210 protein-coding genes and 3 tRNA genes (2 of these 213 running past the window's edge) are annotated in these 230686 nt (G+C 68.5%); 85 read left to right on the plus strand and 128 right to left on the minus strand.

Annotated features, from left to right (window positions below; translation table 11 throughout):
- A protein-coding gene (locus tag ACFQRE_RS01080; RefSeq protein WP_380117901.1) for a GH92 family glycosyl hydrolase crosses the window boundary here: on the plus strand, positions 1-188 show its end. Its footprint begins 5800 nt before the window's first position; 188 of the gene's 5988 nt are visible here — the last part of the coding sequence; its start codon lies off the left edge, out of view; its stop codon occupies positions 186-188.
- A 95-nt stretch (positions 189-283) separates the two neighbouring features.
- Here ACFQRE_RS01080 and ACFQRE_RS01085 read toward each other — a convergent pair whose 3' ends face one another.
- Together ACFQRE_RS01085 and ACFQRE_RS01090 are read right to left on the minus strand one after the other, a co-directional pair.
- A complete protein-coding gene (locus tag ACFQRE_RS01085) occupies positions 284-877 on the minus strand; it encodes a GNAT family N-acetyltransferase (protein WP_380117903.1) in 594 nt (197 codons plus the stop codon).
- Positions 878-928: 51 nt separating this feature from the next.
- Positions 929-2146: an ATP-binding protein gene (locus tag ACFQRE_RS01090; protein WP_380117905.1), complete on the minus strand. Its 1218-nt coding sequence runs from the start codon at positions 2144-2146 to the stop codon at positions 929-931.
- 141 nt (positions 2147-2287) lie between these two features.
- Between ACFQRE_RS01090 and ACFQRE_RS01095 the strand changes: the two genes are divergently transcribed.
- Together ACFQRE_RS01095 and ACFQRE_RS01100 are read left to right on the plus strand one after the other, a co-directional pair.
- The gene (locus tag ACFQRE_RS01095) at positions 2288-3169 is read left to right on the plus strand and encodes a hypothetical protein (RefSeq protein ID WP_380117907.1); all 882 of its coding nucleotides are present in this window, start codon (positions 2288-2290) and stop codon (positions 3167-3169) included.
- Positions 3170-3367: 198 nt separating this feature from the next.
- Positions 3368-4933 (plus strand): M20/M25/M40 family metallo-hydrolase, encoded by a 1566-nt coding sequence (locus ACFQRE_RS01100; RefSeq protein ID WP_380117909.1) that lies wholly within the window; start codon positions 3368-3370, stop codon positions 4931-4933.
- A gap of 177 nt (positions 4934-5110) precedes the next feature.
- Here the strand turns inward: ACFQRE_RS01100 and ACFQRE_RS01105 are convergent, their stop codons facing one another.
- A complete protein-coding gene (locus ACFQRE_RS01105) occupies positions 5111-5701 on the minus strand; it encodes a cysteine hydrolase family protein (RefSeq protein ID WP_380117911.1) in 591 nt (196 codons plus the stop codon).
- A 153-nt stretch (positions 5702-5854) separates the two neighbouring features.
- Here ACFQRE_RS01105 and ACFQRE_RS01110 point away from each other — a divergent pair, with 153 nt between their 5' ends.
- Positions 5855-6877 (plus strand): GlxA family transcriptional regulator, encoded by a 1023-nt coding sequence (locus tag ACFQRE_RS01110; RefSeq protein ID WP_380117913.1) that lies wholly within the window; start codon positions 5855-5857, stop codon positions 6875-6877.
- Between the two features lie 32 nt (positions 6878-6909).
- On the opposite strand, the gene ACFQRE_RS01115 is transcribed toward ACFQRE_RS01110, so the two are convergent.
- From ACFQRE_RS01115 to ACFQRE_RS01125, 3 genes are all read right to left on the minus strand, one after another.
- A complete protein-coding gene (locus ACFQRE_RS01115; protein ID WP_380117915.1) occupies positions 6910-7248 on the minus strand; it encodes a rhodanese-like domain-containing protein in 339 nt (112 codons plus the stop codon).
- A 117-nt stretch (positions 7249-7365) separates the two neighbouring features.
- Positions 7366-9009: an alkaline phosphatase D family protein gene (locus ACFQRE_RS01120; protein WP_380117917.1), complete on the minus strand. Its 1644-nt coding sequence runs from the start codon at positions 9007-9009 to the stop codon at positions 7366-7368.
- Between the two features lie 76 nt (positions 9010-9085).
- Entirely contained in the window at positions 9086-10243 is a 1158-nt protein-coding gene (locus ACFQRE_RS01125; protein ID WP_380117919.1) for an ROK family transcriptional regulator, read from the minus strand.
- 141 nt (positions 10244-10384) lie between these two features.
- On the opposite strand from ACFQRE_RS01125, the gene ACFQRE_RS01130 reads away from it, so the two are divergent.
- From ACFQRE_RS01130 to ACFQRE_RS01155, 6 genes are read left to right on the plus strand one after another with little or no spacing between them, the layout of a single operon-like run.
- Entirely contained in the window at positions 10385-11398 is a 1014-nt protein-coding gene (locus tag ACFQRE_RS01130) for a glutamate ABC transporter substrate-binding protein (protein ID WP_380117921.1), read from the plus strand.
- A gap of 16 nt (positions 11399-11414) precedes the next feature.
- A complete protein-coding gene (locus ACFQRE_RS01135; protein WP_380117923.1) occupies positions 11415-12050 on the plus strand; it encodes an amino acid ABC transporter permease in 636 nt (211 codons plus the stop codon).
- A complete protein-coding gene (locus ACFQRE_RS01140) occupies positions 12047-12949 on the plus strand; it encodes an amino acid ABC transporter permease (RefSeq protein ID WP_380117925.1) in 903 nt (300 codons plus the stop codon). Before ACFQRE_RS01135 ends, ACFQRE_RS01140 begins: the two co-directional genes overlap by 4 nt.
- Positions 12915-13904, plus strand: coding sequence for an asparaginase (locus tag ACFQRE_RS01145; RefSeq protein ID WP_380117927.1), 990 nt, complete (start codon positions 12915-12917; stop codon positions 13902-13904). The genes ACFQRE_RS01140 and ACFQRE_RS01145 overlap by 35 nt, the downstream gene beginning before the upstream one ends.
- Positions 13901-14641, plus strand: coding sequence for a copper homeostasis protein CutC (locus ACFQRE_RS01150; RefSeq protein ID WP_380117929.1), 741 nt, complete (start codon positions 13901-13903; stop codon positions 14639-14641). The genes ACFQRE_RS01145 and ACFQRE_RS01150 overlap by 4 nt, the downstream gene beginning before the upstream one ends.
- On the plus strand, positions 14638-15582 hold the full coding sequence (locus tag ACFQRE_RS01155; protein ID WP_380117931.1) for an ROK family protein: 945 nt from the start codon (positions 14638-14640) through the stop codon (positions 15580-15582). The genes ACFQRE_RS01150 and ACFQRE_RS01155 overlap by 4 nt, the downstream gene beginning before the upstream one ends.
- A 91-nt stretch (positions 15583-15673) precedes the next feature.
- On the opposite strand, the gene ACFQRE_RS01160 is transcribed toward ACFQRE_RS01155, so the two are convergent.
- The 3 genes from ACFQRE_RS01160 to ACFQRE_RS01170 are packed head-to-tail and all read right to left on the minus strand — an operon-like array spanning position 15674 to position 18443.
- Positions 15674-16534: an Fpg/Nei family DNA glycosylase gene (locus ACFQRE_RS01160; protein ID WP_380117933.1), complete on the minus strand. Its 861-nt coding sequence runs from the start codon at positions 16532-16534 to the stop codon at positions 15674-15676.
- Positions 16535-16538: 4 nt separating this feature from the next.
- The gene (locus ACFQRE_RS01165; RefSeq protein ID WP_380117935.1) at positions 16539-17657 is read right to left on the minus strand and encodes an App1 family protein; all 1119 of its coding nucleotides are present in this window, start codon (positions 17655-17657) and stop codon (positions 16539-16541) included.
- A 27-nt stretch (positions 17658-17684) separates the two neighbouring features.
- Positions 17685-18443, minus strand: a complete 759-nt coding sequence (locus ACFQRE_RS01170) for an ANTAR domain-containing protein (RefSeq protein WP_380117937.1) — start codon at positions 18441-18443, stop codon at positions 17685-17687.
- A gap of 70 nt (positions 18444-18513) precedes the next feature.
- On the opposite strand from ACFQRE_RS01170, the gene ACFQRE_RS01175 reads away from it, so the two are divergent.
- Entirely contained in the window at positions 18514-19575 is a 1062-nt protein-coding gene (locus tag ACFQRE_RS01175) for a hypothetical protein (protein WP_380117939.1), read from the plus strand.
- A 38-nt stretch (positions 19576-19613) separates the two neighbouring features.
- On the opposite strand, the gene ACFQRE_RS01180 is transcribed toward ACFQRE_RS01175, so the two are convergent.
- Positions 19614-20351, minus strand: coding sequence for a VOC family protein (locus ACFQRE_RS01180; RefSeq protein WP_380117941.1), 738 nt, complete (start codon positions 20349-20351; stop codon positions 19614-19616).
- 132 nt (positions 20352-20483) lie between these two features.
- On the opposite strand from ACFQRE_RS01180, the gene ACFQRE_RS01185 reads away from it, so the two are divergent.
- From ACFQRE_RS01185 to ACFQRE_RS01210, 6 genes are all read left to right on the plus strand, one after another.
- Positions 20484-22526: a PhoX family protein gene (locus tag ACFQRE_RS01185; protein ID WP_380117943.1), complete on the plus strand. Its 2043-nt coding sequence runs from the start codon at positions 20484-20486 to the stop codon at positions 22524-22526.
- Between the two features lie 185 nt (positions 22527-22711).
- Entirely contained in the window at positions 22712-23149 is a 438-nt protein-coding gene (locus ACFQRE_RS01190; RefSeq protein ID WP_380117945.1) for a VOC family protein, read from the plus strand.
- Positions 23146-23742 (plus strand): GNAT family N-acetyltransferase, encoded by a 597-nt coding sequence (locus tag ACFQRE_RS01195; RefSeq protein ID WP_380117947.1) that lies wholly within the window; start codon positions 23146-23148, stop codon positions 23740-23742. The genes ACFQRE_RS01190 and ACFQRE_RS01195 overlap by 4 nt, the downstream gene beginning before the upstream one ends.
- 25 nt (positions 23743-23767) lie before the next feature.
- On the plus strand, positions 23768-25369 hold the full coding sequence (locus ACFQRE_RS01200; protein ID WP_380120376.1) for an ATP-dependent DNA ligase: 1602 nt from the start codon (positions 23768-23770) through the stop codon (positions 25367-25369).
- A 9-nt stretch (positions 25370-25378) separates the two neighbouring features.
- Positions 25379-25609 carry a ribbon-helix-helix domain-containing protein gene (locus tag ACFQRE_RS01205; RefSeq protein WP_380117949.1) on the plus strand — a complete coding sequence of 77 codons (231 nt, stop codon included), beginning with the start codon at positions 25379-25381 and terminating at the stop codon, positions 25607-25609.
- Complete coding sequence (locus ACFQRE_RS01210; protein WP_380117951.1) at positions 25596-25943, plus strand: type II toxin-antitoxin system PemK/MazF family toxin; 348 nt, start codon at positions 25596-25598, stop codon at positions 25941-25943. Before ACFQRE_RS01205 ends, ACFQRE_RS01210 begins: the two co-directional genes overlap by 14 nt.
- 240 nt (positions 25944-26183) lie before the next feature.
- Here ACFQRE_RS01210 and ACFQRE_RS01215 read toward each other — a convergent pair whose 3' ends face one another.
- A complete protein-coding gene (locus ACFQRE_RS01215; RefSeq protein ID WP_380117953.1) occupies positions 26184-27128 on the minus strand; it encodes a cold shock domain-containing protein in 945 nt (314 codons plus the stop codon).
- A 432-nt stretch (positions 27129-27560) separates the two neighbouring features.
- Here ACFQRE_RS01215 and ACFQRE_RS01220 point away from each other — a divergent pair, with 432 nt between their 5' ends.
- Positions 27561-28115 (plus strand): hypothetical protein, encoded by a 555-nt coding sequence (locus ACFQRE_RS01220; protein WP_380117955.1) that lies wholly within the window; start codon positions 27561-27563, stop codon positions 28113-28115.
- A gap of 95 nt (positions 28116-28210) precedes the next feature.
- Here ACFQRE_RS01220 and ACFQRE_RS01225 read toward each other — a convergent pair whose 3' ends face one another.
- Entirely contained in the window at positions 28211-28948 is a 738-nt protein-coding gene (locus ACFQRE_RS01225) for an enoyl-CoA hydratase-related protein (RefSeq protein WP_380117957.1), read from the minus strand.
- Positions 28949-28972: 24 nt separating this feature from the next.
- Positions 28973-29263, minus strand: coding sequence for a hypothetical protein (locus tag ACFQRE_RS01230; RefSeq protein WP_380117959.1), 291 nt, complete (start codon positions 29261-29263; stop codon positions 28973-28975).
- 40 nt (positions 29264-29303) lie between these two features.
- Here ACFQRE_RS01230 and ACFQRE_RS01235 point away from each other — a divergent pair, with 40 nt between their 5' ends.
- The 3 genes from ACFQRE_RS01235 to ACFQRE_RS01245 are packed head-to-tail and all read left to right on the plus strand — an operon-like array spanning position 29304 to position 30690.
- Positions 29304-29585, plus strand: a complete 282-nt coding sequence (locus ACFQRE_RS01235; RefSeq protein ID WP_380117961.1) for a hypothetical protein — start codon at positions 29304-29306, stop codon at positions 29583-29585.
- A complete protein-coding gene (locus tag ACFQRE_RS01240) occupies positions 29561-30205 on the plus strand; it encodes an alpha/beta hydrolase (RefSeq protein ID WP_380117963.1) in 645 nt (214 codons plus the stop codon). The genes ACFQRE_RS01235 and ACFQRE_RS01240 overlap by 25 nt, the downstream gene beginning before the upstream one ends.
- Before the next feature lie 20 nt (positions 30206-30225).
- Positions 30226-30690, plus strand: a complete 465-nt coding sequence (locus tag ACFQRE_RS01245; RefSeq protein WP_380117965.1) for an MmcQ/YjbR family DNA-binding protein — start codon at positions 30226-30228, stop codon at positions 30688-30690.
- Here the strand turns inward: ACFQRE_RS01245 and ACFQRE_RS01250 are convergent, their stop codons facing one another.
- From ACFQRE_RS01250 to ACFQRE_RS01260, 3 genes are all read right to left on the minus strand, one after another.
- Positions 30691-31629 (minus strand): N-acetylglucosamine-6-phosphate deacetylase, encoded by a 939-nt coding sequence (locus ACFQRE_RS01250; RefSeq protein ID WP_380117967.1) that lies wholly within the window; start codon positions 31627-31629, stop codon positions 30691-30693.
- 98 nt (positions 31630-31727) lie between these two features.
- Complete coding sequence (locus ACFQRE_RS01255) at positions 31728-32219, minus strand: glutathione peroxidase (protein ID WP_380117969.1); 492 nt, start codon at positions 32217-32219, stop codon at positions 31728-31730.
- A 41-nt stretch (positions 32220-32260) separates the two neighbouring features.
- Positions 32261-33070 (minus strand): DeoR/GlpR family DNA-binding transcription regulator, encoded by an 810-nt coding sequence (locus ACFQRE_RS01260; RefSeq protein ID WP_380117971.1) that lies wholly within the window; start codon positions 33068-33070, stop codon positions 32261-32263.
- 113 nt (positions 33071-33183) lie between these two features.
- On the opposite strand from ACFQRE_RS01260, the gene ACFQRE_RS01265 reads away from it, so the two are divergent.
- A complete protein-coding gene (locus ACFQRE_RS01265) occupies positions 33184-34092 on the plus strand; it encodes an SIS domain-containing protein (protein ID WP_380117973.1) in 909 nt (302 codons plus the stop codon).
- On the plus strand, positions 34092-34925 hold the full coding sequence (locus tag ACFQRE_RS01270; protein ID WP_380117975.1) for a class II fructose-bisphosphate aldolase: 834 nt from the start codon (positions 34092-34094) through the stop codon (positions 34923-34925). Before ACFQRE_RS01265 ends, ACFQRE_RS01270 begins: the two co-directional genes overlap by 1 nt.
- A 104-nt stretch (positions 34926-35029) precedes the next feature.
- Here the strand turns inward: ACFQRE_RS01270 and ACFQRE_RS01275 are convergent, their stop codons facing one another.
- Complete coding sequence (locus tag ACFQRE_RS01275) at positions 35030-35959, minus strand: 1-phosphofructokinase family hexose kinase (RefSeq protein ID WP_380117977.1); 930 nt, start codon at positions 35957-35959, stop codon at positions 35030-35032.
- Complete coding sequence (locus ACFQRE_RS01280) at positions 35956-36858, minus strand: ROK family protein (protein ID WP_380120378.1); 903 nt, start codon at positions 36856-36858, stop codon at positions 35956-35958. The genes ACFQRE_RS01275 and ACFQRE_RS01280 overlap by 4 nt, the downstream gene beginning before the upstream one ends.
- 304 nt (positions 36859-37162) lie before the next feature.
- On the opposite strand from ACFQRE_RS01280, the gene ACFQRE_RS01285 reads away from it, so the two are divergent.
- The 3 genes from ACFQRE_RS01285 (at position 37163) to ACFQRE_RS01295 (ending at position 41311) form a co-directional block, all read left to right on the plus strand.
- Complete coding sequence (locus ACFQRE_RS01285) at positions 37163-38695, plus strand: DEAD/DEAH box helicase (RefSeq protein WP_380117980.1); 1533 nt, start codon at positions 37163-37165, stop codon at positions 38693-38695.
- Positions 38696-38823: 128 nt separating this feature from the next.
- Positions 38824-40293, plus strand: coding sequence for a glycosyltransferase family 39 protein (locus ACFQRE_RS01290; RefSeq protein WP_380117982.1), 1470 nt, complete (start codon positions 38824-38826; stop codon positions 40291-40293).
- Positions 40294-40378: 85 nt separating this feature from the next.
- Entirely contained in the window at positions 40379-41311 is a 933-nt protein-coding gene (locus ACFQRE_RS01295; RefSeq protein WP_380117984.1) for an alpha/beta hydrolase, read from the plus strand.
- Positions 41312-41393: 82 nt separating this feature from the next.
- Here the strand turns inward: ACFQRE_RS01295 and ACFQRE_RS01300 are convergent, their stop codons facing one another.
- The 6 genes from ACFQRE_RS01300 to ACFQRE_RS01325 all read right to left on the minus strand — a co-directional run bounded on the left by ACFQRE_RS01300 (position 41394) and on the right by ACFQRE_RS01325 (position 48106).
- A complete protein-coding gene (locus ACFQRE_RS01300; protein ID WP_380117986.1) occupies positions 41394-42272 on the minus strand; it encodes an ABC transporter permease in 879 nt (292 codons plus the stop codon).
- Positions 42269-43444, minus strand: coding sequence for an ABC transporter permease (locus tag ACFQRE_RS01305; RefSeq protein ID WP_380117989.1), 1176 nt, complete (start codon positions 43442-43444; stop codon positions 42269-42271). Before ACFQRE_RS01305 ends, ACFQRE_RS01300 begins: the two co-directional genes overlap by 4 nt.
- The gene (locus ACFQRE_RS01310) at positions 43441-45018 is read right to left on the minus strand and encodes an ABC transporter ATP-binding protein (protein WP_380117991.1); all 1578 of its coding nucleotides are present in this window, start codon (positions 45016-45018) and stop codon (positions 43441-43443) included. Before ACFQRE_RS01310 ends, ACFQRE_RS01305 begins: the two co-directional genes overlap by 4 nt.
- A 12-nt stretch (positions 45019-45030) precedes the next feature.
- Complete coding sequence (locus ACFQRE_RS01315; protein ID WP_380117993.1) at positions 45031-46098, minus strand: BMP family ABC transporter substrate-binding protein; 1068 nt, start codon at positions 46096-46098, stop codon at positions 45031-45033.
- Between the two features lie 290 nt (positions 46099-46388).
- A complete protein-coding gene (locus tag ACFQRE_RS01320; RefSeq protein ID WP_380117995.1) occupies positions 46389-47048 on the minus strand; it encodes an HNH endonuclease signature motif containing protein in 660 nt (219 codons plus the stop codon).
- Between the two features lie 2 nt (positions 47049-47050).
- Complete coding sequence (locus tag ACFQRE_RS01325; protein ID WP_380117997.1) at positions 47051-48106, minus strand: DUF222 domain-containing protein; 1056 nt, start codon at positions 48104-48106, stop codon at positions 47051-47053.
- A 299-nt stretch (positions 48107-48405) separates the two neighbouring features.
- Between ACFQRE_RS01325 and ACFQRE_RS01330 the strand changes: the two genes are divergently transcribed.
- Positions 48406-49473, plus strand: coding sequence for an NAD(P)-binding domain-containing protein (locus tag ACFQRE_RS01330; protein WP_380117999.1), 1068 nt, complete (start codon positions 48406-48408; stop codon positions 49471-49473).
- Positions 49474-49516: 43 nt separating this feature from the next.
- Here the strand turns inward: ACFQRE_RS01330 and ACFQRE_RS01335 are convergent, their stop codons facing one another.
- The 4 genes from ACFQRE_RS01335 to ACFQRE_RS01350 all read right to left on the minus strand — a co-directional run bounded on the left by ACFQRE_RS01335 (position 49517) and on the right by ACFQRE_RS01350 (position 52639).
- On the minus strand, positions 49517-50275 hold the full coding sequence (locus tag ACFQRE_RS01335) for an MOSC domain-containing protein (RefSeq protein WP_380118001.1): 759 nt from the start codon (positions 50273-50275) through the stop codon (positions 49517-49519).
- A complete protein-coding gene (locus ACFQRE_RS01340; protein ID WP_380118003.1) occupies positions 50272-50703 on the minus strand; it encodes an OsmC family protein in 432 nt (143 codons plus the stop codon). The genes ACFQRE_RS01335 and ACFQRE_RS01340 overlap by 4 nt, the downstream gene beginning before the upstream one ends.
- 110 nt (positions 50704-50813) lie before the next feature.
- The gene (locus tag ACFQRE_RS01345; protein ID WP_380118005.1) at positions 50814-51575 is read right to left on the minus strand and encodes a class I SAM-dependent methyltransferase; all 762 of its coding nucleotides are present in this window, start codon (positions 51573-51575) and stop codon (positions 50814-50816) included.
- Positions 51576-51694: 119 nt separating this feature from the next.
- Complete coding sequence (locus ACFQRE_RS01350) at positions 51695-52639, minus strand: NAD-dependent epimerase/dehydratase family protein (protein ID WP_380118007.1); 945 nt, start codon at positions 52637-52639, stop codon at positions 51695-51697.
- A gap of 95 nt (positions 52640-52734) precedes the next feature.
- Here ACFQRE_RS01350 and ACFQRE_RS01355 point away from each other — a divergent pair, with 95 nt between their 5' ends.
- From ACFQRE_RS01355 to ACFQRE_RS01375, 5 genes are all read left to right on the plus strand, one after another.
- Entirely contained in the window at positions 52735-53646 is a 912-nt protein-coding gene (locus tag ACFQRE_RS01355; protein ID WP_380118009.1) for an RNA polymerase sigma-70 factor, read from the plus strand.
- A gap of 70 nt (positions 53647-53716) precedes the next feature.
- Positions 53717-54139, plus strand: a complete 423-nt coding sequence (locus tag ACFQRE_RS01360; protein WP_380118011.1) for a VOC family protein — start codon at positions 53717-53719, stop codon at positions 54137-54139.
- An 11-nt stretch (positions 54140-54150) separates the two neighbouring features.
- The gene (locus tag ACFQRE_RS01365) at positions 54151-54783 is read left to right on the plus strand and encodes a GntR family transcriptional regulator (protein ID WP_380118013.1); all 633 of its coding nucleotides are present in this window, start codon (positions 54151-54153) and stop codon (positions 54781-54783) included.
- Positions 54784-54980: 197 nt separating this feature from the next.
- Complete coding sequence (locus tag ACFQRE_RS01370) at positions 54981-55115, plus strand: hypothetical protein (RefSeq protein ID WP_009776817.1); 135 nt, start codon at positions 54981-54983, stop codon at positions 55113-55115.
- On the plus strand, positions 55099-56286 hold the full coding sequence (locus ACFQRE_RS01375; protein WP_380118016.1) for a N(5)-(carboxyethyl)ornithine synthase: 1188 nt from the start codon (positions 55099-55101) through the stop codon (positions 56284-56286). The genes ACFQRE_RS01370 and ACFQRE_RS01375 overlap by 17 nt, the downstream gene beginning before the upstream one ends.
- 72 nt (positions 56287-56358) lie before the next feature.
- Here ACFQRE_RS01375 and ACFQRE_RS01380 read toward each other — a convergent pair whose 3' ends face one another.
- Entirely contained in the window at positions 56359-56787 is a 429-nt protein-coding gene (locus tag ACFQRE_RS01380) for an NUDIX domain-containing protein (RefSeq protein ID WP_380118018.1), read from the minus strand.
- 59 nt (positions 56788-56846) lie between these two features.
- Positions 56847-57749, minus strand: a complete 903-nt coding sequence (locus ACFQRE_RS01385) for an NAD(P)-dependent oxidoreductase (protein ID WP_380118021.1) — start codon at positions 57747-57749, stop codon at positions 56847-56849.
- A gap of 112 nt (positions 57750-57861) precedes the next feature.
- Between ACFQRE_RS01385 and ACFQRE_RS01390 the strand changes: the two genes are divergently transcribed.
- Positions 57862-58704, plus strand: a complete 843-nt coding sequence (locus tag ACFQRE_RS01390) for a PhzF family phenazine biosynthesis protein (RefSeq protein ID WP_380118024.1) — start codon at positions 57862-57864, stop codon at positions 58702-58704.
- Between the two features lies 1 nt (position 58705).
- Here the strand turns inward: ACFQRE_RS01390 and ACFQRE_RS01395 are convergent, their stop codons facing one another.
- From ACFQRE_RS01395 to ACFQRE_RS01410, 4 genes are all read right to left on the minus strand, one after another.
- Entirely contained in the window at positions 58706-59596 is an 891-nt protein-coding gene (locus tag ACFQRE_RS01395) for an amidohydrolase family protein (protein ID WP_380118026.1), read from the minus strand.
- Entirely contained in the window at positions 59593-60468 is an 876-nt protein-coding gene (locus ACFQRE_RS01400; RefSeq protein ID WP_380118029.1) for an arylamine N-acetyltransferase family protein, read from the minus strand. The genes ACFQRE_RS01395 and ACFQRE_RS01400 overlap by 4 nt, the downstream gene beginning before the upstream one ends.
- A 124-nt stretch (positions 60469-60592) precedes the next feature.
- Complete coding sequence (locus ACFQRE_RS01405) at positions 60593-60940, minus strand: ArsR/SmtB family transcription factor (RefSeq protein ID WP_380118031.1); 348 nt, start codon at positions 60938-60940, stop codon at positions 60593-60595.
- Positions 60937-61401, minus strand: a complete 465-nt coding sequence (locus ACFQRE_RS01410) for an SRPBCC domain-containing protein (protein ID WP_380118033.1) — start codon at positions 61399-61401, stop codon at positions 60937-60939. The genes ACFQRE_RS01405 and ACFQRE_RS01410 overlap by 4 nt, the downstream gene beginning before the upstream one ends.
- Before the next feature lie 128 nt (positions 61402-61529).
- On the opposite strand from ACFQRE_RS01410, the gene ACFQRE_RS01415 reads away from it, so the two are divergent.
- Entirely contained in the window at positions 61530-62237 is a 708-nt protein-coding gene (locus ACFQRE_RS01415) for a M50 family metallopeptidase (RefSeq protein ID WP_380118035.1), read from the plus strand.
- A gap of 7 nt (positions 62238-62244) precedes the next feature.
- Here the strand turns inward: ACFQRE_RS01415 and ACFQRE_RS01420 are convergent, their stop codons facing one another.
- Entirely contained in the window at positions 62245-63045 is an 801-nt protein-coding gene (locus tag ACFQRE_RS01420; RefSeq protein WP_380118037.1) for an alpha/beta fold hydrolase, read from the minus strand.
- 190 nt (positions 63046-63235) lie between these two features.
- On the opposite strand from ACFQRE_RS01420, the gene ACFQRE_RS01425 reads away from it, so the two are divergent.
- Together ACFQRE_RS01425 and ACFQRE_RS01430 are read left to right on the plus strand one after the other, a co-directional pair.
- On the plus strand, positions 63236-63574 hold the full coding sequence (locus ACFQRE_RS01425) for a YciI family protein (RefSeq protein ID WP_380118039.1): 339 nt from the start codon (positions 63236-63238) through the stop codon (positions 63572-63574).
- Positions 63571-64860, plus strand: a complete 1290-nt coding sequence (locus ACFQRE_RS01430; protein ID WP_380118041.1) for an RNA polymerase sigma factor — start codon at positions 63571-63573, stop codon at positions 64858-64860. Before ACFQRE_RS01425 ends, ACFQRE_RS01430 begins: the two co-directional genes overlap by 4 nt.
- A 53-nt stretch (positions 64861-64913) precedes the next feature.
- Here ACFQRE_RS01430 and ACFQRE_RS01435 read toward each other — a convergent pair whose 3' ends face one another.
- The 4 genes from ACFQRE_RS01435 to ACFQRE_RS01450 all read right to left on the minus strand — a co-directional run bounded on the left by ACFQRE_RS01435 (position 64914) and on the right by ACFQRE_RS01450 (position 69146).
- Positions 64914-65909, minus strand: coding sequence for a DNA topoisomerase IB (locus ACFQRE_RS01435; protein WP_380118043.1), 996 nt, complete (start codon positions 65907-65909; stop codon positions 64914-64916).
- A gap of 38 nt (positions 65910-65947) precedes the next feature.
- Positions 65948-66283 carry a hypothetical protein gene (locus tag ACFQRE_RS01440; protein WP_380118045.1) on the minus strand — a complete coding sequence of 112 codons (336 nt, stop codon included), beginning with the start codon at positions 66281-66283 and terminating at the stop codon, positions 65948-65950.
- A gap of 142 nt (positions 66284-66425) precedes the next feature.
- Complete coding sequence (katG, locus tag ACFQRE_RS01445; RefSeq protein ID WP_380118047.1) at positions 66426-68657, minus strand: catalase/peroxidase HPI; 2232 nt, start codon at positions 68655-68657, stop codon at positions 66426-66428.
- A gap of 51 nt (positions 68658-68708) precedes the next feature.
- Positions 68709-69146 (minus strand): Fur family transcriptional regulator, encoded by a 438-nt coding sequence (locus ACFQRE_RS01450; protein ID WP_380118049.1) that lies wholly within the window; start codon positions 69144-69146, stop codon positions 68709-68711.
- 505 nt (positions 69147-69651) lie between these two features.
- On the opposite strand from ACFQRE_RS01450, the gene ACFQRE_RS01455 reads away from it, so the two are divergent.
- Both ACFQRE_RS01455 and ACFQRE_RS01460 read left to right on the plus strand, forming a co-directional pair.
- Positions 69652-69957 (plus strand): hypothetical protein, encoded by a 306-nt coding sequence (locus tag ACFQRE_RS01455; protein ID WP_380118051.1) that lies wholly within the window; start codon positions 69652-69654, stop codon positions 69955-69957.
- Positions 69954-70601 (plus strand): hypothetical protein, encoded by a 648-nt coding sequence (locus ACFQRE_RS01460; protein ID WP_380118053.1) that lies wholly within the window; start codon positions 69954-69956, stop codon positions 70599-70601. The genes ACFQRE_RS01455 and ACFQRE_RS01460 overlap by 4 nt, the downstream gene beginning before the upstream one ends.
- Positions 70602-70648: 47 nt before the next feature.
- On the opposite strand, the gene ACFQRE_RS01465 is transcribed toward ACFQRE_RS01460, so the two are convergent.
- The 15 genes from ACFQRE_RS01465 to ACFQRE_RS01535 form a co-directional block, all read right to left on the minus strand.
- Positions 70649-71356 (minus strand): response regulator, encoded by a 708-nt coding sequence (locus ACFQRE_RS01465; RefSeq protein ID WP_380118056.1) that lies wholly within the window; start codon positions 71354-71356, stop codon positions 70649-70651.
- Positions 71357-71534: 178 nt separating this feature from the next.
- Complete coding sequence (locus tag ACFQRE_RS01470) at positions 71535-72797, minus strand: hypothetical protein (protein WP_380118058.1); 1263 nt, start codon at positions 72795-72797, stop codon at positions 71535-71537.
- 1 nt (position 72798) lies between these two features.
- Positions 72799-73158, minus strand: coding sequence for a hypothetical protein (locus tag ACFQRE_RS01475; protein ID WP_380118060.1), 360 nt, complete (start codon positions 73156-73158; stop codon positions 72799-72801).
- Positions 73155-73286, minus strand: a complete 132-nt coding sequence (locus tag ACFQRE_RS01480) for a hypothetical protein (RefSeq protein ID WP_380118063.1) — start codon at positions 73284-73286, stop codon at positions 73155-73157. Before ACFQRE_RS01480 ends, ACFQRE_RS01475 begins: the two co-directional genes overlap by 4 nt.
- Before the next feature lie 133 nt (positions 73287-73419).
- Positions 73420-77262: a hypothetical protein gene (locus ACFQRE_RS01485; protein ID WP_380118065.1), complete on the minus strand. Its 3843-nt coding sequence runs from the start codon at positions 77260-77262 to the stop codon at positions 73420-73422.
- Positions 77259-81218 (minus strand): hypothetical protein, encoded by a 3960-nt coding sequence (locus tag ACFQRE_RS01490; RefSeq protein ID WP_380118067.1) that lies wholly within the window; start codon positions 81216-81218, stop codon positions 77259-77261. Before ACFQRE_RS01490 ends, ACFQRE_RS01485 begins: the two co-directional genes overlap by 4 nt.
- Positions 81219-81228: 10 nt before the next feature.
- Positions 81229-82245 carry a hypothetical protein gene (locus ACFQRE_RS01495; protein ID WP_380118069.1) on the minus strand — a complete coding sequence of 339 codons (1017 nt, stop codon included), beginning with the start codon at positions 82243-82245 and terminating at the stop codon, positions 81229-81231.
- Positions 82242-84374, minus strand: coding sequence for a hypothetical protein (locus tag ACFQRE_RS01500; protein WP_380118072.1), 2133 nt, complete (start codon positions 84372-84374; stop codon positions 82242-82244). Before ACFQRE_RS01500 ends, ACFQRE_RS01495 begins: the two co-directional genes overlap by 4 nt.
- A complete protein-coding gene (locus ACFQRE_RS01505; protein ID WP_380118074.1) occupies positions 84371-94480 on the minus strand; it encodes a DUF6603 domain-containing protein in 10110 nt (3369 codons plus the stop codon). Before ACFQRE_RS01505 ends, ACFQRE_RS01500 begins: the two co-directional genes overlap by 4 nt.
- 6 nt (positions 94481-94486) lie before the next feature.
- Complete coding sequence (locus tag ACFQRE_RS01510; protein ID WP_380118076.1) at positions 94487-95119, minus strand: hypothetical protein; 633 nt, start codon at positions 95117-95119, stop codon at positions 94487-94489.
- Positions 95120-95439: 320 nt separating this feature from the next.
- Positions 95440-95961 (minus strand): pyridoxamine 5'-phosphate oxidase family protein, encoded by a 522-nt coding sequence (locus ACFQRE_RS01515; RefSeq protein ID WP_380118078.1) that lies wholly within the window; start codon positions 95959-95961, stop codon positions 95440-95442.
- 679 nt (positions 95962-96640) lie between these two features.
- A complete protein-coding gene (locus ACFQRE_RS01520) occupies positions 96641-96877 on the minus strand; it encodes a WhiB family transcriptional regulator (RefSeq protein ID WP_380118080.1) in 237 nt (78 codons plus the stop codon).
- A gap of 1 nt (position 96878) precedes the next feature.
- Positions 96879-97031 (minus strand): hypothetical protein, encoded by a 153-nt coding sequence (locus tag ACFQRE_RS01525; protein ID WP_380118082.1) that lies wholly within the window; start codon positions 97029-97031, stop codon positions 96879-96881.
- Between the two features lie 225 nt (positions 97032-97256).
- Complete coding sequence (locus ACFQRE_RS01530) at positions 97257-98861, minus strand: hypothetical protein (protein ID WP_380118085.1); 1605 nt, start codon at positions 98859-98861, stop codon at positions 97257-97259.
- Positions 98862-99007: 146 nt separating this feature from the next.
- Positions 99008-100162, minus strand: a complete 1155-nt coding sequence (locus ACFQRE_RS01535) for an alkaline phosphatase PhoX (RefSeq protein ID WP_380118087.1) — start codon at positions 100160-100162, stop codon at positions 99008-99010.
- Positions 100163-100631: 469 nt separating this feature from the next.
- Between ACFQRE_RS01535 and ACFQRE_RS01540 the strand changes: the two genes are divergently transcribed.
- Positions 100632-103481: a hypothetical protein gene (locus ACFQRE_RS01540; protein WP_380118089.1), complete on the plus strand. Its 2850-nt coding sequence runs from the start codon at positions 100632-100634 to the stop codon at positions 103479-103481.
- A 118-nt stretch (positions 103482-103599) separates the two neighbouring features.
- Here ACFQRE_RS01540 and ACFQRE_RS01545 read toward each other — a convergent pair whose 3' ends face one another.
- The 11 genes from ACFQRE_RS01545 to ACFQRE_RS01595 form a co-directional block, all read right to left on the minus strand.
- Positions 103600-104385: a hypothetical protein gene (locus ACFQRE_RS01545; protein ID WP_380118091.1), complete on the minus strand. Its 786-nt coding sequence runs from the start codon at positions 104383-104385 to the stop codon at positions 103600-103602.
- Complete coding sequence (locus ACFQRE_RS01550; RefSeq protein ID WP_380118093.1) at positions 104294-104566, minus strand: hypothetical protein; 273 nt, start codon at positions 104564-104566, stop codon at positions 104294-104296. The genes ACFQRE_RS01545 and ACFQRE_RS01550 overlap by 92 nt, the downstream gene beginning before the upstream one ends.
- A 14-nt stretch (positions 104567-104580) precedes the next feature.
- Positions 104581-105264, minus strand: coding sequence for a DUF6345 domain-containing protein (locus tag ACFQRE_RS01555; protein ID WP_380118095.1), 684 nt, complete (start codon positions 105262-105264; stop codon positions 104581-104583).
- Positions 105265-106240: 976 nt separating this feature from the next.
- Positions 106241-106987 carry a DUF3800 domain-containing protein gene (locus ACFQRE_RS01560; RefSeq protein ID WP_380118098.1) on the minus strand — a complete coding sequence of 249 codons (747 nt, stop codon included), beginning with the start codon at positions 106985-106987 and terminating at the stop codon, positions 106241-106243.
- Positions 106988-107152: 165 nt separating this feature from the next.
- Complete coding sequence (locus ACFQRE_RS01565; RefSeq protein ID WP_380118100.1) at positions 107153-108253, minus strand: Shedu anti-phage system protein SduA domain-containing protein; 1101 nt, start codon at positions 108251-108253, stop codon at positions 107153-107155.
- A gap of 458 nt (positions 108254-108711) precedes the next feature.
- A complete protein-coding gene (locus ACFQRE_RS01570; RefSeq protein ID WP_380118102.1) occupies positions 108712-112107 on the minus strand; it encodes a DEAD/DEAH box helicase family protein in 3396 nt (1131 codons plus the stop codon).
- A gap of 7 nt (positions 112108-112114) precedes the next feature.
- The gene (locus tag ACFQRE_RS01575) at positions 112115-113140 is read right to left on the minus strand and encodes an endonuclease NucS domain-containing protein (protein WP_380118105.1); all 1026 of its coding nucleotides are present in this window, start codon (positions 113138-113140) and stop codon (positions 112115-112117) included.
- Positions 113141-113209: 69 nt separating this feature from the next.
- Positions 113210-114385 (minus strand): restriction endonuclease subunit S, encoded by a 1176-nt coding sequence (locus tag ACFQRE_RS01580; RefSeq protein WP_380118107.1) that lies wholly within the window; start codon positions 114383-114385, stop codon positions 113210-113212.
- The gene (locus ACFQRE_RS01585) at positions 114382-115902 is read right to left on the minus strand and encodes a type I restriction-modification system subunit M (RefSeq protein WP_380118109.1); all 1521 of its coding nucleotides are present in this window, start codon (positions 115900-115902) and stop codon (positions 114382-114384) included. Before ACFQRE_RS01585 ends, ACFQRE_RS01580 begins: the two co-directional genes overlap by 4 nt.
- Positions 115903-116080: 178 nt before the next feature.
- On the minus strand, positions 116081-116782 hold the full coding sequence (locus ACFQRE_RS01590) for a pentapeptide repeat-containing protein (protein ID WP_380120381.1): 702 nt from the start codon (positions 116780-116782) through the stop codon (positions 116081-116083).
- A gap of 493 nt (positions 116783-117275) precedes the next feature.
- Positions 117276-117569 carry a DUF1905 domain-containing protein gene (locus ACFQRE_RS01595; RefSeq protein WP_380118112.1) on the minus strand — a complete coding sequence of 98 codons (294 nt, stop codon included), beginning with the start codon at positions 117567-117569 and terminating at the stop codon, positions 117276-117278.
- Positions 117570-117718: 149 nt separating this feature from the next.
- Between ACFQRE_RS01595 and ACFQRE_RS01600 the strand changes: the two genes are divergently transcribed.
- The 4 genes from ACFQRE_RS01600 (at position 117719) to ACFQRE_RS01615 (ending at position 122894) form a co-directional block, all read left to right on the plus strand.
- Entirely contained in the window at positions 117719-118693 is a 975-nt protein-coding gene (locus tag ACFQRE_RS01600; RefSeq protein WP_380118114.1) for an intradiol ring-cleavage dioxygenase, read from the plus strand.
- Positions 118694-118948: 255 nt separating this feature from the next.
- A complete protein-coding gene (locus ACFQRE_RS01605; RefSeq protein WP_380118116.1) occupies positions 118949-119836 on the plus strand; it encodes a hypothetical protein in 888 nt (295 codons plus the stop codon).
- 589 nt (positions 119837-120425) lie between these two features.
- A complete protein-coding gene (locus ACFQRE_RS01610; RefSeq protein WP_380118119.1) occupies positions 120426-121658 on the plus strand; it encodes a DUF6880 family protein in 1233 nt (410 codons plus the stop codon).
- A gap of 390 nt (positions 121659-122048) precedes the next feature.
- Positions 122049-122894, plus strand: a complete 846-nt coding sequence (locus ACFQRE_RS01615) for an SGNH/GDSL hydrolase family protein (RefSeq protein ID WP_380118121.1) — start codon at positions 122049-122051, stop codon at positions 122892-122894.
- 75 nt (positions 122895-122969) lie between these two features.
- Here ACFQRE_RS01615 and ACFQRE_RS01620 read toward each other — a convergent pair whose 3' ends face one another.
- From ACFQRE_RS01620 to ACFQRE_RS01675, 12 genes are all read right to left on the minus strand, one after another.
- Positions 122970-123746, minus strand: a complete 777-nt coding sequence (locus ACFQRE_RS01620; RefSeq protein WP_380118123.1) for an FHA domain-containing protein — start codon at positions 123744-123746, stop codon at positions 122970-122972.
- Entirely contained in the window at positions 123743-125020 is a 1278-nt protein-coding gene (locus tag ACFQRE_RS01625; RefSeq protein ID WP_380118126.1) for a VWA domain-containing protein, read from the minus strand. Before ACFQRE_RS01625 ends, ACFQRE_RS01620 begins: the two co-directional genes overlap by 4 nt.
- A complete protein-coding gene (locus tag ACFQRE_RS01630) occupies positions 125013-126221 on the minus strand; it encodes a protein phosphatase 2C domain-containing protein (RefSeq protein WP_380118128.1) in 1209 nt (402 codons plus the stop codon). The genes ACFQRE_RS01625 and ACFQRE_RS01630 overlap by 8 nt, the downstream gene beginning before the upstream one ends.
- Entirely contained in the window at positions 126218-128551 is a 2334-nt protein-coding gene (locus ACFQRE_RS01635) for a serine/threonine-protein kinase (RefSeq protein WP_380118130.1), read from the minus strand. The genes ACFQRE_RS01630 and ACFQRE_RS01635 overlap by 4 nt, the downstream gene beginning before the upstream one ends.
- Complete coding sequence (locus tag ACFQRE_RS01640) at positions 128548-129696, minus strand: hypothetical protein (RefSeq protein WP_380118132.1); 1149 nt, start codon at positions 129694-129696, stop codon at positions 128548-128550. The genes ACFQRE_RS01635 and ACFQRE_RS01640 overlap by 4 nt, the downstream gene beginning before the upstream one ends.
- On the minus strand, positions 129693-130679 hold the full coding sequence (locus ACFQRE_RS01645) for a glutamate ABC transporter substrate-binding protein (RefSeq protein ID WP_380118135.1): 987 nt from the start codon (positions 130677-130679) through the stop codon (positions 129693-129695). The genes ACFQRE_RS01640 and ACFQRE_RS01645 overlap by 4 nt, the downstream gene beginning before the upstream one ends.
- On the minus strand, positions 130676-131998 hold the full coding sequence (locus tag ACFQRE_RS01650; RefSeq protein WP_380118137.1) for a hypothetical protein: 1323 nt from the start codon (positions 131996-131998) through the stop codon (positions 130676-130678). The genes ACFQRE_RS01645 and ACFQRE_RS01650 overlap by 4 nt, the downstream gene beginning before the upstream one ends.
- Positions 131995-133644 carry an AAA family ATPase gene (locus ACFQRE_RS01655; RefSeq protein WP_380118139.1) on the minus strand — a complete coding sequence of 550 codons (1650 nt, stop codon included), beginning with the start codon at positions 133642-133644 and terminating at the stop codon, positions 131995-131997. Before ACFQRE_RS01655 ends, ACFQRE_RS01650 begins: the two co-directional genes overlap by 4 nt.
- 8 nt (positions 133645-133652) lie before the next feature.
- The gene (locus ACFQRE_RS01660) at positions 133653-134189 is read right to left on the minus strand and encodes a hypothetical protein (RefSeq protein ID WP_380118141.1); all 537 of its coding nucleotides are present in this window, start codon (positions 134187-134189) and stop codon (positions 133653-133655) included.
- A 57-nt stretch (positions 134190-134246) separates the two neighbouring features.
- Positions 134247-135470, minus strand: coding sequence for a toxic anion resistance protein (locus ACFQRE_RS01665; protein WP_380118143.1), 1224 nt, complete (start codon positions 135468-135470; stop codon positions 134247-134249).
- A gap of 40 nt (positions 135471-135510) precedes the next feature.
- A complete protein-coding gene (locus ACFQRE_RS01670) occupies positions 135511-136251 on the minus strand; it encodes a LemA family protein (protein WP_380118144.1) in 741 nt (246 codons plus the stop codon).
- A 368-nt stretch (positions 136252-136619) separates the two neighbouring features.
- Positions 136620-137090, minus strand: a complete 471-nt coding sequence (locus ACFQRE_RS01675) for a YybH family protein (protein ID WP_380118146.1) — start codon at positions 137088-137090, stop codon at positions 136620-136622.
- Positions 137091-137295: 205 nt separating this feature from the next.
- Here ACFQRE_RS01675 and ACFQRE_RS01680 point away from each other — a divergent pair, with 205 nt between their 5' ends.
- Positions 137296-138279, plus strand: a complete 984-nt coding sequence (locus ACFQRE_RS01680) for an ArsR/SmtB family transcription factor (RefSeq protein WP_380118148.1) — start codon at positions 137296-137298, stop codon at positions 138277-138279.
- Positions 138280-138318: 39 nt separating this feature from the next.
- On the opposite strand, the gene ACFQRE_RS01685 is transcribed toward ACFQRE_RS01680, so the two are convergent.
- Positions 138319-139224, minus strand: a complete 906-nt coding sequence (locus ACFQRE_RS01685) for an RNA polymerase subunit sigma-70 (protein ID WP_380118150.1) — start codon at positions 139222-139224, stop codon at positions 138319-138321.
- An 81-nt stretch (positions 139225-139305) separates the two neighbouring features.
- On the opposite strand from ACFQRE_RS01685, the gene ACFQRE_RS01690 reads away from it, so the two are divergent.
- The gene (locus ACFQRE_RS01690) at positions 139306-139674 is read left to right on the plus strand and encodes a nuclear transport factor 2 family protein (protein ID WP_380118152.1); all 369 of its coding nucleotides are present in this window, start codon (positions 139306-139308) and stop codon (positions 139672-139674) included.
- On the opposite strand, the gene ACFQRE_RS01695 is transcribed toward ACFQRE_RS01690, so the two are convergent.
- Complete coding sequence (locus ACFQRE_RS01695) at positions 139663-140013, minus strand: YciI family protein (protein WP_380118155.1); 351 nt, start codon at positions 140011-140013, stop codon at positions 139663-139665. The two genes, ACFQRE_RS01690 and ACFQRE_RS01695, sit on opposite strands and share 12 nt — an antisense overlap.
- A gap of 129 nt (positions 140014-140142) precedes the next feature.
- On the opposite strand from ACFQRE_RS01695, the gene ACFQRE_RS01700 reads away from it, so the two are divergent.
- Entirely contained in the window at positions 140143-140619 is a 477-nt protein-coding gene (locus ACFQRE_RS01700) for a hypothetical protein (protein WP_380118157.1), read from the plus strand.
- Here the strand turns inward: ACFQRE_RS01700 and ACFQRE_RS01705 are convergent.
- Positions 140616-140813 (minus strand): hypothetical protein, encoded by a 198-nt coding sequence (locus ACFQRE_RS01705; RefSeq protein WP_380118159.1) that lies wholly within the window; start codon positions 140811-140813, stop codon positions 140616-140618. The genes ACFQRE_RS01700 and ACFQRE_RS01705 overlap by 4 nt on opposite strands.
- Positions 140814-141183: 370 nt before the next feature.
- Here ACFQRE_RS01705 and ACFQRE_RS01710 point away from each other — a divergent pair, with 370 nt between their 5' ends.
- The gene (locus ACFQRE_RS01710; RefSeq protein WP_380118161.1) at positions 141184-143028 is read left to right on the plus strand and encodes a sialidase family protein; all 1845 of its coding nucleotides are present in this window, start codon (positions 141184-141186) and stop codon (positions 143026-143028) included.
- A 135-nt stretch (positions 143029-143163) separates the two neighbouring features.
- Here ACFQRE_RS01710 and ACFQRE_RS01715 read toward each other — a convergent pair whose 3' ends face one another.
- Both ACFQRE_RS01715 and ACFQRE_RS01720 read right to left on the minus strand, forming a co-directional pair.
- Positions 143164-146433, minus strand: coding sequence for a KAP family P-loop NTPase fold protein (locus ACFQRE_RS01715; protein WP_380118165.1), 3270 nt, complete (start codon positions 146431-146433; stop codon positions 143164-143166).
- A 299-nt stretch (positions 146434-146732) separates the two neighbouring features.
- A complete protein-coding gene (locus ACFQRE_RS01720; RefSeq protein ID WP_380118168.1) occupies positions 146733-146921 on the minus strand; it encodes a hypothetical protein in 189 nt (62 codons plus the stop codon).
- Positions 146922-147019: 98 nt separating this feature from the next.
- On the opposite strand from ACFQRE_RS01720, the gene ACFQRE_RS01725 reads away from it, so the two are divergent.
- Both ACFQRE_RS01725 and ACFQRE_RS01730 read left to right on the plus strand, forming a co-directional pair.
- Positions 147020-147817 (plus strand): aminoglycoside phosphotransferase, encoded by a 798-nt coding sequence (locus ACFQRE_RS01725; RefSeq protein ID WP_380118170.1) that lies wholly within the window; start codon positions 147020-147022, stop codon positions 147815-147817.
- Positions 147818-147876: 59 nt separating this feature from the next.
- Complete coding sequence (locus ACFQRE_RS01730) at positions 147877-148218, plus strand: MmcQ/YjbR family DNA-binding protein (RefSeq protein ID WP_380118173.1); 342 nt, start codon at positions 147877-147879, stop codon at positions 148216-148218.
- Positions 148219-148244: 26 nt separating this feature from the next.
- On the opposite strand, the gene ACFQRE_RS01735 is transcribed toward ACFQRE_RS01730, so the two are convergent.
- Together ACFQRE_RS01735 and ACFQRE_RS01740 are read right to left on the minus strand one after the other, a co-directional pair.
- Positions 148245-149942 carry a ribonuclease J gene (locus ACFQRE_RS01735; RefSeq protein ID WP_380118176.1) on the minus strand — a complete coding sequence of 566 codons (1698 nt, stop codon included), beginning with the start codon at positions 149940-149942 and terminating at the stop codon, positions 148245-148247.
- Between the two features lie 271 nt (positions 149943-150213).
- On the minus strand, positions 150214-151170 hold the full coding sequence (locus tag ACFQRE_RS01740; protein WP_380118179.1) for an SDR family NAD(P)-dependent oxidoreductase: 957 nt from the start codon (positions 151168-151170) through the stop codon (positions 150214-150216).
- Between the two features lie 93 nt (positions 151171-151263).
- Here ACFQRE_RS01740 and ACFQRE_RS01745 point away from each other — a divergent pair, with 93 nt between their 5' ends.
- From ACFQRE_RS01745 to ACFQRE_RS01755, 3 genes are all read left to right on the plus strand, one after another.
- Positions 151264-151605: an MmcQ/YjbR family DNA-binding protein gene (locus ACFQRE_RS01745; protein ID WP_380118181.1), complete on the plus strand. Its 342-nt coding sequence runs from the start codon at positions 151264-151266 to the stop codon at positions 151603-151605.
- Positions 151606-151718: 113 nt separating this feature from the next.
- Entirely contained in the window at positions 151719-152465 is a 747-nt protein-coding gene (locus ACFQRE_RS01750; RefSeq protein ID WP_380118183.1) for a hypothetical protein, read from the plus strand.
- A 79-nt stretch (positions 152466-152544) separates the two neighbouring features.
- Entirely contained in the window at positions 152545-153120 is a 576-nt protein-coding gene (locus tag ACFQRE_RS01755) for a dihydrofolate reductase family protein (protein WP_380118186.1), read from the plus strand.
- Between the two features lie 362 nt (positions 153121-153482).
- Here the strand turns inward: ACFQRE_RS01755 and ACFQRE_RS01760 are convergent.
- The 3 genes from ACFQRE_RS01760 to ACFQRE_RS01770 all read right to left on the minus strand — a co-directional run bounded on the left by ACFQRE_RS01760 (position 153483) and on the right by ACFQRE_RS01770 (position 155482).
- Positions 153483-153565, minus strand: a tRNA-Leu gene (locus tag ACFQRE_RS01760).
- Between the two features lie 52 nt (positions 153566-153617).
- Positions 153618-154841, minus strand: coding sequence for a glycosyltransferase (locus ACFQRE_RS01765; RefSeq protein ID WP_380118189.1), 1224 nt, complete (start codon positions 154839-154841; stop codon positions 153618-153620).
- Between the two features lie 11 nt (positions 154842-154852).
- Positions 154853-155482, minus strand: a complete 630-nt coding sequence (locus ACFQRE_RS01770) for a MerR family transcriptional regulator (RefSeq protein ID WP_380118192.1) — start codon at positions 155480-155482, stop codon at positions 154853-154855.
- 91 nt (positions 155483-155573) lie between these two features.
- On the opposite strand from ACFQRE_RS01770, the gene ACFQRE_RS01775 reads away from it, so the two are divergent.
- A complete protein-coding gene (locus ACFQRE_RS01775) occupies positions 155574-156086 on the plus strand; it encodes a DUF4188 domain-containing protein (RefSeq protein ID WP_380118195.1) in 513 nt (170 codons plus the stop codon).
- Between the two features lie 17 nt (positions 156087-156103).
- On the opposite strand, the gene ACFQRE_RS01780 is transcribed toward ACFQRE_RS01775, so the two are convergent.
- The 3 genes from ACFQRE_RS01780 to ACFQRE_RS01790 all read right to left on the minus strand — a co-directional run bounded on the left by ACFQRE_RS01780 (position 156104) and on the right by ACFQRE_RS01790 (position 158730).
- A complete protein-coding gene (locus ACFQRE_RS01780) occupies positions 156104-157291 on the minus strand; it encodes an NYN domain-containing protein (protein WP_380118197.1) in 1188 nt (395 codons plus the stop codon).
- 114 nt (positions 157292-157405) lie between these two features.
- Complete coding sequence (locus ACFQRE_RS01785; RefSeq protein ID WP_380118199.1) at positions 157406-158311, minus strand: hypothetical protein; 906 nt, start codon at positions 158309-158311, stop codon at positions 157406-157408.
- Positions 158308-158730 carry a DUF6318 family protein gene (locus ACFQRE_RS01790; protein ID WP_380118201.1) on the minus strand — a complete coding sequence of 141 codons (423 nt, stop codon included), beginning with the start codon at positions 158728-158730 and terminating at the stop codon, positions 158308-158310. Before ACFQRE_RS01790 ends, ACFQRE_RS01785 begins: the two co-directional genes overlap by 4 nt.
- On the opposite strand from ACFQRE_RS01790, the gene ACFQRE_RS01795 reads away from it, so the two are divergent.
- The 7 genes from ACFQRE_RS01795 (at position 158666) to pknB (ending at position 166830) form a co-directional block, all read left to right on the plus strand.
- Complete coding sequence (locus ACFQRE_RS01795; RefSeq protein ID WP_380120464.1) at positions 158666-158938, plus strand: hypothetical protein; 273 nt, start codon at positions 158666-158668, stop codon at positions 158936-158938. The two genes, ACFQRE_RS01790 and ACFQRE_RS01795, sit on opposite strands and share 65 nt — an antisense overlap.
- Before the next feature lie 342 nt (positions 158939-159280).
- The gene (locus ACFQRE_RS01800; RefSeq protein ID WP_380118204.1) at positions 159281-160138 is read left to right on the plus strand and encodes an FhaA domain-containing protein; all 858 of its coding nucleotides are present in this window, start codon (positions 159281-159283) and stop codon (positions 160136-160138) included.
- 18 nt (positions 160139-160156) lie between these two features.
- Positions 160157-160702 carry an FHA domain-containing protein FhaB/FipA gene (locus ACFQRE_RS01805; protein ID WP_380118206.1) on the plus strand — a complete coding sequence of 182 codons (546 nt, stop codon included), beginning with the start codon at positions 160157-160159 and terminating at the stop codon, positions 160700-160702.
- Positions 160703-160705: 3 nt separating this feature from the next.
- Entirely contained in the window at positions 160706-162121 is a 1416-nt protein-coding gene (locus tag ACFQRE_RS01810; protein WP_380118208.1) for a PP2C family protein-serine/threonine phosphatase, read from the plus strand.
- Entirely contained in the window at positions 162118-163500 is a 1383-nt protein-coding gene (locus ACFQRE_RS01815; RefSeq protein WP_380118210.1) for an FtsW/RodA/SpoVE family cell cycle protein, read from the plus strand. Before ACFQRE_RS01810 ends, ACFQRE_RS01815 begins: the two co-directional genes overlap by 4 nt.
- Entirely contained in the window at positions 163497-164954 is a 1458-nt protein-coding gene (locus ACFQRE_RS01820) for a peptidoglycan D,D-transpeptidase FtsI family protein (protein ID WP_380118212.1), read from the plus strand. The genes ACFQRE_RS01815 and ACFQRE_RS01820 overlap by 4 nt, the downstream gene beginning before the upstream one ends.
- A gap of 7 nt (positions 164955-164961) precedes the next feature.
- Positions 164962-166830 carry a Stk1 family PASTA domain-containing Ser/Thr kinase gene (pknB, locus tag ACFQRE_RS01825; protein WP_380118214.1) on the plus strand — a complete coding sequence of 623 codons (1869 nt, stop codon included), beginning with the start codon at positions 164962-164964 and terminating at the stop codon, positions 166828-166830.
- A gap of 127 nt (positions 166831-166957) precedes the next feature.
- On the opposite strand, the gene ACFQRE_RS01830 is transcribed toward pknB, so the two are convergent.
- Genes ACFQRE_RS01830 through ACFQRE_RS01845 form a run of 4 tightly spaced genes read right to left on the minus strand, consistent with a single transcriptional unit; the run spans position 166958 to position 169348 of the window.
- Entirely contained in the window at positions 166958-167659 is a 702-nt protein-coding gene (locus ACFQRE_RS01830; protein ID WP_380118216.1) for an aminodeoxychorismate/anthranilate synthase component II, read from the minus strand.
- 2 nt (positions 167660-167661) lie between these two features.
- Entirely contained in the window at positions 167662-167874 is a 213-nt protein-coding gene (locus tag ACFQRE_RS01835; RefSeq protein ID WP_380118219.1) for a hypothetical protein, read from the minus strand.
- The gene (locus ACFQRE_RS01840; protein ID WP_380118221.1) at positions 167874-168602 is read right to left on the minus strand and encodes a class E sortase; all 729 of its coding nucleotides are present in this window, start codon (positions 168600-168602) and stop codon (positions 167874-167876) included. Before ACFQRE_RS01840 ends, ACFQRE_RS01835 begins: the two co-directional genes overlap by 1 nt.
- Positions 168599-169348 carry a DUF881 domain-containing protein gene (locus tag ACFQRE_RS01845; RefSeq protein WP_380118224.1) on the minus strand — a complete coding sequence of 250 codons (750 nt, stop codon included), beginning with the start codon at positions 169346-169348 and terminating at the stop codon, positions 168599-168601. The genes ACFQRE_RS01840 and ACFQRE_RS01845 overlap by 4 nt, the downstream gene beginning before the upstream one ends.
- Before the next feature lie 67 nt (positions 169349-169415).
- Here ACFQRE_RS01845 and ACFQRE_RS01850 point away from each other — a divergent pair, with 67 nt between their 5' ends.
- The gene (locus tag ACFQRE_RS01850; protein ID WP_380118227.1) at positions 169416-169670 is read left to right on the plus strand and encodes a cell division protein CrgA; all 255 of its coding nucleotides are present in this window, start codon (positions 169416-169418) and stop codon (positions 169668-169670) included.
- Positions 169671-169935: 265 nt separating this feature from the next.
- Here ACFQRE_RS01850 and ACFQRE_RS01855 read toward each other — a convergent pair whose 3' ends face one another.
- Entirely contained in the window at positions 169936-170868 is a 933-nt protein-coding gene (locus tag ACFQRE_RS01855; protein ID WP_380118230.1) for a rhomboid family intramembrane serine protease, read from the minus strand.
- Positions 170869-171029: 161 nt separating this feature from the next.
- Positions 171030-171548: a peptidylprolyl isomerase gene (locus ACFQRE_RS01860; RefSeq protein ID WP_380118233.1), complete on the minus strand. Its 519-nt coding sequence runs from the start codon at positions 171546-171548 to the stop codon at positions 171030-171032.
- 175 nt (positions 171549-171723) lie between these two features.
- On the opposite strand from ACFQRE_RS01860, the gene ACFQRE_RS01865 reads away from it, so the two are divergent.
- Complete coding sequence (locus tag ACFQRE_RS01865; protein ID WP_380118236.1) at positions 171724-172665, plus strand: hypothetical protein; 942 nt, start codon at positions 171724-171726, stop codon at positions 172663-172665.
- Between the two features lie 112 nt (positions 172666-172777).
- On the opposite strand, the gene ACFQRE_RS01870 is transcribed toward ACFQRE_RS01865, so the two are convergent.
- Both ACFQRE_RS01870 and ACFQRE_RS01875 read right to left on the minus strand, forming a co-directional pair.
- Positions 172778-173584 (minus strand): class II aldolase/adducin family protein, encoded by an 807-nt coding sequence (locus ACFQRE_RS01870; RefSeq protein WP_380118238.1) that lies wholly within the window; start codon positions 173582-173584, stop codon positions 172778-172780.
- The gene (locus tag ACFQRE_RS01875) at positions 173581-175170 is read right to left on the minus strand and encodes an FAD/NAD(P)-binding protein (protein WP_380118241.1); all 1590 of its coding nucleotides are present in this window, start codon (positions 175168-175170) and stop codon (positions 173581-173583) included. The genes ACFQRE_RS01870 and ACFQRE_RS01875 overlap by 4 nt, the downstream gene beginning before the upstream one ends.
- 246 nt (positions 175171-175416) lie before the next feature.
- Here ACFQRE_RS01875 and ACFQRE_RS01880 point away from each other — a divergent pair, with 246 nt between their 5' ends.
- Positions 175417-176373, plus strand: coding sequence for a helix-turn-helix domain-containing protein (locus ACFQRE_RS01880; RefSeq protein WP_380118244.1), 957 nt, complete (start codon positions 175417-175419; stop codon positions 176371-176373).
- Between the two features lie 14 nt (positions 176374-176387).
- Here ACFQRE_RS01880 and ACFQRE_RS01885 read toward each other — a convergent pair whose 3' ends face one another.
- Positions 176388-176855 carry a pyridoxamine 5'-phosphate oxidase family protein gene (locus ACFQRE_RS01885; protein ID WP_380118247.1) on the minus strand — a complete coding sequence of 156 codons (468 nt, stop codon included), beginning with the start codon at positions 176853-176855 and terminating at the stop codon, positions 176388-176390.
- 145 nt (positions 176856-177000) lie between these two features.
- On the opposite strand from ACFQRE_RS01885, the gene ACFQRE_RS01890 reads away from it, so the two are divergent.
- The 5 genes from ACFQRE_RS01890 to ACFQRE_RS01910 all read left to right on the plus strand — a co-directional run bounded on the left by ACFQRE_RS01890 (position 177001) and on the right by ACFQRE_RS01910 (position 182376).
- Positions 177001-177561: a flavin reductase family protein gene (locus ACFQRE_RS01890; protein WP_380118250.1), complete on the plus strand. Its 561-nt coding sequence runs from the start codon at positions 177001-177003 to the stop codon at positions 177559-177561.
- Positions 177562-177629: 68 nt separating this feature from the next.
- Entirely contained in the window at positions 177630-178979 is a 1350-nt protein-coding gene (locus tag ACFQRE_RS01895) for an FAD-binding oxidoreductase (RefSeq protein ID WP_380118253.1), read from the plus strand.
- A complete protein-coding gene (locus ACFQRE_RS01900; RefSeq protein ID WP_380118256.1) occupies positions 178976-180178 on the plus strand; it encodes an acyl-CoA dehydrogenase family protein in 1203 nt (400 codons plus the stop codon). The genes ACFQRE_RS01895 and ACFQRE_RS01900 overlap by 4 nt, the downstream gene beginning before the upstream one ends.
- Positions 180179-180213: 35 nt before the next feature.
- Entirely contained in the window at positions 180214-180792 is a 579-nt protein-coding gene (locus ACFQRE_RS01905; protein WP_380118259.1) for a TetR/AcrR family transcriptional regulator, read from the plus strand.
- 126 nt (positions 180793-180918) lie between these two features.
- On the plus strand, positions 180919-182376 hold the full coding sequence (locus ACFQRE_RS01910) for an MFS transporter (protein WP_380118261.1): 1458 nt from the start codon (positions 180919-180921) through the stop codon (positions 182374-182376).
- A 167-nt stretch (positions 182377-182543) separates the two neighbouring features.
- On the opposite strand, the gene ACFQRE_RS01915 is transcribed toward ACFQRE_RS01910, so the two are convergent.
- Entirely contained in the window at positions 182544-182765 is a 222-nt protein-coding gene (locus tag ACFQRE_RS01915) for a hypothetical protein (RefSeq protein WP_380118263.1), read from the minus strand.
- Positions 182766-182798: 33 nt separating this feature from the next.
- Between ACFQRE_RS01915 and ACFQRE_RS01920 the strand changes: the two genes are divergently transcribed.
- Both ACFQRE_RS01920 and ACFQRE_RS01925 read left to right on the plus strand, forming a co-directional pair.
- Complete coding sequence (locus ACFQRE_RS01920; protein WP_380118265.1) at positions 182799-183803, plus strand: AMP-binding protein; 1005 nt, start codon at positions 182799-182801, stop codon at positions 183801-183803.
- A 54-nt stretch (positions 183804-183857) separates the two neighbouring features.
- A complete protein-coding gene (locus ACFQRE_RS01925; RefSeq protein ID WP_380118267.1) occupies positions 183858-184976 on the plus strand; it encodes a PLP-dependent cysteine synthase family protein in 1119 nt (372 codons plus the stop codon).
- Between the two features lie 27 nt (positions 184977-185003).
- Here the strand turns inward: ACFQRE_RS01925 and ACFQRE_RS01930 are convergent, their stop codons facing one another.
- The gene (locus ACFQRE_RS01930) at positions 185004-185402 is read right to left on the minus strand and encodes a hypothetical protein (RefSeq protein WP_380118270.1); all 399 of its coding nucleotides are present in this window, start codon (positions 185400-185402) and stop codon (positions 185004-185006) included.
- Between the two features lie 190 nt (positions 185403-185592).
- Here ACFQRE_RS01930 and ACFQRE_RS01935 point away from each other — a divergent pair, with 190 nt between their 5' ends.
- Positions 185593-188337, plus strand: a complete 2745-nt coding sequence (locus tag ACFQRE_RS01935) for a carboxypeptidase regulatory-like domain-containing protein (protein WP_380118272.1) — start codon at positions 185593-185595, stop codon at positions 188335-188337.
- 78 nt (positions 188338-188415) lie between these two features.
- Here ACFQRE_RS01935 and ACFQRE_RS01940 read toward each other — a convergent pair whose 3' ends face one another.
- Positions 188416-189276 carry a LysR family transcriptional regulator ArgP gene (locus tag ACFQRE_RS01940; RefSeq protein ID WP_380118274.1) on the minus strand — a complete coding sequence of 287 codons (861 nt, stop codon included), beginning with the start codon at positions 189274-189276 and terminating at the stop codon, positions 188416-188418.
- An 87-nt stretch (positions 189277-189363) separates the two neighbouring features.
- Here ACFQRE_RS01940 and ACFQRE_RS01945 point away from each other — a divergent pair, with 87 nt between their 5' ends.
- Together ACFQRE_RS01945 and ACFQRE_RS01950 are read left to right on the plus strand one after the other, a co-directional pair.
- Positions 189364-189978, plus strand: coding sequence for a LysE/ArgO family amino acid transporter (locus ACFQRE_RS01945; protein WP_380118277.1), 615 nt, complete (start codon positions 189364-189366; stop codon positions 189976-189978).
- A 22-nt stretch (positions 189979-190000) separates the two neighbouring features.
- A complete protein-coding gene (locus tag ACFQRE_RS01950; RefSeq protein ID WP_380118279.1) occupies positions 190001-190390 on the plus strand; it encodes a PPOX class F420-dependent oxidoreductase in 390 nt (129 codons plus the stop codon).
- 144 nt (positions 190391-190534) lie between these two features.
- On the opposite strand, the gene ACFQRE_RS01955 is transcribed toward ACFQRE_RS01950, so the two are convergent.
- Complete coding sequence (locus ACFQRE_RS01955; RefSeq protein WP_380118282.1) at positions 190535-191404, minus strand: SDR family oxidoreductase; 870 nt, start codon at positions 191402-191404, stop codon at positions 190535-190537.
- Between the two features lie 150 nt (positions 191405-191554).
- Between ACFQRE_RS01955 and ACFQRE_RS01960 the strand changes: the two genes are divergently transcribed.
- Both ACFQRE_RS01960 and ACFQRE_RS01965 read left to right on the plus strand, forming a co-directional pair.
- The gene (locus ACFQRE_RS01960) at positions 191555-192550 is read left to right on the plus strand and encodes a hypothetical protein (RefSeq protein ID WP_380118284.1); all 996 of its coding nucleotides are present in this window, start codon (positions 191555-191557) and stop codon (positions 192548-192550) included.
- A gap of 1 nt (position 192551) precedes the next feature.
- On the plus strand, positions 192552-193604 hold the full coding sequence (locus ACFQRE_RS01965) for a carbohydrate kinase family protein (RefSeq protein ID WP_380118287.1): 1053 nt from the start codon (positions 192552-192554) through the stop codon (positions 193602-193604).
- Positions 193605-193735: 131 nt separating this feature from the next.
- On the opposite strand, the gene ACFQRE_RS01970 is transcribed toward ACFQRE_RS01965, so the two are convergent.
- The 6 genes from ACFQRE_RS01970 to gyrB form a co-directional block, all read right to left on the minus strand.
- A tRNA-Ala gene (locus tag ACFQRE_RS01970) sits at positions 193736-193808 on the minus strand.
- Positions 193809-193840: 32 nt separating this feature from the next.
- Positions 193841-193984 (minus strand): DLW-39 family protein, encoded by a 144-nt coding sequence (locus ACFQRE_RS01975; RefSeq protein WP_380118290.1) that lies wholly within the window; start codon positions 193982-193984, stop codon positions 193841-193843.
- Between the two features lie 33 nt (positions 193985-194017).
- Positions 194018-194094: transfer RNA gene (locus ACFQRE_RS01980), tRNA-Ile, on the minus strand.
- A 299-nt stretch (positions 194095-194393) separates the two neighbouring features.
- Complete coding sequence (locus ACFQRE_RS01985; RefSeq protein WP_380118292.1) at positions 194394-194900, minus strand: DUF3566 domain-containing protein; 507 nt, start codon at positions 194898-194900, stop codon at positions 194394-194396.
- Positions 194897-197662: a DNA gyrase subunit A gene (gyrA, locus tag ACFQRE_RS01990; protein WP_380118295.1), complete on the minus strand. Its 2766-nt coding sequence runs from the start codon at positions 197660-197662 to the stop codon at positions 194897-194899. Before gyrA ends, ACFQRE_RS01985 begins: the two co-directional genes overlap by 4 nt.
- A gap of 105 nt (positions 197663-197767) precedes the next feature.
- The gene (gyrB, locus tag ACFQRE_RS01995) at positions 197768-199798 is read right to left on the minus strand and encodes a DNA topoisomerase (ATP-hydrolyzing) subunit B (protein WP_380120383.1); all 2031 of its coding nucleotides are present in this window, start codon (positions 199796-199798) and stop codon (positions 197768-197770) included.
- A gap of 376 nt (positions 199799-200174) precedes the next feature.
- Between gyrB and ACFQRE_RS02000 the strand changes: the two genes are divergently transcribed.
- On the plus strand, positions 200175-200861 hold the full coding sequence (locus ACFQRE_RS02000; RefSeq protein ID WP_380118297.1) for a hypothetical protein: 687 nt from the start codon (positions 200175-200177) through the stop codon (positions 200859-200861).
- A 29-nt stretch (positions 200862-200890) separates the two neighbouring features.
- Here the strand turns inward: ACFQRE_RS02000 and ACFQRE_RS02005 are convergent, their stop codons facing one another.
- Genes ACFQRE_RS02005 through ACFQRE_RS02015 form a run of 3 tightly spaced genes read right to left on the minus strand, consistent with a single transcriptional unit; the run spans position 200891 to position 202774 of the window.
- A complete protein-coding gene (locus ACFQRE_RS02005) occupies positions 200891-201619 on the minus strand; it encodes a hypothetical protein (RefSeq protein ID WP_380118299.1) in 729 nt (242 codons plus the stop codon).
- Positions 201620-201674: 55 nt separating this feature from the next.
- Positions 201675-202307, minus strand: coding sequence for a GNAT family N-acetyltransferase (locus tag ACFQRE_RS02010; protein ID WP_380118302.1), 633 nt, complete (start codon positions 202305-202307; stop codon positions 201675-201677).
- On the minus strand, positions 202304-202774 hold the full coding sequence (locus tag ACFQRE_RS02015; RefSeq protein WP_380118305.1) for an acyl-CoA thioesterase: 471 nt from the start codon (positions 202772-202774) through the stop codon (positions 202304-202306). The genes ACFQRE_RS02010 and ACFQRE_RS02015 overlap by 4 nt, the downstream gene beginning before the upstream one ends.
- A gap of 41 nt (positions 202775-202815) precedes the next feature.
- On the opposite strand from ACFQRE_RS02015, the gene ACFQRE_RS02020 reads away from it, so the two are divergent.
- A complete protein-coding gene (locus tag ACFQRE_RS02020) occupies positions 202816-203601 on the plus strand; it encodes a metallophosphoesterase family protein (RefSeq protein WP_380118308.1) in 786 nt (261 codons plus the stop codon).
- Between the two features lie 41 nt (positions 203602-203642).
- Here the strand turns inward: ACFQRE_RS02020 and ACFQRE_RS02025 are convergent, their stop codons facing one another.
- The 6 genes from ACFQRE_RS02025 to ACFQRE_RS02050 form a co-directional block, all read right to left on the minus strand.
- The gene (locus ACFQRE_RS02025) at positions 203643-204494 is read right to left on the minus strand and encodes a MetQ/NlpA family ABC transporter substrate-binding protein (RefSeq protein WP_380118310.1); all 852 of its coding nucleotides are present in this window, start codon (positions 204492-204494) and stop codon (positions 203643-203645) included.
- A 124-nt stretch (positions 204495-204618) separates the two neighbouring features.
- Positions 204619-205302, minus strand: a complete 684-nt coding sequence (locus ACFQRE_RS02030) for a methionine ABC transporter permease (RefSeq protein WP_380118313.1) — start codon at positions 205300-205302, stop codon at positions 204619-204621.
- Positions 205299-206312, minus strand: coding sequence for a methionine ABC transporter ATP-binding protein (locus ACFQRE_RS02035; protein WP_380118316.1), 1014 nt, complete (start codon positions 206310-206312; stop codon positions 205299-205301). The genes ACFQRE_RS02030 and ACFQRE_RS02035 overlap by 4 nt, the downstream gene beginning before the upstream one ends.
- Before the next feature lie 365 nt (positions 206313-206677).
- Positions 206678-207796 (minus strand): ABC transporter ATP-binding protein, encoded by a 1119-nt coding sequence (locus ACFQRE_RS02040; RefSeq protein ID WP_380118318.1) that lies wholly within the window; start codon positions 207794-207796, stop codon positions 206678-206680.
- Complete coding sequence (locus ACFQRE_RS02045; RefSeq protein ID WP_380118321.1) at positions 207793-209445, minus strand: ABC transporter permease; 1653 nt, start codon at positions 209443-209445, stop codon at positions 207793-207795. The genes ACFQRE_RS02040 and ACFQRE_RS02045 overlap by 4 nt, the downstream gene beginning before the upstream one ends.
- Positions 209446-209455: 10 nt before the next feature.
- Positions 209456-210502 (minus strand): extracellular solute-binding protein, encoded by a 1047-nt coding sequence (locus ACFQRE_RS02050; RefSeq protein WP_380118325.1) that lies wholly within the window; start codon positions 210500-210502, stop codon positions 209456-209458.
- Between the two features lie 84 nt (positions 210503-210586).
- Here ACFQRE_RS02050 and ACFQRE_RS02055 point away from each other — a divergent pair, with 84 nt between their 5' ends.
- Positions 210587-213226 carry an AMP-binding protein gene (locus ACFQRE_RS02055; protein ID WP_380118328.1) on the plus strand — a complete coding sequence of 880 codons (2640 nt, stop codon included), beginning with the start codon at positions 210587-210589 and terminating at the stop codon, positions 213224-213226.
- Here ACFQRE_RS02055 and ACFQRE_RS02060 read toward each other — a convergent pair.
- The 10 genes from ACFQRE_RS02060 to dnaA all read right to left on the minus strand — a co-directional run bounded on the left by ACFQRE_RS02060 (position 213219) and on the right by dnaA (position 225856).
- A complete protein-coding gene (locus ACFQRE_RS02060) occupies positions 213219-214070 on the minus strand; it encodes an ABC transporter permease (protein ID WP_380118330.1) in 852 nt (283 codons plus the stop codon). The genes ACFQRE_RS02055 and ACFQRE_RS02060 overlap by 8 nt on opposite strands.
- A complete protein-coding gene (locus tag ACFQRE_RS02065) occupies positions 214067-216874 on the minus strand; it encodes an alpha/beta fold hydrolase (RefSeq protein WP_380118333.1) in 2808 nt (935 codons plus the stop codon). Before ACFQRE_RS02065 ends, ACFQRE_RS02060 begins: the two co-directional genes overlap by 4 nt.
- Before the next feature lie 120 nt (positions 216875-216994).
- Entirely contained in the window at positions 216995-218416 is a 1422-nt protein-coding gene (locus tag ACFQRE_RS02070; RefSeq protein ID WP_380118337.1) for a protealysin inhibitor emfourin, read from the minus strand.
- Between the two features lie 57 nt (positions 218417-218473).
- Positions 218474-218815, minus strand: a complete 342-nt coding sequence (locus ACFQRE_RS02075) for a thioredoxin family protein (protein WP_380118339.1) — start codon at positions 218813-218815, stop codon at positions 218474-218476.
- 23 nt (positions 218816-218838) lie between these two features.
- On the minus strand, positions 218839-219288 hold the full coding sequence (locus ACFQRE_RS02080) for a winged helix-turn-helix transcriptional regulator (RefSeq protein WP_380118342.1): 450 nt from the start codon (positions 219286-219288) through the stop codon (positions 218839-218841).
- Between the two features lie 118 nt (positions 219289-219406).
- Complete coding sequence (locus tag ACFQRE_RS02085) at positions 219407-219991, minus strand: DUF721 domain-containing protein (protein WP_380118345.1); 585 nt, start codon at positions 219989-219991, stop codon at positions 219407-219409.
- The gene (recF, locus tag ACFQRE_RS02090) at positions 219984-221180 is read right to left on the minus strand and encodes a DNA replication/repair protein RecF (protein ID WP_380118347.1); all 1197 of its coding nucleotides are present in this window, start codon (positions 221178-221180) and stop codon (positions 219984-219986) included. The genes ACFQRE_RS02085 and recF overlap by 8 nt, the downstream gene beginning before the upstream one ends.
- Before the next feature lie 9 nt (positions 221181-221189).
- The gene (gene gnd / locus ACFQRE_RS02095) at positions 221190-222314 is read right to left on the minus strand and encodes a phosphogluconate dehydrogenase (NAD(+)-dependent, decarboxylating) (protein WP_380118350.1); all 1125 of its coding nucleotides are present in this window, start codon (positions 222312-222314) and stop codon (positions 221190-221192) included.
- A 132-nt stretch (positions 222315-222446) separates the two neighbouring features.
- A complete protein-coding gene (gene dnaN, locus ACFQRE_RS02100) occupies positions 222447-223580 on the minus strand; it encodes a DNA polymerase III subunit beta (protein ID WP_380118352.1) in 1134 nt (377 codons plus the stop codon).
- A gap of 725 nt (positions 223581-224305) precedes the next feature.
- Entirely contained in the window at positions 224306-225856 is a 1551-nt protein-coding gene (gene dnaA, locus ACFQRE_RS02105) for a chromosomal replication initiator protein DnaA (protein ID WP_380120385.1), read from the minus strand.
- Between the two features lie 402 nt (positions 225857-226258).
- On the opposite strand from dnaA, the gene rpmH reads away from it, so the two are divergent.
- From rpmH to ACFQRE_RS02140, 7 genes are all read left to right on the plus strand, one after another.
- The gene (gene rpmH / locus ACFQRE_RS02110; RefSeq protein WP_040884819.1) at positions 226259-226396 is read left to right on the plus strand and encodes a 50S ribosomal protein L34; all 138 of its coding nucleotides are present in this window, start codon (positions 226259-226261) and stop codon (positions 226394-226396) included.
- A 7-nt stretch (positions 226397-226403) separates the two neighbouring features.
- Positions 226404-226769: a ribonuclease P protein component gene (rnpA, locus tag ACFQRE_RS02115; protein ID WP_380118354.1), complete on the plus strand. Its 366-nt coding sequence runs from the start codon at positions 226404-226406 to the stop codon at positions 226767-226769.
- Positions 226766-227059 (plus strand): membrane protein insertion efficiency factor YidD, encoded by a 294-nt coding sequence (gene yidD, locus ACFQRE_RS02120; RefSeq protein WP_380118356.1) that lies wholly within the window; start codon positions 226766-226768, stop codon positions 227057-227059. Before rnpA ends, yidD begins: the two co-directional genes overlap by 4 nt.
- Positions 227060-227122: 63 nt before the next feature.
- Positions 227123-228130 (plus strand): membrane protein insertase YidC, encoded by a 1008-nt coding sequence (gene yidC, locus ACFQRE_RS02125; protein WP_380118358.1) that lies wholly within the window; start codon positions 227123-227125, stop codon positions 228128-228130.
- Positions 228131-228221: 91 nt separating this feature from the next.
- Positions 228222-228878 (plus strand): Jag family protein, encoded by a 657-nt coding sequence (locus ACFQRE_RS02130; RefSeq protein WP_380118360.1) that lies wholly within the window; start codon positions 228222-228224, stop codon positions 228876-228878.
- A 20-nt stretch (positions 228879-228898) separates the two neighbouring features.
- A complete protein-coding gene (gene rsmG, locus ACFQRE_RS02135; protein WP_380118362.1) occupies positions 228899-229588 on the plus strand; it encodes a 16S rRNA (guanine(527)-N(7))-methyltransferase RsmG in 690 nt (229 codons plus the stop codon).
- 1080 nt (positions 229589-230668) lie between these two features.
- A protein-coding gene (locus tag ACFQRE_RS02140; protein ID WP_380118364.1) for a ParA family protein crosses the window boundary here: on the plus strand, positions 230669-230686 show its start. The gene runs 1122 nt beyond the window's last position; only the first 18 of its 1140 coding nucleotides appear in the window; it begins with the start codon at positions 230669-230671; the stop codon falls past the right edge of the window.

A 230686-nucleotide genomic window follows, 5' to 3' on the forward strand; every position in this document is an offset into this window, starting at 1 on the left:
AGGAACCGCGCTACCAGGCGTTCGTCGACCGGCAGGCGACGAGCGTGTGGACCAAGGACCGCGACGGCGAGGGTCGTCTCGGGCAGCGCTGGTCGGGTGCCGACAGCGTCGCGCACCCGAACGTCTTCGACTGGCGGACCCAGGCGAGCGCACTCAGTTCGCTGATCGCGGCGGTGCCGAAGGAGTGACCGCCTGACCGGAACGGCTACCCGCGGCCTCCTCATCCCTTCTGATCGAGGTGGGGAGGTCGCGCGGAGCCCGTGGCCTCGGACGGAGCCGTCCGTCAGGGCGACGGTCCGAGTCGGTGTCGCACCACCCTGCGGCGCAGCGTGGGTGACGCCTCGACCTCGTATCCGGCGTCGAGGAAGACCTGGAGCAGCCCGACCGAGGCCTCGTCCCAGATCACGACCTTTCCCGGCGGCGGCTCGGTGGGATAGGCCTCGAGGACACGAGCGCCGACCTGCCTTCCGTACTCGACGGTTGCAGCGGCGAGCTCGTACATCAGACCCTGTCGACGGAAGCCCTTGCGCACGACGAAGCAGGTGACCGACCAGACGCCCTCGAGGTCGGGGTCCGACCGCATCCACGACTTCTGCCGGGCCCAGATCCTCGGGTAGTTCTCTCGCGGCTCGACGGCCACCCAGCCGGCTGGCTCGCCGTCGACATACCCGACCAGTCCGGACGTGGGGCCGCTCGTGCCGCAGGCGACCTGCTCCAGGAGCGCGGCATCGCGCTCCTCCTGGGTCGTGTCGCGCCAGATCCAGCCCGGGACCTTGAGCCCCTGACAGCGGCATTTGCGAGCTCCACCCGCGTCGAACACGGCCTCGACATCTTCGTTCGTCGCGTCGTTGGCCGGTCGCCAGCTGAACTCGGGCACACCGTGAGGCTAGCGGCCGACCGAGCTGATTCAAGGTCCACGGACACCGCGTCAGGCGGTTTGTTCGCGGAGGTAGCGGCCGAAGTGGGGGACGGTGAAGGCGATGCGCCCGCGCTCGCCCGAGTAGATGAGCCCCTTCTTCAGCAGAGCATCGCGTGCCGGTGACAGCGACTGCGGCTTGCGACCCAGGTGCGTGGCGACGTCCGAGGTCGGCACGGACTCGATCTCGTCGAGTTCCTCCACCCCGCCCGCACTGATCGCGACAGCAACGTCGGCCATGGCGCGCAGGTACTCGCGCTCCCCCGGCGTCGCCCGCTCGAACCGCGACCCGAAGAAGCCGACCGCCAGCTCGGACTCGGCCTCGGGCGCCGCGACCCGGACGTCGTCGACGGTCACGGGCGAGCGAGGCGCACGATCCCAGGCCGCCTTGCCGTAGGCCTGGATGAAGTACGGGTAACCGCCGGTCGCGGCATACAACGCATCCAGAGCCTCCGGCTCGTATGCCGCACCCTCCTCTTCGGCAGGTACGACCAGTGCCGCGTCGGCCGCCGCACGTGGCAGGCGGTCGATGCGCGAATAGCGAAAAAGCCTCTCGGAGTACGACTTTGACGCCGACAGCACCGCCGGCAGGTGCGGCAACCCAGCCCCGACGACGATCACGGGCAGCCCGGACTGCGAGATCTCGTGGCACGCCGCGCAGAGGGCCGACACGTCATCGGGCCCGAGGTCCTGCATCTCGTCGATGAAGACCGCGATCCCGCGACCCGTGTCCGCTGCCATCCCACCGACGTCCGTGAGCAGTTCGACGAGGTCGATCTCGATGTCGCCCGAGTCAGCGCGACCCGAGGCGGCAGGAGCATCGATCCCCGGGTTCCACTTCTCGCGCAGCTTCGTCCCGGCCGGGGCATCACGCTGGGCGAACGCCTTGATCACGCCGAGGACGTGCTGCACCTCGTCGTCGCTGGGGTGGCCGAGTTCGCGGACCGCCTGGTGCAACGCCGACGACAGCGGCCGCCGCAGCGACTGGTCGGGGCGCGCCTCGAGCTTGCCCGTCCCCCACTTGGCCCGAACAGCGGTGGACCGCAACGCATTGAGCAGCACGGTCTTGCCGACACCACGCAACCCCGTGAGGACGATCGAGCGCTCGGGCCGCCCCCGCGAGATCCGTTCGAGCACGACCTCGAAGGCGTCGAGCTGCTCGTCGCGACCGGCGAGCTCGGGCGGGCGCTGGCCGGCGCCGGGGGCATAGGGGTTCCGGATGGGGTCCACGATGGCACCGTATCCGCATGTCTAGGGCGGACGGCATACATCCGAATAACCGCGTATGCCGTGTCGCACTGACGACCAGCGAGGGAACCTTGGCCGACCACGCCGCGTCCAACTCTCATGCGACCCGTCACGACCATCCTCATGTTGACCCTGGTCACCACCGCCGCCCTCACCGCGTGCGGGTCGGATGTGCGCAAGACGCCACCGGCCGCATCACCTTCGCCCAGCTCGTCCGCCTCGGCCGCGCCCGCCGACGTGGACCTCAGGCACGAGGTCGTCGCCCACGGCATGCTCATGCAGAAGAAGGCGGGCGGCCCGGTCGAGCTGTGCATTGGGGGCGTGCTCGATTCCTATCCGCCCCAGTGCGGCGGCCCCACCATCGAGGGTGAATTCTCCTGGGACGCGCTCGAGCCAGAGCGCTCCGAGGGCATCACGTGGACCAACGACTCGGTGTGGGCGGTCGGCCGCTTCGACCCCAAGGCAGGGCCGACCGGCACCTTCGCGTTGACCCAGCCCGTCCGGACGACAGCACCGGCCGGGATGCCCCAGCCGTCACCGTCGGGGCGCGACTTCCCGCAACTGTGCAAGGACCCGTATGCCGGCGGCGGCAGCAAGAGCGCCGGCGGACCCGAGGCAGACACCAACCCGCTCACGAACCTGCTCCCCACGCTCGACGGGTATGCCGCCTCATGGGTCTCCGACGGGTCCTCTCTGTTCAACGTGCTCGTGACCGGGGACGCCGCCACCGCTCACCGCGAGATCCGCAAGGTCTGGAAGGGCGGGCTCTGCGTCGAGCAGCGCGACGTCCCGACCGAGGCCGACATCAACGCCGCCCAGGAGACCCTGGGCAAGGAGGGCAACGACCTCGGGATCCTGACCTCCGGCGGCTCCGTGGGGTCTCTCGAGGTCGATGCAACATTCGTCGACGCGGCGATGCGGGCACGAATCCTCGCCATCGTCGAGCCATGGCTGACTCCGGACCAAGTGCGCATCACGAGCTTGATCCAGCCGCTGCCCCACTGAGATCCGACCGCTGCGACAGGTGACGACCACGTCCCGGACACCCGCCCGGCATGACGACCGATCGGCGCTGTGAACCGACCGGTCGCCCCTCCGGGACAGCCCGCTCGACGACCCTGACCCAGCCTTGGGTGACTACCTGCGCGTAACGCCGCAACGTCGCACCGGTCAGCACAACGTCGTCTGATCGGAGCCCCACGCATGGACCAGCAGGCACCCCAGGAACAGCAGGAACGCCCCGGCGGGCAGCTCAACCGCCGCACCCTCGTCGCCAGCGTCGGAGGGGTCGCAGCCCTTGCCGCCTTCGGCACGACGGCGGGGACCAAGCTGCGAGCAGGCGCAACACCCGGCGCCGGGCAGTCCGCAGCATCAGCCGCGGCACCCCTCGACCCGCTCGCCCTGCTCAAGAAGATGATCAGCTTCGACACCCAGAACTTCGGGCAGGGCGGCAAGACGCGCCCACACTCCGAGTGGCTCAAGACCGTGTGGGAGGCGGCCGGAGTGCCCGCCGAGATCATCGACACGCCGCAGCCCGACAACGTCCACCTCATTGCCCGGATCCCCGGCAAGGCGGGCTCGACGCAGAAGCCGCTGCTCCTCCTCGGCCACTCCGACGTCGTCCCCGTCGAGCGCTCGAACTGGTCCGAAGACCCCTTCGCCGGAACCGTCAAGGACGGCGAGATCTATGGTCGCGGCGCCCTCGACATGAAGGGCGCGAACGCCGCGTCCGTCGCTGCCCTGCTCCGCCACCTCTCCGAAGGCGCCGAGTTCGACCGCGACATCATCGTCCTCACCGACTGCGACGAGGAGGCCGGGAGCTACGGCTCCGGATGGCTCGCCAAGAACCACTGGGACAAGCTCGATTGCGGCATGGTCCTCACCGAGGGCGGCTGGTTCCTCGCCCAGTCGGACAGGACCACGCCGATGCTCATCACCGTGACCCGTCAGGACAAGGTCTACTTCAACCTCGACCTGCGCGCCCGGGGCACGGCGACCCACTCGAGCAAGCCCATGCCCGACTCGGCGATCGTCGGACTCTCGCGCGCTGTCGCCGACCTCGGAGACGTCAAGGCGCCCGTGCACCTCACCGAGGTCACCCGCGCCTACTTCCAGGCCCTCGCCCGCGCCACCGACGACCGCAAGCTCGCGAGCGCTCTGCGACTCATGCTCAAGGCCCGCAGCCAGCCGTCCCTCGAGCGCGCCGCGGCGTTGGTCGTCACGCTCTCGGACTACCCCTACCTCCACTCCGCACTGCTTCGCACGACGATGGCGTTCGTCATCGAGGACGCGGGCTACAAGGAGAACGTCATCCCGTCCGAGGCCCACGTGCGGGTCAACTGTCGCGGCATCCCGGGCGGCCAGAAGCCTCGGGACTTCCTCGCCAAGATCCGCTCCCTCATGGACGAGCGCGACATCGAGGTCACCCTCGCCGGCGCCGCTGGCGAGACCGAGGAGCAGACCCTTGCTGCCCTCGACAAGCGTTGGGCCACGCCACCCGCGGACGTGAACACCCCTCTCTTCCAAGGGATTTCGCAGGCATCGGTCAAGACCTACCCCGGGGCGGTCTTCACTCCGGCGCTGTTCGAGGCGGGCACGAGCCTGGGTCCGTGGCGCGAGAAGGGCATCCCCGGCTACGGCGTCTACCCCTACGTCATCGACAACGACCAGCTCATCGGCATGCACGGCAACGACGCGCGCATCTTCGTCGACGCCCTGACCAAGGGCACCGATTTCATGTACGAGGTCTTCGCCCGCTTCCGCGCCTGAGGGTTCCTTTCCGACAACAGATGGGTATGCCGTGGGGCACCGTTCACGAGAACGGTGCCCCACGGCATACCGGCTGTCCTTGTTTCGCGGTCTCAGCGTTTCACCGGGCAGAGTCCGCCGGTGGCCGAGTTGTAGGTCGGCCGACGATGGCGAGACGACCGTGGCGGTTCCGCTGCATCACACGATCTCCTTCTGGCTCATGGCGACGGTGCCGTAGAGATCGGCGACGGTGGCCAGGGCGCTGTAATGCACCTGGCAGGCGTCGAGTTCGGCACCGGCGAGGGGCAGCGCCCGAGTGGCGCTGGCGTCCGCCACGACGGTGGGGCGGTTGCCGCGGAGGAAGGCGCCCTGCGCCGTGAAGGCCACGCACATGTGCGTCATGAAGCCCGCGATGACGAGGTTCTTGCGCCCGGCGGCGTCCACGCGGGCGCCGAGATCGGTGTCGACGAAGCCGTTGGGCACCTGCTTGACGACCACGGCCTCACCTTCGATGGGGGCCACGCGGGCATGGATCTGCCCGATCTCCGCGCGGATGTCGTAGGGGGTTCCCTCGCCTCCGTCGTTGATGACGTGGATGACCGGCGTGCGGGCCTCGCGAGCCCGGACGAGCAGCTCAGCGGCGGACTCCAGCGCGGCCTCCCACCCGTCGAGTTCCATGACGCCGGTCGTGTACGTGTTCTGGTAGTCGATGAGGACGAGGGTGGCGTCATCGAGAGTGGCGAGGGTCTCGTCGAGTCCGTTGAGCTCGCGCAGGGTGGTTCGGGGCATGGTCTGGCCTGTCTCTCATTGCGGTGAATTCGGTTGGGATCAAAGGGTTCACCCCACTGGCGAACTCCGACACATTGACGTTAGGTCGGAACGCGAATGTCGGCAATGTCGCGTAACATGCACATTCCGACATGCGGGAAAGGAGTCGACACCATGGGTATTGAGCGGCGACGCATCGTGATCGTGCTGTTCGAGGGCATCGACCTGCTCGATGTCACCGGACCACCGGAGGTCTTCTCCTTGGCGCGGCGCGAGTCACCGGACGCCGCTGGCTATGACGTCGTCCTCGCCGCCGAGACGCTCGATCCGGTGCGGACCGGGGCCGGCGTGCGAGTGCTGCCTGACGTCACCTTCACCTCGATGGCGCGACGGAGCATCGACACCCTGGTCGTGCCCGGAGCGGTCGAGGTCGATGGTGACGGCCGGGTTCACCCCCTGATCGACCCCGCCGTCGTGGCCCGAGTGCGTCAACTCGCCAGACGCACCCGCCGGATCACCTCGGTCTGCGTCGGCGCCCACATTCTGGCTGCGGCCGGACTCCTCGATGGCAAGCGCGCGACAACGCACTGGTCAACAGCGCAGCAACTCGCTGCCGACCACCCCGAGATAGACGTCGACGCCGATCCCATCTTCATTCGCGACGGGGACGTGTGGACGGGGGCGGGCATCAGCTCGTGCCTCGATCTCTCCCTCGCCCTCATCGCCGACGACCTCGGCGAGGACGTCGCCCTCCGCGTCGCCCGACAACTCGTGATGTATCTGAAACGCCCCAGTGGCCAGAGCCAGTTCAGCGTGCCGTTGGAGCAGGTCGCGACCACCCGACGCATCGAGGACCTGCGCCACTTCATCCTGCGCAACATCGGCGCACGGCTCACTGTCGCCGACCTGGCAGCCGCGGCGCACATCAGCGATCGACAGCTCACCCGGATCTTCAAGAACGAACTCGGCACCACCCCCTATGCCTACGTCGAGTCAGTCCGTGTCGAGACCGCTCGTCAACGCCTCGAGTCCACGGACGACACCCTGGACCGGGTGGCGACAACGTGTGGCCTCGGGAGCGTGGACACCTTGGTGCGCGCCTTCCGCCGACGGCTCGACGTGACCCCCACGGAGTACCGCCGCCGCTTTCGCACCGTCCCGGACAGCGGAGCACACGGCATACCGGATCCTGACTGACGTCGGATCGGCGAACTCTCGGCTCGGCTTCGTCAGGGAACCTGCGGGTCGCTGCCGTCTGCCGTCTCCATCGGCTTGCCCGCGGCGTGCCAGGCGCGCATGCCACCGTCGAGGTTCGCGACGTCGTAGCCCTGCTGCTCCAGCCACGGCAGGGTGCGAGCGACGCGTCCGCCACTGCGGCAGGTGACGATGACCGTCTCCTCACGCTCGAGGAACGGCGCGAGCTCGTCGACACGGGCCGGCAGTTCACTCATGGGGATGTGCAGGGCGCCGGGCGCGTGCCCACGGTCCCATTCGTCCTGCTCTCGGATGTCGAGGACAACCGCGTCGTCGGCGAGTTCGGACACCTGGATCTGGGAGAAGTCACTCATGCCCCGACGCTACGCGATGCCCCTGGCATGCGACTTCGTGCCCGAAACGGACACGTTCCCTCGGCCGAAGGCCTCCTGAGCGTGTCCGTTTCGGGCACGAAGTCGAGTTGGTGCGGGTCAACTGGTGTGGGTCTCGGAGGCGATGGTGTCGGCGATCTTCTGCTCGTCGGTGCGGCTCGAGCGCAGTTGCGGCACCGGCGCCGCCTGCTCCTGCTGCAACCCGGCCACGCCGTCCTCGATGACGAACGTCGCGCGGGTGAACGCCTCGGCGTCGGGCACCGTCACCTGGGGCACGCAGCGGAAGCGTGCCGTCATCTCGGTCTTGGTGATCGTCGTGGAGACATAGCCGCGCAGGTTCGTCCAGAAGCGCAGGTTGGGGTTCCACGCCGCCCACGGGTGCGTCCCGTCGGCCTCGTCGTAGCCGTTGCCACCTGACGTGATCGACGAGGTGATGAGTTCCGAGCCGACCGGGGTCGTCGGGTTGTCGTAGTCGAGGTAGAGGTCGCTGGCCCAGTGCGCGTGGACGTCGCCGGTGAGGACGACGGGGTTGCGGACCTGCGCGTCGACCCAGCCCTGGGTGATGCGCTGGCGGGAGGCGCGGTAGCCATCCCAGGCATCCATCCCCACGGTGGTGGTCGCCGGGTCCGGGTTGTTGTCACGGCGACCGAAGAACACCTGCTGGCCCAGGATGTCCCACTTGGCGCGGGAGTCGCGGAAGCCGTCGAGCAGCCACTGCTCCTGCTCGAACCCGGGCAGCGAGCGCGTGGGGTCGTCAGCGTCGGGGCAGTTCTTGTAGCCGTCGCCGCACGCCTGGTTGGAGCGGTACTGGCGGGTGTCGAGCATGTGGAACGTCGCGAGGTCGCCCCAGCCGCTGCGGCGGTAGAGATCGAGGTCGGGTCCCGCTGGCACCGAGCGTCGGCGAAGCGGCATGTTCTCGTAGTACGCCCGGTATGCCGCGGCACGCCTGTCGAGGAAGCCGGGCTGCTCGACCGGTCGGTCCGCCAGGTCGTCGGCGTAGTTGTTGTCGACCTCGTGGTCGTCCCACACGACGAGCCAGGGCGCGACGGCGTGGGCCTCCTGCAGGTCGAGGTCGGTCTTGTACTGGGCGTGGCGCTGTCGGTAGCCGGCGAGGGTCTTGGTCTCCGGGCCGGCGTGCTGGCGGCCGATGCCCGTGCCGCCGCCTTCGTACTGGTAGTCACCGAGGTGGAGCACGAGGTCAGGGCGCTCCTCCGCGAGCCGGCGGTAGGCCGTGAAGTAGCCGGCCGGGAGGTTCGAGCACGAAACGAAAGCCATGTCCAGCGACGACGGTGAGCTCGCGAGCGCTGGCGTGGTCAGGGCGCGACCCGATCGCGACACGTGCTTCCCGAGGCGGAAGCGGTACCAGTACTCCCGACCCGGTTGGAGCCCCGCGACCTCGACGTGGACCGAGTGCGCCCATGCAGGCGTCGCCGCGGTCGCACCAGCCTTGACGACGTTCTCGAAACGCTCGTCCGTCGCGACCTGCCAGTTCACCTGGTAGGTCGAGGACGGCATACCCCCGAGTCCGTCGGCGGCAAGCGGTTCGAGAGCCAAGCGGGTCCAGATGACGAAGCCATCCGGCTCCGGGTCACCACTTGCGACGCCGAGGGTGAACGGGTCAGAGCGCGGAATCACCGCGGCGGCGCTTGGCCGCTGGTCGAGCAGGATGGCGCCCGGGACGAGGGCGGCGGAACCGACGGCGAGGCCGGTACGCAGGGCAGTACGACGGGTAGTGGTCTCCATGCCCACGACCCTCACGGACGCTCGGCAACTCCGGGAGAATCCCACAAAGACATCGAGTGAAGTGTCGGCGGGGCCCTCACCCCATGAGGTGGTGGGCGCCCGGCTCGCGGTAGGCGTGACGCAGCGCGATCTCTGCCGCTCCCACTGCGGTGAGCGCTGACTCGTCCAGCGTCCGTGAGACCTCGAGCTGCTCGGTCGCCCCCGAGAGGGCGTGGGCGTAGAGCGCACCAGTGACCGAGGAGAAGAACACCGTCGAACGGGCCAGGGCGCCGGCCACCAGCACCCCGCCCGGGTTGAAGAACGACACCATGCTGGCGAGGACTGCACCCACCCGCTCACCCGCGACCCTGAGCAGGTTCGTCGCCGTGGGGTCGCCGTCGGCGGCGAGGGCGATGAGGTCGCTCTTGCCCGCCACGGCGAGCCCTCTCTGTCTCGCCTCGACGACGAGTGCTGCCCCGCTCGCGACGGCGTCCAGGCAGCCCTGGTGCCCGCAGGAGCAGGCGATCGGTGGCGCACCCATGACCGTCGCGTGCCCGATCTCGCCGGCCAGGCCCGTGGAGCCCCGGAACAGCTCTCCGTTGATGACGAGACCACAGCCGATACCCTGTCCGGCGAAGACCGCGAGAAGGTTGCGCTGCGCCGAAGGCAGCCGCAGGCTCGCGCCGACGGCGAGGGCGTTCGCGTCGTTCTCGACGAGCGTCTCGACGCCGAGTTGCTCCTGGGTCATGGCCGCAAGGTCCGCGCCGGCCCATCCCGCCATGCGCGCGGGGGCACCGAGGATGCCGCGCTCGCTCGTGACCGGCCCCGGAACGGCGATGCACGCGGCGCCGATGACCACGGGCGGGGAGGCGTGACGCCGAACCACCTCGGTCACCGCGGCGAGCACCCTGTCGGGTCCGGCGAGAACTCCGCCCTCCACCCTGTGGTCACGCACCGGGCGGGCGCTGCCGTCGGTGACGAGGACGCGGGTGTGATGCCTGCGGACGTGGATCGCGATGACGTGCATCTGCCCCGGCACGATGCGCAGTCGCTGGGGCCGCCGACCCCCAGTGGACACGCCCTCCCCGTCTTCGGTGAGCAGGCCTCGTCGGATGAGCGTGTCGACCCGTGCGGACACTGTCGACCGGGACAACCCGGTGAGCCGGGACAGGTCCGCCCGAGAGCGCGCCTGCTCGTGGCGAACGAGCCGGAAGATGAGCATGAGGCCCTGCTGGTCCGAGCTGGGCGCACCCATTGATCGCTCCGTCCTGTCCTGGTGGCTTTGTTCGAGGTGGGACCAAGTATTGCCCTCGCCGGCCGAAGTGGCGCAGGTTGTCCTGCGTGCCCATTGGCTCGGCAACCCAGCCGGAGTCGCCCGCCGCTGAAAGGACACCCCATGCGCTCCTCCCTCACCTCCGTCTCCTCCCTCTCCTCGCCAGCGCGGTCGGCGCGGTCGGCGCGGTCAGCGCGGTCAGCGCGACCGTCGCGACGCACCGTGGCCCTCGCTGGTGCCGCCGCCGCGCTCACCATCTGCCTCAGCGCCTGCGGCAGCTCCGGCTCAGCCAGCCCGGCCCTCCCGGGTGCCAGCGGCTCGGCAGCCGACTCCCTCGCCAAGGACGCTCCCGTCGCGCCGGCCTCCGCGATCACACCCGGGTCGACGATGGAACGCATCAAGAAGGCTGGGGTGCTGCGAGTCGGTGCCGCGCTCGACGCACCGCTGCTGTCCCAGCAGAACCCCACCAAGCCCGACGAGGTCAGCGGCTTCGACATCACGCTGGCCAAGATGCTCGCCACCTACATCATCGGCAAGCCGAGCATCAAGATCACCCCACCTGCGTCCGAGACCCGTGAGGCGCTGCTGCGCAACGACAGCGTGGACGTCGTCTTCAACACGTACACGATCACGCCGGAGCGGGCGAAGCAGATCCAGTTCGCCGGCCCCTACTTCATGTCGGGCCTCGCGATCGCCACCAAGAAGGGCACCTCGGGCATCACCGGACCCAAGGACCTCGACGGCAAGACCGTCATCGTCGGCGCCAACACCCCCGCCGTGGAGGCCGTCCCCCAGGAGGCGCCCAACGCCAAGGTGACGCCCTTCGCCACCGACCCCCAGGCGGTGCAGGCACTCCTCCAGGGCCGCGGCGACGCCTACGTCCAGGACTTCATCCTCCTGGCGACCAACGCGGCGACGAACGCCCAGCTCGAGGTCGTCGGCAAGCCGTTCACCGAAGAGCCGTACGGCATTGGACTTCCGCCCGACGACGCCGACTTCAAGGCCTTCGTCAACACGTGGCTCACCACCATCCAGGACGATGGTCAATGGCTCAAGGCCTACCAGGAGACGATCGGCAGCCACGTCGAGGGTGAGGACCCGACGCCGCCCAGGATCGGCTCGGTCCCGGGATCCTGAGAGTGAGGGACACCCGTTGAGCCTTCCCCTCGACCAAGTCCTGTCGGCGCTCGGGATGACCCTGGTCATCACGGTGGTCGCTGCGATCGGATCACTCGTCCTCGGCACCCTCGTGACGGTGGCCCGGGTCAGCCCCCTGCCGGTCCTGCGCGCAGCGGCCTTCGGCTACGTCCAGTTCTTCGTCAACGTGCCCCTGCTTGCCTTGCTCCTGCTCGCGGTCTTCGCCCTCCCCGACGCCGGACTGCTCATGCCGATCAGCCTGACGGTGGTCGTCGTGCTCGTCGTCTACCAGGCTGCCTACGTCGCCGAGGCCGTGCGCAGTGGCGTCAACACCGTCGCCCGCGGCCAGGTCGAAGCCGCCCGAGCCGTGGGCATGACCTTCACCCAGGTCATCGCCCACGTCGTCGCCCCTCAGGCGCTGCGCGCCGTCATCCAGCCACTCGGCAACGTCATGATCGCCCTGCTCATGAACACGGCTCTGGCCGCCTCCGTCGGCGTCATCGAGCTCACCAGTGCCGCCAACCGCATCAACAACGTCATCGCCCAGCCGATCGTCGTCTACGTCGTCGTCGGCGCGATCTACATGGCCCTGGCCATGACCATCGGACGAGTCGCGGGCAGGCTGGAGCGACGGGTGGCCCAGGCCCGATGAGCGCCCACGAGCTGAGCTTCCTCTATGACCCGCCGACGACGCGATCCCGCCGGCGCGGCCGCGTGGCCACGACCATCGTCGTCGTGGCCATCACCGGCCTCGTCGTCGCCGCGGCAGCTCAGCTCGCCAGCCGCGGCCAGCTCGACGCCGCTCGCTGGACCCCGCTGCTCGATCCCCAGATCCTCAGCTATCTCGGTGTCGGGCTGCGCGGCACCCTCCTCGCAACCGCAGTCGTCGCCGTGGCGGCCTTCCCGCTCGGTGTCGCACTCGCCGTCGGCAAGGTCGACCGACGACCGTTCGTGCGCCGGACCTGCGCAGTCTTCATCGAGGTCTTCCGCACCATCCCGGTCCTCCTCCTCATCTACGTGATGCTCTTCGCACTCCCGAGGTACGGCATCAACCCGGACCTGCTGTGGAAGCTCACCATCCCCCTCACCATCGCGAACTCAGCCGCCATCGCCGAGATCGTCCGGGCCGGGATCGTCAGCCTGCCGCGCGGACAGAGCGAGGCCGGCCTCAGCCTGGGTATGCCGCATCGCACCGTCATGTCCGCGATCGTCCTCCCGCAGGCCCTGCGAGCCGTCACCCCGTCGCTCGTCAGCCAGCTCGCCAGCCTGCTGAAGGACACCTCACTGGGCTTCGTCGTCGCGTTCACCGAGCTGCTCTACCGAGCCCAGGTGCTCACCTCGTTCAACCGGCTGCTCATCCAGACCTACGTCGTCGTCACCCTCGTCTACCTTGTCGTCTGCGGACTGCTCACCGCGCTCGCCAGCCGGCTGCGAGGGCGACCGACACGCACCCCGGGCGGGCACACGACCGACGCACTGCCCATGGCCCCAGGCCCCCGACCCGAGAGGAGCCCCAGTGACCCTCCCACTGGCCAGCGTGATCCGTGGTGACTTCGCCGAGAGCAGACACTCGGGTGACGTGATCCTCATCCATCGTGACGGAGCCGTTCTCGACGTCACCGGGGCACCCGAGCTCCAGATCCTGCCCCGTTCCACCGTGAAGCCTCTCCAGGCCCTCGCTGGGCTCACCGCGGGTGTGGACCTCGACGATCGACAGCTCGCCGTCGCGAGTGGTTCCCACACCGGCACCGACGAGCACGTGCGCGTCGTCGACGGTCTGCTGCGCCGCTTCCACCTCACCCCGGCCGACCTCCAGTGCGTGCCAGACCTCCCCGAGGACGAGGCGACGCGGGCACGGCTCGCGCGCGAGGGCATCGGGCCCGAACGCATCCGGATGAACTGCTCGGGCAAGCACGCGCTCATGCTTGCGGCCTGCGTGACCAGCGGATGGTCCACGGCCGGATACCTCGACCCCGAGCACCCGCTGCAGGTCCACGTGCGGGCCACGATCGAGGACATCACCGGCGACCGACCGGACCACGTCACCGTCGACGGGTGCGGCGCCCCGGTCTCGACAGTCACGCTCGCCGGGCTCGCCAAGGGGTTCCAGCGACTCGTCACAGCAGCGCCGGCGACACCGCAGCGACGTGTCGCCGATGCCATGCGCGCCCATCACTTCCTCGTCGGCGGTGAGCCGCACGCCAACTCAGACGTGATGGCGCGGATCCCCGGCCTGCTCGCCAAGGGCGGCGCCGAAGGCGTCATCGCCATGGCCGCCGCCGACGGGGCCGCGGTGGCGATCAAGGTGGCCGACGGCAACCCCCGCGCCACCACGCTCATCGCCCTGCGGTCGCTCGCTGCGCTGGGTGTGGACGTCTCCGCTGCCGGAGACCTCCTCGACGTCCCCGTCCTCGGGGGTGGACGGCCCGTCGGACGCATCGAGCTGGCACCCGAACTCGGCGACGCCCTGGCGGCCACGGCCGGCGCCCACCCGGGGGCTCGATGACTCCCGTCGGCATCGAGATCGCCGTCGCCGATGCTGCCGGCGCCGCGGCCGCCGCGGAGGGCGGAGCCGACCGGGTCGAGCTCTGTGCCGCGCTGGAGGTCGGCGGCGTCACCCCGAGCCACGGCTTCGTCGGACACGCCCTCGACTGCGCACCGGGTATCGACGTCACCGTCCTCATCCGGACCCGCAGCGGCGACTTCGTCCACACGCCCGACGAGGTCGACGTGATGGTCCGCGACATCCGCGACATCGTGAGTGCCAGCGCAGGTGATCCGGCGCGGGTCGGGTTCACCGTTGGCACGCTCCACCCGGACGGGTCGGTCGACCTCACCGCGTTGTCGGCGCTCGTCACCGCCGCCGACGGCCGCAGGGTCACGTTCCACAAGGCCTTCGACTCGATCCCGAACCCGGTGGCGGCGCTGCAGGTGCTGGCCGACCACGGCGTCGCGGCGGTGCTCACCGCAGGCGGCTCGGGACCTGCTGTCGACCACCTCGACCGGCTCGTCGACCTGACCACCGCGGCACCCGAGGGACTCACGATCGTGGCCGCAGGCGGCATACGCCCCGACAACGTCGCCGAGGTCCTGCGCACGGGAGTCCGTGACGTGCACCTCCGGGCACCCATGATCGTCCCGTCGTCAGCGCGCAGCACGTCGAGCTATGACCCCGGTCATCGTGAGGTCACGTCGTCGGCCCTCGTGCAGGACGTCGTGCGCCGGGCACGGGCTGCGCAGTGAACCAACGCGTCGTCCTCGGCATCGACGTCGGTGGCACCTCCGTGCGAGGCGCCCTCGTCGACCTCGGCGGCAGGACCCTCCACTCGGCCCGCCGACCCACCGGACGTCACGCGGACGAGGCGACCGCCGGTCTCACCGACGTGGCCCAGGAGCTTCGCCGGCGCGCTGACGACTCGGGCCTTGATGTGCTGGCGTGCGGTGTGGTCTCCCCGGGCATCATCGTCGACGGCGTCGTCACCTACGCCGCCAACCTCGGCTGGCGCGAATTCCCCCTCGGTCACGTGCTGCACGAGATCGTCGGCGCACCGGTCCGCGTGGGTCACGACGCACGGACCGCGGGCCTCGCCGAGTCACTACTCGGTGTCGCGCGCGCCCACCGGAACTTCCTCGCCGTGGCCATCGGGACGGGCATCGCGGCCAGTCTGGTCGTCGACGGCCGAGTACTCGAGGGCGCCGGACAGGGAGCAGGCGAGCTGGGTCACATCCCCGTCCTCCCCGACGGTGACCGCTGCTCGTGCGGCCAGCGGGGTTGCCTGGACGCCTACGCCTCTGGAGCCGGACTGTCCCGACGGTATGCCGCGCACACCGGGCGCGACCTCACCTCCGAACGCATCGTGGCAGGACTCCATCAGGACCCAGACGCCCGAACCGTGTGGGACGAAGGGGTGCGCGCGCTGGGCCTGGCGCTCACGACGACAACGATCCTCCTGGACCCGGAGCTCATCGTCCTCAGCGGCGGGGTGTCCGCCGCCGGACCCGCGCTCGTCGGGCCGCTCACCCGACACCTGACGGACAACCTCGCGTGGAAGCCGGCCCCACCGGTGCGCGTGAGCCCGCTCGGGGACCGTGCCGGGATCTGGGGGGCCATCACCCTCGCGATGCAGGAAGCAGGCGAGGTCGACGCGATGCAAGCCTGGGAGCTGACACCGCGACGCGGTTGACCCGAGTTCGGGGCGCCTCACCCGAGTTGCCCACCCGGGCCGAGCGGCTCTTCATCGGGTCACCCGACAGTGCGGCGGGGGGAAGCGAGGGCTACTTGAGGAACTTGCTCGTGCGGCGGTCGGCAAGGGGCTTGCCGCCGGTCTGGCAGGTCGCGCAGTACTGCAGCGACGAGTCCGCGAACGACACCTCACGCACCACGTCACCGCACTCTGGACATGTCTCGCCGGTGCGGCCATGGACGCGCATCCCCTGACGCTTGGCGTCCTTGAGTTCCGCCGCCGGCTTGCCCGTCGCGGCACCGACCGCAGCGGACAGCGTGTCGCGCAACGCGGCATACAGGCGCTCGGTCTGTTCGTCGTCGAGCTTGGCGGCCATGGCGAACGGCGACAGCTTGGCGACATGGAGGATCTCGTCCGAGTAGGCGTTGCCGACCCCGGCGATGATCGACTGGTCGCGCAGGACACCCTTGAGCTGAGCGTTGCGTCCGGCGAGAATCTTGCGAAAAGCGCTGAGCGAGAACGCATCCGAGAACGGATCTGGTCCCAGCCGCGCGATTCCCGGGACGTCCGCGGGAGACGAGACGATGTATGCCGCGAGCGACTTCTTCGTCCCGGCTTCCGTGAGATCGAAGCCAGACCCGTCGGACAGCCGCACCCGCAGCGCGATGGGCGACTTGCCCGGGCGGAGCCGCGTCGACGACAGGGCGTCGGACCAGCGCAGCCACCCCGCGCGCGCCAGATGGAACACCAAATGCGTTCCGCCACAGTCGAGATCGAGGAACTTGCCGTGCCGCGACACCGAGTCGATCGGCGCACCGACGAGCGCCTCGGGCGGCGGGTTGAAGGTCTTGAGCACCGAGATCGACCCGAGCTCGACGCCGGTCACGGCCAGGTCGGCCGTGCGCGTCGAGAGAAAGTCGACCAGCGCCTGGACCTCGGGCAGCTCGGGCATCGCTTCACACTCCCCACATGTCGGAGGCCTCAAGTGCGCGGGCACCGGCCTCGGTGTCGATGACGTCACCGTCGACGATCGGGGCGACGAGGCGGGACAGGCCGTAGCCGTCGGGGGCACGGACCACGGGCGCCGCGATGTCCTCCGTCGGAGCCGGTGCGAGGTCGTCGTTGGCGAGCGGGATGCCGTGCGAAAGAACCTGTTCGCCGACGGTGAGCTGCCGGATGGCGATGGCGCGCACGGAGTCCGGCCGACGCCCGGCGAACTCGGTGTAGAGCTTGGGGTCGTTCTGGCCGTCGTCGCCCACGAGCAGCCACTTCACGTGCGGCAGGTCGCGAGCCAGACGTGCGAGCGCGGACCGCTTGTGGTCCTGACCCGACCGGAACCAGCCCGTGTGGGTGGGACCCCAGTCGGTGAGGAGCATCGGGCCGGGCGGGTAGCCGTTGCGGCGCAGGAAGCGGGTCAGGGATGGCGCGGTGTTCCAGGCGCCGGTCGACAGATAGATGACGGGCATGCCCGGGTGCGAGTCGGTGAGCTCGCGATAGAACGTTGCCATCCCCGGCACCGGGCTGCGGGTGCCCTCGGCCTTGACGAAGGTGTTCCAGGCGGCGATGACGGGGCGCGGCAGCGACGTCGAGAGCACCGTGTCGTCGATGTCGCTGACGAGACCGAACGTCTGACGCGTTCCGATGATGAGGACCGATGCAGTGCGGGGTCGGGCGCGCGGCGAGGCGATCTCGACCTGGTGCCAGCCCGGGCCGAGGCCGTGGCCGTGGATGACGAGGTCGACGAGTCCGGATCGGTCGGTGCGCGCGTCGATCTCGCGCTCCCCGATGCGGATCGTGACGGACGCGTCCATGGCGGGTGAGGCGACGAAGGCGCGCCAGCCGCGCATCTCCTCCTCGGCCGACTTCAGCGACTGGACGGAGCCGGCCGCATCGCCGGAGGCGGCCCGCATCGGGTCGCGCGACATGAGGACACGAGCGAGGATGCGCACGAAACCCACGCTGCCGTAGCCCGTGTGCGGGACGATCTTGGTGCCCCAGCCCCGGTCACGCAGCGTGTCGCTCTTGCGACGGTTCCACGCGTCCTCCATGAGGGCGGCGAGGTGCGGGCGGGCCATGGGCCGACTCTAGTGCGACCGACCCCGTCAGCCGGTCGAGCCTTCCGCGACACCGGTGACGTTGCTGGCACCACTGGCGCCACGGACGCCGGCGACGACCTGCTCGGCCAGGTCACGGACCTTGACGTTGCGTCTCTGTGATGACTCACGCAGCCACTCGAAGGCCGCGTGCTCATCGATCCCCCGCATCGCCATCAGCGCACCCTTGGCCTGCTCGATGACTGCCCGGCTCGCCATGGCCTGCTCCAGCTGACCGGCGAGGCGCTGCGCGCCGTCGAGCCGGACCACCGCGACGATCGCGTCTGCGGCGCGAGTCGCGGCGACTCGTGCCACCGACGCCTCGAAGCGATCGAAGGCCTGCACCGCGCTGCCATACAGGTTGAGGGCTCCCACACAGTCACCGTCACTCACGAGCGGCATGGCCATGAGCGACCTCATCCCGTCACTCCGGACGGCTTGGGCGAACTGCGGCCATCGCTCGTCAGCCTCCCCCAGCGACGCGATGACCTCGGTCTGCGTGCGGGCGGCCTCGAGGCAGGGACCTTGGTCCAGCTGGTACTGCACCGCGTCGATCTCGAGGGTCGTCACCGTCGTGTAGGCCGCCGTGCTGGCGCGCCCGTCCACGAGCAGCGTGATGCCGACCTCGTCGCAGCCCGTGACGATCCGACGGACGGCGTGCACCACACGGTCGAGGTAGTCCTGGACCCCGTCCACGGACGACAGCACTCCAGAGACTTCGAGGAGCATCTCCTCGTGGGGGTGGGTGCTCATGTCGGTGTCGGTCAAGGCATCCTCCTATGACAGGGCCAATCATCAGTATGACTCCATCGGATCGCCCACAGCGAGGATGTGCTGAGTGAACGAAGACTTCGTCATCGATGCGTTCGGTGCGCGGTGGGCCCTCGACACCGCCGCCCTGGACGGCGACGCCTCCGCACGCCTGAAGGTTCTCTGGGAACGCTGTCGCGTCCTTCGCGTTGCGGCCGGCGATGTCGGCGTCGAACCCTTCGTGGTCACCGACAGCGACCCGTATGCCGTGTCGCGCGCCATCACGTTGGCCTCCCTTCAGCGCCGGCGGGGTTCGGCGGCGCTGCTCCACGCGGCCGGACTGAGCCGGGGCGAGCGCGCCATCGCCCTCGTCGGCCAGTCCGGTGCCGGCAAGTCGACGGCCTCGCGGGCGCTGGGCCAACACTTCGGCTACTTGTCGGACGAGACCGTGGCCATTGAGGCTGACGGTCGGGTCGCGCCCTATCCGAAGCCGGTGTCGATCATCAGCGACCCCGAGGCGCCCTGGGACAAAGGCGAGTGGAGCCCCGACGAGCTGGGACTGCGGAAGGCGAGCGAGCCGGCATACCTGACCGGTCTTGTCGTCCTGGAACGCGACCCCGTGCGCACAGCACCGGAACTCGTGAAGCTGCCGCTCATCGACGCACTGCTCGCCGTCATCGCGCAGTCGTCGTCGCTACCCCTGCTCGACCGACCGCTCCACCGGCTGGCCGAGCTGGCGAGCGGATCCGGCGGCCCATATCTGTTGCGCTACAACGAGATCGGTGACTGCAAAGGCCTGCTCGCCACGCTCTTCGACGCCGACGCCGAGGTCCAGCGCCACCCCTGGACCTCCGAACCCTTCTCACCCATTCCCCCCAAAGGCACAGACAGGCCGATCGTCCGGGCACCGTGGCGCGATGCCGTTCACGGTGAGGGCGGGACGCTCGTCCTCGTCGACGAGACACCGGTCCGGCTCGGACCCGTCGGCGAGATCCTGTGGCGGATCGCTGCCGCTCCGGTTTCGACAGACGAGGCGTATGCCGCCGTGGTCGCCGACCTGGGGCCGCACCCGGACGCTGACCGAGCCGTTGACGACGGCATCGCGCAACTCGTCGAGCTGGGACTCCTGCACTTCGCTACCGCACAGTAAGGGGGGCGATCACCCCCCCTACTGTGCGGTAGGTGGCGCTATCGGCGGGTGGCCGGGGCAGGGAGGAGGCAGACCTCGTTGCCGGAGGGGTCCTTGAAGAGCCGCCACGGGAGCTCGCCCCACCCCGGGTCGTACTCGTGTCCGCCCAGGTCGAGGATCCGCGTCACCGCGTCGTCCTCGTCGTCCCCACTCTCAAGACGCAGGTCGAGGTGGGCGCGGTTCTTCGCGTCGGCGCCCTTGGGGCGCGGCTCGGGACACAGTTCGAGGAGGGGCCCGCGTCCGCTCGGGTGACGCAGCGCCCCTGGCATCGCGCTGTCCGTCGGCTCCCAACCGGAGAGCTCCGACCAGAACGCGAGGTCGCGATCGACGTCGGCACTGTCGAGAGGCAAGGAGGACAACGGTCCCGACACGGCATACTCCGCTCGGTCCTCCATGACACAGAACGGGTTCCCTTCGGGATCAGCCAGGACGACCCACGGCACGTCTCGTTGGCCGATGTCGAGGTGGCTGGCGCCGAGCGTGAGCGCCCGCTCGACGACGCGCGCCTGCTCCTCCGGAGCGCCCCCGTAGACCTCGAGGTGCAGTCGCGGGCTCGTCGGAGGCGGTTCACTCACCAGCTCGAAGCACAGGTCGAGCGTCGGTCCGTCCGGCACCACCAGCCGCGTCTCGTAGTTGCTGGAATCGTCGGTCAGGGTCGTGGTCCGAAGGAGTGCCTCCCAGAAGCGCCCGAGCCGCTGCGGGTCCTGGGCGTCGACGACGACATTCTCGAGATACATGCCCCTTGCCTACTCCGCCGTCGGCTTGTCGACAAGGTGTCACCCGGTGTTCATCGCAGCATCCCCGGTCGGGCCCGCGCGATCCATAGCGTCGAGAGGTCTCCTCCACCTGCCCCTGACGAAGGACCTGCCGTGACCACTCCCGCACGCCTGCTTCCGCTGTTCACCCGCTCCCATGAGGGGGGCCGCAGCTCCATGACCTGCCAGTACCGCTGTGGCGACGCCTGCGACCAGCCGGTGCCCAACACCTCCGACAACGAGTACTTCGGTGACATCGTCGCCGCGGGCGTCTCCCGCCGCGCCGCCCTGCGCGTGGGCGGCGCCGGTGCCGCTGTGGTCGGCCTGACGGCGTGGAGTATGCCGTCCGCCGCCGCTTCGCCCGTGGCCGCCGCTCCCGCTGCGGGCGCCGCGGGTGCCGCGGGTTCGGCCAAGAAGAGTGCTCTGGGCTTCACCGGGATCGCGCCGACACCCTCGACCGTCGACGCGGTCAAGGTCCCCGAGGGCTTCGACTGGGCGCCGATCATCTCGTGGGGTGACCCGCTCTTCAAGGACACGCCGGCGTTCGACTACGACAACCAGACGGCAGCTGCGCAGCGCGAGCAGGCGGGCTACAACAACGACTACACGCAGTTCATGCACGGTGGCCCGGGCAACAGGGGCAACCTCAAGGGCCTGCTCGCCTTCAACAACGAGTACACCAACGACGAGCTCATGTTCCGTGGCGCTCCGACCGCGGCCCAGCTCACCGACGACCAGCTGCGCATCGTCCAGGCTGCGCACGGCATCACCATCACCGAGGTGGCCCGCCGCGACCCCAACTCGCCGTGGCGCTGGGTCCAGGGCGGCAAGCGCAATCGCCGCATCCACACCGACACCTCGTTCGCCGTCGACGGTCCAGTGGCCGGCTCCGCACACCTCCGCACCTCGGACGACCCGACCGGCGAGCACATCCTCGGCACGCTCAACAACTGCGCCGGTGGCGAGACGCCCTGGGGCACGTATCTCTCCGGCGAGGAGAACTTCAACCAGTACTTCAACGCGACCGGCGCCACCGGCCCCGTCGTGGACCCGAAGAACCGGCTCGGCCGCTACGGCATCACCTCCGGTGGCCGCGGCTGGGAGCGCGTGCAGGACCGCTTCTCGGTCGTCACGGAGCCCAACGAGGTCAACCGCTTCGGCTGGATCGTCGAGGTCGACCCCGAGGACCCCACCTCGACGCCGGTCAAGCACACCGCCATGGGTCGCCTCAAGCACGAGGGCGCCACGGTGACGCTCACCGCGGACGGTCGCATCGCGGCATACATGGGTGACGACGAGCGCTACGAGTACATCTACAAGTTCATCTCCAAGGGCAAGTACAAGAAGGGCGACAAGAAGCACAACCTCACGCTGCTCTCCGAGGGTGACCTCTACGTCGCCAAGCTCAACGGTGACGGTGCCGCCGACGGCGAGTACGACGGCACCGGGCACTGGATCCCGCTCATCGTCGACGGCCTGTCCCACGTCACCGGTTGGTCGGTCGAGGAGGTCCTCCTCTGGACCCGTCTGGCTGCGAGTGAGGTCGGCCCCACCAAGATGGACCGCCCCGAGGACGTGCAGCCCAACCCGGTCAACGGCCGCATCTACGCCGCGATGACCAACAACACGGCTCGCACGCCCGAGCAGATCGACGAGGCCAACCCGCGCGCCAAGAACAAGCACGGGCACATCACCGAGTTCACCGAGCGTGGCGGAGACCACGGCGCCCTGACCTTCACCTGGAAGATCGTCCTCGTGGCCGGGGACCCCAACGACCCGCAGACGTACTTCAACGGCTACGACAAGTCGGAGGTCAGCCCGATCAGCTGCCCCGACAACGTCGCGTTCGACGCCGCCGGCAACCTGTGGATCTCGACCGACGGCATGCCGGGCACGCTCAACTACTGCGACGCGCTCTACGTCATGCCGCTCGAGGGTGCCGACAAGGGCAAGCTGCAGCAGTTCCTCTCGGTGCCGGTCGGTGCGGAGACGTGTGGCCCGACGATCCTCGGCCCGGACTCGGTCATCGTGGCCGTGCAGCACCCGGGCGAGGTCAGTGGTGCGAGCTCCGAGAACGTCATCTCGCAGTTCCCCTACCGCGGCGACGGCCAGCCCCGTCCGTCCGTGATCCACGCCTACCGCCGCCGCGGCAAGTAGCCGACCCAGACCCGCGACTTCGTGCCTCGTACGGACGGCGAGCGCCAGCGAGCTGTCCGTACGGGGCACGAAGTCGGCAGTTCTGAGATCACGTATGCCGTGAGCTCACCTTGCGAGGTGAACTCCCGGCATACGTCTTCTCAAGGGGCTTTCGGCTGTCAGTGTGCAGGTCTAGCGTCAGCGACATGGCAACCACACTGAACCCCTACATCCAGTTCCAGGACAACGCGCGCGAGGCGATGGAGTTCTACAGCTCTGTCTTCGGCGGCGATCTCACCGTCTCCACCTTCGGGGAGTTCGGCGACCCCGGCGAGGCCAACGCGGACGGCGTCATGCACGCCCAGCTCGTCTCCCCCAACGGCCTCACCCTCATGGCCTCCGACACCCCTCCCGGGATGCCACGCTCCGAGGGCTCCTCGATCTCGATCAGCCTCTCCGGTGACGACAGCGACGAGCTGCGCGACTACTGGGACAAGCTCTCCGACGGCGGCCAAGTGCAGATGCCGCTCGAGAAGCAGATGTGGGGCGACGAGTTCGGCATGCTCTCGGACAGGTTCGGCATCGCCTGGATGGTCAACATCGCGGGTGAGCAGCCCTCTGGTGAGCAGCCCGCAGCCGAGTGACACAGCGTCACCTGTCGTCACTGGCTGACGTCGAGTGGCCGGTGCGCACGCAGCGACTGCTCCTGCGCCCGGCCACGGCCGCCGACATGGAGCAGGTGTGGAGATCGTGGAGGCACCGAGACGACGTCGCGCAGTGGATGACCAACCCCTCGCCCGACCTCGACACCTATCTGGCACGGCTCGCCGCCCCCGCAAGGTTGGCGACGATCCTCGCGGTCGAGCACGAAGGGCGGCTCGTCATGGATCTGCACCTGCGCGTCCAGGACTCCTATGCCCAGACCGACGTCGCCGAACGGGCCCGGGGGACGCTGGCCAACCTCGGGTGGTCGATGGACCCGGTTGTGCACGGACGCGGGCTGGCGACAGAGGCGCTGCGGGCTGCGCTCGGCGTCTGCTTCGACCAGCTGGGGCTGCACCGCGCCGAAGCCGTCTGCTTCGCCGACAACGCGGCATCGTGGCGACTCATGGAGCGGGTCGGGATGCGACGCGAGGGCCACTACGTGAAGCAGGGCTTCCACCGCGCGCTCGGCTGGGTCGACATGTACGCCTACGGAATGCTCGCCGCCGACTGGAAGGCTCTCGACCATGCCTGACACCGAGAAGAACAACGACGCGGGTATGCCGCTCGCTCGCCTTGTCGACGCGACCGACGCTTTGATTGCGACCCGTTCACGAACCGCCAAGACCGAGATCCTGGCCGGGGTGCTTCGCGACCTGACCACGGGAGAGGTCGAGACCGCCGTTGGGTTGCTCCTGGGGCGGATCCGTCAGGGGTCGATCGGGCTCGGCTACCGGACTGTGCTGGCGGCGCGGGAGACGGCGAGCCCGGCTGCTGAGGGATCGCTGACTGTGCTGGACGTTGACGCGGTGCTGGACCGCGCCGCTGGGCTGGCGGGTGTCGGGTCCGTGAATGCGCGCAATGAGGCGCTGGTCTCGCTGTTCGAGCGGGCCACCGCCGTTGAGCAGGACTACCTCGTGCGTGCCTTCACGGGCGAGATGCGCACGGGCGCACTGGAGGGCGTACTCACCGACGGTTTGGCGCGCGCCGTGGGGCTGCCGCTGGCGGACGTGCGTCGTGCCGTGATGCTCAGCGGGTCGTTGGCGGGGACCGTGCGTCTGGCGCTGGAGTCACCCGAGGCTTTGGCGGACGTGGGGCTCGCGGTGCTCACGCCGGTCCAGCCGATGCTGGCGTCGACGGCGACTGATGTTGCTGCGGCGCTGGCGGTGACCGGCGAGGCGTCCGTCGAGCACAAGCTCGATGGTGCGCGAATTCAGGTGCACCGCAGCGGTTCTGACGTGCGGGTGTTCACGCGGTCCTTGGCCGACATCACCGCGCGCGTGCCCGAGATCGTAGAGGTTGCTCTTGGGCTGCCCGTCGAGTCGATCATCCTTGACGGCGAGACGCTCATGCTCGACGACGACGGTTCCCCACGGCCGTTCCAGGACACGATGAGCCGGTTCGGATCGGACGAGAAGAGGGCCGACGTGATCCGCGAGCAGGTGCTCGCCCCCCGGTTCTTCGACGTGCTCCACGTAGACGGCCAGGACCTCATCGACCTGCCGCTCGCGGAACGGTTGGCGGTGCTGGAACGCGTGGCGCCGGCATACCGGATTGCTGGTGAGGTGACCTCGGATCCCGTTGTCGCGCAGCGGGTTGCGGCCGACGCGCTGGCCGGGGGGCACGAAGGCGTGATGATCAAGGCCATCGACTCGACCTATGCGGCGGGGCGGCGCGGCAAGAACTGGGTCAAGGTCAAGCCGGTGCACACGTATGACCTGGTCGTGCTCGGCGTGGAGCGCGGGTCCGGGCGGCGCAAGGGGTGGCTGTCGAACCTGCACCTCGGCGCGCGCGACCCCGAGGGCGAGTTCGGGCCAGCCGGCGGGTTCGTCATGGTGGGCAAGACGTTCAAGGGACTCACCGACGAGCTGCTGCGGTGGCAGACGGAGACCTTCCCGGACTACGGGGTCGACGACAACGGGTGGGCGCTGATGATGCGACCCGAGATCGTCGTGGAGATCGCGATCGATGGGGTGCAGCGTTCGTCGCGCTATCCCGGCGGGATCGCGCTGCGCTTCGCGAGGGTCAAGCGCTACCGAGTCGAGGGCGCCCCAGGCGACCCCGCGTTGACCAACGCGAAGCCCGCGACCCAAGCCGACACCATCCAGTCCCTCCGCACCCTCCTCCATCTTTCAGGTAGCAATCAAGTACTACCCGAGTAGCATGGAAGCATGAAGTTGAGTATCAGCCTGTCCGATGACGACGTTGCCGCTTTGGATCGATACGTAGAGGCGGCCGGTGTGCCGTCGCGTTCGGCCGCGATCCAGCGCGCCATCCGGATGCTGCGGGACCCGGAGTTGGAAAACGCCTACGCCGCCGCTTGGGACGAGTGGCAGACATCAGGTGAGGCCACCGCGTGGGAGGTCGCCACCGCGGATGGGCTGGCCGATGTTGCGCGGTGAGATCCGCCTGACCGACCTGGATCCAGCACGCGCCAGCGAGGCGAACAAGCGTCGCCCGGCGGTCATCGTGAGCAACGACCGGGCGAACGCAAGCGCTACGCGGTTGGGGCGCGGCGTCGTCACGATCGTGCCGATCACGAGCAACGTCGAGCACATCTACCCGTTCCAGGTCCTGCTGCCGGCTGAAGAGACCGGTTTTCCCCTGGACTCCAAGGCGCAGGGCGAACAGATCCGCTCGGTGTCCGTCGAGCGCTTGGGGAACGTCGTCGGTCGAGTGCCTGCACATCACATGGCCCAGCTCGACGACGCCCTACGAATCCACCTTCAGCTCTGAAACTCCACTCCAAGCGGCAGACCAGTGATGCGACGCTGCGAACATGACAGATTCGGCAGTCGCTGGAGCGGGCGGTGACGGCCCCCTTGTTCGCTCGTTGCACAGTCAGTAGTTCCGTTCCCCGGCGGCTCCCATATATGACCCTTTGACCCGGCTTCGAAGAGGCGCACTCGGCGCCATGAGCGTGCGCTTGGATCAAGACACGCCTGAGCACCAGCTCGGCCCGGACCGCGGTCCCGCTCACACCCGTTCGACGCGGTCGGCCTGTGGTCCTCGATCGCTCTGTCGCACTTGGTACCGGACCCGATCGCCCTGGTGCAGCGCCACGGCGCCTCTGAGAACCGACACGTGCACGAACAGGTCCGCGCCTCCCGCGTCCGGGGTGATGAAGCCGAACCCCCGCTCCTCGTCATAGCGCGCGACAACTCCCTCGCCGCCGCGCGCCGGGACGTCGGATGCCTGCCGGTGTCCCGACAGAGCCCGGGTCGTCGACGTCGCGGGTGCGCCCCGCGGTGTCGAGCTGCGAGCGAGGCGCACGTCGCGCGCCTGCGGGCCCTTCTCGCTCACGACGATGTCGTACGTCACCCGATCCCCCTCGCCCAGCTCGGGGAGCCCGTCGGCCAACTCCCGGACGTGGACGAAGACATCGGGGCCGCCCGAATCGGGGGTGATGAACCCGAAGCCTTTGCCCCCGTCGTACCAGGACACGGTGCCGTCCGCCCCGTCGGATGCCACGGCCTGCTGGGCGGTCTGGGCTCCCAAAGGCAGCAGATGGTCTGCCTGCGGTCCCTTCTCCCCGTCGACGACGAGAAACGCCACCCGCTGCCCCTCCGAGACCACGCCGCCCCCCACGATGGCCGAACTGTGCACGAAGATCTCGGCTCCACCGTCGTCGGGCGTGATGAAGCCATACCCCTTGGCGGGCTCGTACCAGGAGACGGTGCCGAGGACGCCCAGCGGTGTGTCGGCGGCCTGGTCGGCCGTGACCCGGACGCGGCGTGCCTGCGGGCCGCGGTCCCCCTCGCCGATCTCGAACTCGACCACCTGACCCTCGCGGAGCACCCTCATCGCGTCGTCGCTGACGATCTCGGACGCATGCACGTACAGGTCCTCCGCATCCTGACCGAGGGCGATGAAGCCGAACCCCCGGTCGGCATCGAACCAGCGGACGGTTCCCTCGGTCACGGCTGACTCCTTGTCGAAGCTACGGTCGGTGTTCCCCCAGTGTCCCCGACGAGACTGCGACCAGCGCCCGGCTCCCGGCGCCGGACAAGTGTTCGCACGGTCGTGGCACTCCTCGACTCACGATCAGCGACATGAGCGGGCTGTGTCTAGGCCAAGGTGGGTAGGTCCATTCCACCCTTCAAGCGAACCTCGAAGTAGTCGAGCAGGCTGTCCGCGATGAGAGGCGGCATCTCGTCTAGCTGGCGTCGGACACCCGCCTGGGCCTGCATCTCCCAAGCGATGACTCTGCGAACTTGGTCGAAGACCTCAGCTCGCTGGTTGGCGTTCATAGCCTGAGTCTCTCGCACGATCGGCGGCAATAGCGGACGTGGACTCTTGGCGCGGCGGCATGTTGATTCAGGTCCTCGTGGCTTCCTGCCGGAGACTGGAGCAATGACTTCGCCCAAGCGGCGCGATTGGACCGAACGCCACGATGGCCCGCCCTCCTTGGATGCTGCAACGACCATCGTGGTGTCCGATCGGCGGCTCTTGCTCCGCGCGGCCCTGCCCACGGGGCTCGTGGCAGCCCTTGTCGTCTGGGCCACTTTCGGAACGGGGGACCTATTGGCCGGAGCGATCGTTTCTGCGCTCCTCCTCGCGGCGTCCGCGGTCCGGACCGTCTGGTGGGCTCGCGGGTTCGGTGCCCGCAGCCTTATGGCAACGCCAACGCACCTGGTCCTGCGCAAAGGCGGGGTGGCTGATCAATGGGTCGCCTGGGATGACCTCAAAAGTGTGATCGTGGTTCGTAGCGATCCCGCGCCCGAGTGGTCTCGAACGCGCACCAACTGGTTCCACGTGGTCCCGCATCCGGAGTTGGCCGTCATGCCACCGGCTGCGTTCGTCGGCGGTTTTGGCGACATGCTTGTCTCGTCCCACGGTTCGGGTCCCGCTGCGGAGCAGGTGCGGGCCGCAGTACACGCCCGGGGCATTCCGTGTGAAACAGCGTGATCTTGCCAGTGGTGACAACTTGGCAGAGAGCCATCCGACCATCGGCATGAGCGCGAACATCCGCTCATCGGCATGCGCGGGCGATGAGAGCTGGGTCAGCGCTTGAGGAACGCTTGCATTGCGGTCCGGGCTTCGTCGCTGTTGAAGAGTCGCTCGGAGAGTTGGGCCATCTCGCCGCCCTGGGCGTCGATGCGGGCGAGCAGGTCCTTGTTGAGCAGACGCTTCGTCTCGCGCAGACCCTGACTCGTGCCGCGCGCCAGGTCAGCGACAACGGAGTCGACCTCGGCCGACACGTCCTCGGGTGCCACGACGCGTGAGATGAACCCCGCCGCGGCCGCCTCGGCCGCCGTGATGCGGTGCCCCGAGAGGAACAACTCGGAGGCCGCCCGGGACGTGAGTCGAGGCAACAGGGTGAGCGAGATGACTGCGGGCGCCAGCCCGAGCCGAACTTCGGTCAGCTGCACCGTCACGTCGTCCGCAGCGATCACGATGTCGGCCGCGCCCACGATGCCGAGGCCGCCGGCAACGACCGGACCCGCGAGCTCGACAACGACTGGCGTGTCCGCCGCGACGATGCGCCGAAGCATCGCGACGAGGGCAGCAGTGGCCCCGGTCTGGCCCTTCGACGCCTCGGAGAGGTCGGCACCGGCGCAGAACACCCGGTGCGCCGACCGCAGCCGGATGACCAGCACGTCAGGATCAGCATCTGCCGTCTCGAGGTGGGCCGTGAGCTCGGTGACGAGCTGCCGGCTCAGAGCATTGCGGTTGTGCGGGCTGTCGAGGGTGATCGTCGCGACGGCGTCCTCGACGGACAGGTGAACGAGCTCGGTCATCGTCATCTCTTCTCGTGGGACGTCTCAGTAGGACTTCGGCAGGCCGAGGCTGAACTGCGCGATGAAGTTCAGCACCATCTCTCGACTGACCGGGGCGATCCGCGACAGGCGCGACCCCGCAATCATGTCGACGAGTCCGTACTCTGCCGCAAGCCCGTTGCCTCCGTGCGTCTGGACCGCCCGGTCGACGAGCAGCGGGCATCCCGCCGCCGCGAGCTCCTCGCAGACGGCCGCCAGGTCGCCGATGTCGCCGCCTCCGCCGCCGAACCAATCGGCAAACCCTCCTCCTGGCCTACCGGCCGAGTTCACCATCACCCACTGCCCGTGGGAGGAGACCCCCGGAGCCACACTTCAAGTGCGTCGCACGGGGACCAGCGCTGACGACTTCTATCCGGACCCCATCGATTCGCCGGGCAGCTGGCTCGGCATGGCGGGCCTCTTCGGACTTGGCGCTGCGCTGGTGATGATGGTTGTGGGCCTGGTCAACGGAGTGTGGGAGGTGCGGACCGAACGCAAGGCTGAAGCACGTCGCCTCGAGCGCGAGACATCGGCCGACTGTCCTGAACCACCCACTGACCCATCCAGTGAGCGTCCCGACTCCGAAGAAGACCCGTGGCCACTGCACAACCCTCGCTGACCCGTCTCGACGCCCCAGAACTCGTCGCCCCAACACAACCGAGCGCGACGATTCTCATGCTCCACGGCGGCAAGCCGAACTCGCACGCCCTCGTCGACGGCCGCAGCGCCTCGTGGCAGCGAACCGCCTGGATGGCGCGCTCCCTCACCGACCGCGCGCATGCCGCGGGCACCAACATCTGGCTGCTGCGCTACAGCGGACGCGGCTGGAACGGCGACGGCGCAGGTCGCATCGCCGACACCCGCTGGGCCCTTGACGAAGTGCGCGAAACCCACGGCGACCAGCCGGTCATCCTGCTCGGCCACTCGATGGGCGCGCGGGTCGCTGTCCACGTCGCCGACGACCCGTCCGTGGTCGGCGTCGTCGCGCTGGCCCCCTGGTGGTCAGCTACCGACCCAGTTCACTCGCTCGCCGGCCGAACCCTCATCGCTGCCCACGGACGGCGCGATCGGCTGACGTCCTTCGCCGAGACCCAACGGTTCGTGAGGCGCGCACGAACAGTCGCCGCCAGTGCCGAGTTCATCGACATGGGCCCGCTGGGTCACTACATGCTCAAGGGTGCCGACGCCTGGAACGACGTCGCCCTCAAGTCGGTCCTGCGCCTCGCCGCGCCCAGCTGAGTCCCTGCGATAGTGGAGGAATGGTCAGGAACTCCAGCCCTGCCACCACCTCCAACCCAGGCAAGGCAGGCAAGGCAGCAGCCAGCGCGGACGACGTGCACGAGGCCGCCCTCGCGCTGCCGCACGTGACCGTGGAGTCTGCCAAGGCCAACCCCGTCTACCAGGTGGGCGTCAAGTCGTTCGTGTTCTTCCGCAACCCGCGCAAGGACGCGTTCGACCCGCGGACGGGCGAGCGCTACGACGACGTCATCGTCATCTGGGTCGGCGGGGAGAGCGACAAGCAGGCGCTGGTTCAGGCCCCCGATCTGCCCTTCTTCACCACGCCACACTTCAACGGACACCCCTCGGTGCTCGTGCGCGCCAGCCGCCTGCACGAGGTGACGCGCGACGAGATCATCGAACTCGTCGAGGAGGCGTGGCTCGCCCAGGCGTCCCGGCGCCGGGCCGACGCCTGGCTCGCCGAACGCGGCCTCACCACCGACTGATCAGGAGGCGAGGATCGAGGCAGGCGTCGTCGTTGCTGCGGCGACGACATCGGCTTCTGGCAGGCCAGCGACGTCGATCGCCCAGCGCACGCAGTCGGCCAGGGTCGAGGTCGACCCGGCAATCGAACCGCGCCCCGAACCACCGTCGGCCAGCCGCGCCACGCCGTTGGCCACCTCGACCTCGAGCGTCCCGATCGCATAGGCGCCATCACCCAGTCCGGTCGCCGCCATCGCGTCCGACACGAGCGCAATCTGTTGCGGACCAACGGTTTCGAAGACCATGCGCACCACGTCAGTCGACAGGTGCACCCCGTCGGCGATGAGCTCGACCACGCACTCGCCGCGTCCTGCAGACGCGAGCGCCGCCGCAACGGGACCACCGGCACGGTGGTGGAAGGGCGGCATACCGTTGAAGAGATGCGTCACGAGCGGCGCGCGACCGCATGCGTCGGCAACCGATGCCAGGGTCCGGGACACCACGTCCGCTGACGCGTCCGTGTGTCCGACAGCGGGGAGTATGCCGTGTCGCGCAAGTGCCGCGACCAGCTCACCCGAGCCTGCCCGCTCGGGTGCAAAGGTCCACTGCACCAACGCATCTGGCGCGCCAGCCTCCGCGCAGGTCGCGACGAGTGACTCGACAAGGGCAAGGTCAGGGTCGGTGAGGACCGAGGGGTCGTGGGCGCCGCGACGTTCCTCCGACAGGAACGGGCCTTCGAGGTGGATGCCGGCCAGCTGGCCCGATGCGACGAGGGGAGCCAGCGTCGCGACCTGACCGATGAGGGTGTCCGCGCGACCCGAGACGAGGGAGGCAACCAAGGTGCCCACGCCGGCCGCGCGGTGATGGGCCGCCGCTGCCGCGGATCCGGCTGTGTCACGCCCGAACTCGTGCCCGAGGGCGCCGTGGCAGTGGAGGTCGACGAGACCGGTGGCGTTGCTCATGTCCCCCACCCTAGGACTCCCTGCCTGCTTCGACTTTGTGCCCCGCACGGACAACGATCGGTGTCCGTGCGGGGCACGAAGTCGAGTCAGGGTTGGGTTCAGCTGGTGGCGAGGGCCTTCTCGATGTCGTCGCTGAGGGACTCGGGCTTGGTGGTCGAGCCGTAGCGCTTGACGACGTTGCCGTCGCGCCCGACGAGGAACTTGGTGAAGTTCCACTTGATCTTGCTGCCGAGGAGGCCACCCTTCTCCTTGCGCAGCCACTCGAAGAGCGGGTGCGCGTCGTCGCCGTTGACATCGATCTTGTCGAACATCGGGAAGCTCACGCCGTAGTTGCGCTGGCAGAAGGCGCCGATCTCCTCAGCCTCACCCGGCTCCTGGCCACCGAACTGGTTGCACGGGAAGCCGAGGACGACGAGCCCCTCGTCCTGGTGGGACTGCCACAGCTTCTCGAGGCCCTCGAACTGAGGTGTGAAGCCACACTCTGAGGCGGTGTTGACGACAAGGACGACCTTGCCGGCATACGCACTGAGGTCCTGCGGCTGGCCCTCAAGGGTCGTGGCGGAGAAGTCGGACAGTGTCTGTTCGGTCATGCTCCGACCCTAACCCCGCCCTCCACGACCGACGTCGGAGCTCAGACGCAGTGGACAGTCGTGCCGATCTCCCGCAGCTCCGCGACCCGCGGGTCCTTGTCGTCGGCCGTCGTCACGATGTGCGTGATCTGAGCGACGTCACAGATCTCGGTGAAGGCGCGCTCCCCGAGCTTGGACCCCGCGGCGACGACGATGACGTCGCGGGCGCGCTCGACCATGAGCCGGGACACGGCGGCCTCGTCCTCATGGTGGCAGGTCGCTCCCTCGCGGGCCGACAGACCGTTGACGCCGAGGACGGCGACGTCGATCCACAGCTGGCTCAGCCCGGCCGTGGCCAGGGGTCCGGTCACCTCGTAGGACTCGGGCCGGGGAATCCCACCGAGGCAGACGCAGCGCACGTTGGGTCGCAGGACGGCCTCGACCGCGATGTTGAGCGCACTCGTGACCAGAGTGAGGCCGCGCGAACTGAGGTCCTCGCGCGCCGTGAGGCTGCGGGCGACCGTCGTCGTGGTCGTTCCGCCGTTCATCGCGACGACAGCACCGGGCTCGACGAGCGCCACTGCGGCAGCGGCGATGCGGTCGAGGTCGGAGTCGTGCTGGCTCGAGCGGTAGCGATAGGGCAACTCATAGGCGACCGACGTGGCGACGACACCACCGTGGTTGCGCGTGACGAGCTGACGTCGGGAGAGCTCGGCGAAGTCCCGGCGGATCGTCGCCTCGGACACGTCCAGATGGGCGGCGGCGTCGGTGACACTGAGCCGCCCCTTGGTGGCCAGGAGGTCGAGAATGGCCGACAGACGTGAGGCTCGTTGGCGAGGGACTTCGCTGGCCAAGGAGGTGCGCGAGGACATGGCGTGACTCTAGCGCGCACTTCACGCAGTATCGAGGGGTTGTGGTGCATGACTCTGCCCACTTAGGCTACGAGTCAAGCAGTTTCGCGCAACCTATGACGTGAGGAAGATCCATGACGTTTCTCGAGCAGGAGATCGCCACCCAACCCGACAACTGGGCCGCGGTGGTCGAGCGACTGCCCGAGGTCGCCGACGTCCTGCCCAGGCCCGGCGAGCGCGTCGCGACCATCGGTTGCGGCACGTCGTGGTTCATGGGGCAGGCGTATGCCGTGCTGCGCGAGTCCCTGGGTCAGGGCGTCACGGACGCCTACGCCGCGAGCGAGCACCACCTGGCGCGCGGCTACGACCGGGTCGTCGTGATCACCCGTTCGGGCACGACCACCGAGGTCATCGAGGTCGTCGAACAGCTCAAGGCTGCCGGGACCCCGCACGTCGCGCTCGTCGCCACCGCTGGCACCGCCGTCGCCGAGGCGGCTGAGTCGCTCATCCTCCTCCCCGAGGTCGACGAGCAGTCCGTCGTCCAGACTCGCTTCGCCACCACCGTTCTCGCCCTCCTGCGTGCCTCCCTCGGCGAGTCGCTCGACAAGGCGATCGCCGACGCACGCGAGGTTCTCGCGGAACCGGACGACACGGCATACGCCGGGTTCTTCGATGCGGAGCAGGTGAGCTTCCTCGGGCGCGGCTGGACCAACGGTCTCGCCAACGAGGCAGGCCTCAAGCTGCGCGAGTCGGTGCAGTTCTGGGCCGAGTCCTACGCCGCGATGGAGTACCGCCACGGCCCGATCAGCATCGCCGCCCCCGGACGCGCGACCTGGGCGATCGGTGACGTGCCCGAGGGTCTCGCCGAGCAGGTCCGGGCCACCGGTGCGCACTTCGAGCACCGCGACATCGACCCCATGGCCGAACTCGTACGCCTGCACCGCTACTGCCTCGCTCGCGCCCTCGCCGCCGGCATCAACCCGGACGAGCCGCGCAACCTCACCCGCTCGATCATTCTCGAAGACGCCTCCGTCGCCGGCTGATGACACTCTCACCGCTCGCGCCGCTGCTGGCGCAGGCACGTGCGGCCGGTCGCGCCCTCGCCGCCTTCAACGTCATCCAGATCGAACATGCCGAGGCGTATGCCGTTGCAGCAGAACGCTCTTCGCTGCCGGTTGTCATGCAGATCAGTGAGAACTGCGTGCGCTACCACGGGTCGTTGCGGCCGATTGCTGCTGCGACCCTGGCGATCGCCGAGGCCTGTTCGCAGCCTGTCGTCGTCCACCTCGACCACGCCGAGGACGTCTCGCTCGTCGACGAAGCCGTCCGTCTGGGGCTGACCTCAGTGATGTTCGACGGGTCCAAGCTGACCGACGACGTCAATCGTGAGACGACCCGTCGCGTCGTCGAGCAGTGTCACGCTGCGGGCATCAGCGTCGAGGCCGAGCTCGGTGAGGTCGGCGGCAAGGACGGCGTGCACGCCCCCGGTGTGCGCACTGACCCGAGCGACGCCGCGCGGTTCGTGGCCGACACCGGTGTGGACGCGCTCGCCGTCGCTGTGGGCAGTTCGCACGCCATGACCGAACGCAGCGCCGTCCTGGACAACGACCTCATCGCGGCGATCGCGGCGCAGGTGCACGTGCCGTTGGTGCTGCACGGTTCGAGCGGCGTGCCCGATGAAGGGCTCGTGTCCGCGGTGGCCGCGGGCATGACCAAGGTCAACATCGCGACCCATCTCAACCAGGTGTGGACGTGGGCGATGGTCCGGCGGCTCGAGCAGTCACCGACCGTCGACACCCGCAAGTACCTCGGGGCCGCTCGCGACGCCGTGGCCGACGAGTCCGAACGCCTCCTCCGCCTCCTCGCCAGCTCGTAACCCAACCACCCCTCTGGTCCGATCGTGAATGTTCCGGTGCGCGCGTTTGCGACGAAGGAGCAACTGAGCGTGCACCGGAACATTCACGATCGGGTGATGGACGCCTAGGAGTGTTCGAGGATGTCCACGTCGTCGAGGAGGCTCTCGACGTCGGCGCGGTCGATGACGCCGGCCACCGTCTGACGCACCGCCGCTGCCGACCACGCGACGCCAACCCGCAGCACCTCGGGCCAGTCGACCTCGTTGCGTGGCGTGCCATCCAGACCCGCAGAGATCGCCGCGGTGAGGGCGTCGCCGGCCCCGGTCGCGTTGCCCGCGCCGGGAGTGCGGGGTCGGGCCTCGATGACCCGGCCGGTCGACGTCACGAGGATGAGCCCCTCGGCGCCACGCGAGACGAGTGAGGCCCAAGCGCCGGCGTCGACGAGGGCGTGAGCTGCCAGCAGGGGGTCGGTGATGCCAGTCATGGACGCAGCCTCGGACTCGTTGGGCTTCACCAGCGCCGGTGTCGCATCAAGGACCTGGTTCACCCAGCGCCCGCGACCGTCGACGACGAGCTCGGCTCCGGCGTCGGCCGCCGCAGTGCACAACGAGACGATCGCGTCATCGGGGGTCGACGGGGGCAGGCTGCCCGAAACCGTGAAGACGTCACCGGTTCGGCAGCTGCTGCGCACCATCTCGGCCAACTCCTCCCAGACCTCGGCAGGCTGTGGGGAGCCCTGCTCGTTGAGGACCGTCGCGAGACCGTCGGAGCTGTAGATCGAGATGGAGCGGCGGGTGATGACGGACGACTCGACGACGCGAAGGCGCACTCCGCGCTGGGCGGCGTCCTCCTCGAAGAAGCCGCGGTGGCGTTCGCCGACGGGCGCGATGGCGACGTGCTCGACGCTCATGCAGGCCAGGACACCGGCGACGTTGAGGCCCTTGCCACCCGCGTGCGTGCCGGTGATCGACACGCGGTGGCTCTCGCCGACGTGAAGTCTCGGCACGGCATACGTGATGTCGATGGCCGGGTTGGGGGTCAGAGTGAAGATCACGCGGTGGCCTCCATGGCGAGAAGTGTTGCTCCGAGGGCGCCGGCTCGATCCCCGAGCGCAGCTTGAGTGACAGTGATGCGTTCATGGCCGATGGCGTGGACGAGCCTGTCGCGCAACGGATCCAGCAACGTGGCACCGGAGAGGGCCAAACCGCCACCGATGAGGACGAGGCGGGTGCCGGCCGCCGCACACACGGGCCCGATGACGCGGATGAGGGCGTCGATCGCGCTGTGCCAGATGCGAATGGCTTCGGGATCCCCGTCATCGACCGCACGACTGAGGGTCTCGGCGTCACCCTCACGGCCGAGCTCACGCCAGGTCCGACCGAGCGCGGCGGCACTGGCGACGGCCTCGAGGCAGCCGCGACGTCCACACCCGCAGAGGGGGCCGTCGGGCTCGACGATGACGTGGCCGATCTCGCCCGTCCACTCCGAACCCGCGACCACACGTCCACCGGCCAGCAGAGCACTGGCAATACCGGTGCCGAGAGGGACGAAGAGCGCGTCGGGCACACCCTGGGCGGCACCGAGGTGGAACTCCGCGAGCAGCCCGGCGCGCACGTCGTGACCCGTGGCCACCGGCACGTCGAAGCGCGCCTGGAGCAGCTCGCGCAGTGGGAGGTCGCGCCAGCCGAGGTTGGCCGACCACGAGGCTGTGCCGGCCGTCTCATCAACGAGCCCGGGGACGACGGCGCCGACCGCGGCAAGGACGCCATCGACGCCGTCGGCGCGCGCCAGCTCGAGCAGGGTCGCGACCGTGTCGGTGATGACGTCGACGATGGCATCGCCCGGACGATCAGGCGTGGAAGCGGTGTGGGACAGCACAACTGAGCCGTCGGAGTCGGACAGCATCGATTTGACGCGAGTGCCCCCCACGTCCACACCAGCCACAAGCGTCATTGCCACGGCGCAATTCTAGGGTCCGCGCCACCATGCCCGTTGCGGCGTTCCGCCCGGTGGCGAGACGCCGGAGGAGCCGCCAGCAGCAGTGACGATGCAGATGATTGATCCTTCAGGCACTAGAGTGGTCTCAGCGGTCCGCCCGTTCTGCCTCGGACCCGCTTCTTCTTTCTCACTGTCGATGCCGATGCGCCGCGACCGAGAGACCTCGACGAGGACAACATTGAAGTTGTTCATGCGTCGTGACTCGGATTTTCGCGCCGGGCAGAACCGACTGCATCAGAACTCTCTGGAGTACTCCTTCGTGTCCACTGACACTCTCACCACCCCTGCCCAGAACTCGTCCGACGACACCGCCGGCTTCGGCCGTCTCGGCGTCCCGGAGTCCCTCGTTCGTGTCCTCGCCGACCGCGACATCCTGTCGCCCACGCCGATCCAGGCCGCGACCCTCCCCGACAGCCTCGCTGGTCGTGACGTCCTCGGACGTGGCCGCACCGGCTCCGGCAAGACCTACGCGTTCCTCCTCCCGATGCTGGCGCGTCTCTCCGCCGGCGGCACCCGCCGTCAGGCGAGGCGCCCCCGTGCGCTGATCCTCGCGCCGACCCGTGAGCTCGCCATCCAGATCGACGAGGCCCTCGCCCCGCTCGCCCAGCCGCTCGGCATCACGTCGAAGACGGTCTTCGGTGGCGTCGGCCAGGGCCCCCAGGTCAATGCGATCACCCGCGGCGTCGACGTCGTCGTCGCCTGCCCCGGTCGCCTCGAGGACCTGATGAACCAGGGTCACGTCATCCTCGACGCCGTGGAGATCACGATCCTCGACGAGGCCGACCACATGGCCGACCTCGGCTTCCTCCCCGTGGTCAAGCGCATCCTCGACAAGACGCCGCGCAACGGTCAGCGGATGCTCTTCTCCGCCACGCTCGACGCCGGTGTCAACACGCTCGTCAAGCGCTACCTCAGCTCGCCGGTCACCCACGAGGCCGACTCGGCCCAGTCGCCGGTGTCGACGATGAGCCACCACGTCCTCCACGTCACGGCCGACGGTCACCTGCAGGTCCTGCGCGACCTCACGGCCGCTCCCGGTCGCAAGGTCGTCTTCACCCGCACCAAGCACCGCGCCAAGAAGATCGCCCGCCAGCTCAACGCCGAGGGCATCCCTGCGGTCGAGCTCCACGGCAACCTGAGCCAGAACGCCCGCACCCGGACGATGGACGCGTTCCACGCCGGCACCGCGCACACGCTCGTCGCGACCGACATCGCCGCCCGTGGCATCCACGTCGACGACGTCAGCCTCGTCATCCACGCCGACCCGCCGGTCGAGCACAAGGCCTACCTGCACCGCTCCGGTCGTACGGCTCGTGCGGGCAACTCGGGCACCGTCGTCACGCTGATGACCGACGACCAGGTCCGCGACGTCCGCGACCTCACCCGCAAGGCCGGCATCAACCCGACCACGACCAAGGTCAACGCCACCCACCCGCTCCTCACCGAGCTGGCTCCGGGCGAGCGCACCTTCCCCGGCGCGTTCATCGTCCCCGGTGCCGCGACGCAGGGCTCCGGCCAGCGTGGTGGCGGTGGCGGTCAGCGCGGCGGTGGCCAGCGTTCCGGTGGTGCCCGTTCGGGCGCACCCCGCACCGGCGGCCAGCGCTCCGGCGCCCCCCGCTCCAGCGCTCCTCGCGGTGGCTCGTCCACCGGTGGCGGCCAGGGTGGCGGCGGTCAGCGTTCCTCCGGTGGGCAGCGCCCCGCCGGTGGCCAGCGCAGTGGCGGCCCGCGTCGCTCCGGCGGCTCCGGCGGCGCAGCGGCGTTCTCGTCGCAGTCGCGCGGCTTCCGCGGCTGACCCAAGCTCCAAGCACAAACGATCCGGTATGCCGTTCGCGCAGGTGCGCGGGCGGCATACCGGCGTGTCGTGTGCCTTTCGGGGGAATTGGGTGAGAAAGGCACGCCGGGACCTGCCAGCATGAGCTGGTGAGAGTCCCGCGGGGTTCGTTCATCTCTGCCGTCGTGCTCGGCCTGGTCCTTGTCGCCGTGGGCGGGCGCTACGGCTACCACCGCGACGAGCTCTACTTCATCGAGGCCGGGCACCACCTCGCGTGGGGCCAACCTGACCAACCGGTCCTCGTCCCACTCCTCGCCTCGGTGTGGCACTCCCTCGTGGGAGGGCACCTCTGGGCGTTCCGCCTCCTCCCCGCCGTCGCCGCGGCCCTGACGACCCTCGTCGCCTCGCTCACCTGCCGCGAGCTCGGCGGCGCGCGACGCCACCAAGTTGCTGCAGCGGTCCTCACGGCCGTGACGTCGATCGTCCCCGGCACCGGTCACCTCTTCTCGACCACGACCTTCGACCTCCTCGGCACGGCCACCACCATCTGGCTGCTCATCCGCGCTCTTCGCGACCGGCGCCTCACCTCCTGGCTTCTCGTGGGCCTCGCCGCAGGCATCACGTCCGAGGTCAAGGTCCTCATCGCCTCGGTCCTCGCGAGCTGCGCCGTTGGCATCCTGCTCACCGGCCAGCGCCGCGCCCTCCTCGCACCGGGCCCGTGGGTCGCCGCCGTCCTCACCGCCCTTCTGGCCGCTCCCTTCCTGCTCTGGCAGGCCTCGCACGGCTGGCCCATGCGTGAGGTGGCGGCCAGTGTCGCGGCTGGCGGATCGACGTCGTCGGCCGACCGGGCCACCGTCATCCCGCTGACGTTCCTCATGGTCGGACCGTTCCTCTCGATCGTGTTCGTCGTCGGTCTCGTCCACCTCTGGAGGCGGCCCGATCTTCGCTGGCTGACGATCGCGTATGCCGTGTTCCTGGTCTTCGTCGTCGTCTCCGGCGGCAAGGCCTACTACCCCGCAGGCTTCTTCCCCGCCGCCCTCGCCGCGGGAGCCATCCCGACGCTCGACTGGCTCGATGCCCGACATCGAACGCGCCTCGCGGCGGGTCTGCTCACGGTGCTGTCGATCCCGACGGCCCTGTTCTCGTTGCCCCTCGCGCCGCCGGGCTCGGCCGTCTTCGAGGTGGCAACGGCCGTGAACCCGGACGGGGCAGAGACGGTGGGCTGGCCGGCATACGTCGACACGATCCGCGAGGTGAGCAGAGCGCTCCCGGACCGTGACGTCGCCATCGTCCTGGCCCGCAACTACGGCGAGGCGGGGGCGATCAGCCTTGCGCGCCGCGAAAGCACGGCCGACCGCGAACTTTTGCCGCCGGCATACTCCGGGCACAACGGCTACGCCGAGTGGGGGACTCCGCCGCCCGAGGCGACCACCGCAGTCGTCATCGGGTTCTGGCCCGATGACGAACTGGCCGCGACCTTCTCGAACTGCACGGTGGAGCCGCACCTCGAGGCGCCGGACGACGTCGACAACGACGAGGACGGCGCGCCGGTGCAGGTGTGCCGCGGGCTGGCACGGCCCTGGAGCGAGTCGTGGCCAGCGTTGCGCCGTCTCGGCTGACGGCGGGCTCATCACATCGCCACCCGACCGGCGCAACCAGCCGGTAGCGTCGGCAGCCGAGCCCAACCCCTCTGAGGAGCCGTCAATGCAGTCGAGCACCCTTGCCATCAGCGCCTTTGATGGCACGTCCCTGCACACCTACCGCTGGTTGCCGGACGGTCCGCCCCGCGCCATCGTGCAGCTCGCGCACGGCATGGCCGAGCACGCGTCGCGCTACGAGCGGTTCGCGCAGGCCCTGACCGGTGCCGGATACGCCGTCTACGCGAACGACCACCGGGGCCACGGCGAGACCGCATCGGCGCAGGACCACGGCTACTTCGCCGACCACGACGGGTTCGGGACGGTCGTTGGAGACATGAGTTCGGTGAGCGAGTTCGCCCAGGCCGAGCACCCGGGCGTGCCGCTCGTGCTCTTCGGGCACAGCATGGGTTCGTTCCTCAGCCGTGCGTATGCCGCCCAGCACGGCGCACGTCTTGCGGCTCTCGTTCTCAGCGGCACGGGTGGCGATCCCGGCCCGCTGGCCGCTGTCGGCAAGCGGGTGGCCGGCCTCCAGGCGCGGCTTCGCGGCCGCCACCACCCGTCCGGGCTCATGGACAAGCTCACGTTTGGCCAGTTCAACTCGAAGTTCAAGCCGAACCGCACCGACTTCGACTGGCTGTCGCGCGACGACGCCGAGGTCGACAAGTACGTCGCGGACCCGTTGTGCGGCAACGTGTTCAGCGCCGCCTTCTACGCCGACCTGCTCGGAGGGCTGCAGCAGATCAACAGCTCCGGCGCCTTCGCTGCGGTCCCGCGCGACCTGCCGATCCTCGTCATGTCGGGCGAGCTCGACCCGGTCGGCGACAACGGCAAGGGTCCGCGCGAGGTCGCTGACAAGTACCGTAAGGCCGGAGTCACGGACGTCACGACGACGATCTATCCGCAGGGCCGTCACGAAGTGCTCAACGACTCCAACCGCGACGAGGTCACGGCTGACGTGCTCGCTTGGCTCGACCAGCACCTGCCAACGCGCGACTGAACTGAATTGAATGAACTGACCCGCCGAGCTCGTCGGCTCAGCGGGTCAGTTCTGTGGACGAGGTCCGTTGGTTCCTCGGCGATCAGCCGACGATGCGCGACTCGCGGTCGTAGTTCTTGCCGAGGAACTGGGGCACGAGTGCCCAGCGGAAGGCCACGCACATGACGAGCAGGGTGGCGACATAGGGGAGCATCGCCACGAACTGGTGCGGGATCCCGATCCCGCTGACCTGGGCCCGCTGAGCGAGCACTTCCATCCCGGCGAAGAATGCGGCCCCGGCGAGGATGAACTGGGGACGCCAGCCACCGAAGAAGGCGAGCGCGATCGCGAGCCAGCCGCGTCCGGCGACGATCCCATCGGCATACACACCCGAGAAGACCATCGGCAGGTAGGCGCCACCCACGGCCATGAGCGCGGCGCCGACGGTCCCGGCCCACATGCGGGTGCGGGTGACATTGATGCCCAACGAGTCGGCCGCCTTGGGGTTCTCACCCACGGAACGCAGCCGCATGCCGGCGTCCGTCTTGTAGAGCCACCACCAGAGGAAGACCGAGAGCCCGATCGCGATGTAGACGAGCACATCCTGACCGAACAGGAAGTCGGGGAGGGGCGCGATCCGCGGCGGCTCGTCGTTACCGATGACCACGCGATAGAGCAGCGACGCAGTGCCGCCGGCGAGGAAGAACAGCGCCAACCCCACGACGAACTGGTCGAGGCGCAGCGACGTCGTCGCCCAGGACAGCACGAAACCGACGGCCGCTCCGGCGAGGGCCGCGACCACGAGGCCGACGAGGTTGCCGCCGGCCTTGAGCGAGACGACATAACCCACGGCAGCGCCGAGCAGCATGAGGCCCTCCTGCGCGACGTTGAAGATGCCGGCTCGTCCGCTGAGCATCGTGCCCTGCGCGACGAAGAGGAACGGCACCATCGCGGTGATGGTGAGGCTGAGGAACTCGGTCATGCGGCCGCTCCCGTCGTAGAGGTGGGGCCTGCCGCGATGCTGGCCCTGCGGGCCGATCGCCCGGCTCGAGCTCGTCGCAATCGTTCGGTGGCGACGTCGGACATGAGCAGGAAGAGCAGGATGAGGCCCTCGAGGATGAGGACGATCTCGACGGGCGCTCCGGACACGCGCTGCATCGACCCGGCTCCGACCTCCAGGACGGCGATGCCGAACGCCACGAAGGGGACGGCGGCGAGGGAGCCGCGCGCGATGAGCCCGATGATGATGCCGAGCAGCAGGAAGTTGGACTGGATCCCCTCGAGGGTGCGCTGGTGCACCCCGGACACCTCGATCGCACCGGCCAGGCCGGCGAGCCCACCCGCGACGACCATCGACATGACCGCCACACGGCCGGTGCGAATGCCGTGCAGCCTGGACGCGCGCTCGTTGAGACCGACAGCCCGCAGCTCGAAGCCGGCGACGCTGCGCTTGGCCATCACGGCGGCCACGACGGACACGAGCACGACGAGCAGGACACCCGTGTGCATCGGAGGGCGACCGATGCCCGGGAGCACGGCACCCTCACCGATGGGCAGGGTCACCGCTCCACCGGCACCGGGGTCGGACCATACGACTGAGGCGATGTAGTCGAGCACCTCGAACGACACGAAGTTGAGCAGCACCGTCGAGAGGATCTCGTTGATGTGGAAGGACTCCATCAGCCACGCCGAGATGGCGGCCCACACGACACCGGCGAGCGTGCCGACGATGAGGACGAGCGGGAGCAGGATGACCATCGGCAGGTCCGACATCGTGATGCCCACGGCAGCGGCACCCACCGAGCCGAGGATCATCTGGCCCTCGCCACCGATGTTGAACCGTCCGGCGCCCAGCGGGATCGCGAACGCCAGGGACAGCAGCGTCAGTGGCGCCCACTTGTGCAGCGTCTGGACCATGCCGGTCTCGTTGCGGAACGAGTTGGTGAGCACCGCTCTGAACGCCTTCGCCGGGTCGTGCCCGAGGAGGGTGATGAGGACGCCGACGACCACGAACGCAGCGAGGACGGCAATGACGTAGGGGACGGCGGCATACGCCATGGTTTTGGCCCGCTGCGCCAGCGGTGGTGCGACGGCGACATCAGGGACGACGTCTGCAGTGTCCGAAGGGCCTGGGGTGTCCGTGTCCGTGCTCATGCGCCGACTCCTGTCATGAGGCGACCGAGGTCGTAGGGGTTGGCCTCGCCGCGCGCGAAGTCGCCGACGAGCTGGCCCGAGTAGGCCACCGTCACGCGGTCCGAGAGCGCGAGGACTTCGTCGAGGTCCTCGGAGATGACGATGACGACGCAGCCTTCGGACGCGGCCCGACGGACGCGGTCATAGACGAACTGCGTTGACCTCAGGTCGAGTCCGCGCGTCGGGTTGTGCAGCAGGAGAAGTTTGGGGTTGTGGGCGAAGGCCCGCGCGAGGATGACGCGCTGGATGTTGCCACCCGAGAGCTGGCCGCAGGGCGTCGCCGCGCTCGGGGTCTTGACGCTGAACTCCTTGATCGCCTCGACAGCCTCCGCGCGCGCTGCGCGCCAGTTGATGAGGCCGGCTCTTGCTCGGGTCCGGTGCGATCCGAGGACGAGGTTCTCGGTGATTCCGGCACCGGGGAGTATGCCGTCGCGCTGCCTGTCCTCGGGGACGTAGACCACGCCACTGTGCAGCCAGGTCGCAGTGGGTCGGCCCACGAGTTCGAGGTCGTCAACGGTGAGCGAGCCTGTGGCAGAGCGGATTCCAGTGAGGGCTTCCGCGAGTTCGCCCTGACCGTTGCCGGCCACCCCGGCGATGCCGAGGATCACACCGGGTGCGAGTGACAGGGACACGTCGTCGACGAGGGGCTTGGCTCCGGGTCCGGCGACGGTGAGGCCGCGGACGGTGACACGGGCAGGGGAACTGGTCACGACGTCCGCGGCCGCACCCTCGGACGAGACCTGCAAACAGGCCTCGCCGAGCTCTTCCTCACCCAGGGCGACGTGGGCAGCCTGAGCCAGCGCGGCTGCTTCGGCATCTCCGCCGGCAACCTCACCGATCATCGTGGACGCGAGGTCGTCGGCGCTGGTGTCCGCCTTGTCGACCGTCGCGATCCATTTGCCGTCCCGCATCACGGTCATCCGATCGCAGACCTCCATGGTCTCGCGGATCTTGTGGGTGATGAGGACGACCGACATGCCGTCGTCGACGATGGCCCGCATCGACGAGAACAGGTCGTCGACCTCCTGCGGGGTGAGGTTGGTCGTCGGCTCGTCGAGGACGAGGATCTTGGCCCCGCGATAGAGCGCCTTGAGGATCTCGACGCGCTGGCGCACGCCGACGGGCAGGTCGGCGACGCGGGCGCTCGGGTCGACCGTGAGGCCGAACCGCTCGGACAGCTCGTCGATCCGCTGCGCAGGCGTCTGGGCCGACCCGTCTGCCGCGGTGAGCTTCGAGGAGTCCGTGCCGAGAACGATGTTCTCGGTGACGGTGAAAACGTCCACCTGGAGGAAGTTCTGGTGAACCATGCCGATGCCCGCCGTGATCGCATCCTTGGGCGAGGAGATGTTGACGGGGGCGCCGTCGATCTCCACCGTCCCGGCGTCGGGCGCGTAGAGGCCATAGAGGACGTTCATCAACGTCGTCTTGCCGGCGCCGTTGCCGCCGAGCAGGCCGTGGATCTCGCGGTCGGCGACGGTGAAGTCGACTCCGTCGAGAGCCACGACCGGCCCGAAGGTCTTGCGAATGCCGGACATGCGGAGCAACGGTCAGCCGATCTTCGCGGTGTTGAGCTCGACCTTGACGGCGCCGGACTTCACGTCAGCCATGGCCTTGTCGACCGCGGCCTTCGCGTCGGCGGGCACGCTGGCGGCGAGCTTGATGGTGACACCGGTGTCGAAGCCGAGGGGGTAGTTGCCCTTCTCCTCGCCGGCCTTGATCTTGGCGAGGACGTCAGCAAGCGGTTTGGTGAAGTCGTACTCGACGGTCCCGGCGTAGTGGGGGCCTGCCGCTGCGGACTTGTCGGTGTACTTCGCCGTCACCCAACCGTCGCCTGCGGCGCGACCCTCGAAAGCCTGGAAGGTGCCTGTCGAGCCCTGGTTGAGGGAGCCGACGATGACGTCCGCGCCCTGGCCGAGGAGCTGGGTGCTGAACTGCTGCGCCTTGGCGGCGTCGTTGAAGTCGCCCGTCCAGACCGGCTTGATCGTGGTCGAGGCGCCGGAGTCCTTGACGGCCTGCTCCATCGCGTGGACCTCAGCCATCGAGAACGGGAGCGAGAGGCCGCCGACATAGCCGACGGTGCCCGTCTTGCTCAGCTTGGACGCGAGAATGCCGATGCCGTAGAAGCCGAGGTGGAACTGGCGGTCGATGGTCCACACGTTCGCCGGCTGGTCCTTGGGGATGCCGTCGTACTCCGCGATGAAGTTCACGTCCGGGTTGTTCTTCGCGACCTTGGCGGTGGCATCGTAGAACTGCGAGCCGTGGGTCCACACGACCGTGGCGCCGTCGCCGACGGCCTCGGTGAGGCGAGCCTCGACGTCGGGGACGGCGACCTTCTCGGTGAAGGAGACCTCGGCGCCGGCGGCCTTCGCCGCGTTGAGCGCCTGGAGGCCGACCGCGTTGTAGTCGGCGTCGTTGGTCGGGCCGGAGAAGATGGCAGCGACGACGGCCTTGCCACCGCCGTCTCCGTCTCCGGTGTCGGTGGTGTCATCGCCGCTGCCACCGCAACCGGCCAGCACGAGGGCCGAGATGGAGGCGAAGGCGAGGGTGGTCGCGGCGCGGCGAGTGAGTCGTCCCGGCGCGGTCAGGGTGGTCAGGGGGGAACGCGAACGGGTCATGGCTGGTCCTCTGGTGCCGGAGCGTCTCTGGGGCTGAGTCACTCGCAGGTGTGCCGAGCAGTCTGTTGCGTCCGTCGCCTGCCCCTCATTGGCAGCACCTGCCCAACGCGTCCAAGGGCTGTTGGCAGTCTCGACCGAAGGGAGCGTGTTGTGTTGCGATCCTGTGTCCCGTTCGTTGCCAAAGACTGCAAAACCCTGACAAACCGGGCTGGTATGCCGCCCGCGCACCTCTTCGCGAGCCTGCACCTTTCGCGGGTCCGCGCTTTCGTACGGTATGAGTCCGCGCCAGCTCAGGGTGTGTTGGCGCGTTCTTCGTCGAGCATCGTGGCGAGGGCGTCGTCGATCTCTGCCTCGCGCAGCGCAGATTCGTACTCGAGGGCTTCGGCTTCGGCCATCCACTCGTCGACCCAGCCCTGGATGACGTGTTCGGGTGGTTCGTCGATCCAGGGGTCGGGTGGTCCGGTGTCGAGGCGGGCGCGTTCGGCTGCTCGCTGCTGCGCGGTGGCACGTTGCTTCGCGCGTTCGCGCCGGATCTGGGTCAGGCGTGCGGGGAGTTCCCGGTCGTAGGAGCCCGGGGTCAGGTCCCACGTCACGCACCGTCCGTGCTCGTCGGGTGTGTGGACTGTCGCGACGAGGCGCTTGTCGTGGACGTGGGTGTGGTGGCGCTGACACAGCAGGGCCGCGTACTCCAGGTCCGTGGGGCCACCATCAACCCAGTGGACCAGGTGGTGCGCCTTGGCCCACCCGGCCGGAACATCACACCCCGGGTAGGTGCACCCCTTGTCGCGGTGCCACAACGCGCGGCGTTGAGCCTTGGTGAAGAGCCGGACCGCGCGACCCACGTCGAGGACCTCCCCGTCAGAGCCGAACACCACCGGGATGAGGTCCGCGTCACACGCGAGCTGGCGCACGATCGCCGGCGACAACATCGTGGCCTGCGCCCGCGACACCATCACCCGCCCACACCCCGAACCAGAGCCAGAGCCAGCTGACACGTCACCGTCGGTGCCTGTGTCGGTGCGGTGCCGGTGCCGGTGTCGGTGGTTTCAGCCTCTGGGAAGTCGGCGAGCAGATCGTCGAAGTCAATCCCGACGTGCAGGGTCGTGGAGGCTCCGCCTGGGGAGGTCTTCTCGGCGTCCTCACCAGACACCCGACCGCACACCGCCGCCAACGCTTCCGCACGACGCTGCTCGGCCGGTCGCAGGTCCCGCTCTCCCGTGACGTCGTTGGGTGAGGGCTTGGACAGCGGCCCGATCACGGCTTCCAGGGTGGCAGCCTGTTGCGGGGTCATCCCGAGCCGGTACTCCGTGATGTCCGCGTCGTTGATCCGCGGCGAGGTCAGATACGCCGACTTCCGCAGCCTCTTCTGCTCGTCGTCGAACTCGCCCTCCACGCCGAACATGGCGATCAGGTGCGGGCGCAGCCTGCGGGCTTCGGCGGGACCCCACTGGACACCGTGGTCCAGGATCGCCTTCGCCACCGTGGGCACGGCTTCGGGGCGCAACTGGTCGGCGAGCTTGGCCATCTCCTTGAGCGCTGTCAGCGCGAGACCGGAACCGATCTCCCCGGTGACCACGCGCGCCCACACAATCCCCTCGGGCCGGCCCGGGTCCGCGTACGCACCCGCTGCGGGACCGTTGGTGGACCACAACCCGCCCGGCACCGAACACGCCACGTCCTGCGCAAGCTGGCCGACCTGACCCGCGCCGTCCTGCTGCAACGACGGCGCGTGCTCACGCACCCAGGAATGCACCGACCCCACCCCGCGACGGGCCGACGTGAACTCACCCCGGTGCGCCGCCTCCGCGGTGACCCGCACCTGTCTGGCAGCAGCGCGCGCTTTGACGTCGTCCATCAACGTCATGAGCTCCGCCAGCTCCGGGCCGCTCAACCGGGGCAGCACGTCCCCCAACGGACCCGCCCCGGACCCGTCACTGGCCAGTGCGTCACGGGCACCCTCCAACGCCGCGCGCAGTCGCGCAACGTCGGTGCCGGGTGTCTTGCTCATGCCTCCATTGTCGTCGAACTCACGTTCGGATGTCAAGCATTTTCGCGTATGCCCTGGGCTGAATTCCCCACTCCCGCAACCCAATTCGCGCAAACGCACACGACACCGGCCGGGAGCGCAACCGGCCCGGACCACGCTACCCACGACCTCCGACAAGCGTCGGGTGAGGTGGGCGGCATACCGAGTCACCGATGGGGATGCGCGCGTTTGTGACGAAGGATCAACTCAGCGTGCATCGCTATATGTGACGAGGGTGAGAAGGGCGGCATACGGAGGCAGACAGGGGTGTTGATGACGACGTGGATGTATGGGACTCGATCGTGATCGGCGCCGGCCAGGGCGGGTTGGCCGCGTCCTTCTTCCTGACCCAGCGAGGCGTCGACCACCTCGTCCTTGACGCCAACCCCCAGGCCGGAGGGGCGTGGCAGCACCGGTGGGACTCGCTCACAATGCAGGACGTGCACGGTGTCGCTGACCTCCCCGGAGAACCTGCCCCCGGCCGCTCGGCAAAGAGGGCCAATGTCACCCTGCCGAACTACTTCGCCGACTACGAGCGACGTCACGGGTTGAAGGTCGTGCGCCCTGTCGACGTCACCGAGGTCACGACTGCGGGCGAGCTGCTCGTCGTCCACGCCGGCGACCGTGAGTGGCGGTCCCGAACCCTCGTCAACGCCACCGGGACGTGGACCCGCCCCAACTGGCCGCGCTACCCCGGGGCCGAGGACTTCGTAGGCGAGCAGTTCCACACCGCCTCCTATCCGGGCCGGGATCACCTGCGCGGCAGGCGAATCCTCGTCGTCGGGGCCGGCGCGTCGGCCGTGCAGTTCATCGGCGAGCTCGCCCCGGCCGCCGACATCGTCTGGGTGACCCGCCGCCCGCCCGTGTGGCGCACGGAGGAGTTCGGACCGCAGACGGGCCTGCAGATCGTGACCGAGGTCGAGAAGCGCGTCGTCGCCGGATTGCCGCCATCAAGTGTCGTGGGGGCCACGGGGCTCAAGCTGCGCGAGCAGGAGCAGGAGGCCGCACGTCTGGGCGCCTACGAGGATCCACGCCCGATGTTCGAGCGCCTGGTCGCCGACGGCGCCCGCTGGGCCGACGGCACCATCGAGACCGCCGACACCATCCTCTGGGCGACCGGATTCCGCTCTGCCGTGGACCATCTCGAGCCTTTGGAGCTGCGCGGACCAGAGGGCGGCATCCCGCTGGAGCGAGTCCAGGGCAACGTCCAGGCGGCGACCACGGCCGTGCGTGACCGGCGGGTCCACCTCATCGGATACGGACCGTCGGCGAGCACGATCGGCGCGAGCCGGGCGGCCCGCAGAGCAGCGCTCGAGGTCGCCCAACAGGTCACCGAGCGCGCTTCCTGAATCCACGGGCCGGGGCGTCCCCCAGGACACGGCCCAGACCGTCTCAGCCGAGAGCGACGCGACCCGGCGTGACAACCCGCGCGCCGAACCCGAAGAGCAGGCGCCCATCATCAGCCCGGACGTGCTCCAGCAAACGCGAATTGCGTTCTCCTGTGATCGGATCCAGGTCGATCACCGCGCACCGCTCCAAGGGTTCGCCTATCTCGATGACCGCCTCACCCAGCTGTAGCCGCGTGCCCGGTGCCGGGTCCTCGTCTGAAACCACGGTGACCGTGGCCCGGAAGCGGACATCGAGAGCCGGCGGCGGGTCCCACGCTCTGCGTGGGCCGGCATACCCACTGGTTTTGAGAGCCTCGGAGAGGCGACGCAAGGCGCCCGTGGTGATGATCGAGATCGGGTCGGCGTAGACGACATCGCCACGCTCCGCCCGCGCCAACGTCACCTCGCGCCCTAGGTGCGCGGAGAACACCGCACTGAGTGCGCTGTCCTGCAACACAATTCGCGCACCTCGTCCCCAATAGTCAGCGACGTGTATGCCGTCCGCGGCGCCTTCCGTCGCCGCTTCCGTCGTCTGCCCGTCCGGGGTGGTCACGGCCAGACGATCGCCGAGATCCGCAGCGACGAGCTGCACCAGGGCCGGGTTCTCAACAGTGCGGAGCACGCGCGCCTCGGCCCTGTCGACGAGGCAGTAGCTGCGGTCGCCGACAGGGCCGTGGTGGTCGAGCTCGATCTCGTCGCGGCCGGTGTGGCGGGTGCCCTTGATGAGGGCGAGGCCGAGCCGTTCGACGCGAAGGCGTGTCACTCCGAGAGGGTCGCCTCGAGCGTGATCGGCACGGCCGAGAGGGCCTGGCTGACAGGGCAGTTCGCCTTGGCGTCCTCGGCGGCGGCCTGGAAGTCCTCTGCGGACATGCCGGGCACGGCGCCGATGACCTTGAGCGCGATCCCGGTGATGCCGGTGCCGGGCACGAACGTCACTGCGGCGGTCGTGTCGAGCGTGGTCGGAGCCGTGCCCGCCTTGGCGAGTCCGTTGGAGAACGCCATGTTGAAGCAGGACGAGTGCGCGGCGGCGATGAGCTCCTCGGGGCTCGTCTTGCCGTTGGCCTCCTCGGCGCGCGAGGGCCAGTTGACGTCGAACGTGCCGATGCCGGACGACTCGAGCGTGACCTGACCGTTGCCGGTGAAGAGGTCACCCTCCCAGTGGTTCGTGGCGGTGCGGGTTGTTCCTGCCATGAAAGCTCCTTGGGTCGAGGTGGTGGGTCGAGGTGGTCTACCTGCACCAGCCTTGCCTGCCACGCGCCGCCACACAAGGGCGGGGGGGCCCTGGAGACTGGAGAAGCAGTTCAGGCGCGGCCGCGGACCGCCCAGGCCACTGCCGTCACCTCGAAGGCGCCCTCGTCCTGGAAGCCGGACCGGCACTCCTCGCGCAGGGCCGAGCGCTCCTGCGGGTCCAGCGACTTCACGTAGTCCCCCGCGGGCCCCACACCCAGGGTGAAGGGTTCCCACCACTCGTCGAAGCTGGGGTGGGTGACGGTGACCGCTATCTCGCCGGACTCGACGTCGGTGAGACCGGCATCCCTGCTGAGCGCCTCGAGCTGCCCCTCACGGGCGCCGGCGAGGTGGGACTCGTCGGTGATCCTCGGGTCCAGACGGCGGGCGGCGCTCCACAGCGGGTTGAGCGGGGACCGGTCGCCCGCGAGATCCCACGTGCAGGCCGACACCTGGCCACCGGGCTTCGTCACCCGCGCCATCTCCGCGAGACCCGTGACGGGGTCCTGCATGAAGTGGACGACGAGCTGGGCGAGGGTCTGGTCGAACTCGTCGTCGCCGAACGGCAACTGCTCGGCGGGGGCGCGATGGACCACGAGGTCGGGGAAGCGAGCGCGAATCGCGTGGACGAACGGTTCCGATGGGTCGGCGGCGGCGACCTGGCCGCATCCCAGCCGGTCGATGAGGACGCTCGTCAGGGCACCCGGGCCACAGCCGACGTCGAGCGCGCGCTCGCCAAGCCGCACCCCGACCCAGTCGGCGAACACTGCGCCGAGCGGTTCGGAGTAGCGACCCATGAAGCGGCCGTACGCCTGCGCAGCAACCTCGAACGTCACGGACACGACGCTACGCCCGTTCCCGCCCGACGGGGAGTCCCCGCCGGGCAGTCCGGGACCGGGAGTGACCGCCGGAGTTCGAGTCGCAGCCCCGTGACGAGTCACGCCCAGGCGACGAGTCACAGCCCGGCGACGAAGCCCTGACGCCAGGACGGGTAGGTCAGGGTCCACCCGAGTTCGCGCTTCGCCTTGTCGTTGGACGCGCCACGGGCCGAGGTCATGAGGTTGAGACCGTGCTCGCCGACGAGGGGCTTCGCGAGCCACGCCGGGACATGGCGTGGCGGCTTGGCGCCGAGTTCGCGCGCCAGCAGCGGCAGCCACTCGGAGACCGGCGCCGGGTCGTCATCGACGACGTTGTAGACACCCGGCGCCCCACGCTCGATCGCGGCGACCGTCGCCGATGCGGCGTCGACGGCGTGGATGAACGACCAGATGCCGGCTCCGGAACCGACGACCGGCAGCTTGCGGCCGCGGATCATCTTCACCATCTCGCTGTCGTCGGCGAGGGTCAGGCCGGTGCCGGGGCCGTAGAACCCGCCATAGCGCAGGGCCTTGGCCTCGAGGTCCGTCGCCGCAAGGACGGCCTCCTCGACGTAGCGGATGGCGGCGAGCGTCTCGCGTGCCTCTGGGCCGACCTGAGGGTCGAAGCCCGCACTCTCGTCGAGGACGGCCGGGCCGGTGCGGGGGGCCGGCCACCCTGCGTAGCTCTGGGCGATGAACTGCCGGACCCCCTGCGCCCGAGCCGCCTCGAGCAGGTGGTCGGTCCCCTCGCTACGGAGCCGGTTGGTCATGGCGAAGTCGCGGTCGAAGTGCTTGGGGTTGATCCCACCCTTGAGGGCGGTGAGCTGGTGGAGGACGACCTCGGGCTGGGACTCCTTGACCGCCGCCATGACCGAGTCGCGGTCGAGTCCGTCCATGAGGACCGGTGTGGCCCCCATGGCTGCGATGGCGGCGCGGTTGTGATCCGTGCGGGTGGTCCCGAACACGGTGTGACCGGCCGCGACGAGGGCCGGGGTGAGGCTGTGGCCGATGGCGCCGGTCGCGCCGGCGAGAAGGATGCGCATGCTCTGCTCCTGAGTCTTCGTGCATGGTGTTGCTGACACCCCTCCGACGAAACAGCCGTTCACCCTGTGACAGCCGATCGTGAAATTCTGTGTCGGTGACCGTTATCGCGCAGTCCCACGACGAACTTCGACCGCTGATGTTCTCGGTGGCCTACCGGATGCTGGGCAGTGTCGCCGAGGCCGAGGACGTCGTCCAGGAGGCGTTCCTGAAGATGACCCGGGCCGCCACCGACGGAACCGAACCCGACAACCTCGACGCGTGGGCCACGACGGTCACGACGCGACTGGCCATCGACACCTTGCGGTCGGCGCGAGTTCGCCGCGAGGCCTACGTCGGGCCGTGGCTCCCCGAACCGCTCGTCGAGGGCCGGGCACCGGACCCGGCCACTCGAGTGGAGCTCGACGACTCCGTGTCCGCCGCTGTCCTCGTGCTCATGGAGCAGCTGACGCCGATCGAGCGGGCTGTGTTCATCCTCCGTGAGGCCCTGGGCTACGACTACCCGGCCATCGCTGAGGTGGTCGAGGCGTCGCAATCCACCTGCCGACAGCACTTTTCGCGAGCGCGGCGACATCTCGCGGAGGGGCGCCCGCGGTTCGAGGCGTCGGCGGAGCGGCGGGACGAGCTTGCGATGGCGTTCCTCGCTGCCGTGGCCGGAGGCGGGCTCGAGGACCTCGAGGCGCTGCTCGCCGAGGACGTAACGTTCTGGGGTGATGGTGGTGGCAAGGCGCCGGCGATCCAGAAGCCGATGCACGGCGCGACAGCGGTCGGTCGCTTCCTCCTCGGTCTCGTCCGCCGCGGCGACGCTCTGGGCATCCGCCTCGAGTTCACGCATGCCAATGGCGATCCGGCCGTCCTCGAGATCGGGCCCGACGGCGACCTCCTCGGCGTCCTCATGATCGACATCGCCGACGGTCGGGTCGTCGGCCTGCGCAACCAGATCAACCCCGACAAGCTCGAGCACCTCGGTCCGGTGGGTGACATGACGGCGCTGCTCGCCGGGAGCTGATCCCCTTGCGCTCTTTGGGACTTATGTATACATTTGTTGGACTTGCACACAACAACCCCTGGAGTATGCCGTGACCGCTCGCCCCTGTTTCCACCTCGCCATCCCCGTCGACGACATCGCCGCCGCCCGCGCCTTCTATGGCGGCGTCCTCGGACTGTCCGAGGGTCGCTCCGCAGAGCAGTGGATCGACTGGAACTTCTACGGCCACCAGGTCGTGACCCACGAGGTCGCCGTTCACCCCGGCCCGGCCGGACACAACCACGTCGACTCGCACGAGGTGCCCGTGCCGCACTTCGGTGCCGTGCTCTCGATCGACGACTTCCACGATCTGTCGTCGAAGATGCAGACGGCGGCCGCGACCTTCGTCATCGACCCCTACCTGCGCTTCGAAGGGCAGCCCGGCGAGCAGTGGACGATGTTCTTCCTCGACCCGTCCGGCAACGCGATGGAGTTCAAGGCCTTCGCGGACGAGTCGCAGATCTTCGCGAAGTAGGGTCGCTGCTCGTGACTTCGAGCGAGGCGGGGACCAAGGCCGACCGGGTGCGTCAGGCGGTGCTCGCCGAGATCATGTCCGGCGCCCTGACACCCGGGACGCCCCTCGACGAGGTGCTTCTGGCCCAGCAGCACTCGGTGTCGCGCACTCCGGTCCGTGAGGCCTTGCGTCGCCTGCAGAGCGACGGCCTCCTCGAGACCGGGGCGCGTCGCCAGCTCCTCGTCGTCGACGTCTCGGTCGAGCACCGGCGAGAGATCACGACCCTGCGCGTGGCCCTCGAGGGTGCCGCCACCGCAGCGGCCTGCGAGCTGCGCGACGAGGACGACCTCGACCGACTGGACCTGCTCCTGCTCAAGCAGCGACGGGCTGCCGATGCCGGCGAGGCCGAGACCTTCCTGCGCCTCGACGAGGAGTTCCATCTGGCGATGGCCGGGGCAGCGCGCATGCCCACGCTGTCGAGAATGCTCGGCCAGCTCGGGGCCTTCGTCCGACTCGGCCGCCTCGGGGAGCCCACCACCACGCCTCACATGCTCGGGCTCGTCGGCGAGCACGAGGAGCTGGTGTCCCTCCTGCGGTCACGCAAGGCCGCGAAACTCCGCACCACCCTCGCCACCCACATCGAGCAGACCCAACCCCGCACCTGACTCCCACACGGCAGGGGCCCTCCCGTTGCGTCTGCGGATCCGGTCGCTGGAACCGCCACATCCGCAGACGCAAGGGGAGCGTGAGGTGAGATGACAGCGGGGGCCGAGAGGGCGGCATACCCGAGGGGTATCTCCCACGCGAGGGCGTAGTCTCCGGACAGCGGGACCCTTCGGGTCTCCCCACCAAGGGACTGATCATGTCCGACAAGTCACCACGCCACGCGTTGACCAAGAAGTCCGGCAAGTCCATCAAGGAAAAGCGGGCCGACAAGAAGTCGAAGGCCGCCGAGTCAACCGGGATCGAGACGACGCTGCATGGCAAGAAGCGCTGACGCCAGTTCCACCGCCCTCCTCACGCTCGGAGTGATGGCTCACTCCCGCAAGGAGAACGAGCACCGGCTGCCGATCCACCCCAGTCACATCGATCGGATCGACCCGGAACTGCGAGCGCAGATCTTCGTCGAGGAGGGCTACGGCCTGCCGTTCGGTGTCACCGACGAGACGCTCGCCAGTCAGCTCGGCGGGGTGCGCACGCGCGATGAGCTCATCGCCGAGTGCGACATCATCCTGCAGCCCAAGGTGCAGTCCGAGGACCTCGCGGAGCTGCGTGACGGGCAGATCGTGTGGGGCTGGCCGCACTGTGTCCAGGACCAGGCGCTGACCCAGGAGGCGATCGACCGCAAGCTCACCCTCATCGCGTTCGAGGCCATGAACCACTGGGCGCGTGACGGCAGCTTCCTCCTCCACGTGTTCCACCTCAACAACGAGCTCGCGGGCTACTCGTCCGTCATGCACGCCCTCGCCCTGTCGGGCACCACCGGCACCTATGGGCGTCGGTTGCGTGCCGTCGTCATCGGCTTCGGTGCAACGGCCCGTGGAGCAGTGACCGCGCTGAGCGCTCAGGGCATCGACGACGTCCGCGTGCTCACGAGCCGCAAGGTTGCCGCCGTCGCCTCACCGATCCACTCGGTGCAGATCGTCCACCTCGACCACGACGACGACGACCCGTCGCAGACGTGCGCCGTGACCAACGAGGGCCGCATCCCCCTCGCGTCCTATCTCTCGGACAACGACATCGTCGTCAACTGCGTGCTGCAGGACACCGCGTCACCGTGGACCTTCCTGCAGGAGAAGGACCTCCGCAGGTTCCGGCCGGGCAGTCTCATCGTCGACGTGTCGTGCGACGAGGGCATGGGCTTCAGCTGGGCCCGACCGACGAGCTTCGAGGACCCGACCTTCACCGTCGGCGACAACATGACCTACTACGCCGTCGACCACACGCCGTCCTACCTCTGGAACTCGGCGACGTGGGTCAACAGCGAGGCGCTCCTGCCGCACCTGCGCACGGTCCTGTCGGGACCTTCGGCGTGGGCGCAGGAGTCGACGATCGAGCGGGCCATCGAGATCCAGGACGGCGAGATCCGCAACACGGACATCCTTGCCTTCCAGGACCGCGAAGACACCTTCCCGTATGCCGTCCGCCCACCTGGCGTGACCGCCTGACCCTGCCGCAACGGCCACGGACCCTCAGGGGTACGGACCCTCAGGGGTACGGACCCTCAGGGGTACGGACCCTCAGGGGTCGGTGCGGAGATGCACGTCGGCCGTTGCGGCTCGGATCGCCTGCAGGATGTCCGGCAGACTCGCCGGGTCGGCAAGCGTCAGGTGTGCCAGATCGGCGGATTCGAACCAGCTGAGCTGGTCGTGCTCGTCCGGCGCGGCATTGACCGGCTCGCCTTCCCAGTGCGCGACCACGAACGCGTGCATCTCGATGCCGGGATCCGTGAACGTCATCGGGATCGGCCGCGGGTCCCGGATGCGCACACCGAGTTCCTCACGGCACTCCCTGATCACGGCCTGCTCTGGGGACTCGCCCGCCTCGATGTGGCCACCGGCGAGATCCCAGCAGTCGGGGTACCAACGCCGCGTCGGGTTCCTGTGGACCATCAGGATGCGACCGTCGCGCACCAACGCCGCGGTGGCGATGGCGACGGGGCTGGACACAACAACACCCCAGCCAGCAACGTCCCCCGCGACACTGGCCGCGGGCAACATCGCCTGGTTCATCGCTGAAGGTCCCTGCCCATCCCGCTCTCGCGGGCCTCGAGCGCCTTGAGGACCACGGCCATGTCGTCCGCTCCCAGTCCCAGCGCAGATGCCTCGGTGAAGAGGTCGTGACACACGTCCATCAGCGGGACCTGGATCCCCGACTCGTGGGCGGCCTCGGTGATCAGCTGCGTGTTCACCGACACGTCCTTGATGGACGCCTGCACCGGGTAGTCGTCCGCGAGCATCATCGACGCCTTCAGTCGCATCGTGGTGCTCGCCATGGGGCCGGCATCCAGGACGCGCACCAACTGTTCGAGATCAAGGCCCTGCTGCTTCGCGAGGTGGAACGACTCCGCGAGCCCGGTGACCTGCGTGATCAGGAACGTGTTGACTGCCAGCTTCATGAGCAACGCCTGCGGAACGTGCCCGCACACTGCCACGTCGCGGCACAGGGACTTCAGGAGAGGTTGGACCACCTGGACCGCCTCGACCTCACCCGCAAGCATCCCCACCAGCTGACCGGCTTCTGCGGTGGTGCGTGACCCTGACACCGGCGCCTCGACGTAGCGTCCACCGTGCGAGCGGATGTCGGTCTCGAGTCCCTGGGAGTAGGCGGGTGACGTCGTCCCCATCGAGACGATGAGGCGGTTCGCAACCCGCTCACCGAAGTCCGCGCTCCCGCGGCCCAGAACGTCGTCAACAGCGCCAGCGTTGGCGAGCATGAGGATGACCACTGACGAACGCGCAAACACCTGGGCCGCTGTCTCGGCCACCAAGGCACCCTCGTCGGCCAGTGCTCGGCTCCTGCCAGTCGTCCGGTTCCAGACCAGGAGCGGATGACCCGCTCGCACCAGGTTCAGCGCGATGGGCTGACCCATGACACCCAGCCCGACAAACCCCACGGACGCGTCGCTCATGCCAACAGTCTGCTTCGCGCACCCACCGTGATCGAGCCATGCGGCAGATCTCAGTCCACAGATCCCGAAGTGGACCTGACCGCGAGGAGGCAGGCATGGCTGGCCTCGCCGTATGCGGATGTGGATCGTCGATGCGTTCGCGGACCGGCCGTTCAGGGGCAACCCGGCGGTGGCCTGTCTGCTCCCCTGCCGGGAGTGGCCTGGTGAGGCCTGGATGCTTGACGTCGCCGCAGAGATGCGCGCGTCCGAGACGGCGTTCGTCCTGCCGCAGCGTGGGCACGAGCCCGAATGGGGACTGCGCTGGTTCACCCCGGTCAACGAGGCACTTCTGTGCGGGCACGCCACGTTGGCCGCGACTCACGCCCTGCGCGGCGCCGGTCTGCTGGATGCCGGCCTGCGTGACGCCAACGGTGAATGGGTCCGCTACTGCACTCGGAGCGGAGTGCTTCGGGTCAGGCCACAGACCGATGGGTTGATCACGCTGGACTTCCCGGCACACGATGCGATCGCGATCGACCCACTCCGCGGACTCCAACAGGCCCTGGGCGGACCGGTGACAGCGTGCTTCCGGACCGAGCTCCTGGACAAGGTGACGGTGCTGCTCGCCTCCGAGCGCGCAGTCCGGGACCTTGCCCCGGACATGGCTGCCATCTCGCGGTTGCCCGTCCGAAGCGTGACTGTGACCGCAGTCGCGGATGATCCCTCCGCCGACTACGACTTCGTCTCGCGCACCTTCTGCCCGGCCGTCGGGATCCCGGAGGATCCCGTCACTGGCGGGGCGCACACCGTCCTGGCGCCGTTCTGGGCCGGCCGGCTCGGGAGGGCGCAGCTGACCGGTTACCAGGCCTCAGCCCGCGGTGGACTCGTGGTCTGTGACGTCCGGGGGGACAGGGTCATGCTCTCCGGGCAGGCCGTCACGGTCGCCACGGGCACGCTGCTCAGCCAACCCGTGTGACTCAATCAGAAGGCCGTCGGCCTGCGCGCTCGAAGTCGAACATGCGAGCAGCGTTGTCGTGCAGCACCGCTCGCAACCAGTCGTCGCCGAGGTCGAGATCGACCACAGCGGCAACTGCTTCGTCGTAGGGGTAGGGGATGTTGGGGAAGTCACTGCCGAACAGGACGCGATCACCCAGAGCGACCAGCCGCTGACGCTCCGCGACCGGGAAGGGCGCCAGCTGCTCCATGAACGCGTGGAAGGCCATGGTCGTGTCGAGGTGGACGCGGTCATACTGCTCGGCAAGGTCGAGGAACTCGGAGTACTCGGGTGCTCCCATGTGCGCGATGACGAGCTGCAGCTGCGGGAACCTGCGCAGCACCTCCGCGACCGGCCCGGGTCCGGTGAAGGCTCCGGCGTCGGGCCCGCCGCCGCAGTGAATGACGATCGGCGTGCCGGCGTCCTCGAGCTGGCCCCACACGGGATCGAGCAGCGGGTCGCGCGGGTCATAGGCACCGACCTGGACGTGCGACTTGAAGACGCGCGCCCCCGACTCGAGAGCGGCCGCAACATCGGCGCCCGCGGACTCCTCGGGAAAGAAGGTCGCCGTCTGGAGGCAGTCCGTAGTGCGCGCCGCGAAGTCTGCGGCCCACCCGTTGAGCCACGCGGCCATACCTGGTTTGTGGGGGTAGAGCATCGACGTGAACGCGATCACTCCGAATCCGCGCAGCTGCTCGAGCCGAGCCTCCTCGTCACCGCGGTAGGTGATCGGCCACGCGTTCCCGGTCCGCGCCTCGACTCCGTCGAAGAACTTCCACACCTTGGCCAGGACGGGCTCGGGCATGAAGTGGGTGTGCACGTCGACGATCCCGGGGATGCCGAGGCGGTCGATCGTGGCCGGCAACGCGGTCATGAGGTGTTCGTGGACCGGAGGCGGCGGACCACGTCGACGAGTGCCGCGCCTTCGGCCGCGGTGAGGTTGGCCCCGAGGCTGTCGATGAGCCCTGGCAATGACTCGAAGTCATCGGGGGTGATCGCTCGGTGCTCGGTCGCCTGACCCGGGCGCCGGATGGTGACCGCATCCTCGGTGAGGGCTGCGATGAGCGCGGTGCCGTCCGAGTCGACGCCGTGCGCCACGCACATGAGTGAGGTCATGAAGTGGCTCGTCGGCTGCGTACTCGTCCAGTGGTGACCCATTGCCACGTCGACGGGGCGCACCGGCAACGAGTCGATGGTGTGCATGACCTCCCACTCATCTCCGGTGTGCCGCAACACTTCCCACGCCTGCGTGGTTCCGTCGGAAATCTTGCGTATGCCGTGTCGCCACCCTCCCGCTGTCACGTCGGCCCCGTCGACCAGAGGGATCGGGGCAAGCGGCGACCGTCCGAAGCCCGGGTCGCAGATGAGCCGCTCGCCATTGAGGTCGAGCATGACGACCAGGTGCGTACGCGGCGCGAGGTGGGGGTCGCCGACACGACCAAGGTGACGCGTCACGGCATACCCCAGGTTGTGCAGGACGGCCGCGAAGAGGGAGGCGTGCTCGAAGCAGTAGCCGCCGCGACCGCGACCGACGAACTTCGCCTGGATCGCTGGCAGGCTGACGCCGGGGTGAGTGCCGAGCAGGACGTCGAGGTTGTCGAAGGTGAAGGTGCGGACGTGCGCGGTCTGGAGTCGGGTCAGCGCCTCGAGGCTCGGCGGCTCGGCCACGGCGCCGGTGCGCGCGAGGTAGGCGTCGAGATCCAGTGTGTCGGTGAGCCAGGGGTCAGCTGACAGTGCGTCGGTCACAGCCCCATCCGATCACGCCGACCTGATGACCTTCGGGAAGGGCAGGGCGTCGACTTCGTGCCCCGCACGGACGGCGAGCGCCAGCGAGTAGTCCGTGCGGGGCACGAAGTCGTGGTCGAAGGGCCTAGCTGCTCTGGCTCTGGCTCAGACTCTCGATGGACTCCGCCAACTTCTTGATGCGGTGCAGGCGTGCGTCCCAGGTCTTGCCGACTGCCGTGAGCTGAACGACGGCCCGGGCGAACTGGGCGTCGTCCAGCCGGTAGTGCTTCTCGCGTCCGGCGGACTGGGCGTGCACGAGGCCAGCCCGGTCAAGGACCGCGAGGTGCTTGGCCACGGCCTGTCGGGTGACGGGGAGTCGCTCGCTCAGGCTCGTCGACGTCGCGGACCCATCGGCCACGAGGATGTCGAGCACCTGGCGCCGGATCGGGTCCCCGATGGCGGACCACAATTGGTCGTCGACCACGGTGGTCATCGCGATCCGACCTTCGCTGCGTGGGCGCGCAGTCGAGGGAGGAAGAAGTCCCAGCCGCGCTCGTGGTCGTGGAACGCCTCTTCGAGGACCGCTGCCTCCCAGCCCTTCTCGCGGAAGCCCGTCTCCGTCAGGCGCAGCACCGTGCCCGGAGGCGACGACTGCAGGTCGATCGTCACGAGGAGCGAGTTGCCCACCGCCGGGGTCTCTCCATCGGGCGAGGTCCAGCGGAACGAGAACGTGCGCGGCGGGTCACTCTGGACGACGACGAAGGGGACCGGCTGGTCGCGGTCGGCCCAGATGAGCTCGCCCATCACGCCCGGACGAGCATCCGACTCGAGGGTCGCGTCGTCGGACCACCACTCGCGGATGTGCTCGGGTCGGCTGATGACGTCGAAGACGACCTCGGGGCTCGCGTCGATGCGGATCTCTCGCTCCAGCGTGCCGAACTCCGTGAGCTCCATGGCCTACTCCGTTCCCGCAATCATTGGTTGCAGCCAACATAAGGCGAGAACGCGACATAGGCAACCTTTTGTTGCTTTTTGGCACCCAGAACCGGCGCACACAGACCGTCCGCCTACGCTCACGCCCCATGGACGTCGGCACCGAACTCACCTCGCGGCTCGGCTCGGCCACGCCCGGTCTCAACGCCGGAGCCCTTGCCACAGCAGCCCTCGCAGCCCTCGCCGTCGTCCTCGTCCCGACGATCTGGCTGCAGCTGCGCATCGCCGTCACCCTCGTGCACGAACTCGGCCACGCGATCATCGGCATCGCGTTCGGCCGCCGCTTCACCGGCTTCGTCGTGCGCGGTGACATGTCCGGCCACGCCGTGACCGTCGGCCCGGCTCGCGGCATCGGCCGCATCGCGACGACGTGGGCCGGCTACCCGATGCCGGCTCTCGTCGGTCTGCTCATGGTGTGGTCGGCAACGACGGGGTATGCCGCCGCGCTCCTGTTCGCGTGCCTGCTCACCCTGGTCGTCGTGCTCGTTTTCGTTCGCTCTGCCGGGACCTTGGCCACGGTCGCGGCGGCCGGCGTCGGCATCGGCGCCCTGTGGTGGTGGCGCAACGACGAGGTCCAGGCGCTCGCCGTCGTGACCACCGGACTGGTGCTGCTCATCGGCGCGTGGCGTCACCTCGGCGCCCTCACCTCGGCGCACGGACGTCACGACCGCGGAAGTGACGCGGCAGTCCTCCGTCAGCTGACCGGCATACCCGCGTTCGTGTGGATCGGCACGTTCGGCGCGGTGCTTGCCGCAGGGACCTGGGCCACCCTGCAGCTGTGGCTCGATCTCGCCTGAGACGGGTTCAGGCCACGAGGAAGCGACGCAGGGCGGCCGCGGTCGCCTGCGCCGGGATCCCGTGGTCGGCCCCGCCCTCGACCTCGACGTAGGTGGCCCGCGAGAGGCGGCTCGGCAGCTCCGCGCTCGCTGAGCGCAGGCCCTCCCACGACTCCTTGCCCGCAAGGACGCAGACGTCCAGGTCAAGGTCGGTCATCGCGCGAGTGGGGAGGTTCGCGCCGCCGGTGATGGTGGCGTCATAGACGACGGTCTGGGCGATCGCCTCGAGAGAGGGCCACATCGGCGACCGCTTGATCTGCTCGACGAGCTCTGCGGGGAGTCCGATGCCGTCGGTCTGCATGGTCGCGACCGCCTCGCCTCGCTCGCCCTCCACGATGAGGCGAGCAAGCCTGTCGCGCAGGCCTTCTTGGTCTCGACCGGCCAAGCCGCCGAGTGCGAACGGGGCTTCGTAGAGCGCCAGGCGCGTGATCGCAGAACCCGACGCAGCGGCATACAGGGCAAGGTTTGCGCCGGACGAGAATCCGACGACCGCTGCGCGGCCACCCTCGGCGGCGATGACGGCGTCGAGGTCCTCGACCTCTCGGGTGACCTCGTAGGACGCGACGTCTGCCGCAAGGATCGCGTCGCGACTGTCGCCGCGACCGCGGCGGTCGATGCACACGGTGGTGCACGAGTCCTGGAGCAGCGCCGCGACCGGAGCCCAGGTGGACCGGTCGTTGAATGCGCCCGAGACGAAGACCACGGTGGGTCCAGAGCCTGCTCGGTCGTAGGCGATGGTGCTGCCGTCCGCGGAGGTGACGGTGGGCATGGTGTTCTCCTTCAGGGCAGGGTGCTGTCAGTCAGTCATCACCCTGTCGACGAACGGGCGCGTGCCAGATGGACACGCGGTGGGGACCGGGCCGCGATGCCCTGGGCATCGTGCAAGGCTCAGGTGTCCATCGAGGCCCGCGCCGCTCGTCGTCATGGTGACCGCCCTTCGACCGATGCCAGGAGACCCCATGCGCTACCTGTTGATGATCAGCGCGGACGAGGAACGCACGTCCCAATCGCCGAGCGCGGAAGGGCATCGCGCTTTCACGGCCTGGTTGGACGACCTGTCGGAGCGCGGGGTGATCCGCGCACACGAGGGGTTGCGGCCCAGCCACACGGCCACGACCGTGAGGGTGCGGGGCGATGAGGTCCTGCTCACCGACGGCCCGTACCTCGAGACCAAGGACCAGATCGGCGGGTTCGCCCTCATCGAGGTGGACGACCTCGATGAAGCCGTCGAGATCGCTGCGGCGCACCCCGCCTGCGCCTTCGGGCAGGTCGAGATCCGGCCCCTGCGAGAGCAGTGAACGATGCGAGTCGCGCTCTCGACGCGGCCTTCCGGGACGAGTGGGCCCGGTTGGTCGCCTCTCTCATCGGCTGGTGCCGTGATTTCGAGCTCGCCGAGGACGGCGCCCAGGAGGCCTTCGTGGACGCGGCGCGCACGTGGCCTCGCGACGGCGTGCCGGACCGGCCCGGCGCCTGGCTGGTCACGGCGGCGCGGCGACGCGTGCTGGATCGGATGCGTCGCGACCGCCTTGGTGAGGCCCGCCTGGCCGAGCTCGCGGTGACCGAGGAGGGTGCCGTGCTCGACCCCGATCTTGACGCCGTGGACAGCGGGATCGGCGATGAGCGCCTCCGCCTGATCTTCACCTGTTGCCACCCCGCGCTGGCCTTCGAGTCGCGGGTCGCACTGACCTTGCGCACCCTCGCCGGGCTGACCACGGCCGAGATCGCCCGGGCGTTCGGGGTCCCCGAGCCGACGATGGCCAAGCGGCTGGTGCGCGCCAAGCACAAGATCCGTGATGCGGGCATCCCCTACCGCATCCCGCCTGCGCACCTGCTCCCCGAGCGCACCACGTCGGTCCTGGCCGTCATCTATCTGTTGTTCAACGAGGGGTATGCCGCGAGCTCGGGAGACGCACTGACCCGCCCCGATCTCGAGGGCGAGGCCGTCAGGTTGGCGTCCCTCGTGGTCGAGCTGATGCCCGATGACGCAGAGGCCCGTGGCCTGCTCGCCCTCGTCCTGCTCCACCAGGCACGGGCCGGGACACGGGTGAGCGACAACGGGGTGCTGGTGGCGTTGGAGGAGCAGGACCGCGGCCGGTGGGACGGGGTCCTGATCGCCCGTGGACTGAGCGAGCTGCACCGGGCGGCGCGTCGCGAGAGGCTCGGCCCCTACCAGCTCCAGGCGATGATCGCCGCCACCCACGTCACGGCGCCCACGCCTGAACTGACCGACTGGTCGCGCATCGTCGACCTCTACGACGCGCTCGTCGACAAGGTGCCCTCACCGACCGTCCGTCTCAACCGGGTGGTCGCGGTCGCGATGAGGGATGGACCTGATGCGGGACTCGCCGTGCTCGAGGCACTCGCCAAGGGCGACCCGGCCGATGCCGCGGATCCCCCCAGCGCCCCCGAGGTCAGTTCGGGGGCGCTGCCGCCAGGTCATCTGGTCCCGTCGGTGCGAGCAGACCTGCACCGACGGGCCGGGCGAAGTGATGACGCACGCAGGGCCTATGACGAAGCCCTGGCGCTGGTCACCAACGATGCCGAACGTCGCTACCTGCAGCGCCGCCGAGCCGCTCTGGACTGACGAGGGTCGAGTCGACTGCTGCGACTGCTGCGACCGCTGCGACCGCTCCGGCCTCAGCTGAGGAGGTTGCGGACGGCCTTCTCGACCAGAGCTTGACGCTTCAGCGGGTCGCGGCCGGTGGCCCTGGGGATCGCGATGGTCTCGCCGTTCTCGTAGTGGTCGATGACGCGGGGGTCGACGTAGGACTTGCGGGCGATCGTGGGGGTGTTGCCGAGGTAGTCGGAAACCTGCTCCACGGAGTCCTTGATCGCCCGGCGCCGTGAGGCCTGGGTGTCGCCCGGCTCCGGCGAGCTGGCGAGGGCAGCGGCGGCGTGGACGGTCGCGTGCCACGTGCGGAAGTCCTTGGCTGTGACCGTGGCGTCGAAGAGATCGGCGAGGTAGGCGTTGACGTCCGACGCCTCGAGGTCGACCCAGCCGGAGTCCGTGCGATGGGCCAGGACGCGGTTGGACTTCGTCCGACGTCGGCGCATGACGTCGAGGGCCGATGCGACGTCCTTGTCACGGATGGTGACCTCCTGCGCGATCCCACCCTTGCCCTCGAAGGAGAACCGCAGCCCCTCGGCGACCCTGCGGACGTGCTGGCGCTCGAGGGTCGTGAGGCCGAAGGAGCCGTTGGCATCCGTGTAGACGTCGTTGCCGATCCGGAAGTAGCCGAGGTCGAGCAGACGCACGGCGACAGCGGCAGCCCGCTCGAGCGGCATACCCTCGCGTTGGAGATCACGAGTCACGCGGCGGCGGGCGGCAGGGAACTGCGCGGCGGCGTCGAGGAGGCGGTCGAACTTCAGCTCGTCGCGCTTGACGCGCCAGTGGGGGTGATAGAGGTACTGGCGGCGACCGGCATCATCGGTGCCGACGGCCTGCAGGTGACCGTTGGCGACGGAGCAGATCCAGACGTCCTCCCAGGCCGGAGGAATCGCCAGGGAGCGAATCCGCTCGATCTCGGCGGCGGGCAAGCGCCTGCCAGTGTGGTCGACGTAGCTGAAACCCTTGCCGGCCCGTCGTCGCGTCCAGCCTCGGTCCTTGGGCGACACGGTGCGAAGTCGGGTCATGAGCGCCATCGTCGCAGGTCAGAGGGCTGAGCGGAGGTTTACCAGTCGTGGCCGTGGGTGATGAGGGCCGACTCCAACTCGAAGCGCTGGCTGCGCGACAAGGACCCCCGCCCCTCGGGCACCGGGAGGTCCACGCTGCGGCAGTAGTCCCTCAGGACCAGGTCATAGGCCAAGGTGATGGCGGCCAGCCGCTCGGCCTTCCACGGCTGGTCACCCTCCTCGACCAGGCGCACGTGCTCGGCCATCCGGGCCAGCTCGAGTCCGAGCAGGACCGGCGGCAGCGGCTCTGCAGGCCGACACTGCTGTCGGGCCACGACGACCGCCAAGAGGGCAGACAACATCACCAGGGCGCCCATGCCGAGGGTGGTGTCCATCACGCTCACCTCGGGGCCATTTTCCCCCGAGGAGCCGCTGTCGACAAGGCCACCCCGAAATGACTTCGTGCCCCATACGGACCATTCCAGCGAACATTCACCGTTCGCTGTCCGGTCCGTATGGGGCACGAAGTTTCAGGCGCTACTTCTTGACGTCGAAGCGGTCGGCGTCCATGACCTTGGCCCAGGCAGCGACGAAGGCGTGCACGAACTTCTCGCTCGCGTCGTCGGAGGCGTAGACCTCGGCGACGGCCTTGAGCTCGGAGTTCGAGCCGAAGACGAGGTCGGCGCGTGTGCCCGTCCACTCCTGGCCAGCGGCGCCACGACCCGTGTAGGTGTCGCCGCCGGCCGAGGTCCACGTCGTCCCCAGGTCGAGCAGGTTGACGAAGAAGTCGTTGGACAGCGTCCCGACACGATCGGTCAGCACACCAGCGGTCGAGCCACCTGAGTTGGCACCGAGCACACGCAGGCCGCCGACGAGGGCGGTCAGCTCGGGAGCCGAAACGCCGAGGAGGTTGGCGCGGTCGATGAGGAGGTACTCGGCCGGAAGACGGTTGTCACTCCGGTCGTAGTTCCGGAACCCGTCAGCCTTCGGCTCGAGCCATGCGAACGACTCGACGTCGGTCTGTTCCTGGGTCGCGTCGCCACGGCCCGGGGTGAAGGGCACCTCGACCTCGACGCCACCGGCGCGAGCGGCCTGCTCGACACCGACGTTGCCACCGAGGACGACCGCGTCAGCGAACGAGAGGTTGCGCGCGGCAGCGATCTCCTCGAGCTTGCCGATGACACCGGCGAGCTCGCTCGGGTCGTTGGCCTCCCACGAACGCTGGGGTTCGAGGCGGATGCGGCCACCGTTGGCGCCACCCCGCTTGTCGCTGCTGCGGAACGAGCCAGCCGCAGCCCAGGCGGTCTTGACGAGCTGCGTTGCGGTGAGATCACCGTTGGACACAGCGTCAGCAATCGCGGCCTTGGCAGCAGCGATGTCCTCAGCCGAAGTCCCCAACTCGTTGGCGGGGATCGGGTCCTGCCAGAGGAGCTCCTCGGACGGGACCTCGGGTCCGACGTAGCGGTCGACCGGGCCCATGTCGCGGTGGGTCAGCTTGTACCAGGCCCGAGCGAACGCGTCGGCGAAGTCGGCCGGGTTCTCGTGGAAGCGGCGCGAGATCTTTTCGTAGGCCGGGTCGACCTTGAGTGCGAGGTCGGTCGTCAGCATCGTCGGGAGACGCTTGGCGCCACCCTCGTCAGGTGCCGGGACAGTGGCCTCGGCGCCCTTGGCGACCCACTGCGAGGCACCGGCCGGGCTCTGGGTGAGCTCGTACTCGAAGCCGAAGAGGTGGTCGAAGAAGCCGTTGCCCCACTGGGTCGGCGTCGCGGTCCAGGTGACCTCGAGCCCACTCGTGATGGCGTCGGCGCCCTTGCCCGAGTTGAACGTGCTCAGCCAACCCTGCCCCTGGTTCTCCAGCGGGCCAGCCTCGGGCTCGGGTCCGACGTGGGCCCCGGGGTCACCGGCGCCGTGGGTCTTGCCGAACGTGTGACCGCCGGCGATCAAGGCCACGGTCTCCTCGTCGTTCATCGCCATGCGGCCGAACGTCTCTCGGATGTCGATCGCGGACAGCGCCGGGTCCGGGTTGGCGTTGGGGCCTTCGGGGTTGACGTAGATGAGGCCCATCTGCACGGCGGCGAGCGGGTTCTCGAGGTCGCGCTCACCGGTGTAGCGCTCGTCGCCGAGCCACTCGGTCTCGGGGCCCCAGTAGACGTCGTCATCGGGCTCCCACGCGTCCACGCGACCGCCGGCGAAGCCAAAGGTCTTGAAGCCCATGGTCTCGAGCGCGACGTTGCCGGTGAGGATCATGAGGTCGGCCCAGGACAGGCTCTGGCCGTACTTCTTCTTGACCGGCCACAGCAGGCGGCGGGCCTTGTCGAGGTTGCCGTTGTCGGGCCAGGAGCTCAGGGGGGCGAAGCGCTGCTGGCCGGTGCCACCGCCGCCACGACCGTCCGCGACGCGGTAGGTGCCGGCGCTGTGCCACGCCATGCGGATCATGAACGGGCCGTAGTGCCCGAAGTCGGCCGGCCACCAGTCCTGCGAGGTCGTGAGGATGGCGGCGATGTCGCTCTTGACCGCGGCGAGGTCGAGGGTCTCGAACGCTGCGGCGTAGTCGAAGTCCTCACCGAGCGGGTTGGTCACCGGCTGGTTCTTGGCGAGGATCTTGAGGTTGAGGCGGTCCGGCCACCAGGTGCGGTTCGGGTCACCCTTGGTCGGCTGCGACGTGGCGCCGTGCACGACGGGGCAACCGCCGGCTCCCTCGGAGGCGGGGGAGTCCTCGTTCATCTCCCTGACTTCGGCGTCGTCGGTCCTGTTGTCGTTGACGGTCATCGGCGTCCCTTCTCATCTGTTGCGGATCTGGCGGATGTGGTGCTGGTGGCTTTAAGTGAGTTCGGTTGTCCCAGTGGACTTTTGGCAGTGTGCGCAGAGGCCCCAGTAGATGACCTCGGCCTCGTCGACGGCGAACCCCTTCGGGTCCCGTGCGTGCAGGCACGGAGCCTTGCCGGTCGCACAGGCGACGTCGGTGATCGAGCCGCACACCCGGCATACGGCGTGGTGGTGGTTGTCGCCCACGTGCAGCTCGTAGCGCGCCACGGACCCGGTCGGCTGGATGCGGCGCACGAGGCCCGCGTCGGTCAGCGCGTTGAGGCAGTCATAGACCGCCTGGTGGGAGACCGAGGTATGCCGGGTGCGCACCTGCTCGATCACCGTTCCGGTGTCGGCGTGCGGACTGTCGTGCAGCGCGTGGAGGACGGCGACGCGGGGGCGGGTCACCCGAAGGTTCGCCCCTCGCAGCAGCTCTTCGACGTCCACGGGCACGCGCTCAACCCTCGCGCCTTTTCTTGAACCTGTCAAGAAAACACTTCCCGCCGGAAGTGGGTTTCTCTCACTTCGCCTCGCCGCGATCAAGCGAAGTGAGAGGTTTCGCAGGGAGCTTCGGGGAAAGGCGAAGGGCCCTCGGAAGTATGAGTTCCAAGGGCCCTTCAGGGTGACCGGTCGATGTGACGATCCCGATCGACTTCTCTTTGCCTCCGGTCCCGGGTGCCTACGTCACCTGGCTCCCGCAGCGAGCGAACCCGCCGTGTGGACCTTCGTCTCCGAGCTGTCCCGCTCTCCCCGGGGGGAGTGCGTAAGAGATTTCTACGCCCAATTGCACTGTGCCACAAGGGCTTTCGCAAAACTTCTTCAAGTATTTTGGCCGTCCACAGGTAGGCGTCGGTTGTGCACCGAAACCGAGCAGTTGTCCACACGCTTTTGCGCGATGGTCCCCAGCTTGTCCCCAAGCGCCTGTGGACAGATGCGTGCCTTCGCTATGTTGAAACACATGCCCCAGTTCGTCGACCCCGACCATGTCGCCCTGACCCTGCGCGACGGAGAACCCACGATCACCCTGCGCGACGTCGAGGTTTCGAGCGCCGAGGTTTGGTCGTTCCTCAATCGCGCGACCCTGCTCGTCGTCGACGGTCCCGGCGACGAGGGCTTCCTGCTCCGTCGCCTGGACGGCCAGGGCAATGACGTCGCACCGGCGGGGTGGGACGACGCGGTCGCCTCGCACGGATCGGTGACCGTCCTCGCGTCAGGGACACGCATCGTCGCCACGGCGCTCGAGCAGTCGACGGAGGAACCGTGAGCTACGACTTCGTCGCCCTGGTCCCTGAGGCTGCGGGCGGGAGCGATGACGAGGTCCTCGCCGCTGCTTCGCGACTGACCGAGGACGAGTCCGCGGTCGAGACGATCGACCCGCGCATCTCCGCCTTCCACGCTGAGCTCGCAACCATCGTCGACAGCCTTCCCGACGACGAGAAGTGGATCTCGGTCTGGCCGCTCACGCCGACAGCCAAGGCGCTCTTCGTGCCGGTGCCCTACCCGAGCGCCGACGATGCGCTGCTCACGCTCCTGCGACTCGCTGCCCGCCACGGCCTCGTCCTGGCCGACCTCAGCTCCACTTCGGTCGACCATCCGGCGCCGGGGCTGCCCGTCAGCGTGCGCGGTGGTGACGGCGCACGCCTGGGTGCACTGACCCGAGATCGGCTCACCGCGCTGGTCCAGGGCGTGGGCGGCGAGGAGCCCTTCCTCGTCCTCGACACCGGTGAGCGCTTTGCCCAGATCTATCGCGAGTCCGACGGCTCGTTCCTGCTCGAGCACGCCGACGACTCGGGCCACATGGGCACCACGGTGGCCGGTGCTGACGAGGCGGCCACGCACCTCTGGAAGTGGCTGGCCGCCGATCCCGACTTCGGGGCCGGGCTCACCTTCACGCCCGTCCCGCGCTGACAGCACTACTCCTCGGCATCCATCGCAAACGGCACCAGCCACGGTCGCTACCCATCGACAAGGCCCTGGCGCGCGGCATACAGCGCTGCCTCCACCCGCGAGTGCAGCTGGAGCTTCTTGAGGATGTTGCGCACGTGGTTCTTGACCGTGTTCTGGCTGATGAACAGCTCGGCCGCGATCTCCCGGTTGGTCCGGCTACGGCCCAACAGGCTGAGCACCTCGAGTTCACGATCGCTGAGAGGCGGCCCCGAAGCCTCCATCGGTGGCGCCATGCTCAGGCGTGCGAACTCGGTCAGGAATGGGCTGGCCATGTGGGGCGGGATCATCGACTGGCCGCCGTGCACCAGCCGGACCGACTCGGCGAGCTGCTCGGTCGTCAGGTCTTTGAGGAGGTAGCCGCTGGCACCGGCACTGATCGCCGCGAACAGGTCGGCCTCGTCGTCAGATGCCGTGAGGATGAGGATCTTGGTGCGCGGCGCCTTCGCCTTGATGGCTGCACACGCCTCCACCCCCCTGTTGCCGGGCAGGCGGACATCGAGCAGGACGACATCAGGATCGAACTCGAAGCACTTCTCGACAACCTCATCGCCGGACGCGGCCTCGGCGATGATCTCAAGATCGGGTTCCAGGCCGATCACAGCCTGCATGCCGCGGCGGTACAGATCGTGGCCATCTGCGATGACGATGCGGATTCGGTCCGGTACCTCCTCCAAGGGTGAGGCACGGGACCCCCAAACGCGTGCGGAGGAACTCATCCGGCCACCGTGTCACGGCGTTTCCCCCCTTGTCAGGCGGATGCCACTAACCCACAACCAGGTCACAGCAAGGCCGTGACCTGCAACGATCGTTCACGGGACCAAGCGATCCGGCACTGTGCTGGGTCGGTGGTGGGGCCCGTGCGGTCTCCTCCATGGTTTCCAGCTCAATGAAAGTTCACGCGGTGAAGACGACGACCCGCGGCTCGAGGTTGCGGCGGTTCGTCCCGCCCTGGAGCGTCGAACCGACAGCCACCCAGGACGTGCGTCGCGACGGATGCGGGCGGATCGTCAGGTAGTCGCCCCACTTGCCGTCCACGGGTGAGTGGCTCGATGTCGCCACCGTCGCCATGTCCCAGGCGGGGACGGCGCCGGCCCTGGGCGGGAAGCCCGACAGCGACCCGACGGCCAGGGCAGGTCGGCTCTGGCCCCCGAAGTAGGCCGCCACCCCGACCTTTCCCGACACCGTGGGCGCGAGCGCCGGATAGGCCCACGCCCCGGTCGCGGACCAGAGATCGGGCTCGGCCACCACCTTGAGGGTCGCCTCGTCGATGATCGCGCAGCGGACGAACGGATGCGGTCGCCCGGCCCGCCGACCCGACGACCACGCGAAGCCGAGATGCGACCCGAGCCGGAAGGCCCCGGTGATGCGGTCGTCGGCCCGGGTCAGCCACTCGGCGCCACCAACGCCACCAACGCCACCAACGCCTGCCGCCGTGTAGTCCCCGTCGTCCCACGGCGAGACGCGCACCGACCACTGGGTCACCGACGGCGAAGCGTCGGGCCAGGCGAACACGCGCAGCGACGATGACGCGAGGTCGGTGGAGCCGAACCACATCGTGTCGCCCGCACCCGCAGTCCCGGCCCCGCCCACCGGCCGCAAGGATCCGGCGGTCGTCGTCGTCCAGTGCTCGTGCGGCAGCGGTCCGGCCTTCGTCAGCCCCGATCGCGGCCAGCGCACCACGACCGCGCGCACCCATCGGTCCTGCGTGTCATAGACGTTGGTCGTCAGATAGAGGTGCTTGCGGGTGAGCCCGAGGTCGGGGAAGTCGAACCACACCGAGCGCCACGACGGCACGAGGTCGGTCGGCGCGAGATCCCACCAACGCCACGTCCCGGGCCGACCAGTCGTCGAGACCGCGAGCCGCTGGATGTTGCCCTTGCCCGGCGCCGGCGGCTCGTACTGCAGCAGCCACACCCACAACCGCCCGACGCGCAGGGTCACCTGGTCGCACCCGAATCGCCCCTTGTCCGCGGGCAGTTCGGTGAACGGGTCGAGGAACTGCCAGCTCGCGCCACGGTCCTCCGAGTGCGTCGCAAACCAGTTGCCCGTGACGAAGAAGCCGGTGCTCGATGCCGACACACTCGGCTCTCCGACGGTCCCGGTCTGGATGCCGGTCGCGGCGTCGTCGAGGAGCAGGTCGGAGCGGATCGTCACCATGTCAGCCGCCCGGCTGGTCGGGAGCGCGGGTCGGCTCGGTGGGTTCAGTGGACTCGGTGGGTTCCGTCAACAGATCGGGTATGCCACCCGCTCCCGTCCCGTCGCTCGGCCCGCCTTCGCGGGTGGGTCCGGGCTTCTTGCGCCGTCGCGACTTCGCCTTCTCCTTGGCATCGAGGAGGGCATCGGTCGCGACCTCACCGAACTCCGGCTCCTCCTCACCCACGGTGTCGCTGCCAGCCCGACCTCGGGACGCGAGCGCGTCGGAGGCGCTCGCCGGCCGGGGACGTCGTGGCTCCTGACGCCCGCCGAGCTCGGACTCCCCGGGGGTGCTCGACGTGGAGCGGCCCTTGGGCCGGGTCACGACCGTGCGACCTTGTCGGGTTTCGCCCGCCACGACTTCACCCGGGACTTCACGGCGTTCCACGCCTCGACGATGACGATCACGAGAGGGATGAGGAGGACGGGATATTGCTCGAAGAACGGTTCCACGGTGGTCCTTTCGATAGGGCGGATGATCGACTTCGTGCCCCGCACGGACACGAGAAGGAGGCCTTCGGCCGACGATCGTGTCCGTGCGGGGCACGAAGTCGGGTTCTATCCGTGCGGGGCACGAAGTCGGGTTCTAGGGGACGGCGGGGACTGTCGGACGGGGGCCGAGGGCGACGACTCGGCACGCGGCATACGGCCACTGCCGGACGAGCTGGTCGACCGTGACCGGCAAGGGTGCGATCGGGAGGGTCGGGTTGTTGGGCGGCTCGACGTCGTCGTTGAACGACCCGACGAGAGCGAGGAACACCACGGCCACCGGTGCCACGGCCGGGAGCGCCGGAGCGGTGAGGTCCACGTCGATCGAGATCGCACGCGGGGTCCGCGCGTCGAGCGGCACGCTGAGCGGGTGTCGCGCCGAACCGTCGGGCAGTCGGGCAACCGTCCAGCCGGCAGGCGTTGGCCCGCCCTGCGCTGCCGAGGTCCACGCCCGCGTGTGGAGGTCGACCACTCCCGCCACCGGCGCCGTCAGACCGTCCGCGAGGGTGGGCACGAAACGCCACAGCAGCACGGCCCAGGAATCCCCCGCGGCCACGGTCCGTGAGTCCCGGTGGTGCAGCAGGAGGTCCACCGTCGACGGCTCCGAGTAGACCGACCAGTTCGCTCGCGAAAAGCCCGGAGGGACAACGCATTCCATGAGGTCGACCTCGCCGGCGGGCAGGGTCGGGACGGTCGGCGTGGACCAGGCCGGACGGCATACCGCGAAGGAACCCACGGGACCCGGCGCCACGGTGAAGTCGGGAGCAAGACGGGTCCCCACGATCGGGTCCCACAGGACGCGGTCGATGAACTGACCGGGAGGAAGGGCCAGGCGGTTGCGTTCGAAGGCCACGATGTCGCCGAGTGGATCGATCCACTGCCCCGTCGGCACGATGTTGGGGTGCCTCCAGCGCAGCGCGGTCTGGAACTGCCACAGCTGATAGGGGTTGGGGTTGTTGCCGACGTTGATCGGACCGCCCGGCCAGACCGGAGGTGCCGCCACGGGGACGCGCGGACGGATGACGATGTCGGGACTGCTGTGCGAGGGCAGGGCCACCGTCGGCGGCTGGCGAGGATCGGTCATCGGCGTCGGCAGCGTGCGGCGGTCGTCGTGGTTGTGGACCCGCAGATAGGTCCGGCGTCGGGCATCGGCGAGAAGGTCGACCTCCCACACCCCGCGCGACTGGACCGCCGCTCGCAGGAGACGCGGCCGGTCAGCGACGGGAGGCGGCGCAGCCGGGAGGGGCGGGACGGTCGGGTCCACCCAGATCGCGAGGTCCTGGACGCCCGCCTGAGGGAGCCCGTTGTCGAAGAAGACCCAGTCGTGCAGGCCGGCGTCGTCACGACGCGTGCCGCGCCAGACCCCCGTCGCGGTGCCGACATAGACCTGGTCCGGATGGCCCGGGTCGACGACGGCGGCATACGCAGGGTCCAACGGCCCGAGCACACCCAAGGGGCCCGGAAGGATCCGGCGCAGACCGGTGCGGCGGAAGTGATCGGTGGCGGAGGAGTACCACCAGACCGTCTCGGTGTCATTGCCGAGCGTGCCGAGGGTCGTGACATAGAAGTCGTGGGTTCCGGGGACGGGCGCGAGGTCGGTGATGGTCTGGTCGCGAGGGATGAGCACGGCGCTCGCGCGCAGCGACCAACGCTTGTCCACCCAGTTGCCGGAAGGCAGCTGCCGGTAGCGGACGATGCCGTTGTCGAAGGCGGCGAGGAGCTCGGTGTCCGACACCCACTTGGTGGTGTGGACGGCGCCGAAGTTCGTGACGGGCGTTCCTCCACGAGGTACCCCACGGGTTGTCGCGGCGACGTTGATGTCGGCACCGGCCGCGGTCCGGCGATCGCCCGAGCTGGCACCGGTCACCGACGTGTGGACCGGGAGGACCCGCCACGTGCACGGGCCCACCCCACCGAGGTCGTCGGTGACCCAGACGCGGTTCGTCCCGACCGCCACCCTGCCGCCGGCACCGCGGGCGATGGCCGCTGCGCCCGAATAGAACGCCGAGAGCCCGAACTCGCGATCGGCGGTGATCGTGCCCCAGTTCGGGTTGAGCGGGTTGCGGTGCAGCGGGTCGATGAATGACGCGTCGTTGCCCTGCCACGCGCCTCCCGTCCACTGGCCGACGAGCACGTGGTGACGCGTCGGGTGGAAGGCCACACCGCCACCGTCACCGCGGTAGACCTCCTCCCACACCGTGTCGCCGGTGCGGACGAGGACTCCGTTGTCCTGCACCCCGAGGCCCAGGTAGTGGCCCGACAGCGGATGCGAGGCGAGGAAGCCGGCCTCGAGGGTCGACAGGCCGCTCACCCGGGGAGCGAACGAGTGGACGCGCCCACCGGACGTCGAGACGAAGATGCCGCCGTCGCATCCCACCCACACCGTGCGGTTGCCGACCGGACCAGTGAGCCGGATGGAGTGGACATCGGGGTGGATGGTGTTGCCGACGAGTCCGGCGTCGGTCGCTCCGGCGCCGGCCGGGGGCGCTCCGAGGGTGGAGATCCCGGGGGCGGGCACCATGGTCTGGCCGGCCTGGACGTCGACGATCCACACCGACCCGACCCACTCCGGGACACCCGTCGGCAACAGGGTGTCGCCCCCGAGATAGAGGCGGTCGACGGTGCTGTCTGCCGTGCCGTCGAGGTCCTGGGCGGCCGGCACGGGCTGACGATCGACGGCAATGCACTGGTCATAGTCACCCTGCCCCGAGCCGAAGACGGCCGGCATCCCCGCCGGCACCCCGTTGAGGACGACGGACACCGGCGGGCTGAGGGTGGCATCGGCGATCTGCTCGACCACGCCCGCACCACCCGAGGCATAGAGGGCGTAGATGCGGTTGCCGGCCGCGCGCGCCAGCGAGAGCCGACCGTCGATGGCTGTGGCGGGCCAGCTCAGGCTCGGCACAGGGGCGATCGTCACGCCGGCGTTGTCACTCGTGACCAGACCGAAGGTGTCGACCGCGAGGACGAGGCGTCCCCCGGGCAGCCACAAGGCATCGGTCCAGACCGGGGTCCCGGGCCAGCCGGCGGGGGCCGGCGGGACCGCGAATGCCACTGCGCACGGCGTCCACTGGTAGGTGCCGCGTGCCGGGAACCCACCCGCGGCCGGCACTGCCTGGCGCAGGCCGACGAACAGTCCGATCGAGCTGCACACGATGATCCGGTGCCGCCGCGCACCCGTCGTCTCACCCACGTCGGTCGCGGGGTCATGGACGATCCGATAGATGCGGGCGCCCTCGAACGTCGCCAACGTGTTGACGTCGGGTTCCCAGGGGTCGTCGTGGGTGGCCGACAGGGTCACCGGCCCAACGGCCGACAGCATCCCGATGCCGCCCGTGGTCGCACCGGCGAACCCGGCGTTCGCGGCCACATCGCCGGTGCCCACGAGGACGAGGTCGTGGGCGGCGTCGGCACCGAAGACCACCTCGACGCAGCCGACGGTCAGGGCGCTGACCCGCCCGCCTGCCACCCGCCCACGCGTGACCCAACCCCCGACCGCGCACCACGTCGAACCCGCGTCGTCGGTGTACCAGAGGCCCCCGTTGCCCGAGGCGGCGTAGGCACGCAACCCGTTCGTCGAGACGGCCAGGTCGTTGATCCTCCCGGTGACACGGGGTCGGCCGGCCGCCTGTCCCCGGCGGACGACGGACGGCCCGATGGGTACCCACCGTCCGGCGGCGGTGTTGGAGGGTGCGGCGAGCGGGCCGGGCCCTCGACGGCCACCGCGTCGGGGAGCAGCGTCGGCGGCTTCCAGCCGGGCCAGGGCGTCGGCGAGCGCGGCCCGGTCGGGCTGGCCGCGCATTTCCTCTCGCCAGGCCTGACGCCGTCGGGCGTTGCCCCGCTTCGTTGCCCTGGCGGCAGCCCACGCGGCTTCGGCGGCCTCGGCGGCCTCGGCGGCAGCGGCAGCGGCAGCGTCGGCTCCGGGATCGTGGGGGGTCATGGCGCACCTCCCGCGGGGGCGGGCTCGGAACCGGGTGCAGGCTTCGGCGCCACCCGGATCCAGCCCTCCTGCGCCTCGTGCGGCATCGGCGGCAGATACGCCGACGTCGATGCCGCGACGATCGGGTCATCGCGCCACGTCAGCGGCCCCGTGCGCCGGGTGAACTGCTGGTCCGGCCCGAACGACGCGACCTTGGGCAGCCGGATCTGGGCCGGGTCGACGAGCACTGGCCCGGTCCGCAATGACGGGACGAGCCGACGCAGCCCCTTGCTCACCCACTCATCCGCCAGGGCGAGCGACTTGCGCGGCAGGATGCCCGACGTGAGGTGGACCTTGCCGCCCGGAAGCATGAGGATCGTCAGCCGTCGCGTCTCGCCGACGCGGACCACGACGGTGTCCTCGAGCTCGAGGTACGGGTGGTCGAGCGGGCGCACCGCCGGCACGTCGTTGTCGCCGAGGAGGCCGAGCTGCCCGCGGTGTCGACCGCTGTCGAGCGCCACGCCGGCAACGACCTTGTCGACGACATGGAAGTGCGTGTAGTCGTCGTCGACGAAGAATCCGAGGACGGCGTCATCACTGCGCCCGAGCTCACCGATGCGGACGGGGAACCGGTGTCGGGACAGTTCGGCGTATGCCGCGTGCCGCGCCGCGACCGCGTCACCTCCGCCTCCTCCCGCGGTGATGGTCACCTCGTCGACGTCGTCGGGGGCGTCGAGTCGCAGGGTGGCACGGACGACGGCGATGGGCCGACCCACCAGCCCGGCGATCGTCGGGGTGCCCAAGGCGGAGAACGCGTCGACCGTCCACAGCGTGGAGTCGACGGCCCGCAGCAACGCGGTCAGGGCACTGGACTCACCCGGCTCCTGCGCCGCGTGACGACCGGCGATGTCCGCGCGCACGACCCCGTCGGCAAAGAGGCCGACGTGTTGCGCGTGAGTCGGAAGTTCCGTGAGCGGACCGGCATCGGGCGGGATCGGCCGACCTGGCGCGGGCTCCCAGGTCACGGCGTCACTCACCGAGTCGTGGGTCAGCTCGCCGATCGGGTCGCCGTTGCGGTCGAACACCTCGAGCGACTCGTCCATGTGGTCGGGCAGCAGGTAGCCGCAGACCGGGTTGACCGCCACGTCCGCGTGCACCTGGTCGACCCACGCCTCGAGCGCAGTCGCCGGATCCGCCTCGAGCGGGTGCGCCGGGTCGACGAGCCGGAAGAGCCAGCGGGCGGCGTTCTGGATGCGCGGGGTGAGGCGCAGTTTGCCGGGGGTGCCGGTGTCGAGCTGGGTCGTCGTCAGCACGTCGTCGACGGGCACTGTGAGCGTGCGACCGAACGCGTCGACGAGACGCAGCTCCTCGATGGTGGCGATGCCTCCGAAGATCGGCACCGGCAGCGCCTCGGCAACCGGCTTCTTCGTGTCCTCGTCGCGCACGACGATCCCCTCGTAGCGGATCCCGAGGAGCTGCTCCCGCAGACCGTCGAGCGACGCCGACGCGAGATCGAGCGGGTCGAGGAGGTTCGCGAGATCGCCCAGCGCCACCTCGTCGGCGTCCTCCAGCTGGGAGCTCGACGGGTCCGCCGCGTCCCGGCGCTGCTCGGCCTCCAGCCACTCGCGAATGCCTTCCGACAGCGCATCGCCGACGCCGCGGTGCAGAGGTGAGCGGCCGGCATACGTCCGCGTGATCGGTGAGGAGGCCTGTGCGCCAACGAGATCGGTCGAGCCGAGGTCCCATCCGTCGACCGAGGCAGCTCCGTCGAGTCGCACCCGCCACTCGAGGAAGAGCGGAACCCAGGGCTGCCGCCAGTTCGTGATCGCGACCGGGCTCGGTGGTGTTCCGTGAAGGACGCTGTATGCCGCGAGCTCGGCGGCGCTGTCGACTGCCGCTGGGCTGCGACGCTGGGCCGCTCGGGTCCAGTTCACCTTGCCCTCGTCGACGGCCGCCCGCCGGATGGCGCCGTCGGTGGCCCTGCGGGCGATCTCCGTGAGCGCCCCGATGCCCGTGCCGTCATAGGCCGCGTCCGCGCCGTGGATGCGGGCCAGCTCGGCAACGAGTCGCACGTGGACCGGCCCGAGCTCCTTGCGGTTCGTCGCGCCGGCAGCCGCGAGCCAGCCGTGGTGGTAGCCGTCGAGAAGGGTTGCCTCGCGCACGATGCGGGTCACCTCGGGCGGGATGGCGCCGTTGCCGAGGGTCGGGACGACGACTGCGCCCTCGACGACACCCTCACTCGCGGAGACGACTTCGCCGGGGTACCGGCAGCGCAGCAGCCCGCCGTCGTGGAGGCCGTCGCCGTGGTGGCGCTGGTTCGGCTTGACGCCGGAGATGGCGACCATGAGCGGAGCCGGGCGATAGCGGCGCGGTGGCGCCTTGGGCACGGTGCGCGCGGTCGGACCGGTGGGGGGCGCACCCGCGGACGGTGACGGTCGCGGGGTGCCGGCGCGGGTTCGCCGCTCGTTCTTCATGGCATCGATGGAGACGAGACGCTCCGAGAAGGCTCCGTCCGCGCGCGTCTTGGCGGTGCGCTCCGCCGCGAAGATCCGCACGCCTTGGGTGAACTCGACCTTCACGTCCTCGAAGCCGGAGTCGGCCATCGCCCCGCGACCCTTGCGACCGACGCGGGTCGGGCCGAACGGTGACGAGTCCTCGGCTCGCACGACGTCGTCGTGGCTGCCCTCGACCGGGGGCCCCGAGAGCGACCAGAAGCCGTCGGCGTGCTCGCGTTCCTCGAGGTCGGCGAGCCCGTCCTGGGCGCCGAGCTCGGCGAGCGTCCCGCCCGTGAAGGCGGCGACGAGCCGCTCGGAGAACTGGCGCTGCTCCGGGCTGAGACCGAGCCCGGCAGCGAGGCCGGGCGCTGCGAATGCGGCGGCGACGTCGTCGAGGTCGAGTCCGGCCGAGGCGCCCAGGTCCTCCGACAGCGGACGTTCGTCGAGTCCGTCCGCAGTGCCGTCGATCGGGACGCCGAGGACGCTGCCGTGACAGAGGGCGTGATACCGCGTGGGGGCCACCCCGATGAACGTCCGCTCCGTCCTCTTGACGGGCAGGCCCGCAGTGGGTGCGACTTCTTCCTCGCGCACGGTCGTCGTCCCGTACTTCCGCACCACCGTCGTCGGCGTCGCACCGCCCGCCGACGTCAGACCCATCCTGCGGACGAGGGTGTTGACTCGCGGGTCCGGCGGCTCCTCCCACGAGTCCTCGCCCTCGAGGCCAAGGGCCCAGCCGAGCTCGCCCATGATCCGCTTGAGGTCTGTGGGTCCGGTGGCCGCCGCGAGCGGGTCGCCTGCGCTTCCGCTCCACCACCCCGCAACCGTGTATGCCGCCCTCCCGGAGTCCCAGCCCTGCGGCGCCGCGGGTGCCAGGCCGGCAAAGTCGGTCAGCGGGTCGTGGAGCGCAAAGCGGTTGCGAGACGCGGCATACGCCGCTGTCCACAGGGGTGACCCACCACGGAACCCGTCGAGGGGGACGAAGGTCTCGGCCTCGGGCGCGGAGGTCGCGGCACCGGAGTAGTCGAGCAGCGACGTCACGACGCCGGTGATCGCGTCGATGACCCAGCCGGTCACGTGGATCGAGCGAGAGCCGACCGGGTAGAGGTGCCGGATGACGACCCAGCGGTCGGGGAGGACGGGCAGCTCCAGGGCGTTGGTCACCGGGTCGGTCGCCCCCCGCAGCAGCGTGTCCGGCATGGCCCAGTGCAGATGCACGCCCGCCGCGAGCGGAGCGCCGGCATCGAAGGGGGCAGGGTCTCCGGTGCGCCCGGCCACGGCGACGACCGGGTCGCTGCCACCCGTGGGTGACACGAACGCCTGGACATCGATCGGCACGAGGATGCGGCGGTCGCGCGGGAGGTGCTTGTCCCATGTCGCGAAGGTCGCGAGGTCGACCTCGGCAGCGGCCAAGGCGGCCCACCGCTGGCTGTAGGCCATGTCCTTGAGGACCGTGCCCGAGACCTTGAAGGGGATGTCGCTCATCGCCGCCACCTCATCCCGGGTTCTTCATGGACACAAACGTCTTGGTGACGTGGGCGGCATACGAGATGGCCGGCTGGAAGACCGTCCCGATCGGGATGTTGCCCGGCTGGGTCTCCGCGTCGCCGAAGACCTGGCGGTAGGGGAAGCGGATGAGCTGCAGGGCGTACTCTGCGGCGTCGAGTCCGTCGCCAGCACCCGTGCCGGGGTGTTTGGGCAGGGCGAGCTCCTTCTCGATGGCCTGGATGTCGACGACGCCCGCTGCCCCGTCGGCCCGGAACGGCACGGTCACGGTCTGGTTGGCCCCGGGGATGTCCTCGAAGGTGTCGCGGTTGCGTGCGCGGAAGGTGGCCCTGAACTGTCCGCCGGTCACGGCGACGTCGAACCCGAACTGCACGCCCTGACGCGGCTCCTCGACGTGGACCACGGAGGGGACACCGTCGAAGAGGACGAGGAGGACGGCCGGGGCCAGTCGCTCCATGCGCAGCAACCGCATGCGGCGGGAGTCGACCTCGGGATAGGTCGCGTCGTCGGCCTCGGTCGGGTCGACCGAGAAGGCACGCACGTGGAGCCCGGGCCAGCCGGAGACCGCGCGGCTGCGCAGGATGAACCCGCTCACGGCCTCGACGCTGCCAGCGAAGCGGGGGCTGCCGGGTTCGCGACGGGCGTTGCGTTCCTCGACGTCGAGCTCGTCGCGCACGGCGTCGTACTGAGCGGTGAGCTGAATCCGGTCGTCGCTGTTGACGGTGCCGGCCGACAGGGCGCCTTGGACGATGGCGTCGGTCCAGCGGCGGTCGAGATAGAACCAGCGGATCGACTCCTCGGGGAGCAGCTCGGTGTCGGCGACGAGGTTGGCGAACGGCACGCCTTCGAGGAGGCGCAGTCGCACCAGCCAGCGACGGAGCTCGGCCGGGATGGCTCCGGGCGCATCGTCGTCGAGCGGGGTGTCCACCACTCCGCTGGCCCCGCCGATGGTGGCCGCATAGATCTTCGGGAGGTCCTCCATCAGGTGCTTGACCTCGATGATCATCGCTCGTCCTCCCCGTCGTCGGTGTTGTCTGCGTCAACGCCGTCGCCGCCGCTGCCCAGGCCGTCGAGGACGGCGTCCAGGGCATCGGGTGCGCGGCGTGGTCCGCCGCGCCCCGGCACGATCCGGTCGATCGGGCCGAACGGGCCGGCGCCGAGGATCGGGTTGAGCTGCGCGGGAATACCGAGGGCGCCGAACGCGAGCAGCCCTGTGGCGAGGTCGTGGTCGAGCCGAAGCGCTCCCGCAGTCAGGTCCTCGACCTCGCGCCGGGGCAGGTCTCGCAGACTCACCACCGGCAGCGGCGCGTCGCGGATGACGCGCGCGAGGTCCAGAAGCGGAAGGGAGAGGTCCGCGTCGATCGCGAGACCACCGGCCAGGGCCTTGGCCAGGCCCTCACCCTCGAGGGCGTCGAGGCGCATCGAGGTCCCAGCGGTGACGGGTGGGAGCGGCTCCCCGATGACCGCCGAGGGGGTGGCAGCGAGGCGGCGCGCAAGCCCGCGCCCGAGGAGGACGCCCAGTGCCCGCTCCGGTCGCATCTTCAGTCCTTCGAGCTCGAGGCCCTCGAGCGTCTTCGCCCACACCGCCTCTCGCCGGGCCGTCTGGTAGTGCGTCTGGCGCCATGCCAGGAGTGCCGAGACCATGGCCGGGGTGCTCAGGGCGAGCAGGCGTCCGATCTCGAAAGCCACAGCGAGAGAGAGGTCTTCGCGCCGGTCGGGGACGACGGCACGCAGCTGGTCGGCGGTGTGCGCGAGCGGCAACCGCGGCGCCTCGGTGTCCGCGGGGTGGGGCAGGAGCGGTCCGCGATACCAGGCCCGCACGGAGTCCCCGCGACGCGTGCGCTGGTCGATGCCGACGTGACCGGTCTCCACGACCTCAAGGGGCAGCAGCCCGGGGGTGCGACCCGGCGTCCGCAGCGGGTCGGCCGGATCCGGAGGGGTCGCGGGCTCTGGCGGGAGAGTGCCGAGCAACCCGGAGTCGAGGTGGTCCATGAGCCCACGGAAGGTCACCTGTCCGACGGATGTGAACGACCAGTGGAGCAGGACGGGGAAGCGGTACTGCGGGTCGAACAGCTGGAAGAGCCCGGACGTGTCCTTGAGCCTGCCGAAGGGTTGCGCCATCTTCTCGTAGACCGAGTCCGAGGCCGCGGCTGTGCCCGTCGCCCACCCGTCGCGCAGTTGGGCGCTGACGATCTGGCTCTCCTTGACCACCGTGGCCTTGCGGGTGGCGAGAACCTCCATCCCGGCGGCGTGCGGGCCACCTGCGATGTGGGCCGCAGTGTTGATGGCCGTGCCCTTCCAGATCTCGGCGGCCCTGGTCGTGCCCATGATCACGTGGTCGCTGTCGGCGGCATCGAGGACGAGCTCGCTGACCTCGAACACCGCGTAGTCCGAGAACGTCCGCTGGGGCGGGGACTCGCGCCGCAGGACGTTGAACTGGCCCTCGAGGTTGATGAGCGCACACAAGTAGGTGACCGGGACCTCGAGGCCCTGGGCATCACGCCCGGGCAGGGGCAACCGGTTGGCGACGACGACCGACAGGAACCCGTCGTCGTCGCCCATCATCATCTCGGTGTCGTGGATGTCGACCTCGCGGGCATGTGCGAGCAGCGGCACGTCCTTCTGCGTCGGCAGGACCTTGTCGACGATCGACTGGCGCACGAGCAGGTAGTTGCCCTGCGCCACGTCGGGCACCCCCGGCAGCACCTGACCGGGGGTGACGCACTCGGCGACGGGCTTGTTGAGGATGAGCTCGGCCTCGCTCTCGGCGATGACGACGAGCGCGAGCCAGGGCGTCGTGGGCTTGTCGAGGTCGGTCTCGTTCTCGGGGTCGACCGTGCGCTCCCAGGGCAGCGTCCGCCGCTTGATGACGACCTGGGGCAGCCGACTCCCGTACGCCCCTTCGGTATTCGCCGGCGGATAGGTCGACAGCACCTGGTCGGGCGGCAGCTGGAACCGCGGCGACGTGACCCGCACGTGCGTCTTGAGCTCCTGGACGGGCAGGTCCGCGTCGACGAGGGGACCCCTGGGGCCGGTCGCCGCGAGGTTCTGGTCTGTCGTGAACCGGTAGTCACCGGCGGGCAGCACCGGGGCGAGGTTGGCATAGAGCTGGAAGTAGCCGTTCCTGACGGTCATCGCGGCCTCCTCGGTGCATCGGTCCAGGTGAGCTGGGCGCCATCGCCGTCGGTGGCCAGGAGCCGCCCGACGACGGCGTCGAGCCCGTCCCGGGCACAACGTTCTGCGTATGCCGTGTGCCCACCTTCCGGGTCGACTGCGGCGAGGACGCCGGTCACCTGCCAGGTCCCGCCGGACCGGACGACGACGCGGACACCGCCCTCGGCGATCTGCTCGCGGTCGGGGACGACCGCGTGGACGAGCACGGTGGTGGATCCGAGGACGACCGCGACGGGCGGCCTCTGGGTGCCGTCGGCGGCGAGCGCCGGTGTCGCACCGATGAATTCGATGTCAGCGGGCGTGAGTGACGAGGGCGCCTGGCCGGTGAGGGCCACGGCGATGACCGTGACGGGAGCGGAGAAGCGAGTGATGATCTCGCGTGCCGTGGCCACGAGTTCGTCGGCCTCGCACCACCCCGTCGCGGTGGCGTTCTGGAACGCCCCACCGGCGGCGTCGACGCTCAGGGTGCACCCGGCGCTGACACCGACGTGGCTGCCGAGCCGGGCAACCCGGCTGCGGGCGGTCCAGCCGACCGTCGACGGAGTTCCGGGCGTTCCAGCAGATGCGGCAGGGAAGGCCGAGCCGCCGGCGTGCGCCGCGACAAGGGTCGTGCCGACCGGCACGTCGAGGCTGGCCCCTGAGACAACCGCGTCGCCGGTGACCGTCCGCCCGGTCACGGTGATGATGCGGGCACTTCCATCAACAGCGAGGGAGGGGCGGCGCTCGGCGTCCACGTCGATCTGGGCGTCGGGGCTGCGCAGGACGACGAAGTCACCGGGGCGCAGTCGCGTGCCGACGGCGTCGGCGCGAGCAGCGCGCGAGTTGCGCCGCGGGGTGGGCCGGGTCGTTCCGGCGAGCCCACCGAGCCCGCCGACGATGGGCCCACCACCGCCGTTGGCGAGGGAGGCACCCACGCGCCCCACGGCATACGTGCGGGTTGCACCGACGACGTCGGTGCGCGGAAGCGTGATGGCGAGCACGGTGCCGCCGCGCACCACACCGGGCGCCGCGGCCCGGCGCAGGACGACGGGCACGTGGGCGCCGAGGCGTCCCTTGACCGATTCGAGGGTGGGCGCCGGGCGGCGCTTGAGGCGACCGTCGGCGACCGTGGTGCCCGAGGCGCGCACGGCTGCACCGACGCCGGACGTGAGCAGGGCCGCGACCACTGGGCGTCGCACCATCGGGACCTTGACGGTGAGGACCTCGGCGGGCAGTCGCTTGCCGTCGTCGCCGTTGGCCTTGGCGAGTCCATCGGTGAGGGATCCGATGCGGGGCGGCGAGACACGGTCGCGCCGATAGGACGCGCGGGCGAGTGCGCTGTGCTGACCGGCGACCATGACGTCGAGAACCGTTGGAAACAGTGTGGATCGGGCAAGGGCGAGGGCGTCGTCGGACGTGGCGGGCACCGGCAGGTCGAGGTCGCGCGAGGTCTTGAGGAAGGCGGCCCGCGTCGCACCCGTTGCCCGGAGCGGGAGGGGGCGGCGTCCGGCCACGACGCGGCGGTATTCGATCTGCGGCCCGACCGGGTTGAGGTGGATCCCGGCCACGAGAGTGACCCGGTTGCCCGCAGTGATCACCTCGGTGCTGGGCAGGGCCGGTGCAGAGCCGAGCGACTTCGGGGATCCCCACACACCGAGCGGGTAGTGGTCCCGGTCGATCCTCGAGTTGCCGGCAAGAGCCTGCAGGTGCGCCGCGTCGGGCTGCCAGTGCCCTTGGAAGTCGAGCCGCTCGAGGGAGACGCGCACGGTCGACGAGAGGCTGCTGGCCCCCATCGGTGCCAGGCCGAGACCGGTGGCCGCGCCGTTGGACAGGGTGAGCGCAACCGGTGTGGGAGAACCGAGTCCGAGATCCACGTGGGACGCGGGGATGGTCGTGGTCAAGGTCAGCTCGAACTCCGCGAAGACCTGGAACGGGAGGGCGAGGGTGCCGTCCGAGGTCGGCGCTCCCTTGGCGCTCGTCGTCGCGGTGGGCAGGGTGCCACGCCCGGTGATGGCCGACAGGGCCTTGGCCGAGTTGCCGGCGTCCTCGAGGTACTTCGTGACGAACTTGCGCCAGTCAAGGGTCTCCGGCTCGACCCGGCGGTGCTCGCCGAACTCGACGGGCACCGTGCAGGGCCCGATCCTGAACTCGGCCCGCCCGGCGAAGTCCGGCCCCCAGACCGTGATGCTCGCCCCGATGGTGATCGAGAACGAGATCGACCCGAAGGGCCACGGGAGGTCGATGTCGATGCCGGCCGAGATGCGGGCGTAGGCCCCCACCTGGAACCAGAACGGGTCGAAGTAGACGATGCCGTGGGCGCCGAAGGAGACCTTGGCCCAGACCCAGCCGAAGTCGAGGCTCACCTCGACGTCGACGCCCGCCATGAGCGCCTCGGACGTGAGCGCGAAGTAGGAACCGCCCTTGATGACGATGGCGTCGCTGACCTTCCAGACCAGGCCCAGTCGCGGCACCTCGGGGTAGCCCACGGGCACCGGGAAGTCGGGGTGGTAGCCGCCCATGGTGAGGACGAACTGGCCGGCGAGCGGACCCTTCCACCAGATCGCGAACGCGAAGCCGCCGGTGAGGCGCACGTCCTCGTAGAGCAGCCACGAGTTGTCGGTGAGCTGGGCCTTGATGAGGAAGACGCCCTCGCTCGTGGAGAAGTGCGCGAGCAGGGCCAGCTCGATCGAGACGATCGCCGCGCCGGGTCGGGGCAGCGCCATCCGGGCGAGACCGAAGAGGTTGATCTCGAGGCCGTTGCCGAAGGACACCGACAGGACCGCGACACCGTCGACGAGGTTGAACGACGTGAACGAAATGCCTGCGGCGAACCAGAACTCGCCCATCCGGTGGGGGAAGTACTCGGAGAGCTCGCGCAGTCGCACCATCGGGTCGGAGGGCGGTGAGGCGGCGGGGTCGAGAGCCTGGATGAAGGGGAAGTCGCCGAACCTCGACAGGTCGTCGGGGACCTTGAGCCCGCGGTTGATCCCGAGCCCTCCGCCGATCCCGGTGAGGAAGAACATCGGCGGCCCACCGAACGGCCCGTTGACGCCGCCGAAGATGAAGAAGGACGCGTTGCCGTGGTCGTTGGTGAACCCACCGAACACCGACAGCCCGTATGCCGCGAAGCGCCCGACGAGCATGCCGACGTAGGACACCGCGCCGGCCTCGGTGAACTTCAGCAGGCCGCCGGACAGGGAGACCCCGGCCATCTCGGCGGCCACCGCGATGCCGTTGAGGTCCACCGCCCAGTTGCGCAGGTCGGCGACGTCGCCGCCCTTCCAGGTGATGCCGAGACCGTCGACGGCGCCGGTGAGGCCGAAGAGCGAGATCTGGCCCGAGAAGAGCAGGCTGATCGAGGTGACCGAGCCGTCGCTCTCCGTGGTGTTGAGGCCCACGCGTTCCACATAGAGGGGGCCGAGCTGCCGCTGCACGACGAGCCACCACGGTCCGGGTGGGTCACCGGCTCGCAGGGTGATGCCGAGCGTTTCGGTCGGGCCGGGGTGCTTCTGGAGGGCGAGGGACGGGCTGAACGAGGGCCGACTCGAGCCGCTCGCCGAGCCGACGTCGGTCATCAGCGAGTTGGCCATCCCGTTGTCGCCGCCACCGCCGGCGGGCGCCACCGAGAGCCCGTCGAGCTTGAGGCGGATCCCGCCGCCGAGCCCCTCGCGACCGGCCTCGCCATAGAGGTTGACCTCGATGGCGTCGATCGAGAACCCGTCGAGGTCGACGATGGGGCGCGACGCGCCGGAGAAGCGCAGCCCCACCCCGGCGACGCGGACGCTGGGGACGAGTTCGAGGGAGGTCCTGGTGCCTTCGAGCAGGAAGATGTTGAGCCCGGACGGTGGCGCGCCGGTGATCCAGTCGGCCCGGGACACGAGCTCGACCTTGGGGTCTCCGCCGGACAGCTCGAGCGGCTTCTGCACGTCGAGGCGCAGCCCGATCCGCTGGTTGCTGCCCGTGGTGGGTTCGGCCACGAGCGCGATCGTCACCTGGTCGCCGATGTCGAGCGAGAAGCCCGGTGTGATGGTGGCGCAGTTCCAGGCCAGCGTCTGGAGGCGGTCGAGAAGCTGCTCCGGGTGGAAGAGGGCTCGCACGAACCCGGGGTCGATCCGGCGTTGGGCGTTGCTGAAGACGACATCCTTGAGCAGGGTCGTCGCCCGGGTGCTGATGACGGTGCCGAGCTGTTGGGTGACGAGACCGGAGACGATCTCGACCCCGATGCCGAGGAGGTCGGCGGCGATGGCCTCTGGCGTGTCCAGCTCGCCGGGAGTGGTCCCGCCGGTGATCGCCCAGAGCTTGGGCGGCAGGGCGTCGAGCCCCCACCGGAGCTGGACCGACTCGATGTCGTCGACGGCGAGCCCGATGGCCACCATGCGGCTGAGCTCGCCACCGGCCACGCCCGCCCGAATGACGACGACCGGCCGCAGGGTCGTCGGCCCGAGCCCGACGACGAACGGGCCACCGCGCAGGGCAACGCGCACCCCGGTCGCGTCGAGCCGCAGCTCCTCCACCGCGAAGCGGCCCCAGTCGCCGAGCGCCACGTCGCAACCGAAGCTGACCGACGGTGTCCCGGAGCCGTCGATGATGACCTTGAACGGACGGGTGGAGCCGACGAGGGCCCCGAGGTCGAAGCGGCGCTTCATGCCGTCCAAGGAGCTCGCGACGACCGTGTGTCCTGGGTCGAGGGCGTCGGCGAGGACCGCCACACCCGTCGAGGCAAGCGCCGGCAGTCGGGTGAGCAGGACCGCGCCGGGGCCGGGCGGCTGGGTGTAGAGGCCGAGCTTGGCCCGGTCCACCCTGGAGGCCACGAGGAGGTCGAGGGCACCGCAGATGTCGAAGGTGGCCTGCGCGACCTGCTGCCGGAGCGAGGCGGCGTCACTGCGGTGGGGGATGAGCTCGTTGAGGGCGAGGACGACGAGCGACTCCGCCCCCGAGGAGAGCGCGCTCCCGAGACCCGGGCCGGCCGGGACGAGCCGAATGGGACTGTCCGGCGCGGGTCGCACGAGGTCGAGCCGCACTGGCGCCGGATCCGACCCGCCAACGCCAAGGTCGAGGCCCCACCCGTCGACGGTGACGCGGACCTCGAGGAGGGCGACGGGCGCACCGGTCGTGCCGATCGAGAGTCCACCGGTGAGGTCGGTCGCGATCGGCCGACCGTCGATGGTGGGACTGAGTGAGACGTGCGCGTTCGCCTGGAGCCGACTACCGGCGACGGCGTAGGTCACGGAGACGTCATCGGTGAGCTGCCAGCTGCCGCTCGCACTACCCGGTTTGAGGACGCGAGCGGCGGCGTCGAGGAGCGTGACCGTCGACGCCAGCGGGTCCACTCGCGCACGCAACCACCCACCGGGATCGCTGATGAGACCCATCGGCAGGACGAGGTCGCGGTCGCCCGAGTCGGGGTCTGCGGTGCCGAGCAGCCCTGCGGCACTGAGGCATTCGTCGAGGAGCGGGTCCTCGACGAGCTCGCGCAGAGCCGTCCCCAGGCCCTTGAGGAGCAGCGCGGGCAGGAGGGTGGTCGCAAGCGGGACGAGGCTGTCGGCGTTGCCGTTCGGGAGCAGGGCGATCGGGACGACGGCGCGCCCGGGGGCCGCGTGGTCGAGCCGCAGGGTCGCGCCTCCCGTGCCGGCATGCCCGACGAGCCGCACGCCGCCGAGTGAGTCGTCGAGCGCACCGACACCGACATCGAGGCCGACGCCACTGGGGCTCGCGGTGAGGCCGACGGTCACGGGCACGGGTTCGGTGAGCGTCAGCGCTCCGGTGATGGTGGCCGTCGCGAGGTCGACGGTGACCTGCGCGGGACCACTCGCGATCCGGAACGCCGTGAGCGCAAGGTCGCTCGGGACCACTCCACCGACGAGCGCGCGGATGGCGGTCGCGACCGCCTGGGGCGCGGCGTTGACGGCCGACCGCAGGGTCGCCGCCGGGTCGTGGAGCAGCCGATCGAGTCCGCCGGGGTCGAGCCCGCCGTCACGCAGCAGTCCGATCGCGGTGAGCAGGCCGGCGAAGTCCACGTTGGCGCGCAGCCGCGCCGCGACCTCGCCGAGCAGGATGCGCACCTCCGGCGGAGCGCCGGTCGCGTCGCCGGTGACGACCCAGACTTCCCGGTATGCCGTGTGCGCCCGTGCCTCGTGGAGCGTCACCTCCGTGCGCCCGACGCTTCCGTCGAGGGGCACGTGCACGGTGACGGCAGCCCACCGGCATTCGAGGTCGTGCTGCAGCGCGCCGGGGCCACCGACGAGCCATCCGTCGGTGACGGCCACGCTGAAGCTGACTGAGACCTCGCGCAGCGGACGGAGGTGCGGGGCAAGGCGATCCACGGCAAGCAGGTCGACTCTGGCGCTGGCCCCGAGCAACAGTTCGCCGATGGTGCCGTCGATGACGGGGAGGTCGAGCCCGACGTGAACTTCCTGGGGCGGACCGAAGGGCAGGGCCTCGAGCGCGCGCAGCCGCGTCTGGACCATCTGTGCGACGAAGGCGCCCAACGCACGTTCGAGGTCGATGCGGTCGAGGGTCGCAAAGCAGGCGTGCACACGCACCGACGGGTCGCGGCTCACGGCGAGGGCGCTCGGGAGCTGGCCCGGCTGGGTTCGGCTGCGCCACAGCACTTCCAGCGCCTGTCGCTCTGGTGAGGAGCCGAGGGCGAGAGCTGTGTCGGGCACGGCCTGGATCTCGGTCGGAGCGAGGGCGGTGAGCAGTCGCAGCGCGTCCCCCGAGAGGTCGGTCTCGAACGCCGTCGTGGCGACCGGCCCCCACGGGGTGCCGACAGTGATGACGTCGTCGACCTGCGCGGCAACGGACCCGAGTCCGGTGGCCCGGACCGTCGCGGCGCCGGCTCCACCGTGACCCACGAGCAGCACCGGAGCAGTTCGGGTGGCGAGGGCGGCAGCGACCCGCTCGGACTGAGCGAGCAACCCGTCGTGGTCGGGCCGGTCGGCGGCGGCCACAGCGACGCTGGGCACGAGGACGAACCACGGCCCGTCGCCGGTCGCGGGAACCGTGGCCGGGTGGGCGCCCGTCGCGTCGATGCGTTGACCGCTGGGGACGAGCTCGAGGCAGCCCGGGGACCGCCCGTCGTCGCAGCCGATGTGGACGACCGCGGTCGGGACTCCTCCGACTCCCGGGGTGACCGGAAGTCCGGTGCCGAGTCGCGCGGAGGCGACCAGTGCGGCATACGTCATGCCTGGACGGACAGTGACGGTGACGCCCGAGTCTCCCGAGAGCACTTGGTGCCCACCCGACTCGGTCGTCGCCGGGACCCCGATGAGGCCGTCGGTCGTGGACCACCGGCTGACGAGACCGGTGAGGCCGAGGCCGAGGCCGGCTCGGCCGTGCAGCAGGTCGGCGAGATCGGGGATGGCCGGTGCCACGGTGGCGAGGACGGTGGCCGTCGTCGCGGCACTCGGGACGCTGGCGCCGGTGAGCATGTCGAGCGCTTCGGTGAGTCCGCGGCGGGGGCTTTCGGGCCGGCAGCCCGGCACCGTCCAGACCGCGAGACCCGGTGCGCCTGCGGCACCCCCGACGGGCAACAGCCATGGTCGCTCGGGGCGGCCCTGTCCCAGGGGTGCCGACAGCGAACCTGCCGAGAGCAGCCAGGCGATGGGGCGCAGCGCGGCGCCGAGCCTGCGGCAGTCGAGGGTGAGGTCGAGAAGCCACTGCTCGATCGCGGCGGCGGGGTCGGTGAGCAGGACATCGAGCGCGAGACGGGCGCGGACGACGGGTTCGGGGGTGAGGGCGGCGGACGAGTCGCCCCAGCCGACGAGGTCCGCGAGCGCGGTGAGGACATCGCTGCCCAGTCGGCGCAGGAGGTGTCCGGTGACGCGTTCGAGGGCCTGCCAGTCCGGGGCCCAGTCAGGGTCCCAGTTGCCGCGGGCATCGAGGCGGGGCAACGGGATCGGGAGGAGGTCCGAGCCGCCGGCGCCGAGGGCACCGCCTGGCCCGCCACCCGCGCCGCCTGCCAAGCCGCCTGCCAGACCGCCGCCGGGGAGCGCTCCGATGGACGGGACCCGCAACACGATTCCGGCACCGCTGGGTGCGACACGCACTCCCGCCCGAGGTGACCAGGTGACGTCGACACCGAGCCGTGGCGCCTCGATCGCGAGGCCCCCGCCGAGGGCGAAGACCGCCGGGTCGGCGCCGCGAGGTCCGATGCCGGCGCGACCGACGACGCTGTCGAGGAAGGTCGTCGCGCCCGTCGACAGGTCGACGGTCAGCAGCGAGAGCCGGACGGAGGCGTCCACCCGGAGATCGCCGAGGTTGTCGAGGATGTCGAGGTCGGCAACGGCCGAGATCGCCAGGCGCAACGTCGTGCCGTCGCGCCAGAAGTCGAGACCGACCGTGTCGTCGTCGCCAAGCACGATGCGCCAGGGGTCGGTCTCGATGCCGGTCCCGGGGATGGCCGGCACGACCGGACCACCGCCGCCCCCGCCACCGCCCACGGCGCCGAGGAGCAGCTCCCGCAACGCCGCGAGCGCCTCCGACATCGCGGCCTGGTCGTCACTGACGGCGCGCCAGTAGTCGCGCATCGTCGCCACGGGGTCGCGGACGAGGTCGAGGATGCCCGGGCTGGACAGGGCACCGGGCGGGTCGACGCCGAGCAGGATCTTGAGGAGCCCCCCAGCGTCGCCCAGCGCGTCGAGGGCGTCGGACAGCACCCCGTCGAGGACGTCGTCGGCAGCGTCGATCGCGGCATCCGGGCTGGAGAGGTCGAGCATGGGGCGGGTCGCCTGACCGGGGACGCCCACGTCGTGGAGGGTGAGGACGAACGCCGGCCGTCGAGCCTCGTCGAGGCGCACGCCGACGTGGACCGACGCGAGCCGGAAGTCGGCAGTCGTCCCCGCGAACAACCGAGTACCACCGGCGTCCAGCCCGAAGACTGCCTCGGCCCGCAGCGCCGGGATCGCCGTCGCCGGGCCGGCCCCCGTGTCGGCAGTGAGCAGGTCCACATGCGCACGGGCCTGCGCGCCCGACCGGGTCCCATAGGCCAGCTCCACCCACGGCGTGAGGGTCGGGTGCCCACCGGTCCCGGCAGCAACGGCGAGGCCGACCAACACCGTGCACGGTCCGAGGGTGATGGAGACGGCGTTCCGTTCGGCGTCAGGGATCCCACCGGTGAGGGTGGCGACCTCGCCCAGCCACGCGTCGAGCGAGGCCTCGTGCTCGAGGATGTCCTCGACCCATTCGACGAGGGCCGGCAGCCCGCGGTCGATGATGTCGTGCAGCGGCAGGACGGGGAGGTTGGTCACTCCTTCCCGCAGGCCGAACATCCCCGCGAGGGCCCGCACCTTGGCCAGCGCCGCGTCGGTCGTCGACAGGGCCGCCACCTGGGCGCGGATGAGACCGGCCATGAACTCGATGAGGTCGGAGCCGACCGTGGCCAGGTCGTCGAGGGTCAACGTCCGGGTCGTGGGCGCGGTCGCGCCCGGGAGCTGGAGGTCGACGAGCGAGAGGCTGAACGCAACAGGTTCCGGTCCGGTCGGGATGCCCACCGACACCGACATCCCACGCAGGAACGCCTCGCCGGCCACAGGGGCCGCGTCGGTGAACGTCGCCTCGACCTCGACCCCGACGCGCCCGCCTTCACGTCCGAGGAGCAACCACGACGGGTTGGGTCCGTCGGTCGGGCGCGAGTCGGTGCCGCGGGCGACGTGGGCGATGGGGACATGGAGCCGGGTCGTCACCTTGGGTGAGACCCGGTTGTGGGGATCGGCGCCAGTGCCGGTGCTGTGCTCCACACCCACTCCGATGCGCACCGTCCCGGCGGAAGCCGACCCGGTCGGCTCGAGAACGGCATACACGGTCACCGTCGGGTCGTCGTTCGCGAACAGCGGGACCCACTTGGCACTGTCGTCGTCGTGACCGGTCGGCGGTCCGAGGGTCGCGTCGACGAACTCGGTGAGGGCGTTGCGCTGGTCGTCGTCGGAGAGGATCGTCGCGAAGCCGTTGGCGTTGGAGTGCAGGCTGCCCGTGCCTCCGACGGGGTCGCCGAACCAGTCCGGGTTGTTGGCCCCCTCGGTTCCGCGGGTCAGTCCGATGGCGCGCGTCAGGGACCCGAACGCCCCGAGATCGTCCTCACCGAACGACATCGCGGATCACCCCCTCATGGCCGCCGTTCGTGACATGGGTTGGATCAGGAGCGTGCCCTCGGCCGCGGCGATTCCACCGGGGATGAGGGCGCGCGATTGGGTGTCGCGGCCGAGCTGCGCGCACGTGCGGCGCGCCAGCTCGACGAGCGACTCCCAGGCGAAGGCGGTGATCGCGTCCGACCACAGGTCGATGACGATCGGTGGCCCGTCGGGCCGGGTGAAGGTCGACATGACGAGTCCGGTGGGGGCTTCCAGGGTGCCGACGGCGAAGGGCACGGACACCTCGGCGGGCTCGTCGAGCTGGTCGCAGCTCACGGTGACGGTCATGGTGACCAGCCCCTCGGCACAGGCGATTGCGGTCGCCGCCGTGTCCACCTCGAGCTCGCTCGCTCCCTGTTGCCAGACCAGGACGGGCGTGGTGTCGCGCGGGAGGTCGGCGACGAGGCGCACGACGTCGGCCAACAGCTTCTGGGCGTCCCGCGTGGGGATGCGCAACAGGTCCTTGGTGGGTTTGCCCACGGGGACGCGGCGCTCGAGCGGGGTGAACCACTTGGCCTTGTCGAGGGTGGTGCGCAGGCGTGACAGATCGGCGTTGTCGACCAGCGGTGCCGACACCCCGAGTTGCGCCTTGCCTGCCATCACGGACCTCCGGGGAAGGAGAAACCGGACGTCCGAGTCGAGTAACCGCAGCGGAGGTCGACAACTCGACACGCGGTGGAACCGGCTATGGCATCCACGCCTATCAGAGCAGTGTGTGACCTGGCCCACAAGGGGTCCGATGACTATTTATGCCTAGTCACCGGGCACCATTTTCGGGCCAAATGCGGTGCGTCCTTCCTCGAACTTCCGGCGCCACCGACGCGGTGGCTCATAGGCAAGGAGGAGCAGGTATGCCGTCAGATACGTTGTCGCCCCACCCACTTTTCGCGTCGGCCGAGCCCGGTGCGCCGGGCCTCGTGTCAGAAGGTGAAGCGGGTGCAGTCCTTGGGGAAGGCGAACCACGCCATGGCCCGGCGCGGGGTGATGACGCGCAACCCGCCGCCGTCCTCGCCCGACCAGGAGTCCGGTCCGGGGGAGTAGCCGCTGTCCTTGTACTTCGTGAAGGCCTCCGACAGGCGCGCGCCGAACCCGTCGGCGTCGGCGCGCGTGGCCACCGAGTCGCCCTCGATGATGACGACTTCGGTCCCGCTCTCGAGCGTCAGCGTGACCGCCGGGTTCTTCTCGACATTCTGCGTATGCCGTGTGCTCGGCGCTCCGTCGTACCAGAACTTCCCGTCCAGCCAGACGCCCCACCGCGGCACGGAATGCGGTGTGCCGTTGGGCCGGACGCTGCCGAGCCAGTAGTGCATCGACTGCACGAGACGGGGTTCGACGTCGGCCCAGGTGAGCTGCCCGTCGGTGGTCTCCGGGATGCCGTAGCCGTCCGGAAGCACGGGCCGGTCGGCGCTGGGTTCTCCAGATGCTGCTGCCGTGGTGTCCATGATGCCGACGCTAGACCCGCCCAGCGACAAGACCCACCCCCATGCGACTTCGTGCCCCAAACGGACACGAGCGTTCGGCCGAAGGCCTCGCTCATTGTGTCCGTTTGGGGCACGAAGTCGGTAGTACGACTGTCACGCAGGGGTCAGCCCTGGCGCCACTGTCCTTCCCACCACTGGCCACCATTGCGGGCCTCAGGCCGCGCAGTTTCACCCGGCCGCAGTGGGAAGCACACCCCCAACTCGGTGAAAGGCCCCCACACGACTCCATTGGCGTACCTCAGCCGGAACTGATCCATGCGACCGTCGGAGTTGTACGTGTTGATCGCGCGATCGCCGTTGCTGGCCTGACCGGTGTCCTGGAACCACCCGGCTCCCCCGTACCTCACCCGGTTGACGAGGGTGTAGGTCCGGGGGCCGCACGTGAACTGTTCAGCGACGGCGGTTGCGCCTTGCCCCGGACCAGAATCGACCGCTTGCCCGGCGCTTGCTCCGGCGAGCAGCAACCCACTGCTGAGGAAAGCTGTTGCAGCAACTCGAAGTGCCCTGCGCATCGTGACCCCCTAACGAAGTGCCTTCGCCTTTGCGAAAGCGATGGCGCAATCCCATCACGGCACCTGACGTGCTGCATCTCGTGCAAACTTCAACGACCCCCGCACTCGGGCGCCCCAATGCGAAGTGATCAGGCGGCGGCACCGTGTTTGCGCGGACGGCCCACGCTCGGTTTGCGAGCGACGATCGAACCATCGTGGAAGATCTGGCCACCCCAGACACCCCAGCGTTCGCCACGCTCGAGTGCGCCTTCCAGACATGACCGTCGCAACGGACAGCCCTGGCACAACGCCTGGGCGAGCGCGATGTCGTCGGGGGCGTCGGCGAACCACAGGTCGTCGGTGTGGACCTGACACGGTGCCCGCAACTCAGCGGCCCTTGCCCACCGCGAGCACCCGAGCGCGCACCCGGCGGATCACGTGGAGTGAGGATCCGGGACGCTCCTGCGTCTCGGGATAGAGGCCGTAGCGGGAGTGCATCTCGGCCCGTACCGCTTCGGGGGTGAGGAACGCGGTGTTCATGGCGGGTCCTTCCTGACCTGTCGGCATCAGCGGTTGCTGACAGGTCAACGGTCGTCGGCTGAGGTAGTCGCCCACATCCGGCACGTGCCGTATTTCGTGCGGGGCACCTACCTCAGCTGGGACTCGGTCGGCGCTCGCACGATGTCGGGTGAGGGAGTGTCTTTGCTTCCACATGCGAAGCAAGGACACTCCCTTCGGCGACCACCCGGCATACCCGTATCGAGATCACCCGATCGGCGGGAGCCGCCGCAGCTTGAGGTCATCGACCCGAATCCTGTCGGGGCGAGCGCGTCGGCCCTGGACACCGAACGTGAGGCCCGCCCACACCGTCGTGCCGGAGAAGCGCCCGCTCTCCTGCGTGTGGTTGAGGAGCGAGAACGGCTGGATGTTGTCGTCGGAGAAGGGGATGGAGAACGACAGCTGGTACGCGTCGGGGGCGGCGAAGTCGCCCAGCGTCAGCGGCGCTCCACCGTCGGGCGTGTAGGTGCCGGCCCAGGGCCCGGTCGACGTGATGCTGAGCCGTCCGTGCCACCCGTCGTGGTTCATGTCCCAGTCGCCCTGCCACCCGGCGTCGCGCAGCGGGCTGGCGATCTCGCCTCGCGCCATCGTCACGCCGAACGGGGCGCCGTTCCACCACGTGACCCCGGCGGCCAGCCCGTCCTCACGAGTGAACTGGTAGGCGCGGAACTCCTGGCCGGACTGGGCTCCCGGCGTGATGCGTCCGGGCTCGTCGGCGATCCAGAAGTGGAGCTGGCGTCCGTCATCCTCGGTGCGCCCGTTGACCTGCCGCGCTGCGCCACCGCCCACGAAGTAGTCGCCGAGCTTGGTGAGGTCGCCGTCCCCGTGCCGGAAGTCCTGGGTCCGCCGCAGGACGAGCTGGCCCTGCCACCCGTCGTGGTTCATGTTCCAGCGACCGAGCCATGTCGCCTCCAGATCACGCGGTGCGTCGGGCGGCTCCATTGCGGTGATCCAGGTGCCGCCCAGGAGTGGGGTGGTGGCCATGGACCAGCGCTCGGGGCCGGGCGAGCCCCAGGAGTTCTTGACGATCCACTCCTCGGTGTTGAGGTCGTAGCCGATGATGAGGAAGCAGTGGCCGGGGATGTCGGTGATGACCTCGTGGCCGGCGTCGATGACGGCCATGACGTTCTCCTTGGACGCGCTGGGCAGGAACTGCAGGGAGCGCACGCGGTAGCGGGCGGCATACCGGGCGGACGTCGGGATGAACCTCTCGTCGAACTCGAAGCGGTCGAACTGGTCCTGGTTGCTCGTCGACCAGTTCAGGGTGCCGATCGCCGGGTCGGACGTGCGGATGGTTTCGAGTTCCACGTCCGATCGGTAGGGCGCTGCGGCCTCGTCGGGGATGGCGCAGCGGGCCACCTTGGCGACGATGTCGGACGCCCCTTGGAACCCTTCGTACGAGGTGTTGTTCTCGTGGGCGGGCGAGCCACCCAGATAGAAGTCGAACAGCTCGGCGACCTTGTTGAGGTGGAAGAGGTAGTCCTCCGAGAGGTCGAGCACGACCCCGTGGTCGCGGCGGTAGGCGGCCTCCATGGCGGCCACTGTCGCGAAGGCGTAGCAGGTCCCCCGACCTCCTTGATTCCGGTATGCCGTCTGGTGCGGTTCCAGCGTGACGATGCGTCGGAGTGGGGGCCTGTCTCGAAAGACGGGCGTGCCGACGAGACCGCGGGCCTTGGCGAGCTCCAGGCGCTGGGCGATGTCCTTGCGCTGCTCGGCGACGTCAACGAGGACGTCGGGGCGAGGCGCCTGCGTCAGGAGCACGTCGTTGAAGCGCTCCAGCGTGGCGGTGTCGAAGATGTCGTGGCCGGGCATGTGTGCCTCCAGGGGATGCGGGGCGCGGGGCGCGCACCTCTCATCACGAAGGAGCGCGGGTATGCCGTCCAGATACGTTCCCGTTCCCGTGGCCGGAATATGCGTTGCCGAGGTGCGCCACGACCAGCCCGACCGACTGTCTGCCGCTAGGCCCGGAACGGGCCCTTGACCTCGTAGGTGATGCCGCCCGAGCTGCTGCCTGTCGTCCCGCGCTGCGACGAGAAGTACAAGCGGGTGCCGTCGGGGCTGAAGGCCGGCCCGCAGATTTCGCTGGAGCTCTGTCCGCTGATGCGCACGAACGGCGACACCATGCCCTCGGGGGTGATGAGGCAGATCTCCATGTTGCCGCCGTCCTCGGCCACGAAGAGGTCGCCGCCCTCGCTGCGGGTGACGTTGTCGACGCCCGACAGCGGGCTCTGCCGCAGCCTGGTCGGGTCGTAGGCGAGTGACACGCGTGAGGTCGTCGCGTCGTAGGCCCACACGCGGTTGTCGCCCTTGGTCGTGAACCAGCACGTGCCGGCCGCGTAGTAGCAGCCCTCGCCGCCGTTGAACCGCTTGGTGCCGGCGACCTGGTACCGCGTCGCGGTCGGCGAACCGTCGGGTTCGGGCACGACCGCCCAGGACACCGCGCCGTTGGTGAGAGCGGTGTCGCCGACCATGACCTCGAGCGTGCCTGCCGACAGATCACCCCACGACGTGGGCTTGAAGCGGTAGAAGCCGGAGTCCGTGACGTCCTCGGTGAGGTAGACGTAGCCGTGGTCGGGGTCGGCGGCGCAGGCCTCGTGGGTGAAGCGGCCCATCGCCGGACGCACGACCGCCGCGTTGACTCCCCACGGGTCGGTCTCCCAGACGTAGCCGGTCGCGACCTCTTCGCCCGAGAGCCACGTGCCCCACGGGGTTGCGCCACCGGCACAGTTACGGTCGGTGTTCGACAGGATGCGGCGAGCGCCCGTGATGTTGCCCGCGCTGTCGAAGGTCACCGAGCCAGCGCCACCGGTCGCGCCGATCTCGCTGTTGGACACATAGATCCAGCCGGATCCGTCGACGAAGCAGGCGCCACCGTCGGGTGCGTCGTGCCAGGTGTACGAGGAGCTCGCGACGGTCTGACCGGTGCGTGCGATGACGCGGCTGGTGAAGCCCGACGGCAGCGCAATGCCGTTGGCGTCGGCCGTGCCGAGCGCGCCGTACGGGCCCGTGACGACGAACTTTCCAGCGGCGAGGGCCTGGTCCCAGGCGGCGCCGCCGAGTGCGGTCGCGGCCGCGCCGGTGACCGTCAAACGAAGGAAGTTGCGACGTTCCACGTTGACTCCGTTCGAGGTGGAGGGGTACCTGGGGCGAACGTAGACCCTTACCGGCTGGTCCGCGACTCGAGTTCGGACTGGGGCATCTGCCCTTCACCACAGCGGACCTCGGTCCTCACAAACGCGCCTCGACCATGAGGGCCGGTGCGGCAACGGCTTCCTTGACGTCGCTCTCGGGGTGGTGTGCAGCGCACCCTGACCCGGCGACGTCACACTCCCGCCTGAGGCGTCCGCGTGGCCCGCGAGGGGTCTACCCCTGTCGGTATGCCGCCTGCTCGCCGAGCGCGGGCACCTCGCGTTCGCGCCCGTTGCCTTCGGTCTTCCCACGGTCGCTGCCGACTTCGGTGACTGCCGAGCCGGCGGACTGAGGGGGCTTTGGCGGTTGGCTAGGTCCAGGTGCCGGGCCGGCCGTAGGCTGAGCGCCGAATCGGGGAGCATCGTGCACCCAGGCAACACAGCAGGGGTGGATGTGCGAGCAGTACGCGCAGTCTCATGGGTGGTCGTCGCAGCACTGGGGTGGGTGGGTGGCGCGAGCGCCGCTGAGGCCAACACGGCTGCGGTCGAGTCCGTCGTGCGTTTGTCGGCCGCGGGGCAGGCGGACGTCGGCGATGTCGCCCTCATCGGTGAGACCGGAGCGTCCAGCCTCGGGAAGTTTGTCGTCGGCCCGCTGGCCGCCGCGCCGAAGACCGTAGTGGACGCTGCGTCAGGGACGGTGACGGTGACCGTCACCGACACGCACGTCGGCACCACGGCATCGCTGACGATGGCGTGGCCGATTCGCACAGGTTCGTGGTCGATCGCGTCTGACGGAGCCCCGGAGCAGCGGGCCTCCATGACACGCGGATCCATGAGCTGCACGGTGATGTCCGGGAGCCTGACGGTGCACCGGGCGGAGCGAACCTCGACCGGAGCGGTGTCCTCCCTGTCCGCAGATGTCACCGGGGGACAGTGTGGGATCACCCAGGCCGGCGGCATCAACGCCTACGTCCGGATCGGCGACCCCGACCCCGCTCGCGCCCTGGCGATCCCACGCGCCGACCCTGTGCGGGTCCAGCTGGGCGCTCCCAAGGACTCGCAGGTCACCCAGCAGGTGACCCTCACGAACACAGGCGCCAAGGCATGGGCCGTGGGGAAGGCAGTGACGACTGGGAGGACGACCTACAACAGCTTCACCGTGGTGCCGGAGTCCAACACGTGCACCGGGAAGACGTTGGCAACAGGGGAGACATGCACCCTCTCCGTGACCGCCAAGGCCCCGGCGTTCATGTTCGAGGAGAACCTTCTCGTCGGCGGAGACGGTCTCGTGTGGACCGTCGTGCCACTCCACGTCGAGGGATACCTGCCGGTGAGCCCGCCCACAGACGTGACCGCCGCACCGGGTCGCCTCTCGGCCACCGTCTCGTGGAAGCCCTCGAGCACCTCGCCCATCACCGGCTACCGGGTCTACGACGTCAGCGGCGGGGCGCGCACGCTTGTGGCCACGGCAGAGGTTTCCGCCACCCAGGCCGTCGTCCCGGGCGAGGGCCCCCGCAGCCTCGCCGTGGTCGCGGTCAACGGTCGCTACGCGGAGTCGCCGGACGTCGTCGTGGACGTCCCCTCCGTCCAGAGCGAGGTGGTGGGCAACGACTGGTATGGCTTCTCGGTCGCCGTCCCGACCACCGATGCCGGGACAGCGCCGGCATCGCCCGCCTCGCCGCGCAAGCTCGGGCTCGAGCGAGTCGACCTCGATCCGTCTCGCACCCGGTGGGTGTCCTGGGCGCGCTCGGACGTGAGTGTGTGTCCCGTGGCCACCGAGCAGTGCGTCACCGTGCCGGGGACCGCGGGCACCGGTGATGCCGACGCGCCTCGCGATGCGGTGTGGCTCCCGGACGGTCGGATCGCCTTCCTGCGTGGGTGGTCCGAGGAGCTGCGCACCCTCTGGATGGTCAACGTCGATGGCTCCGGTCTGCGCAAGGTCGCCAGCCTGCCGGGACGTGTGCAGCTCGCCGCGACCGCAGACAACGGCCAGGTCGTCGTCCACAGCCTCGAGGGTTTCGGCCGCCTCGAGCGAGTCGCCCTCGCCGACGGCCGCGTCACGCCGGTGCCCGGCACCGAGTGGGTCGACGACTTCACCGTCACCACCCAGGGACGGCTGGTCGTTGAGAGCCGTGACGACAAGTCGGTGACGAACGGTCCACGCACCACGACCCTGATGAACCTCGACGGCTCGGGGGCACGTCGACTCGCCCTCCCGCCCGGCGACAACCGGCAGGCCACGTTCAACCACACCGGCTCCCGGGTGGCCTTCGCGCGCTACACCAGCGACCGGGAGGCGACGCTGTGGTCCGCAGCGGCCGACGGGTCAGGCGCCGAGCAGATCTCGCCCACCATCCTCGGCTGGATCGACCTCAAATGGTCCGTGGGCGACCGCCTCGCCCCGACGACGACCGTCACCATCGGCAGCCACACGGGCCGTAGCGCCACGCTGGCCATCGGTGCGGCGGACGGCGACGACCTCGAGGGCTCGCTGCGCCGACAGTGCCGGCTCGACTCGGGGGCATGGACCGCATGTGGCCCGTCCCTGATCCTCACCGGACTGGCCGCTGGCTCCCACTCGGTGAGTGCGCAGGTCACCGACCCCAGCGGCAAGCAGTCAGCGGTCGTCACGAGGAGCTGGGTCGTCGACGCCGCCGCTCCCACGGCGACGCTCAACGCCCCTGCGCTCGTCCAGACCGTCAGTCCGATGACGCTGACGTGGGTGGCATCCGACACGGGTGGCTCCGGCCTGGCCAGCTATGACGTCCGGGCCCGGACCGCGTCGCCGTCCGCAGGCCTCGGCGCCTACCAGTACCCCCGGTCGTGGCAGAAGCTCACCACCCGATCGCTGCCGCTGACGCTCACCAAGGGGGACCAGTACTGCTTCTCCGTGCGGGCCCGGGACCGCGCCGGCAACCTCGGCGGCTGGAGCACGGAGCAGTGCACGTCCATGCCGCTGGACGACGTGAACCTGACAGCCTCGACGGGGTGGACCCGAGGGAAGCAAGCGAGCTACCTGTTCTCGACGTACAGCACCACGGTGAGGAACGGTGCGCAGTTGACCCGAGCCGGAGTCAGCGCCAAACGCCTCGCACTGGTCGCCACGACCTGCCCAACGTGCGGCACCGTCGACGTCTATCACGCAGGGGTCAAGGTCGGCCGGGTGAGCCTGTACTCGTCGACCACCAAGATCCGTCAGGTCAAGCTGTTGCCGCTCCAGACGAGGACCCGCTACGGGACTGTCACCGTCCGCAGCGTCAGCACCAAGCGGGTTCACATCGACGGGCTGGGCTTCATCCACTGACGCTGCCCGGACCCTCCCCGTCCGCCCGCCGGCCCATGGGTCCCTTCGTCATGACAACGACTGACCGGCGTCAGAACGCCGTGGGCCTGTGGCCACACGGCGTCCTGACTTTGCCCCGCTACTTGCCGCGGACGCGACCTCTCACGACGACGCCCGGCTCGAGCTGCCCGCCGCCGTAGCCCGCTTCAGCAAGCGCCTTGGGGTGCGCCAGCGGGAGGTACTGACCGAAACGCACGCTCACCGTCTCGTCCTTGCCGACCTCGACGCCGCTGATCTCGCCCTCGACCATGAGGGCCGGAGCCGCGAACGTCTGCACGACATCGGCCGGCAGCGCGAGCAACCCGAAGGTCGCCGCCGTGATGGTGATGCGACCCTCGCCCTCGCGGATGCCGTGACCGGACCAGCTCTGGGCGAGCAGCCCGGAGAACGCCTCGTCGAGGGACTGGGTCGCCACCTCGCCGGCGGTCTCGATGCCGCGGTTGACGTGGAACATCCGCGCCAGGGCCGGGCTGCGACCGTCGTCCTCGGGGTCGAAGTGAAGGTTCGTCTTCGCGCCGGGACCGATGAGCGGAAGTCCGTGGACGGCATACGCGAATCGGACTGTTGCGCGCCCGGGTCCGCTGTCGACCTCCTTGCCGTCCTCGGTGAGCTGGGCCCACTGGCCAAGGCTCACGTCGAAACTGTCGTGCTGGTCGCGAATTCCGAAGCGGCTCAACAGTTCCAGGCCGTGGTGGCTCAGCTCCTTGGCCGCAGAATCGCCGAGACGGTAGGTGCCGTCATCGGCGCGTTCGACCTGTGACCACGTCCGCGATTCATCGGCGTATGCCGTGAGTCGCTCGACGTTCCGGGCACGGACCGCGCCGCTCGCCGAGAAGACCTCGACTTGGCCTCGGTCGCTGCCCACGGCATACCCGTGGGGGACCTGGGCGGTGCCCCTTGACGTCGATGTCGAGCACTTCGGCGATGGCTCGCGTGGTCTCGGCGCTGTCGCGCAGGCAGGGCGGGGTGTGGGTGACCACCGGGGTGGTCCTGGGGATGTCGGGCAGGTCGACCTTGAAGTCGATGTCGGTGAATTGCAGTGGCATGACTGGCTCCTCGCTCAGCAGGTGCCGCGCGCGGTCCAGAAGGACCGGTTGCTGACGGGGTCGTTGGACTCGGCGACGCGCAGCCGCTCGTTGTAGGTCGGGGCGTCCGGGGACTCGGCCCGCAGGTACGCCCACTGGACGCCGCTGCCCTCGACGATCTCGTTGGCTTCGGCCCACGCTTCGCGCACCGGAATGTCGACGCGGAAGAGCCAGCTGCCGGACCAGTAGTAGAGCCACGCGGCATACATGGCGAACCACGTCCCGCGTGAGGCCTGGCCGGCGCCGGAGAACGAGTGGTTGTGGAAGCCGAGCATGTAGTGCAGCCGCTGGAACGCCGGGATCCAGCGTCCGACGGAGTTGCTCGACGTGTGCTCGAGGAGGTCGCAGGCGTGCGTCGCGAAGATCTCGAGGTCGTTCTTGCCGAAGTCGATGCTCTCGCTCGCGTTGACGCGGCCATCCCAGACGAGGAACTCGTTCGGGTTGCCGTGCGAGCTCATCTGCATCACGTCGACCTGATCGCTGCGTTGAGTGGTGTTGGCGGTCGTCACGAAGTCGGACTCCTTGACGTCGCTCTCACCATGGTTCTGGGTCCAGTCGAACTCGGACAGCCCGCCGAGCGTCGACGCGAAGCCTTCAGCCTCGAGCCGGCGCCCGTCGATGGTGTCTCTAATCCACCACGACCCCACGTACTTGGCCATGTCGTGCCCCCTTGCTTTCCTGTTTCACCACCGGGAGTCGGTGGCGACACAGGGAAGGAGGCGCGGGTATGCCGTCCAGATACCTTCGCTGCCAGCTGGCCATTTCGCGGTCGCAGGGGGAGTGGCCCGCTTGATGCCGCAAGCCAGCTGCGTGGTACGAACCAGCCCCACGTCAACTGGTATGCGCGCCTGCTCGCTGAGCACGAACGTGCCGAGACAACTCCGGCGACCGCCTCGGAGTTTTCGGAATCGTGGACCTAGCAGCTCGGAAGGCGAGGCCCGGCCCCCCTGCTCCTCCCGTTCTTCACCAACCTTGGGGTCCAAGACAGGCACAGGCGACAAAGACGCCGAACTTGCTGTGGCCGCCCGAGCCAAGATGCCCCTCATCGCAAGCACGAGGACAGAATCTGGTGGACGAAATTCACAACGGGCCCTGGCAAGCGCCGGGGCACACTGGTGCTCAGGCTCTCACCTCGTCAGCGCATCCAGGTTAGTGCTCGTATGGCGGGGGTCGGGTCACCCTGCGCCTGTCGGGGTTGCGGTTAGTCGCAACACCTACGACGTGGTGCAGGTGTCCAAGGGTCAGGTCTTCACGCCGGTCGTCCGCAACGTCACGAAGGCGAACGGTACGACGGCCAGCGTGAAACTGAAACTTCTAGACGCCCCTTTGCGCGGGCCCAAGACCGCAGCATCACGTCGCCCCGTTCCCCGAAGGGTCCGTGCCGCCCCTGGGCAGCGCCGCAATGTCGCCGTTCGCGTCACTCCAGGAGATTCCGGTAAGGCGTGCCGGGCGGTTGATCATTGAGGTGATGCGAGCACGAACTGCTCCCGGTAGGGCAGTTAGTTGGTGTCACACGTCCGAAATATGATTAGATGTCTAAATACCGGAGCCCTCCGGAACCTGCCGCGGATCGCCAGCGGTGCTGCCACCGCCCTCCTTCAGTGGATCGGCCCGTGGAGGTTCCCGAGGGCTCCGTCATTTTTTGCACTGCGCGCACGGAAACCAAGCTTCGGACGTCAGCACACTGTTTTGGGGCATGCTCATGATCCCAAGCGGTATTGCGCAGGACTCGGAATTACGAATTTTGTGCCAGACACTTAGCAAATACTTTGGCTCGACATAGCCGAACTGTCCCGACGGCCAAACTGCGGACTTCAGAAATCCTCCAAATAGGTCGGCGGCTTCACTTTCCCGATAACGATCTGCTGGAACCCATTGGATCGATTTCACCAAATGATCCGGCACACGCGCATCGCTTGACGCCTCGCGCTCGATGTACGTCTTCGTACCCTCATGATCGTGGTGCTTCACGTGGCCGAACCGGATAATCACCTCCGTCGCTCCCATGTTGCGACTTGCCCAAACTATTGACTTATAGGTCATGAACGCGAGGTAGTTGTAAAAGCGCTCCTTATCCCCAACATAAGAGCCAGGCTGAAGCGCTGCTTTCTGTGCAAAGACGTAACAAACCTTAATTCCTTCAACTGCACCAAGCACGTCCGCAGCGCGTCGCCTTCGATCATGTGTCTTGGCGTAGTCCTTCCAGGACAGGGTCTTGTCGTTTGGTACGCATAGATCGGCTCGCAGAATTTGGACTGCAGCCTGAATTGCGGAGGCGCGATCTTCTGGGACAAGTATTGCCGCCATTCCGAAAACAGGACTCGACGAGGGAGCAGCTCCCCGATCGCCAGTTTCATCGACGTATGCATACACTCTGGTCACTTGCCCCAAGATACAGCTCCTCAACGCTGGGGAAGCGATATCCCGCAGCTTCTGTAGTTGCCATTCCAGGCCGCGCAGACGCCTCAGGCCCGGGAAACCACGCTTGGGGGCTCAGCCGAGCCGTACCTGCGCTTCGCGCTTGTCAAAACCTGCGACGCCAGGGGCCTATTCGCCACTCAATAGTGACTTCAAACCTTTGAGGCGCTCGAGAATCTCGTCATACGTAATGACCTCCACGCCGCTCAATCCCGCCCGGTAGCGCATGAAGGATTCCTTTTCCTCATTTGAGAGATTGCCGATGGAACCGGCGATCACTGCACCCAGGACGACGCCCGAATCGAGGTCGGGAGAGTTGATCGTCCGACTGAGGATCAGCGGCAGATCTCTGATCGCGGATTGGACTTGGGCCTGAATTTGTGCCACCGCCCCCGTCAACTCTCTGTTCGGAGGAAAAACTTTCGCTGAATCACGACCCCTATACGGTCCCGCGATTAGGAGCGTCGTGGGAGTCTTGATCTCGACCAGGTGGACGTTTCGCGAAACGGTGTTCACGAGCAGAAAGTCTGGCTGCTGAGCTCCGGTCCCATGAAGACTCGGTACCCGGACTTGGACCTGTTCCCCCACGTGGGCAATCGGTGCGGCAAAGAGTTGCTGAAGAGCAAAAGTATTGACGCTAAAGAAGTGTTGCCATGTGTCCTCTTTTCCAGCAGATGGGCCGACCAAGGCCGCCTCAAACTGTTCGATAAGGACCTCAAGTGTTACAACATCGAGATCAGCGCGAAGGCGACCAATCGCTTCCGGATTCTCTGTGATGGCCGTGCGAGACTCGGCCGCAATCAGTTCGATCAACTCAGATCGGCCGAATTCGTCGAGTTCCGTCTCTCCTGAAATGACTCGTGTCATGGACTTGATGATCGGCAACTTTCCCGGCGATGGAGGTCTCATCGCTCGCCCAACCCTTTCGGCGACGAGATTGTGAGCCTCGGCATCCCTCAATCTTCCGAAAACGGTGGAGGCACGATCTCGATGGCGGTCCACTGCCCTAATGAAGGCTTCAAAGTCCGTCAGTCTGATTCGCAGCACATCATCGTGCTCGATTGTGTCGGAATCACCCCCCAGTCTAAGGGCAGAACACTTTGTAGCCTTCTCAATTTCTCCGATAAGAGGACGATACGCTTGCGGGAACGTCAAGCCATATCTGTAGATCACCCCCAGCCCCTTCGGCAGCCCTCCCAAGGCAGGCTCATTATCGCGCTCGGTATACACGACAGCATCCTCAGCATCCCAGGGCCAAACTGACGTGTCGATCTGGATCTCCCGTACCTGAGATGAGGCTGAATCACTCCCAACATCTGCGCCAAGGCGGGGGTATAGGTGCAACAGTTTTGAGCTCGCGACATACCGCGCCATCTTCACGCCGTCTCCGTCGTGTTCACCGTGGCGCGTTACGACAAGCCCGTCAGTGTTCTTCGAAACTTTCACGTGTCCCCATGAGGAGGGAAAGCGTTCGGGCTCCGGCATATGAAATCCTCCAAGGCGCGGCGGGTCTGCGTGAGAGTCGCAGTGTCATTGGGGCGTGGGTATGTCAAAGAAGTATCGGGCGTTCGCGACGACGGACTCCATGGGCATCAGGTCATAGTGCCGCGACTTGGCCGTCGAGACCCAAGGACCATAGGAATCCAACCGCAACAATGCGTCCGTCGCATGGTCGTTCGGACTGCACGTCAGGCAACGCTCGTGACACTAATGGCATGGGCCCTGACCTCGTCGAGAATAAGGACCATCCGATCGACGTCCTCGTCCTCGAAGAGGAAATCCGGGCCGGTCGGCGCATGATCGGTGAACGGCGCCTCGTAGAGTCGCCTGGCCTCCATGATTCCATTGACCGTGAGCTGCTCCACGATCAGTTCGACGAATCGAATGCGTGTGACGGTCATGGTGGAGTCAGCAAGGAAGTCTGAGAACGCCTCGCTCGCTGCTTCACGATCCAACCCAACCAGTCCACGAATGAACAGGCCCAGTCCCTGGGACTCCTCGCGTGCGCGAGCGATGTCCTCAGGTCCGCCAGCTCCTGATGAAGCGAGCAGCTCCTCAAGGGCCGAAAGGTCGGTCTCAGTGAGCTGCCTGTTGCGACGCACTTTCTCGAGGGCGACGTTGTCCCCGTGCTCCAGAAGGAACGCGCGCGCCTTGGCCTTGAAGCGCTCCCAGTTCGTCCCGACCGCAACCCCCGGCAGAACGACAACTGAAGAGTCACCGATTTCGTCCTCGAAGTTCGTGTAGACGATGGCGCGCTTGGTCTTCTCGAGCAACCGGACGAGCCCACGGATGCGGCGACGGGCCAGCTCAAGCATCGGCAAGGTGACGTCGACCCACCACTCGTCCTCCGAGACCTCCGCCAAGAGGCCTTGTTGTTCGGCGATAGCAGGGATCGCTGTCTGGTCGAGTAGCCCCGATGCGATCTGCTGCACCTGCCGTCGCAGGCGATCCAAAGTGAGCGCGTCGCCGTCGAGGCGGGCAAGTTGGATCTTGAGCATCACCAGGTCGAAGCGCTTGGCGTCCTCGTCGTTGTCACGCACCGACGAAGGCAGTCCGGCGAGGTGTTGCGCAACTTCACCGGCCTCTTGGGGGGACAAGACAGCCCAGCGCTCCCACGTGGCATACGTCTGCACCCATTCGCGCTCAGGGCGCACGATGAAGTTGTCCAGGTTCATCCCGGCCACGATCTCGTGGAGGTGTGTCGCCGTGTCCTTCCGCAACTCCGCGACCGCACCCTCAGAGTCGTCCGCATCCAACGCGGCAAGGAGCCCAAGGCGAGCCTCAAACAGCCTCTGGCCCAACGACTTCTGCAATGACCCCTCGGATCCAGCACCGGGCTGGTTGAAGTACTCAAGGTTCATGCAGAAGTCGAAGACGTAGAAGTTCTTCTTGTCATCGCCCGGCCCGTAGAGGTCCGGTGACAGTCGCGTCCCGCGTCCGATCATCTGCCAGAACTTCGAGACGGACCGGACCAACTTGAAGAAGACGAGGTTGACGACCTCGGGGACGTCAATGCCGGTGTCGAGCATGTCGACACTGATCGCGATGTGCGGCGCCTTCTCCTTGCTGGAGAAATCGTCTATGAGCGACTGTGCGTACTCGGTCTTGTACGTCACTACTCGCGCGAAGTCCCCCGCGAACTCTGGGTATGCCGTGTCGAACCGTTCGCGGATGAACTCGGCGTGGGCGTTGTTCTTCGCGAAGATGATCGTCTTGCCCAGCCGGTCCCCGCCAGCGACCTTGTGGCCGTGTTCCATCAGATGCTTGAGCGCCTTGTCGACGGTGTCCTCGTTGAAGAGCCACTTGTTGAGCTCCTCTGGGTTGACATCGGTGGGCACGACGTCGTCCTCGCCCCACTCCAACGAGTCCCACTCCTCCTTTTCGTCGTCGGAGAGCTCGCCGTAGTGGATGCCGGTTCGCATGAACCTCAGCGGGACGGACACTCCGACGGGCGGCACAAGGTAGCCCTCGGCGACGGCCTCATCCAAGCTATAGGCGTCGGTCGGGACCCCATCTTCAAGATGGAAGAGCGAGTAGGTGTTGCGGTCGATCTCGTCCTTGGGTGTGGCCGTGAGCCCCACGAGCATCGCGTCGAACCAGTCGAAGATCGCGCCGTACTTCGCGTAGACCGAGCGGTGGGCCTCATCAATCACGATGAGGTCGAAGTAGCCAGGACCGAACTGGCGTCCCCCGTTCTTGTCGGTGTCGTTGATCAGGCCCATCATCGTGGGGTATGTCGCCACGAACACGCGGCCGTTCGCGTCCTTCTCGGTAATCAGGTTGACCGTCGAAGCCGAGGGCAGGTGGGTCTTGAATGCACCGACCGCCTGGTTCACGAGAGCCACGCGATCCGCAAGGAAGAGAACGCGTTTGGCCCAGCCCTGCTTCATGAGCTGATCGACAAGCGCGATGACGGTGCGGGTCTTGCCAGATCCTGTGGCCATGACGAGCAGGGCCTCACGGCGCTTAGCTTCGAACGCCTCGCCCACCGACCGGATCGCCCGCGCCTGGTAATGCCGCTCCACGATGGACTTGTCGATCACCGCGCTCTCGAGTGGCAGCCGTGTCTGGCGGCGCTGGACCATGAGTTCGAGCTCGTTCTTGGTGAGGAAGCCCGATATCTTCCGTGGGGGATAGCCAGCCGCGTCATCCCAGATCCAGCGGTCGTACCCATTGGTGCACATGATCACCGGGCGGCGGCCTGTCATGGACTCGAGACAATCGGCATAGAGCTTCGCCTGCTGCTGCCCGACCATGGCCTCACGCATGGTGCGCTTGGCCTCGACAATGGCGAGCGGCAATCCGTCGTCGCCCCAGAGGACGTAGTCGACAAACCCCTTGCCCTGCGCGTTCGGCATGCCCGAGACGGGATACTCGCGCTCCCGCTCCTGACTCAGGTCCCATCCCGCCTCGCGGAGGTCCTGGTCGATGAATTGGACCCGAGTCTCGGCCTCGGAGACATCGGTCGTGAGAGCCTTCGGCGTCTTCGCTGCCTGAGCAGCGGCTACTGCCGCGCGGGCCTCGTCAAGCTCTGCCTGCAGGGAAGCGTTACTCGCCTTGGCGTCTGCGAGCGCTGCATCCTTGGCCTCGAAGGCCGCGAGCAGTCGAGTGAGTTCGGTCGGTGACAGCGGTGGCTGGCTTCCGGCGTCGGCCGGTGATGGGATGAGCGACGGGTCGTAGTCTTTCGACGTTGGCACATCGTCCGGGGCCGTCGAATACGTGTATGCCGCCCACTTGAGGATGTCGTGCAATTGCCGGAGAACGTTGAGCGCCGTTTGAGGCGTGATATCCCGGCTCTCATGAACAGCGACGTTGCCGGTCTTGCGAATGAGGTTGGCCCGGGTGGCGATGTCGGGGCCGACGACAGCGCGGAAGCCACTGTCACCCAGGCGGGCAGCAAGGTCCGACTTATAGGGAACGGTCAGCCGCTCCAGGTCATAGATGCGGATGACGACTTGCTCCACGACGCGTCGCGCGTAGAAAACGCATGAGCGGGCATCCGTGCTTCCGTAGGCCTCAGCGCGGACCGCGTCGCCGCGTGTCTCACCCCAGGATTCAGGTACGAAGTCGAAGTTGGTCGCCACGACCAGATCAGTCCTCGTCCATGGGGAAGTGTTTGGCAAGGCGATCGAGGGTGAACTCCTGACGGAGTTTGCAGGCGCTGTTCTGGTTCGCGAACATGCCCTTCTCCCAGTACGCCTGCTCCATTGGGAGCGCAGTGAACCACCGAACCGGCACAACCCACTCGGTCTCCTCGTCGGTCTCGGTTGCCCCGCCATGCTGGTAGGTCCCGACCAGCGACTGACTCACCAGAGCGACATCGACGCCATCCACTGTCACTTGGGCAGTGTCGAAGCGCTGCGCCGGACCGGTTGTCTCACCGACAGCGACGTAGCCCCGCTGGGGTATGCACACGTTGACCCGAGCGCCGACGGGCAGTTCGCGCAGGGTGCGTGAGTACCACGCCCCACCTCCAGCTGAGACGAAGCCGTACTTCCGGCCGTCTTCCCACTTACGTCCGCCGGTGTAGGCGCCGAAGGAAACGAACCAGTCCCGCTCGTTCCACTCGGCGCGCTTCCCCCTCTTCGTCTTTGTGGGTCCAGTCGCACTCCCTGAGGACTCGTAGTCCCGGGCCAGCCACGTCCGCGCCAGATAACGCCGACCCTCGTCCTCCAAAAAGGAGAAGAACACCGCGTTGATGGGAACGCCGAAGTCCCGTAGGTAGGTCACGATGCGCTCAGAGCTCGAGTCGAGGTCTGTCGCGATGACTGTGAGTTGAAGATCTGCGTTCAGCTCGTCCGGTGCGGACTCGTTGAACGTGTCCTCGAACGCGCTCTCGAACGGCACCTGCAGATGCTCATTCGCGATCTCGATGACGGACTCGCGGTCGAGGGTGGACACCCACGAGCCGTAGTCGAGGACCTGAGCAACGACGTCCCGAGGAGTCTTGTCCCGCTTGAGTTCGAGGACGTGAAGGTTCCCGTCCGCGTCCATGGCAAGGAGGTCGATGTACTTGCCGTGAGGTGTGCGGACCTGCCGCCCAATGACAAGAAGGCGCTCGCCCAGCAGCGACGCGTCGCGTACAAGGAAGTCCTCTAGCGTCGCCTCCGACGGCATCGTCGACACGCTGAGCTGACGCGGAGCATCACCGTCGATCCTCCAGATCCCCATTTCCACCGGCATGCTTCACAGCCTGCCTGAGAAAGCACGCGCGCGCAGGGCGTTGACAAGCTCCTCTATGCCCGCCGCGCTGTGTCTGGCTGCCGATAGTTGGGCCTCTACCTTCGAGACTGTTTCCTCGAACTCTCTCTGCTTGGCGAGAGGCGGTACCGAAATTTGCAGGTTGAGCAATCGCGCCTTGGAAATATTGGACATTGATGCGGCGGATCCTGACGCGAGTCGCCGCACAGCGGACCGGGTCCGCGGGGCCATCAAGGCTCTCTGCAGGTACGTTCCGGTGACGACCTTAGGGTCAAAGTTGAGACGGAAGACGAGATCCGGAAGCAGAAGCCGCTCCGGGGTCTCGTGGACGAGTGCAACAGCGCCCACCAACTCTGGAGTGTTTTTCCTTGTCATGAGCACGTCTCCCGGGTCGACAAGCCGATCTGTCGCTAACACATTTCCCAAAAATGCCTTGTTCTCGCTTGGTCGATACTCGCCATAAGTAACGGCTCCGAGTTTCAGGACACCGTATTCGTCCCCAATGCGAGGACGCGGTTCACAGACCGGACTGCGCCCATTCTCGATGGAGACAAGGATTTCCCTGAGCGGCACCTGACTTGCTGGCTCCGAAGCACTTTCCCCAAAGTGCCTAACGAAGGCAGCCATCCCGAGGGCCCCGAGCGCATTCACCGATTTCAGGCGCAAGTCACGAAGGTGCTGAGCGCTGTCCAAGATGTCTGCGATGCGGCACTGCTCATCGATCGGCGGCAACAGCACGTCTAGGGACTCCACGACGTCACGTGTAACTCCCTGGATAGTCGCACCGCGTGCTCGACTCTTGAAGTACGCGCCCTTGGCTCGGATCAGTTGCACGAGATACCGCTTGTCAAGGCGGTCCGGATCTGGAGAAATTGCCGTGATGTCTTGGCTGAAACACAGTGGACGATCGGCCACAGCAACTTTTCCTACGCTGGTTCGCGTCACGAGTAGGATCGTCCCGGCCGGGACAGGGGACGTTGCTGATGACCGTATGGCGTCATTGGTGATGTACGAGCGGGGATTGATGTCACCGGTTAGGGAGATGTCTGCGCCCGTGATCCACGCTTGATCCCCCTCGTAATAGCCAGGAACCTTCCTGGATGGGGTCCCACCTGATTGAAATCGAGCGAGCTCACCCAAAGGCACCGTGCGAGTCGTCACTTGAGCATCGCCTTCAGACCAGCCAAGCCTTGCTGGATCTCCGCCTCCAGTTTCTCGAGGTCCACGATGATGTCGCGAGGGTCCCGATGCTCGACATCCTCGTGGACGATCTCCTTGTAGCGGTTCAGGGACAAGTCGTAGCCGTGGGCGACGATGTCCTCCTTTGTCACCGCGAACGATTGGGCGGTTCGGGCGCGGCCTCGCTCAGACTCGGACTCCCTTGCCTGCCAACGCTTCACGACGTCAGGCAAGTTGTTCTTAAGGTGCTCCTCGTCGGAAAGGGGAGCGGACGGCATACAGCCGAGTTTGTCTTCCGGCAGCAGGAACGAGCGTTTGTCGTCGAGACTCTGACCGTCCGCCTGGACGTCGTAGAACCAGACGTCGTCCGTACCACCCGAGTCTGTGCGGGTGAAGAAGAGGATCGCGGTGGATACACCTGCATACGGCCGGAACACACCCGAGGGAAGCTTCACGACACCATCCAGCTTCTGCTCCTCGACGAGGCGCTGGCGGAGGGTCTTGTGCGCGGTACTTGACCCGAAGAGGACGCCGTCGGGAACGATGACGGCTGCTCGACCGCCGGGCTTGAGGAGGCGAAGGAAGAGGGCAAGGAAGAGGAGCTCTGTCTTCTTCGTCTTCACGTCCTTGCGGAGGTCATCGTCCATCGACTCGTAGTCGAGGCTGCCTGCGAACGGGGGATTTGCGAGCACGAGCGTGAACATCCCATCGGGGTCCTCAATACCGTCGGCCAGCGAGTCGCGGTAGCGGATGTCGGGGGCCTCGATGCCGTGGAGCAACATGTTCATGCTGCCGATGCGGAGCATGGCGCTGTCGAAGTCGTAGCCGTGGAACATCGAGTTGTTGAAGTGCTGGCGCTGGGTGGCGTCGGTCATGACGCTCGGGTGGGTCTTGCGAAGGTGCTCGGACGCGGCCACCAAGAAGCCGGCCGTGCCACATGCCGGATCGCAGATCTCGTCGTCCGGCTTGGGCGCCGTCATCGCCACCATGAGCTGGATGATGTGCCGCGGTGTGCGGAACTGGCCATTCTGGCCAGCGGTGGCGATCTTGCTGAGCATGTACTCGTAGAGGTCGCCGTTGGTGTCGCGGTCGTGCATGGGTACGTCGTCGAGCAGGTCGACGACCTTGCTGAGCAGGGCCGGCCCGGGGATGGTGAAGCGGACGTCGCGCATGTGGTCGGAGTAGGTCGAGCCCTCGCCGCCGAGTTCGCGAAGGAAAGGGAAGACCTCGTCGCCGACGACCTTGAACATCACGGCTGAGTCGTCGTTCTTGAAACGCGACCAGCGCAGGTGCTCCTGGCCCGGGAGGAACGTCGGGTTGGTGACCGGCTCCTTGAGGCGGCGGGCCTTGTTTTCCTGGAGGGTCTGGAGATCGTCGAGACGCCGGATGAACAGCAGGTAGGTGATCTGCTCGATGACCTCGATCGGGTTGCTGATTCCCCCGGACCAGAAGGCATCCCACACACGGTCAATCTTGCTCTTCAGGTCTCCAGTGATCACGCTTGGCAGGCTACCCATGGCGGGTCCTCCTCGCTGACGCAGGGAGGAATCGTCAACGGGATCAGACTCGAGAGGGCGAGCTACCGATCCGCCGGCTTCAGCTCGCGCGGCCGCAGTACGATTCCTCACCTCCGGCCCCGATCGGCGCCCCAGCCCGAAGCATCTCGCGCCCTCGACTTCATTGGAAATCACAGAGTCTCTGGCTTGTCGGCAAGTGAGGAGAACACTCAGGGTCGACTTCACGAAGTCGGACCAAATAGGGGTTCTCTGTCAATGAATTAGGCAGGCGAACGTTCAGGATGCTCTCGGCTTCTGATAACTGTGCAGACCTCAGCCCTTCGGCACCTTCGAAGGTGGAGAAACGAAGGTTGGCATCCCTGAAGGTCGCCCCATCGAGGCGGCTGTGGCTGAACCAAGTTCGACAGAGGAGCGCACCGTCGAACCGAACGTTTCGAAAGTCAAGGTCCTGCAGGCTGGCGTATGAGAGGTTTACCCGACTGAGGTCAATGGACTCCGTGAGGTCCCCTCGGGTTTCACCGATCGCCTGTAACGCGAGCGTCGCTTCACTAGGAAACGGCGCGGGTGGAGGCTTCATGCAATACGCGAATGAATTAATGCCGGGGTGCTTCGGCGAGTGGTCACGAATGAAAATGACTAGCGAGTCGATAATCGCGGCCCGGACCGCTGCCGTTGTCTCCGGATCTAGCATTGCTATTCGAAGGCGCGATATCGACGCCGTCCGGTGCCCGGCCACAGGACTGCCTAGGCCGGAGAGCGAGTCGTCGATCCCGACACTTGTGGAAGATCTTGGCACGTTGACCGACGGGGAAACGACGCCACTAGCGGGCGCAGTGGGGGTGACTCCGTTGCTATCGCGCATCGACAGTGGCACGACCACGCCGCTCAGGAGGGCGATGACGAGCCCAACCAGACTGACCGCAATCGGAGCCAGCACCTTCCAATGCTCGATTCCGAAAGCCTTCACAACCTCCGAACGAGGTCGAGTCGGATCTGGGCGCCCCTTCGTTGGGACGCGTCGTCTGGTTCTCCCGACGATATCTGACCCCCTCACAAGGGCTAGCTGCGTGCAATCAATCTACCCAAGGAGACAGCATTTTATGAGAGGACTGTCGACTCATGCCCTGCCCTGACGAAATGGGACCTTGCCTGAAACAACAAGATCCGCGGGCCAACTTGCACAGCCACAAGTGAAGCTCGTTTGCGCGGACGGGACCTTACGGGCGGCGCCGAGGACGCCCGTCCTCAACTGCCAGTTTTCGCAATCAACTGGGAGTTGCTTCAGCGCTTTCCCGAACTTCCGATCGGGGTCGGGTGCAAGCTCGATTGGCGGCGAGTCGTCGGGTTCGTGGCTGTCAACTGTCGAGCACCTCGAGGGTCACGTTCACGATGTCGCCCTCTGCGATGCCTTCGGCCGAACGGACTGCCTTCTTCACTGGCAGGACGTAGGTGCCCAGCTTCGAGTCAGGGAACACCGACGTCGACCACGTCGTCCCACCGACGGTCACGCGTACCCGCACGGACCCGAATCCCCTTGCGACGCGCGGGATTTCGGCGATCTCGTCGGCCGCATCAATGGGCAGGGTGACGAAGTAGAACCCGCCCTGGGCACTCCACTCCCACAGCGGGGCCGCAAACTGGAAGCGCATCCTCGGATGCTACGCACCGGCACCGACCGCCCCCGGTCGTCCCAGGATTCCTCCACCACAGCCCAAGCACAGGATTCACAAAGCGAAGGCGCAGCCCGATCCGGCACAGTGCTTCCAGTCAGCGCGAACCAGCCGTGAAGGAAGCCCACATGAGTCACAGTCCAGATCCGCAGCAGACCGCGAGCGGGCCGGCATACGAAGGTCGTCTTCTCAGTCGTCCGGAGGACGAGGTCGTGGACCAGGGCGCGGCGTTCGACGCGCGAACCCTCTTCTCCCGCCGTCGCATGCTGAGTGTCTTGGGGATCGGTGCGGGGACGGTGGCCCTCGCGGCCTGCGGCGCCGACGGCACGTCCACCACAACGGGCACGAGCTCGACTTCAGGCGCCGCCGCGACCAGCACCGGTGAGATCCCCGAGGAGACCAACGGCCCGTACCCCGCCGACGGCACCCAGGACCTCAACATCCTCGAGCAGTCCGGCATCGAACGGCAGGACATTCGCTCCAGCCTCGACGGCGGCACCACCGCGGAAGGTGTGGCGCTGACGATGGCGTTCGTCGTCACGGACATGGCCAAGGGCAAGCCCTTCGAGAACGCCGCCGTCTACGCGTGGCAGTGCGACGGCAGGGGCCAGTACTCCATGTACACCCAGGGCGTCGAGAACGAGACGTTCCTGCGCGGCGTCCAGGTCGCCGATGCCGACGGCAAGGTGAGCTTCACGACGATCGTGCCCGGCTGCTACACCGGCCGCTGGCCGCACATCCACTTCGAGGTCTACCCGGACCTCGCGTCGGCCACCAATGTCGACAACGTCATCGCGACCTCGCAGGTCGCCTTCCCCATCGACATGCTCACGCCGATCTTCGAGCGCGCCGAATACGAAGGCTCCACCAAGAACCTCACCGCCATCGGCTCCGTCGACAAGGACATGATCTTCGCCGACAGCATCGACCTGCAGACGCCGACGATCACCGGCGACATCGACGCCGGCTACACCGCAACGCTTGCCGTCAAGGTCGACACAACCACCGAACCCGGCAGCGGCGGCGGCATGGGCGGCGGCGGCCAGCCTCCCTCGGGTGGCCAGCCCCCGTCCGGTGGTCAGCCCCCGCCGGCGCCGAGCTGACCGGGCCGGCCGAGAGGCGCCGCAACGGCGGATCCCTTGACGGTGCGTGTTTCGTAAACTAGCCTGTTTCCTATTATGGTAAACAATCGATTGCAGGAGATAGGGGTGCTTCGAGCCGCAGTCGAGCAGTTGCGCCGCTCCCTTCCACCTGCATGGAGAGTCCTGGTGGAGCGGCCACGTCAACCTCTCGCACCCCCCGACGCCGTCCTGCGATTGGTCGGCCCTGGCGGAGGCACCGTCAGGGTCGCCGCCGCCGTGAAGGTCTGGCCGACGGCACCGAGCTCGGCAGTGCGCGGCGTCCTGGAGCCCTTAGCCCGGCGGAGCCCGCTCCCCGTCATCCTTGTCACCGACTACCTCAACCGCCCCCTTCGCGACGTGTGTGACGACCTCGGGGTCGGCTATGTCGACACGACCGGGTGGGTGTCGCTCTCCCTTGCCGAACCCCTGGTCGCGCTCCGAACCACCGGAGCCGACCGTCGCCCCGGCCCGGTGCGCCAGGGCAACGTCCGACGCCTCGGCGGGTCCGCCACCGGACGGATCATCATGGAACTCATCGAGCGGGGGGAAGACGTCGGCGTGAGAGAACTCGCCTCGGCCGCAGGGGTGTCACCCGGCGCGGTATCCAAGGTCCTGCCGGCACTCGCGGACGCGGGCGCTGTGGACCGAACCGCCAGCGGGGGAGTCACGTCGGTCAATCGTCGAGCACTCCTCGAACTGTGGAGCAGGGACTACGCGTTCGCCTCGGCGACTCGAACTGAGCTGCACCTCCTGTACCCGCGAGGCGTTCCACAGCTGCTCGATCGTCTCCAAGGCGCAGACTCCGTGGTTCTCACTGGTGCCGCTGCTGCCCCCGCGTTCCTCCCACGTGGAATCGTGCCGGTGGCCCCGACCACCAAGGTTTCGGCCTACGTGCCGTCAGCCGCCGCGGTGGCTGAGGAACTCGGCGCACTCCCCGTGGATGCCGCTGTGTCGAACCTCGTGCTTCTCGAGCCCAAGGATCTGGCGACGCTCGAGCCGGCCGGTCACACGCCCGAAGGACTGCCGACAGTCGGCCTCGGCAGAGTCCTCATCGACCTCATGACCGCGGCCGGGCGTGAAAGCCTCGTCGCCGACCAGTTGATGGACAGCCTGGAGTGGTCATGAGGCCAGCACCACGCCGGAACTCAAAGCGGGGGTGAGTACCGATGGGTTATCGACCCCTCAGGACCACCTGCCGAGGCCCCCAGCCAACCAGCCGGCATACCGTCGCCCGCCCTACGCGGGGCGAGCCGACGACGGTAGGTGTCTGGTCTACTTCGCGTCGCGAAGATAGACCCTCGCGTCGTAGAGCTGGGCCGACGTCATGGGCGGCTCGGAAATCGGATGTGCCCGCTCTGCCGGTACGCGTCGAGCATGAGGTGGAGGTTGCGTCGCCCAGGCGTCCGGCACAACGGCGCAGCTTCGACCTCGCTCTCGGCGCCGAGGTCGTCCGAGCCGACCACAACACCACGGTGAGTATGCCGCCCGCTCGAGCGGGCGTCATACTCACCGTTTGTTCTGTGGCTGAGTTTCACCGACGAGTGAGGCCCCGTGGCTCGAGGCCCTGCAATCATCGGCCTGGAACAGCGGCAATCATCCGGTTGGAGTACTTGCAATCATCCGGCTAGAACCCCGGAACGGGGCCGACCCTGGTGACCGACGACGGGACAGTCACGGCACAATGCACTCGCCCCCTGACCGAGAAAAGGCACCCGTGAGCACGCTGGCCGACGCCGTCCTCCCGTGGATCAGGACCCAGGCCGACCTCCACTATCGCGCCGCGAACGCCCATGGACGCGACATGCACGAGGCAATCGACCACCTCGAGGCCGCGATTCCGTCGGGGGACCCGGCCGAGGTGCACGCAGTGACGCACAAGGCCCTGGCGAGCTCCCTCAAGGTCATCGCCCGAGCCGACGACTCCAGCGGCATCATCGGCGACGCCTGCCGTCGCCTGCTCGAGCTCCACCCACGCACCGCCGCGGCTGCACAGGTGCCACCAGGCAAGCTCGTCGACTGGATGATGAAGTTCCAGTTCGGCGAGGGTGAGGTCGACTACTTCGAGCTCGATCCCGTCGCCTACGCCCCAGCACTCGGAGACATCGGAATGGCGACCTATCGGGCCCGCTTGTCCGAGGTCGAAGTCGGTCTCGGGGAACGACCTTCACCCGATGCCCGGTGGACCTCGAGCCACAGCCACGAGTGGTTCACCCTCGAGTGGAACGCGCAGCGCCTGGCCGTGCTCGACCACGACATCGACGCGATCACCCGCACCCATGCCAGGGACCGCAAGGTCGCCGCCTGGTTCGAGGACACGGCCAAGGCGTTCGAGGAGGTCGGCGAGATCGACCTCGCCATCGACTGGGCGAAGCAGGCCACCGAGTTCCCGGGTGGTGGACATCAGTCCCTCAAGGCAGCCGAGTACTGGTGTCGGCTGCTCGAGGAGCACCGACCCGACGACATGCTCGCCGCTCGCCTGAACGTCTTCCGTCGTTGGCCGACCTCGAGGTCAGCGGCCCAGTTGCATTCAGCCGCCGGTGCGAGCTGGCCCGAGCACCGTGACGAGGTTCTTGACGACCTGTCGACCCGACCGGACCAGGCAGTGGGCTTCGCCCTCTCCACGCTCAAGGATCCGAGGTTCGCCTGGGAACTGGCTCACTCACTCGACCTCGAGAGCGACCACACGTGGAGCGAGCTGGCCAAGGCCTACGAGAAGGTGGACCCGATCGCCGTCCTGCCCGTGCACCATCGCCTCGTCGAGACTGAGCTCGTCACCGCTGGCGCGGAGAACTATCGTCGCGCGGCCCGCGGGCTGGCGACCATGCGCAAGCTCGCGTCCGCCTCGCCCCACGCGCACACGGTGGACGAGTTCATCAGTGCCCTGCGCGAGGTCCACCGCCGGCGGCCCCGGCTGCAGCAGGAGTTCGATCGCGCCCGGCTTCCCTGAGCCATCCGGAAAGGGCAGCGAAGTTACTGGGCTGCTGCCCGGCTCACGACCTCACTCCATGAACTCTCGAAAATACAAGTGCTCCGCATCTTGTGGAACTCGACCAATACCGAGAAATCGCCACGAAGCAGCTCGCCGACCGGACCCCGGACGCAGCGCAGAGCCTCAGACTGAGGCCGACGTGATGCTGCTGGCGCGTGCCCGGATCCAGGCAGCCCTCGTGGGTGCGTCGTAACTCACTTCGCTTTCGTCCTAGGCAAGGGCATCCCGCCTCCTCGATAGTAGGGGGAGGCATACCCCCGCAGCCGGAGGCGGATTCGGCACGGTCGGACGGGCCACGCTCGACGGGCCGGAGCTCCACGGCGAGTCCAAGAGCGGAAGGGCACGGCGATGAGACGCATCGGATGGATCGTGGCGGTGGGCGTGGCCGCACTGGTGGGCGGCTGCGGTGCGGCCGAGGACCCGGCCACGAGCCCGTCCCAGTCCCAGTCCCAGTCCCCGGCGACGAGCCCGGCAGCACCTCCGCTGTCCCTCGTGGCCATCGGTGACTCGATCCCCTACAACAGCAAGGACGACTGTCCCGACTGCACGGCCTTCGTCTACCAGTACGGCGACGCGTTGGCCGAGGCGACCGGGCGCAAGGTGGAGCCGAACAACCTCTCCGACCACACCGGGCTCACGCTTCCTCGGCTGCTGGACAACCTCGACTCCCTCGCCAAGGACCTGGCAACGGCCGACGCGATCATCGTGGGGATCGCCCACAACAGCATCGAGCTCGGTGCGGACACGCCCTGCGGCTCAGCGATCGACCCGGCCACCGGTGTCGTGAGCGACTGGTCGAAGGTCGACCAGGCGTGCGCCACGCGGTCGGCGGCGGCCTCCCGCCCCCGCTTCGACGAGCTGTTCGCCAAGGTCGCGGCCCAGCGCGCTGGCAAACCCACCATCCTCATCGCCCTCAACAAGTACAACGACTGGGTCGGCTCGGACACCCTCAACCTCAGCCCGGACCAGGCGAAGCGGACGGTGGCGATCCACGACGCGTGGAACGCCATGATCTGCGACTCGGCCAAGGCCAACAAGTTCAGCTGCGCCGACATCTACCACGCGTTCAACGGCCCGACCGGTGAGAAGCCCAGCGGCGACCTGCTCGCCGACGACTACACCCACCCGTCCCAGAAGGGCAACGACGAGATCGCCAGAGTCCTCGTCGACCTCGGCTTCGCGCCCCTGGGATAGAACTCAAAAAATTCGGTGAGTATGCCGCCCGCTCGAGCGGGCGGCATACTCACCGTTTGTTCGTGGTCGCGGAAGTCAGGCGAGGGCGGAGACCTCGTCGTCGCTCGACGGGCGGAGCACGATCCGGGTCCACGAGCCCACGTAGATCCGGTCGTCCGCGTCGACCTCGCGCTTCTGCCCGGTCGGGATCGACGTCGTGGGGAGGTCGCCGACCGAGTCGCCGATGTAGGTGCCGTTGGACGAGGCGAGGTCCTCGACCCACCAGCGGGTGCCGTCGGTCGTCAGCTGGGCGTGACGCCGGCTGACGCCGTTGTCGACACCACAGTCGATGTCGGGGTGGATGCCGCGGCTGTTCGACACACGGCCAATGAGAAGCGAGGTGTTGCGCAGAGCAAAGACCGCCGGCGGACCCTGGCTCGGCAGCGGGTCCGAGCTCCCCTGAGCGGTGTACCAAGCGGGGTCGATCCAGAGCTCAGCCACCCACGGCGTGGCAAGGTCCTTGGAAGTGTTGGCCGGTGCCTCAACCGGAGAGGTAGCCGCGGCGCCGCTGTCCGCGCCACGCGGGAGGGTGCCGGTCGTGTGGTCGTAGCCGCAGACCTCACAGAACAACGCGTCGGGTGAGTTGGGTTGTCCGCAGTGGGGGCACGGCCGTGTTGTCGACTCCGGTTCCGGCGCGTCGGCCGGGGTGCCCGAAGCGGCGGAAGAGTCAGCAGCCGAACCAGCCCCGCCGCCCGCGCCCTCCGCAGCCAGGGGGTGAACGCCGGTCGGGGCGCCGTCCGCATTCATGGCCGCCCCGCAGGTGTCGCAGTAGTCGGTGGCCGCGGAGTCGTGGCCGTTGGGGCAGGTCGTCATTTGCGGACCCGGGTGGTCTTCGTCGACGCGGTGTCCAGGGCCATCTCGTCGGCCCTCTCGACGGCCTTCTTGAGCTGGACCGTGCCGGCGTCGGCGTCCTCGATGTCGACGACCTTGCGCAGCTTGGCGGTCGCCTCGTCGTTGCCGGTCTCGGCGGCCAGCTGCACTGCGCGACCGAGCTTGGTCGTCGCGGTCTCCTCGTCGCCGACGGCCTTGGCGGCCAAGCCCTCCTGGATCACCTGGGCGAGCTCGGCCTGGCCTGTGTAATGGGCGACCTGCTGGTCGATCCGGGTGGTCAGCGCGGAGTCGTCGGACCACTTGGCCTTGACCAGGCCCTGCGCCTTGACCTCGCCACCCGCGAACACCTGGACCCGGGCGGCCAGCTGCTCCTGGCCGATCGCCTTGGCTGCCAGCCGGATCGCCACGTGGTAGTCGCGCGACTCGTCGGACCACGCGCCAGTCGGGTATCCACCAGTCAGGTCGTTGACGACCGAACGGCGGCCGGTGAGGTCGTCGACCGTGGGCGAGACCTGCTTGACGAAGACGACCTGTGAGCCCTGCGGAGCCCAGACCCGCAGCTCTGCGTCGGCGACCCCACGCGACATCGACGTGCGCATGATCGCCTGGAACTCGGCCCGCAGTTGGCCGGGCGCCGGGATGATGTCGATGGTGCCGAGCAAGGCCTGCGCGATCGGCCTGATGTCCGCCACCCTCCAGTCGACGCCGATGCCTCGGCAGTCGCACTGGTAGTGGCCGGTGGCCCGGTCGATGGCCGCCTGGAGCACGCCAGCTTCCTCGTTGTTCTCACCGTCGGTGAGCAGGATCGCGTGGCGTTGCTGCACTTCGGGCACCGAGGCGAAGAGGATCCCGGCCAGGTCGAGCCAGGTGCTGATGACGGTCCCGCCACCAGCTGTCAGCTGCGCCACCGCCGCGGACGCCTGAGCGCGCGAGCTCGCCGACATCGCGACCATCCCGGGCCCGCTCGACACGTTCGGGTGGACGAGGAAGGCGGCGCCGTTGCCGGAGACGACGGCGAAGTAGGTGCCGTCGACGATCTCGGCCAGCGCGGCCGTCGCCGCCTGCTTGGCAGCCTCCATCGACTCCACGCCCATCGACCCCGACGTGTCGATGATGATGATCTCGCCAGCCGCTGCCGAGCCACCCTGACCGGCCTGGCCGGCCCCCGAGCACGTGACGGAGACGATCGCGTTGACATCGGTGCCTCCGTCCGGGAGGAACTCGTTCTGGAAGACCGCCGCCGTGAACTCAGCCATGAATCTGCCTTTCGTCGTTCGTGACATTCTCCACCACTGGCACGGGGCCGACCCGGGCCAGCGTGACGGTGATGTTGTCCTGACCGCCTTGTTCATTGGCCCAGGCAACCAGTGCCGAGGCGAGGGCGAGCGGCTCCGTCGTGCCTGCGGCCTCGATCTGAGCGCGCAGCGCCGCCGGCTCCGAGGCGTAGTTCCACAGGCCGTCCGAGCAGACGAGCAGCCAGCCGGGTTGGTCGACCGTCACGGTGACCACCCGAGGCACGACGTCGGGGCTGTCGGTGCCGAGCCACTTGGTGATTGCGTGGGCCTGCGGGGAGGCTTCGGCCTCCTGCCGCGGGTGCCCGGCGTCGATGAGCATCTGGGCCATCGAGTCATCGGTCAGCAGCTGAGTCCCGCCGCCCGCATCGGGGAGCAGGTAGGCACGGGAGTCGCCGATGACGGCGCACCGCAGCGTCGGCCCATCGAGCAGGCCGACGACGAAGGTGCACGACGCGGGTCTCGGCGAGGACGGCTCGGTGTGCGCGATGACCGCGGTCTGGGCGGCGGCGGCCGCCGACGTGAACACCCGGGTGGCCGCGGCATCAGCACTGGCCGCACCACCGATGCCCTTGGGCAATGGCGGCCGAAGCACCTCGAGGGCAGCGCGCGCAGCCGCCAGCGAGGCAACGTCGGAGTCGTCGGAGTTCGAGACTCCGTCGCACACGACGAGGACGGCACGCCCGCCTTCAGCCGACTCGGCATACAGCGCCATCGCGTCCTCGTTGCGGTGATGCTTGATGCCGCGGTCGCACACCCCGGCGACCCATGGCGCCGGTGCCTCCTCGAAGTGGTCGCGCTCTGACGCAGCCTTGGAGCCGCAGACCGTGCAATATCCGTCGTCGCCGACCGGCGAGCCGCACTCGGCACAGCCACGCGGGCCAGCGACCGTGCGCGACGCAGCGGCGCTCGTGTTGCGGGCCGTCGGCGTGCTGATCGGGCTGAGATCGTCGAGGGGCGACTCGGGCCCGGCCTCGGCCGCATCCGAGACGCCGGCGACGCTGGCGCCGCACGCCTCGCAGAACTGGGCACCCGCCGCCAAGGTCGCACCGCACGACGGGCAGGCCGATCGAGCCGCCTGCGGAGGCGCCTGCGGAGGCGCCTGCGGAGGGTCGTGCGGAGGGTCGTTCGGAGTCGCCTCGTCGGGCGCCGGCACCTGGGTCACGTGCTCGTCCAGGGGCGCACGGTGTTGGCGCGGTCGACGAGGGCGATCCGTTCCTCGCGGGTGCGGGCTTCACGGGCGAGGGTCCGATAGCTGGCCTCGAGCGCGGTGCGCAGGGTCGCCTCCTGGGCGGCATACGGCCCGATGTTCAACGGTTGTGGCCCGTTCTCGCCGACGATGGCGATCGCCTTCTCCAGGATCCGGGCGGTGAGGCCCTCGCGCTCGACGGTGTCCAGCCGGACCCCGTCGACACTGGTCAGCGCCTCGCCCAGCCGGCCGAGGTCCTTGTCGGATCCAGCGAGGAGCACGTCGGCGCGCAGTCGACGGGCCTCGCCGTAGCCCCGGCTCGTCGACGGCACGAGGTCAAGGGCCCGGACAGCGCCATCGGTGTCGCCGGCCGCCGCGCGGAGCCGGGCGATCCCGAATGCCGCGGGGGCGACGTAGGCCGCATCGGTCTGGGCACACGTGCGATAGAGGCCTTCGGCGACGTCACCCTGACCGCCAGCCTCACAGGCGACGGCGAGCGCCAGCTTGGGTGCCAGCTCGCCGGGAACCTGTTGGTAAACGGCGCTGAACGAGGCCTGGGCATCCGCCCAGTCGGAGGACTGCAGCGACGCCAGGCCCTGGAGCCACAGCGCCCGCCAGTCCCACGGGTCGAGAGCGAGCAGCTGCCCCGCCTGCTCCTTGGTCGCCGAGCCGTTGCCGTCGAGGAGGTACTCGGCGCCGCGGGCGAGGTGGACCTCGGCCGTCGCCTCGGGGGCCTTGGCGAGGTCGGCGAGCCGCTCCGTGGGCCCACCGGGGGCCAAGCTGACCAGCCAGGCGTACTGGGCGTCGGTCGTGTCGGGGCGCAGGGACGGCAGCTGGTTCCAGTCGATGCGGGCCGTGGAGACCGCCGGGGTCGTGAAGCTCACCGAGGCGGCAGAGGTGGTGCTCGTGCCCACGGTGCGGGCGGCGACAACCTCGCGGAGCACCCCGAGAGCCTGGGATCGCAGCTCGTCGGCGGAGGCGAACCGGTCGGCCGGATCAGCGGCGCAGCACTTGGCGACGAGCCAGTAGAACGAGTCGTGGTCACTGAACACCGGCGTGGTCGCCGGGTCGGGCAGCTTCGACAGGTAGGTCGACTGATAGCCGCGGAACTCCATCGTGAGGACGACGAGCGTGCGGCCGATCGTGTACATGTCCGAGGCGATCGACGGCCCGGTCTCGGCGACCTCGGGGGCCTGGTAGCCGACCGTCCCGTAGATCGCCGACTCCTCGTCGTCGATCCGGCGCACACCGCCGAGGTCGATCAGCTTGACGGCGTCCCCGACCTGGATGAGGTTGTCCGGCTTGAAGTCGCAGTAGACGAGCCCGAGGTCGTGCAGGTACTGGAAGGCCGGAAGCACCTCAACGACATAGGCGAGGGCCTGGTCGACGGGGAACGGGTCGTAGGAGCCGTGGGAGCGCATCCGCTCCTTGAGCAGCCCCTTGAGCGACTCGCCCCCGACGTACTCCATGACGATGTAGCCGGCCTCGTCATGGGTGACGAAGTTGTAGATCTCGACGATGCTCGGGTGCTCGACCTGGGCGAGGAACCGCTGCTCCGCGATCGCCGCCGCCAGCGCGTCCTTGTCGCCGGAGTTGAGCAGGCCCTTGAGGACGACCCAGCGGTCGGAGACGTTGCGGTCGCGCGCCAGATAGATCCAGCCGAGCCCGCCGTGGGCGAGCGCGCCCGCGACGAGGTACTGGCCGGCGACGAGGTCGCCCGACTTGAGCTTGGGCGTGAAGCTGTATGCCGTGCCGCACTTGGGGCAGAAACCCTCCGGTCTCCCGGGCTGGCCGTCGATCGAACGGCCCACTGGCGCACCGCAGTTGGCGCAGCTGCGCTTGTCTTCGGGCACCGAAGGGTTGGTCTGCACGGCCTTGGCCGCGTCGACGGGAGGCGCCGGCGGGATCGTCGTGAGGCCCGCGCCGAGGCGGGCGGCGCGGGTCCGTGACGACCCGACCCGGCGGGTCGCCGTCGAGCCGGAGCCGACGCGACGGGAGCCGATCGCGGCCGACTGGATCCGGTGCGAGGTGGAGGCCGTCGAGGACGTGCCGGCGACACCCGCGGGTGCGGATCCCGCCTCGCTGGAGGAAGTTCCGCCCGGCGTGCCGCAGACGTCGCAGTACCCGTCGACGACGGTGCCCGAGCATCCGGGCTGGCCGCACCGAGAACCGTCGGACGCGTTGGACGCGTTGGGCGCCGCCGTGGCAACCGAGGCGGCCGCGGCCAGCTCGGACGGCGGCATCCCACAGACGTCGCAGTAGCCGTCGACGACGGTGCCCGAGCATCCGGGCTGCTCACACTTCACGAGGCGGTCCTCCCGGCACGCGTCGCCGGTGCGGACTGCCCGGCGAGATCGATCCACGCGAGATACGCACCCACGAGGTGCTCGACCACGGCGACCGGGGTGGGTCGCCGGTCGAGCAGGTCCTGCGCCAGCGCAGCGGCAGCCACGACGTCCGGCTGGGCGCCCACGCCGGTCGCCTCGGCCTTGACCTGGGCGGCCGCGAGCCGGTCGACGAGAGACGACCGGGCAGCCAGCGCCGCGGCATACCGCTGCTCGGCGATGTCCATGGCCTGACCGACGCGGGCAAGGCGTTGTCCGTATGCCGCGAGCGCACCCGGGTCTGTCGGTGCGGCACCGAGGAGGGAGACGTCGGGGACGGCGTTGCGCGGGGCCGGGAGAACGGTGGCGACTGCTTCGTCGGCCAACGCGGTGACATGCGCCTCGCGGGTCGTGAGGTCGGCACGGAGCCGCTCGAGCGCAGCGAACTGGTCACGAGCCTCGCGGCGTTGCACCCCACCGACGATGAGGTCCCGCTCAGTGCGGGAGGCGTCGTTCTCGAGCGGACCGAGCAGTCCGCCGATGTCGCCACCGCGCTCGAGCCGGACCCCGACGTCGGCGACACGGGTGGTCAGGGCATCGAGCTGGCGCTGGGCGGAGGGTCGGCTGGCGGGGGGTTCGAGGGCGACCTGGTCGTGCAACCGGTCGAGCTGGGCGCGCAACGAGCGAAGCCGACGTGCGCTCTCCTCGACCGCTGGGGCCAGGCCGAGCCGGGCCCGCAGCGCGCCGGCGAGGGCGTCGGAGAGGCGACACGCTTCTGGCACCGAGACCATGGCGCCGGCGGCGGTGGCCGCCGCACTGTCGAGCCGGCCCCAGATGAGCACGGCGATCCGGTCCAGGTCGCTGGCGTCGACGCGACCACCGGCGAACGCTGTCTCGATCTGGTCCCGGCGGTCGGCCACCGACTTCCACAGCGCCATCGAGAGGACCACGTCGCCGGAGACCTCGCCGTGCCGCGGCGACGTGAGCGCGGCCCTGTCGATGTCGTCGAGCTCGGCCCGACGCCCGACAACCCAGGCGTCGAGGTCGCCGAGGTAGGCCAGAACCCCTGCGGGAGTAGGTCGCTCAGCCAGTCCGCCCGGAGCGGTGGGCGCGAGGACGTCGCTCACGGTGTCGGCCGACCGTAGGACGGTGCCGGCTGCCCGGTGCCCTTGCCGAGCTCGGGCGCGAGCCAGGTGTCGTAGGACTTGGTCCAGTCGCCCGACGTGCGGTCGTTCTCGAGGACCGCGTTGACGAACTTGACCATGTCGACCTGGTCGGCCGGGATGCCGACGCCATAGGGCTCTGCGGTGAACGCCTTCTCGCTCAGCACCACGGCATACGGGTCCTGGGAGGCGAGCCCGGCGAGGACAGTGTCGTCACCCGTGATGGCCTCGACCTTGCCCTGCTGGAGGTTGACGAGACACTCGGTGTGGGTGGTCGCGGGGACGGGGATCGCCTTCGGCGCGAGCCGGACAAGGTTGGTCAGGCTCGAGGTGCCGGTCGGCGCGCAGACCTGCTTGCCGGCGAGCGAGGCCAGGCCGGTGATCGTCGAGCCCTTGCGGATGAGGATCTTCTGGCCCGCGCGGTAGTACTCGGCGGAGAACGCGATCGTCTTCCACCGGTCGCAGGTGATCGTCATGTTGCGGACGACGACGTCGACCTCCTTCTTCTCCAGGACGGGAAGTCGGTCGGCGGCGGTGATGACCCGCAGCTCGACCTTGGCGCCGGGACCGAGGATGGCGTCCGCGATCTGCTGGACCAGGTCGATGTCGAAGCCCTCGATCCTGCCCAGGAGCGGGTTGCGTGAGCCCAGCAGCCTGGTGTCGGCCGAGACGCCTGCGATGAGCCGCCCACGGGCCCTGATCTTGCCCATCGTCGAGGTGGCGGCGATGGCGCCAGGGGCCGGCAGCGCGCCGTCCGGAGCGTAGGACTGGACCGCGTTGGTGCAGGGCTGCGCGGTCGGGGCCCCGCCGGCGGTGACCGTCGCGGACGGCGTTGCGGACGGCGTCGCGCCGGGCAGTGGCGTGGGCGCCACCGTCGAGCACGCTCCGACCCCGACGGCCATGGCAGCCGCGAGGGCGAGGGGTGCGGCGACCCGGGCCAGCCTCATGCGTACTCCTCGATCCGGGTGGTGACCCCGCGCCAAGCGGAGGCCGCTCCGGCCAGGCCGGCCGCGAGGGCGAGGAGCAGGACGCCGAGGAAGAGGAACCGACCGCTGTCCAAGTCGGCCGTGGTGCGGCTGCCCGCGGCGTCAACAACCTCGCGCAGGGAGTCGTCGAAGGCGGTGAAATCGGCGGTCGAGCTGCCGCTCGCCGAGCTGGTTGCCGCCGCCACGGCCTGGTCCCAGTTGCCCTCGGTGTCGAGCGCAACGATCTTGGCGTGCTCCTCGGCATACGTGCGCCACTGGCCCGCGACCGACCCGAGGGCGTCGCCGGAGGTCTTGTCGACGACCGTCGTGGCGCCCGCCATCCACTGCTTCTCGTAGGTCGCCCCGCTGCCCCGGGAAATGAGGCGCAACGACTCGTTGGCCTTCGCGTCGTTCGCGGCACTGCGGGCGATGACTCCGTCGACGACGGTCGCGTACGAGCCGTTGAGCAGCCTGCTGTCCTCCGAGCCCTGGTTGCCGGCGGCGACACCAGCGAGGCCGACCATGATCAGGGTCGCGGCGCCGGCAGCGGCGATGCCGACGTTGAGCCGACGCCTGAACCGACGAGCCAGCTGCTGGTTGAGGTAGCCGAGCGCGACGAGGGCGAGGAGCCCGGGGATGACGACGAGGATCCAGGGCAGTGGCGACATGGCGTCGCGGGAGCGCTGTTGGTTGGCCGTCACGAGGTTGTCGACGAGCGGCAGGGCGGTGCTGCGCAGGCCCTTGCTGGCCTGGTTGAGGTAGGCGGCGCCGACCGGGAACCCCTGTCGGTTGTTGGCCCGCGCCAGCTCCATCGACGAGGTGTAGGTGAGGACGGCCTGGCTGAGGGCGGCGAGCGCGGCCCCGTCGGCCGGCTGGGCCTGCGCCGCATCGGTCAGAGTCCGCTCGACCTCGACCAGAGCGGTGTCGTAGGCCGCGCGCTGCTGCGCCGGCTCGAGCCCACCGACGAGAAAGGCGTTGGTGGCGAGCGCGTCGGCTCGCAGCAGGTTGACCTTGATGGTCTGGACCCGGACCAGCTGGGCCGTGTCGGCGGAGGCGGCTCGGGTGGCCTGCCACGTGCTGAACAGCATGAGCGCCGTGAGGGCGGAGGCGAGGATGCAGACGGAGGCGATGACCAGCCGCCACTGGGCCAGCCAGCCGGGCGTCGTGGTGGTCGGGGTGGTTGTGCCGGCCGTCCGGCCGCCAAGGCCATCCGGAGCGGACGGTGCCGGTGCAGCGGGAGCCGGCGAACCGGCATACGGCGTCGTCGATGCCGCCTGCGCGACTCCTGCGGACTGACTCATGACGCCTCCTCCCCCGTGGGCTCCGGCTCAGTCTGCAACATGTCGGCCGGCACGGGTGCTGGTCCGTCAGACAGGTCCTCCGGCTCCAACGAGCGCAGCTGCTCGACGGTGGGCTCGTCGATCTCCCGCAACCGCCAGGCCTGGTGACCGACGGCGGCCTCGAAGACGTTGCGCGCATAGCGGCCGTTGCCGAACGACGCGTCCCGGGCCTGCTGGGCGAGCAGCTCGCGGAAGCGGGCCTCGACGGCATCGGTCACGTCGTAGTCGGCGCCGGTCGCGATGCCGCGGAAGATCGCGACGAGCTCGTCGTCGGTGTAGTCCACGAAGTCGATCGTCGTGCGGAAGCGGCTGGCCAGGCCGGGGTTCTGGGCAATGAAGAACTGCATCGGCACGGGGTAGCCGGCGACGATGATGACGAGGTCGTCGCGCTGGTCCTCCATCTCCTTGACGAGGGTGTCGACGGCCTCGGTGCCGTACTGGTCGCCGGCGAGGGAGTACGCCTCGTCGATGAACAGGACGCCACCGATCGCGGACTTGACGACCTCCTGGGTCTTCATCGCGGTCTGCCCGAGGTAGCCGGCGACCAGCTCGGAGCGGTCGACCTCGACGAGCTGGCCCTTGGAGAGCAGGCCGAGGGCCCGGTAGATGCCGGAGACGAGCCGGGCGACGGTCGTCTTGCCGGTGCCGGGGTTGCCGGTGAAGACCAGGTGCCGGGTCAGGTCGGGGGTCTTCAGGCCGGCGGCAGCGCGCTTGGCCTCGATCCGCAGGACCGCGACCTGGCGGTGGATCTCGCCCTTGACGCCGGCCAACCCGGTCAGGGCGTCGAGCTCGGCGAGCAGCTCCTCGACCGACTTCTGCGGTTCCTCCGGCTTCACCTGCTCGGGGGCGGGCTGCTCCGGCGGCTCACCTGCCGTTGCGGTGTCATGGGGACCGCTTGGCTCGCTTGTCCGACTCGGCTCGCTCGGCTGGCTCGGACGGGGACTCGTCAGGTCAGGGAAGGCACCCGGCCCCCACGGGTCGGCCTGGGGGTCGAGGTCGAACGGCGAGCCCGCGCGGTCGCCGCCGAGTGACGGACCGCGGCGGACCTCCTCGGTGCGGGTGCGCAGGGTGTCGAGCTGACCCATGACGTCGCCCCAGAGGCTGCGGACCCCGCGGGTGAACTCGTCGGTCGGGCCGGGAGAGGTGGCTTCCGGAACCACTGGGTCAGATGCGGCCGGCGGCGGCGGGGTCGGAGTGGGCTGGAAGGCGCCGAGCTGCGCGGCAGCGGCCTGCGAAGCGTTCCCGATGGTCCGGGTCGTCGGGGTTCCCAGACCGGCGCCGGCCGTACAGACCAGGGCCAAAGCCTTTGCGTATGCCGGTGCCTCGGGTGAGCGTTCGGCGGCCAGTCGGGCGAGGGTTGGGGTGGGTGTCGACCGCCACCGGCGGCCGCGGGACGCAGCCGCCGCGAAGTCCTCCGCCGACCGGTCGCCGCCGGTCTGGGCGACCCAGTCGACCCACGCCCCGGTTGCTGCCTCGGCCACGGTTGCCGCCAGCGCCTCGGCCTCGGCGCGGGCATCGGGCTCCGGCACGCCAGCCGCCATGGCCACCTCGAGCAGGGACGCCAGAGCGGCAGACAGGGTGGGGGCGGAGCTGGCGGAGTTGGTCATGGGGGCGCTCACTCCAGGTCAAGGCTGTTGGTCGACGGCGACGGTGGTGATCCAGACTGTGGTGATCCTTCAGACGACGGGCTGGGGAGGGGAGTTCCCGAGGACACATCGAGCACGCCACCACCACTCGGTGCGCCGAACTTGGCCTCGAGGAACCGGCCGTGGGCGATGAGCGCCGCGGCGTCGGAGTGGTTGGCGGCGTCGAGCACCTTGACCATCGTCGAGCCGAGCAGCTCGAGCTGGTCGACGAGCATCATCAGGGCGGTCCGCCCGGCGTCGATCGGCCGCGTGTCAGCCCAGTCGCGCGGCAGCCTCAGGTAGCCGGCCACCGCCTCGGGGAGGTAGCTCGTGGCCGTCGCGACCACGGCATACGCATCGGCACTGCCCAGCCCGAGCGCGGCGAGACGCGGCAACGTGGCTCGCACGAGTCGGTCGATCCGGTCCACCCGCGACCGGATGAGCGGGGACGCCTTGGCCTCGACGAGTGCTGCGGACACCCCGTCGAGAGCGCTCAGGACATCGGCCTCGGTGGGCGCCGGGGGCACGCTGGAGGCCGGGGGGTCGGGTTCCCCGCGCAGCCAGTCCCGCAGGCCCACCGCGGCTCACGCCCCGTCGAGGTCGAGGTCCTGGGTCCCGCGGGCGTCCTGGTTCTGGACTCGGGCGAGGTACTCCTTGGACTTGTCGACCTCGGTCTCGAGCACACCGATCGTCTGGGCCATCGAGTCGAGGGCCTTGAGCTTGAACTGGTCGATCGAGTCCATGGTCTGGTAGATGTTCTGGAACGCAGCCTGCAGCTCGGCCACCCCGATCGTGGAGGACGCCGCCTGCTCCTGGATCTGGGCCGAGTTGTCGCGCAGCATCTCGGAGGTCCTCTGGATCATGCTCGACGTCGTGGCGTTCAGCGCCGTGATCTGGTCGAGGACGAGCTTCTGGCTGCCGAGGGCCTGGGCGACGATGACCGCGGTCCGCAGGGCCGAGACCGTGGTCGTCGAGGCCCGGTCAACACCCTTGATCAGCTCGATGTTGTTCTTGATGATGATGTCGATCGCGAGATAGCTCTGGATCGAGACGGCGAGCTGGGTGAGCAGGTCCTGGTGCTTCTGGCGCACGTAGAACAGGACGTCCTGTGACAACGCCTTGGCGGCCTCGGGGTCGCTCAGCTCGAGCTCGGCGATCTTGGCCGTGAGCCTGGTGTCGAGCCGCTCGGCGATGTAGATGTACTGGTTCAGCCGGCCCATCGCGGCCCAGAGGTTGGTCTTCTCCAGGTTGAGGGCGACGTTGTCCTTGGTCAGCTCGTCCTGGCCGCTGCGCAGGCTGTGCAGGATGCCGTTGAGCTGGCTCTGGGCGGACTGGTAGCGCCGGAAGTAGTCGGTGACCTTGTCGCCGAACGGGATCATCCCGAGGAGCTTGCGGCCCCCGGTCATCCGTCCGGGGTCGAGGTCCTCGACCGTCCGACGCAGCTCGAGCAGGGTCTTGCCGACGTTGCTCCCCTGCGACAGCGCGCCCTCCTTCAGCGCCTGGACCGGCTTGTCGAGCAGCCGGTTGGACGTCTCGGCCGCGCGCCTGATGTCGGCGTCGCCCATGGTGCGGACGTTGTCGGCCTGCTGGGCGAACTCGGGGCTGCGGGGCGCGGCCTTGGTCAGGGCATCCATGAACGACTCGACCTTGGCGTCCAGTCCGGGCACGGCCTCCGCCGTCACCTGGGGCGCCATCTTGGGCGCCTGGGTCTCGACGACCTGCTTGGGCGCCTCGGGAGCGGTCAGGGTGAGGGTCTGGTCGGGCGGCTGGAGTGGCGCGACGGCTGCGGACTCGTCTGTGGCTGACATGGTGGGTTTCCTTGTGGGAGTGGACGATCGCGTATGCCGGTCAGGCCGGCGGTTGCTCGGACGAGGACTGCGGCGGTTGCTCGGACGGGGGCTGGGACTGGGCTTGGCCCTGGGGTGTCGCCGGCGCTGCCGACGCTGCCGACGCGGCCGGCGCGGCCGGAGGCACTGCCTGCGGTTCGTCCGTCCCGACGTACGACCCCGGCGGTGGGATGGTCGCGTCGCGTTGGCCGAAGTCGACCTTGACCGCTTCGCGCTCCTCACCCTGCGCCTCGAAGTACTCGGCCCGCTCGATGTGGAACAGGCCCGCGACGATGTTGCTCGGGACCGTCTCCACCTTGGTGTTGAGCTGCTTGACACCGTCGTTGTAGGAGCGCCGGACCGCAGCGATCCGGTCCTCGGTGCTGGTGAGCTCGGCCTGGAGGGCGAGGAAGTTCTGGTTGGCCTTGAGGTCGGGGTAGGCCTCGGCGATCGCGAGGAGTCGACCGAGCGCCTGGCTGAGCATGTTCTCGCTCTCTGCCTGCTGCCCCGGCGACTGGTTCGGCGCCATGGCGGCCGAACGAGCCTTGATGACGTCCTCCAGGGTGCCGCGCTCGTGCGCCGCGTAGCCCTTGACCGTCTCGACGAGGTTCCCGATGAGGTCGTGGCGTCGGGTGAGTTCGACATCGATCTGGCGCCAGGCCTCCTGCACGAGGTTGCGCAGCTTGATGAGGCCGTTGTACATCCCGATCGCGACGAGCACGAGCAGAACGACGATGACGAGAGCGATGATGAGCGCGATCACGTGCGCTCCCCTCCGAGTAGGTGACCTGTGCGACCTCGATCCTATGCGTGGCGCACGGGACCGCATCGGGTTCGGGCGGCATCCGTCAGCGTCAGGACCGCTGGACCACAGCGGAACGGATGGCGGTGGGGACGCGCCTACTTCGTGTCGCGGAGATGCGTTCGGCCGCTCGACGCAGGTCTCGTGAGGCCGCAGGCCACGAGGTAGGACGCGGTCGGCTGCGGTTCGATAGCCGATAGGTGTTCGTCTGAGTACCTATGGGTTATCGACGCTGCGCCCACATGCCAAGGGCCGGGCAGCCATCGGCTCGGCGACCGGCGCCGCCTTCGGGTGGCCATCACCTGCTGCGGAGGCCGCGGAGGTGCGAGTCAGCGCGTGACGGGACCGTCCGAGTCCTGGTTCTGGATGACGAGCCAGCGCCCACCCGTGTGGACGAAGGTCACGCCGATGGCGAGGGGAACTGGAGCAGCCTCAGGGGACGGGGTGTAGACCGAATCGAAGAGGACGAAGCCTGACTGGCACCCCTGACGGGTCTCACGCACGACGTCGAGCGTCTGGGTCCACTCCGGGTCGGCAAAGAAGTCGGTGATGAACGCAGCCGTCTCGTCCTTGCCGTAGAGCGTCGAGCCGTTGGCGAAGATCGCCGTCACATCCTCGGCGAGCAGGGCGTTGAACCCCGCCGCATCCTTGGCGAATGTTGTCTGCCGATAGGCCTGCACGGCCTGGTTGAACGCGGCCCCGCAGCCCGTGGACTTGCCACCAGCGTGGGCGACGCCCGCCCCGGTGACGAGGGTCAGGGCAGTGGCGCCGAGGAGTGCTGCGGCGAAGGTGCGCTTCATGGTGTGTCTCCTGAAGGGATCGGTGTCGTCGAACTGAGCCGTGGAACGGGGCCGCGCGACCGGATGGTCGCCTCCCGCCAGCACACCCGAGAACCGACGACGGGGGCGAGCAGTTCGATGAGGCGCCCTGACCCTCCTCGCCGATTCGAGCAGGGTCGAACCCAAACCTCGCCCCACCGCCGTTCGCCGTGTCAGCATCGAAGGCGTGATCCTCGTCGACCTCCCTCCCGAGAGCGTGCGATCCGTGGCCGTCCGCCCGTCACCGATCCACGAGACCCTGGGCATGCTCCGGGTCGTCGCCGCCAACGAGCCGGGCGTGGGGTTCGAGGTGTCGGACCTGCAACGTCGCGCGCTTCACCACCCGGACGTCGCCCTCGTCGCTCGACTGGTCGGTGAGGGCACCTACCAGCCGGACTTCCTCACCCCCAAGCCGCGAGGGGTCTCGGCAGTCACGTTCCGCGAACAACTGGCCGCGGTCGAGGCCACTCCCTCGGCCGCGGCCAGGGAACAGCTCGGGTACTGGATCGGGGCCCGGAACCTGCCCACCGACCACCCCATGTGGCGCGTCCTCGAGAGCGAGGGCATCGGCACGAGGTGCGCACACGGCATACGCAAGTTCTTCGACGTCAGCCGCCCGGAGTGGGGTGGGATCCACACCACGTTGGTCGCGGAGTTCCGACGCGTCGCCGACGAGCTCGAGAGGGTCGGCCCGGACGGAGTCATCGAGACCCTGCATCCTGCACTGGGGTGGGACGGGCGCACGCTGTCGATCGCCAAGCCGTATGACGAGCGGATCACCTACCTCGGCGAAGAGATCGTCCTGGTGCCCTGCGTCACCGCGGGCGCACGCCTCAGCGTGCAGGTGTGCGATCCCCGGGACGCCAGCATCGTGTTCCCGGTGCGCACCGCAGCCATCGGCGCGACGGTGCCCCTCATTGCCCTGGTGGGGCGTTCACGTGCCGCACTGCTGGCCGACGTCCAGCTCCCCCGCTCGACGTCTCGCCTGGCGATCCGTCACTCTCTCTCCAAGGCGACCGTCTCCCACCACCTCAGTGTCCTGGCGGACGCGGGCCTGGTGGCGCCTCGACGCGAGGGGCGTGAAGTCCGTTATGTGACAACGCATTTGGGTCGCTCGCTGCTGAACAGGTCAGTGGCGCAGGACTCGCAGAGAGGCATGTTCAGCGCCTGACCACCACCCCTAGCCGCTCTCACCCACGCTGAAGCGAGGTCAGGCCAGGAAGCGATGGACTGCGCTCACAGCTTGTCCGTCAGGGCTTGCGGTGACCACCAGCCGTCCACGATTCTCACCGTCCAACAGGCACGCGTATGCCGGGTGCCCACCTTCCCAGCCCGCAGCCACGAGTGTGTAGCGCCCGCGACCGGCGGCACTGGCCCGAAGGAACCGGCTGATGGCGTCGACACCTTGGTAGCAGTGCGGCGCAGGAGGCATCCTCAGCCAGGCGTCGTCCGTCAACAGAGCCACGACGCCGTCGACGTCATCGCGGGCATAGGCATCCGCCAGCTTCGCGGCCAGCGCCACCTCGGCGTCCGCGGGAGCCAGGTCGAGCTGGGGTGGCATGGCGGCGCGGGCTCGCTGCAGCAGACCCTTCGTGGCGGTCACGGTGCTGCCCAGCATCTCCGCTGCCTCGGACAGCCGGAAGTCGAGGACGTCGCACAGGACGAGAGCCGCGGTCTGTCGCGGTGGAAGGGACTGCAGGGCTGCGATGAAGGCGATCTCGATGCCCGCACGCGCGGTGAGGGTGTCCTCCGGGCCGAGCAGTCGCCCGGGGTAGGGCTCGATCCACGTCACCGACTCATGGCTCGTCGGTTCGGGTGGGTCGAAGGGCGGCAAGGGTGCTGCCTGCGGTCGGCGGGCCCCGTCGCGGATGGCGTTGAGGCATCGTGAGGTCGCGATCCGATAGAGCCAGGTCCGCAGGGAGGAGCGTCCCTCGAACTGCCCGAGGGCCCGCCACGCTGACAGCAGCGTCTCCTGCAGGGCGTCGTCGGCGGCATGGACCGAGCCGAGCAGCCGGTAGCAGTGCACGTGCAGCTCCCTCTCGAAGGGGCGCACCAAGGCGGCGAAAGCTGCATCGTCCCCCGCAACAGCGGAATGCAGGATCGTCGCGTCGGCCACGGCAACATCCTCCCAGCGTTCCGATCGGGTCCGGGGCGGTGTCTACCTCCCATCACCTCACCCAACGAAGGAGAGATCACCGTGACACCACTCGAGACCTCGCTCGCGTACTTCCGGGCCTGGACCACTGGCGACACCGACACCGCCTGGGCCCTGCTCGCCGAGGATGTCGTCTGCCACACACCCGCCGGCCCACTTCAGGGGAGGGAGGCCGTCGCCGCCTTCATGGGTCCGTTCGCGGCGATGCTCACGCACTCGAACCTCCTCGCGAGCGGTGGGGACGCTGAGGAGTCCACCCTTGTCTACGACACCGCTACCTCGGCCGTCGCCAGCGCACCTGCCGCAGAGGTCCACGCCATCAGGGAGGGGCTCATCACCGAGATACGGATCATCTTCGACCGGCTGCCCTTCGCCCTGGCACGCGGAGAGGTGGCTCCACTAGTCCGGTAGGGCCCCGATGCGGCGGATCTCCTGCGGCCAGCCACATCCGACAGCCACCTTGCCCGCCCACATCTTCGCGGTCTCGTCATCGGGCACCCGGATGACGCAGAACCCGCCCAAGAACTCGGTCGTCTCGACGAACGGCCCATCGGTGATGACGACCTCGCCGCTCGTCGCGTCGGCGGAGTAGACCGGGGCACCCTCCTCGAGCCCGCCGGCGAAGACATAGACGCCCGCCGCCTGCATCTCGTGCATGACGGCCACCGACGGCTCGACGCGAGAGAGAAACCACTCCTCGCTGTGGTCACCGACCCACTGCTGGTTGAAGTAGATGAGGTAGTCGGCCATGGGGTGCTCCTCTGTGCGAAGTGGCGGCGGACCTGGTGGCCCGCGTCACCTGCATGACGAACGAGAGCACCCGGAATCGACACCAGCATCGCCCCTTGAGGTTCGCGCCGCACGGGAGGACCCTGAGGTATGGGTGTCATCGAGTTCGAGCTGGAGCGCATCGTGCACGCACCGATCGATGATGTCTTCACCCGCCTCGCGGACATCGAGGGTCACAACAAGTGGATGCCGGGTCGCGGCAGCATCTTCAAGCACACCGAGCAGACATCGCCGGGGCCGCCGGCCAAGGGCACGACCTACCTCGACCAGACGTCGGTGGGCCCGACACCTGGCGAGATCAGCGAGTTCGAACGCCCGACCACGCTCGTCTACCACTGGTGGGACAAGAGCAAGGGCGGCAAGCTGAAGGCCGAGGGCTGGCCGGGCTACTCGCTCGAGGCCAAGGGGGATCACACGACGCTCGTGCGCCACCACGCGAGGATCGAAACCCAGGGCGCCTACCGCCTGGCGACCCCGATCTTCCGCTGGATGGCCCTGCGCGAACGCACGGCCACGATCGAGGCCCTCCAAGCGTCCTTCGGCCACCTCGACGACGAGGACAGCTAGGAGAGCTTGCGCCTCGTCCACCAGAAGGCGAGACCGGCGAGCAAAGCCGACACGGCGGCATACAGACCGGTCTCGGCCCACTGGAGCGGCCAGAAGTGCGAGACGGGTTGGACGACGACCCGTTGCTGGTAGCCCTCGGACGCGAGCCGACCGAAGCACACGTCGAGCGAGGCCCCGGCGGCCTGCGACGGCACATCTGCAGCCGCCCGCGGGCGGCTGCTGCGGCGGTCGCGGCATGCAGTCGGCGAGCCACGAGGGCAGTCCGGTGACCTTGCCGGTGGAGTCGATGGTGTCGTTCGCGAGCACCCAGGTTGTTCACATCGCCTGCGGGGCAGTGGTTCAGGCCCGTGCCTGGCGTTGCCTCGGCTCGGGGAAGTCGATGAAGTCCGGCAACACAGGGTCTTGCCGCCGGTCACCGGCAGTGCGAGAGTGAAACTTTGCCAGCTGGTTCCTGTCACCTGAGCCAGCCTGGTTGTGTCCCCCGGGCTCGACCGGGCCCGGGTTTGCTTCGCCGGCCACGAGTCGGCACAGCACCGCGCCAGTCGGCGCGGGGAGGAGGGCGCTATGCGCCACCACAAGATCAGTCTGATCGCAGCGGGGGCGATCGCCGCGGGTGCCCTTGCACTGGGGTCGGCACCCCTGAGTGCGCAGGGTTCCACGGTCGTCAAGACCGACACACCCGTCACCGTCGACGTCCCCTACGTGAAAGCCAACTCACGCGCGCCTTCGCCGGGCGACGCCATCACCGCCTGCGGGGCGAACCGGCGACAGCAGAACGAGCCCTCCACTGCCGTGGACGCCCGCACCCCGAGCGTGGTCGTGGCCGGGTCCAACGACTACTGCACCGTCCAGTTGGCAGGAGGCACCTGGGCAGGCTTCTACCGCAGCACCAACTCCGGAACCGACTGGGTGAACAGCCTGCTGCCCGGCTACCCGACGGACACCTCGCCCGAAGGGCTGGCCAGCCCCCTGCATCAACGCGGGATCGGCAACGCCGGAGACCCCGTGCAGGCGTGGGACCTGCAGGGCCGGCTCTTCTACATGGGCAACGCCTTCAACCGCGTTGCACCGCAGAACGGCTCGGTCTGGGTCGCCACCTATGACCAGGACGCCGCCAACTACGTGCGCACGGTCATCGTGGGGAAGGCCGGCCCGGCGCTGAGCGGCCGGTTCAACGACAAGACGGCCATCGAGGTGGACCGAGGTGTGAACAGCCCACATCAGGGCAGCGTGTATACGGCGTGGAGCCTCTTCCAGGGCAACGGCAACAACTCGATCCAGTTCGCCCGCTCCACCGACCACGGTGCCACGTTCAGCCACCCGGCGAAGATCTCCACCGGTTCCAAGGACGTCCAGTTCGCCGACATCGCGGTGACCAGCAACGGCACCGTCTATGTCGCCTACCGCCAGTTTGAATCCGGGAGAGGACGTCAGCGGGCAGCAATCCAGTACGTCGTCTCCACCGATGGTGGAGCGACCTTCAGCAAGGGGGCCACCGCGGCGCAGTTCGAGGCCTTCGACGCCGCGGACTCGGCCGGCGACCCGGAGGCGGCCGAAGAGGCGCACGACCAAGCCTTCGAGAACGCCGACGGACCGGAGTCCGAAGCTGCTGAGGCATCGGTCGGCGACAGCCGTGACTGCGGATCCGGGCCCTTCGCCTGCAAGAGCGGGTTCGTGTTCTTCCGTCACGCCAGCCAGCCTCGGATCACCGCAGACCCCAAGTCCGCCAGCCAGAACGTGTATCTGGTCTATGACGCGATCGTCCCGAGGACCGAGCGGGTTTCGCAGACGACGTACAACACCGCCGACCCGCAGGGCACGACCTTGCGCGTCGGTCAGGGTGGGATCTACTTCGCCACGCTCACCGGTGGCGGCTGGTCCACGCCCAAGCTCCTCGCTCCCTTCCCCCGCGGCCACCAGTTCTTCCCCGACATCAACGCCGACGGTGGAGTCCTGCACACACTGTGGCACGACAGCCGCAACGACCCGGCATACAGCGTCCAGTACCCGCCCGGCAACAACGGGGCGGTTCGCGACGCCGCCGGCTTCGCAGCGGCAACACGCGGCCTGGACACCTACGCCGCCTCGTCGACCAACAGCGGGACAGACTGGGCGATCGCACGGCTCTCCGGCAACAGCCAGATGCCGAACTATGAGATGTTCGGCGACCGCAGAGTGCCCTTCCACGGCGACTACAACTATGTGTCGTCCGTAGGAGGGTTCGCCTACAACGTCTGGACCGACACCCGACAGGTCGCACCCGGAGACGACCCTCGGTATCTCGGCGGCGAAGGGTTCGACGTCCATCAGTGCCGCACCCAGACCACCGCTGGAGTCTGGTCGGCAGACACCTGCCCCAATGAGGGTGGTCTGGACCAGGACATCTACGGCGCCGCAACCACCGGCTGACCGTCCAACTGTGCGGTGCATCTCGGACCCGGGCAGCCGGCGTCCGAGATGCACCGCAGGTCGCCCTCCCGGAGCCGGGCCCACGGAACAGGACGCGGGTCAGGGTGCGAGCCGCTCCGCTGGTCCGGCCGGGGCTCACCATTCGACGTGGTGGAAGGAGTAGCGCGCCACCTTGGGCAACCACGTCCTGATGAGCTCGGGGGTGAGTGCGCCCGCGGGAAGGTCGGCGCAAGCGCGGGCAATCGGTTGCCATTGGCGCTGCTCCGGCTCGATGGCCTCTTCCTCCTGCGCGGCCTCACCGAGGAACGTGCCGAAGTCCGACTGCGTCATCGACGACAGCACAGCGATCATCGTGTTCGTGACAGGCACGGTGCCGGTCACCAACGCGAGCAGCACGAGGACCGGCTCATACTCTTTCGACGCCAGGAAGAGTTCCACGTCAGGGACGGACACACGCAGCAGCTGGTAGGTGTTGATGAACCTCTTGGCTGCTCGCGGCGTCCCGACGAGGGGGAGGAACCTCGTCATGCAGTCGCGCTCGTCCGACGTGAGGCGCAGGGCTTCGGGGTTGAGGTCGTCCGGTGGGTTGTCGTCGGCCGGTTCCGTGGTCGGTGTGCCGCCGCCTTGGCCCGCACCACCCTGGGGCTCGGTCACGGGTGTGTCGGGAGTATCCCCGGTGGTCGGCTCTCCTACCGGGTCCTCGTGGCCGACGCCCGTCGGGATGGACGGGGAGGCCGGGGTGGCGCTCTGTCTGCCGGTTGTCGGGTCAGTGGCGCCTTGGGGCGGGGTCGTGGGCGACTGGGTGACCTCGCCGGCCAGGCTCGTGACGAGCCGTCCGAAACCCGTGGGCCGCATCGGCTGGACCCAGAACGGGATCTGGATGATCTTCTCGAGGTAGTTCTGCGCAGTCGGTGCCGAACTGTCCTTCGCGTCGAAGGCCGCGCTGAACTCGGTGTTGAGGGACCGGAGCAGCCAGCGGGAGTCGACCGCGACGACGACGACGAACAGCTCGAAGCCGAACAAGAGGTTCACCGCTTCGAGGACCTGGACGACCTGGGAGGCGGGGCAACGGTCAAGGTCGTCGATGAAGATGACGATCCGATCAATGCCGGGTATGCCGTCGTCACCGCGAGCGAGTTCGGCGAGCCGCTCGAGGTCGTCGCGAATCATCGGCGCCATGCCGAGGGGTTGCAGGTACTCGGCGGCCTTGCTGCGGTCGTTGACGAAGCCGTAGAGGCCGGCGAGCCCGGACATCCTGGCTGACTGCATGTCCTCGGTCGCGCGCACGAGATCCACCTCCGCGCGCCGCAACTCGTCCTTGTCCCTCGCGTCGGCGCGCAGGATCTTGCGGGCCTGATCGAGTCCCTTCCTGACAGGTCCGACCAGTGGGAGGACAGAGCCAAGCGCTCCGACGACGGCCCCCATGAGGGCGATCATCCAATCGGGCTTCACGATGAGCATCAGTGCGAGAGCACCGAGGGCGGCAAGACCGCCGACGAGATAGAACCTGCGGGCCCATGACGCTGTGGACCACGCCCGAGCGACCTGAGCCAAGAGGGGCCTGAGCCGGTCGTACTCGTCCTTGAGCTCACTCATCTGCGCCGTCGCGACGGACACCTGCATGCCGACCTCGACTTGCTTGGCGTCTGCAGTGGAGATGTCGTCGTGCTTCTTGACGACGTCCTCGATCTGCCGGTCCTCGGCGGCGGGAAGGGCCTCGGTCACCTTCTTCTTGGCGGCGTCCAGCCTCACCCGGGCCTTCACGACGGCGAGGTCCTTGTCGGCAAGCTTCTTCATCACCTCCTCGTAGCGGTTCTGCTTGGTGAGTTCCACCCGGACCTGTTCGAAGACCTTGTTGATGAGGGCCGCCCAGAGCGCAGTGCCGTGGGCGTACTGCCACGCGTTGAACTCGACCGGGATGACCTCGGTCAGGTAGCCCGTCGTCTGTGGAGCGACGTTCGCGTCGGCTTGGGAGTCGGCGGTGACGGGGATGGCTCTGGACCGGTCTGCCAGGTCCTTGATCCGCAACTGGACCTGATGCATGAGGAAACTCTTGCCCGATCCCCACGGCCCGAAGAGGCCGATGGACAGAGGCGGCTTCACGTCCTTGGAGGCGATGAGCTTGGCGAGCATGTCGACGTCGGCTCGAACATCGAGGGCGTCGTTGGCCTTGCTGAGCAACTGGGCGGCGGCCGAGTCGGCGGCGTAGTTGGCTCGCACGACACCGTGCCGGCGAGCGGTCACGCCGGCAAGGCCGGACACCGCCGTGACCTCTTTGTCATAGAGCGAACCGGCGCGCGACTGCTCCTCCGCCGAGAGCCCCACGTTGAGCTCCAACGAGGTGGTCGGAGCAAGGCCGAGTTCGGCCGCCAGCGCCACGTCATCGGGGCGCACAAGGAGGACCTTGGTCGCGGTGAGCGAGTCGCGGCGAGCGAGGAACCAGTCCTTCACGATCGGGTTGAGGGCGACCAGTTCGCCCAGGAAGCGGATCCAGATCACGTCGGCGTCGCTGGCGAGCCGGCGGTCAAGGTCCTCAAGGGTCACCGAACCGTCACTCCGGAGAGGGTCCAGGAACTCATGCAGGAGCAGTACCCGGTCGTCGGGACGCTCTCGACACAGGGCCTCGTAGGCTGTGCGAATCGCCCCGCTCCCGACCTGAGCCACCACAGTTACGACCGGTAGGCGCTCGCGCAGCTGCCGGCGCAGGACGTCATCGATGTCCCGGGGGACATAAGGCCCTGGGTCGTCCGTACCGGGAGGCAGCACCACCCCGAACTGGCGCGCGGTGATGTCGCGCATCAGCGGCAGATCCGCAGTCTCGGGCTCGGGCTCGGGCTCGGGCCCGGGCTCGGGCTCCGAGCCCCGCCTTTCGGTCGGCGGCAGGCGAAGCGACAAGAGAACTGAGCCAGCATCCGTCCCCAGTCGCTTCAGCCGATCGCCGAGCAGACCGCCGTGGGCGACGACGTCCTCAAGGATCGCCTCCGCCAGTGACCACGGTGTGACGATCAGCTGCATCTTGCGAGGTTTCGCGATGTAGGTCCGGAAGGCTCGCTCCAGGTCCTCGGCGAGCTCGTACTGCCCCGTGAATGGGGAGTGCTCATCGCTGATGCCGAGCAGGCTCTGCAATGCCTCGAGATGGATGCGGTTCTGGAAGAGGGCCACTCGGACGTCGTCATCGACCCATCCGAGTGCCACCAGGAAGGTGCTCCGGTTGACGGCACGTCCGTCCGCTCGCCCGTCCCGGAGCCGTTGCGCATGCGCCGTCGCCGCCAAGTGAGCGCACTCGATCACCCGTGGGTCTACCTCGTGGCCGGCGTTCTCGATGATCGCCACGACGGGATCGCGCGGGTCCCCGTACGGCGTGCTGCTCGCTCCGGACGAGCTGGACGAAGGGGATTGACTCATGCTCATCGCGCCCTCCGATCCCGTCATTTCCTGCCTCCACTGTCCCGCACCAGCGGGCCCTCGCGACAGGCCTTTTGCGCACCGAGTTCCCGGCCGACAGGACCAACCAAGAACGCTGACCCCTCCGTCTGGGGGAAGACTTCGGTCAGCGGTTGGTGAGTTCCGTGAGCCCGGCGATCTGTGTCTCGATGGCGTCGGCGAACACAGCAAGCTCACCCGTCGTAGTCGCGCTCATCCCCGTCCGTGGCGCCGAGCAACGCGGAGACCTGCCGCGAGCGCAAGGGTCCGACATCATTCGCTCAATTGCGCACCCGCTTGGGCAACGCCTTCGATGCGCGCGCGCGACCGAGGTCCGTCTGGTACGGATCAAGGGCGGCGACCAGTCGCTCGAGAGCACCGAGGGCACGGGCCACCCCGAGTAGCGACTCCATCGAGACGCCCGGGGCCCCATGACCCATCCCCTCACACCCGTTCTCAACGACGTCCATCTCAGTCATAAGAGCCGTTGATGAGCGTCATACAAGGCATCAATTCTGATGGAGAGGTCGTTGCCAAGGCCAGCGGAACGTGTGGAAGCCTGACACTCGTGCTCCCTTCGCCGGATGTCTTTGATCTGTATGCCGTTCCTGAGGACTCCGTGCCCCTCGCCGGCGGGCAGGGGCACAGCGTGCTGGCCGGCGACCTTGTCCTGTCACCCGGTCGCAGCGAGCACACGGCCAACTGGCTCAACCCGATCATCGCGCCGCTGTCCGCAGAGCTCGACCACGAGCGGCCACGCTCGATCCGGCTCGCCATGCCCATCCCCACTCGAGACCTCAAATGGGTCGCAAACGGTTGGGGCGCAACGCGATTCGAGCCGGACACCCGACCGTGCACCGACCTCGACGTTCTCCTCGCCACCGGCCGGCTCCTTCACGCCCGCCTCGCCGCCAAGGTCGCCACGGCGCCCCTGGGCATCACGCGTCGCAACGACCGCTGGGCCACAGCGGAACGGATCGCCTTCGGTGAAAGCCAGCCGAGCGGCATACCCACTGCTGTGGGAGCGCTCGTCTCCCGACTCATGGCCGAGCTCAACACGACAACCCTGGGGCCCGACCAGCTCGTCCACGGCGACCTCGCCGGCAACGTCCTCCTCGACGCGACGGGGATCCCGTTCGTGACCGACGTGTCGCCGTACTGGCGGCCCGCGCTCTGGGCCGAGGCCGTGTGCGTCCTCGACGCCGTGATGCGGATGGGTGCGGACGCCGCAGTGATGGGCGGATGGTCCGGGGGAGCGCGGCGCCAGGCGATGCTGCGAGCGGCTCTCTTCCGGCTGCTCAGCGACGAGAACCCCGATGTGGCTGGCTACGAACGCGCCCTCGTGAGCGGACACGCGACCAACTGAGCCGAACCGTCATCCACCCGCGCCAGCTGAATGTCGGTGAGTGGTGCCACGCTTGCCTCATGCCGGTCACGATCGCCGACGTCCGCGCCGTGGCGGCGGGTTTGCCTCGCAGCTACGAGGCGATCGTGCGCGACCGCGTGAAGTTCCGTGTCGGCAGCATCGTGTGGCTCGCGTTCAACCAGGAAGAGACCGAGATGGGGTTCGCGTTCCCCAAGGAGGAGCGCGCGGCCCTCGTCGCGACCGAGCCGGACGTGTTCTTCCTGCCGCGCCCGTCGGACCTGCGCTTCAACTGGGTCGAGTGCCACCTCGACCAACTCGCCGAGGAGCGGATGCGTGAGCTCGTCCTCGACGCGTGGCGCATGGTCGTGCCCCAGAAGCTCTGGCCGCTCGCCGGCGACTGAGCCGTCCTGGGGGCGCGGCCTTCGACTCAGGCGTCGACGACCACGGGGATGATCAGAGGACTGCGGCGATGCGCTCGATGAGCCCAGGTGGAAGCGGCCCGGCGGACCAGGTCCTCGATCTGCTCCAGGTCCTCGATGCCGTCCGTCGCCGCCTTGGTGAGGGCCTTCTGGATCAGGGGCGTGGCGCCCGAGAAGTCCAACAGGTCGGGCGGGAAGCCGTGGGCGAGGTAGTCGGGCTCCTCGGCCAACGCGCCGGTGTCGGGGTCGATGATGCAGACGATGGTGATGACGCCCTCCTCGGCGAGGGTGCGCCGCACGTGGAGCGTCTCCTCGGTGGCCCCGCCCACGGTCATCGCGTCGACATAGACCAGCCCGGCGGGGACGGTGCCGGTGATCTTCGCGCGACCGTCGATGAGGTCGATGACGCTGCCGTCCTGCGCGATGAGTACCCGATCTGCATCCACGCCCGTGCGGATGGCGATGTCGGCGTTGGCGCGCAGGTGGCGCCACTCGCCGTGGACGGGGAGCACGTTGGTCGGCTCGATGATGTTGTAGCAGTAGGCCAGCTCGCCTGCGCTGGCGTGCCCGGAGACGTGCACCTTGGCGTTGCCCTTGTGGACCACGTTGGCGCCCCAGCGGGTGAGCTCGTTGATGACCCGATAGATGGCGTTCTCGTTGCCGGGGATGAGGGAGCTGGCCATGAGGACGGTGTCGCCGGGGGTGATCTCCACAGGGTGGTCGCGGTTGGCCATGCGGGCCAGTGCTGCCATGGGTTCACCCTGTGACCCGGTGGCGATGATCGTCATCTGGTCCGGTCGCAGTCTCTCGAGGGCCTTGAGGTCCTTGACGACGAGGCCGTCGGGGATGGTGAGGTAGCCCAGCTCGCGGGCGATGCCCATGTTGCGCACCATGGACCGTCCGACGAACGCGACCTTGCGGTGGTGTCGGTGGGCGGTGTCGAGGACCTGCTGGATGCGGTGCACGTGGCTGGCGAAGCTGGAGACGATGACGCGGCCCTTGGTCGTGCGGAACACGGTGTCGATGGCGGGGGCGAGCTCGCCCTCGGACACGGTGAACCCGGGCACCTCGGCGTTGGTGGAGTCCGGGAGGAACAGGTCAACGCCCTCCTCGCCCAGCCGGGCGAAGGCGCGCAGGTCGGTGACGCGGCCGTCGAGCGGGAACTGGTCCATCTTGAAGTCGCCGGTGTGCAGCACCAGCCCGGCCTTGGTGCGGATCGCAACAGCAAGACCGTCGGGGATGGAGTGGTTGACGGCGACGAACTCGCAGTCGAAGGGGCCGAACGTGCGGCGGTCGCCCTCGGCGACCTCGATGGTTCGAGGCTTGATGCGGTGCTCGGTCAGCTTGGCCTCGATCAGGGCCAGGGTAAGGCGTGAGCCGACCACGGGGATGTCGGGACGCTCACGCAGCAGGTAGGGAACCCCACCGATGTGGTCCTCGTGTCCATGGGTGAGCACGATCGCGTCAACCTTGTCGAGGCGGTCCCTGATCCAGCTGAAGTCCGGGATGATGACGTCGACCCCGGGCTGGTGCTCGTCGGGGAAGAGCACTCCGCAGTCGACGATCAGCAGGCGCCCAGCGTGCTCGAAGACGGTCATGTTGCGACCGATCTCGCCGAGCCCGCCCAACGGCACCACTCTCAGGCCGTGTGGTGGCAGAGCCGGCAGTGAGCCCGTGCGCTTGCTGCGCGTCGACCGCCGACTCATCGCCGCACACCCGCCGAACGAAGGGCGCTGGGCGATGACACTGGGCGGGGTTCCTGCAAGAAGTTCACGTCTGCTCCGTAGGTGGGGGGTCGAGCGAAGAGATGATTCCGCGCGACCGGTCGAGCCGCACCGAGCCACCGTTCAGTGGCCTCGCGACAGTGAAAGCGTGCCAGATGTGTCACGGGGACAGGTCATTGACCACGTCCTTCGGGTCGCCGACGTCGTCAAACAGACGACCACCGCCCCACCCTCCACTGAGACGGTCCGCCGATCAGGGCGCGACGGCGAGAGCGGACGTCACCCATTCCCACATGCGGCGGCGCTCGTCCGGGCTCGCACCATTGCGCCCGAGGTAGGCCGTGGGCCGCTCGCGGCGATCCATCCACAGACCACCGCCGGGCGGCCGCGGAGTCGCCGCGACGAGCCACGTCGTGGTGTCAGCACCCGCGTCGGCATCGCGCAGGATGGGACCCATGACCTTGTCGAACGTCGGCAGCGACTCGGTCACGCCCGGGGTGCTGGCCCATCCGGGGTGCATCACATAGACCGCGACTCCGTCCGCGGCCCAGCGAGTGGTCAGGATCGGGAGCAGCTCCACCTGGGCGCGCTTGCTCCGGGCGTATGCCGTGGAACCGGAGTACTCCCCGCGCTCGTAGTCGGGGTCATCGGCGGGCAGCTTCTGGGCGTACATCCCGCCCGAGGTGACGAGAACGACGCGCGCCTCGTGCCCGGTGAGGACCGGCATGAGCAACTCGGTGAGCAGGACCGGCCCCAGGACGTGCAGCGACATCGACAGCTCGTGGCCCTGCGGCGACTCGGTGCGCTCTGGCGGCATCGCGCCCGCGTTGTGTACGAGGGCGTGGAGCTCCAGCCCGTCGGCCACGATGCGGCTGGCGCAGTCACGCACGCTGTCGAGATCACCGAGGTCGCAGACCCACGTCGTCGACGGTCCGGGGAGGTCCGCGGCGACCTCCGTGGCCTTGTCTGAGTTGCGAACGATGAGGTGGACGTGGGCGCCGAGCTCGCTGAGCTGGCGGGCCGTCGCCACACCGAGGCCAGAGGTGGCGCCGGTGACGGCGACATGGCGGCCCGCCAGGGCTCCGACGGCCGGGTCGGCCGGCCATGTCGGAAGGCGACGGCGCACGGCATACCCGATGCTCGAGAACCCGGGCACGACGGCTCGGTCGAGCACGGTGTCGAGCGCACGGGCCAGAGGTCGCAGGGTCATCATGCGACCCTACGTCCGCTCCCTGAGCGCCCATCGCGTCCGCAGCGTCGTTGGGGGTTGGCCCTGTCGGTGGGCAGTGCCAGTCTGGAACGTATGCCGGTCACGATTGCCGACGTTCGCGCGGTGGCGGCGGGTTTGCCTCGCAGCTACGAGGCGATCGTGCGCGACCGGGTGAAGTTCCGGGTCGGGAGCATCGTGTGGCTCGCCTTCAACCCGGAGGAGACCGAGATGGGGTTCGCGTTCCCCAAGGAGGAGCGCGCGGCCCTCGTCGCGACCGAGCCGGACGTGTTCTTCCTGCCGCGCCCGTCGGACCTGCGCTTCAACTGGGTCGAGTGCCACCTCGACCAACTCGCCGAGGAGCGGATGCGTGAGCTCGTCCTCGACGCCCGGTGCATGGTCGTGCCCCAGAAGCTATGGTCCATCGCCGGTCGCTGACCGGAGGCCACACCGACGAACGTGCATACCGGCGATCGGGTCCGGCCACCCGGCCGGACCTGCGAGAGTCTGTCCACAAGAAGACAACCGGGGATCGGCGAAAGGGACGCACGATGTGGCCGTGGCTCATGATCGCCGTCGGCGTGCTCCTCGTCGTCGGAGGACTGGTCGCCCGCCATCGCATGATGCGCGACTATCGGGCCCAGCTCGCTGAGGTTGGGGCCAAGGAGCAGCCCTCGGACGAAGCCGCGTCGCAGAGCATGCCCCTTCTCCTGCCGGAAGCGACGCCCACGCCGGAAGCGACGCCCACGCCGGAAGCGACGCCCACGCCGGAAGCGACGCCCACGCCGGAAGGGCAGCCCACGTCGGCGGGCCAGCCGGAGCCGGCGGCGGCGATGCCCTTCCCCGACCGCCCCGCCAGCCACCGACTCACCCCGCCGCCGATGCTGCGCGCGCGGTCCTCGGACGTGCCGCTGCTCGACTGGCTGCGCCACTACTCCGACGGCAACGCCTGGTCCGGCGTGATCCAGAGCATCGCCGACCGGATCTCCGGCGACCAGATGCTGCAGCCCTGGTTCGGGACCATGGACCGGCCGACCCTCCAGCGGCACGTCATGTCCCTCGTGATGGAACTGACCGGCGAAGGCCTCACCGTTGGCACCGTGCGCCGCCTGGCCGATGCCCACGTGAACTTCGTCGCCGCCGGCGGAGATCACGTCACCGAACCCGTCTGGGACAAGTTGCACGCGACCTTCGCCAACGCGCTGCGCGAGCACCTGGTCCCCGAGCGCGCAGTGCTCGCCCTCGACGACACCCTCGCGCCACTCAAGACCTTCATCGTCACGCGCCCCCCGAGCTGACTGTCGTATCTGGCGTTGCCCATTCGTAGGTCAAGTGAGCGGCCAACCACCCGGATGGCCCCGCACGAGGAGGAACACCATGACCGCCACGTACACCTGGGACGTCTTCTGCAGTCTCGACGGATTCGGCACCGCAACCGGCGACTGGACCGGCTACTGGGGCAAGCAGGGTCCCGAACTGCTCGAGCACCGCAATTCCCTGTATGCCGGAGAGCAGCGGATGGTCTTCGGTGCCGAGACGTACCGTGCCTTTGCGAGCATGCTGGCCGCGAGCACCGAGGACTCGGACGTGCGCGACCCGTGGGTCACCCGCATGGTCCACCTGCCGGCCACCGTGGTCTCGACGACGTTGCACGAACCACTCGACTGGCCGGACGCCACGGTCGTCAGCGGGGATGCCGTCGACGTCGTCGCCCGCCTCAAGGCCGAGTCCGACGTACCGCTCCGGTCGCACGGCAGCCTGTCGATGAACCGGGCCCTCATGGCCGCTGGCCTCGTCGATCGAATCCAGGTCTCGGTCTTCCCCGTCATCACCGGCCAGAACGGCACGGAGCCGATCTTCGGTGGCGCGGCCGACTTCGATCTGGAGCTGCTCGAGGCTCGCACTCTCGACGGCCGCACCCAGGAGCTCACCTACCGACCCACCATCCACTGATCTTCTTGTCCGGGCGTCGCCCGAGGGTCCCCGCCCTGACTCGCACTCGGTGGCGCGTCAAGCAGAGTCAGCCGGGAGCACCGCGGACTGTCCGGCCTCAGCGCCACGCAGGTCCCACGGCGGAGTTGCCTGCGGGCGAGCGCAAAGGCAGATGGCTCGTAGGTACGAGGCACTGAAGGAGCCGCACGCATCCGCCGGAGCGGACGCGAAAGAGCGGTCTACGTCCTATGCGTGGCGAGAGCCCGCAGTCGAGCCCAAAACAAGCCAAGCGCTGGTCCGAGACCCGATCTGAAACCGGGTCCCGAGCCAGCGCTCGGAATTTCGTGTACTCAGGGTTGGCACTTACGTGTGACAACCCAACGTGCGCAAGGGGGGATTTGAACCCCCACGCCCTTTCGGACACTGCGACCTGAACGCAGCGCGTCTGCCGTTCCGCCACTTGCGCTTGGAACTGGTCCAGTGTGCCGTAGACAGGCGCCTGTCTCCAAATGGGGACCTCAGGTCAGCAGCTCGACCGCCCGCCCGACGCCGTCCTCACGCCGGATCTCGGCCCCCACCTCCGCGGCCCGCGCGACGCACTCACCGCGAGCGAACCCGCGCAGCACCTCCGTCAGCCACTGCACCGACAGCTCGTGCCGCCGCACCGGTCGCGCCCCGACGCCGAGCTCCCACACCCGCCGCGCCCAGTACGGCTGGTCCCCGATGTGCGCCACCACCGCCTGCGGAACCCCCGCCCGCAGCGCCGCCGCCGTCGTCCCCGCGCCACCGTGGTGGACGACACCCGCCACCTGCCCGAACAGCCACTCGTGAGGCACGTCCTCGACCACCCGCACCCACTCGTCGTCGACCGAGCCCAGGCCCGCTGCCCCGGCATGCAGCACCACCCGTACTCCCGCCAGTCGCGCAGCCTCCGCCACCATCGCGCTCATCGCCGAAGCCTCACGCGTCGGCATCGACCCGAACCCGACATACGCCGGTTTCCGACCTTCATTCAGGTATGCCGCCAGCTCCAGTTCCGGTGTGTACGTTGCCTTTTCGTCGAGGAACCAATACCCCGTGGGCTCGGGGTTGCCGTTCCAGTCCGACGGTGGAGGCACGACAAGGGGTGTTGCCGCGAGGACGCCTGGCGTTCGCTGGATCGCGTCAAGGAAGCCGCGGCGGCCGGTCGCGGGAAGGCCGAGTTCGCCTCGCATGAGGTCTCCGGGCAGCGCGAAGACCGACCCCATCGCCTGCTGAGTCGCCTGTCCCGCAACGCGATTCGCGATCGAGGACCGGTTCGGGAAGGTCGGCTGCATCGTCGCGGCTCCCGACCGGGTCGGCCGCATCGGCGCGAACTCGGCGACGACGTGCCTTCCGCCACCAACGGACACCAACGCGTCGACGGCGTGGACGGTGAGCACTCCACTCACCCACAGCTCAGCGGAACCAACGAGCGGAACGAGCGCACCGGCATACCCCCGGGTTGAAGCCCGCACGAAGCGGCGCAGGGCGGCGAGCTCGTGGAAGGGGTTGCGGCTGGAGTGCCCGAGCCAGTCGACGCCGAGTGGGGACGCGATGAGGTCGTCGATCCGCACTCCGGCCGGGACGAAGGTGAGTCCGTGGCGGGTGACGAAGTCCTCGAAGTCGTCGCCGGCGCAGAGGGTGACGTCGTGTCCGGCCCGGGTCAGGCCGACCCCGAGCGCCACCATCGGCTGGACGTCGCCGCGCGAACCCGCAGCCATGATGTTGACCTTCATCGCTGAGCGGCGCGCACCATCGAGACGTGCTGCTGGGCCAGTCGGCGCAACGCAGCAAGGACGGGGTCGACGAGCACCGTGCCGAGGATGACCTGCCGGATCGCGCCCTCGGGGTCGGCGGGAACGGTCGCGACGTCGATCTCGGCGACGCCCTCGACGTGGTCGGCGTAGGCGTTCATCCGCTCCTCGCCGAGGCCGAGTCCGACGTCGTCGCAGGCAGCCCACGCCCGGTCGAGGTCGTCGATGAACGGATCCGCAGGGTCGACGTTCCAGCCGCGAGCCGTCACCCACGCCGACGCACGACCACCGCGAAGTTGGTCGGCGACCTCACCGTCAGGTGCGTCACGGCGCGGCTTCACCAGGGACCGTTGGGCCGTCTCGAGGACCGTGATCCAGTCCTGGCCCGGCGACGTGATGACGTCGAGGACTCGCCCGATCCTCGCGAGCGACAACCCGCCCACCTCGCTGAGCGCCCGCACCAGTCGCACCCGTTCGACATGGGCCTCGTCGTAGTCGGACTGCGTCCGTGACACCGGACGCCCGGGGTGCAGCAGCCCCTCGCGCAGGTAGTACTTCAGCGTGGCAACGGCCACGCCGGTGGTGTCGGACAACTCAGCCAGCCGCACGGCATACCTCCGAAGTGAAGAAAGGGCTTGACTTCGGATAGTACCGCTCTCCAAAATAGGGATAGTCCGACTATCCCAACAGGAGCAGGCGATGGACGCAGGCAACGGCCTCAGAACTCACGCACACGAAGGCGACATTGTCGTGTTCCACATCGGCATGACCGTCCGCAAGCCGCACCGACCCGACCTGTGGATGCCGGTGTTTGCCGCGATGCCCAAGATGATCGCCGAGCTCTGGCGCAACAAGGCTGCAGCGGAGCGAGGGGAGGCGGAGGATCTGGGGTTCCTCGGTGCGACCACCCTCGTCGGGCTGAAGGGGCCGTGGACGGTGCAGTGGTGGCGCAGCACCGATCACCTGTACGCGTACTCGCGGATGATCGACCGCGCGCACCTGCCCGCGTGGCGCGCCTTCAACTCGAACGCCCGCAAGCACCCGGACGCCGTGGGCATCTGGCATGAGACGTATGCCGTGCCCGCCGGTCACATCGAGACGATCTATGGGTACGGCGCGAACGTCGGCCTGGGCAAGGTCACGGGGACTGTTCCGGTCGCGCGACGGGGACGCGCTGCCCGCGAGCGCCTCGGCGCCACGCTGCGCGACTGATCGCCCCAGCAGAGGGGTCAGGCGAGGCGGACTCGGGCGACGTGGAACCAGAAGCGTTCGCGGACCTCGTGACGGCTGGTGTCATCGATGTCGTAGACCCCGGCCCGGCCCGACAGGTCGAGCAGGAGGGCGCGGTCGAGGTCTCCCGGGATCGCCGGCTTCGCAGCGCGCAGGGCTACGAGGTCATCCGGAGTCGCGGTCCGGCACCAGGAGTCGAGCACGGTCTTGGCGACGGCGTCGATGAGTTCGGGGTTGAACACTCCGTCGGCGTCGACGACGGGCCGGTCACCCGTGGTGGTCGACCAGGTGGGCGCGGTCTGCGCGGCCGGAAGGACGACCTCGGTGGCCCGCTTGCGACCAAACACCGCTGGGGTCGGGGGAGCGGAGGGAGTGGGTACCGCCGGGCTCGAGGCAGCAGCTGGCTGTGCAGCCGCTGGCTTGGGTTCGGGGCCCGGTGCCGAGGGCTGGCTGGGGGTGGGAGTGCTGGTGCCGCCCTCGGAGGATGCGTCGGGGGAGTCTCCGACGGGCGCCACGACATGCTCGCTGGCGGGGACGCCGGTCGACGGAATCGACTCCGATGGCTCGGTGGACTCGGTGTGCTCGGTGTGCTCGGCGTGCTCGGCGGGCTCAACCGGGATGAGGCCTTCGGGGATGGCCCTCGATCGCACGCACCGGTCGATGATCTCGGGGTCGATCGGCTGCTCTCCGTCGGCCGCCCGCCGAAGGTGTTTGGAGACGGCGTGACCGTGGCCGCTCAACCCGGGAACGCTGAGCAGCACGACCTGGACGCCGGCGCTCTGGGCCTCTTCGACGGCTTCGGTCAGGTCGTCGTCGCCGGAGACGAGGTAGACGACGTCGGCGACCCGGGCCCGCCCCTGCAACGCCATGTCGAGACCGAGGCGCACGTCGACACCCTTCTGCTCGCCCGCATAGGAGAGGCGTCCCAGGCGGAGCTTGATGCGAGGCAGGAGGCCGATCTGGTCCTGGTGGTAGTCGGGCTGGCCGCCGGAGCGCGCGCCCGAGTCGTACCAGTTGACCCGCAGCAGTGGCAGCCCCGAGTCGGCCTCGACCTGCGCGACGAGCCCCGCGATGAGGCCCGGGTAGTCGACCTCGATGCCGCTGCGCAGCGATGACCCGGTGACGCGCGTGGCCGCCGAGGCGAGGAGGTAGCCGACATCGACGTAGACCGCGCAGTAGGACCTCATGCCCCCACTGTCTCAACCCGAACGCCCATTGAGGACCCGACGCCCAAACCTCGCCGGGTTCATGGGGTCAAAGGCGCGACATGCCGCGCGTTTGGCCCCATGGATCCACCGGAACTAGCGCAGGCGGGCCTTGGCTTCGCGGACCTGGAGCGTGGTCACCGGCTCGTCCTGCAGATCAGCAACACCGTCGAGGTCGATCCACGCACCGCCATTGACGCGGTAGGAAGCGGTCAGGGTCGCATCGACCTTCACCGAGGCGGCGGGGACAGGCTGTTCGTACGTATGCCGGATCAGCCCTTCCGGGTACGGCCCACCCAAGTCGTCGGTCCAGCCAGAAGCGGAGCCGTCGCCGAAGGAGTAGTTGTAGCTCGCCGGGTTGATCTTGAACTCGATCGACCAGGACAGCAGTTGCACCTTCGTGCTGACGTCGCCCGGGCTGAGCTTGGCGGTGGGCCACTGCGCCTCGAAGTAGGTGGGCAGGTTGACGAGTGTGACGTCGCCTTCGGGCTGGACATTCACCGTCGGCTTCGCAAACGGCAGTTCGCGGAACGCCACCACGATCTGGTCGAGCGTGGGCACAGCGGGCGCCGGCTGCACCGTGTTGGGCAGGTTCGCACTCCCGCAGCTCGTACGGTCGAAGAACCATTGCGAGGTCCCAGCTAGGCGTCGCCAGACATAGAGCTGGTTCACGCCCCGACCATTGACTGGCGCGCAACGACTCAGCGCCAAGCCGCAGGACGAAAGGTCATTTGGAGCATCAGGGTCCGACGTGGATCCGCAACCCAAGGTCTCGCGGTGCTCCCAGACTGGTCCTTTCGAAACCGGCTGCGCGTCCGACCACGACTTCCCAGGCGGAAGTTCGACATCCCACCCGCCCCTCGATGCGACGGCCTTCACGACCAGCCCCTTGTTCGACAGTTTTGCTGTCAGCCCCTTGCGATCCTTCGCCGTAGCTACGGGTGCAGCGATCACCGCCGACGCAGTCGCCACCGCTAGGGCCAAGGCCATCTTGCGGCTCATCCCTCAAGTCCCATGTCCGCAGCGGTCCAATGTCCGTCCGTCCACCTCACAGCCAGTCGGTAAACGGTGTCTCCCTTTTCCGTCGAACCGACCACCTTGCCTGCCTTGTTCTCGATGTCGACCTCGCTGGCACGGACCTGAACCTGGACCTGAGCCACGTCGGCGGTGGAATTCGGCAGGGCGTTGGTTGACAGGACCGTCATCGACGGCCGCAACTGGCGTTCGCCTGCCACCTTGAATTCATCCACGCCCTCAATCGCGGATTGGCAGCCCTCACAACTCGGTCCGGCGAGGTCGGCCAGAGTCGAGGTATCCACGGACACGTACGCCCGATCCGCCTCGAGAATGTAGAACTTGGCGAACTCGATTGCGCCCGCCTCGGTGTGGTCTCGAGCTGCGGCAGGTACGGACACCGACACCGACGGGCTTGGCGTCGTCGATCCCGTGGCGCTTGCCGAGGGCGAACCGCTCCCCGTCGACGACGTCGAACCCGTGGGCGACGTCGACGAAGTCGGGTCCTCATCACCCCCGTTGCACCCCGCCAAGCCGAGCGTCAGAGCGCCAGCCAGCGCGGCGGCATACACAACTGTCCTGCGTGACGACATCAAAAATCCCCTCGGTCGGTGAGCTCATCCACGCACCCGCGGGCGCGACCGGAGAGCACGATCTCCCCATCCAGCGTAGGGAAAACGCCCGATCCCGCCACTTGGAGCGCCCAGCCAGTCTGACCGAATCCGTCACAGCGACCGCCGAGATATCCACAGGCCCACGGCTTTGCTTCACATGCTGAAGCAAAGACACTCCCTCACCGGACACCGCACGAGCACCCCACCGCCGCACACACGCCTCCAGAGAGAGTTCACGCCAGCCTCACGAGTCACCACAGCCCCGCCGGATAGCATCGAGCCGGACCGACGACTGACCGACCGCTGACCGCAGGACCGATCGCACGACCAGAGGAGGCGCGCCATGGGACTGTTCGACCGCATGGAAGGCAAGCTCGAGCGCGCCGTCAACGGTGTCTTCGCCAAGGCGTTCCGCGCCGAGGTCCAGCCCGTCGAGATCGCGAGCGCCATCCGTCGCGCCATGGACGACCGCGCCGCGAGCTCCGGCCGCTCCGGACGCTCCGTCGTCCCCAACGTCTTCACGATCGAACTCAGCGAGACCGACTTCGACCGCCTCACCGACCACGGCCAGGAGCTCGAGAACGAGCTCATCGCCGCCGCCGAGGAGCACGCCGACAGCCAGCACTACCAGCCGGGCGGCCCGATCGACATCCTCTTCGACGAGGACGTCGACCTCGAGACGGGCGTCTTCCGCATCCGTCCCAGCACGGCCAAGCGCCCGCGCGCGACCGGCATGACCGGGCAGCACCCCGCCGCCCCGGTCGTCGCGCCTCCCGTGCCGACCCCGGCGCCAGCCCGCCCGGCCCCCACCCGTCCCCGTCACGAACCGGTGGACGAGGACCTCGGCGAGACGGCGGCATACCGACCGGCGAAGCCGCCTGCCACGAAGAAGCGCACCAATCCGGCCGATCGGCCGTGGCTCGATGTCGACGGCGAGCGCTACCCGCTCATGGGTGCCATCACCGTCCTCGGCCGCGACGACAGCGCCGACATCATCCTCGACGACCCGGGAATCTCCCGTCAGCACAGCGAAATTCGCGTGACGCAGGACGGTCCGCACACTGTCGCGACGATCCGCGACCTGGGTTCCACCAATGGCACGTTCGTGGGTGGCGAGCGTGTCACGTCTGAGCACCTCGAGGACGGTGACCGCATCACGGTCGGCCGCACCTCAGTCACCTATCGTGCCGGTAGAAGATGACAGAAGTGAGCACCTGGGATGAGTGAACTCACCATCACCCTCATGCGCCTCGGGCTCCTCGTGGCGCTGTGGGCCTTCGTCATTGCCGTCGTCGGCGTCCTGCGGGGCGACCTCTACGGCACCCAGGTGACCCCACGCCGGGCACCGGGACAGCGCGCGGCCACTCCACGCCCCGCACCCCGCGGAGGCAACCCGGCCGCGGTCCCGCCCGAGCAGCGCCCCGTCACCCCCCGCCCGACCGGCCGCCGCTTCAACGCCCGCCCGGCCGAACGCGAACCCAACCACCTGCGCGTCACGAGCGGTCCCCTGGCCGGCACGAGCCTGCCGCTGCGCGAGTCCGGCACCCTCGTCGGTCGCAGCCCTGAGTCCGCGCTCGTCCTCGAGGACGACTTCGCGTCCGGCCGGCACGCCCGCATCTACAAGGGCCCCGAAGGCTGGATGGTCGAGGACCTCGGCTCCACCAACGGCACGTTCATCGGCCAGTTGCGGCTCACCACACCGACTCCGGTGACGGCCGGGACCGAGATCCGGTTCGGCACGACCGTCGTCGAGCTGCGGAGGTAACGCATGGCGATCGCCTTCCACTTCGCCGCCCGCTCCGATGTCGGGATGGTGCGAACCAACAACGAAGACAGCGGGTATGCCGGCCCGCACCTTCTCGCGATGGCTGACGGCATGGGTGGTCACGCCGGCGGCGACGTCGCCTCCTCCTCGATCCTCGGCGCGCTCGTGGGGCTCGACGGCGAGTCGTTCTCGGGCGTCGACGCGACCCAGGCCCTGTTGCGCCGGATCACGGCCGCCAACACCGAACTCGGCCAGCTCTCCCACGACGACCCGGACCTCGACGGCATGGGCACGACGCTCATCGCCATCCTGCGCGCCCGCGACAAGCTCGTCCTCGCCCACATCGGCGACTCGCGTGCCTATGTCGTGCGCGCCGGCGAAGTCAGCCAGATCACCAAGGACCACAGCTTCGTCCAGTCCCTCGTCGACGAGGGCCGCCTCACTCCCGCGGAGGCGTCGACCCACCCGCAGCGCTCCCTCGTGACCCGGGTCCTCACCGGCGCCGAGGGCGAGGAGCCCGACGTCGTCGTGCGCCAGGCGATCGTCGGCGACCGCTACCTCATCTGCTCCGATGGCTTGTCCGACTACGTCGCTCGCGACACCATCGACGAGATCCTCACGACCGAACGCAAGCCTGGTGACTGCGCCGAACGCCTCGTCCAGCTCGCCCTGCGCGCCGGCGCCCCCGACAACGTCACCGTCGTCATCGGCGACGTCGTCGACCTGACCCACTTCGTGCCCAGCGACTCACCCCAGATCGTGGGTGCCGCGGCCGCGATCCGCCGCCACACCCGCCCGATCCCGGTGACGCCCGCCGCCAAGGCAGCCGCCCTCTCCCACGAGGCAAGTGGTGGCTCGGACGACGACGAGGTCGAGCTCGCCGACGAGGGTTCACGCAGTCGCACCACCACGATCCTGCGCACCGTCGGCGTCGCCCTGGTCGCCGCGATCCTGCTCGTCGGCGGTGGGTATGCCGCGTACTCCTGGTCGCAGGCCCAGTTCTACGTCGGCGTCAGCGACGGTCGCGTCGCCCTGTTCAAGGGTGTCGACCAGACCCTCGGCCCGCTCGAGCTGTCGCAGGCCGAGACGACGAGCGGCATCGACATCAACGACCTCCCCGACTTCTATCGAGGGCAGCTCGACCGCGGCATCACGATGGACACGCGCTCCGATGCCGCCGCCCTGATCCGCAACCTCGAGGTCCAGGCCCAGGCGTGCCAGTACGCGAAGTCCCTGGGCCGCTCCTGCGCGACGGTGCCCTCCACGTGGACGACGCCCACTCCCACCCCCACACCCAGTGGGACCCAGTCCCCGTCCCCCACCCCGACGGGCAGCCCCACCCAGAGCCCGGGCCCGAGCGGCACGCCCGCCGGCCCGCGCTCCCCGTCCCCGTCCCCGTCCATCAGCCCCAACGCATGACGACCGTTTCCTCACTCGCCTCCCGCAAGGGCCGCAACGTCGAGCTCGCTCTCCTCGTCTTCGCGGTCGGCATCGTCGTGCTCGCCTACGTCAACGTGGGCATCGCGGTCGAGGGCGCGATCCCGCCGAGCCTCGTCGCCGTGGGTTCGGGTTTCCTCGTCATCACGGCGGTCTTCCACCTCGTGATGCGGTGGCGCGCGCCCTACGCCGACCCGCTGATCCTGCCCATCGCCACCCTGCTCAACGGGCTCGGCCTCGTCATGATCAACCGGCTCGACCTGGCCCGCGGCAGGGACCTCGCCGAGGGGATGGCCCTGCGCCAGCTCATGTGGAGCGCGCTCGCCGCGGGTCTGGCGATCGCGGCGCTCATCATCCTGCGTGACCACCGCATCCTGCGCCGCTACACCTACCTTGCCGGGGCCGTTGGTTTCGGGCTGCTCCTCCTGCCGCTCGTGCCCGGGCTCGGGATCGAGAACTACGGCTCCCGCATCTGGATCAGGCTCGGCCCGTTCTCGTTCCAGCCCGGTGAGATCGCCAAGCTCGTTCTCGCGATCTTCTTCGCCGGCTACCTCGTCCAGACCCGCGACGCCCTATCGGTGGCCGGTCGTCGCATCCTTGGCCTCACGCTGCCCCGGGCGCGCGACCTCGGCCCGATCCTCGTGGCCTGGATGCTGTCCGTCGGCGTCCTCGTCCTCGAGAAGGACCTCGGCTCGTCGCTGCTGTTCTTCGGCCTCTTCGTCGCCATGCTCTATGTCGCGACCGAACGCACGTCGTGGGTCGCCATCGGCATGCTGCTCTTCTGCGTCGGGTGCTACGTCGCCAACATGCTCTTCGACCACGTGCAACGTCGCGTCATCCTGTGGCTCGACACGTTCAGCCGCGAAGCCCTCGACATCTCGGACCAACTCGCCAAGGGCGTCATGGGCATGGCCTCTGGCGGCATGTTCGGCACTGGCCTCGGTCGTGGCCGCCCAGATCTCACCTACTTCGCCGAGAGCGACTTCATCATCCCGAGCTTCGGTGAGGAGATCGGACTCGTCGGGCTCTTCGCACTCCTGCTCCTCTACGTCCTGCTCATCGAGCGCGGCCTGCGCACCGCCATCGGCGCCCGCGACGGGTTCGGCAAGCTGCTCGCCTCGGGTCTGGCGTTCTCGCTCGCGCTGCAGTGCTTCGTCGTCGTCGGTGGCGTCACCCGCGTCATCCCGCTCACCGGCCTGACGATGCCGTTCCTCTCCCAGGGTGGCTCCTCACTCCTTGCCAACTGGACGCTCGTGGCGCTCCTGCTCCGCATCAGTGACCACGCGCGCCGACCCGTCCCCGACCCGGAAGCTCCCAGCCCTGTGGCCAGCGACCAGACCCAGGTGGTGAAGGTGCGATGAACTCACCGATCCGCCGCCTCTCCTTCGTCGTCGCCTTCCTCTTCGCCACTCTGTTGGTCTCGACGACGCTCATCCAGTTCGTCTACGCCAAGGACCTCAACGCCCGCCCGGACAACCGGCGCACCCTGCTCAGCAGCTACGCCCGCGAGCGCGGCCAGATCCTCGTCGGCGACACCGCCATCGCGAAGTCGGTCCCGGCCGACGACGAATACAAGTGGCTGCGCACCTACCCCGGCGGCGCGGCATACGCACACATCACCGGCTACTACTCGTTCTACGGCGCGGGCAGCGGCCTCGAACAGGCCGAGAACGGTCTCCTCTCCGGCAGCAGCGACAAGCTCGCCTTCCGCCGCGTCTCCGACTTCTTCACCGGCCGCAAGACCCGCGGTGCCAGCCTCGAGCTGACCATCGACGCCGCCGTGCAGGAGGCCGCGATCAAGGCCCTCGATGGTCGCAAGGGAGCAGCCGTCGCGGTCAACCCGTCGACCGGCGAGATCCTCGCCATGGTGAGCAACCCCGGGTACGACCCGGCCGACCTGTCGACCCACAACCTCACGAAGCTCAACGCGGCATACAAGGCTCTCAACACCGACAAGGACAAGCCGCTCGCCAACCGCGCCATCGCCGGCGACCTCTACCCGCCGGGCTCGACGTTCAAGATCGTCACGGCCGCCGCGGCGCTGTCGAGCGGAAAGTTCGCGCCCGACACCGAGCTGCCCGGTCCGGCGGTGCTCGACCTCCCGCAGACGACCGTCGGCCTGCCCAACATCGGCAGGAAGTCGTGCGGCGCCAACGACAGGACGACGTTCCTGCACGCGATGGAGATCTCGTGCAACAGCGCGTTCGGCTACCTCGGCCTCCAGCTCGGCGCCGACGCACTGCGTGACCAGGCCGCGAAGTTCGGTGTGGGAGACCAGCTTTCGGTCCCGATGAGGGTCACGCCCAGCAGCGTTCCCGCCGAACTCAACCAGCCGCAGCTCGCACAGTCGGCCGTCGGTCAGTACGACGTGCGCGTCACGCCGCTCCAGGTCGCGATGCTCAGCGCCGCCGTCGCCAACCACGGCGTCGTCATGAAGCCCTACCTCGTGAAGTCCGTCCTCTCGAGCGACCTCAGCATCATCGAACGCGCCGACCCCGAGCAGCTCTCCGAGGCCGTGACCCCCGAAGTTGCCGCCCAGCTCACCGAGATGATGGAAGCCGTCGTCGAGAACGGCAGCGGCAAACCCGCCCAGATCGACGGGGTGCGTGTCGCCGGCAAGACCGGCACCGCCGAGACCGACGGAGTGGCGCGCGCCCACGCCTGGTTCACCGGGTTCGCGCCCGCCAATGACCCGCAGATCGCTGTCGCCGTCGTCGTCGAGAACGGCGGCGACCCCGACAGTGAAGCCCGTGGTGGTGGCGCCGTTGGCGGCCCCGTCGCCAGGGCCATGCTCGAAGCAGGACTGAAGAAGTGAGGAAGCAATGAGCGAGGATCCCCTGCTGCTCGGGGGCCGCTACGAAGTGGGGGAACTCATCGGCCGTGGTGGCATGGCCGAGGTGCACCTCGGCCACGACACCCGTCTGGGGCGTCAGGTCGCCATCAAGATGTTGCGCAGCGACCTGGCGCGCGACCAGTCCTTCATCAAGCGGTTCCGGCGCGAGGCGCAGTCCTCGGCCGGGCTCAACCACGCCTCCATCGTGGCCGTCTACGACTCGGGTGAGGAACACTCGATCGAGTCCGGCGGGGCCAAGGTCGCCGTGCCCTACATGGTCATGGAGTACGTCCAGGGACGCACGCTGCGCGAGATCCTCACGGACCGCGACCATCTGCCCGCCGAGGAAGCGTCCCGTGTCACCGAGGGGGTCCTCGACGCGCTCGCCTACAGCCACCGCATGGGCATCGTCCACCGCGACATCAAGCCGGCCAACGTGATGATCGCCAAGGACGGCACGATCAAGGTCATGGACTTCGGGATCGCCCGGGCCATCGCCGACACCGCGGCCACGATGACGCAGACGCAGGCCGTCATCGGCACCGCGCAGTACCTCTCACCCGAGCAGGCGCAGGGTCAGACCGTCGACGCGCGCTCGGACCTCTACTCCGCTGGCTGCATGCTCTACGAACTCCTCGTCGGCCGCCCGCCGTTCGTCGGCGACAGCCCCGTCTCCATCGCCTACCAGCACGTCGGCGAACAGCCGGTCGCCCCCTCGGCCCGCGAGAACACCATCAGCGAGGATCTGGACGCCGTCGTCCTGCATTCCCTCGCCAAGGACCGCGAGAAGCGCTACCAGGACGCCGGTGCCTTCCGCAACGACCTCCAGGCCGCCCGCCTCGGGCGCCCGATCAGCGCTGCCGCGATGGCATCACTGGCCGCACTCGCCGCCGGTCCCGCCGCAATCAGCACGTCCGAACCAACCGAGGTGTATGCCGCCACCACCCGTCCCCGGGACGGCTCACCCGGGGCTGCGCCCGGGTCGACGACGTCGACGTTCCCCGCCGCGGTGGACCCGGCGGAGCGAGGTCGGCGCCGTGGTGCCACCTACGTCATGCTCACGGTCGGCATCATCGCCGCGCTGGCCCTGCTCGGCTTCGGTGGTTCGCAGTACCTCCAGATGCGCGAGGACGCCAAGAAGGTCTCCGTTCCGGTTCTCGAAGGCAAGCCTCGAGCGACTGCGCTGAAGTTGTTGAGCGACGCCAAACTCGGCTTCACCGAGACGACGGCGAAGAGCGACACCGTCCCCGAGGACTCGGTCATCGAGCAAACCCCCGGGGCCGGCACACGCATTGACCCCGAGACGACGAAGGTCGCGATCGTCATCTCGACCGGGCCCAACGCCGTGACCGTGCCCGACCTCAGGGGCATGACCGTCGCCGAGGCGACCGAAGCCCTGACGACGGCCAAGCTCGCGATCGGGACGACCACCAAGGTCGACACCGACGACCAGCCCAAGGACAGGATCGTGTCGAGCGACCCGACCCTCGGGACGTCACGTCCGCCCGGGTCGATCGTCAACGTCAGTGTCGCCACGGGTCTGGTCGTCCTCCCGGACCTCAAGGGGAAGACCCAGGACGAGGCGGCGGCCGCGCTCATCAACCTGGGACTCACCCCCAAGACCGACTACCGGCAGACCTCGCGCGCCAAGGAGGGCACGGTCGTCGACCAGAAGCCGGGCAAGGACGAGAAGGTGGCCGTGGGATCGGTGGTGACGATCGTCGTCGCGCAGAAGCTCCCGCCGCCGCCGGTGACCACGACACCGTCATCGTCATCGTCCGGGTCACCGTCACCCTCGGGCACGCCGAGCCCCACGCCCACCGACTCGTCCACGCCGACGATCCCGCCCACCCCCTAGCCCCCCGCAAACCCACTTCGTGCCCCGCACGGACACTTCCCAACCCACTTCGTGCCCCGCACGGACAGGCGCGCTCGGCCCGTAGGGCCCCGCGCCTGTCCGTGCGGGGCACGAAGTCGGGGGCAGGTCAGCCGGCGACTCTGGCTGCGACGTCGGCGCCGTCGTGGACGAGTGGGCTGAGCCCGTGGGAACGCTCGACCGCGCTGGCGTCGCCGCACACCTCCAGCCAGTTGGCGAGGAGCCGGTGACCGCCCTGGGTGAGGACGGACTCGGGGTGGAACTGCACCCCGTGCAGCGGCAGGTCGCGGTGCTGGACGGCCATGATGATGCCGCTCTCGGTGTGGCCGGTGCCGATGAGTGCGTCGGGCAGGGACGGCGGGTCGATCGTCAGCGAGTGGTAGCGCGTCGCGGTGAACGGTGTCGGCAATCCCGCGAGCACGCCCACGCCCGAGTGGTGCACGAGCGAGGTCTTGCCGTGGAGCAGTTCGGGAGCGCGCCCGACCACCCCGCCGGCCACGACGCCGAGCGCCTGGTGTCCGAGGCAGACGCCGAGCATCGGCTGGGACCGCTCGCCGCACGCCTCGATCATCGCCATTGAGACACCGGCTTCCTCGGGCGTGCCCGGGCCGGGTGAGACGAGGACGCCGTCGAAGTCGGCACCGTCAGCCGGCGCGATCGCGTCGTTGCGCACGACGGTGCACTCCGCGCCGAGCTGCTCGAGGTAGCCCACGATCGTGAAGACGAACGAGTCGTAGTTGTCGATCACGAGAATGCGACTGGTCGGTGCGCTCGGCGCATTGGCGGCATTCGGTGCGCTGGTGTCGTTCATCATCAAAGGACCTCACGGTGCGAAAACAGCTGGGGCAGAAGGGCACTGGCACCAGTGTCAGCGCCAACTGTGGTCTCGTCGTAGGGCAGCCACGACGCGACCAGCGGGAAGAACCACTCGAAGCACACCACGACGACGCCCGCGAGCAAAGCCACGAGCAGCAGGGCCTTGAGCGGGACGGGACCGGGAAGCACACGCCAGAGGGCGGCATACATCAGGTTGCTCCGTTCGTGGCCGCACCGGTCACCGCGACGGCGAGCGACGGCGCGCCCTGCGCCCTGGAGCGGGTCTCGACGAGTTCGGCGTGCACGACCCACCGCTGCTTCGCGCTGAACTTGGGGTGGCACGAGGTGAAGGTCAGCAGGCGCTTCGTCGGCTTGGCACTGCGATCGCCGGGCACGGGCGCGATGACCTCGGACTGCCAGGGACGGACGATCTCGTGGCTCGACACGGCATACACGGTCCATCCCGCGGCGGTCTCGACGATGATCCGATCGCCGTTGCGCAGGCGGTCGATCTGGCTGAGCGGCTTGCCGTAGGTCGTGCGGTGCCCGGCGATGGCGAAGTTGCCGACCTCGCCCGGCCCGGCCGTGCCGACATAGTGACCCAGGCCTTCGGCCAGTTGCTTGGCCCTCGTGCCCTCCACCAGCGGGCGCGCGTAGTCGGCACCGAAGCGCGGCACCCGCACGATCGCGAACGCCCCGGCCGGAACCTTCGCAGCACCAGCAGTGCCCGAGCCGGGCCCCGGCGCCGGTGCCGGTGCCGCGGCGAACTCGCGCGACAGCGTCGACACCGTTGCGGCGTGCACCTTGTCGGATTGGACGTCGGTCCACCACACCTGCCACACGACGAAGAGCACGACGAGAGCCCCGAGCGTCATGAACACCTCGCCGATGACTCCCAGCACGCCGCCACCGCGCCGAGGGTGACCGTGGCGACTCACTTCTTCACCGTGGCGTACTCAGGCGTGATCGACCCCGCGTATGCCGGGAACTCCTGTCGATCGTGCGTCGTCACCTCGTAGCCCAGGCCGACGGCCCTGACGTACTCCTGGTAGATCTGGATCTCGGGCGACTGGGTCAGGATGTCGCGCAGCGTGGCCGGGTCGCCGATGGCTCGGATGCGATAGGGCGGCGAGTAGACGCGGCCCTGGAGGATGAGGGTGTTGCCGACGCAGCGAACCGCGCTCGTCGCGACGATCCGCTGGTCCTGGATCATCATCGCCTCGGCACCGCCGGCCCAGAACGCGTTGACCACAGCCTGGACGTCCTGCTGGTGGACGACGAGGGCATCGGCAGTCAAGCCTTCGGGGATCCGGTCGGTGGGCAGTTTGGAGTCGTTGAGCTGGACCTCGACGACCGGGCCCTGGACGGCGGTGCGACCGGCACTGACACCCAGCGCATCGGCCTTCTTCTCGAGACCTGCAACGGCGGCGTTGCCGGGTGCCCCGTCGTGGGTGAGGTCATCAACCTCGGTCGTGAGCTTGCCCAGCTCGCCGATCATCCGCTTGTTGTCCTGCGTCTTCTCGCGAATGATGTCGGGCAGTCCAGCGGCATCGGAACGCAGGCTGCGCCCCTGCGCGGCCGAGCCACTGGTCGCAAACAGGATGCCCGCGATGACGGCCACGATCGGCACGAGCACCGACCATGGGCCGGGTCGCGTGGTGAGGAACGCCTTGCCTTGGACCACGGGTCACCCCCTCTTCCTGTTCAGGCTCTACGCTAGGCCACGACACCACACGCCAAGGAGACAGTCCGTGCCAGAGTCCAAGGGCCGCGCGAAGCCCGCATACACCCCGCCCCGCACGGCGCAGAGCCGCGTCACCAAGCCGAACCCGCGCTGGTTCGTGCCGCTCATGCTCGCGCTGATGGTCATTGGGCTCCTGTGGGTCGTGACCTATTACATCTCCGGCGCGAAGGAGTACCCCGTCCCGTCGCTCCACCGCTGGAACCTCGGCGCCGGGTTCGCCTTCATGATGGCCGGCTTCCTCATGACGACGCGCTGGCGCTGACGCCACGCCCCCGCAACGCTGAACGGCCCCTGACCTTCGTGGTCGGGGGCCGTTTCGCTGTGTTCACCGCAGACCTGGGCGTATGCCGTGTGGACAGTTCTGTGGACAACGCGCGAGTTGTCCACAGGGGTTGTCCCCAATGTGGATGAATGACACCGATGTAATCCACAGCCCCCTCACCCCCGACTTCGTGCCCCGCACGGACACGCCAAGGAGGCCTACGGCCGACGGAGCGTGTCCGTGCGGGGCACGAAGTCGGTCCGGGTCAGATGGGGGAGGTGGTGAGTGCGTACTTGACCACGGCGAGCACGGCGAGCAGCACCGTGATGCCGGTGAGCGCGATCCAGTGGATGGCGAAGCTCGCCCGCTGCGTGCCGCCGACCTCGGGCCGCTTGCCCAGGTAGGCGAAGACCGCGGCGCACGCCATGCCGACAAGGAACCCGCCGAGGTGCGCCTGCCAGGCAATGTTCGGGACGACGAACCCGATGACCCCGTTGATGGCGATGGTCGCGTACATCGTCGCGGCTGACCGACCGAGCCGGCGCTGCAGGATGAGGAACGCGCCGAACAGCCCGAACACCGCGCCCGACGCCCCGACGGCCGCGGTCTCCCACGGGCCGTAGCCCTCGACGCTCACCTGGTCGGCCGTCCTCGGGAACGCCAGGAGCAGGTAGACGACCGACCCACCGAACGCGCTGATCAGATAGAGCGCCGCGAACCGGGCCCGACCGAGCATCGGCTCGAGGTACTGGCCCATCATCCACAGCGCCCACATGTTGAAGCCGATGTGGAGGAAGTTGTTCGGGGCGTGCGCGAACGCCGACGTGAGGAAGCGCCACGGCTCGGTGTCGCCGAGGTAGGGCGCGAACGCCACGTCGTTGGTCAGGCCCGGCATCGCCATCTGCCCGACGAACACGGCCACACAGATCCCGATGATCGTCATCGTGACGAGCGGACGTCCACCGATCGCGGCGACGTCTCCGCCGAAGATCGTGCGCCCCTGCCGGATCGTCTTCGCGCCCTCGCGGACACAGTCGACGCACTGCACCCCGACGGCGGCGGCGCGCTGGCACTCGGGGCAGACCGGCCGTCCGCATCGTTGGCAGCGGACGTAGGACACGCGGTCGGTGTGGCGCGGGCAGACCGGGACCTCTTCCGGGGCACCGGGCTGTTCGTATGCCGTGGGCTCACTCACCATCCCGAGTCTAGTGGCGCACTCTGGACCTTCCCTGAACGCGCCACCACCCCTGAAGACGACTTCGTGCCCCGCTCGGACACGATCCGTCGGCCGAAGGCCTCCGTCGTTGTGTCCGTGCGGGGCACGAAGTCGAACTCACGCGTTGAAGCTGTGAGGGGTGCTCAGGCCTCGATGTCGAAGCTCTCGATGATGACGTCGTTCTTGGGCTTGTCCTGACCACCGGTCTGGACGGCCGCGATCTTGTCGACGACGTCGCGGCTCTCCTGGTCAGCCACCTCACCGAAGATGGTGTGCTTGCCGTTGAGGTGCGGGGTCGGCGTCACGGTGATGAAGAACTGCGAGCCGTTGGTGCCCTTGCCCATCTGCTTGCCGGCATTGGCCATGGCGAGGAGGTAGGGGCGGTCGAACTGGAGCTCCGGGTGGATCTCGTCGTCGAACGCGAAGCCGGGGCCACCGAAGCCCTGGCCGAGCGGGTCGCCGCCCTGGATCATGAAGCCGGGGATGATGCGGTGGAAGATCAGACCGTCATAGAAGCGGTCGGGGTTGGTGCGACCCGCGTCGTCCTTGAACTCGAGCTCGCCCGTGGCGAGGCCGGTGATGGTCTTGACCGTCTTGGGAGCCTGGTCCGCGAAGAGGTTCAGGTTGATGGTGCCGTGGTTGGTCTTGAGAGATGCCTTCATGCCTCCACTCTATGGGTGCTCGACGGGTGCGCAAATGCGGAGGTGAGGGGGGCGCGAAGGGGGGCGGACGGCATACCCGAGATGTGGTCTTGGGGGGTGCCCCGACTGTCATGACCAGCGGAAACAGTGTTTGATGGGAAGCAGTCGTTCAATCGTCCCTCGATAGGAGAACGCTGTGTTCCGCACCAAGAGCAAGACCGAGAAGGCGCGCGAAGCGGTGGCCGCTCGCGTCGAAACTGCCGCCTCCACCGCATCCGACGCCACGTCGGCGGCACAGTCCACCGCCGCAGACTTCACGTCGCGCGTCGCCGACCTCCGCGACAAGGCTGCGCCGCACGTCGAGAGTGCCCGCGAGACGGCTCGCGCGTACGCCGACCAGGCCGCGCCCCGCGTCCAGGAGGCTGCTGACAACCTCGCGCCGAAGGTTCAGGACGCCAAGGACACCTTCATCGACGACATCGTCCCCAAGCTGGCGTCCGCGCTCGCGACCGTCATTGCCGGAGCCGCCGCTGCCAAGGGCGCTGCGTCCGAGGCTGCCGAGCGTGCACCCGACGCGTACCACGTGCTCAAGGGCGACGCTGTCGCCAAGCAGAGCAGGCGTGGTGGCAAGGGACTGCTCGTCCTCGGCCTGCTCGCTGCGGGTGCCGCGGCCCTCGCGTGGAAGAAGTCGACAGAGAAGAAGGACCCGTGGGCGACCGCGGGCGCCTACACCCCGCCGGCCGGTGGCCGCGCGTCGACCGTTGGCGGTCACTCCGCGTCCAACGGTGCGTCGGTCAGCGACAAGGTGACCGACCTCGCCACCGCCGCCAAGGACAAGGCTGCTGCTGCGGGTTCGGCCGTCAAGGAGAAGGCCGCCGGGGCCAAGGACGCCGCGTCCGACAAGGCCGCTGACAAGGTCGAGTCCGCCAAGGGCGCGGCAGCGGCCAAGGCAGACGAGCTCGCCGACGAGGCGCAGGCTTCGGAGTTCGGTGGCGAGCCCACGACCGAGACCGTCGAGGGCGACGCCTGGTCCAGTGCGGGCGAATGGGCCGACGGCTCCGCTCCCTCCACGTCGGGCACGTCCGAGGGTTCCGACCTCTCGACCCCCAACATCGACAAGGGCCACGACAAGCACTGACCCTTCGGGTCACACACGCGAGAGGCGGTATGCCGGGTGCCCACCCGGCATACCGCCTCCGTCTTTTCCCCCCTTGCGTCCGCCCCCTCACCCCTGGTCGGGGTCCGCCTTCTCAGGCATGGCCGAAGACATCGGGCTGCTCGTGGGCCAACTCGTCATAGAGCAGCTGGAAGGAGAACCAAGCCAACTGGTTGTCACCGAAGCCGTCCTTCGCGCTGAGGGCCTGCTCGCGTGTCATCGGCACCGGGGTGCCTGCGGCCAGGGCCGCCAGCTGGACCTCGGCGCAGCTGTCAAAGGTCAAGAACCAATGAATCGCAGCTTCGAGGGTGGAGCCGACCGTGATCAGGCCGTGGTGCTTGAGCAGGATCGCCTTGGCATCGCCCAGGTGATCTGCGATGTCCTGGCCCTGCTCAAGGCTGACCGAGGGCCCCTCGTAGCCGGTGTAGAGGACGTGATCCTCGTAGAACGCGGCTGATTCCTGATCGAGCGGCTCGAGCACCCTCTCCAGGGCGCCGAGCGCGCGCGAGTTGACGGTGTGAGCGTGAGCCGCTGCTTCAGCCTCGGGGTTCCGCTCGTGGATGGCGGCGTGAATCACGAAGGCGCTCGGGTTCACCCGGTGCTTGCCCTCGACGACGGCGCCGCTCGCGTCCACGCAGATGAGATCGCTTGGCGTCATCAACTTGAACGAGACGCCGAAAGGGTTGACCCAGAAGCGATCTCGGTGCTCGGGATCGCGCACCGAGATGTGGCCAGAGATCCCCTCGCCGAACCCCAGGCGTCCGAAGATCCGCAAGGCTGCGGTCAGGCGAAGCTTCCGATGCGCCCGCTCGTCCGCAGGATCTGCAAAACGGGGTGGGGTCGGAAGCGGCAACCCGGTGTGGGTGTCGGCGAGATAGGCGGGGGCTTGAGCGGTGGTCATGCGAGGGCTCCTCGGTCGGCTCGCGACGCAGGGTCGCGGTCGTGGATGGGCGAGTGGATGGCAAGGGTGGGCAGGTCATCACCGCGCTGCAGGAGCGAGAGGTCCAAGGCGATGTCGATGGCTCGATCGACCAAGGACTCGATGCCAAAGGTGAAGAACAGGGACCCGGCCGCGGGATCGCCCAATGTGTAGAGGCCGGACTCCTCGCCTGAGGGTGACGAAACGCGACTTGTGCTTCGATCCGTGACGAGACCCCCATGGCGGTGCCGTCGGGCAAGACCATCTGTCACCAGTGAGTCGACCAGCTCAGCGGTCTCGGGGGAGTAGCCGCGGACCCGTGCGTTGACTGCGCTGACAACGGTGTCCACCACTGACGAGCGTCCGTGAACCGTGACCTCGAACCCCGGCGCCGGAGCTGCCTTCCCCACCAGTTGGAGCCCTGACTCAACAGTCAGCTGCCCGCCATCGATCATGTCGACGAGCAGACGCGCACTTTGGGGTGGCATGGGACAGCAAATGCTCATCATCGTTCGGTAGTGCGACGAGAGGAGCAGGTCCTGCTCCGCGTCGGGCAGGTACGGCCAGATGTCCGGTCCGGCCTCCGGGATGGCGCGCTGGGCGAGGCGCAACGCGAGCGAGCTGTCCTCGACCTCTCCGAGGTGGCGCCGCAGTCGCGAGACGCCGTCCTCGGTCTGCACCCGAGCCAGCTCGTCGACCAGCCGCTCGTCGGATTCGCCCCAATGCTCCAGCTCCTGACGAAAGACCCTGACCACGTCGGTGAGGGTGAGTGATCCCTGTTCATGACGGAGTCGGGCGAACGTCTCCCGGGTGAAGTGCGCGAGGTCAAGGGTGACCGCGCGCTGCCTCACACCGGGAAGCGCACCTGAGCGAGAGAGCAGCCGGATCGGGCCTTGGTGCCCCTGTGACCTGAGGGCCAGTGCCACGTCCACGGCCGTGAGTCCGGTCCCGATCACTGCGACGGTGTCCATGCGGTCAACTCGGCGAAGGTGATCGGCAACCGGGTACGGGTCGGCGATGAAGCCAGGGACTCCCCTGAGCCCAAAGACATCCGTCGGTCGGCCTGCCCCGGTGGCGAGCACCACACGGTCAAACGCGAGGAACTCTGGGCCAGATTCGTCGGCGATGACCCTGAGTGAGTGCGAGTCGGTGCGCTGGATCGCCTTCACGGATCGACGTTCAATCCGGACCGACCAACCCCGCCGTGCCAGATCGAGAAGGGCTTGTCTTGCCGACTGCTCAAGGTAGTCGCCGTACACGGGACGGGGCATGAACACGCTCTGCGACACCGGGTCGGCGAAGGACTCCATCGGGCCGCAGAAGATCCGGCGCGCCGCCAGCCAGTCCTCCACATGCCCGTGGTCTGACCCGTCCACCGACATGTCCGTGGGAACGGAGTTCACGAGGACACAGTCGGCGTCGGGCTGGTAGGCGCGCCCCCTCCACAAGTGCGCCGACGGCTCGAAGATGGTGATGTCCATGGGCTCGAGCGAAAGGTCACTACGCAAGGCGCAGAGCAGCGCCACCGTCGAAGCCCCCGCTCCGATGACCGCCAGCGACAGTGTCATGTGGGCATGTGCCTTTCCCTTGTTCCCTCCGGGCCACCCCAGCGATGGCCACCTCAGCGAACGTAGGCCCTGTGCCAGCCTGAGGGCCTACAGATTGCGAAAGGGTTCTGGCGATTTTGCGAACCATGAACGCGCCTCGTGCTCGTTGGCCAGAGGATCGTTCGGCCGGGCGTCGCCCATGTGGTACTCATACGCGTGCGGGCTGATGTCCTCTCGACCGGTCCCTACACATCGGGGAGCACCTACGTGACAACCACAATCGCGGCACGGGAGCACCACGCGCTCGCCGAATGGAGCACGACGGTCAACAAGTGGTGCGGACCGTTGGAGGTGTGCGGAGACAAGCGCACCTTCAGCAACGGTGACCTCACAGTCGAGCAGTACGGCCGGGTCCGAGTCAGCACGATCCGTGCGGACGCTCACGCTGTGCGTCATCGGCCGCGGCCCGGCTCCGACGCGGCGTATGTCTATCTGTTCATGCCACTCGAAGGATCCCTCACGCTCCTGGAGAGGGGGACCACAACGGTTGTCGGGGTCGACGAGCTCATCGCGGTCGACGTGTCGCGGTCCTATCAGCTCGCAGCTCAGGAGCCAGTGGCGTTCATGGCCGTCCGCATCCCCTATGTTCTCGCCGGCCTCTCGCCTCATTGCACCGACAAGGTGACGGGCCACCTATGGGCCAAGCCGCACGGCCTGGTCCCGGTGGTTTCCCAGACGCTGCGGGCCATCGCCTCCAACATCGGAGCGCCGCGAGGCGTGGCCGCCGAGAGCATGGGCCTCACCGTCGGTGGGCTCGCCACCGCCCTGTTCGCTGAACGCCTCGAGTTCGAGACCACCGACCGATGCTCCCTGAGGCAGGTTCAGTTCATGAGCGTCCAGGCCTACATTCGAGAGAACCTGCGCGACCCGGACCTGACGCCCTTGACCGTCGCTCGTCACTTCCGCATCTCGGTCCGCTACCTGCAGCAGCTGTTCGCCGACCAAGCGATGACGCCGGCGAAGTGGATTCGCACTGAGCGGCTTGACCGTTGTCGGACGGACCTGCTGAACCCCACGTGGAGCCAGGTCACCATCGCCGGGATCGGTGAGAGGTGGGGTTTCAATGGCTCATCGCATTTCACGCGGACCTACCGGGAGCACTTCGGGGTTCCTCCGAGTGCGACCCGGCAGAACCAGGTGACCTCGCGGGCCGCTTCTGCGTGACGTCGCCGGGCCCGTCAGTCCTCCCGATCGTGGGGCACCGGGTTCGTGACGAACGAGGTCGGGGTGATCAGTACAGCTGCTCGCCGATCCTCAACCATTTCTCTGTCGTATGCCGCCATGTCCGGGTGGGTGCCGCCTGCGGCGGCATAGATCGTCCTCAAGAGCCCGGGTACCTCAGTCGCGGCGATCCGCGCGTGTGGGTCATCCGGGCCAACGATCTCCGCAGCTCCGATCGCAGAGATCCAGTCCCAGCCTGAGCGGAAGACCAGGGATGCCTGGGGAATCGCGCGCAGATTGCGCAGTTTGGCCGTGCCTCCACGCGAGACGAAGGCCAGCACGGTGTCCCCGGTCACCGGATGCGGGATCAGGCCGACGTTGACCAGCGAACTCGACGGGGTGCGGCCGGGAAACTGCGTCACGAGGATCGCGAGCCAGTCCTCAGCCGCCCCGAGAGCCTGTATCCGTTTCACCTTGTCGACCATTGAATCTGCGCCTGGGGCTGCCATACGACCAGCGTGCCTCATCCTTGGCCTGCCCTCATTTCAGGAGGAGTGACGTGCGCACACTGGCAAACACCAGTGCGCAAACGCACCAGAGGACCCGCCTCGGTGCTGTCAGGCTCGACCGGTGACCACGACACTTGCCCCCCAGACAGCGATGAGCGCCGTCGGCCTCCGCCAGGTCATGCGCTCCTTCGCGACCGGCGTCTGCCTGGCGACGACATTCACTGACGAGAGCGATCGGCGAGTTCACGACGCGATCACCGTCAACTCACTCACGTCAGTCTCCCTCGCGCCACCGTTGATCTCGGTCTGCCTTCGTAACGACTCGATGTTCTTGGCGGACCTGATCGCCTGTCAGGTGTGGGGAGTCTCGATCCTTGACCTCGGCGGGGATGACCTCGCGGTGCGGTTCTCCCGCGATCGGGAGGAGCGCGCGGAAGCTCTGGCCGGCGCGGGTCTCGTTCCTGGACCCAGAACGGGGGCGCTCGTGAAGTCCGGGCACAGCTGGATGGAGTGCGAGCTCTTCCGTCTGGTTGAGGCCGGCGATCACACGGTGGTGATCGGTGAGGTCCTGAATGCCGAATCCGCCATCGGTCGACCCCCACTCCTCTTCCTCCATGGCCGCTTCCGGGCTCCGCGTGCGCCGTGGGGCCTCGGCGAGCAATCAGGGGTCGGGTGCCCATGAACCTGCTGTGGTCTGTCTCTGCATCACCCGTGCCCACCCGACGTCCCGATCCGGGAACCACTGCCAGCATGTCCCCCGAGCGAGAGATCCGCGACCACATCAGCCTGGCCAGTGTCGAAGACGTACAGCGCCTCGTCCGCTCGCGAACACCCGGTGACCCACCCCTGCACATCGTGAGCACTGGACGCTCTTGGGGAATGGGTTCGTCATTGCCCGCGAGCGGCCCCGTCGACACGATCGACCTTGCGGGGATGAGCGCGATCCGCGACCTCAACCTCGATCGTGGGTATGCCGTGGTCGAGCCTGGGGTGACACAGGGTCAGTTGGCGAGTGCCCTGTCCACGACGTCGTGGATGGTCAATGTCACCGTGTCGTCAGCACACACCAGCATCGTGGGGAACCTTCTCGATCGAGGGGTGGGTCTGCGCCACCAACGCACCGAGGACGTGCTTGGCCTGGAAGTCGTGCTGGCCGATGGTTCGCTTTCCCACCTCGGTTGGTGGCCCGACGGTGGCCAGTCCGCTCGTTATCGACACGGTCTGGGGCCAGACCTGTTGCCGGCGTTCCAACAGTCGTCGTTCGGAGCTGTGACCGCGGCAGTCATCCGGCTCATTCCGCGACCAGAGGCGGGTCGACTTCTGCAGTTCACGATTCCTGAGGGATCGCTTGCCGATGCCATGGACGAGGTGCGGCACTGGGTCACGCAGGGGGTGACCCGCGCCGTGGTGAAGGTCTACAGCCCGGCCGCGGCCGCGCCGTATGGGGCGACATCGGGCCACTACCTTGCCCACGTCTACGTCGACGGCCCCATGGAGATCGTCGACGCCAGTTCACGCTGGCTCATCGAGCGAGCCAGGGTGAGCGGGCACTTCGGTGGGGTGGACATCGGCAGCGACCCTGCCCGATCTGAGTCGCAATGTGCTCTCGATCGAGCAGTGACCGCCAGCTACCAGGGCGACCCCGACGAGACGGACCACCTCTTCGAAAGCAAGATGGGTGTCGCCGCGGACGAGATCGACGAGCGCCTCGGCTTCTTGATGTATCTCCCCCTTGTGCCCTTTCGCGGTTCGCAGGTTGCTGCGGTCGCGGCCCTGGTTGCGCAGCAAGCGATGGACACCCCGATCGGCGTGACCTTCAATGCCCTCGACACCGAGGTCATCGACTGCGTGGTCACGGTGCGGTTCGCAAGGGAGGAGGGGTCGCGCGCTCTGGCCTGGAATCGGTTGGAGTCCTTGGCAAGCACCCTTTCCAACCGCGGGTACCAGCCCTATCGCCTCGGCGCTGATCTCTTCGGCCCGGGGCCAGAACTCGTCAACCCCACGGCGCAGGCCGTGAACGGCGCCGTCAAGAACGCCCTTGATCCCGACCGAGTATTCGCATCCGGTCGGTACTCCGACCTTCGAGAGGAACGCCCATGACCCTGGCACCAGACATCCTTCGCCAGCCCGCACCCGTGAAACCGGCCGACGTGATCGAGCGAGCCAAGGCCGCGATCCCTGCACTTCGCGCCGCCTCCGCCGACATCACTGCGGCTGGCTGCCTGCCCAACGACGTCGTCGAACTTCTGAAGGGCATCGGCGTCTTCCGCATGGGAGTTCCAGCGGAACGCGGAGGCCCCGACCTCACGCCAATGGAGCAGACGCAGGTCGTTGAGCTGCTCGCGCAGGGGGACCCCTCTGCGGCATGGTGCGCCATGATCGGGATGGATACCCCCTTGTACGCACAGTTCCTCGATACCGAGGTCGCTGATGCCCTGTTCTCCGACCCCGACACGGTCACAGCTGGCCTCATCCTCCCGATCGGTCGGGCTGACCGGGTCGACGGTGGCTACCGTGTCACGGGGCAGTGGCCTTTTGGCAGCGGGATCACCCACGCGGACTGGGTTGTCGCCGGGTGCCGAGTCTTCGAGAACGGCGAGCCGGTTGCCGGGCCGGAAGGTATGCCGTTCCTCTGGCGCATCATGATCGTGCCGCGGTCGGACGTCGTCCTGCTCGACACCTGGAACGTGACCGGCCTCCAGGGCTCGGGCAGTCATGACTACCGACTTGATGATCTGTTCGTTCCCACGGAACGATCGTTCACCTTCTCGAAACCGCGCGACAGCGGCGCCCAGGCCACACCTGAGGCCATCCTGCGCAACATGCCGGGGGTGCCCCTCGGTGTGACACGGGCAGCCATCGACCACGTCAAGGGCCTGGCGGGCACCAAGGTTGACCGCTCGACCGGCACACCGTGGAAGGACAGCGTCCGCGTCCAGATCGCGGTGGCCGAGGCTGAGCAGAAGCTCGACATCGCTCGACGCGCCGTCTATCACGGGCTTGAGGAGCAATGGCAGTGTTTGACCGCTGGTGAGCAGATGTCTGACGAGCTGCGGATTGCACCAGTCCTGGCGCGTGTCCATGCCTTTCGGATGGCGCGCGAGGTACTCAGTGACCTCACGGACCTGGTGGCCACCCAAGCGATCCGCCACAGTTCGCCGCTTGCCGGGTGGCTGGCTGATGTCACGGTGATGCGCCAACACGTCATCGCCCAGGACGAAGTGCTGCAGTCCGTGGGTGCCCTGCTGCTCGGGGGACGTCCGTCAAACCCCTTCAGCCTTGGCTTGGTTCACGGGTAGTTGACTCTGAAGTCAAGAACAGACAGGATCATCGCATGGGCCGACCACGCACTTTCGACACCGAGGACGCCATCCGCGCGGCGACGCGCACCTTTCGTACACACGGGTACGCCGACTCGTCTCCACAGCTCCTTGCTGAGGCCATCGGTATCGGCAAGGGCAGCCTCTATCACGCGTTCGGTTCCAAGCATGACCTGTTCATGACGTGCCTCAGCCAGTACGCCGACGAGAACTATGACGACTTCATCCGTGACCTCGCTGGCACCGAACCGGCCCGCGACCGTGTCCGTCGCGTCTTTGAGGCGACCGTCGCTGCGGACCGCAGCGATCCTGATCACTCGGGCTGCTTGATCGTCAACACGGCGACCGAACGCGGCATGTCCGACACCGCTGCCAGCAATGTCGTGTGGAACTCGATCGCTCGCACAAGAACTGCCCTGCGAGACGTTCTCGAAGAGGGTGTCGAGCGCGGCGAGATTCCTGGTGATCGCGATCTCGACGCCCTGGCAGACATGCTGCAGTGCACGATGATCGGCCTGCGGGTGCTCGGTCGCGTCTCCGAGAACGACGACCACGTCAGAACAGTCATCGAGGCGGCAGTCACCCACATCTGAGGACAGGCGCGCACTGCCTGAGGAACACCCAACTGAATCGCATCACGGTCGGCTGCCCCACGGCATACCGGCATCTGTTTGTCCGTGTCAATTCTTGACCCAAAGGTCAACAACTAGGAGAAGATCATGAAAGCCAATGACGTCGTCGCTGACGAGGCGATTCCAAGCGCAGTCCCCGAAAGGACCGCTGAGAGCGGTTGGTCCCGACGCATGTGGGCGATGCTCATCGTGCTGTGCGGCGCCATGTTCCTCGATGCCCTCGACAACGCGATGGTCGGCATCGCGGTGCCTCCGATTCAGGCCGAGTTCGGCATGTCCACCTCGGCAGTCCAATGGGTCGTGAGTGCCTACGTGTTGGGCTTCGGTGGCTTCCTCCTCGTCGGCGGGCGCCTCGCTGACATTGTCGGACGCCGACGACTGCTCCTCCTGGGAGTCGGCGCCTTTGCGGTTGCCTCGGCCGTGGGTGGACTTGCCCAGGACGGCACGTGGGTCATCGCTGCTCGCTTCATCATGGGTGTCGCCGCCGCCTTCACTGCTCCGGCCGGACTCGCCATCATCGTGACCACGTTCCCAGAGGGCCCGCAGCGCAACAGGGCAGTGGGGATCTACACCGCGTGCGGCGCAACGGGCTTCTCGCTCGGCCTTGTCGCTGGTGGAATCCTGACCCAGATCGGTTGGCGCTGGACCTTCTTCCTTCCGGTCCTCGCAGCGCTCGCGATCCTTGTCGGCGCCATTGCACTGGTGCCCCGTGATGCGGCCGTGGCCGAGCCCAAGCCCCGGATCGACTGGGTCGGCGCCTTCAGCATCACGGCAGCCATGCTGCTTCTCGTCTTCGGCCTGGTTGAAGCGCCAACACGGGGCTGGACCTCCACGCCGATCCTCGCCTCTTTCGTGGGGGCGCTCATCCTCGTCGTGGCGTTCGTCATCACAGAGAAGTCAGTGGCATTCCCGCTGGTCCGTCTGGAGTTCTTGCGGAATGGCGGTCTCGTCGGGGCTTCGCTCTTTGCCGCAGCCATCCTGGGGACGTACATGAGCTTCCAGTTCATCGGAGCCCTGTACCTGCAGGAGCTGCGTGGATGGGAGCCGATCGAAATGGCCCTCGGATTCCTCCCAGCCGGCCTCCTCATCGCCTTCTTTGCACCACGAGCCGGCGGCTACCTCGGCAAGCTGGGCATCAAGAAGATGATCGTCATCGGCTTCGTGGCCTACACGCTCGCCTACCTGCTCTTCCTGCGGATCGGGCTCGAGTCGAGCTACGCGCCGTACATCCTGCCCTCGATGCTGCTCATCGGAGTCGCGTTCCCGTTCTCGTTCACTGGCTCCTATGTTCAGGCCACCAGCGGTGTCGCTGACGAGGAACAGGGTCTGGCCGCCGGAATCCTCCAGACCGGATATCAGGTCGGCGCTGCCTTGGTCCTCGCTCTCACCACGGCGACGATGACCGCGAACACCGGTCCGGGCCGCGAGGGGAAGCTTGATGGCTACCACGCTGGCATCTGGGTGGTCTCCGCCGTCTCGGTCGTCGCGCTCATCGGCGCAGTTGTCTCCTGGCTCAGCACTCGCAAGGTGACCCAGGACGCATGACGGTTCACGAGGTGTTGGAGGGTGGGCCGCGGCGCACCCTCCGACACTCGCACCTGGGAGACGTTCTCGTGACCGCTGCCACTCAGTTCGGCAAGCGAGGAGTCAGCGTCATCGATGGGACAGAGGTCATCGACCGAGTGACGTACGGCGATCTCGAGGCGCTGGCATCATCGACGCGAGCCGAACTCCTGTCGCGAGGTCTGCGCGCGGGTGAGGTCGTGCTTCTTCGCGACCTCACCGGTGTGGCACAGCTTCAGGCCTTCTGGGGCACGGTGCTCGCCGAAGGGGTGCCTGTCATTCTTCCCCCGGGCCAGGCAGACCTTGCCGGGCATTGGTCCCTGTCCAGCGACGGGGCGCACCTCGTTGTGGAGGACGAACGAGGGCCCCATGCAACCCTCACACCCTCGACAGGGGCGGCCTTGATGGCCTTCACCGCCGGAGGAGGAGGAGCACCACGACCAATCTCACTGAGCCATCAACAGGTCTTGCACCGAACCGCGGCGACGATCGCCGCCAACGGTTGGACCTCTGACGAACGCACCTTCAACGCCTTCCCACTCCATCACGTGAGCGGCCTTCTTCTGTTTCACGTCAGAGACACCTGGCTCGGCGTGGACCAGGGCATGGCGCCACGTGGACGAGTCGTCGCACAGCCGCAGGATCTTCTCGACGGCATTGACACCATGCGCGCGACGCTCAGTTGGAGCACGCCCGGCGTGCTTGATCGCCTGACGCATGAGTTGGAGACAGGTGATCGTCCGCTCGCACTCGGATCCCTGCACACTGTATTGGTGGGGGGTGATCGGCTCCTGGGCCGCCAACGCCACCGCATCGCTCGATTGCTCGGTGTCCGCGAGGCAGCGATCGTGCCGGGCTTCGGCTTCACGGAGGCGGGTTCGGGAATCACTCATGGCGGGGGCCAGCTCACTGCTACCGGCCTGACTTCCGTGGGTGAGCCAGAGCCCGGCACAGCCGTCAGAGTGGCACGTCCGAACGGTTGCGACATGGGTCGCCTCGAAGTCAGTGGCCCGTCATTGTCGGATGACGGGACATGGCACGACACTGGGGATGTCGCAACGATCCTCGACCGACAGCTTGTCGTTCATGGTCGATTCGAGGATGTGGTGGAGATCGAGGGTTCGCCCCTCCATCTGGCAGATATCGAAGCTGTAGCCAGGTGTTTGGATTGGAAGAGGCCGGACGCCATCACCGCCACGCGTGAGGACGGGGGGATTGCGCTCCACGTTCACTCGGCAGATGTCACGGCTCCCGCCATGGGTCGAGTGCGAGGGTTGCTCCGAGACCGCGTCGGCGCAGAGGTCGTCGCCATCAGATCGCTTGTCGGTGAGGGGCCACCGATGTCACACCACGGAAGACTTCTGCGCTCAGCGCTGAGAGCTGATCCTCCAGCAGCGGTCCCACTCTGACGGACGGCGATGATCCTTCATGGGGTCATCGCCGTCTGAGCTAGGTTGAGCGCCATGCCGTCGTCGACTCCGTCCGTCCCCGCGCCGCTCATCGACACGGGGATGCGCACCGAGCCGGACCGGGCCTGGGTGCGCGAGGCGATCCGCAAGCTGCGTGCCGACGCGACGCGCACCTCCGACACCCACCTCATCAAGGTGCACCTGCCCGGGTGCGGACGCGTCGACCTCTATCTCAAGGACGAGTCGACCCACCCGACCGGTTCGCTCAAGCACCGACTGGGGCGCTCGCTGTTCCTCTATGGCTTGTGCAACGGGCTCATCGGACCGAGCACCACCGTCGTCGAGGCGTCGTCGGGGTCGACGGCCGTGAGCGAGGCGCACTTCGCGCGGATGCTCGGGGTGCCGTTCGTCGCGGTGATGGCGTCGTCGACCTCACCCGCCAAGATCAAGCTCATCGAACGCGAGGGTGGCACGTGCCACCTCGTCGACGACCCGACAACCGTCTACGACGAGGCGCGGCGGCTGGCCGATGCTGCGGGCGGGATCTACCTCGACCAGTTCAGCAACGCGGAGCGGGCGACGGACTGGCGAGGCAACAACAACATCGCCGAGTCGATCTTCGAGCAGATGGCCATGGAGGAACACCCGGTCCCCACGTGGATCGTCGTCGGCGCGGGCACGGGCGGGACGTCAGCAACGATCGGGCGGTTCGTGCGCTACCAGGCGCTCGACACCCAGGTGTGTGTGGTCGACCCGGAGCGGTCGGCGTTCCTGCCGGCGTGGCAGGGCGACGGCGAGGCCCGGTTGGAGCCGTCCCGCATCGAGGGCATCGGGCGGGCGCGCCTGGAGCCGTCGTTCCTCCCGCTCGTCGTCGACCGGATGCTCGGCGTTCCGGATGCGGCGTCGATCGCGGCGACGCGATTCCTGCGCGAGCGGACCGGCATACACGCTGGTCCCTCGACCGGAACGAACATCTACGGCGCGCTCAAACTGGCGGCGGAGATGCAGTCGGCCGGCCAGGGCGGGTCAATCGTGTCGCTGGTGTGCGACCGGGGCGACCGCTACGACGACAGCTACAACAACGATGCCTGGGTCGCGCAGAAGGGTCACGACCTCGCGGCGTATGCCGCGGTGCTCGCCGCCGCGTGGGACCACGGCACCTGGATCGGCTGAGTTCCCAGGATCCGCCTGCAGTGTCGGTCAGGCGCTGGCGAGGACGACGGTGACGGCCTTGTTGAGCACGACGAGTCCCTCGCGGGTCACGGTGGTCGCGCCACCGGTGGTCGTGGCCCGGTTGTCACAGGCGGGGGTCCACTTGAGGCCGGACTTCGACGCGATGAGGGCCGACGTCTCGGGCATGCTGCCCGCCTTGACCTTGCATGCCTTGGCGGCGGCCGCGAAGACCTCGACGGGCAGGCTGCCGTCGGCGCCGACCTTGGCCACGGGGATGGAGAGCTGACGGCACAGGCGATCGAGCTGCGCCTGCATGCCGTTGCCGAAGACATTGCGTCCTGCAGCGGGTGACAGAGCACGATCGTCGTCACCTCGGCACGATGCACACCACTCGGGGTTCAAACCGTGCCTGCAGTCTTCGCTCATGTTCGCAACCTAGCCGCTCTGGCAACCCCCTCGGACCACACCGACGCCGCCGGAGCACGGTTCAGGCACGCAGGCAAAGAAGTTGGACCCATAACGTCACCAGACCTCGGCCGCTACGATTTCCGGTGGGGGGTCACATTCTGTGGATTGACGACTCCGGCCTGATCCGTCACGTCTCCAGGAGTTGTCAGTGAACAGTCTCGTAGATCCAGCCACGCCCCGACCGCGACAGGTGCGCCGGGTCGCTGTCCTGCTGTTGACCGCGGTCCTCGGCTTCAGCCTCGCCCTGGCCTCTGCCGCGCCGGCGCAGGCAGCCTCCGGCTACACCATCACCGGGGTCGTCACCGGGCTGGACGCGACCGGGACGTCTGTTCCGCTGGCCGACGCCTACCTCTACGCGGAGCCGGTCGACTGGAACGACAACCGCAACATCTATGGCCACGCCGATGCGGCGGGACGCTTCACCATCGACGTCGGCGAGCCGGGTGACTACACGCTCTACGCGAACTGCTCGTCGGGCACTGCGTGCGCCGAGACGTACGGCGACCAGTACTACGACCGTGCCAACGGTCACGGAGACGCCACGCCCGTCGTCGTGAGCACGACGACACCGGTCACGGCCAACATGCGCCTGCCGAGGTGGGCCACCGTCAAGGGGAAGGTCACCAGCGACGCCGGTGCACCCATCGTCGGCATCACGGTCGAAACCGCCCCCACGTCCGGCGGGACCATGGTCAGTACGACCACCGACGCGACCGGCGCCTACACCCTCGCGAAGGTCGCGCCCGGGTCGGTCGCGATCAGTGCTCGCGAGGAGAGGGGTCAGCACAACTGGACGGCCGAGCACTGGAACGGCACGTCTGAGAGCACGCCAACCTGGCCCAACCCCGCACCCGTTCTGCCTGCAGGTCCGACCGTCACGACGGCGAACTTCCAGCTTGCCCAGACCTCGGGCTTCTACGGCGAGGCCGTGGACAGCGCCGGCGCCCCGATCCAGGGTGTGGGCTGGACGACGTACACCTACAACACCTCCACCGGTGACTGGGACACACCCCAGTACGGACCGCGCATGACTGACGAGAACGGGAAGTTCTTCTGGAACACCGCGGTGGGTGGCCGCTACAAGGTCTGCTTCGACGACACCTACTACGGCCCCGCCGCCCCGGTCCGCGATCTCCGCTACGGCTCGAGGTGCTGGGACAGCGCTGCTGACAGCGCCACGGCCACGGTCCTCACCCAGCCCGCGACTCCGTTGCAGCGGACCCTGCGCGTCGTGCTCCCCACTCTCGGCAAGTCACTCACGGCGAGCGACCCCTGGATTGATGGCGTCGCGAAGGTCGGATCCCCGCTGAAGGTCTACCCCGGCGCTTGGGGACCCACGGGTGTCCAGCTCGCGTACCAGTGGGGCTGGTACGACGAGGCGAATGGCTTTGCCTTCATGCCCGTCACCGGTGCCACCGCAACGACCTACACGCCCACCGCCGACCTCACGGGCAAGTACGTCGCGGTTCGGGTCACCGGGACTCTTGCTGGTTATGCCACGGCCCAGATGTTGGCCGGCGGACACGGCAAGGTGGGTGAGAGCGGCGTCGCCCTCACCTCACCGCTGACGATCACCGGGACACCGGCGGTGGGCCAGGTCCTCACGGCGACCCACGGCACTCCGGCCAACGGTGCGGAGATCGACTACGACTCCTACGAGTGGCGCGTTGACGGCGTTCAGGCGGGCTGGGACAAGACGCTGACGCTGACCTCGGACATGGTGGGCAAGACCGTGCACGTGCGCTACTCCCTGCGCACCACGGCCGGTTACGACGACACGACCTACGTCGCGACGGCCGGTCCGGTCACCGCTCCGCTGGGCACCCTGACGGCATCGACGCCGACGATCACCGGCACGGCCAAGGCGGGCTCCACTCTCACGGCCGTCCCCGGCACGTGGGGACCGGCACCCGTCACGCTGGCCTACCAGTGGAAGCGGGCAGGTGTGGCCATCGCTGGTGCCACTGCCAGCACGTTTGCGCTGACCGGCGTTGACACGGGCAAGGCGATCACGGTCACGGTGACCGGCACGAAGGCTGGCTACACGACGGCGGCCAAGACGTCGGCGGCCACCGTCGCTGTCGCTGCCGGGACACTCACGGCACCGGTTCCGACGATCTCGGGGTCCAGGACCGTCGGCGCGACGTTGACGGCGGTCCCCGGCACGTGGGGCCCGGCACCGGTCACGCTGGCCTACCAGTGGTACCGATCGGGAGTCGCCATCACGGGAGCCACGGCGAGCACCTACAAGCTCACCGCCACGGACCAGACCAAGACGATGACCGTCCGCGTCGTGGGCAGCAAGACCGGCTACACCTCGGTCGCCAAGACCTCCGCAGCAACGACTGCGGTGCTCGGGGCACTCACGGCACCGACTCCGACGATCTCCGGGTCCAAGATCGTGGGCTACACGCTCACCGCTGTCCCCGGCACGTGGGGTCCGGCACCGGTCACGCTGGCCTACCAGTGGTACCGATCGGGAGTCGCCATCACGGGAGCCACGGCGAGCACCTACAAGCTCACCGCCACGGACCAGACCAAGACGATGACCGTCCGCGTCGTGGGCAGCAAGACCGGCTACACCTCGGTCGCCAAGACCTCGGCAGCAACGACTGCGGTGCTCGGGGCACTCACGGCACCGACGCCCACGATCGCCGGGACCAAGACGGTGGGCTCCACCCTCACCGCCACGCCCGGCACGTGGGGTCCGGCACCGGTCACGCTGGCCTACCAGTGGTATCGCTCGGGTGTTGCGATCACCGGAGCCAACGCCAGCACCCTCGCGCTCACCACGACCGACCGGGGCAAGACCATGACGGTGCGGGTCACGGGCACGAAGACCGGCTACACCTCGGTCGCCAAGACCTCGGCTGCCACGACCGCGATCCTCTGATCGCACCGGGCTGATCAGGCCCCATGACAGAAGGGCCCGACCTTCCGGTCGGGCCCTTCTGGCGTCCCCCTGCGGTTCTCAGCGGGTCGGGGCGTGGCGTCGGATCGCCTCGGACAGTCGCTTGACGAGCGGAGAGCGCAGCCGCCAGGACTGCCAGTGCAGGGGGACGTCGACGTGCTCCCGCGCGCTGAGCCGGACCAGCGTCCCAGCCTCGAGATCGTCCGCGCACTGAACCGTCGGCAGGGCGCCCCATCCCAGCCCGGCCCGCACCGCGTCGGCGAACGCCTCCGACGACGGGACCCGGTGCGTCGGCGGGTCGACCTCGAGGCCGCGCCTGCGAAGAACACCACGCTGGAGGTCGTCGTGGTCGTTGAACTCGAGCACCGGCATACGCCCCCAGTCGACTCCGCGACCCAACGCGAACTGCTCGCGCAACTCGGGAGTCGCGACCGGCAGGTAGCGCATCCCTCCGATGGCCTCGACCGAACACCCCTGCACCGGAACGGGATTCGACGTGATCGCCCCGAGTACGGTTCCGGCGCGCAGGAGCTCGTGGCTGTGGCCCTCGTCCTCGACATGGAGCCGGAGGACGACGCCCTCCCAGCCAGCCACCTCACGCAGGATCGGGCGGAACCACGTCGCCAAGGAGTCCGCGTTGACGGCGATGGGCAACTCGGTCGCAGCTGTCGACTCGTCGAGGGCAGCGCGCGCCTCCTGCTCGAGGAGGTGCTGCTGGCGGGCAAGTCGCACGAGCACCTCTCCCGCGGCCGTCGGCTCGCACGGCTGCCCGCGCCGCACCACGACCTGACCCATCGAGTGCTCGAGCGCCTTGATCCGCTGGCTCACGGCCGACGGTGTGACGTGGAGTTCGCGCGCTGCTGCTTCGAACGTCCCCGTGTCGATGACGGCGAGCAACGCGCGGAGCTGGTCGGTGTGCACAAGCCTATCCTACGATGAAGCGCTGCTAAGGAACCCCGAGAAACCTTCGCTGGTCTTTACTCGGTGCGCGCCCTAACGTCGAGGGCAATGAACACCACAATCCTTGCCGCAGTCGTCGGAGGCCTCCTGTCCGGCTTCTCCCTCATCGTTGCCATCGGCGCCCAGAACGCATTCGTCCTGCGCCAGGGCGTGTCCCGTCAGCACATCGGAGTGGTCGTCGCGATCTGCGCGATCAGCGACCTCGCCCTCATCGTCGCCGGGGTCGTTGGTGTGGGTGCGCTCGTCCAGGGGCACCCAACGATCCTGCGCATCGTGACCGTCGGCGGGGCGGCATACCTTGTCTGGTTCGGTGTGCGATCGCTCCTCGCGGCGCGCCACCCGAAGACACTCGTCGCCGGCGCGCCGTCCGCCAAGACGTCCGCGGTGGCAACGGCGTTCGCGCTGACCTGGCTCAACCCGCACGTCTATCTCGACACGGTGCTCATGCTCGGCAACCTCAGCACGTCCTACGGGCCCACCGGCCGTTGGTGGTTCGGTCTGGGTGCCGGGGCGGCGAGCATTCTGTGGTTCACCACCCTGGGGTATGCCGCCCGCCTCGCCTCGCGCTGGCTCGCTCACCCGCGCACGTGGCAGGTGCTCGACACCGTGATCGGGCTCGTCATGTTCGCGCTCGCGGCGATGCTGCTGCGCACCAGCTTCTGAGGGTCGTGGAACACTCCTCGACGTGGCCATCGACCCGCGCAACCTGTCCAGTGACGCCCTCGACTTCCTGACCGAGCGGCACCTGGCAACGCTCACGACACTGCGGGCTGACGGCTCGCCGCACGTCGTGCCGGTGGGGTTCACCTGGGACGCTGATGCGCTCGTCGCTCGCGTCATCACCAGCGGCAGCTCCCAGAAGGCGCGCAACGCGGCGCGGTCGGGCCGGGTCGCGATCTGCCAGGTCGACGGGCGACGGTGGCTGTCGATCGAGGGCGTCGCGCGGGTGCTCGACGAGCCGGAGTCGGTGCTCGACGCGGTGACTCGCTATGCCGTCCGCTACCGGACGCCCCGGGTCAACCCAGCTCGGGTCATCATCGAGGTGCGTGTCGATCGCGTGCTCGGCAACGTCTGAGCCCTGGGGGCGCTGGAGATCGGAATGTCTTGCCGATCGAAGGAGAGCTCGTCACAGAGCAGCAGCGCCACGATGCTCGGCGATGTCCTGACCTGCGGCTGTCCGGGGCAGGTCAGCATCTCGACTCCGGTCAGATCGTCTGCGTCAGGACGGTGACGCGGTGAAGGCTGCCTCGTGGTCGCGAACCCATTCCGTGAACGGTCGGGCCGGGCGCTCGAGGATTTCCTCGACGGTGTCGGTCCTCGCCTCGGGGTCGGTGATCATCCGTTTCTGACCCTCGATGATGGAGCGCCCAAAGTCGTCGGACATCCCAGCGAAGAGCGTGGCCATCGCTTCGTCGTCGGACAGCTCCTCGAACACCACCGTCCGTCCGAGGACCGTACCGATGCGGGCTGCGTACTCGCGCTGGGTCAAGACCTCCGGACCAGTGAGGTGAAGGGACGACACAGGTCGCTGCGGCCCTCGGGTCATCGCCTCGACCGCCACAAGAGCGAGGTCATCCTCGTGGATCAGGGTTCGACGGGCGTCACCGGCAATGGCGCGCACCGGCTGTCCTGCGGCGATCGCCGGCGCCCACATCAGGGTGTTGGCCGCGAAACCGCTGGACCGCAGCAGCGTGCGGTTGACGCCCGTCAATGCCAGCTCCCGCTCCACGAGCGCGTGCGACCCCATGATGCCCCCAGCATCGGGGTCCACCCGCTCCACCCCGTGGGCGGACAGATAGACGATGTGCTCGGTCCTGCTCGCCAGTCTGGTCACGATGTCGCGCGCCGCATGGTCTGCGGTCAGGCTCGGGAAGATGAGCAGGGTCGCGTCGGTTCGTGGAAGGTCCTGCAGTCGAGCAGAGTCGGTGAGGTCGGCGACGAAGCGCTGAACCCCCGGCGGCAAGGGTGCCGACCGTGAGCGGGTGAGCCCGGTCACCTGGTGACCGGCCGCGACGAGGTGGCTCACAGCATTACTGCCCACGTTGCCCGTGGCGCCGGTGACGAGGAAGGTGCGCGAAGAAGGTTTCATGAATCGAGCGTCGAACCTCAACCACACATGAGGTCAAATCACCCCCCTCACCGTCGAAGACATCGTTCGCGCCGCGAGGACCTGACCGTAAGGTCGTCAGTGGGACTGCCTGCGGAGCGTCCCGCGCGCACGAGAGGGAAGAGGCCAGCCGTGACAGGCGAGACCGTGAAGGCACTGGACCGCAAGCTGGCCACGATCGTGGCGGGTGAGTACGCCCCTGACGACTTCATCATTGCCGACGCCAAGGATGCCGACATGGCGTTCGGGGCGGCCGCGGCCGGCCCGATCACGGGACAGGTCCCACCGCGACTGCGCTCGCGCCAGGAGTACCTGGCAGCGATGACCGCTCTGGTGCGGGAGGGAATGGTCGACATCATGCTCACCTCCGCCTCGAACGCCGAGCAGCTCGTCCGCGACGGGGTGTTGGACGGTTCACCAGTGACGCTGGCCGCCCGGGCCAACGATGCCACCGACATCTGGAACCAGCGAGGTGGTCACTACCCGCAGCAACCGTCACGGCCGTTCCGTTCGGCCGACCTGCAGGCGGTCCGTGAGCTCTGCGACCTCGTGCTGTACTCGGTCACCTTCAACAACGACCGCGATCTCGATCTCGCGACCCTTGATGCGTACGCCCGGTTCCGGGCCGATGCCCGCGCCGCGGGGCTCCGCCACATCCTCGAGGTCTTCAACCCGAACGCCCCGATCGGGCTGTCCGAGCGCGACGTGGGCGCCTTCGTCAACGACAGCATCGTGCGGACCTTGGCGGGCCTGACGAGGTCCGAGGGGCCCCTGTTCCTCAAGGTGGCTTTCAATGGGCCGACCGCGCTGGAGGAGCTCGTCAGCTACGACCCCGGTCTCGTGGTGGGCGTCCTTGGTGGGTCCGCGGGGACGACGCGAGACGCCTTCGAACTGCTGCACCAGGCGGAGCGCCATGGTGCCCGGGTCGCCCTGTTCGGGCGCAAGATCCAGCAGGCCGAATCGCAGGGCGACCTGGTGCGGCTGATGCGCCCGGTGCTCCGCGGGGACCTGAGCCCCGAACAGGCCGTGCGCGAGTACCATCAGGCGCTGCACGGGCTGGGCCTGCAGGCGCGGCGCAGCCTGGACGACGACCTTGTCATCACCGAACCAGTGCTCGAGCAGGACTGAGGTGCCTGTGACCAGATCCGGCGTGCTGTGCGTCGGCTCGGCCATCGTGGACGTGGCCAAGGTCATCGACCTCTACCCCGACGAGGAGCAGCTGACGCTGATCCGGGACGTCTCGGTGAGCACCGGGGGACCAGCGCTCAACCTGGCGGTGGACCTGGGTCGGATCGGCGCGCCGTTCCCGCTCGGAATGGTGGGTGTCGTGGGCGACGACGAGCACGGCCGGCTGGTGCGTGAGGCCTGCGCGGCGCTCGGCATCGACGCGAGCGCGCTGCGGGCGGTGCCGGGTGTGGCCACCTCGTTCACCGACGCGATGGTGGTCCGCGACGGCGGTACCCGCACGTTCTTCCACCATCTCGGGGCCAACGCCCTGCTCGCCGCCGAAGACGTCGACCTCACCAGCTCTGGGGCAAAGATCCTGCACGTGGGCGCACCCGGGTTGCACCCGCGGTTGGACGCGCCCGACGAAGGCGGCGGGAACCACTGGGCATCCCTGCTGCGGGCAGCCCGGTCGGTGGGCATGCGCACCACCATGGAGCTGGTCTCCCTGCCGGCCGAACAGATTCGTGCGGTGGCCCTGCCCTGCCTACCTCACCTGGACTACCTGGTGATCAACGAGATCGAGGCCGCCGCGCTGACGGGTGTGACGCTCCAACCGGTCGGCGTGGACGGGCAGGTCGACTGGTCCGCATTCGAGTCCATCGCGACCCGACTGGTGGAGCTCGGCGTCTCGCGGCTGGCCGTGGTGCACTTCCCGGCCGGCTGCGTGGGCGCCGCTCCGGGTGGACTCCTCTGGCGACAGGGATCGGTGAGCCTGCCTCGTTCGGCGGTGCGCAACGCCACCGGAGCCGGCGACGCCTTCGCCTCGGGAGTGGTCTACGGGCTGCACGAGGAGCTGCCGGTGGCGCAGTGTCTGCGGCTCGGGGTCTGCGTCGCAGCCGCGAGCCTGCAGGGCGCGGGGACGTCGGACGGCGTACTTCCGGTGGCGCAGTGCCTGACCCTGGGCGACCTGCATGGCTTCCGGCCGACATCCGAGCCCATCCCGCATGACGTGTGACGCCCGTGGTCGTGTCCTTGACCTCATGGAGCCCGCACGTGATCGGCCACTATGGCGACTGCAGTTCTTGGCTGGGCTACGGACGGGAAAGAGGCCCTCACCGACAAGCGGAAAGGGCCTCTGACCTGCGGTGGAGACTAGGGGGTTCGAACCCCTGACCCCCGCCTTGCAAAGGCGGTGCTCTACCAGCTGAGCTAAGTCCCCGTATTGGTGATGTTCCCTGGCGGGCGCCGGTGTCAGCTTCCCGCGTTGGGGGTGACCGCGGGGCGGTCGTCGGTGGCCTCGGCCCACAGTCGCTGGTCGGCGCCCTGTGCGTCGAGCTTCTTCTTGACGAGGCCGGCGGTGAGCGCGGTCAGGGCAACGAGAAGGATCTTCTTCACAGCAGTACCACCTGAGTTGAGTCGAGGATCGGATGGTGGGCCTAAGAGGACTTGAACCTCTGGCCTCTTCCTTATCAGGGAAGCGCTCTAACCGTCTGAGCTATAGGCCCGTCGCCGATCCGGCGGCGCCACCTTCACGGTGGCGCGAGAGACGAGGTTACCTCACACCCCGCCCTGCCAACAAAACGGTCACCCGGGGCCTGCAGGTCCCGTCCGCGCATGTTGTTCTCGCTGAGCCATGGCCCTGGGGCGGCATGCTCCAACGGGAGCAGCGTGCGCGGACGAGAACGACATGCGGCGCGCCTTGCTGGCGACCCGGACACCACCGGGACGGCCGTGGACTGGCCCACGACGCCGGTATGCCGCCCACTCTCGCGAGTGGGCGGCATACCGGATGTTTGTGGTTCGGTCAGTCGTCGGTGAGGGTCAGCTGGAGACCGCCGACGAGGCTGGCCGACACGTTGTAGAGGAAGGCCGCGAGGGTTGCGAGCGCCGTCATGAGGATGACGTCGATGACGCCGACGACGATCGCGAGCGAGACGACCCGGCCGAAGCCGAGGAAGTCCATGATGTCGAAGGTGTTCTCGCCGTCCTGGATGATCTGGCCGACGAGGCCGTTGACCTGGTCGAAGACACCCATGCCCGCGAGGATCATCCACAGCACCGAGATCATGACGACACCGGCGATGCCGAGTGCCACGGACAGCAGGAACGACATCTTCATCGCTGACCACGGGTCAACGCGAGAGACGGTGAGTCGCACGCGGCGACCGGTGCCGCGAGCGGCCGGCTGCACGGACGATGCCGAACCGTTGGTCGCGGGGGCCTCTGCCTGAGCGCGCGTCAGCGGCCGGGCCTCAGCGGAGGAACCCGACGCTGATCGCATCGAGGTACCTGCCTGGTCTGCCGTGCTCACTCGTCGCCTCCGTCGCCCTCTGCTTCACCGGCAGCGTCGTTGTCGTCGTCGCCTTCGGTGGTCTTGTCCAACGACGGTACGCCATCGGCTGTGTCGCGGTCACTCTCCGTACCTGTGGGTGCAGACGTGTCGGTGTCGACCTGGGTGCCCTCAACCACGGTGCTGTCGACCGGCGTGCCATCCACCGGGGAGACTCCCTCGGCGTCAGCCTCGGCAACCTCTTCCTCGACCGCCTTCTCGGCGTTGCGAGCCACTCCGACGATCGCGTCGTTCTTGCCGGGCTTGGCGAACCAGACGCCGGCCGTGTTGCGGCCGGTGAGGCGCACCCCGTCGACGCGCGAGCGGACGATGTTGCCGCGCTCGAAGACGACCATGACCTCGTCGTCCTCGGAGACCGTGAGTGCGCCGACGAGGTCGCCGCCCTTCTCGGTCTGCTTCGCGACGGTGACGCCGAGGATCGCGCGGCCCTTGACGTTCCACTGCGAGGCCAACGAACGCTTGGCCAGGCCGGACTCGAAGACCACGAAGACGTCGGGGTCGGTGCCGTCCTCGATGACGGACATCGCGAGCAGCGAGTCGTCGTTGCGGAACTTCATGCCGGTGACACCGGACGTCGAGCGACCCATGGGCCGCAGCGTGGCGTCGTCGGCGTGGAAGCGGACCGACTGGCCCTTCTTCGACACGAGCAACAGGTCGTCGGCCGACGACGTCAGGCCGGCGCCCACGAGCTCGTCCCCGTCGCGCAGGTTGACGGCGATGAGGCCGCCGGTGCGCGGGGAGTCGTACTCGGACAGGCGGGTCTTCTTGACGAGACCGTTCTTCGTGGCGAGCACGAGGTAGGGCGAGATCTCGTAGTTGCGCAGCGCCAACACCTGGGCGATGTGCTCGTCGGGCTGGAACGCCATGATGTTGGCGACGTGCTGGCCCTTGGAGTCGCGGCTGGCGTCGGGCAGTTCATAGGCCTTGGCGCGGTAGACCCGGCCGAGGTTGGTGAAGAAGAGCAGCCAGTGGTGGGAGGTCGTCGTGAAGAAGTGCGCCACGACGTCCTCGCCACGCAGCGAGGCACCCTTGACGCCCTTGCCGCCACGCTTCTGCGAGCGGTAGGCGTCGACCTTGGTGCGCTTGGCGTAGCCACCGCGGGTGATCGTGACGACCACGTCTTCCTCGGGGATGAGGTCTTCCATCGACATGTCGCCGTCGAAGCCGTGGATGATCGAGCGGCGCTCGTCACCGTACTTGTCGACGATGGTCCCGAGCTCCTCGGACACGATGGTCCGCTGACGCTCGGGCTTGGCGAGGATGTCTTCGTAGTCCTCGATCTCGCGCTGGATCTCGTCGTGCTCGTCGATGATCTTCTGGCGCTCCAGGGCCGCAAGGCGACGCAGCTGGAGCTCGAGGATCGCGCGGGCCTGGATCTCGTCGATCTCGAGGAGCTCGATCAGCCCGTCTCGCGCCGCCTCGGCCGTCGGCGAACGACGGATGAGGGCGATGACCTCGTCGAGCAGGTCGAGCGCCTTGAGCAGACCGCGCAGGATGTGGATGCGGTCCTCGGCTGCCTTGAGGAGGTAGGCCGTGCGGCGCTGGATGACGTCGATCTGGTGGTCGACCCAGTGGCGGATGAACGCGTCGATCGGCAGGGTGCGCGGCACACCGTCGACCAGGGCGAGCATGTTGGCGCCGAAGTTCGTCTGCAGCTGGGTGTGCTTGTAGAGGTTGTTGAGCACAACCTTGGCAACCGCGTCACGACGCAGCACGATGACGAGGCGCTGGCCGGTGCGACCCGACGTCTCGTCACGGATGTCGGCGATGCCGTGCAGGCGCCCATCCTTGACGTGCTCCGCGATCTTCTGGGCGAGGCTGTCGGGGTTGACCTGGTAAGGCAGCTCGGTGATGACGAGGCACTGGCGCCCCTGGATCTCCTCCACCTCGACGACCGCGCGCATGATGATCGAGCCGCGACCGGTCCGATAGGCGTCGTCGATGCCCGAGCGACCCATGATGAGTGCGCCGGTCGGGAAGTCAGGACCGTGGATGCGCGCCATGACGGCTTCGAGGATCTCGTCGCGCGTCGCGTCGGGGTGCTCGAGCACCCACAGGGCGGCGTCAGAGACCTCGCGCAGGTTGTGCGGCGGGATCTGCGTGGCCATGCCGACCGCGATACCCGACGAGCCGTTGACGAGCAGGTTGGGGAAGCGCGCCGGCAGCACCGTCGGCTCGAGCGTCTTGCCGTCGTAGTTCGGGGCGAAGTCGACGGTCTCCTTGTCGATGTCGCGCACGAGCTCCATCGACAGCGGCGCCATGCGGCACTCGGTGTATCGCGGAGCAGCGGCCGGGTCGTCACCGGGGCTGCCGAAGTTGCCCTGGCCCTGCACCAGCGGATAGCGCAGCGACCAGTCCTGCACCAGTCGCACCAACGCGTCATAGATCGCGCTGTCACCGTGCGGGTGGTACTGACCCATGACGTCACCGACGACACGGCTGCACTTGTTGAACCCGCGGTCGGGCCGGTAGCCACCGTCGTACATCGCGTAGATGACGCGGCGGTGCACCGGCTTCAACCCGTCCCGCACATCGGGGAGCGCGCGCGACACGATGACGCTCATGGCGTACTCGATGTAGCTGCGCTGCATCTCGGTGTTCAGGTCGATCGGCTCAACCCGGTCCGTCTCACCCGGGGACCGGTCCTGCACCACGGATCCGAGCTCGTTGGGCGCGTCAACGTCCTCGTTCTCGTTGTCCGTGCCGTCGATGTCGTCAGCCATCAGTTCCCTTGTCTCTCAGTGCAGTTCAAGAAGCGGCGTATGCCGCGAAGTCCAGTGCCGCCGTAGCGTGCGCGCGAAGGCGTGCCGACGGCATACCCATGTGGTTCAGATGTCGAGGAAGCGCACGTCGCGAGCGTTGCGTTGGATGAAGGACCGCCGCGACTCCACGTCCTCACCCATGAGGATCGAGAAAATCTCATCCGCAGCGGCCGCATCGTCGAGCGTGATCTGGAGCAGGACTCGGTGGTCGGGGTCCATCGTGGTCTCCCACAGCTCCTGGTAGTCCATCTCGCCCAGACCCTTGTAGCGCTGGATGCCGTTGTCCTTGGGCATGCGCCGACCCTTGCTCTGTCCCTCGGCGACGAGCGCGTCACGCTCGCGGTCGGTGAACGCGAACTCGTGGGGGGCGTTGCTCCACTTGATGCGGTAGAGCGGCGGCTGCGCGAGGTAGACGTAGCCGGCCTCGATGAGCGGCTTCATGAACCGGAAGAGCAGCGTCAGGAGCAGCGTGCGGATGTGCATGCCGTCGACGTCGGCATCGGCCATGATCACGATCTTGTGATAGCGGGCCTTCTCGATGTTGAAGTCCTCGCCGATGCCGGTGCCGAACGCCGAGATCAGCGCCTGGACCTCCTGGTTGGCAAGGGCCTTGTCGAGGCGGGCGCGCTCGACGTTGAGGATCTTGCCGCGGATCGGGAGGATCGCCTGGTTGAAGGGGTTGCGACCGCGCACGGCCGAGCCACCGGCCGAGTCACCCTCGACGATGTAGACCTCGGAGACGGCCGGGTCCTTGGCCTGGCAGTCGCGCAGCTTGCCGGGGAGCCCGCCGGACTCGAGGACGCGCTTGCGGGTGGCTTCGCGCGCCTTGCGGGCGGCGAGGCGGGCGGTCTGGGCCTGGATCGCCTTGCGGACGATCTCCTTGCCCTCGTTGGGGTGACGCTCGAGCCAGTCACCGAACGAGTCGGTCATGGCGCGCTGGACGAAGCCCTTGACCTCGGAGTTGCCGAGCTTGGTCTTGGTCTGGCCCTCGAACTGCGGCTCGCCCAGCTTGACGCTGATGACGGCGGTGAGGCCTTCACGCACGTCGTCGCCGGTGAGGTTCTCGTCCTTGTCCTTGAGCTGGTTCTGCTTGCGCGCGAAGTCGTTGATCATCTTCGTCAGGGCGGCGCGGAAGCCCTCTTCGTGGGTGCCACCCTCATGCGTGTTGACCGTGTTGGCGTAGGTGTGGACCGACTCGCTGTAGGCCGTGGTCCACTGCATCGCGAGCTCGAGGTTGAGCTCGCGGGCCTTGTCCTCGACCTCGATGCTGATGATGTCGGGGTGGACCGGCTCGGACTTCTTGCTCGCCACGAGGTGGGTGACGTAGTCGATGAGGCCGCCGGGGTAGCAGTAGCTGACCGTGCGCTTGCGGCGCTCGTTGCCCTCGACCGAGTCGGACTCTTCGTCGTCCTGCGGGGATTCCTGGACCCGCTCGTCGGTCAGGTTGATCGTCAGGCCCTTGTTGAGGAAGGCGTACTGCTGGAAGCGAGCCCGGATCGTCTCGTAGTCGTACTCGACGGTCTCGAAGATCTTGTCGTCGGCCCAGTAGGTGATGGTCGAACCGTGCTCGTCGGTCTCGCCGACCGTCTCGAGCGGAGCAATGCGCTCACCGTGGTCGAACTCCATCCGCCACACGTGACCGAGCTGGCGGACCTCGGCGATGAGCCGGGTCGAGAGCGCGTTGACGACCGACGAACCGACACCGTGGAGACCACCGGACACCTTGTAGCCGCCACCACCGAACTTGCCACCGGCGTGGAGCTGGGTGAGGACGAGCTCGACGGTGGAGACGCCGTAGGCCTCGTTCATGCCCGTCGGGATGCCTCGACCGTTGTCCTTGACCTGCACGCCGCCGTCGGCGAGGAGCGTGACGTCGATCGTGTCGGCGTGCCCGGCGAGCGACTCGTCCACGGCGTTGTCGACGATCTCCCAGACGAGGTGGTGCAGACCGCGCTCGCCGGTGGAACCGATGTACATGCCCGGGCGCTTGCGGACGGCGTCGAGGCCCTCGAGGACCTGGATGGCGGACGCGTCGTAGGTGGCGTCGTCCGCGACGGCCGAGACGCTGCCGCTCGGTGCCGTCAGGGCGCCCTCCAGGGGTGCGGTGGGCACTGCTGCGGACTCTGCCGCCGGGGCATTCGGCGACGTGTCGGACACCGCGTCTGCGGTGGAGTCGTGCGTCTCGATGCTGTTGTCGTCGGGCGTGCTGGGCACGGTGCTCCTTCAGCTGGTCTGGCTCATGCATCGCGCCCGGGGCGGGAAATCGCCCTGGGCGCGACGTTCACCCCAAAGTTTACCTGTCAGCACCGTCAGCGCGAGCCGGTGGAGGCCCGGGAACGCACTTTTCTCAGGTTTCCACGGGCGTTGACGACCCGGCATACGCCCCCCACCCCTCTCAGACGCCCTGACGGCCTTTTCCATGGCCTTCGGCGGTCCGCCTGCCACGCGGTCACAGCCCACGTACTCTCATCGCATGTCGAAGCGCGCCCTCACCCTTGCCCTGGCCCTGTCCTTCGCCCTCGCGGGGTGCGGTTCGGGAGGTGACAAGACCACGGCCAAGCCGGTGGCGTCCACCCCCACCGCGGCGTCGAGCGGGTCGAGTGGGTCCACGTCCTCCGCGCCGAGCAAGGCGACGACTCCTGAGCTCCCCAAGGGCTACGCGTGGCAGACGATCGAGGACGCCTCGCTGAAGTTCGCCGTGCCGGAGACCTGGTCGGCCATCAACCCGAAGAAGCTCATCGCCGAGGGAGACACCTCCGTCTTCGACGACATGGCAGAGAAGATGGGCATCACGTCGGACCAGATGATGCAGGCCGTGGGCAACGCCGACCTCATGCTCCTGGCGCCCCCGAAGGGCGGCTACGCCAACAACGTCTCGGGGATCATCGTCCCCCTGGACGGACTTCCGACGGAGGCTCAGCTCAAGGGCCAGTTGGGCGCCATGTCCGAGACGGACCCTGTCATCACCCCGGGGACGTCCGCGGCGGGCCCGATGATCGGAGCCGACTACGTCCTCAAGGTGGGGGCTCAGTCGGTGCAGGGCCGGACCCTGTTCTTCGAGGGCGAGGACGGCGTTCTCAACCTCGCGATCTCGACGCTCGACGCCAAGACCACCGCAGCGGTCAGCGAAGTCATCCGCACGACCATCCACAGCGTCTGAGCCCGACACGAACAGAGCGGCGTCCGACCTCAGCGGCCGCTGGTGAAGAAGGTCCAGGTGCCATCGCTGGCGATGCCGGCGCGATAGCCGGTGTAGGCACCGTCGTCCTGACGCATCTTGGTGGCGGCAGCCTTGGTGAGCAGCCCGGCCGCGACGACCTTGTTCCACTCGGCGTCGTCCTGGGCGTAGCGCTCCGAGAAGACCTTGGGCTGGATCGTCCCGTCGAACGTCTCGGTCGGCTCCATGGTGAGCAAGGTGGCCAGCGCGACGAAGTTCTGGGGGAGGCGTGAGGTGAAGATCGCGCTTGGCGCCTTCTCCCCAGCCATTCCGGTCGAGTCGGCGTTGGCGAGCGTGATCAGGGTCTTGGCGTCACAGGCCTTGGCGGCCGTCAGGATCTTCTTGGCCTTGGCGGCAGCAGCTGCCGACATGCCCTTGGTGTTGGCCGCGCCAGCCTTGGAGGCTGAGCACGACGCCGGGGTGACGGTGGGGGCGGGTGTGGACGACGGCGGGGTCGACTTGGTGGGCGTTGGCGTGGGGGTGGCGCTCGCAGTCTCCGTCACGGTGGGCGTGATGCTGGGGGTCGCCGTGGTCGCCGTGGTCGGCGTGGTCGCCGTAGTCGACGGGGTCTGACTCGTGCTCGTCGACGGCGCACTGTTCGGCTCGTCGTCGGAGCAGGCGCTGAGGGCGAGCGCGGCGAGCAGCATCGGCGCCGCCGCGCGAGTGAGGCGTGCGGTCAGGATCGTTCCCCGGGACGTCATGGCGCCCACTGTAACGGGAGTGACTGGAGTGACTTGGGACCTCGAGGCCGCGCCGCTACTTCGGGCAGTAGAGCTGAACGGACCCGACCGGCTCGAAGCCTGCCCGCAGCGCAGCCCGAAGACTCGCGACGTTGCCGGGAGAGACCAGCGCGATGACCGGTTCACCCGCCGGCACCAGGCCACGGGCGGCGCTCGCGGTCCGCGTGCCCAGCCCTTCACCGCGCGCATCCGGCGCGATCTCGCAGCTCACGACGGCCAGCCCACCGAACGACAACCCGCAGGTCACGACGACGTCATCACGGTCTGGCCACCCGAAGACCTCGACGTCGTCCCGCAGCTCCTGGGCATGCGCCACTCGAGGGTGACCGGCGAGATCCGGGCGCGTCACGAGCCCACCCTCGCCTGTTCCGGCCGCCACGAGCACGGCGTCGAGCACGTCGACCCAGCCGCCCTCGCCCGCCAGTCGCGTCATGACCCTCGGGTCGTGTGCCCCGCCGAACCCGTCCACACCCCATCGCGTGAGGTCGGTGTCGGACACACCGTGCGGGGCACTGACCGCAGCGTGGCCCGTGAACGACAACACGGCATACAGGCCGGATTTCCAGGGCGCGATGCGCTCCCACGAACCATCGGAGGGCCGATGCTCGCCTCGCCAGGCCGCGACAACGAGGCCACCCGCCGACGTCACTGCGCGGATTGGGCGCGTTCGATGACGGCGCGCACGTCCGCCGGGATCGGCACCGAATGCCGCTGCACGCGGTCGATGTAGACCTGGGCCCACAAGCCGTGCGCTGCGATGTCGTCACTGCCCCCGGCGAACAACCCGAAGGCGAAGGTGACACTCTTGGTGCCGATCCGCTCGACCCGCACGCCGACGTCGATGGGCTCCGGATAGGCGAGCTCGGCATAGAAGCGGCAGGAGGACTCGGCCACGACCCCCAGCGTCGGCGTGCTCACCTCGTCGGTGCCGGTCTCGCGGATGAGCCAGGCGTTGAGGACCGCGTCGAAGAGCTCGTAGTAGACCGCGTTGTTGAGGTGGCCGTACATGTCGTTGTCGGCCCACCGCGTCGTCATCCGCTGGATCTCCGGGAAGTCCGAACGCCGCAGTGTGCGTGGATCGGCAGTGCTTCCAGGGGCTCCGGCGTCCGACGTCATGGGGCCGAGCCTAGTTCGGGTCCCGGTGCGAGGATCGGAGCATGGAACGCATCGCGTTGGTGTCCGACGTCCACGGCAACCTCACGGCATACGAAGCGGTCCTCGCCGACATCGATCGGCGTCGGATCAGCCGCATCTTCAACCTCGGGGACCACGTCGGCAAAGGGCCGCGGGGGCGCGAGGTCGTCGAGCTGTCACAGCAACGGTGCGAGGTCAACATCCTCGGCAACTGGGACGACTTCCTGCCTGATCCGGAGCGGGACTGCAATGACGAGGCGCTGCAGTTCTGGCTGGACCAGCTCGCCCCGGGTCAGGGGGACTGGTTGCGGTCGCTGCCGTTCAGCCACGACTTCTGGCTCAGTGGGCGTCGCGTCCGGCTGTTCCATGCGAGCGAGGAGACGGTCCACCGCCGCGTGCGCTACGTCCGCAGCCAGGCCGAGTTCGAGGGCCTCTTCTCCAACACGGCGGCCACGGGTGACGGGCCGGTCCCCGACCTCATCGGCTACGCCGACACCCACGACCCGATGTACGAGTGCCAGCTCGAGGGCCGCACCGTCTTCAACACCGGCAGCGTCGGCAACTGCATGGGCGACCCGACCCCGATGTACTGCATCCTCGAGGGCGAGTTCGGCAGCGAGGACGTGGCGCCCTGGTCCGTGGCCTACGTCCGCGTGCCCTATGACGTCGAGGCCGAGCTGGCCGTGGCCCGCGAGACGGGCATGCCGCACTACGAGGGCTATGAGCTCGAGCTTCGTCACGGCATCTACCGCGGGTCCCTCGAGCAGTGGCGGGCGGGAGAAGCGGTCACCGGCTACCACGAGCGATGAGCGGTGGCAGCCGGTGACGGTGGCGCGAGCAGACAGTCCGATCAGTTGGCCGGGAGCACCGAACCGTCGGACCAGGTCTTCTCGATCCAGGCCTTGACCTCAGGCGAGTGCAGCAGCTCGTCGAGCTTCTTGAGGGACGCGTTGTTCTCGTCCTTCTTGGCCACCGTGAGGAAGTTGGCGTAGGGGTTGCCCTCCGGCTCCTCGACGAGGATGGCGTCCTTGGACGGGGACAGGTTGGCCTCGAGCGCGTAGTTGCCGTTGATCACGGCGACGTCGAGGTCGTCGAGCGAGCGCACGAGCTGCGCCGGATCGGTCTCGACGAACTTCAGCTTCTTGGCGTTCTGGTCGACGTCGTAGATCGTCGCGTTCGTCGCGTCCTTGCCGGACTTGAGCGTGATGACGCCGGCCTGGGCGAGCAGCTCGAGCGCGCGGCCCTGGTTGGACGGGTCGTTGTTGATGCCGACCTGAGCACCGGCGGGAAGCTGCGCGACGTCCTTGATCTTCTTCGAGTACAGCGCGAACGGCTCGATGTGCACGCCGGCGTAGTGCGCAAAGTCGTAGCCGCGGTCCTTCACCTGCGCGTCGTAGTACGGCTGGTGCTGGAAGTAGTTCGCGTCCAGCGTGCCCTCGGACAGCTGCACGTTCGGCTGCACGTAGTCGTCGAAGCTCTTGATGTCGAGGTCGAGACCGGCCTTGGCAGCGAGGTTGGCGTCGACGAACTCGAGGATCTTGGCGTGCGGCGTCGGTGAGGCGCCGATGACGAGCGTGGTGATGCCCTTGTCATTGGCCTTCGGACCACTCGAGTCGCCGCCTCCGGCACCACAGGCCGCGAGGCTCGAGACGGCGAACAGGGCGATGCCGGCGACGAGTGCGGGACGGCGGGGCGAGGACATGGGTGGTTCCTTTCGGGTATGCCGGTGAGTCACCGACGTGGGTATGCCGCCTTGGGCGGCGGATCAGGTGAGCCGACAACGCTGTCGGAAGCGGGCGGCATACGCCGCGGTGTTTTGGGGTGGCTCAGCGGTGGTCGACGGCGCGCGCGACTCGGTCGCCGACGACCTGGACGAGCTGCACGACGACGACGAGCAGCACGACGGCCGCGATCATGACGTCGGTCTGAAACCGGTTGTAGCCGTACGACATTGCGGTGGCACCGAGTCCGCCACCACCAACGGCGCCCGCCATGGCGCTGTAGCCGATGAGGGCGATGACCGTGGTCGTCAGGCCGGCGATGATGCCGGGCAGGGCCTCGGGGAGGAGGACCTTGCGGGTGACGTTCCAGCGGGTCGCGCCCATGATCGTCGCGGCCTCGACCTTGCCGGAGGACACCTCGCGCAGTGACGTTTCGACGAGGCGCGCGAAGAACGGCACGGCTCCGACCGTGAGCGGCACGATCATGGCGCGCCAGCCGACCGTGGTCCCGGCGATGAAGCGCGTGATCGGGATGATGGCGATCATCAGGATGAGGAAGGGCAGCGAGCGGCCCACGTTGACGATGGCGCCGAGGACGCGGTTGACCGCGACGTTGGGGGAGATGCCGCCGGACGAGGTGTTGTGCAGCAGGACGCCGACCACGACACCCAGGACTGCGGTGATGAGGGCCGAGCCGACGGTCATGGCGAGGGTCTCCCAGAGCGCCTTGGGCAGGCCCTGCGTGATGACCGGGTTGTCGAGCCAGGTCGGGTCGCCGTTGAAGGTCATGCCGCCACCTCCGGGTGGAGGCGGGCTGCCTCGAGAAGTTCGCGGGCGGGCTCGGTCGTTGATGCGTCGGCGAGCTCGATGAGGAGCCGTCCGACGCGGCGGCCGGCGATCGTTTCGACGGTGGCTGCGGCGACATCGGACTCGATGCCCTCATGGCGCAGCAGGGCGACGATCCCGTCGATGGTTCCGACGGTGGAGTCGGGGTGGCCCAGGGCGACCTGGAGGCGCACGAGCCCGGCGGGTGCCGGTTCGACGAGGGGGATGAGTTCGCGGTGCAGGCGAGTGGCGGGGTCGGCGATGACGTCACTGAGGCGGCCCTGTTCGACGACCGCACCATCACCGAGGAGAGTCACGGCGTCGCAGATCTCGCGGACGACCGACGGCTCGTGGGTGATGATCACGATGGTGATACCGAGGCGGTCGCGCAGCTCGCGGAGCAGGGCGAGGATCGAGCCGGTCGTGTTCGCGTCGAGCGCCGAGGTCGGCTCGTCGCACAGGAGGATCTCGGGGCCGGCGGCGAGGGCCCGGGCGATGCCGACGCGCTGCTGCTGTCCGCCGGAGAGCTGGCCGGGGTGGTTCTGGGCGCGGTCGGCGAGTCCGACAAGGTCGAGCAGTTCGGCGACCCGGGCATCGCGCCTGGCCTTGTCCCAACCGGCGATCTCCAGCGGGAGGGCGACGTTGTCGGCGGCGGTGCGGGAGTCGAGGAGGTTGGCGTGCTGATGGACGACCCCGAACTGGCGACGGGCGGCGCGCAGCTCCTCGCCGCGCAGCGTCGTGATGTCCTGTCCGGCGACGACGACCTCACCCGACGTGGGGCGTTCGAGTCCGGTGAGGCAACGGATCAGGGTCGATTTGCCGGCGCCGGAACGCCCGACGATGCCGTGGATCTCGCCGCGGGGAACCGCGAGGGAGACTGCGTCGAGGGCCTTGACCGTGGCCCCTCGAGCGTCGAAGACCTTGGTCAGGTCACGGACGGCCAGGGCCAGCTGGTCCGATGAAATGTCAACCACACGCCCATAATGTCAAGTTATTCAAGCGATAACCAAATCCACACCACTGACCCCGTCTTCGTGCCCCGCACTGACCCCGTCTTCGTGCCCCGCACGGACACGCGAGCGGGGGGCTCCGCACGGACACGCACTTCGTGCCCCGCACGGACACGCACTTCGTGCCCCGCACGGACACGCGAGCGCAGGAGTCCGGTGTCCGTGCGGGGCACGAAGACGCAGAGGTCCGATGTCCGTGCGGGGCACGAAGACGCAGAGGTCCGATGTCCGTGCGGGGCACGAAGACGCAGGGGTCCGATGTCCGTGCGGGGCACGAAGACGCGGGGGTCCCCCGGCCACCCGCTCACACCTGACGAGGGCGAGGGCCGTCAGGAGGTGAGGGTGCGCTCGCCGACGAGCAGGCTGGCGACGATGCCCGGCACGAGCGACACCTCAACGTGGGTGCCGACGGGGTGACGCACCGAGTGCGGCTGCCACGAACGCAGGGTGCGCCCAGACGCGAGGCGGACGGTGTGCAGCACGAACGCCCCGTGGTACTCGACCCGCGTCACCACGGCCCGCGCCCCTGCACCCACCTGCACCTCCCCCTCCCTCACCGTTGCGTCTGCGGATTCGGCTGCCAGAACCGCCACATCCGCAGACGTCAGGCGGGCGAGGGCCACCTCGTGCGGTCGGAGCACGACCTCGGCCGCGTCGACGTCGGTTCGTGGGGAGACCACACCCAGTTCGCACGCGAGACCGTCCGTCCCCACCGACGCCGGGAGGAAGTCGGCGTCACCCATGAAGGACGCGACGAACCGACTCACCGGTCGCTCGAAAACCTCGTCGGGAGAACCGAGTTGCTCGATGACGCCCTCGCGCATGACACCGATGCGGTCGCCGACCGTGAGCGCTTCGGTCTGGTCGTGGGTGACGAGGAGAGCGGTGGTGCCCGTGGCACGCAGGACGTCCACCGTGTCGGTGCGCACCCGCGCCCGAAGTGACTCGTCGAGGGACGAGAACGGCTCGTCGAGCAGGACGACGGCCGGTCGGGGGGCCAGCGCGCGAGCCAGTGCGACGCGCTGCTGCTCACCACCGGAGAGCTCGTGCGGATAGCGATCCGCGACGTGCGCGAGGTGGACGAGTTCCAGCACCTCGACGACGCGAGCATCCTGCTCCGACCGCGGCCGACCATCGAGGCCGAAGCGGATGTTCTCACTGACACGCAGGTGCGGGAAGAGTGCGTGCTCCTGGAAGACCAGGCCGACACGCCGTCGTTCGGGCGGCACCCAGGTCGGCCCGGCGACCACGTCACCACCGACCCGGACGATCCCGGCATCGGGACGTTCCAGGCCCGCGACCAGACGGAGCAGCGTCGACTTGCCACACCCCGAGGGGCCGATCAGGGCCAGGATCTCGCCCTGCTCGACGACCAGACCCAGGGCACGCACGGCCGGGGTCGAGCCGTAGCTCTTGGACACTCCCGCGACCTCGAGGGCGGACGTCATGAGATCACCTGCTTGTGCGGTTCGGCCAAGCGGACCTGCCGGACGAGGAACCACACCGGCACGATCGCGAGCGCCACGATCAGCAGCGCCGGCAGGGCGGCCTGCTCCCAGAAGTTCTCGTTGGCCAGCTCGTAGACCCACACCGACACGGTGGTGAAGCCGAAAGGACGAAGGAGCAGCACGAGGGGCAACTCTTTCACGGCGTCGACGGCCACGAGCACGAGTGCGACCGCGATGCCCGACCGGGACAGCGGCAGGTGGACCCGGCGCAGCACCCGCACCGGCGAGGCCCCCAACGAGAACGCCGAGTTGGTCACCGACGGCGAGATCGCCGTGAAACTCGCATCGACCGCTTGGTATGCCGGCGCCAGGAACCTCACGACGTAGCTCACCAAAATGCCGATGACCGAACCCGTCACGACGAGACCCGTCCCGCCGGGCACCCCCCACGCCTCGAGCCATCGATCGAGAGCCGCGAAGGCGACAAGGACGCCGATACCGATGACGGCGCCCGGCACGGCATACCCAAAGGTCGTGAGCTGCGCGGCACTTCGGGCGAGACGACCCCCGGTCATGCGCACTCCGTGAGTGAGGAGCAGCGCGAGCGTGACGCATGCGAGCGCGGCGAGCGCGGCCATGACCGCGCTGTTGGTGAGGTTCGTGGCGAAGCGACTCGTCGAGAGGGCCGACGAGTCGGCCAACGTCGACTTCACCGCCCACCACACGAGTTGCAGGACCGGCAGGACGAAGCCCACGGCGAGGACCGAACCGGCTGCCGCGAAGGCCCACCACCGACCGGCACCCGTGAGGACGTGAGGCGCGGCCGGCGGGCGGTGGCCGCCGCGGGAGTCGTAGCGAGCCCCGCCGCGCAGGATCCGCTCGACCGTCAGGACCATGACCGCGAACACCAGGACGAGGACGGACAGCTGGGCCGCTGAGGCGAAGTCGAACGTGCCCTTCCAGGTGAGGTAGACGCCGACCGAGACGGTGCGGACGCCGAAGTACTGGACCGTCGCGAAGTCGGTGAGCGTCTCCATCATGACGACGGCAAGACCACCTGCGAGCGCCGGTCGAGCCAGAGGGAGCAGCACCTGGCGGAACGCTCGCCACGGTGACGCGCCGAGCATCCGGGCCGCGTCCCACGTCGCCTGCCCCTGGCCGCGGAAGGACGCCCGCGCCAGCAGGTAGACGTAGGGATAGAGCGTGAGGGTCAGGACGATCGGAGCTCCGATCGGCCCGGAAAGCAGCTCGACCACACCGGAACCGCCAGCCAGGGCACGGGCCCCGCGAGCCGGCATACCCGCTGGTCCGAACGTCGACAGGAAGAGGAAGCCGAGCACATAGGCCGGCATGGCCAGGGGCAGGACGAGCATCCACGAGAAGAGCCGCCGCCCCGGGAACTCGTAGGCCGTGACCAGCCAGGCCAACCCGACACCGAGCACCGCCGTCCCGGCCCCGACGGCCGCCAACAACAGCACCGTCGTGAGCACCATCTCGCCGAGGTCACCCGGCAACGCCGGCCGACCCGCGCCCACCGCAGCGACCAGCACCGAGACCACGGGCACCGAGACGACGAGCGCGATGATGACCACGATGGCCGACCACCGTCCCCGGCCGGTCCCGACGAGACGACTGGCCCGAGTGCTCACGGGCGATCGATCACTTGTAGCCGGCCTCGGACAGGACCTCGACCGCCTCGGCGTTCTGGGACCCATAGGCCTGCGCGGACAGCGGCATGCGCGTGAACTCGCCGAAATTCGCGATGACCGGCTCGGGCTTCACGGACGCGTTGACGGGGTACTCGTGGTTGCCGTCGACGAACGCGCTCTGACCCTTGGTCGCGAGCCACTCGATGAGCTGCTGCGCCTGGGCGGCGTTGTCGGAGGTCTTGACGACTCCCGCCCCAGAGATGTTGACGTGCGTGCCGGCGCCGGACTGCGAGGCCCAGAACGGCGTGACCTTGAGGTCGGGCTTCTTCTTGAGCTCGCGGGCGAGGTAGTAGTGGTTCGTGATGCCCACGTCGCAGGTGCCAGCGTCGATCGCCTTGAGCAGCTCGACGTCGTTGGACTTGATGTCGACACCGTTGGCCACCCAACCCTTGACGGTGGCGAGGGTCCTCTCGCGGCCGTCGAGGTCGATGAGGCTGGCCACGAGGCTCTGCGTGTAGGCCGAGGTGGAGTCGCGCATGCAGAGGCGGCCCTTCCACTTGCTGTCGGTCAGGCCGGCATACGTGTTCGTCGCGTCGAAGTCGGTCGGCTTGACCTTGTCCGGGTTGTACATCGTGGTGCGGGCACGCATCGCGAGGCCGAACCACTGGTTGCCACTGTCACGCAGGTCGGCGGGAACGGCCTCCGTCAGCGCCGGGGACGTGATCGGCTTGAGGACGCCCTCGTCGCCGGCATTCCAGAGAGCACCCGCATCGACGGTCATGAACACGTCGGCCTCACCGTCAGCGCCCTCGGCCTTGAGGCGCTGGAGCAGCTCGGCGTCGTTGCCCGAGATGAACTCGACGCTGATCCCGGTCTCGTCCTGGAAGTCCTTGAAGGCACCTTCGAGGTCGTAGTGGCGCGCCGAGTAGATCTGGAGATCGGCGTTGCTGCCCCCGATGCCGAGCACCCCACAACCGGCCAGGGGAAGCACCGTGGCCGCGGCAACGACGCCGGCGAAGGCCACGCGAAGCGGACGGTGAGAGCGACGAGAGGGCACGGGGACTCCTGAGAGGTGTGGCGCTGACGCCACATTCTTGCGGAGTTAGGTAAGGCATACCAAATCCCCCTATCATCTGCACCTGTGACGGCTCCCGCCCTGCCCCAGCACCGAGTTGCCCTTGTCGGGCGCCTGCGGTCCTTCGGCAGTGCCACCGCGCTCCAGTGGGCGGGGCCTTCCGGACTGCACACCATGGCGTATGCCGCCCTCGCGGACCGAGTCGACGAACGTCGCCGTGCGCTCGGGGAGACTCCGCGACTCGTGCTGCTCGAGGCCGCGAACGATGTCGAGTCGGTCGTCACGCTCCTCGCCGCCCTTGCGGGTGGACACCCGGTCATCGTCACGGCGCCGGGGGAGTCAGGTCTGGTGGAGGCCTACGACCCCGACGTCCTGGCACGCGGGCCGATGCTCGAGGCGCGGCGCCCCGGGAGTGCCCATGCTCTCCATCCCGATCTCGCCCTGCTCCTGTCGACCTCGGGGAGTACGGGTTCACCCAAGCTCGTCCGGCTGAGCGCCTCGAATCTCGACTGCAACGCAGGGCAGATCGCTGACGCTCTCGAGTTGCGTGCCGACGACGTCGCGACGACGACCCTGCCGTTGCAGTACTCCTACGGCCTCTCCGTTCTGCTGAGTCACCTGTCGGTGGGCGCCAGTGTCCTGCTCACCGACCTGTCCGTCGTGGACACCTGCTTCTGGGACGCGTTCACTGCGGCAGGTGGGACGACCCTGGCGGGGGTGCCGTACACGTTCGACCTGCTCGACGCCGTGGGGTTTGCCTCGATGCCCCTGCCCCGGCTGCGGTTGCTGACCCAGGCTGGTGGGCGCATGGACCCGGCTGACGTCCGGCGCTGGGCGGAGCTGGGCGAGGATCGCGGCTTCGAGTTGGCGGTGATGTACGGCCAGACCGAGGCCACCGCCCGAATGGCAACTCTCCCAACGCATCTCGCGGCGTCACACCCGTCGAGCATCGGGTTCGCCGTGCGCGGTGGGCACCTTCGGATCGAGCCCGTCGATGGCGCCGCACCCGGCGTCGGTGAGCTCATCTACGAGGGCGGCAACGTGATGATGGGCTACGCCCAGTCGCCCGCCGACCTGGTTCGCGGCGCGCAGACCGAGGACCTGCGCACGGGTGACCTCGCCCGGGTCGACGCCGACGGGCTCGTCGAGATCGTCGGTCGACTCAGCCGCTTCGCCAAGGTCTGCGGACTTCGCATCGACCTCGACCGCGTCGAAGGTGACCTGGCCGCGGACGGACACACGGCATACGTCATGGATGGTGACGACCGGCTCCTCGTGGCGCTGGTCCACGCGAGCCAGCCGCAGATCTCAGCCGTCCAGCGGCAGGTGAGCGAGCGGTATGCCGTGCCGCGCGCCTCCGTGGTCGTCGGCCCGGTCGACGAGATTCCCCGCACGGGCTCGGGCAAGGTCGACCGCCCGGGCCTCGCGAGCCAAGTTCGACTTCGTGCCCCAGACGGACACGCGTCGGCGGCCGAAGGGCCGGCACGTGTGTCCGTCTGGGGCACGAAGTCGGGGGTTCAGGTCGAGGAGGTGCGGCGGCTGTACGCCGACCTGCTGGATCGTCCGGATGCCACCGATGAGGACTCGTTCGTCAGCCTGCGCGGCGACTCGCTCTCGTACGTCGAGATGTCGGTGCGGCTCGAGGGCCTGTTGGGGACGCTGCCGACCTCCTGGCACGTCCGGTCCGTGGCCGACCTCGCGGCGTTACACGGCGCAAGCCCTGCCACTTCCGCCAGGCACCGACGCATCCCGAGCTGGCTGCGTGGGCGGGTCCTCGAGACGTCGGTCGTGCTCCGGGCCCTGGCCATCGCGCTCATCGTCCTCACCCACGCGGGCGTGCTGGAGGTGCGTGGTGGGGCCCACGTGCTGTTGGCCGTGGCGGGCTACGCGTTCGCGCGGTTCCAGCTCTCCGACGCCGAGCGGTCGGACAGGGTCGCCCACATCCTCGAGTCCATCACGCGCATCGCCCTGCCCAGCGCGGTGTGGATCGGCGTCATCGTTGTCATCGATGAGCGGTTCTCCTGGTGGAACGCTGCGCTGCTGACCTCGGTGGGCGGCGGGGCGGGGCACATCCAGTGGCGCTACTGGTTCGTCGAGGCGCTCGTCCACCTGTTGGCCGGCCTCGCCGTGTTGCTCTGTGTGCCCGCGATCGACCGGCTCGAGCGGGCCCGACCGTTCGCGTTTCCGCTGGGTCTGGCGCTCGCCGGGCTGGTGTTCCGGTTCGGGCTCGTCGGAGTGGGTTCGCACCACGAGAACGGTCGCCCCGCGATGGTCCTGTGGCTGTTCGCCCTCGGGTGGGCCATGGCTCGCGCGGACCGGACGTGGCAGAGAGTGCTGCTCACGGCATACGTGGCCGTTGCAGTGCCCGGGTTCTTCGGAACCCCGTCCCGCGAACTGGTCATCGCCGCCGGGCTGCTCACCCTCCTGTGGGTGCGATCCATTTGCGTCCCGGCCTTCCTCGTCCCGGTGCTCGTGCCACTCGCATCGGCCTCGCTGTTCATCTACCTCGTGCAGTTCGAGGTCATGGGTCGCGCCGGCTACTCACTGTTGGGTGCCGTGGTGTCGGTGGCCACCGGCTGGATCGCCTGGCGTGGAGCGTCGCCGATCATCGAACCTTGCGCCCGGTGGATCGGCGCGACGGTGTCGGGGCGGCTGCGAGCGCCGGCTCCCTCGGCTCCCGCCGAGTCCGGCCGCGGCCTCAGCTGAGGATGTCCTGGCGGCGGAAGCGGCGGTAGCCGAGCGCGACGAAGAGCACCGTGTAGAGGACCGACCACAGCGCCCCGTGCCTCAGGTCGACCCACTCGATCGGGCCGTCGACGAGCAGGTCGAGCCACGCTCGTGAGTAGTGGCCGGGCAGTGCCTTGCGCCAGTCGCCCAGGGCGTCGATCGAGTCGAGGATGCCGGAGACGATGAGGAGGATCAACGCGCCACCGACCGCGGCGAGCGGGGTCTGACTGCGCACTCCCACCCAGAACGAGAAGGCACCGACCGGGGCGATCGTCACGAGGACGTAGCCCATCGCGATCAGCATGCGCGGCAGCCACTGCCCCCACGCCATCTCGCCGCCGCCGAGGATCGAGAAGGGTTGCGGGCCATAGGCGAGCGTCCCGACGAGCAGGGCCCACGCGGGCAGGACGACGACCAGGGCCGCGGTCGAGAGGAACCCGACGACGAGCTTGCTCGTGAGGAGGCGAGCCCGGCTGACCGGCGCGGTGAGCAGGTAGCGCAACGACGCCCACGAGGCCTCGGCCGGAACGGGGTCACCGGCAAAGAGCGCAGCAACGATGAAGAGCAACAGCTCGGCCGACACGACGAGCATGAAGACGGTGAAGTTCGGGCCGCCACTCGTCGCGAGGTCGACGAGCCGGACGGTGGTGTCTCCCGGGCGGCCCGGGTCGTCGTCGAGCGAGAACGCCGCCACGAGGATGAGGGGGAGGACGGCGACGATTCCGGCGACCCAGAGGGTCCGGCGTCGGCCGAGCTGGCGCCGGAGTTCGGCCCGCCAGGACAGTGGCTTGCTCACGGGTCGGCTCTTCGTGGTTTCGCTCATCGCGCTCTCACCTGTCGCAGCCTCTCGATGAGCGAGGCGTCCCCGCTCCCGTCGTCCGTCGACCCTTGCGACGACGCGATGACCCCGAGGAAGACCTCCTCCAGGTGGCGCCGGCTGCCCACTCCGACGACGTCGGCGCCCGACGCGACGAGCTCCCGCACGACCGCTTCGCGAGGTCGGTCGGAGACGACAGTGAGGGTCGGCTTCGATGGGTCGTCGATGATTTCGACCGAGCGTATGCCGTGCATGTCTGCGAGCGCGGTCCGCGCCGGTTCCAGCGCCCCGAGCGACGCGAACTCGAAGACGGTGGTGTCGTCGCTCGAGAGGAGATCCGAGACCGGCCCCGCAGTGACGACCTTGCCGGCATGCATGACCACGACGTGGCTGCAGGTCAGTTCGACCTCGGCGAGCAGGTGGCTCGAGACGACAACGGTTCGGCCAGACGCGGCATACGACTGCAGGATCGGTCGCATCGCGGCAATCTGGGGTGGGTCGAGACCGTTGGTCGGTTCGTCGAGGAAGAGGACTTCGGGTCGGCCGAGCATGGCCTGGGCGATGCCCAAGCGCTGCTTCATGCCGTGGCTGTAGGTCCGAACCGGTCGGTCCAGGGCACCCCCGAGGGCAGCGACCGACAGGGCCTCGTCGAGCCCGGCCTCGTCCAGCGGGCGTCCGGTCGCAGCCCAATAGGCCCTGAGGTTCTCGCGCCCGGTGAGGTGCGGGAGGAAACCGGGACCTTCGACGAGCGCACCGACGCGGCTGAGCACCTCCGAGCCCGGGTGAACTGCTCGACCCAGGACGTGCACCGACCCCGAGTCGGGGGTGATGAGGCCGAGCATCATCCGCATCGTCGTGGTCTTGCCGGCTCCGTTCGGGCCAAGGAGTCCGACGACCTGACCGCGTTCGGCTCGCCACGACACGTTGTCGACGGCACGGTGCCCGTCGGCATACGTCTTGACGAGCTGGTCCACGACGAGGGGGACGTCGGCGTAGTCCTCGCGCACGACCTCACGGTGTCGACGGCGGCGGCGAAGGAGCGCCGACCCGGTGATCCCGGCCAGCAGCGCGAGGATGCCCCCGGTGAGGGCGAGGGACTCGGTGTCGCGCTCGGTCGTCGATGGCAGGATCGTGCCGTTCGCGGTGGGCAGGGTGAGGGTGGGCGAGGCGAGCGTGACGCGGTCGGCCCGAGCTTCCCGCGGGACGGTGAAGGCGTTGTCGGTCGACGTGACCAGCACGCGCCACTGGCTCCCGGCGGCCATCGACCAGACCGACGACGGGAGCTCGACCGTGACGTCCGTGGCCTTGCCGGGTGTCAGTGCCACCCGGACCGGCGCGGTGAGCGAGCGCTGCTGGACGGCGTCGGAACCTTCCACCCGCCAGAGCGAGACGAAGAGCGTCGCCTCCCTTCCCGTGGACGTGACCGAGAGCTTGAGCGTCGGCGTCCCCACGACGGTCAGCGAGCGCGACAGGATGCCGGTGTCGAAGGCGGCGGACATGCCGGGCAGAGCCGCGAGCCGGTAGGTCGGCAGTTGCAGGGAGCCCAGGCCGGGGATTGAGGTCATCGAATTCGGTTGTCCGCCAGGCGGGGTGAGGAGGACGGTCGGTTCGGCGGGGGTGCGCAGCGGGAGCTGCTCGGTGCTGCCCCGCAGGCCGGGATAGCTGTCCAGGGTGGCGACCGGCGCCGTCTCGCTGTTCCGGGGGACGGGCAGCGAGTACGTGAAGGCCGGCACCGGAAGGGGATCTGTCCGCGAGCCACCGAGGTAGGTCCGGATCCAGGTCCGGGCCGCGTCCTCGTCGAGCCCCGGGTTCGAGGAGGCGCTGTCGTGCCCGCCGTCGGTCCAGCGCACCGCGTGGCGCGTCCCGTGGGTGGCGAGACCCGCGGCGTTGGCGTCGGCCTGGTCCAGTCCGAAGAGGGTGTCCGTCTCGCCCTGGACGAGGAGGGTCGGTGCGGTGACGCCAGCGATGGTGTCGCGCGGGCTGTTGCGGCGCAGGGTCGCCGTGAGCTCGGGGCTCGGCCGCCCGGATTCGGCGGCTGCCTGCAGCTCGCCGCACAGCGTGAGGTCGAAGCGGCCGCACAGGACGTCGGCGGGTTTGGCAGGCGCCGCCCCGACCGAGCCGACGCTCGCGGTGAAGAAGCGCGTGCCCCACAGCTGCTTGTAGGGGCCGGGCGTCGTGCTGCCCTGCGCCGCCTGGGGGAAGAGCGACGTCGAGAGGTCGTTCCACGTGATCGCGGCGACGGTGGCGTCGACGCGCTGGTCCACGCCCGCCAGCATCAACGCGAATGCCCCGCCGTACGACGCCCCGACGACCGCCACCCGGGGGTCCTTGTCCCCGTCACGGCGGACTTCGGCACGCGCGGCAAGGACATCCAGCAGGGCCATGCCGTCGCGGATCTCGAAGTCCGGTGAGTTCAGGTGGATCCTGCCGCCGGAACCACCAAAGCCCCGGGCCGAGAAGGTGAGCACCACGTTGCCGTCTGCGGCAAACTCCTTGGCCTGCGCGTCGACGCTCTGCTTGCTCCCGCCGAAGCCGTGAGCAAGGAGGACGGCCGGATGCGGCCCGGTTCCTGCCGGCAGGTAGAGCCGGGTGTCGAGGCGCACGGGGGTGCCATCGGCCTCGGCGCCGACGTCGACGAACTGATTCGTCGTCGTCAAGGCCCGTTCAGCAGTCGCGGCGGCAGCAGACACGGCGGGAGCAGACACCGCAGGAGCAGACACCGCGGGGCCCACGAGAACGACGAGACTGGCCAGGGCGAGAACTGCAGCGGTCGCGAAGGACCGGCGGGGACGTGGAACGGGCCGCTGCATGGCTCATCCTCTCCCGACGGAGTCCGCTGAGCCGCGCTGCGTCATCCGCACAACCGACGAACGCTTCGGCACCCAAAAGTGGTTCCGTTGGGCCCGGCCAGGCCAACCGGCGGTGCGGCGTCAGGCCTCGAGGGTCCGGTCGAACAGCTCGCGCACATGGTTCGGCAGGGCCGGCTCCTGGATCGTCAGGTCCAGCGGCGGAATCTCGCAGCTCACGCCGTAACAGAAGCGGTCCGGCTGGGTCCGGCCACCGGCATACGCCTGCAGTTGGGGAGTCGGGCCGGCGAGGAGGCTGCGCCACTGCGACGCGTCCGTCTCCGGCAGCTCGTCGAGCACGACCGTCTTCTCGCGCACGATTCCGGCGAAACCACCCGTGCGACGCACCTGCACCCGGCTCGGTGCGTCCGAATTCGGAGTCGGGGCCGGCGTTGAGGACGGCGCCTGAGCAGGGCCCGGGGCCGGTTCGGCGCCCTGGGTGACACCCACCTCGCGCCACGCACTTCGCACGGCGTCGACCTGCGCCGAGTCCTCGCCATGCGCGGTGACGGCGGCCGCCTCGGTGAGTGAGGCGAAGGTCGTGAAGTCGCAGTCCGCCTTGATGTCACCGGTGATCGCGGCATACCAGATGGCTCCGGCGGCCTCCCACGCGTTGCCGCCGAGCGTCGTCGCGACGAGGTGGAACGCGCGGTTGGGGATGCCGGAGTTGATGTGGACGCCACCGTTGTCGTCATCGGTGACCACGAAGTCGTCCATGTGCCCCGGCTGCGGGTCCTTGCCCAGGCGCGGGTCGTCATAGGCGGTGCCGGGCGCCTTCATCGAACGCAGCCCCACGCCCTTGACGCCCGGTGCGAGCAGCTCGGCGCCGATGATCCAGTCCGACTGCTCGGCACTCTGCCCCAGGCTGCGTTGCTTGACGAGGATGCCGAAGACATCGGAGATGTGCTCGTTGAGGGCGCCTGCCTGGTCCTGGTAGTTCAGCCCAGAGGTGTACTGCGTGACCCCATGCGCCAGCTCGTGACCGATGACGTCGAGGCTTCGGGTGAAACCAAGGAACACCTCGCCGTCGCCATCACCGAAGACCATCTGCGACCCGTCCCAGAACGCGTTGTCGTAGTTGGTGCTGTAGTGCACGGACGCGACGAGGCCGAGCCCCTTGTCGTCTAGGGAGTTGCGGGCGTATGCCGCGTGCCACAGTTCCCAGGTCGCGCCCAGTCCGTCGTAGGCCTGCGTGACCGCGACATCGTCCGTGGCCGGCTCACCCTCGGCGCGCACCGGGGTGCCGGGCAGGGTCGTGCCGTTCTTGGCGTCGTGGATCAGCCGGTTGGGTGCGTCGTCCGTCGTGGCCCGGTTGGCGCGCCGGCTCGCGGCAGCACCAGTGCCGCGCAGGGAGTGTTCGCGGGCGTGCTGCTCGTAGCGGAGCTGGTCGATGCGCAGGGTCTCGCGAGCGCGCAACTCGACCGCCGGGTCTCCCGACGTGGCCAGCGCCTCGAGCAGATAGGGCGGCACGATCGAGCAGGGGTACGGGGCCGGGTGCGTCATCATGCGTCCATCCTCACGCGGCGCACCGACACCCGCACCCCGACAGGTTGCCGCCGCGGGTCAGCGAGACGCGATCTGCGCACCGAGGTGTGGCTCGAGTTCGCGCATGATCTGGGGCCGCGATCGGGCGCCGACCCTCTGTGAGACAACGACGCCATCCACGAACAGGGCGAGCGTCGGCATCGACAGAACGCCATACGCCAGCGCGGTTTTGGGGTTCTCGTCGACGTCGAGCGAGACAACCTTCATCCGGCCGACCTCGTCCGTCGCGATCAGGTCCAGCACCGGAGCGATCGCGCGGCACGGCGGGCACCAGTTCGCGGTGAAGTCCACGAGGACGGGGAGTGAGGACGCCAGGACGTCCTCCCTGAAGGTGGCGTCGGTGGTGGTGGTCAGGGTCATGGGGCCTCTCCTTTGTCGGGTGACTAACGGTTGACCTGGGCGACCAGGTTCTTCTCGGGCGTGATCTGTTGGCCGCACTCGCAGACGAGGACCGCGGTGACATGGCCGCCACAGGCGACGTGTCGATAGTCGACGTCACGCTCACCGAATCCATCGATCGCCTCGTGGCCGTCGGTGAGCCGGTGCCGCGCTCCCCAGTCGGAGATCGCGGCAAGGACCGGGAGCAGATCGCTCCCGGCCGGCGTCATCGTGTATTCGGACCGCGCCCGGCTGCCCGGCACTCGATACACGCGGGTTGCCAGGATTCCTGCATCGGTGAGGCGCCGGAGCCGGTCGGAAAGCACTGCCCTCGGCACTCCCGTGGCGACCTGCAGCTCATCGAAGCGGCGAACGCCGAGCGACACCTCCTGGATGACCATCAGCGCCGAGCGTTCACCGATCACCCTGAGCGTGTCACCGAGCTGTGTTCTCACAGTTCTGAGTCTAGACCATGAACTCAGGTAGCGGTCACCGGGCCAACGCGCCGATGAAGGTCAGGCCAAGGGCGTCAGATCTGACGCGCCTGGCATGACCTTGCGCATCACACGCCGGTCAGCCGTAGGTGTCGCGTGGGCCGCGGCCGTCCTGCACGCGCCGCATTCCCTTGGACCAGGACGGTGCGCTGGGCCCGACCACCTTGATCTGGGTCACGGTCCCCTCGCCGACCTCACGCGCCAGGCTCCCCATGAGGGTCGTCGACATGAGGCGCAGGTTCGTCGCCCACGCCGTCGAGTCGGCCCGCACCGTGAGCACCGAGTCGACGAACTCGACCGGGTGGCAGTGCTGCGCAACGTCTTCGCCGACGATCGTGGACCACCGTCCGATGACGGCCCCCACGGCAACGTCGACCTTCCAGCCCCGCTCACTCACGAACGAGTCGAGCTCATCACCGAGCAGCATCGGATCGCGCCCACTCTTGCGCCCGCCAAGCCCATCGGGCACGTCCTTGAACCGACGCTTCGGCTTGATCCCCGGCCGCAGACCCCGCGATCGCGCCGCCGCCCGAGCCCGGGACAACGCATCCGCGGGCGCGCTCAGGAAGTCCTCCGGCGTTTCACGTGAAACCAGTTCCTCGTCACCATCGCCTGACGATGACGAATCCCCCTGTCCCACAGGCAGATTCGGATCGTCACTCACGCGCGGTCACCTCACCCAGCGACACGGCATACGTGCGTCCGCGGAGTTCGGACGGAACGTCCGCCTCGACCGCCGCGGTGATGAGCACCTGCTCGCAGTCGACGACCATGGCCGCGAGCCGTTCGCGCCGGCCGGCATCGAGCTCGGCAAAGACGTCGTCGAGGATCAGCACAGGGTCGTCGCCGAGATCGTGACGAAGGAGGTGGTATGCCGCGAGCTTGAGTCCCAGCGCGAACGACCAGCTCTCGCCGTGGCTGGCATAGCCCTTGGCCGGCAGCTCGCCGAGGGTGAGGACGACGTCGTCGCGGTGCGGCCCCACCAACGTCACTCCGCGCTCGATCTCCTGGCCACGGACCTCGGCAAAGGACGCCAGGAGCTCGGCATGCAACTCCTCGAGCTCCGGCACCTCGCCGCCAGCGATCCGGGCCGCGAATTCCTCACGTAGAGAAGCCTTGTAGCTCACCCGAGCATCGGACTGCCCGGCACTGACCTCGTCATAGGCCTTGCCGAGCAACGGCGCCAGATCCCGGAGCAACCGCAGCCGGGCATAGAGCAGGGGAGCGGCGACCTGGGCGAGCTGGGCGTTCCACACGTCCAACGTGTGCAGCGCCGCCTCCCTCTCCGACACCGTATCGACACCTTCAACGGGCCGACGCTGCTTGCCCCGGCCCCGCAGCACCGGCGCGGCCGACTTCAGCAAAGCGTTGCGCTGCTTGAGGATTCGGTCATAGTCACCCCGGGCGCCGGCCCACCGAGGCTGCCGAGCCACGAGCAGGTCATCGAGGAAGCGCCGACGCTCCGACGGGTCACCCTTGACGAGCGAAAGGTCCTCGGGGGCAAACAGGACGGTCCGCACCTGCCCCAACACGTCACGGCTTCGGGTCAGTGGCGACTTGTTGAGCCGCGCCCGGTTCGCCCGCCCCGGGGTGATCTCGAGCTCGACCAGGGTCTCGCGACCATCGCGTACGACGGCGCCGCGGATGATCGCCTGGGCCGCACCGAACCGCACGAGCGGCGCGTCGTTCGCGACGCGGTGACTCGACAGCGACGCGAGGTAGCCGATCGCCTCGACGAGGTTGGTCTTGCCCTGCCCGTTGAGCCCGACGAACGTCGTGATGCCTGGCTCAAGCGGGAGCTCGGCGCTCGGATAGCTCCGGAAGTCGCCGACGGTGAGGTGCCGGACGTACACCTAACTCGCTCAGGTCTTCGTGGCGGGGCGCTTCCGCGTCGAGCCCGCCTTGGTGGAACCCGTCCCGGACGTCGGGCCGGAGGCACCGGTGGAACCCGAGCCGGACGACGGACCTGCAGCTGCGGCCTTGCGTCCCTTGGCGGCAGCCTTGGGAGCGCTCTTGGGTGACTTCTCCTGGGGGGCAACCTTGGCCTTCGTGGCGGCGGCTGACTTCGGACCGGCAGCAGTCTCGGTGCGCAGCTTCTCGCCCTCGGCCGAGGTCATGACCTGGTGCCCACCGAACTGACCGCGCAGCGCCGCGACGGCTTGCATCGTGGGCGACGACTCCTGGCGCGAGGCGAACCGAGCGAACAGCGACGCGGCGATGACCGGCATGGGCACCGAGTTGGCGATGCCCTCCTCGACGGTCCAGCGACCCTCGCCGGAGTCGGCGGTGTAGTCCGAGATGTCGTCGAGGTGCGGGTTCTCCTCGAGCGCCTTGACCATGAGGTCGAGCAGCCAGGAGCGGACGACGGTGCCACGGCTCCAGGCCTTGAACGACCCAGGGACATCCTTGACGATGTCCTTCTTCTCGAGGAGCTCGTAGCCCTCGGCGTACGCGTGCATCAGGCCGTACTCGATGCCGTTGTGCACCATCTTCACGTAGTGGCCCGCACCGATGTCGCCGGCGTGGACGAAGCCCTCGTCGCGCGGACCCTCGGGCCGCAGCGCATCGAAGATCGGCATCGCCTTGGCAACATTGGCCTTCGTGCCGCCAACCATGAGGCCGTAGCCGTTGTCCAGGCCCCAGATCCCGCCCGAGACACCGCAGTCGAGGTAGCCGATGCCCTTGGCCCTGAGCGCCTTCTCGTTCTCGATGTCATCGGTGAAACGGCTGTTGCCACCGTCGATGACGAGGTCGCCCTTGTCGAGCAGCTCGCCGAGCTTGGCAACGGTCTCGCGAGTCGGGTCGCCGTGCGGCACCATCACCCACACGACGCGGGGAGCATCGAGCTTCTTCACGAGCGCCGCGAGCGTCTTGACGTCCGACACGGCGGGGTTGCGGTCGAAACCCACGACCTCGTGACCGGCACGACGGATGCGCTCGCGCATGTTGCCGCCCATTTTGCCGAGCCCGATGAGTCCCAGTTGCATTGACTACCCCTTCACGTGACGGAGGTGCTGCTTGCGGAATGTGAACAGTCGCAGGTATGCCGCGTGCTCACCCTCGTGAGCGGCATACCTTGTGGCTTCCTGACGCACGACTGCTTCGTCAGGCTACGCCGGTCAGCTCGCGAAGCGCACCGGCATGATGACGTAGCGATAGCTGGTGTCGGCCTCGCCGTCGGCCTCGGCCTGGCCGCTGAGGACGGCCGGACGCGACGGCTGGGTGAACGAGAGCCGGCTGAACTCGGTGCCGACGGCGCCCAGTCCGTCCAGGAGGAAGCCGGGGTTGAACGCGACCTCGACATCGGGCCCGGTGAGGGTGGCCTCGACGGCCTCACTGGCCTGGGCGTCCTCGCCCGTGCCGGCCTCGATCGCGACCTGGCCCTCGGTGAAGCGCAGGCGCACGGGAGTGTTGCGCTCGGCGACCAGGGCCACACGCTTGACGGCCTCGACGAGATCGGCCGTGCTGACGACCGACTCCGTCTCGGAGGTCGTCGGGAAGATCGAGCTGACCTTGGGGTACTCCCCATCGAGCAGGCGTGTGGTCGTGCGGCGGGACCCGGCTTCGAAGCCGACGAGCCCGTCGCCGCCAGCAGCGGAACCGAGCGCGACGTCGATCGAGCCGGAGGCGCCCAGGGAGCGGGCCGTGTCGGCGAGGGTGCGGGCCGGGACGAGAACGATGTGGCTGGCAGCGCTGTCGGTGGGGTTCCACGTGAGCTCACGCATGGCCAAGCGGTAGCGGTCGGTCGCGAGAAGCGTCATCTTGTCGCCCTCGATCTCGACGCGGACGCCGGTGAGGATCGGCAGGGTGTCGCCGCGGTCGGCCGCGATCGAGACCTGGTTGACGGCCTGGGTGAAGAGCTGGCCGTCGATGGAACCACTCGGCTCCGGCGAGGACGGCAGCGTCGGGTAGTCGTCGGAGGGCATCTGCAGCAGGCTGAAGCGGCTCGAGCCACACACGACCTGGACCTTGGAACCCAACACCTCGACGTCGACCGGCTTGTTGGGCAGGTTGCGGGAAATGTCGGCGAGCAGGCGGCCGAGCACGAGCACGGTTCCTGACTCCGCGACCTCGGCGGGCACGGTCAGACGAGCGGACACCTCGTAGTCGAACGCCGAGAGCGTCACGGTGCCCTCGTCGCTCGCCTCGATCAGGATGCCGGCAAGGACGGGCACGGGAGGGCGCGCAGGAAGTCCGCGGGCGACCCAGGTGACCGCCTCGGCCAGGACTTCACGCTCGACGCGGAACTTCACGGCATACCGACCTAACTGTGTTTGGGCTGCAACAGGCACAACAACATCCATGACCGCCAAGCGCCGGGCGCCAGGAGGCGCAGGCAAGCGGGAAAGATGACATTAGTGCACGGGAGTGAGCGGGGACACCCGAGTCGGATGTTGTCATTTGTCGGGCTCTCGGTCGGCATTCCACAAGCAGGTCCTCGGGGCAGAACAATTGATAGGGGGATCTCGTCAGAGTTGTAGGAGGTGTGGATCCTGTGGACAACTCGTTGTCTGTGCAGGTCAGCGGCCCATGGAGGCCGTGGACGGAACGTGGACGGTGTGTGGACGAATGACACTCACCTGTTGACGGCCACGTCGGCTTTTCGGCTCGTCCACGGCGAAGACACCTGTCATCCACCCCTCTGAGGCGGTTGTCCACAGTTGTCCACAGGGATTGGGGATGAAGAGCGGTTTCGCGCGATCCCCATGTTGTCCACAAGCGGAGTTGTCCACAGAGTTCTCCACACACCGTGGACGGAGGCGTCCCGGAGCCGTGCGGATGCGCCAAGGTGACGAACAGGTGACGAGGCACCCACAGCTGTGGATCAACCTGTGGACAACCAGACCCGAACCCGTCTTCGTGCCCCTGACGGACAAGCTCGGTGCCCTCGCACGTCGAAACTGAACTTCCTCTTCGTGCCCCTGACGGACAAGCTCGCTGCCCTCGCACGTCCGTAAGGGGCACGAAGAGGAGGGGGTCAGCGGGTTTGTTGCTTGATCCGGTTCGTCAGCTCGGTCACCTGGTTGTAGATCGCGCGCCGTTCGGCCATCAGCTGGCGGATCTTCTTGTCGGCGTGCATGACCGTCGTGTGGTCACGGCCGCCGAACTGCTGCCCGATCTTGGGCAGGGACAGGTCGGTGAGCTCGCGGCACAGGTACATCGCGATCTGGCGGGCCGTCACGAGCACCCTGGAACGCGACTGCCCCTGCAGGTCCTCGAGCGTCAGACCGAAGTAGGCAGCCGTTTGCGCCATGATCGTCGCGCTCGTGATCTGGTTCGCGGAGTCGTGCGGGATGAGGTCCTTGAGCACGATCTCGGCGAGCGAGATGTCGACCGGCTGGCGGTTGAGGCTGGCGAACGCCGTGACGCGGATGAGGGCGCCCTCGAGCTCACGGATGTTGGTCGTGATCCGCGAGGCGATGAACTCGAGCACGTCGTCGGGGACGCTGAGCTTCTCCTGGGCGGCCTTCTTGCGCAGGATCGCGATGCGGGTCTCGAGGTCGGGCGGCTGCACGTCGGTCATGAGGCCCCACTCGAACCGACTGCGCATGCGCTCCTCGAAGCCACTGAGCAGCTTTGGGGGCAGGTCGCTCGTGATGACGACCTGCTTGTTGGCGTTGTGGAGGGTGTTGAACGTGTGGAAGAACTCTTCCTGCGTCTGCACCTTGCCCTGGAGGAACTGGATGTCGTCGATGAGGAGCACGTCGACGTCGCGATAACGGCGCTGGAAGTTCGCGGCCTTGTCGTCGCGGATGCTGTTGATGAAGTCGTTGGTGAACTCCTCGGAGTTCACGTAGCGCACCTTGACGTGCGGGAAGAGGTTGCGCGCGTAGTGCCCGATGGCGTGGAGCAGGTGCGTCTTGCCCAGACCGGACTCGCCATAGATGAACAGCGGGTTGTAGGCCTTGGCCGGCGTCTCGGCGACCGCGAGGGCAGCAGCGTTCGCGAAGCGGTTGCTGGCACCGATGACGAAGGTGTCGAAGGTGTACTTCGGGTTGAGGCGCGTCAGCTCGACCTGCTCGGGGACCGTCACACCGGGTCGGGGGCGCAGGGCTCCGGGCGAGCGGGTGCGGCCGATGGCGCTGTTGTTCCGGTTGTCGTTCTCGTCCTCGTCATCCTCGACCAGGGCGATTCCGTCGAGCTCGGCCCGGCGCTTGGCGCGGCGCCCGTCGGCATCGGTGGGACCTGGTTCGATCCCGATGGTCGTGGCAGTGCGCGAGGCCTGGTCGGCGCCCTCGCCGTCGACCGACGCCGAATCGGCGGGAGCGACGGCGGGCACATCGGCCAGGGACTGGTCGACCGTGACGGCGAGTCTCACGTCGTGACCGAGCTGACTGCTCAAGGTCTCGGTGACTCGATCACGTAACCGGGTCTCGACGATGTCCTTGGTGAAGTCGTTCGGGACAGCGATGAGAGCGGTCTCATCGAGCAGTCCCACGAGCTTGGCGAGGGAGAGAAAGGCGCGCTGCTGGACGGGGATACCGTCAGAGTCGAGCGCGTCGAGGGTGGTGCGCCAGATCTGGTCCATCCCGACATCCGGCACCTGGTCACCCGAACCTTCCGTGTCATTCGTGCTTGGAACCGAGGATGTCCACAGAGTTCTCCACAGACTGTGGGTATGCGCAGTGACGCTAACAAGGGGGTGCGCCCGCGGCAAGCCGAAACAGTCTACGAAGCCGCCACCTGCACGTACGCCCCGCGTGTCGTGCCAGATGTTGACACCGTGAGGTGAGAGCATAGGGGGTTCTTCGCTGCGCGGCGGGTTTTCTCCCGCGAGTTTGACCCGGTATGCCGCTCTCCCGTACCTTTGTGAGGCCTGTTGTGGCGGCCGTCGACGCCTGCCCACAGCCTCTGAGCCAGCACGACCCAGACAGCCCCAAACCATGCGGTTTTTGTCCGTATGGGTCCGTCCCGTGAGAAGAGATTCACCGTGAGCAAGCGTACGTTCCAGCCCAACACTCGTCGTCGGTCCAAGACCCACGGCTTCCGTCTGCGCATGCGCACCCGTGCGGGTCGCGCCATCCTCGGTGCCCGTCGCCGCAAGGGCCGCTCCGAACTCTCCGCCTGAGGCTTCGGTGCTGCCGGCGCCGAACCGACTGCGTGAGCGGTCGGAATTCGCGTCGGCGATCCGTTCCCCTGGTGCGATGCGAGCGGGATCGAGGATCCTTGTGGTGCACGCCAACGTGACCGACTCTCGTGCGGGACTCCCGCCGCGGGTCGGTTTCGTCGTGTCCAAGGCCGTGGGCAACGCGGTCGTTCGCAACCGGACCAAACGCCGACTGCGCGCCGCGATCGCCAGCGAGCTGGCCGGCATACCGGCGGGTGTTGACGTCGTGGTCCGAGCACAGCCGGCCGCCGCCAAAGCGACGTTCGCTGAGCTCTCTGAATCGCTGAAACCGTTGCTGCACAAGGTAATTCGCCGTTTTGAGGTCGCCCGATGACGTTGGGTCAGGTCGCTGCCAAGCCCCTCGTGTGGCTCGTGCGTGCCTACCAACTGGTCCTGTCGCCCATGCGCCCGGCGACCTGCCGCTACTACCCCTCCTGCTCTGCGTATGCCGTGACCGCCCTTGGTCGGTACGGCGTGTTCAAGGGAACCTGGCTCACGCTCCGTCGGTTGGGCAGGTGTCACCCCTGGGCGGCCGGCGGGGTCGACCACGTTCCACCACTGCCCGGGGAAGTCGCTGATGGCGAGCTCATCGCTCGGCACATCCCCCACGAGACCACCACCTGACCCACACGCAGCATCATGTGAGGGCCCACTCCGGCAGAGACGCCGGAACAACCGAAGGACAGCATGGGAGACTTTTTCCAGAGCCTGATCTACCCGATCGAGCTCCTCGTCGCGTGGATCATGTACGGCTTCCACCAGGCATTCACCTGGATCGGGCTCGACCCCGCATCGGGTGCTGCGTGGGCACTGTCGATCATCGGGCTCGTCCTGGTCATGCGTGCCGCGATGATTCCGCTGTTCGTCAAGCAGATCAACGCCTCGCGCAAGATGCAGCTCATCCAACCCGAGCTGCAGAAGATCCAGAAGAAGTACAAGGGCAAGAGCGACCCTGAGTCACGCCAGGCGATGACCCAGGAGACGATGGCGCTCTACAAGTCGGAGGGCACCAACCCGTTCTCCTCCTGTCTGCCGATCCTCGTGCAGTCACCGTTCTTCTTCGGTCTCTTCCGCGTGCTCAACGGCCTCGAGGGCATCTCGAAGGACCCGGACAAGGCCATTGGCCCGATCACCCAGAAGGTGGCAGCCCAGGCGGAGTCGGCCACCCTGTTCGGTGCGCAACTTTCCGACAAGTTCATCGGCGCAGAGACGACGACGACCAAGATCGTCACGATCGTCCTCATCATCCTCATGTCGGCGACGACGTTCACGACGCAGCGCCAGCTCATGACCAAGAACATGCCGGCGTCGGCCCTGGACAATCCGTTCGCCAAGCAGCAGAAGCTGATCATGTACGTCATGCCGGTGGTCTTCGCGGTCTCTGGTATCAACTTCCCGATCGGTGTCCTGCTCTACTGGTTCACCACCAACGTGTGGTCGATGGTCCAGCAGTTCTACGTGATCCGGAAGATGCCGGCCCCCGGTTCTGCCGCCGAGAAGGCCCTCCACGAACGTCTTGCCAAGCGCGGCAAGCCCATCCCCGGCGAGGCCGAGCGCAAGGCCGCTGAGGCAGCCGAGGCCGAAGCCGCGGCAGAGCGGACCCGCCAGCGCGTCCAGCCCAAGGGCAAGAAGCGCGCCAAGAAGAAGCCGGGCTCCGGGGCCATCGCCGAGAAGAAGCCCCAGACCGACAACTGAGACCACAACTGCCGTATCAGGGCTCTGACCTGCGACGATACGGCGCCGGATCGGCCGACGAAGGTGTAGCCGCCATGAGAGGAACGACCAGATGAGTGAACTGACCGACCAGGAGACCGCAGAGACCGCTGCGGTCGACAAGGACCCCACCGCCACCGTCGAGTCCACCGAGTCCACCGAGTCCACCGACGTCGAGGAGTCACAGGACGACTCCGAGGTGGAGGAGTCCGGGACGGAGACCACCTCCGAGAACACGGACAAGCCTGCTGCCAAGGAGGCACCCGCCGACCTCGAGAAGGAAGGCGAAGTTGCGGCCGACTTCCTCGAGAACCTCCTCGACATCTGCGATCTCGATGGAGACATCGACGTCGACATCGATGGGGACCGCGCCGCCGTCGCGATCGTCGACTCCGAGGAGGGTCGCGTTCCTCGCCGTCTCGTCGGTGACAACGCCAAGGTGCTCGATGCCCTCCAGGAGCTCACCCGGCTGGCCGTGCAGGCCGCTACCGGTCACCGCAGCCGCCTCATGCTCGACGTCGCCGGTCACCGTGCCGGTCGTCGGGCCGAGCTGGTCGAGGTCGCCAAGGTCGCGATCGACTCCGTCAAGGAGTCCGGTGAGAGGGCCGCCCTGGACCCGATGACCGCGTTCGAGCGCAAGGTCGTCCACGACGAGGTTCTGGCCGCTGGCCTGTCCTCCGAGTCCGAGGGCGTCGAGCCCCGCCGTCACGTTGTGGTCCTGCCCGCGTGAGCGATGTTTCACGTGAAACGGTGACAGACCAAGGCGACACCACCAGTGCCGTCCCCGCAGCCGCACCTTCGGGTGCGGCTGCGGTGTTTGGTGACCGTATGCCGGCCGCCATCCGTTTCGTCGAGATCCTGGCCGACACCGGCGTGACCCACGGGCTCATCGGTCCTCGTGAGGTCCCCCGCCTGTGGGAGCGCCACGTCCTCAACTGTGCCGTCATTGAGGACGCCTTCCCGCAGGGCGCCAAGCTGATCGACGTCGGTTCGGGGGCCGGCCTCCCCGGCGTGGCCCTGGCCATTGCTCGCCCCGACCTCGACATCCATCTCGTCGAGCCCATGCAGCGCCGAACTGACTGGCTGACCACCACGGTCACGAACCTCGGCCTCGACAACGTCACCGTCCACCGCGGCCGCGCGGAGGAGTTCGTCGGCGTCCTCTCCGCCCCTTGGCTCACCGCCCGGGCGGTCGCCCGCATCGCCAAGCTCGCCCGGTGGTGCGTCCCCCTCCTCGATGGCCGCGGAACCGTCGTCGCCATGAAGGGCCGATCCGCTCAGGAGGAACTCGAGGCCGACCGCCGCGAGCTCAACAAGCTGGGCCTCGTCGAGGCGGCGATCACCTCCCACGGCTCCACCGTCCTCGACGAACCCACCCTGACTCTGGACCTCACCTTCCAGCCCAAGACGCGGGTTGCGAAGGGCAAGAAGAAGCGTTAACCCCTCGCTCGTCCAGCGGCCCCGGTTCTCCTCGAGCCTGGGCCGCTTTTCGTTTGTCTTCGGTGGTCGCACTGAAGTGCTCGTTCGCCGCAATCCCATCCGCCGCTCGCGCGCTGGACGCGCTCCCGGCTCCCGCCAGGCCCAGCCAGCGGCGAACGAGCACCTCCCTGCTCCTCGAGGTTGCCTTCCAGCGCACCTCGGTTCGTGAACCTGCGCCGACTCTTCCGCCGGGGTCACCGCTTCTTGCTCTCCTTTGGCTCCCGGGACCTCACCGTGGTCGCCTGAGGTGTCGCGGTCACCTAGGTGGGTTGTCTCGTCCTCCTGCAGGCTTCGGCCGCCATCCACGACTCCCTATATAGAGGCTCGATTCATCTGGCGTTGGCGATGGCTCTAGCGAGTCGTCTGAGGGCGGGGGTGGTTGGGGGAACTCATGTTTCACGTGAAACGTGGGCTGCTCCGAAGCGGCGAACCTTTGAGAGCGCCTTGCACAGGGACCCGCCATGGCAGGGGGAGTCTTTGGCTGGGGTTGGGGAGGTCGCGGGGAGACTGACGGCGAACCAGCAGGTGCGCGCCTCGCACGGGCCGCGGGGCGCGGTGTTTCACGTGAAACGTGACCCCAGCGGCAGGTGACGTTGAAGGAGTGGAGAATCTTGGGATCGCCGCTGGCTGGGTCTGGCCGCGGGTCCCACGCTCTACGTGGGCGCGCGGAGTGCGGTCTGCGCGCGGAGCGCGGATGGGGTGATGGCGATCCGAGGTTCACCGCGACGGACGAAAAGGCGCCATGCGAGGCGGGTTTCACGTGAAACGTTGTGCTGTGAGCGGAACTGGGGGATTGGCGTGTCCGGGGTTTGGCGTGTCGGAGGTGGTTGGGTTTGGATTGGGGGTCCCTGACCGACGACCGTGAGGTGGTTCCCGACGATGGCAGTCGAGGCCGAACGCCGCGTGACCCCTGGGCTGGGATATCCAGCCCTTCCTGGCTCCGAGAGTGCTCCTTTGGGGTGGCCTGGGCAGGACGGGGTGGTCCGCACCACCGATGTTTCACGTGAAACGCCTGTCGCAGCGACAGCCACAGTCCCTGAGATGGAGCCGGACTTGGCT

Source organism: Knoellia pratensis, assembly GCF_042666395.1.
Taxonomy (GTDB): domain Bacteria; phylum Actinomycetota; class Actinomycetes; order Actinomycetales; family Dermatophilaceae; genus Knoellia; species Knoellia pratensis.

Coding starts and splice junctions, on each gene's coding strand:
- ACFQRE_RS01095 (WP_380117907.1), top strand. CDS start 2,288: ATGTTGACCCTGGTCACCACCGCCGCCCTCACCGCGTGCGGGTCGGAT.
- ACFQRE_RS01100 (WP_380117909.1), top strand. CDS start 3,368: ATGGACCAGCAGGCACCCCAGGAACAGCAGGAACGCCCCGGCGGGCAG.
- ACFQRE_RS01105 (WP_380117911.1), bottom strand. CDS start 5,701: ATGCCCCGAACCACCCTGCGCGAGCTCAACGGACTCGACGAGACCCTC.
- ACFQRE_RS01110 (WP_380117913.1), top strand. CDS start 5,855: ATGGGTATTGAGCGGCGACGCATCGTGATCGTGCTGTTCGAGGGCATC.
- ACFQRE_RS01115 (WP_380117915.1), bottom strand. CDS start 7,248: ATGAGTGACTTCTCCCAGATCCAGGTGTCCGAACTCGCCGACGACGCG.
- ACFQRE_RS01120 (WP_380117917.1), bottom strand. CDS start 9,009: ATGGAGACCACTACCCGTCGTACTGCCCTGCGTACCGGCCTCGCCGTC.
- ACFQRE_RS01125 (WP_380117919.1), bottom strand. CDS start 10,243: ATGGGTGCGCCCAGCTCGGACCAGCAGGGCCTCATGCTCATCTTCCGG.
- ACFQRE_RS01130 (WP_380117921.1), top strand. CDS start 10,385: ATGCGCTCCTCCCTCACCTCCGTCTCCTCCCTCTCCTCGCCAGCGCGG.
- ACFQRE_RS01140 (WP_380117925.1), top strand. CDS start 12,047: ATGAGCGCCCACGAGCTGAGCTTCCTCTATGACCCGCCGACGACGCGA.
- ACFQRE_RS01150 (WP_380117929.1), top strand. CDS start 13,901: ATGACTCCCGTCGGCATCGAGATCGCCGTCGCCGATGCTGCCGGCGCC.
- ACFQRE_RS01160 (WP_380117933.1), bottom strand. CDS start 16,534: ATGCCCGAGCTGCCCGAGGTCCAGGCGCTGGTCGACTTTCTCTCGACG.
- ACFQRE_RS01165 (WP_380117935.1), bottom strand. CDS start 17,657: ATGGCCCGCCCGCACCTCGCCGCCCTCATGGAGGACGCGTGGAACCGT.
- ACFQRE_RS01180 (WP_380117941.1), bottom strand. CDS start 20,351: ATGTATCTCGAGAATGTCGTCGTCGACGCCCAGGACCCGCAGCGGCTC.
- ACFQRE_RS01190 (WP_380117945.1), top strand. CDS start 22,712: ATGGCAACCACACTGAACCCCTACATCCAGTTCCAGGACAACGCGCGC.
- ACFQRE_RS01200 (WP_380120376.1), top strand. CDS start 23,768: ATGCCGCTCGCTCGCCTTGTCGACGCGACCGACGCTTTGATTGCGACC.
- ACFQRE_RS01205 (WP_380117949.1), top strand. CDS start 25,379: ATGAAGTTGAGTATCAGCCTGTCCGATGACGACGTTGCCGCTTTGGAT.
- ACFQRE_RS01210 (WP_380117951.1), top strand. CDS start 25,596: ATGTTGCGCGGTGAGATCCGCCTGACCGACCTGGATCCAGCACGCGCC.
- ACFQRE_RS01220 (WP_380117955.1), top strand. CDS start 27,561: ATGACTTCGCCCAAGCGGCGCGATTGGACCGAACGCCACGATGGCCCG.
- ACFQRE_RS01225 (WP_380117957.1), bottom strand. CDS start 28,948: ATGACCGAGCTCGTTCACCTGTCCGTCGAGGACGCCGTCGCGACGATC.
- ACFQRE_RS01245 (WP_380117965.1), top strand. CDS start 30,226: ATGGTCAGGAACTCCAGCCCTGCCACCACCTCCAACCCAGGCAAGGCA.
- ACFQRE_RS01250 (WP_380117967.1), bottom strand. CDS start 31,629: ATGAGCAACGCCACCGGTCTCGTCGACCTCCACTGCCACGGCGCCCTC.
- ACFQRE_RS01255 (WP_380117969.1), bottom strand. CDS start 32,219: ATGACCGAACAGACACTGTCCGACTTCTCCGCCACGACCCTTGAGGGC.
- ACFQRE_RS01260 (WP_380117971.1), bottom strand. CDS start 33,070: ATGTCCTCGCGCACCTCCTTGGCCAGCGAAGTCCCTCGCCAACGAGCC.
- ACFQRE_RS01265 (WP_380117973.1), top strand. CDS start 33,184: ATGACGTTTCTCGAGCAGGAGATCGCCACCCAACCCGACAACTGGGCC.
- ACFQRE_RS01270 (WP_380117975.1), top strand. CDS start 34,092: ATGACACTCTCACCGCTCGCGCCGCTGCTGGCGCAGGCACGTGCGGCC.
- ACFQRE_RS01280 (WP_380120378.1), bottom strand. CDS start 36,858: ATGACGCTTGTGGCTGGTGTGGACGTGGGGGGCACTCGCGTCAAATCG.
- ACFQRE_RS01295 (WP_380117984.1), top strand. CDS start 40,379: ATGCAGTCGAGCACCCTTGCCATCAGCGCCTTTGATGGCACGTCCCTG.
- ACFQRE_RS01300 (WP_380117986.1), bottom strand. CDS start 42,272: ATGACCGAGTTCCTCAGCCTCACCATCACCGCGATGGTGCCGTTCCTC.
- ACFQRE_RS01305 (WP_380117989.1), bottom strand. CDS start 43,444: ATGAGCACGGACACGGACACCCCAGGCCCTTCGGACACTGCAGACGTC.
- ACFQRE_RS01310 (WP_380117991.1), bottom strand. CDS start 45,018: ATGTCCGGCATTCGCAAGACCTTCGGGCCGGTCGTGGCTCTCGACGGA.
- ACFQRE_RS01315 (WP_380117993.1), bottom strand. CDS start 46,098: ATGACCCGTTCGCGTTCCCCCCTGACCACCCTGACCGCGCCGGGACGA.
- ACFQRE_RS01325 (WP_380117997.1), bottom strand. CDS start 48,106: ATGAGCAAGACACCCGGCACCGACGTTGCGCGACTGCGCGCGGCGTTG.
- ACFQRE_RS01340 (WP_380118003.1), bottom strand. CDS start 50,703: ATGGCAGGAACAACCCGCACCGCCACGAACCACTGGGAGGGTGACCTC.
- ACFQRE_RS01350 (WP_380118007.1), bottom strand. CDS start 52,639: ATGCGCATCCTTCTCGCCGGCGCGACCGGCGCCATCGGCCACAGCCTC.
- ACFQRE_RS01370 (WP_009776817.1), top strand. CDS start 54,981: ATGTCCGACAAGTCACCACGCCACGCGTTGACCAAGAAGTCCGGCAAG.
- ACFQRE_RS01375 (WP_380118016.1), top strand. CDS start 55,099: ATGGCAAGAAGCGCTGACGCCAGTTCCACCGCCCTCCTCACGCTCGGA.
- ACFQRE_RS01385 (WP_380118021.1), bottom strand. CDS start 57,749: ATGAGCGACGCGTCCGTGGGGTTTGTCGGGCTGGGTGTCATGGGTCAG.
- ACFQRE_RS01390 (WP_380118024.1), top strand. CDS start 57,862: ATGCGGATGTGGATCGTCGATGCGTTCGCGGACCGGCCGTTCAGGGGC.
- ACFQRE_RS01395 (WP_380118026.1), bottom strand. CDS start 59,596: ATGACCGCGTTGCCGGCCACGATCGACCGCCTCGGCATCCCCGGGATC.
- ACFQRE_RS01405 (WP_380118031.1), bottom strand. CDS start 60,940: ATGACCACCGTGGTCGACGACCAATTGTGGTCCGCCATCGGGGACCCG.
- ACFQRE_RS01410 (WP_380118033.1), bottom strand. CDS start 61,401: ATGGAGCTCACGGAGTTCGGCACGCTGGAGCGAGAGATCCGCATCGAC.
- ACFQRE_RS01415 (WP_380118035.1), top strand. CDS start 61,530: ATGGACGTCGGCACCGAACTCACCTCGCGGCTCGGCTCGGCCACGCCC.
- ACFQRE_RS01420 (WP_380118037.1), bottom strand. CDS start 63,045: ATGCCCACCGTCACCTCCGCGGACGGCAGCACCATCGCCTACGACCGA.
- ACFQRE_RS01425 (WP_380118039.1), top strand. CDS start 63,236: ATGCGCTACCTGTTGATGATCAGCGCGGACGAGGAACGCACGTCCCAA.
- ACFQRE_RS01435 (WP_380118043.1), bottom strand. CDS start 65,909: ATGACCCGACTTCGCACCGTGTCGCCCAAGGACCGAGGCTGGACGCGA.
- ACFQRE_RS01440 (WP_380118045.1), bottom strand. CDS start 66,283: ATGGACACCACCCTCGGCATGGGCGCCCTGGTGATGTTGTCTGCCCTC.
- katG (WP_380118047.1), bottom strand. CDS start 68,657: ATGACCGTCAACGACAACAGGACCGACGACGCCGAAGTCAGGGAGATG.
- ACFQRE_RS01455 (WP_380118051.1), top strand. CDS start 69,652: ATGCCCCAGTTCGTCGACCCCGACCATGTCGCCCTGACCCTGCGCGAC.
- ACFQRE_RS01465 (WP_380118056.1), bottom strand. CDS start 71,356: ATGAGTTCCTCCGCACGCGTTTGGGGGTCCCGTGCCTCACCCTTGGAG.
- ACFQRE_RS01470 (WP_380118058.1), bottom strand. CDS start 72,797: ATGGTGACGATCCGCTCCGACCTGCTCCTCGACGACGCCGCGACCGGC.
- ACFQRE_RS01485 (WP_380118065.1), bottom strand. CDS start 77,262: ATGACCCCCCACGATCCCGGAGCCGACGCTGCCGCTGCCGCTGCCGCC.
- ACFQRE_RS01490 (WP_380118067.1), bottom strand. CDS start 81,218: ATGAGCGACATCCCCTTCAAGGTCTCGGGCACGGTCCTCAAGGACATG.
- ACFQRE_RS01495 (WP_380118069.1), bottom strand. CDS start 82,245: ATGATCATCGAGGTCAAGCACCTGATGGAGGACCTCCCGAAGATCTAT.
- ACFQRE_RS01500 (WP_380118072.1), bottom strand. CDS start 84,374: ATGACCGTCAGGAACGGCTACTTCCAGCTCTATGCCAACCTCGCCCCG.
- ACFQRE_RS01505 (WP_380118074.1), bottom strand. CDS start 94,480: ATGTCGTTCGGTGAGGACGATCTCGGGGCGTTCGGGTCCCTGACGCGC.
- ACFQRE_RS01510 (WP_380118076.1), bottom strand. CDS start 95,119: ATGGCAGGCAAGGCGCAACTCGGGGTGTCGGCACCGCTGGTCGACAAC.
- ACFQRE_RS01515 (WP_380118078.1), bottom strand. CDS start 95,961: ATGGACACCACGGCAGCAGCATCTGGAGAACCCAGCGCCGACCGGCCC.
- ACFQRE_RS01525 (WP_380118082.1), bottom strand. CDS start 97,031: ATGAACACCGCGTTCCTCACCCCCGAAGCGGTACGGGCCGAGATGCAC.
- ACFQRE_RS01530 (WP_380118085.1), bottom strand. CDS start 98,861: ATGCCCGGCCACGACATCTTCGACACCGCCACGCTGGAGCGCTTCAAC.
- ACFQRE_RS01550 (WP_380118093.1), bottom strand. CDS start 104,566: ATGCCACTGCAATTCACCGACATCGACTTCAAGGTCGACCTGCCCGAC.
- ACFQRE_RS01555 (WP_380118095.1), bottom strand. CDS start 105,264: ATGGCCAAGTACGTGGGGTCGTGGTGGATTAGAGACACCATCGACGGG.
- ACFQRE_RS01575 (WP_380118105.1), bottom strand. CDS start 113,140: ATGCCGTCGGAGGCGACGCTAGAGGACTTCCTTGTACGCGACGCGTCG.
- ACFQRE_RS01590 (WP_380120381.1), bottom strand. CDS start 116,782: ATGCGCGATAGCAACGGAGTCACCCCCACTGCGCCCGCTAGTGGCGTC.
- ACFQRE_RS01595 (WP_380118112.1), bottom strand. CDS start 117,569: ATGCGCTTCCAGTTTGCGGCCCCGCTGTGGGAGTGGAGTGCCCAGGGC.
- ACFQRE_RS01600 (WP_380118114.1), top strand. CDS start 117,719: ATGAGTCACAGTCCAGATCCGCAGCAGACCGCGAGCGGGCCGGCATAC.
- ACFQRE_RS01615 (WP_380118121.1), top strand. CDS start 122,049: ATGAGACGCATCGGATGGATCGTGGCGGTGGGCGTGGCCGCACTGGTG.
- ACFQRE_RS01620 (WP_380118123.1), bottom strand. CDS start 123,746: ATGACGACCTGCCCCAACGGCCACGACTCCGCGGCCACCGACTACTGC.
- ACFQRE_RS01625 (WP_380118126.1), bottom strand. CDS start 125,020: ATGGCTGAGTTCACGGCGGCGGTCTTCCAGAACGAGTTCCTCCCGGAC.
- ACFQRE_RS01645 (WP_380118135.1), bottom strand. CDS start 130,679: ATGAGGCTGGCCCGGGTCGCCGCACCCCTCGCCCTCGCGGCTGCCATG.
- ACFQRE_RS01650 (WP_380118137.1), bottom strand. CDS start 131,998: ATGAGTCAGTCCGCAGGAGTCGCGCAGGCGGCATCGACGACGCCGTAT.
- ACFQRE_RS01655 (WP_380118139.1), bottom strand. CDS start 133,644: ATGACCAACTCCGCCAGCTCCGCCCCCACCCTGTCTGCCGCTCTGGCG.
- ACFQRE_RS01665 (WP_380118143.1), bottom strand. CDS start 135,470: ATGTCAGCCACAGACGAGTCCGCAGCCGTCGCGCCACTCCAGCCGCCC.
- ACFQRE_RS01675 (WP_380118146.1), bottom strand. CDS start 137,090: ATGAAGCGCACCTTCGCCGCAGCACTCCTCGGCGCCACTGCCCTGACC.
- ACFQRE_RS01695 (WP_380118155.1), bottom strand. CDS start 140,013: ATGGCCGACTACCTCATCTACTTCAACCAGCAGTGGGTCGGTGACCAC.
- ACFQRE_RS01700 (WP_380118157.1), top strand. CDS start 140,143: ATGGGTGTCATCGAGTTCGAGCTGGAGCGCATCGTGCACGCACCGATC.
- ACFQRE_RS01710 (WP_380118161.1), top strand. CDS start 141,184: ATGCGCCACCACAAGATCAGTCTGATCGCAGCGGGGGCGATCGCCGCG.
- ACFQRE_RS01715 (WP_380118165.1), bottom strand. CDS start 146,433: ATGAGTCAATCCCCTTCGTCCAGCTCGTCCGGAGCGAGCAGCACGCCG.
- ACFQRE_RS01720 (WP_380118168.1), bottom strand. CDS start 146,921: ATGGACGTCGTTGAGAACGGGTGTGAGGGGATGGGTCATGGGGCCCCG.
- ACFQRE_RS01730 (WP_380118173.1), top strand. CDS start 147,877: ATGCCGGTCACGATCGCCGACGTCCGCGCCGTGGCGGCGGGTTTGCCT.
- ACFQRE_RS01735 (WP_380118176.1), bottom strand. CDS start 149,942: ATGAGTCGGCGGTCGACGCGCAGCAAGCGCACGGGCTCACTGCCGGCT.
- ACFQRE_RS01740 (WP_380118179.1), bottom strand. CDS start 151,170: ATGACCCTGCGACCTCTGGCCCGTGCGCTCGACACCGTGCTCGACCGA.
- ACFQRE_RS01745 (WP_380118181.1), top strand. CDS start 151,264: ATGCCGGTCACGATTGCCGACGTTCGCGCGGTGGCGGCGGGTTTGCCT.
- ACFQRE_RS01750 (WP_380118183.1), top strand. CDS start 151,719: ATGTGGCCGTGGCTCATGATCGCCGTCGGCGTGCTCCTCGTCGTCGGA.
- ACFQRE_RS01755 (WP_380118186.1), top strand. CDS start 152,545: ATGACCGCCACGTACACCTGGGACGTCTTCTGCAGTCTCGACGGATTC.
- ACFQRE_RS01765 (WP_380118189.1), bottom strand. CDS start 154,841: ATGGCTGCGGGTTCGCGCGGCGACGTCCAGCCGATGGTGGCGCTCGGG.
- ACFQRE_RS01775 (WP_380118195.1), top strand. CDS start 155,574: ATGGACGCAGGCAACGGCCTCAGAACTCACGCACACGAAGGCGACATT.
- ACFQRE_RS01780 (WP_380118197.1), bottom strand. CDS start 157,291: ATGAGGTCCTACTGCGCGGTCTACGTCGATGTCGGCTACCTCCTCGCC.
- ACFQRE_RS01785 (WP_380118199.1), bottom strand. CDS start 158,311: ATGAGCCGCAAGATGGCCTTGGCCCTAGCGGTGGCGACTGCGTCGGCG.
- ACFQRE_RS01800 (WP_380118204.1), top strand. CDS start 159,281: ATGGGACTGTTCGACCGCATGGAAGGCAAGCTCGAGCGCGCCGTCAAC.
- ACFQRE_RS01805 (WP_380118206.1), top strand. CDS start 160,157: ATGAGTGAACTCACCATCACCCTCATGCGCCTCGGGCTCCTCGTGGCG.
- ACFQRE_RS01810 (WP_380118208.1), top strand. CDS start 160,706: ATGGCGATCGCCTTCCACTTCGCCGCCCGCTCCGATGTCGGGATGGTG.
- ACFQRE_RS01815 (WP_380118210.1), top strand. CDS start 162,118: ATGACGACCGTTTCCTCACTCGCCTCCCGCAAGGGCCGCAACGTCGAG.
- ACFQRE_RS01820 (WP_380118212.1), top strand. CDS start 163,497: ATGAACTCACCGATCCGCCGCCTCTCCTTCGTCGTCGCCTTCCTCTTC.
- pknB (WP_380118214.1), top strand. CDS start 164,962: ATGAGCGAGGATCCCCTGCTGCTCGGGGGCCGCTACGAAGTGGGGGAA.
- ACFQRE_RS01830 (WP_380118216.1), bottom strand. CDS start 167,659: ATGAACGACACCAGCGCACCGAATGCCGCCAATGCGCCGAGCGCACCG.
- ACFQRE_RS01835 (WP_380118219.1), bottom strand. CDS start 167,874: ATGTATGCCGCCCTCTGGCGTGTGCTTCCCGGTCCCGTCCCGCTCAAG.
- ACFQRE_RS01855 (WP_380118230.1), bottom strand. CDS start 170,868: ATGGTGAGTGAGCCCACGGCATACGAACAGCCCGGTGCCCCGGAAGAG.
- ACFQRE_RS01860 (WP_380118233.1), bottom strand. CDS start 171,548: ATGAAGGCATCTCTCAAGACCAACCACGGCACCATCAACCTGAACCTC.
- ACFQRE_RS01870 (WP_380118238.1), bottom strand. CDS start 173,584: ATGACCACCGCTCAAGCCCCCGCCTATCTCGCCGACACCCACACCGGG.
- ACFQRE_RS01875 (WP_380118241.1), bottom strand. CDS start 175,170: ATGACACTGTCGCTGGCGGTCATCGGAGCGGGGGCTTCGACGGTGGCG.
- ACFQRE_RS01885 (WP_380118247.1), bottom strand. CDS start 176,855: ATGGTCGACAAGGTGAAACGGATACAGGCTCTCGGGGCGGCTGAGGAC.
- ACFQRE_RS01895 (WP_380118253.1), top strand. CDS start 177,630: ATGTCCCCCGAGCGAGAGATCCGCGACCACATCAGCCTGGCCAGTGTC.
- ACFQRE_RS01900 (WP_380118256.1), top strand. CDS start 178,976: ATGACCCTGGCACCAGACATCCTTCGCCAGCCCGCACCCGTGAAACCG.
- ACFQRE_RS01905 (WP_380118259.1), top strand. CDS start 180,214: ATGGGCCGACCACGCACTTTCGACACCGAGGACGCCATCCGCGCGGCG.
- ACFQRE_RS01910 (WP_380118261.1), top strand. CDS start 180,919: ATGAAAGCCAATGACGTCGTCGCTGACGAGGCGATTCCAAGCGCAGTC.
- ACFQRE_RS01915 (WP_380118263.1), bottom strand. CDS start 182,765: ATGGGGCCCTCGTTCGTCCTCCACAACGAGGTGCGCCCCGTCGCTGGA.
- ACFQRE_RS01920 (WP_380118265.1), top strand. CDS start 182,799: ATGGCCTTCACCGCCGGAGGAGGAGGAGCACCACGACCAATCTCACTG.
- ACFQRE_RS01925 (WP_380118267.1), top strand. CDS start 183,858: ATGCCGTCGTCGACTCCGTCCGTCCCCGCGCCGCTCATCGACACGGGG.
- ACFQRE_RS01930 (WP_380118270.1), bottom strand. CDS start 185,402: ATGAGCGAAGACTGCAGGCACGGTTTGAACCCCGAGTGGTGTGCATCG.
- ACFQRE_RS01945 (WP_380118277.1), top strand. CDS start 189,364: ATGAACACCACAATCCTTGCCGCAGTCGTCGGAGGCCTCCTGTCCGGC.
- ACFQRE_RS01955 (WP_380118282.1), bottom strand. CDS start 191,404: ATGAAACCTTCTTCGCGCACCTTCCTCGTCACCGGCGCCACGGGCAAC.
- gyrA (WP_380118295.1), bottom strand. CDS start 197,662: ATGGCTGACGACATCGACGGCACGGACAACGAGAACGAGGACGTTGAC.
- ACFQRE_RS02000 (WP_380118297.1), top strand. CDS start 200,175: ATGTCGAAGCGCGCCCTCACCCTTGCCCTGGCCCTGTCCTTCGCCCTC.
- ACFQRE_RS02005 (WP_380118299.1), bottom strand. CDS start 201,619: ATGACGTCCCGGGGAACGATCCTGACCGCACGCCTCACTCGCGCGGCG.
- ACFQRE_RS02015 (WP_380118305.1), bottom strand. CDS start 202,774: ATGACGTCGGACGCCGGAGCCCCTGGAAGCACTGCCGATCCACGCACA.
- ACFQRE_RS02020 (WP_380118308.1), top strand. CDS start 202,816: ATGGAACGCATCGCGTTGGTGTCCGACGTCCACGGCAACCTCACGGCA.
- ACFQRE_RS02025 (WP_380118310.1), bottom strand. CDS start 204,494: ATGTCCTCGCCCCGCCGTCCCGCACTCGTCGCCGGCATCGCCCTGTTC.
- ACFQRE_RS02030 (WP_380118313.1), bottom strand. CDS start 205,302: ATGACCTTCAACGGCGACCCGACCTGGCTCGACAACCCGGTCATCACG.
- ACFQRE_RS02040 (WP_380118318.1), bottom strand. CDS start 207,796: ATGACGTCCGCCCTCGAGGTCGCGGGAGTGTCCAAGAGCTACGGCTCG.
- ACFQRE_RS02060 (WP_380118330.1), bottom strand. CDS start 214,070: ATGAGCGAAACCACGAAGAGCCGACCCGTGAGCAAGCCACTGTCCTGG.
- ACFQRE_RS02065 (WP_380118333.1), bottom strand. CDS start 216,874: ATGCAGCGGCCCGTTCCACGTCCCCGCCGGTCCTTCGCGACCGCTGCA.
- ACFQRE_RS02070 (WP_380118337.1), bottom strand. CDS start 218,416: ATGATGACGCACCCGGCCCCGTACCCCTGCTCGATCGTGCCGCCCTAT.
- ACFQRE_RS02075 (WP_380118339.1), bottom strand. CDS start 218,815: ATGACCCTGACCACCACCACCGACGCCACCTTCAGGGAGGACGTCCTG.
- gnd (WP_380118350.1), bottom strand. CDS start 222,314: ATGCAACTGGGACTCATCGGGCTCGGCAAAATGGGCGGCAACATGCGC.
- dnaA (WP_380120385.1), bottom strand. CDS start 225,856: ATGGACCAGATCTGGCGCACCACCCTCGACGCGCTCGACTCTGACGGT.
- yidD (WP_380118356.1), top strand. CDS start 226,766: ATGACGTTGGGTCAGGTCGCTGCCAAGCCCCTCGTGTGGCTCGTGCGT.
- yidC (WP_380118358.1), top strand. CDS start 227,123: ATGGGAGACTTTTTCCAGAGCCTGATCTACCCGATCGAGCTCCTCGTC.
- ACFQRE_RS02130 (WP_380118360.1), top strand. CDS start 228,222: ATGAGTGAACTGACCGACCAGGAGACCGCAGAGACCGCTGCGGTCGAC.